This window comes from Escherichia sp. E14V7 (assembly GCF_004212225.1).
In the GTDB taxonomy this organism is placed as follows: Bacteria; Pseudomonadota; Gammaproteobacteria; order Enterobacterales; family Enterobacteriaceae; genus Escherichia.
This window is the reverse complement of the sequence record NZ_RHJJ01000008.1, coordinates 1-182,414: the sequence shown is the minus strand read 5'-3', so window position 1 is coordinate 182,414 and position 182,414 is coordinate 1. Positions and strand designations below refer to the sequence as shown.

Sequence of the window (182,414 nt, the reverse complement as noted above, 5' to 3'; positions counted from 1 at the left end):
GGCCGCTCGGGAACCCCACCACGGGGTAATGCTTTTTACTGGCCTGCTCCATCACTGGGAAGCGGGGCGTATCATATCAAATGACACGCCGCTGTAAAGAGTTACGTTGAGAAAAATGAACTGGTTGCGTAATTTTCATCCGTAACGGATTAAAGCCAACCAGTTCTATTTTGCCAGCGATTAAAGAATAATCGTCCGGTTACCGTAAACAAATACACGCTGTGCCAAAACCTGGTAAAGCGCGCGGCTTAATACGTTTTTCTCAACATCACGACCTGCACGCATCATGTCTTCGGCAGTGTAAGTGTGATCCACATGAATGACATCCTGCATGATGATTGGACCTTCATCCAGATTGTCATTTACATAGTGTGCTGTTGCGCCAATAATCTTCACGCCGCGTTCATAAGCCTGATGATAGGGACGTGCGCCGATAAACGCTGGCAGGAATGAATGGTGAATGTTGATAATTTTGTTCGGGAAGCGCGCCACGAACTCCGGCGTCAGCACGCGCATATATTTCGCCAGCACCACATAATCAGGTTGATGCGCTTCAATGGCATCCGCCATCTTCTGATCGTGCTCGTTGCGGCTTAACCCTTCATGGCTCACCAATTCAAACGGAATATCAAAACGTTCCACCAGAGAACGTAAAGTCTCGTGGTTACCAATAACCGCAGCGATTTCAACATCCAGTCCACCGTAGTTGGCTTTCATCAGCAAATCGCCCAGGCAATGCGCTTCTTTGGTCACCAGAATGACTATGCGGCGGCGACCTGCGGGATTCAGTTCACGCACCGAACCTTCTGGCAAAGCGCTATCGAGATCCGCCAACAGGGTGGAATCATTAAAAATACCCTCCAGTTCCGTGCGCATAAAAAAGCGCCCGGTACGGTGATCAACAAATTCATTGTTCTGCACGATATTTAACTCGTGCTTATAGCAAATATTGGTAATGCGCGCGATAAGACCCTTTTGGTCCGGACAAATAGTACGCAGAACTTTACGTTGGAGTGAATGCATTGCTGGAAAAACCTTGTTGAGAGTGTTTGCTAAACCGTACCGTCAACCATTACTGGCCGCAGCACTTTTTAAATTTTTTACCTGAACCACAAGGGCAGGGATCGTTGCGACCAAACTGCGGACGTGTACCATCAATATAGTACCATTGACCGTTTTCTTTCAAAAATCGCGAACGCTCAATAATTGCCCCGGATTTACCCTTCTCAGTAAAACGAGCGACAAAACTGACATAACCTACGTCGTCACCTTCATGATATGAACGTTCAAATACGGTCAAACCTAACCATTCGGTATGTGCAAATCCGGCAATTAATTCAGCACGTAACACAGAGGCGCCACAGGATGGATGCCAGGTTTTAATTAAATAATCTGCGTCGTGCATCACAAAAGCGCAGTAACGCGAACGCATAAGACGTTCGGGATCTGGTGCAACCTTTTCACCAGACACATAAGGGTGGCAACATAGGCTATACTCGACAGCACTACCACAGGGACAAAGCTTAGACACAAATAATCTCCCTGGAAACAATAACGGCGTTTTAACCGCCGGAGTAGCACTATGTTAACCGAGCGGTAGCGATGTGGCTACGGCTGCATTCCAGGGGACGCTTTCAGGAACAATGAGAAAAGTAAAAATAGGGCTGGCACTGGGATCCGGTGCTGCACGAGGATGGTCGCATATTGGCGTCATTAACGCGCTTAAAAAAATGGGCATTGAAATTGATATCGTCGCAGGATGTTCAATTGGTTCGCTGGTAGGCGCAGCCTATGCCTGTGATCGATTATCTGCGCTGGAAGAGTGGGTTACCTCTTTTAGCTATTGGGATGTTTTACGACTGATGGACCTCTCCTGGCAGCGCGGTGGGCTGCTGCGCGGCGAGCGTGTGTTCAATCGGTATCGTGAAATAATGCCAGAAACAGAAATCGAGAATTGTTCACGCCGCTTCGCTGCAGTCGCCACCAATCTAAGCACAGGGCGCGAATTATGGTTTACCGAAGGTGATCTCCATCTCGCTATTCGTGCATCCTGCAGTATTCCTGGCTTGATGGCACCGGTCGCGCATAACGGCTACTGGCTTGTTGATGGCGCAGTCGTTAATCCCATTCCTATCTCTCTTACTCGTGCGTTGGGCGCAGATATCGTAATTGCGGTTGATCTCCAGCACGACGCTCACTTAATGCAGCAAGATCTTCTTTCATTTAATGTCAGTGCTGAAAATGGCGAGAGTGAAGATGATCTACCCTGGCATGCGCGGCTGAAAGAGCGGCTAAGTAGTATTACTGCGCGTCGAGGCGTCACGGCACCGACAGCAACAGAGATTATGACGACCTCTATTCAGGTATTGGAAAACCGCCTTAAAAGAAACCGTATGGCAGGGGACCCGCCTGATATTCTGATTCAACCCGTTTGCCCACAGATTTCCACGCTCGATTTTCATCGTGCGCAGGCTGCCATTTCGGCAGGACAATTGGCGGTTGAGAAGAAAATGGATGAGCTTTTACCGCTAGTTCGAACTAACGTTTTGACCTGATTTTTTATCTACACTTAAGTTAATTCTGACAGGCACTGATGGCAATAGCATGCCACTATTGAATAAAGCCAGTCAGGGGAGAGAACATGACGCAGCCATTGGTCGGAAAACAGATTCTCATAGTTGAAGATGAGGCGGTATTTCGCTCGCTTCTGGATTCGTGGTTTTCCTCATTGGGAGCGACAACGGTACTGGCGGCTGATGGGGTGGATGCCCTTGAGCTACTGGGCGGTTTCACACCCGATCTAATGATATGTGATATTGCAATGCCGAGAATGAACGGCCTGAAACTATTGGAACATATTCGCAACCGGGGTGACCAAACGCCTGTCCTGGTGATTTCCGCTACGGAAAACATGGCAGATATCGCGAAAGCGTTACGTCTGGGCGTGGAAGATGTTTTGTTAAAACCAGTTAAAGATCTCAACCGTCTGCGCGAGATGGTTTTTGCGTGTCTCTATCCCAGCATGTTTAATTCGCGTGTAGAGGAAGAAGAACGGCTTTTTCGCGACTGGGATGCGATGGTGGATAATCCCACCGCGGCTGCTAAATTATTGCAAGAATTACAACCTCCGGTTCAGCAGGTGATTTCCCATTGCCGGGTTAATTATCGCCAACTGGTGGCCGTTGATAAACCGGGGCTGGTGCTTGATATTGCAGCTCTTTCGGAAAACGATCTGGCTTTTTATTGTCTCGATGTAACTCGCGCCGGACATAATGGTGTCCTTGCCGCTTTGTTATTACGCGCGCTGTTTAATGGGTTATTACAGGAACAGATTGCCCACCAAAATCAGCGTTTGCCAGAGTTGGGTGCGTTATTGAAGCAGGTAAATCATTTACTGCGGCAGGCCAATCTGCCTGGTCAGTTCCCGCTATTAGTCGGCTATTATCATCGTGAATTAAAAAATCTCATTTTGGTTTCCGCTGGTCTGAATGCAACGTTAAATGCTGGTGAACACCAGATTCAAATCAGTAATGGCGTTCCGTTAGGAACATTAGGCAACGCCTATTTGAATCAATTGAGCCAGCGATGTGATGCCTGGCAATGTCAAATTTGGGGAACAGGTGGAAGACTGCGCTTGATGTTGTCTGCGGAATGAGCAAACGATTATATGGGATAAAATTGCATTACGCGCTGGTGTCGGCTGGTGGTACTATCGTCGCCATTCGTTTAAGTAATTGTCTTAATTATGTTAACTCGCCTCCTTTTCAGAACCAGGCCTCGTCAGGGTACTGATATACTGGGATGCGACACAGAAATATGAACACGTTCAATACACGAACAGTCCAGGAGAATTTAAATGGCTGCCATTAATACGAAAGTCAAAAAAGCCGTTATCCCCGTTGCGGGATTAGGAACCAGGATGTTGCCGGCGACGAAAGCTATCCCGAAAGAGATGCTGCCGCTTGTCGATAAGCCATTAATTCAATACGTCGTGAATGAATGTATTGCGGCTGGCATTACTGAAATTGTGCTGGTCACTCACTCATCTAAAAACTCTATTGAAAACCATTTCGATACCAGTTTTGAACTGGAAGCAATGCTGGAAAAACGTGTAAAACGCCAGTTGCTTGATGAAGTGCAGTCCATTTGTCCACCACACGTGACTATTATGCAAGTTCGTCAAGGGCTGGCGAAAGGTTTGGGACACGCAGTATTGTGTGCCCATCCGGTAGTTGGTGATGAACCTGTGGCTGTTATTTTGCCTGACGTTATTCTGGATGAATATGAATCCGATTTATCGCAGGATAACCTTGCAGAGATGATTCGTCGCTTTGATGAAACTGGCCACAGCCAGATAATGGTGGAGCCTGTTGCTGATGTGACGGCATATGGTGTTGTGGATTGCAAAGGTGTGGATTTAGCGCCTGGCGAAAGTGTACCGATGGTCGGTGTGGTAGAAAAACCGAAAGCAGATGTAGCGCCGTCTAATCTTGCTATTGTCGGCCGTTATGTTCTCAGTGCTGATATTTGGCCGCTGCTGGCAAAAACCCCTCCGGGAGCAGGTGATGAAATTCAGCTCACCGATGCGATTGATATGCTGATCGAAAAAGAAACGGTTGAAGCCTATCATATGAAAGGGAAGAGCCATGACTGCGGTAATAAATTAGGTTACATGCAGGCCTTCGTTGAATACGGTATTCGTCACAACACTCTGGGTACTGAATTTAAAGCCTGGCTTGAAGAAGAGATAGGCATTAAGAAGTAACATCTATCACGATGTTTTCTACGAAACGGCATTGAGTGATCAATGCCGTTTTTTTATAGCGTATTCTTATCAGAGAGTCTTAAAACGGACAATAAAAAATCCCGCCAATGGCGGGATTTTAAGCAAACAGAATCAAGAAAAGATTATTGCTTGATCAGGAAATCGTCGAGGGATTTACCTTGCTCATCCATTGCTTTTTTGATTACAGCTGGAGTACGGCCCTGGCCAGTCCAGGTTTTGGTTTCGCCGTTTTCGTCAACGTAGCTATATTTAGCCGGACGCTGTGCGCGTTTAGCTTTGGTGCCAGATTTAACAGCAGCAATGCTATTCAGCAGTTCGTTCGGGTCAATACCGTCAGCGATCAACATTTCACGATATTGCTGCAGTTTACGAGTACGCTCTTCAACTTCAGCAGCAGCTGCGCTTTCTTCTTCGCGACGTTCGTTAACAACAACTTCTAATTTTTCCAGCATTTCTTCCAGCGTTTCAAGTGTACATTCTCTTGCCTGCGCACGAAGAGTACGGATGTTGTTCAGAATTTTAAGTGCTTCGCTCATTGTAGTAATCTCAAACTTATATTGGGGTGGTTTGTTGAGGTAATAATAGAGCCTTAAATTCAGTTGTGCAATAGCCAGGAATGTAAGGAATTCAAAAATGTTCTTTATTTCGTACCGACAATAAATATCTTTTCATAAAATTAGCCAGAAATGACGTGGCATATAGCCCTATTTACATCGATGCTTTCGCATCACTTAAGGTTAAAACTTCCTGATTCATGTCACATTTTATGTGGAGATTAACATGCGCTGGAGCCTTTTCACTCTTGGGTATTAGCCCTGTTTATGAAAATCCCCTATTAAGCGAATGATGAAAAGTAGAACAGTCGCAATAAGTGCAAGGACTTCGTATTGCTCTTTCCTGGAGGCCAACAGGGGTTATTACGTGCGCAACAGGTTAAAGATTGTGAATAGTTACCAAGAGTCATTTACGCGTTTATAACAAGCAAGGCCGTGGTAAAGATAGCTCTGAAGGATTATGCCAGCCATTCGTAATGGATGACGAATATACTACTTCTGTGCGCACTGTTACGCTGTAAAACTGACGAATTATGATAAACTCCTGCCAACTTTATTTCATATCATTGAGGGCCTGTGGCTGATGGCGCAGCTATATTTCTACTATTCCGCAATGAATGCGGGTAAGTCTACGGCATTGTTGCAATCTTCATACAATTACCAGGAACGCGGTATGCGCACTGTCGTATATACGGCGGAAATTGATGATCGTTTCGGGGCAGGGAAAGTCAGCTCGCGTATAGGTTTGTCATCACCTGCAAAATTATTTAACCAAAATTCATCATTATTTGATGAGATTCGTGCGGAACACGAACAGCAGACAATTCATTGCGTACTTGTTGATGAATGCCAGTTTTTAACCAGACAACAAGTATATGAATTATCGGAGGTTGTCGATCAACTCGATATACCCGTACTTTGTTATGGTTTGCGTACCGATTTTCGCGGTGAATTGTTTGTTGGTAGCCAATACTTACTGGCATGGTCAGACAAACTGGTCGAATTAAAAACTATTTGTTTTTGTGGCCGCAAAGCAAGCATGGTGCTACGTCTTGATCTGGCGGGTAGACCTTATAACGAAGGTGAACAGGTGGTTATTGGTGGTAATGAGCGTTACGTCTCGGTTTGCCGTAAACACTATAAAGAAGCGTTAGAGATCGGCTCTTTGACGGCGATTCAGGACAATCATCGGCACGACTAATAAATTTTTCTTTACTGACAGGGTGAATAGGGCGCTTTTCTCCTGTCAGTCCGTTTTACTAACTTCTTCCGAGTCATCATTCTTTCTCTATTCTTAATCATCACTCAACGTACCACAGAACGATTTTAGTGCGTCGATGCCTCATTACCTACGAGGTAGAGTTATTTGTCGACAATCTCGCTTTGTGCTCGTTTTCCGACAATACAAACATGATGAATTAATACAGCTGGATTATTTGACTTTACATAGCCGTTCTTTGTCTGAAACAAAAAAACGGCCCCGAATGGGACCGTTTATGATGTTATACAGAGCTACCGATTAAGCGGATTTTTTCGCTTTTTTCTCTGCTTTAGCCGGAGCTGCTTCTTTAGCAACGGTTGCGCCTTCTACGTAATCACGACCGTAGTAGGTGTCCAGCAGGATCTGTTTCAGCTCGGAGATCAGCGGATAACGCGGGTTAGCGCCGGTGCACTGGTCATCGAATGCATCTTCAGACAGTTTATCAACGTTTGCCAGGAAGTCTGCTTCCTGAACGCCAGCTTCACGGATAGATTTAGGAATACCCAGTTCAGCTTTCAGCGTTTCCAGCCATGCCAGCAGTTTCTCGATCTTAGCAGCAGTACGGTCGCCCGGAGCGCTCAGACCCAGATGGTCTGCAATTTCAGCATAACGACGACGTGCTTGTGGACGGTCGTACTGGCTGAATGCAGTCTGCTTGGTCGGGTTGTCATTCGCGTTGTAGCGGATAACGTTACAAATCAGCAGGGCGTTTGCCAGACCATGCGGAATGTGGAACTGAGAGCCCAGTTTATGTGCCATTGAGTGACATACACCCAGGAAGGCGTTAGCAAACGCGATACCTGCGATAGTTGCCGCACTGTGAACACGTTCACGCGCTACCGGGTTTTTAGACCCTTCGTGGTAGGACGCTGGCAGATATTCTTTCAGCAGTTTCAGCGCCTGCAGAGCCTGACCATCAGAGAACTCAGAAGCCAGTACAGAAACATATGCTTCCATGGCGTGAGTTACTGCGTCCAGACCACCGAAAGCACACAGGGACTTCGGCATATCCATAACCAGGTTGGCGTCAACAATCGCCATATCCGGGGTCAGAGCATAGTCTGCCAGCGGATATTTTTGGCCAGTTGCGTCATCGGTTACAACCGCGAACGGTGTAACTTCAGAACCGGTACCGGAAGTTGTGGTGACTGCGATCATTTTCGCTTTCACGCCCATTTTCGGGAACTTGTAGATACGTTTACGGATGTCCATAAAGCGCAGCGCCAGTTCTTCGAAATGAGTTTCTGGATGTTCGTACATAACCCACATGATTTTCGCAGCATCCATCGGGGAACCACCACCCAGCGCGATAATCACGTCTGGTTTGAAGGAGTTCGCCAGTTCTGCACCTTTACGAACAATGCTCAGAGTCGGGTCAGCTTCAACTTCGAAGAACACTTCAGTTTCTACGCCAGCTGCTTTCAGTACAGAAGTGATCTGGTCAGCATAGCCGTTGTTGAACAGGAAGCGGTCAGTCACGATGAGCGCACGTTTGTGGCCATCAGTAATCACTTCATCCAGCGCGATTGGCAGAGAGCCACGGCGGAAGTAGATAGATTTCGGAAGTTTGTGCCACAACATGTTTTCAGCTCGCTTAGCAACGGTTTTCTTGTTGATCAGGTGTTTCGGACCAACGTTTTCAGAGATGGAGTTACCACCCCAGGAACCACAACCCAGAGTCAGGGAAGGCGCGAGTTTGAAGTTGTACAGGTCACCGATACCGCCCTGAGAAGCCGGGGTATTGATCAGGATACGGGCAGTTTTCATTTTCTGACCGAAGTAAGAAACGCGTGCCGGCTGGTTATCCTGGTCGGTGTACAAGCAAGATGTGTGACCGATACCGCCCATAGCAACCAGTTTCTCTGCTTTCTCTACCGCGTCTTCAAAATCTTTCGCACGGTACATTGCCAGAGTCGGGGACAGTTTTTCATGAGCGAATGGTTCGCTTTCATCAACAACAGTCACTTCACCGATCAGAATCTTAGTGTTTTCTGGTACAGAGAAGCCTGCCAGTTCAGCAATTTTATAAGCTGGCTGACCAACGATAGCCGCGTTCAGCGCGCCATTTTTCAGGATAACGTCCTGAACAGCTTTCAGCTCTTTGCCCTGCAGCATGTAGCCGCCGTGGGTGGCAAAACGCTCACGTACAGCATCATAAACAGAATCAACAACAACAACAGACTGTTCAGAAGCACAGATTACGCCGTTGTCGAAGGTTTTGGACATCAGCACGGATGCAACTGCACGTTTGATATCAGCAGTTTCATCAATAACAACTGGGGTGTTGCCTGCGCCTACGCCGATCGCCGGTTTACCGGAGCTGTATGCAGCTTTAACCATGCCTGGACCACCGGTCGCAAGGATCAGGTTAATGTCAGGGTGGTGCATCAGTGCGTTGGAGAGTTCAACAGACGGTTGATCGATCCAGCCAATCAGATCTTTTGGTGCACCAGCAGCAATAGCAGCCTGCAGAACGATATCAGCAGCTTTGTTGGTTGCATCTTTAGCACGCGGGTGTGGTGAGAAAATGATGGCGTTACGGGTCTTCAGGCTAATCAGAGATTTGAAGATAGCGGTTGAAGTCGGGTTAGTTGTTGGAACGATACCGCAGATAATACCGATTGGTTCAGCGATAGTGATGGTACCGAAAGTGTCGTCTTCAGACAGAACACCGCAGGTCTTTTCATCTTTGTAGGCGTTATAGATATATTCAGAAGCAAAGTGGTTTTTGATCACTTTATCTTCAACGATCCCCATGCCGGATTCGGCAACGGCCATTTTTGCGAGTGGGATTCGAGCATCTGCGGCAGCCAGAGCGGCGGCGCGGAAGATTTTGTCTACTTGCTCTTGAGTGAAACTGGCATATTCACGCTGGGCTTTTTTTACACGCTCTACGAGTGCGTTAAGTTCAGCGACATTAGTAACAGCCATAATGCTCTCCTGATAATGTTAAACTTTTTTAGTAAATCATCTGCTCGAATACGAGAGTATAGTCAGTGCGATGATGATTTGCTTAACCTTTGAAAATCAAAATCTTACTCGTGCTCACACTCACTGTGATTTACTAAAAGAGTTTAAACATTAGAGTCATTTATCTCTAATGCGTCACTTCCAGGTGGCGTAAGCAAGATTACTCACTTCTGGGTACCGATTAAGTGATCCAGATCAAAATTTCGCGAAGCTGACACCTTTCAGCTCCGCTTTTAGCCATAATAGCTAATAGTTAATAAATTGTAGTATTAATTGTTGGCTACCTTAGCATGTTTTGTACGACTAGATAACAATAATGAATGATAGTAATTTTAGATAGTTAGGAGGTGAAAAATGCTGACAAAAGGCGTATTGTCAGCACGTATTTTTACCCTTGTTTAAAGATAACATTATCCGGCTTTTGCTTCGGAGCTAACCGTGATTCAGACACTTTTTGATTTTCCCGTTTATTTTAAGTTTTTCATCGGGTTATTTGCGCTGGTTAACCCGGTAGGGATCATCCCCGTGTTCATCAGTATGACCAGCTATCAGACTGCGGCAGCGAGAAACAAAACAAATCTGACCGCCAACTTGTCTGTAGCCATTATTTTGTGGATCGCACTGTTTCTCGGCGACACGATTCTGCAACTTTTTGGAATATCTATTGATTCGTTCCGCATCGCAGGCGGCATACTGGTCGTGACAATTGCAATGTCGATGATCAGCGGTAAGCTTGGTGAGGATAAACAGAACAAACAAGAAAAATCAGAAACCGCAATTCGTGAAAGCATTGGCGTTGTACCGCTCGCATTACCTCTGATGGCTGGACCAGGAGCAATCAGTTCAACCATCGTATGGGGAACGCGTTATCACAGCATTGGTTATCTGTTCGGTTTTTTTGTAGCAATCGCGTTGTTCGCTTTATGTTGCTGGGGTTTATTCCGCATGGCACCCTGGCTGGTGAGGGTTCTGCGTCAGACTGGCATCAACGTCATTACCCGGATTATGGGGTTATTGCTAATGGCATTAGGGATTGAATTTATCGTCAATGGTATCAAAGGGATTTTCCCTGGTCTGCTCAATTAATTCCTTTCATATGAAACGGAGTCATGATGCTCCGTTTCTTTCATCATTATTTTTACTGCAACCCAACGCAGTTAACAAAAGAAATAGATAATTTTTTTCCCATTTTACAGATGGTTATAAGACTATCCTTATCTGGCGATCCGCATCATCATGTTATTTTCATCACATCATAATCCTGGGCCTTGCTGAAGAATAATTGAAATGATATTAGTAATTCTACTGCCTTTGGCAGAGAAAAGTGCTAAATAGCATTCAATTGTTAAATTATTGTGCGCATTTTCTGTCTGGACTATAACCGGAAAAGTCAGTATTGCTTTCTGTAGTTCTATCCCTTTGTTTTTAAATTATTTTATTGATTGGATAACGAGGGATATACGTACTGGTATGGTCAGAAAAGAGAATTGCGTAACAATTTTGCAAAATGTATTGGCGGGCAAGAAGGGCATTTGATACTTTTCGGCCAACTGTTTGGCGATTTTTATTGGCAATGAGAATGATTTGCGATTAAAAGACGCGGCAAAAAATAATGTGTCTCGACAGGGGAGACACAGTAAGAATCGACATAAGGTGGTCATCTGAATCACCAGAATAAATAAAGTCGGTGATAGCAATTAGTAACGATAAAGCAACCTGGCAGCAAAAAGTCTCCGAGCTGTACAGGTATCCTAATCCGGGATTACACATGCTGGTAAAAACCAGTAATTATAATGAGGGAGTCCAAAACACAATGACCAACATCACCAAGAGAAGTTTAGTGGCAGCAGGCGTTCTGGCTGCGCTTATGGCAGGGAATATCGCACTGGCAGCTGATGTACCTGCAGGAGTCACACTAGCGGAAAAACAAACGCTGGTACGCAACAATGGTTCTGAAGTTCAGTCATTAGATCCGCACAAAATTGAAGGGGTTCCTGAGTCTAATATCAGCCGTGACCTGTTTGAAGGTTTGCTGGTTAGCGATCTTGATGGTCATCCGGCCCCTGGCGTGGCTGAATCCTGGGATAACAAAGACGCTAAAGTCTGGACGTTCCACCTGCGTAAAGATGCGAAATGGTCTGACGGCACGCCAGTCACGGCACAAGACTTTGTGTATAGCTGGCAACGTTCTGTTGATCCGAACACCGCTTCTCCCTACGCAAGCTACTTACAATACGGACATATTGCGGGTATTGATGAAATACTGGAAGGGAAGAAACCAATTACCGATCTCGGTGTGAAAGCCCTCGATGACCACACATTAGAAGTCACCTTAAGTGAACCTGTTCCGTACTTCTATAAGTTACTGGTTCACCCATCTACTTCCCCGGTGCCAAAAGCCGCTATTGAGAAATTTGGCGAAAAATGGACCCAGCCAGGCAATATCGTTACTAACGGCGCCTATACATTAAAAGATTGGGTTGTTAACGAACGTATCGTTCTTGAGCGCAGCCCGACCTACTGGAATAACGCTAAAACGGTAATTAACCAGGTGACCTATTTACCGATCGCTTCTGAAGTCACCGATGTTAACCGTTATCGTAGCGGCGAAATCGATATGACTTATAACAACATGCCGATCGAACTGTTCCAGAAACTGAAAAAAGAAATCCCGAACGAAGTTCACGTTGATCCATACCTGTGCACTTACTATTACGAGATTAACAACCAGAAACCGCCATTCAATGATGTGCGTGTGCGTACCGCACTGAAACTGGGTATGGATCGCGATATCATTGTTAATAAAGTCAAAGCGCAGGGCGATATGCCGGCCTATGGTTACACACCGCCATATACCGATGGCGCAAAACTGACGCAACCAGAATGGTTTGGCTGGAGCCAGGAAAAACGTAACGAAGAAGCGAAAAAACTGCTGGCAGAAGCGGGCTATACCGCAGACAAACCGCTAACGATTAATCTGTTATATAACACGTCCGATCTGCATAAAAAGCTGGCGATTGCCGCCTCTTCACTGTGGAAGAAAAATATCGGCGTGAACGTTAAACTGGTTAACCAGGAATGGAAAACATTCCTCGATACCCGCCACCAGGGTACTTTTGATGTGGCCCGTGCAGGCTGGTGTGCAGACTATAATGAACCAACTTCCTTCCTGAACACCATGTTGTCGAACAGTTCGATGAACACCGCTCATTATAAGAGTCCGGCCTTTGACAGCATTATGGCGGAAACCCTGAAAGCTACAGACGAGGCACAGCGCACGGCGCTGTACACGAAAGCAGAGCAACAGTTGGATAAAGATTCGGCCATTGTTCCGGTTTATTACTACGTGAACGCGCGTCTGGTAAAACCGTGGGTTGGGGGTTATACCGGTAAAGATCCGTTGGATAATACCTACACCCGAAATATGTACATTGTGAAGCACTAATGGCAATGCGTGGGGCAGGTGTATCCTGCTCCACGGTGTCTGCTTTTTATCGCATTACAGAAGGCACAGGCCAGAAGGTACGGCAATGTTAAAATTTATTCTACGTCGCTGTCTGGAAGCGATTCCGACGCTATTTATTCTTATTACTATTTCGTTCTTTATGATGCGCCTCGCGCCGGGAAGTCCCTTTACCGGCGAACGTACGTTACCGCCAGAAGTAATGGCCAATATTGAAGCGAAATATCATCTTAACGATCCCATCATGACGCAGTATTTCAGCTATCTGAAACAACTGGCTCATGGCGATTTCGGCCCTTCATTTAAATATAAAGATTATTCGGTCAATGACCTGGTCGCATCCAGTTTTCCCGTTTCAGCAAAACTGGGCGCTGCTGCATTTTTCCTCGCAGTGGTACTGGGCGTTAGTGCTGGCGTTATTGCCGCATTAAAACAAAACACCAAATGGGACTATACCGTCATGGGATTGGCTATGACGGGAGTGGTTATACCAAGCTTTGTCGTTGCGCCATTATTAGTCATGATATTCGCGATCATTTTGCATTGGCTACCGGGCGGTGGCTGGAATGGTGGGGCGCTGAAATTTATGATCCTGCCGATGGTTGCCTTATCACTGGCTTATATCGCCAGTATTGCGCGTATCACCCGTGGATCGATGATTGAAGTTTTACACTCCAACTTCATTCGTACCGCACGCGCGAAAGGTCTGCCCATGCGGCGCATTATTTTCCGCCACGCATTAAAGCCCGCGTTGCTACCGGTGCTTTCTTATATGGGACCCGCATTTGTTGGCATTATCACCGGTTCTATGGTTATCGAAACCATTTACGGTTTGCCGGGCATCGGACAATTGTTTGTTAATGGTGCCTTGAACCGTGACTATTCATTGGTGTTAAGCCTGACCATTCTGGTTGGTGCTTTAACCATTTTGTTCAATGCCATTGTCGATGTGCTATATGCGGTTATCGACCCGAAAATCCGTTACTGATACTGGAGCTCGCGATGATGTTAAGTAAGAAAAACAGCGAGACGCTGGAGAATTTCAGTGAAAAGCTGGAGGTCGAAGGCCGCAGTTTATGGCAGGACGCACGTCGACGTTTTATGCATAACCGTGCAGCAGTGGCCAGTCTGATTGTACTGGTGCTTATTGCACTGTTTGTTATCCTGGCGCCGATGCTCTCGCAATTTGCCTATGACGACACCGACTGGGCGATGATGTCCAGCGCCCCGGATATGGAATCTGGTCACTACTTTGGTACTGACTCTTCCGGTCGCGATCTGCTGGTGCGCGTTGCCATTGGTGGGCGCATCTCATTAATGGTTGGTGTTGCTGCAGCGTTGGTGGCAGTAGTCGTAGGAACGCTTTATGGTTCACTTTCCGGTTATCTTGGCGGCAAGGTGGATTCCGTAATGATGCGCCTGCTGGAAATCCTCAACTCCTTTCCGTTCATGTTCTTCGTCATTTTGCTGGTGACCTTTTTCGGCCAAAACATCCTGCTGATTTTCGTAGCGATTGGGATGGTTTCCTGGCTGGACATGGCACGTATCGTGCGTGGTCAAACCCTTAGTCTGAAGCGCAAAGAGTTTATTGAGGCGGCACAAGTTGGCGGTGTATCTACGCCCGGCATTGTGATTCGCCACATTGTGCCGAACGTGCTTGGTGTGGTAGTGGTCTATGCCTCTCTGCTGGTACCCAGCATGATCCTCTTTGAGTCTTTTCTTAGCTTCCTGGGACTGGGTACGCAAGAGCCATTAAGTAGTTGGGGCGCATTGCTCAGTGATGGTGCGAACTCGATGGAAGTCTCTCCGTGGTTGCTGCTATTTCCGGCAGGTTTCCTTGTGGTGACACTGTTTTGTTTCAACTTTATCGGCGATGGCTTGCGTGATGCCCTCGACCCGAAAGATCGTTAAGGAGTGCAGCCATGAGCGTAATTGAAACTGCAACCGTGCCGCTCGCACAGCAACAGGCTGACGCACTGCTGAACGTGAAAGATTTGCGAGTGACATTTAGTACCCCGGACGGTGACGTCACGGCGGTCAATGATTTAAATTTTTCCCTGCGTGCCGGGGAAACGCTGGGTATCGTTGGCGAATCGGGCTCCGGTAAGTCGCAAACCGCGTTTGCTTTAATGGGGCTGCTGGCGGCTAACGGACGCATTGGTGGGTCGGCAACCTTTAATGGGCGCGAAATACTCAATCTGCCAGAACGTGAACTTAATAAACTGCGCGCTGAACAAATCTCGATGATTTTTCAGGACCCGATGACCTCGTTAAATCCATACATGCGCGTCGGCGAGCAGTTGATGGAAGTGCTGATGCTGCATAAAGGTATGGGCAAGGCCGAAGCGTTTGAAGAATCGGTACGAATGCTCGATGCGGTGAAAATGCCAGAAGCGCGTAAGCGCATGAAGATGTTCCCTCATGAGTTTTCTGGCGGCATGCGTCAGCGTGTGATGATTGCGATGGCGTTGCTGTGTCGACCTAAATTGCTGATTGCCGATGAACCGACTACTGCGCTGGACGTGACAGTACAGGCGCAGATCATGACGCTATTGAATGAACTGAAGCGGGAATTTAATACTGCCATTATCATGATCACCCACGATCTCGGTGTGGTCGCGGGGATCTGTGACAAAGTTCTGGTGATGTACGCTGGGCGCACGATGGAATATGGCAACGCGCGCGATGTCTTTTATGAACCCGTTCATCCTTATTCTATCGGTTTACTCAATGCGGTGCCGCGTCTTGATGCGGAAGGTGAAACTATGTTGACCATCCCGGGTAACCCGCCAAACCTGCTACGTTTGCCGAAAGGTTGCCCGTTCCAGCCGCGTTGTCCGTATGCGATGGAGATTTGCAGTAGCGCGCCGCCGCTGGAAGAGTTCACGCCAGGCCGACTGCGTGCCTGCTTTAAACCGGTGGAGGAATTGTTATGAATGCTGTAACCGAAGGAAGAAAAGTCCTCCTCGAAATTGCCGATTTGAAAGTGCACTTTGAGATCAAAGATGGCAAACAGTGGTTCTGGCAACCGCCGAAAACCCTTAAGGCCGTTGATGGTGTGACGCTCAGGTTATATGAAGGGGAAACGTTGGGCGTCGTAGGGGAATCAGGTTGTGGAAAGTCCACCTTTGCCCGTGCCATCATCGGTTTGGTCAAAGCTACCGACGGTCATGTTGCCTGGTTAGGTAAAGAGTTGCTGGGCATGAAGCCCGATGAATGGCGTGCCGTTCGCAGTGATATTCAGATGATTTTCCAGGACCCGTTGGCATCGCTAAACCCGCGTATGACCATCGGCGAGATCATCGCTGAACCGCTGCGTACCTATCATCCGAAAATGTCACGCCAGGAAGTTCGCGAGCGCGTGAAGGTGATGATGATGAAAGTCGGCTTGCTACCTAACCTGATTAACCGCTATCCGCATGAGTTTTCCGGCGGTCAGTGTCAGCGCATCGGGATTGCGCGTGCACTTATTCTTGAACCGAAGCTGATTATCTGTGACGAACCGGTGTCGGCGCTGGACGTGTCAATCCAGGCGCAGGTGGTGAATTTACTCCAGCAGTTGCAACGTGAGATGGGATTGTCATTAATTTTTATCGCTCACGATCTGGCCGTGGTAAAACACATTTCCGATCGCGTGTTGGTGATGTATCTCGGCCATGCGGTAGAGTTGGGGACGTATGATGAGGTCTACCACAATCCGTTGCATCCCTATACCAAAGCATTGATGTCGGCAGTCCCCATTCCAGACCCTGATCTGGAGAGGAATAAATCTATCCAGTTACTGGAAGGGGAATTACCGTCGCCCATCAACCCGCCTTCTGGTTGTGTGTTCCGCACTCGTTGCCCGATTGCCGGTCCGGAGTGTGCCAAAACACGACCTGTGCTGGAGGGGAGTTTCAGACATGCCGTTTCTTGCCTGAAAGTCGATCCGCTTTAAAAACAAAAAGGGCTGACAGTTGTCAGCCCTTTATCACGCCAAAAGCGATTATTTATTCCCGCCAGATAATATGGCAAAGTTTGTGATCTTTTTCGCGGCATAACAAAATACGGGCGAAAATATCGTTGATTTCGCCATCTTCACTGTCTGCCAGACCAATCACCACTTCGGCAAAAAAGTCCGGGTTCAAGTCGAAATCAACATGTTCCTGCCAGTCTTCCGCCGGATCAAATAACTCTGCACCACCGCGCTCTTCAAACTGCAGATTGAACAACAGAACATCAGCCGGATCGAGATTATCAGCGGCCAGTTCGAGAAAAATATCGTAGGCCTGCTCAAGCGTTTCATCTTCAGTCAGGCGATTGTTTAAATCCATATCCATAGTCACTACCTATTTAATCTCTGTTGGCGACGTTTTACAGCAACGGGCTGAAGAAGTAAAACAGTCGCTCGGCGACACGTTGCCAGAGTGGACGTTTTAACCACAGCCGCGCATCGAGCAGACGCGAACGAGAAATATAGTCGTCCTGAACGGCAGCCAGATCGGCACCAAAACCTTTATCGTCGATAGCCAGAGTGATTTCAAAATTCAGCCACAGACTACGCATGTCGAGGTTAACGGTGCCAACCAGACTTAATTCGCCATCGACCAGCACGCTCTTGGTATGCAGTAACCCACCTTCAAACTGATAAATCTTAACCCCAGCAGCAAGTAGTTCTGTAAAGAATGCGCGACTGGCCCAGCCTACCAGCATTGAGTCATTTTTCCTCGGCAAAATAATACTGACATCAACCCCGCGTTGCGCCGCCGTGCAGATTGCGTGAAGTAAATCATCGCTGGGGACGAAGTAGGGCGTCGTCATGATTAAATATTCACGAGCTGAATAAGCCGCAGTCAGCAAAGCCTGGTGGATCAGGTCTTCCGGGAATCCAGGGCCGGAAGCGATGGTATGAATCGTATGACCGCTGGCCTGCTCGAACGGCATAATATTGACATCAGGCGGTGGTGGTAAAATACGTTTTCCCGTTTCAATCTCCCAGTCGCAAGAGTAGATAATTCCCATCGCGGTGGCGATAGGGCCTTCCATGCGAGCCATCAGATCAATCCATTGTCCTACGCCCGCATCCTGTTTGAAGAAGCGCGGATCGACCATATTCATGCTGCCGGTGTAGGCAATGTAGTTATCGATCATGATCATCTTGCGGTGCTGGCGCAGGTCCATGCGGCGTAAGAATACGCGCATCAGGTTAACCTTTAAGGACTCGACCACTTCGATACCGGCATTTCGCATTAACTCTGGCCACGGGCTACGGAAAAAAGCAACACTCCCCGCAGAGTCGAGCATTAATCGGCAATGAATACCGCGTCGTGCGGCGGCCATCAAAGATTCTGCCACCTGGTCTGCCATACCACCTGGTTGCCAGATATAAAACACCATCTCAATGTTATGGCGAGCGAGTTGAATGTCGCGGATTAACGCCTGCATCACATCATCAGACTCGGTCATCAGTTGCAGCTGATTACCTTTGACCCCGGCGATCCCCTGACGACGCTCGCAGAGCTTGAATAACGGTCCAGCGACGCTGCTATTTTCTTCCGCAAAAATATGCTTACAGGCTTTAAGATCGTTAAGCCATTTCGCCGTGGAAGGCCACATCGCTCTGGCGCGTTCGGCGCGTCGTTTGCCTAAGTGGAGTTCGCCAACAGCCAGATAAGCAATAATTCCGACCAACGGCAGAATGTAAATGATCAACAGCCAGGCCATGGCGGAGGGAACTGCGCGTCGTTTCATTAGAATGCGTAAAGTTACGCCTGCAATGAGCAACCAGTATCCCAGAATGGCCAACCAACTCACCAACGTATAAACGGTTGTCATAGATTAGAAATCCTTTTGAAAGCGCATTGTTATGAGTTTACGCATATGGATTCATCTGGCAAATAAAAACGCGGTAAAAGCACTGGTCAGCGTCGGGACCGGGGGTATAATGACCGCTCTGTTATTGCATAGAGTAGTTAACATGAAGCGGAGTAGAACGGAAGTGGGGCGCTGGCGCATGCAGCGTCAGGCTAGCCGACGGAAATCGCGTTGGCTTGAGGGGCAGTCACGCCGAAATATGCGTATCCACAGCATCAGGAAGTGCCTTCTAAACAAACAGCGAAACTCGTTATTGTTTGCGATCTACAATATCTAAATGTTCTGGGCACCAACGCGGTGCCCATTAAGATTATCTTTCCGCCGTTAAATTCTATTTTTGCGCAGATTCATTGTTGTCAGTTTTGGTTTCGTCGTCATTGTTATCGCTGAAAATACCATGCCCGGAGTTCAGCAACATCGAGACGAGCATATCATTATTAATTTCTTCCCCATTGAGAATACGCGCCAGTATCTCGCTACCAAACAGCTGCGGTGAAAGAATAATATCCGGATGCACCATCTTAATCTTATTCAGGTTTTTGCTATCACTAACGGCAAGCACGGTTTTAACATCTTTGCTCATATCTTTCGCCGACAGAACGACAAAAGCATTATCGGCGTCATTATCACTTAACGCCAGAATAGCCCGACAGTGATCAATTCCCGCTTTTTTTAGTACTGAACTGTCATTGCTGTCACCGGGGATAACATCGGCATTGTCACCGAGTCTTTGTTCAAGCTGTTTTATGTCATCCTCTGGCAGGTTGCTGATAACCGTGACGTTTTGTCCGCGTTGATTCAGTTGCAGAATCGTGTTGATTGCCAGAATGGAATGCCCGCAAACAATAAAGTGATCTTTACGACGCATTGTATGATTGTTTCCTTTCACAAGTTTATTGAATCCTCCGCGGATAAGCGGGCCGAAAATCGAGGTCATGGAGGTGGCAAAAACGGTAATACCGGAAATAATGACCGAAATAGTAAACAGGCGCGCTGATTCAGAAACCGGGACGATATCGCCGTAGCCCACGGTTGACATAGTTTCTATCGAAAAATAGAACGCGGTCATTAGACTCTCTATTCGCGGATTAAAACCTTCGCTTAAATAAAGGGCGCCGTAGGTAGAGTAAAACAGTAACGTCGTAAAACTAATAAAAGCAAAAATTGTCCCGGCTGCAGCACTACTGTGAGAGAAGTCTTTACGCAGCACCAACAAAATTATCAAGGTAAAGATGCAAAAACCAATGCTGAATTTCAGCCAGGGATAAAAGTGCAGGGTGTAAATCAGCGTTATCAGCAATAAAATGATACTGATAGCCCATGCCAGCTTTGCCCGAAATAGCAAGCCGATCGAGTTCAAAACAAGAAAGACGCCGAGCATAAACAGTGGCGCATTGGCCAGCAAGGAGAGGTCAAGTTCTGAAAACGCCTGGATATGGAAAATATCGAGCAGATTGACCGACATGCCATAAATTGTTTTAAAAATAAGCAATCCATTTGAAAGGACCGCCAGCGCGATAACATCGTGCCGCAGGGTCACCCATAAATTTACCGCTGTTTGCTTGAATGTAGCCCAGTGACTCACTGATACCTCTGTAACCACAATTTTGTTTAATTATCTTCACGCATACAGAATGTGAAAAACATGCGGCACGTGAATGTGTTAAACCATAGTAGATGACTTTATCCGCAGCAATCAAAGGTTTTGATTGATCAAAACCGAGTCAGACAGAGAAATTTTGTCATTTTTAGACGGAGATGCCGAGGGTATATAGGGAGATACAGATAAAGTTATTATCTGTTAGTGGTGGTGGATTGGGGGCATCGGTAAATATAAAGAAAAAACAAGAGCACGGTTTCTGTCACCGCGCCCCTGGATGTTGATATTCAGAACACTTTCTTAAAGGGTTTCACGGAAACGTGCTCATAGACTCCCGCTGCCACGTACGGATCGGCATCTGCCCAGGCCTGGGCTGCTTCCAGCGATTCAAATTCAGCAATAACGGTTGAGCCAGTAAATCCTGCGGCGCCTGGATCGTTACTGTCTACCGCTGGCATTGGACCGGCGGTCAGCAGACGCCCTTCATCATGCAGTAACTGCAAACGCGCTAAATGTGCCGGACGAACGGAAAGGCGCTTTTCGAGGCTATCGGCTTTGTCTTGAGCGTAAATAACATACAACACGGGCACAACTCCTTGTTCGGAAAAGTTATAAAGTACGTTATTTGAAAGGGCGAAGATCTGCAACGGAAAGATGATGTCTTTGTTAAGGCGTCACTAAAAGTAAGGTTAACAGCGCCAAAAATTGCGTTTTCACTGATCCTGATCGCCTTGCCTTATTGAATATGATTGCTATTTGCATTTAAAATCGAGGCCTGGTTTTTTTACTGAAACGATTATGACTTCAATGACCCTTGATTTACCTCGCCGCTTCCCCTGGCCGACGTTACTTTCTGTCTGCATTCATGGTGCTGTTGTGGCGGGTCTACTCTATACCTCGGTACATCAGGTTATTGAACTACCTGCGCCCGCGCAGCCGATTTCTGTCACCATGGTTGCCCCGGCCGAACTTGAGCCGCCACAAGCCGTTCAACCGCCGCCGGAACCAGTGGTGGAGCCAGAACCGGAGCCTGAGCCGATACCAGAACCGCCAAAAGAAGCTCCGGTAGTCATTGAAAAGCCGAAGCCGAAACCTAAGCCAAAACCGAAGCCGGTGAAAAAGGTACAGGAGCAGCCGAAACGTGATGTCAAACCGGTAGAGTCACGTCCGGCGTCACCGTTTGAAAATACGGCACCAGCTCGCCCGACATCAAGTACGGCAACGGCTGCAACCAGCAAACCGGTCACAAGTGTCGCGTCTGGTCCACGGGCATTAAGCCGTAATCAACCGCAGTATCCGGCGCGCGCGCAGGCACTACGCATTGAAGGGCAGGTTAAAGTTAAATTTGACGTCACACCGGATGGTCGCGTGGATAACGTACAAATTCTTTCAGCCAAACCGGCGAACATGTTTGAGCGCGAAGTGAAAAACGCGATGCGCAGATGGCGTTATGAGCCGGGCAAACCCGGAAGTGGGATTGTGGTAAATATCCTGTTTAAAATTAACGGCACCACCGAAATTCAATAACCTGAAAATCAAAAGCCTCCAACCTGGAGGCTTTTGACTATTACTCTACAGGTAAGGCACGAGGCTTTCCTTCAGGGTCGACGGCAACATACTTAAATAACGCTTCCGTCGCTTTATAGCGCTGCCCAATCGGCTCAGACGCCACTTTTTTCACCCATACTTCAATATTAATGCTGACTGATGTCGTCCCTTTTTGGAGACAGCGCGCATAGCAGCACACCACATCACCAACCGCAACTGGTCGTAAGAAAGTCATTCCTTCAACCCGCACGGTCACGACGCGACCGTGGGCAATTTCTTTTGCCAGAATGGCACCGCCAATATCCATCTGCGACATCAACCAACCACCAAAGATATCGCCATTGGCATTGGTATCGGCAGGCATGGCTAAAGTACGTAAAACAAGATCGCCCTGAGGGACGTTAGGTGTTGTAGACATGGTAAAACCGACATAAAAGGAAAATCACAGGCGCGATGCTACTATGATTTTCCAAATGAGAACAGAGGATATGCAGCGCCGGCCCCGAAGGGCCGGCAGACAGATTATGATTTATCTTCCTGAGGCATATGGCGGTAGATATAAATACCGCTTAACAGTGTGAAGATTAAGGTGAGGGCGGTCAGACCGAACACTTTGAAGTTGACCCAAATGTTTTGCGGTAGCCAGAATGCGATGTAGATATTCGCCAAGCCGCAAAGAATAAAGAAGACTGCCCAGGCCAGATTCAGTTTCGACCACACCGGCTGCGGTAGAGTGAGTTCTTTACCCAGCATGCGCTGAATCAGCGGCTTTTTCATTACCCATTGGCTAACCAACAAAGCACCGGCAAACAGAGCGTAGATGACAGTGACCTTCCATTTAATAAACTCATCATTGTGGAAGAACAGCGTCAGACCACCGAAAACAACCACCAGAACGAAGGTGATCAGGGCCATCTTCTCAACTTTCCGGAAGCGAACCCAGCTATAAATAAGCACAATCGCCGTGGCGACGATGAGCGCCGCAGTTGCCGCATAGATGTCATAAATTTTGTAGAACGCGAAGAAGACAACCAGCGGTAAAAAATCAAGAAACTGCTTCATTTTACGATTCCGTAATCAAATACTTCAGGTTATTGGCGAATCAACATGTACAGGCGGAACAGATAGATAAGCAATACGGCTGAAATCAGGTTGCTTAAGGTATTCGCCAGTACGGCACCAATTTCCGGGGTTAATGCGGCAAACGAAGAGGCAAACAGCAGCAACAGTGTTTTTGCCAGTAACCAGCTTAGTACTGCAGGTGCCACCAGACGCATATTCGCCCATGTCAGCCGCATACTGCTGCGCATAGAGGCGAAAACGCCCATTTTATCCTGCACCAACATCACCGGCGCCAGTGCCAGTAAAATGGCCATTAAAATTCCCGGAACGACCACCAGCATGATGCCAATCTGTACTAAAAGGGTAGTCAGAAAAATCAGAATAAATAACTTTGGCAATATCGGCGCACTGGCACCAATAGCGCGTAGCGCACTGACTCTCTGACCCGCGGACACCAGTTGGATGATTAATATTACGCCTCCGGCGAGTATGGCGTTACCGATTAATCCTGAAAAAGTGGACGCAGCGGAAGCACGCAGCAAAATTTGTTGCTGTTCCGGGGACATATTTTGCACCAGATCGAACAACCCACCGCCGCCACTAACGGGCGCGCCGTCATTGAGCTGCGCAAGCTGTGCGTCACTGGGTGAGAAAACATGTCCTAACACCACTGTGATAAATGCACAAAGCAACGATACCAACAGAATGGTCATAAATTGATTACGGAAGAAATTTCCGGTGTCACGGTATACGGACTGCGCCGTGATAGACATGCACTCTCCTTGAGTTTTATGCAGGTGTTAATTAGCGGGCAATTGTACCCTGGTTATCCCTTCAGTGGCAGCATCACGACTTGTATGGAAAAGCATATCTTTGTAAAGCGCAGGTAATCCACAGCGTGCGTGGGTGCGATCACAGGATCCATTGCTTTCTCCAGACACGACAAATTCCTGACAAGCAGAAGGGCTGTTTGCATAAATACCGCAACTTACCGCCTGCTTAAAAGGCCAATAAGGTAGCAAAAGAATACTTTCGGAGATGGAAAGCATTCAAATTGATTTGAATCATGTTAACCAGGATTTGCGATACAACTTCTAAATTAATCCAGATCAATAAATGGTCATTTAGCGAATGCAATGTGATCTATGTAGGATCATTTGTTACTCCAATGTAGGTATATTCGTCACGTTTTTATAACCATAACGACGGAGCGAATATGAAAAAATTAACAGTGGCGGCATTGGCAGTCAGTACACTTCTCTCTGGTAGCGTCTATGCTCACGAAGCAGGCGAGTTCTTTATTCGTGCAGGTTCGGCAACGGTACGTCCAACGGAAGGCGCGGATGGAACTCTGGGAAGCCTGGGTGGCTTTAGCGTGACCAATAACACCCAACTGGGCCTGACCTTCACCTATATGGCGACTGATAACATTGGTGTGGAATTGCTGGCGGCATCTCCGTTTCGTCATAAGGTTGGCACAGCCACAACCGGAGATATTGCGACAGTCCACCATTTACCGCCAACACTGATGGCACAATGGTATTTTGGCGATTCCGGCAGTAAATTCCGTCCTTACATTGGTGCGGGTATTAACTACACTACCTTTTTTAATAATGACTTCAATGACACCGGTGAAGGTCTTGGTTTATCCGACCTTAGTCTGAAAGATTCATGGGGTGTGGCAGGACAAGTCGGTGTGGATTACCTCATCAACCGTGACTGGCTGCTGAATATGTCGGTTTGGTACATGGATATCGATACCGACGTGAAATATAAATCCAACGGCGCAGTGCTGCCAGCAGGACATTACTCTGACAATGTCCGCCTTGATCCGTGGGTATTTATGTTCTCTGCGGGTTATCGTTTTTAATTATTTGCCCGTCAATAAACCGCCAGATGTTTTCTGGCGGTTTGTCTCGTATTAACTGCGCGTCGCCGCTTTCATCGGTTGTACAAAAGCTTTCAGTGCTTCCAGCATTTTCTCTGGCTGATTAATATGTTGCTCGATGATTTTAACAATTGCAGAACCAGAAATTGCGCCCGCAGCTCCTGCATCAATTGCTGCTTTTACCTGATCTGGGGCGGAAATACCAAAGCCCTGCAATGGAGGCGCAGCATTGTATTCTTTCAGCTTCGTGACCAGATGATTGAGCGGTAATGCCGCGCGGTTTTCCGCTCCGGTCACGCCCGCACGCGACAGTAAATAGGTGTAACCACGACCGTAAGAGGCAATCTGGCGTAGCAAATCATCATCAGCATTCGGCGGGCAGATAAAGATAGGCGCGACATTATGACGGAGTGCTGCCTGGCGGAAGGGCGCGGACTCTTCAACTGGCACGTCGGCAACCAGCACCGAATCGACGCCGACTTTTTCACACTGGGCGTAAAACTCATCAATGCCTTTGTTAAACACCAGGTTGGCGTACATCAGCAGGCCAACAGGAATGGTCGGATGTTTTTGACGAATCAGTGCCAGCATCTCAAAACATTGTGCCGGGGTCACACCTGCCGCAAAGGCACGCAGTGTAGCGTTTTGAATGGTCGGGCCATCTGCCAGCGGGTCGGAGAAGGGGATGCCTAGCTCCAAAGCATCAGCACCTGCTTCGATCAACGTATCGATAATTTTCAGCGACTGCTCAATGCCCGGATCACCGAGGGTGACGAAAGGAACAAATGCGCCTTCTTTGCGCTCCTTCAACTGGGCAAACAGAGATTCGTAGCGTTCCATCAGATTTCCCCTCGTGCTTTCAAAATATCGTGAACGGTGAAGATGTCTTTATCGCCGCGACCGGAAAGGTTAACCACCAGTAGCTGCTCTTTTTCCGGGTTTTCGCGCATCATTTTCAGCGCATGGGCCAGGGCGTGGGAGGACTCCAGCGCCGGGATAATCCCTTCGTGCAGGCACAGCGTTTTGAAGGCTTCCAGTGCTTCATCATCGGTAATTGAAACATAATCAGCGCGACCGATGCTGTTGAGATACGCATGTTGTGGACCGACGGACGGGAAATCCAGTCCGGCGGAGATGGAGTATGATTCTTCAATCTGCCCATCTTCGGTCTGCATCATCGGCGCTTTCATACCGAAATAAATGCCCACGCGACCATGTTTTAATGGTGCACCGTGCTCGCCGGTTTCGATACCGTGACCACCAGGCTCTACGCCAATCAGGCCGACGTCGGTTTCGTTGATGAAATCTGCAAACATGCCGATGGCATTCGAACCGCCGCCAACACAAGCGATAACGGCATCCGGCAGACGGCCTTCTCTTTCCAGAATCTGCGCTTTCGTTTCTTCGCCAATCATCCGCTGAAACTCACGCACAATGGTCGGGTAAGGATGCGGGCCAGCTGCGGTACCCAGCATATAGTGCGCGGTTTCGTAACTACCGGACCAGTCGCGTAGCGCCTCATTACAGGCATCTTTCAGCGTCGCGGAACCGCTATGCACCGGGATCACTTCCGCACCCATTAAGCGCATACGAAAAACGTTAGGCGACTGGCGCTCCACGTCTTTGGCACCCATATAAATACGGCATTTCAGGCCGAGCAGGGCGCTGGCAAGGGCCGACGCCACGCCATGCTGACCGGCACCGGTTTCGGCGATGATTTCTGTTTTACCCATCCGCTTCGCCAGTAAAGCCTGACCGAGCACCTGGTTAGTTTTATGCGCGCCGCCGTGCAGCAAATCTTCGCGCTTTAGATACAGCGTGGTGTTCGTCCCGGCTGTAATGTTCTGGCATTTGGTCAGCGCGGTTGGGCGCCCGGCATAGTTTTTCAGCAGGTCGTTGAACTGGGCCTGAAATTCAGGATCTTTTTGCGCGCTGACAAAAGCTTCTTCCAGCTGGCGCAGAGCAGGCATCAGGATTTGTGGCACGTACATGCCGCCAAACTCACCAAAATACGGGTTAAGTAATGTTGTCATTGTTCCTTTCCTTAATATGCGCGCAGCGTCTGGAAAACCGAGGCCAAAAGGCGTGCGTCCTTAATGCCCGGTTGCGACTCTACAGCAGAATTAAAATCAAGCCCGGCGCAGCCGGTTTGTGCCGCTTCCACGCAGTTATCTGCGCCTAAGCCCCCCGCCAGCAGGACGTTGCCAAGCGATTGACCGTTTAACAGTGACCAGTCGAAACGTTGCCCGCTTCCACCCTGGCCGTTGTCGAAAACATATTTATCAACGTGCTGAAAATCGCGCGCGGGAAGAGTTTCACCGACGCTCAAAGCTTTCCAGATGGCAACGTTAGCGGGCAGCACGTCACGCAGCGTATCGATATACAGCTGATCTTCATTACCATGCAGTTGCACTGCTGCCAGCGATAACGCGTTAGCTTTGTCCACCACATCGGCAATATCGTGATTGCGGAATACGCCAACGTATTGCAACGGTGCCGCAGCCATCACTTCCTGCGCCTGTTCAACGCTGACGCAACGCGGTGACGTTGTAACAAATATCAATCCACCGTAAATCGCGCCCGCGTCATAAGCGGCTCTGGCATCTTGTGGGCGAGTCAGGCCACACACTTTATTCTCACCCAGCAACACCCGACGCACGGCGGCGTTCAAATCGTCATGGGCCATCAACGCCGAACCAATTAAAAAGCCGTTAGCGAAGTGGCTTAACTCTCGTACCTGAGCGTAAGTATTGATGCCGGATTCGCTGATTACCGTCACGTTGTGTCCCAGTTTCGGCGCAAGCTCGCGGGTACGGTTGAGATCAATCGACAAATCACGCAGATCGCGGTTGTTGATGCCAACGACCTTTGCCCCCAATGCAATGGCGCGCTCCAGTTCCTCTTCATTACTGACTTCGGTCAGCACACCCATCTTCAGACTATGGGCGACGGCTGCAAGCTGGCGATATTGTTCATCGTCCAGAACCGACAGCATTAATAAGCAGGCATCGGCCTGGTAATAACGCGCCAGATAGATCTGGTAAGGGTCGATAATAAAGTCTTTACATAAAATCGGCTGCGGGGCGATTTGGCTGACGATGGGGAGGAAATCAAAGCTCCCCTGGAAATATTTCTCATCGGTCAGCACCGAAATTGCCGAAGCGTAATGTTTATAAATCGAGGCAATGCGTGCCGGATCGAAATCATCACGGATCACGCCTTTTGACGGCGAAGCTTTCTTACATTCCAGAATAAACGCCGTGCGCGCGCCTTGTAGCGCATCATAAAAATGTCGCGTGCTCGGCTGAACCTCATTCTGAAAACTGGCCAGCGGTTGCTGCTGTTTGCGGGCTTCTACCCAAATCGCCTTGTCTGCGACGATTTTCGCTAAAACGGTTTGCATCATTTACCCTCGTGCCGCCAGTGCGGTGACTCTGTCGTAAGCGGAACCATTGCGCAGTACCTCAAGAACGGTTTGCGCATTGGCTTGCAGATCTTCATGGCCATGCAGGCGCATTAACATGGCGACATTCGCCGCGACGGCTGCTTCATGGGCGGCGTCGCCTTTACCTTGTAACAAGCGTGTTAAAATGTCACGGTTTTCTTCCGGTGTTCCGCCTGCCAGTTGCTCCTGGTGGTAGGGCGTCAGGCCAAAATCTTCAGCGGTCAATTGATAGCTCTTAATTTCGCCGTCATGCAGTTCGGCAACGATTGTCGGCGCGTGTAATGAAACTTCATCCATCCCGCCGCTGTGCACCACCGCCGCGCGTTGATACCCCAGCACGCGCAAGGTTTCGGCAATCGGCAGCACCAGTTCCGGGCTGTAGACACCAATTAACGCCAGCGGAGGATGCGCCGGGTTAATCAGTGGCCCCAGCACGTTGAATAGGGTGCGGGTTTTCAGTTGCTGGCGAACCGGCATCGCGTGGCGGAATCCGGTGTGATATTTCGGCGCAAAGAGGAAACAGACGCCTAACTCATCCAGCGCCTGGCGCGATTTATCGGCGTTCATATCAAGATTAATACCGAACGCCGCCAGCAGATCCGACGAGCCGGATTTACTTGAGACGCTGCGGTTACCGTGTTTCGCCACTTTCAGCCCACAGGCCGCGGCGACAAACGCACTGGCGGTAGAAATATTGATACTGTTACTGCCGTCACCGCCGGTGCCGACGATATCGGCAAACAGATAATCAGGGCGTGGGAACGGCGCGGCGTTTTCCAGTAGCGCGGTTGCTGCTCCGGCGATTTCGTTTGGGTGCTCGCCGCGAATTTTCATGCTCACCAGCGCCGCCGCCAGCTGTTCTGGCTTCAGCTCGCCACGCACCACCGCTGAAAAAAGCTGGTGGCTTTCTTGTTGGCTAAGCGTCTGCGCCTGATACAGTTTTTCCAGAATCGGTTGCAGCGTGTTGGTTGGCTCTAGTTTCTGCTGCGCCCAGGCCAGCGTTTGTTCCAGCAGGCGAGCGCCCTGGGTAGTGAGAATGGATTCCGGATGGAACTGGAATCCGCAAACGCGATCCGCATCGTGACGCACCGCCATCACCATGCCATTAAAATGGGCGTTGATGGTTAAACCGGCCGGAATATTACTGCCAACCAGCGAGTGATAACGCGCCACCGGCAGCGGGTTTGTTAATCCGGCAAACATCGCCTGACCGTCATGTTCAATGCTCGACGCTTTACCGTGAAGAATTTCGCCCGCCTGACCGACATAGCCCCCGTAAGCTTCGACAATCGCCTGATGTCCGAGGCAAATGCCAATGATTGGCAGCTTGCCACGCAAGCGGGTGAGCAGTTCTGGCATACATCCCGCTTCACTCGGCACCCCTGGCCCCGGAGAAAGCATCAGCACCGGATTGCTCATGGTCGCCAGACGTTCAATTAAGGTCTGCGCCGGAATATGGTTGCGGTAAATCACCACGTTATGACCATTGCTGCGCAACTGATCTGCCAGGTTGTACGTAAAAGAGTCGATATTATCGAGCAGCAGAATGTCAGCCATCAGAAAGTCTCCTGTGCATGATGCGCGGTGGCAATAGCGCGCAGTACAGCGCGGGCTTTATTACGGGTTTCGTCGGCTTCCGACTGCGGAACAGAATCAAGGACTACACCAGCACCCGCTTGCACGGTGGCGATACCGTTTTCCACCAGCGCCGAGCGGATGACAATGCAGGTGTCGAGATCGCCATGCGCGGTGAAATAACCTACCGCGCCGCCGTAGCTGCCGCGGCGACGACCTTCCGCTTCGGCAATTAACTGCATAGCGCGTACTTTCGGCGCACCGCTTAACGTCCCCATATTCATACAGGCGCGGTAAGCGTGCAGGGCGTCGAGATCGTGGCGCAGCTCACCGACCACGCGGGAGACCAGGTGCATCACGTAAGAGTAACGGTCAACTTTGGTGAGGTCGGCGACGTAGCGGCTGCCGGGGGTGCAAATGCGTGCCAGATCATTACGGGCGAGATCCACCAGCATCAGATGTTCAGAAAGCTCTTTATGATCGGTACGCATTTCCAGTTCGATGCGGCTGTCGAGGTCTCTGTCCAGTGAACCATCGGCACGACGACCGCGTGGACGTGTTCCGGCAATCGGGTAGATCTCAATCTGGCGGCTGGTGGCGTCATACTTGAGCGAACTCTCCGGCGACGCGCCAAACAGGGTGAAATCATTATCCTGCATAAAAAACATGTACGGGCTGGGATTACTCTTTTTCAGCACGTAATAGGCCGCCAGTGGTGAAGGGCAGGGCAGCGAGAAACGGCGAGATGGCACCACCTGGAAAATTTCTCCGGCGCGAATCGCTTTTTGCAACAAACGCACTACGCCACCGAACTCTTCATCGCTCTGATTACATTCACAACGCATATGCGGCACGGAAACCACCGGCAGCGGCGGCGCGGCTTCGGTCAGTTGCTGACGTAGTTCGTTCAGGCGCGCAGTGAGACGCTGTTTTTCTTCTTCATTCGGAGCAAACAGGCTGGCCTGAATACGGGTGCTTTTTTTCTGATGGTCAATCACCATCAGCGTTTCAGCGAGATAAAAACAGAAATCAGGGCAGTTATTTTCCGCTGCCAGTTGCGGTAAATCTTCAAACCCCGCCACCAGGTCATAAGAGAACAGGCCGCCGAAGAACATGGCTTCTCGTTCTTCCTTCGGTACATTCAACAGATTCTGCAATAAGCGGAAAGCGTCAAAAACCGAAAGGGAGCATAAGCGAGCGTCTTCATCCAGCAGTGGACTAACAGGGGGGAAACGCAGCACACGGCAGTTTGGTGATTGTTCATGTTCCACACCCGCAGGCAGGGCGTTATCCAGTAGCGTCAACAGGGCTTCGCCATTGCGTGAGAGTGCTTTAATTGTGACAGTGTCACCTAAAGCTGTAATACGCAGCGCACTGTCCACCAGCAGCAGGCTTTTTAAATCATCTTTGCTGTCGATATCTGCGGATTCCAGCAGCAGCGTTGCCGGACGATCCCCACACAACTGGTGAAAAAGCGCGGTCGGATTATCGCGATAAGCGCCTTCGCAGGTTAACAATTCGAGAGTTGGTTTTTGTGTTTGCATTGTTATTCTCTAATTTTGTTCAAAAAAAAGCCCGCTTATAAGGCGGGCTGGGTATCTGATTGCTTTACGCATGGTGAATACACTGCCCGTTTCAGGAAGTGCGCCACCAACCTTTCAGTACGAAAATCGCTTTCATTGTCGATACCCTTTTTACGTGAACTTGCGTACTAGTTAACTAGTTCGATGGTTGATTGTCAACAGCTCATTTCAGAATATTTGCCAGAACCGTTATGATGTCGGTGCCAAAAACATTATCCAAAACGGGAGTGCGCCTTGAGCGACACGAATTACGCAGTGATTTACGACCTGCACAGCCACACCACAGCTTCCGATGGCTGCCTGACGCCAGAAGCATTGGTGCACCGTGCAGTCGAGATGCGCGTTGGCACCCTGGCGATCACCGACCATGACACCACAGCTGCAATCGCGCCAGCAAGAGAAGAAATTTCACGTTCGGGACTGGCGCTGAATCTTATTCCCGGCGTGGAAATTTCCACGGTCTGGGAAAATCATGAAATTCATATTGTCGGGCTGAATATTGATATTACTCATCCGCTAATGTGTGAGTTCCTCGCGCAGCAGACAGAACGGCGCAATCAGCGGGCGCAGCTAATTGCCGAAAGACTTGAAAAAGCGCAAATACCAGGGGCGCTGGAAGGCGCGCAACGACTGGCGCAGGGCGGCGCGGTGACGCGCGGTCATTTTGCTCGTTTCCTGGTGGAGTGCGGCAAAGCCAGTTCAATGGCGGATGTCTTTAAAAAGTATCTGGCGCGCGGGAAAACCGGATACGTTCCGCCACAGTGGTGTACAATAGAACAAGCTATTGATGTCATTCATCATTCTGGCGGTAAGGCGGTGCTAGCTCATCCTGGGCGGTACAATCTTAGTGCTAAATGGCTGAAAAGATTGGTTGCGCATTTTGCCGAACACCACGGCGACGCGATGGAAGTCGCGCAGTGCCAGCAATCGCCCAATGAACGCACCCAGCTGGCGACACTTGCGCGTCAGCATCATTTATGGGCATCACAAGGATCTGATTTTCATCAGCCATGCCCGTGGATCGAACTGGGTCGTAAACTCTGGCTGCCCGCAGGCGTTGAAGGCGTCTGGCAGCTATGGGAACAGCCGCAGAACACCACAGAGAGGGAATTATGAGCCAGTTTTTTTATATTCATCCTGATAACCCGCAGCAACGTCTGATCAACCAGGCGGTGGAGATCGTGCGTAAAGGCGGGGTGATTGTTTATCCAACTGATTCCGGCTATGCGCTCGGCTGTAAAATTGAAGATAAAAACGCGATGGAGCGTATTTGTCGTATTCGCCAGCTGCCGGACGGTCACAACTTTACCCTGATGTGTCGCGATCTTTCTGAACTTTCGACCTATTCATTCGTGGATAACGTTGCGTTTCGTTTAATGAAAAACAACACGCCGGGCAACTATACCTTCATCCTGAAGGGGACGAAGGAAGTGCCACGCCGTCTGTTGCAGGAAAAACGCAAAACCATTGGGATGCGTGTGCCTTCAAACCCGATTGCGCAGGCGTTGCTTGAAGTATTGGGCGAACCGATGCTTTCCACTTCGTTGATGCTACCGGGCAGCGAATTTACCGAATCCGATCCGGAAGAAATTAAAGACCGTCTGGAAAAACAGGTGGATTTGATTATTCACGGTGGCTATCTCGGACAGAAACCGACAACGGTCATTGATCTTACCGATGATACGCCGGTCGTGGTGCGTGAAGGCGTGGGTGATGTGAAACCTTTCTTATAACAAATTGCGTTCCACGGATGGAAGACTATGGCAGGGATATATCGCTGCATTTTGCTGTTGATAGTTGGGCTTTTTTTCTCTTCGTTGAGTTATGCGAAAAACACGGAGATCCCTTCATATGAAGAAGGGATCTCGCTCTTTGATGTTGAAGCCACTCTGCAACCGGATGGGGTGCTCGACATCAAAGAGAACATTCATTTTCAGGCGCGAAATCAGCAGATTAAGCACGGGTTTTCTCGTGATTTACCACGACTATGGATGCAGCCTAATGGGGATGCTGCACTGCTGAACTATCGTATTGTTGGCGTCACCCGTGATGGCGTTCCTGAACTCTGGCATCTTGACTGGCATATCGGGTTAATGAGTATTGTCGTGGGCGATAAACAACGTTTCTTGCCTCAAGGCGACTATCATTATCAAATTCATTATCAGGTTAAAAATGCTTTCCTACGCGAGGGTGATTCTGACCTGCTAATCTGGAACGTGACCGGTAACAACTGGTCGTTTGAAATCTATAAGACCCGATTTTCACTCAAGTTCTCTAATATTGCGGGTAATCCATTTAGTGAAATCGATCTCTTTACCGGAGATGAGGGCGACACATATCGAAATGGCCGCATCCTTGAGGACGGAAGAATTGAATCCCGCGATCCGTTTTATCGTGAAGACTTCACGGTACTCTACCGCTGGCCTCATGCCTTGCTGGATAATGCCCCGGCACAACACACGACGAATATTTTTAGCCATCTTTTTTGGCCCTCAACATCGTCTCTTATCATTTGGTTACCGTGTTTGCTCCTGGCGTGTGGATGTTTATATCTCTGGAGGCGCAGGCCGCAATTTACGCCGGTAGATGTGATTGAAACCGATGTCATTCCGCCAGATTACACGCCCGGTATGTTACGTCTCGATGCGAAGCTGGTTTACGACGATAAAGGTTTTTGTGCCGATATCGTAAATCTGATTGTGAAAGGAAAAATTCATCTGGAAGATCAGTATGACAAGAACCAGCAAATCCTGATCCGTGTTAATGAAGGCGCCACCAGAAATAATGCGGTATTACTGCCCGCAGAGCAGTTATTACTGGAAGCGTTATTTCGTAAAGGCGATAAGGTCATTCTCACGGGGAGGCGCAACAGAGTCTTACGCAGGGCGTTTTTACGGATGCAGAAATTTTATCTGCCGCGTAAAAAGTCTTCCTTTTACCGACCTGATGCGTTTTTGCAATGGGGGGGAATGGCGATATTGGCGGTCATTCTCTACGGTAATCTGAGTCCCGTAGGTTGGGCAGGAATGAGTCTGGTGGGCGATATGTTTATTATGATCTGCTGGCTTCTTCCTTTTTTATTTTGTTCCCTTGAGCTTTTGTTTGCCCGCGATGATGACAAGCCTTGCGTTAATCGTGTAATCATCACTTTGTTTTTACCACTGATTTGTTCAGGCGTGGCCTTCTATTCTCTCTATATCAATGTCGGAGATGTATTCTTTTACTGGTATATGCCAGCGGGTTATTTTAGCGCTGTTTTCCTGACCGGTTATCTCACTGGCATGGGGTATATTTTTCTGCCAAAGTTTACCCAAACCGGGCAGCAACGTTATGCCCACGGTGAAGCTATCGTTAACTATCTTGCGCGTAAAGAGGCGGCAACACACAGTGGGCGGCGGCGGAAAGGGGAAACACGGAAACTGGATTACGCGTTGTTAGGTTGGGCTATATCGGCAAATTTGGGGAGGGAATGGGCGTTACGCATCGCCCCTTCGCTTTCTTCGGCGATTTGCGCTCCAGAGATTGCCCGTAACGGCGTTTTATTCTCATTACAGACGCACCTGAGTTGCGGGGCCTATACCAGTTTGTTGGGGCGGAGCTATTCCGGTGGTGGTTCTGGCGCTGGTGGCGGAGGCGGTTGGTAACCAAATCGACGTTAATCGAAACAAGCTTTAACCATAAAGATAGTGTAGTATGTTGCGCCTCAAAGCCAGGCCGATAAACGTCGAGTCGTTTACTTAAGGCCTGAAGAGTTCGAACAGACTTTACTATCAGTGAGTCAGATGTAAGTTCTGACTCATTGTTGCACAAAAGCATATCAGACGCCTGGGAAGGCGACACCAAAAGGAAGCTCTATGAGCGAAAAGCTACAGAAAGTGCTGGCGCGTGCCGGCCACGGTTCTCGCCGTGAAATCGAATCTATTATTGAAGCCGGTCGTGTGAGTGTTGATGGCAAAATTGCTAAACTCGGCGATCGCGTTGAAGTTACCCCTGGGCTGAAAATCCGTATCGATGGTCATCTGATTTCGGTACGTGAGTCCGCTGAACAAATTTGTCGCGTTCTGGCCTATTACAAGCCGGAAGGTGAGTTGTGTACACGTAATGACCCGGAAGGGCGTCCGACCGTGTTTGATCGTCTGCCGAAGCTGCGCGGTGCGCGCTGGATTGCCGTGGGGCGCCTGGACGTAAACACTTGCGGTCTGCTGCTGTTTACCACCGACGGTGAACTGGCAAACCGCTTAATGCACCCCAGCCGTGAAGTGGAACGTGAATATGCCGTGCGTGTATTTGGTCAGGTTGACGACGCGAAACTGCGTGATTTAAGCCGTGGCGTGCAATTGGAAGATGGTCCGGCAGCATTTAAAACCATCAAGTTCAGCGGTGGTGAAGGGATTAACCAGTGGTACAACGTGACTCTGACCGAAGGTCGTAACCGTGAGGTTCGTCGTCTTTGGGAAGCGGTTGGTGTGCAGGTAAGTCGCCTGATCCGTGTGCGTTACGGTGATATTCCACTGCCGAAAGGTCTGCCACGCGGCGGCTGGACAGAGCTGGATCTCGCCCAGACTAACTATCTGCGTGAACTGGTGGAACTGCCGCCAGAAACCAGCTCTAAAGTCGCTGTAGAAAAAGACCGTCGTCGTATGAAGGCGAATCAGATTCGTCGTGCGGTGAAACGTCATAGCCAGGTGAGCGGTGGTCGCCGTTCTGGCGGACGTAATAATAACGGTTAATTTAAGATAAGTATAAAATAAAGGCCCTGCGGGGCCTTTTCTTCATTTGAAGCATGATAAATAGTCGCAGTATTTTAATTTAATTTCATACTTGCTTATGAATAATACCCGGAAATAGCCACATTACTATTTAATTATCTGAGATAAACTCAACGTCAAGAGGTGGGTTATGATTAGATATAGTGGAATATTTCTATCGCTGTTAATGCTTTCAGGTTGTGCAACTGAAGCATTGAAAAACGAACAAGCTGAAACTGTTATTACTGCGGGTAACAAAGCAGTAGCAGCGAATGCAAGTTTCTTTAAACAATACTATGCTTCTCGTGAAAACTTCCTTGTTAATTTCTATGCAACTAATCCGGATTGTGCCCTGCGACCTGATTATGCCATAGATATAGGCGGTGATGGTAATGGAGGGAAATTATGCCAGCGTCCAGGGCCAAATACAAAACAAGTACAATTAGTCCCTTTCGAGAAAGAAAAATTACTTGCTTCAATGGAAGTCATTAATAGCATGAGCGCTTATGTAGAACTTCTGACTGAGGATATGGCAACAACGGAAAGTCAGCAAGTGGCATTACTTAAACAGGCTCTGGATCACGCAAACAACGCACAAACACTACTTGGTGTTTCACATAGCAAAGATTTAGCTCAGTCTGCAGCAGCGGTTAAAGATTTGGTAAATTATTTCAATGAGTTATATATAATTAAAGTCAATTCTGGAAAAATAGGCAAAACGGTAGATGAAAACTGGGTAAGACTTATAAAGAACATGGCAGTTTTGCGCAATGATATTTATACAAAAAGCAATAAGATTGAAAATTATACCTTTGCGAATGTGCATGATAATATGTTTTATTATAATACGGCATCTAAAAACTCTAAGAATACAGAGTTTAACACTCTGAAAAACAGGAAGGAGTTTCTAAGTTCAGTAATCAATGTGAATGAAACCAGACTACAGGCATCGGCACCTGCCATGCCTGCGATTGAGGCTTTAAATGCCTTTATAGATAAGGGTGATTATCTGAAAAACTTATACGTTAATAAAACACGTACGGCAGCTGAACAAAAAAGATTAAATGAAATATTACGCGCACAAGTAATTAGTGGATTAAAGGCGTCTGAGGGTCTGGCAAAACTACTTATTGCTAGCGGAATAATGTTATAGGAGGCTTTTTATGAACGATGTACAAAATCGTAGAATACTGGCATTACTCGACATGCTGTATAATACCTTGGGCAACAAAACCACATGCAAGGTTTGTCATAAATATTTTATCCTTATCCTCTCGGTTATGAACAATCTGACGATTAACTATGGTACTGAAACCTCACCAGAGTTAAGCGGAATCAGTTATGAAGATGCGAATGTGCTAATTACGGAACTGATATTATTTATTGAAGATGTTGACGCTGAGAATCATGAAGCATATCCGGGACATTTGAATGAGATTAAACGAATTCTGAATTTCGCTATTGCCGCTTGAATATAATTATGATTAAAGCACCTCAAGAGGCAATCTTTTGAGGTGCTTTCACTTAGTAGTCAATCCCGATTTGCGCCTTAACACCTGCATCAAACGCATGTTTGACGGGGCGTAATTCACTGACGGTATCTGCCAGTTCAAGTATATCCCGATGACAGCCACGACCCGTAATAATCACCGTTTGTTGATGTGGACGATCATTTAAGGCTTGCATCACTTCTTCCAGTGGCAAATAGTCATACGCCACCATATACGTCAGCTCATCGAGCAAAACCATATCCAGTGAGGAATCAGCCAGCATCCGCTTTGCATGTTGCCAGACTTCACGGCAGGCGGCGGTATCAGACTCGCGATTTTGCGTATCCCAGGTAAAGCCCGTTGCCATCACCTGAAACTCGACGCCATGCGGCTCCAGCAAATTGCGCTCGCCGTTAGGCCAGGTACCTTTAATAAACTGCACGACCCCCACTTTTTTGCCATGGCCAACCGCGCGAGTTGCGGTACCAAATGCCGCGGTGGTTTTGCCTTTTCCATTGCCGGTAAAGACGATGATAATGCCACGCTCATCCTGCGCTTGCGCCACGCGAGCATCAACTTTCTCTTTAACACGCTGCTGACGCTGTTGGTAGCGTTCATCACTCATTGGGAAATTCCTGGTTTGCGGCCCGGTTGGGCGTCAAAGGTCATGCCGGTTTTACGGCGGCTGTCATCGCCCATCAGCCATAAATAGAGTGGCATGATATCGGCGGGTGTTTTGAGTTTCTGTGGATCTTCGGTGGGGAAAGCACTGGCACGCATTGCAGTACGTGTACCGCCGGGGTTAATGCAGTTGACGCGCAGGCGCTGCTGATATTCATCGGCCAGCACTTGCATCATTCCTTCGGTGGCAAATTTCGACACCGCATATGCGCCCCAGTTGGCTCGTCCCTGACGTCCAACGCTTGATGAGGTAAAGACCAGCGAACCCGCGTCCGATTTGAGTAATAAAGGAAGCAGTGCCTGGGTGAGCATAAAGGTGGCATTAACGTTGACCTGCATGACGTCCTGCCAGACCTGCGGATTTTGTTCGCGCATTGGGCAAACATCGCCGAGCAATCCGGCGTTATGCAGCACGCCGTCCAGACGCGGATAATTAACAGCAATACGCTGTGCCAGTTGTTGGCAGTCTTCAGACGTACAGGTCAGCAAATCGAGAATAAACCATTGCGGCTGGCGTCCTGTCTCTTCGAACATGCTCTGGGCCACCTGACGTAATTTTTCTTCGTTCCGGCCCAGCAGAATGACCGTCGCGCCATAGCGCGCATAAGTTAAGGCGGCTTCACGACCAATGCCGTCGCTGGCGCCTGTCACCAGGATAATACGATCATTGAGTAAATCTTGTTTTGGTTGGTAATGCATGGCTACTCCCCGACGACATCAACAGTCGCGCTGCCAGTGTACTTTATGACTTTGGGGTTTTATGCCTGAAACAGGAGGGCATTTCAATCAGCCTGGGGCGATAACGCCGTAAAATGAATACTTTGTCATACTTTCCCTGCAATAACATCTCTGCGAGACGGCTTAACATGCCTGTTGTAAACTGTGAGCCAAAGCGTTGTTTAACCAAGGTGGGACTCGTGGAATTGTTGTCTGAATATGGTTTGTTTTTGGCGAAAATCGTCACCGTTGTGGTGGCGATTGCGGCTATTGCCGCCATTATTGTCAATGTTGCTCAACGTAATAAACGCCAGCGTGGCGAGTTACGGGTCAACAATCTCAGCGAACAGTATAAGGAGATGAAAGAAGAACTGGCTGCTGCGCTGATGGATCCACATCAGCAAAAACAGTGGCACAAAGCGCAGAAGAAAAAGCACAAGCAAGAAGCGAAGGCAGCGAAAGCAAAAGCCAAACTGGGCGAGGTGACAGCCGAAAGCAAGCCTCGAGTCTGGGTGCTGGATTTCAAAGGCAGCATGGACGCCCATGAAGTGAACGCGCTACGTGAAGAGGTCACTGCGGTACTCGCGGCATTTAAACCGCAGGATCAGGTCGTTCTGCGTCTGGAAAGCCCCGGTGGCATGGTACATGGTTACGGCCTGGCGGCTTCACAGTTGCAGCGCCTGCGCGATAAAAATATTCCTTTAACCGTTACGGTAGACAAAGTGGCTGCCAGCGGCGGTTACATGATGGCCTGTGTGGCAGATAAAATTGTTTCAGCGCCGTTTGCAATTGTTGGCTCTATTGGTGTTGTGGCGCAAATGCCCAACTTTAACCGCTTCCTGAAAAGCAAAGATATTGATATCGAACTGCACACTGCCGGGCAGTATAAGCGCACGCTGACAGTGCTGGGTGAAAACACCGAAGAAGGGCGCGAGAAATTCCGCGAAGAACTGAACGAAACGCATCAGTTATTTAAAGATTTTGTGAAGCGTATGCGTCCGTCTCTGGACATTGAAATGGTGGCAACCGGTGAACACTGGTACGGACAACAGGCGGTGGAGAAAGGGCTGGTTGACGAAATCAACACCAGTGATGAAGTGATCCTTAGCCTGATGGAAGGTCGTGAAGTGGTCAATGTACGCTATATGCAGCGTAAACGGTTGATCGATCGATTCACTGGCAGCGCGGCAGAGAGCGCCGACCGGTTGTTGCTACGCTGGTGGCAACGCGGGCAAAAACCGTTGATGTAAAAGATAAACGCGAGGGTAAAACCTCGCGTTTTGCTTTAATCGACCAGATGGTATTTTTCCGAGAGCACATGGGCCAGGTGTTTGAACATATTAAACACCGCGGTGCTTTTCGCTGTCGGCAATCCTTGTTCATCTAAAAAATAATCGCCGCTAAACACCAGCACGCCATTACGCTGCGTGACGCCGGTGGCTTCAATCCCTGCGAGCGTATCCTCATGCTCACGTATGATTTTGTTAGCCTCTTTCAACAACGTTTCGCGGTCGATGGGTTGTGTCTCTTTGTTCATTATTTACTCCTTAAACAAGGACATTAGTCTACGCCAGGCATGGCTTGCAGACAAATATACCACGCTGACGGCAAGAGCGCCTTACTGGCAACTTTGGATTTTGCATGCTAATAAAGTTGCGTAACGGATTTTATCAGGTACAGTGTGACGCTTTCGTCAATCTGGCAATAGATTTGCTTGACATTCGACCAAAATTACGTCGTGCTATAGCGCCTGTAGGCCAAGACCTGTTAACTCAGTCACCTGAATTATCGTGAACAGAGTCACGACAAGGGGTTGATATCCGCAGAGAGCGAGTCCATATCGGTAACTCGTTGCCAGTGGAAGGTTTATCAATGTGCGACGCATTCCTGGAAGAATCAAATTAGGTAAGGTGAATATGGGTAAAGCTCTTGTCATCGTTGAGTCCCCGGCAAAAGCCAAAACGATCAACAAGTATCTGGGTAGTGACTACGTGGTGAAATCCAGTGTCGGTCACATCCGCGATTTGCCGACCAGTGGCTCAGCTGCCAAAAAGAGTGCCGACTCTACCTCCACCAAGACGGCTAAAAAGCCTAAAAAGGATGAACGTGGCGCTCTCGTCAACCGTATGGGGGTTGACCCGTGGCACAATTGGGAGGCGCACTATGAAGTGTTGCCAGGTAAAGAGAAGGTCGTCTCTGAACTGAAACAACTGGCTGAAAAAGCCGACCACATCTATCTCGCAACCGACCTTGACCGCGAAGGGGAAGCCATTGCATGGCACCTGCGGGAAGTGATTGGTGGTGATGATGCGCGCTATAGCCGAGTGGTATTTAACGAAATTACGAAAAACGCGATTCGTCAGGCATTTAACAAGCCAGGTGAGCTGAATATCGATCGTGTTAATGCCCAGCAGGCGCGTCGCTTTATGGACCGCGTGGTGGGGTATATGGTTTCTCCGCTGCTGTGGAAAAAAATTGCTCGTGGTCTGTCTGCCGGGCGTGTGCAGTCGGTGGCGGTCCGCCTGGTGGTTGAACGTGAGCGTGAAATTAAAGCGTTCGTACCGGAAGAGTTCTGGGAAGTGGATGCCAGCACGACCACGCCATCCGGCGAAGCATTGGCTTTGCAGGTGACCCATCAGAATGACAAACCGTTCCGTCCGGTCAATAAAGAACAAACTCAGGCTGCGGTAAGTCTGCTGGAAAAAGCGCGCTATAGCGTGCTGGAACGTGAAGACAAACCGACCACCAGTAAACCTGGTGCTCCTTTTATTACCTCCACGCTGCAACAGGCTGCCAGCACCCGTCTTGGTTTTGGCGTGAAAAAGACCATGATGATGGCGCAGCGTCTGTATGAAGCAGGCTATATCACTTACATGCGTACCGACTCTACTAACCTGAGTCAGGACGCGGTAAATATGGTTCGCGGTTATATCAGCGATAACTTTGGTAATAAATATCTGCCGGAAAGTCCGAATCAGTACGCCAGCAAAGAAAACTCACAGGAAGCGCACGAAGCGATTCGTCCTTCTGACGTCAATGTGATGGCGGAATCGCTGAAGGATATGGAAGCGGACGCACAGAAACTTTACCAGTTAATCTGGCGTCAGTTTGTTGCCTGTCAGATGACCCCGGCGAAATATGATTCCACCACGCTGACCGTTGGTGCAGGCGATTTCCGCCTGAAAGCACGCGGACGTATTCTGCGCTTTGATGGCTGGACGAAAGTAATGCCTGCGCTGCGTAAAGGCGATGAAGATCGTATTTTACCGGCGGTCGATAAAGGCGACTCCCTGTCGCTTGTTGAACTGACTCCGGCACAGCACTTTACCAAGCCGCCAGCCCGTTTCAGCGAAGCCTCGCTGGTTAAAGAACTGGAAAAACGCGGTATTGGTCGTCCGTCTACCTATGCGTCGATTATTTCGACCATCCAGGATCGCGGCTATGTGCGTGTGGAAAACCGTCGATTCTATGCGGAAAAAATGGGTGAAATCGTAACCGATCGCCTGGAGGAAAATTTCCGCGAATTAATGAATTACGACTTCACCGCGCAGATGGAAAACAGTCTCGACCAGGTGGCAAATCACGAAGCGGAATGGAAAGCCGTACTGGATCACTTCTTCTCGGATTTCACCCAGCAGCTTGATAAAGCGGAAAAAGATCCGGAAGAGGGCGGTATGCGCCCGAACCAGATGGTTCTGACCAGCATTGACTGCCCGACTTGTGGTCGCAAAATGGGTATTCGTACAGCGAGCACCGGGGTATTCCTTGGCTGTTCTGGCTATGCGCTGCCGCCGAAAGAGCGTTGCAAAACCACCATTAACCTGGTGCCGGAAAACGAAGTACTGAACGTACTGGAAGGCGAAGACGCTGAAACTAACGCCCTGCGCGCCAAACGTCGTTGCCCGAAATGCGGCACGGCGATGGACAGCTATCTCATCGATCCAAAACGTAAGTTGCATGTTTGTGGTAATAACCCAACCTGCGATGGTTACGAGATCGAAGAGGGCGAATTCCGCATTAAAGGTTATGACGGCCCGATCGTTGAGTGTGAAAAATGTGGCTCTGAAATGCACCTGAAAATGGGGCGTTTCGGTAAATACATGGCCTGCACCAACGAAGAGTGTAAAAACACGCGTAAGATTTTACGTAACGGCGAAGTGGCGCCACCGAAAGAAGATCCGGTTCCGCTGCCAGAATTAGCGTGCGAAAAATCGGATGCTTATTTCGTGCTGCGTGACGGCGCTGCTGGAGTGTTCCTGGCTGCCAACACCTTCCCGAAATCTCGTGAAACGCGTGCGCCGCTGGTTGAAGAGCTTTATCGCTTCCGCGACCGTCTGCCGGAAAAACTGCGTTATCTGGCGGAGGCTCCGCAGCAAGATCCAGACGGTAATAAGACAATGGTTCGCTTTAGCCGTAAAACCAAACAGCAATATGTCTCTTCGGAAAAAGACGGAAAGGCAACTGGCTGGTCAGCATTTTATGTTGATGGCAAATGGGTTGAAGGGAAAAAATAACCTTTAAGTCTGTCAGGTTTTTATAAACAAAGGGTCGCAAAAGCGGCCCTTTTTCATTGCATATTATTTTTTCTACACACCTATACACTAAAGCTATAAATGATATAGTGGTTATAGTTATCACTTTTTTTATTATTAAATCGTATTAGTCACCCGCCAGGTGTGGCGAAAAAACGATGTTCTGATGGCGTCTAATTGGATGGTTTAACATGAAATTACAACAACTTCGCTATATTGTTGAGGTAGTCAATCATAACCTGAATGTCTCCTCAACGGCTGAAGGACTTTACACATCACAACCCGGGATCAGTAAGCAAGTCAGAATGTTGGAAGATGAACTGGGCATTCAAATTTTTTCCCGTAGCGGTAAGCACCTGACGCAGGTAACCCCCGCAGGGCAGGAAATTATTCGTATTGCTCGTGAAGTGTTGTCAAAGGTCGACGCCATTAAATCGGTAGCCGGTGAACACACCTGGCCTGATAAAGGTTCGCTATATATTGCCACTACCCATACTCAGGCACGTTATGCGCTGCCAAATGTCATTAAAGGCTTTATCGAGCGTTATCCTCGCGTTTCTTTGCATATGCATCAGGGCTCGCCGACACAAATTGCTGATGCAGTCTCTAAAGGTAATGCCGATTTCGCAATCGCCACGGAAGCCCTGCATTTATATGAAGATTTAGTGATGTTGCCGTGCTACCACTGGAACCGGGCCATTGTGGTAACCCCGGATCATCCTCTGGCGGGCAAAAAGGAAATCACGATTGAAGAACTGGCGCAGTATCCGCTAGTAACGTATACCTTCGGCTTTACCGGCCGTTCCGAACTGGACACAGCCTTTAACCGCGCAGGACTGACGCCGCGAATTGTCTTCACAGCAACTGATGCTGACGTCATTAAAACCTACGTTCGTCTTGGGCTGGGAGTAGGGGTCATTGCCAGCATGGCGGTCGATCCGGTTTCAGACCCCGATCTGGTGCGTGTCGATGCACATGATATCTTCAGCCACAGCACAACTAAAATTGGTTTTCGCCGTAGTACGTTTTTACGCAGCTATATGTATGATTTCATTCAGCGTTTTGCGCCGCATTTAACGCGAGACGTCGTTGATGCCGCCGTTGCACTGCGTTCCAATGAAGAAATTGAAGTCATGTTCAAAGATATCAAATTGCCAGAAAAATAATTACCCACGTTATTTCCGGCATCTTTTTATGTGACAAAGGTGCCGGAATATATTCTCTATTCCTTTTTATTTGTTAGTCGCTCACAATATAAATATCCACAAAAAATTTATGGCAAATCGAGCATAAAGTAGTGTCTATTTATCCGCGTTGCAAACTCCACTCTTCAAATATCTATTTCAGGTCAAAAGATTGAATTATTCACTGGAAACGATTCGTAAATTCGCTGGATTTTTGACTAAAGTTTCATTAGGATTTGTCCTATCATTTGATTAATTATAGCAATCGTTTAGCGTCTTTCTGATAAGTGATGGCGATTATATGAGGTTAGCAATGCCTTCTGGAAATCAGGCCCCCCGCCGGGACCCTGAATTAAAACGCAAAGCCTGGCTTGCGGTATTTCTTGGTTCTGCGCTCTTTTGGGTGGTTGTCGCACTGCTGATTTGGAAAGTGTGGGGATAACTATGGTCGTTCAGGAGCAACATCAGGAACCGTCACCATTATGTCAGCAGAATGACAATGCAACGGAAACGAAACGGGATTGTTCAGTCGTTATACCCCATAGCTGGAAACTAACACCGCAACAGCAAGCCTTTATAGAGATGTTTGCTGAAGATGATCAGCAGAAACAATAATTATCATCATTCTTGTTACCCAATATATTAATGAATATAACGGCTTTTAATACACCACAGCAATAACCGGTTGAGTTATCTCAACATAAAGTAATAACAGTTAAGGGTGTAGCCTATGATCACTACAAATACGAAATACTGGTCCTGGATGGGCGCATTTTCTCTGTCGATGCTCTTCTGGGCCGAACTCATCTGGATCGTTACTCACTGATCCCTGACCCCGCTGCGGCGGGGTTTTCTTTTGCGTTGCCACAAGGTTTCTCCTCTTTTATCAATTTGGGTTGTTATCAAATCGTTATGCGATGTTTGTGTTATCTTTAATATTCACCCTGAAGAGAATCAGGGCATCGCAACCCTGTTATTAAGGAGGAGCTATGTCGTCAACCCTACGAGAAGCCAGTAAGGACACGTTGCAGGCCAAAGATAAAACTTACCACTACTACAGCCTGCCGCTTGCTGCCAAATCACTGGGCGATATCACCCGTCTGCCCAAGTCACTCAAAGTTCTGCTCGAAAACCTGCTGCGCTGGCAGGATGGCAATTCGGTCACCGAAGAAGATATTCATGCGCTGGCGGGATGGCTGAAAAATGCCCATGCCGATCGCGAAATTGCCTACCGTCCAGCCAGAGTGCTGATGCAGGATTTTACCGGCGTACCTGCTGTTGTTGATCTTGCGGCGATGCGGGAAGCAGTAAAACGTCTCGGTGGCGATACCGCGAAGGTGAATCCGCTCTCACCGGTCGATCTGGTGATTGACCACTCGGTTACCGTCGATCGCTTTGGCGATGATGAGGCATTTGAGGAAAACGTACGCCTGGAAATGGAGCGCAACCACGAGCGTTATGTGTTTCTGAAATGGGGGCAACAGGCGTTCAGTCGTTTTAGCGTTGTGCCACCAGGCACTGGGATTTGCCACCAGGTGAACCTTGAATATCTCGGCAAAGCGGTGTGGAGTGAATTGCAGGAGGGGGAATGGATTGCTTATCCGGATACGCTCGTCGGCACCGACTCGCACACGACCATGATTAACGGTCTTGGTGTGTTGGGCTGGGGCGTTGGTGGAATCGAAGCGGAAGCGGCGATGTTAGGTCAGCCAGTTTCCATGCTTATTCCTGATGTGGTGGGCTTTAAACTCACCGGTAAACTGCGTGAAGGTATTACCGCCACCGACCTGGTGCTGACCGTTACTCAGATGCTACGTAAACATGGCGTAGTAGGTAAATTCGTCGAATTTTACGGTGATGGTCTGGATTCACTGCCACTGGCGGATCGTGCAACCATTGCCAATATGTCGCCGGAATATGGTGCGACCTGCGGCTTCTTCCCAATCGATGCTGTCACTCTCGATTACATGCGGTTAAGCGGCCGTAGTGAAGACCAGGTTGAACTGGTTGAGAAATATGCTAAAGCGCAGGGGATGTGGCGGAACGCAGGTGATGAACCGGTGTTTACCAGTACGCTTGAATTGGATATGAACGACGTAGTCGCTAGTCTTGCCGGTCCAAAGCGTCCACAAGATCGTGTTGCGCTGCCTGATGTGCCAAAAGCTTTTGCCGCCAGTAACGAACTGGAAGTCAACGCCACGCATAAAGATCGCCAGCCGGTCGATTATGTTATGAACGGGCATCAGTATCAGTTGCCTGATGGTGCAGTGGTTATTGCTGCGATAACGTCGTGTACCAATACCTCTAACCCCAGCGTGCTGATGGCGGCCGGATTACTGGCGAAAAAAGCCGTCACCCTGGGGCTGAAACGACAACCGTGGGTCAAAGCGTCTCTCGCGCCTGGCTCGAAAGTGGTTTCTGACTATCTGGCAAAAGCCAAACTGACGCCGTATCTTGATGAACTGGGCTTTAACCTTGTGGGCTATGGTTGTACCACCTGTATTGGTAACTCTGGTCCGTTGCCCGATCCTATCGAAACCGCGATCAAAAAGGGCGATTTAACCGTTGGCGCGGTACTGTCTGGCAACCGTAACTTTGAAGGACGTATTCATCCGCTGGTTAAAACCAACTGGTTGGCTTCGCCGCCGCTGGTGGTTGCCTATGCACTGGCGGGCAATATGAATATCAACCTGGCTTCTGAACCTCTGGGGCACGATCGTAAAGGCGATCCGGTATATCTGAAAGATATCTGGCCATCGACTCAAGAGATTGCTCGCGCTGTTGCGCAAGTCTCCACTGAAATGTTCCGTAAGGAGTACGCGGAAGTTTTCGAAGGGACTGCGGAGTGGAAGGAGATTAAGGTTGTACGATCAGATACCTACGGATGGCAGGATGATTCGACCTACATTCGCTTATCGCCTTTCTTTGATGAAATGCAGGCAACCCCTGCGCCAGTTGAAGATATTCACGGCGCGCGAATTCTGGCAATGCTGGGTGATTCGGTTACCACTGACCATATCTCTCCGGCAGGTAGCATTAAGCCTGATAGCCCCGCGGGTCGATATCTACAAGGTCGTGGTGTTGAGCGTAAAGATTTTAACTCCTACGGTTCGCGTCGTGGTAACCATGAAGTGATGATGCGTGGCACGTTCGCCAATATTCGCATTCGTAACGAAATGGTGCCTGGTGTTGAAGGGGGGATGACGCGCTATCTACCAGGCAATGATGTTATCTCTATTTATGATGCGGCGATGCGCTATCAGCAAGAGAAAACACCGCTGGCGGTAATTGCCGGGAAAGAATATGGCTCAGGTTCGAGTCGAGACTGGGCGGCAAAAGGCCCGCGTCTGCTCGGTATTCGCGTGGTGATAGCAGAATCGTTTGAACGTATTCACCGTTCGAATTTAATCGGCATGGGTATTTTGCCGCTGGAGTTCCCGCAAGGTGTGACGCGTAAATCGTTAGGGCTGACGGGGGAAGAGAAGATTGATATTGCCGATCTGCAAAATCTGCAACCTGGCGCTACGGTTCCTGTGACACTAACGCGAGCTGATGGTGTGCAGGACGTTGTGCCGTGCCGTTGTCGTATCGACACTACAACAGAATTAACCTATTACCAGAACGACGGTATTTTGCATTATGTCATTCGTAATATGTTGAAGTAATTCAGCTTTATTTGCCGGATGTGGATCATCCGGCAAATATATTAAGTCTGTAGCGAACAGGGTTATTTGTTGAACAAATGGCCCATTTTCTCGGCTTTAGTATCGAGATAGTGTTCGTTATTTGGGTTACGGCCAACAATCAACGGCACGCGCTCAACAATGTTGATACCTGCTTCGGTCAGAATTTCGACTTTTTTCGGGTTGTTGGTTAACAGACGGACTTCATTAACGCCCAGTAACTTGAACATGTCGGCGCAAAGGGTGAAATCACGTTCATCAGCGGCGAAACCTAACTGATGATTGGCCTCTACAGTATCGTAACCTTGATCCTGTAACGCATAAGCACGGATTTTATTCAACAAACCGATGTTACGTCCTTCCTGACGGTGGTACAGCAAAATACCACGGCCTTCTTCGGCAATATGCGTCAGTGCCGCTTCAAGCTGGAAGCCACAATCGCAGCGCAAGCTGAACAGGGCATCACCGGTCAGACACTCAGAATGGACGCGTGCCAGGACAGGAGTATGTCCTGAAATGTCGCCATAAACTAACGCGACATGATCGTGTCCGGTTGCCAGTTCTTCAAATCCCACCATCAGGAAATCGCCCCATGGGGTTGGCAGTTTGGCTTCTGCCACACGTTTAAGCTGCATGAAATTCTCCAGATAATGCTGGTTCTGTATTGGCTTATTTTGCCATAACGCGAAGGGGTTCTCCTAATCACGACGCGCCAATCGTTCACTGAATGGCACAAATCTGTCAATTTTTACTGGAGCAGGCATTTTCAGTTATGATTGTGGGAATTATAAAAAGGAGAGGCCATGCGTTCGATTGCCAGACGTACCGCAGTGGGAGCTGCACTATTACTTGTAATGCCGGTAGCTGTATGGATTTCTGGCTGGCGTTGGCAACCAGGAGATCAAAGTTGGCTGTTAAAAGTGGCCTTTTGGGTCACTGAAACCGTTACTCAGCCCTGGGGCGTCATTACACATCTGATTTTATTCGCTTGGTTTCTCTGGTGTCTGCGTTTTCGCCTCAAAGCCGCAATTATGCTGTTTACCATTCTGGCTGCGGCGATCCTCATTGGACAAGGCGTGAAATCCTGGATAAAAGATAAAGTTCAGGAGCCGCGCCCCTTTGTGATATGGCTGGAAAAAACACATCATATTCCGGTTGAGGAGTTCTACAATTTAAAACGTGCGGAACGCGGAAGTTTAGTGAAAGAACAGTTGGCTGCAGAAAATAATATACCGGGCTATTTACGCTCTCACTGGCAGAAAGAGACGGGTTTTGCCTTTCCTTCCGGTCACACGATGTTTGCTGCCAGTTGGGCGCTGCTGGCCGTTGGGTTACTGTGGCCGCGTCGGCGAACTTTCACCATTGCACTCTTGCTGGTTTGGGCCACGGGAGTCATGGGAAGCCGCCTACTGCTCGGGATGCATTGGCCGCGTGATTTGGTGGTGGCTACATTGATTTCGTGGGCGCTGGTGGCGGTGGCAACCTGGCTTGCACAACGAATTTGTGGGCCATTAACACCACCTCCGGAAGAAAATCGTGAGATAGCGCAACGAGAAGAAGAAAGTTAACGCTGGTTGATTTTCTGATTTTCGCCCTTAAATCACCAACAATGCACGTAGTTGCCATTTCGCAGTCGGCGTGAAAATGGTACTTTAAAGGGCTATTGCGGTAAGTTGACCATAATTTATGCGCTCTAACCACATAACGGGAAGTAATGTGAAATATTTACTCATTTTCTTATTGGTGTTGGCGATTTTCGTGATTTCGGTCACGTTAGGTGCGCAGAACGATCAACAGGTGACGTTTAACTATCTGTTAGCGCAAGGGGAGTATCGTATCTCTACTTTGCTGGCGGTATTGTTTGCTGCGGGCTTTGCTATCGGTTGGTTAATTTGCGGACTGTTCTGGCTGCGAGTTCGTGTTTCTCTGGCGCGTGCTGAACGTAAAATAAAGCGACTGGAAAACCAGCTTTCACCCGCGACTGATGTGGCGGTAGCGCCGCATGCGTCAGTGGCGAAGGAATAACCTTCTATGCTGGAGTTGTTGTTTCTGCTTTTGCCTGTAGCCGCTGCCTATGGCTGGTATATGGGCCGCAGAAGTGCGCAACAAAACAAGCAAGATGAAGCCAATCGCCTGTCACGTGATTACGTGGCGGGGGTTAACTTTCTGCTTAGCAATCAACAAGATAAGGCGGTGGACCTGTTCCTCGATATGCTCAAAGAGGATACCGGCACCGTTGAAGCCCACCTTACGCTCGGAAACTTGTTCCGATCCCGTGGCGAAGTCGATCGCGCAATTCGCATCCACCAAACTTTAATGGAAAGCGCCTCGCTGACCTATGAACAGCGCCTGTTGGCAATTCAGCAACTGGGTCGTGATTACATGGCTGCCGGGTTGTACGATCGTGCGGAAGATATGTTTAATCAATTGACTGATGAAACTGACTTCCGTGTTGGCGCTTTGCAACAACTCCTGCAAATCTACCAGGCCACCAGTGAATGGCAAAAGGCGATCGATGTCGCCGAACGTTTGGTTAAACTGGGTAAAGATAAACAGCGGGTCGAAATAGCTCATTTCTATTGTGAATTAGCTCTTCAATACATTGCCAGCGACGATCTCGATCGTGCCATGACCTTGCTGAAAAAAGGGGCGGCGGCCGACAAAAACAGCGCGCGCGTATCCATCATGATGGGGCGTGTGTTTATGGCCAAAGGCGAGTACGGCAAAGCCGTCGAAAGCCTGCAACGCGTTATTTCTCAGGACAGAGAACTGGTCAGCGAAACGTTGGAAATGCTGCAAACCTGCTATCAGCAGTTGGGTAAAACTGACGAATGGGCAGAGTTTCTCCAGCGAGCGGTGGAAGAAAATACGGGTGCTGATGCTGAACTGATGCTTGCTGACATCATTGAATCGCGTGACGGGAGCGATGCAGCTCAGGTTTACATTACGCGGCAGTTGCAACGTCATCCAACCATGCGCGTGTTCCACAAATTGATGGATTACCACCTCAATGAAGCGGAAGAAGGGCGTGCAAAAGAGAGCCTGATGGTGCTGCGCGATATGGTTGGTGAGAAGGTACGCAGTAAGCCGCGTTATCGCTGCCAGAAGTGTGGTTTTACCGCTTATACCCTTTACTGGCATTGTCCGTCCTGTCGGGCCTGGTCGACCATTAAACCAATTCGTGGTCTGGACGGCCTGTAGTTTTAAAAAAAATCAACTTTAGTTACAACATACTAATAGTTGTTATCAACAAATGTGCTTCGGTAACTCCTGTATGGAAAAGCCTGACAGGGGAGAAATCGCAACTGTTAATTTTTTATTTCCACGGGTAGAATGCACGCCGTTTACCTTTTTCGCGCCACTTCCGGTGCCCATCATCAAGAAGGTCTGGTCATGACGTTAACTGCTTCATCTTCTTCCCGCGCTGTTACGCGTTCTCCCGTCGTTGTTGCCCTTGATTATAATAATCGTGATGCTGCGCTGGCATTTGTCGACAAAATCGACCCACGCGATTGTCGTCTGAAAGTTGGCAAAGAGATGTTTACGCTGTTTGGGCCACAGTTTGTCCGTGAACTGCAAGAGCGTGGTTTTGATATCTTCCTTGACCTGAAATTTCACGACATTCCCAACACAGCAGCGCACGCCGTGGCCGCAGCGGCTGACTTAGGTGTGTGGATGGTGAATGTTCATGCCTCTGGCGGGGCGCGTATGATGACCGCAGCTCGTGAGGCGCTGGTTCCGTTTGGCAAAGACGCGCCGTTGTTAATAGCGGTAACTGTGCTGACTAGCATGGAATCAAGCGATCTGGCTGATCTCGGCGTGACACTGTCACCAGCGGATTATGCAGAGCGTCTGGCGGCGTTGACACAAAAATGTGGTCTTGATGGCGTGGTGTGTTCTGCCCAGGAAGCCGTTCGTTTTAAACAAGCGTTTGGTCAGGACTTCAAACTGGTTACGCCGGGTATTCGTCCGCAGGGGAGTGATGCTGGCGACCAGCGCCGCATTATGACGCCAGAACAGGCGCTGGCAGCTGGGGTTGATTATATGGTGATTGGTCGCCCGGTGACGCAATCTGCGGATCCAGCGCAAACGCTGAAAGCGATCAACGCCTCGTTACAGCGGAGTGCATAATGAGTGATTCCAACAGCCGTCTGGTCTATTCAACGGAGACTGGACGTATCGATGAACCGAAAGTAGCCCCTGTACGCCCTAAAGGTGATGGCGTTGTGCGTATTCAACGTCAAACCAGCGGCCGTAAAGGTAAGGGTGTTTGCCTGATTACTGGTGTTGATCTCGATGAAGCTGAACTGATAAAGCTAGCGGCAGAACTGAAGAAAAAATGCGGCTGCGGAGGGGCAGTAAAAGAGGGAGTTATCGAAATTCAGGGTGATAAGCGTGATTTATTAAAATCAATGCTTGAAGCGAAAGGCATGAAGGTAAAACTCGCCGGCGGTTAACAAAAAAAGCCACGAAAATATTCGTGGCTTTCGTTTATTTTACTGTGTGTATTATTCAGTTATTTCGTACTGAACAGAGTTAAGCGTATTATAATTGCGAGTCGCTAATCGACATTTATTTACGATTATTTACCGACCTGGTGACCGATAATACCACCGACTGCTGCACCGCCTAACGTACCCAGCGTGCTGCCATCAGTCAGTACTGCGCCACCTAAAGCACCTGCACCCGCACCGATTGCGGTATTACGATCTCGTTTAGACCAGTTAGAACAGGCACTCAGAGACATAGCCAGCGTAATCGCCAGAACAGCCGCGGTCATTTTTTTGCTCGTTACAAACATAATACTCTCTCCTGAATTTATGATTCACGGAAGTAAGCTCTCTTTAACTATAATAGTTAAGACGCTTTCTGAAAAAGTTATTTTCCGTGAAATCCTCTCGCGCAGGGTTATATCACGCAGGTGACAGTCACTTCCTGTTATATCGCTAATGTTAAGTTTACAACTTTGAAGTTTTAAGGACAGGTAAATAGTCTTAATTAACAACCAGGAATCATCTTAGAGCGGATGATTTGCGAAAGTGCAAATCATCCGTAGAGGAGGGGAAATTAATTGTTGATGACGTGAACCGTCAGTCTATTATGCTCAAGATGCAACAGGTGGCTTGCAGGTATCTTCGAGTCGGTAATGACCCGTTTGATTTTCTCAACAGGGCCGATGGAGTAAGAATGTACGGCACCAAATTTTGAGCTGTCCGTCAGAACTATTGCTTCGCACTCTTTTTCCAACACGGCATTGACTACGTCGGTACGCATCATATCGCGTCCAGTAAATCCAGTTTCAGGTTGCCAGCCATCAATACCAATAAATGCCTTACTGAAATGAACCTGCTGGATACACTGACGTGTCAGAGGGCCAACCATGCTTTCGCTTTTTTTCTGGTACACGCCACCAAGTAGAATGACTTCACAGGGTGCGTCTTTCAACAAATGCGCAATGTAGCTGCTAACCGTAATGATGGTAACATCTTTCTTCTGTTCGCCTAACGTGCGAGCCAGAAGGGCATTGCTGCTGCCATTTTCAATAAAGATAGTTTCACCTGACTGAACCAGAGAAGCCGCAAACTCGGCAAGTTCACGCTTCAGCGTATAATTACTCATCATCCGGGTTTCAACATCATCGCTATCAAGCGAAACTGCAAAACCATGCGCGCGGCGCAGATAACTCAGTTTTTCGAGGGTGTTGAGATCCTGGCGAATAGTAACTTCAGAAACACCAGTGGCTTTTGCCAGTTCGGTTACGCTAACCTGACCCTGGTCAATGACCATCTGTAGAATTGTTTGTTGTCGGGAATTCATCGCTGTAATTCTTATAACGTTATAATATTCAATAAAAAAGCTGACGCGCCTGGCATCCTTTTCTGCTAAATGGAAAGCCTGAAAGCACGACTGTTAAATCTCCCACGGTGCCTTCGGGATGTCTGGCGTAGATGCAGCAACCTGGCGCAAGAGTTCTGCTTTTAGTATCTCGAGATTATGGATCGCAGAGTGGTGATCGCCCGCCACAAGGATATCTAACACAATATCAATACGTTCGGCAACGCGCTGGGCATCAAATTCAGACATGAGGGCATCCTTATGGCAAATAAAGGCAAAAATGAATAATGCAAAAATTGCCACTAAAAGAGAAGCGTATAGTGGCAAAGGCCAATTTTCATTCGAGAAAATGATATGTGATAAGATTATATATCGCTAATTATATACATTCGTCTCTTTATAAGCGTTTCAGGTAACGTTTAAACCAACGTTCAAAGGCCACAGCAGGCATTGGTTTGGCAAACAAAAATCCTTGCCTCTCATTGATGCCGTTCTTGGTTAAAAAGGCATCTTCTTTTGTGCTTTCCACGCCTTCGGCGATGACTTGCAGATTCAATGCCTGTGCGACGGCGACAATCGCACGTACTAATGACTGCGAGACAGGTTGTTTGTGAATATTACGGACAAAAGCCTGGTCAAGTTTAATCGCATCGATGGGAAAACGGGCCAGTTGCGAAAGCGAAGAGTAGCCGGTGCCAAAATCATCCAAATGCACTTGCGCGCCTAACTGACTAAATTGCTGAATGACGGAGAGGGCGAGTTCATCATTTTCTATCAGACAGCTTTCAGTTAACTCGATATCAATAGGGCAGTATTCAAAATTCAGTTCTTGAAGAACCTGCTTCAGATCGGTAAAAAGAGTTTGATCGGCAAACTGGCGAGCAGAGATGTTCACCGCTACCCGCAGATTAATGCCTTTATCACGCCATTTCGCCACCTGACGCACCACATCGAGAATCACCCAACGTCCTAATGGAACAATTAGCCCAGACTCTTCTGCATAGGAAATAAAGTCTAACGGGGGAATTAGTCCGCGTTCAGGCGACTGCCAGCGCACCAACGCTTCCAGGCTTCGAACTTCACCGCGCCAGGTGATTTTCGGTTGATAATGAATCACTAACTGATCGTTTTCCAGCGCTTTACGCAGGTTGGTATCAAGCCAAAGATATTCGAAAACACGTTGGTTCATTTCTGGCGAAAAAACACAGAACTGTCCGCGCCCACCTTCTTTTGCGGTGTACATTGCGGTGTCGGCATGGCGAATAATGGCTGCGCTGTCCATACCATGTTGTGGCGAAAGTGAAATACCGACGGAACAGCCAGTATAGACTTCAATTAAACCAATGCGGAAGGGTTGGCGAAGCCGGGTTAAAATACGCGATGCCATCGCTTCCAGTGCGCTTTGTGATGTATTGGGTGCCAGTACCAGAAACTCATCCCCGCCAGGACGCGCCAGCACCTGATCCTGTTCAAGGCAGCTTAAAATGGCCAGTGACACCTCACGTAATAACTGGTCGCCAAATAAATGCCCGTAAGCGTCGTTTACCTTTTTAAAATTGTCTAAATCAAGATATACAACACCAACCTTACAGTCGTTAGCTTGATCAATGGCATGATCGATTAACGCCTGCATGGCGTTACGATTCGGTAGTCCAGTGATGCTGTCGGTATTTGCCAGTATGCGAAGTCGTTCCTGGGCGCGACGCTCTTCGGTAATATCGGTGCCGGAACAGATTAAATAGATCTCATTTTTGCCGCTACCGCTGTGCACAAATTTGTTGCGAAACAGAAATAGCCGTTGACCTTTGCGCGTTGGTATCCAGAGCTCAATTTCATAAGCGTTACCACTGCGAAAAAAGCCACGGTTATTGCGGCTGGATGCTGCAGCTTCACGACGGCTCATAAACAGCTTAAATACGCTTTGCCCAATGACATCGTGCTCTTTGAAACCTGTGTATTCTTCACATAATCGGTTAAACCGTTGGATATTTCCCCGGCTGTCAAGAATGACTATCGCGGAATGAGCTTCAGACACTACCTGTTCAGCAAAAGAGAGTCCATGCGATAAATCGCGGGCTACTGCCAGTGTGTCATGCCATGCAGACGCGTTGCCGCCCCATTCGCGCTTATTGATTTTTCGTCCAACCAGATGCACAGAAAGATCGCTCTCATTGACGGTCAGACTCATCATCAAGCTGGAAGTAATGACCGTCATTTCCCTGATGCGAGCTGCCTGTTCGGCAGATAACTGCAAAGTACGTTCAGGTTCAGTGGTTTCGGTGGTGGAAAAGCGCAACACATCGCTGCTTTCCGATAAACGCCAGTATGGATTGTGCGATCCGAGAAAGTTGTACAACGTTGTGGACTCCCTAACTGTTTTCATGAAGCGTGTCTTCCGGTTAACAGCGGAGTTCGCGATTAAAAGAAAGGTCCAACATGAATTACATAAAATTAGCGACGGCTAAACGTATTGTTTTATTTATATATTTATTTGTAATCCAGTTTTGGAAAAACGCCAGTTTACAAACGAAAGTCTGTGAAAAAAATCTGGGGGGATAAAAACGAATGCGGAGACGAGTAAAGTAAACGGCCCATCCGTAATGAATGGGCCGCAAAAGAATATTACGCTACCGGACGAGCAATAATGCTGCGAGTTTCCATACGAACTTCGGCAATAGTGACGTCGATAACATCGGTTACCTTGTAAACCGTTTCACCTTTAATTTGCACGGTGCCATTTTCCTGACTGCAAACCAGTTCATCACGCACAGCGTGTAAGAAAGGCGCAGGAATAAAAGCGATAGCGCCATTATCAACCAGACGCACACGCATGCCGCCACGGCTGATATCGACAATTTCCGCCGCAAAACGGGTGTCGGTCCCGGCTTTGTCTTTCAGGAAGCGTGCGTATAACCAATCACCGACATCACGTTCCGCCATCCGGTTGAGACGACGACGCTCTGCCATTTGGACGGTGATTTCATCCTGCGGACGCGTCGCCGTTTCGCCTTTGATGACCGCTTTCAGCAGACGATGGTTGATCATGTCGCCATACTTACGGATTGGTGAGGTCCAGGTGGCATACGCTTCCAGGCCGAGGCCAAAGTGAGGGCCTGGTTCAATGCTGATTTCGGCAAAGGACTGGAAACGACGAATACGGCTGTCGAGGAAACCGGTCGGTTGCGCATCCAGTTCGCGACGCAGCTTGCAGAAACCATCCAGCGTGAGCACTTCTTCAGCATCGACATGCAGACCGTGCGTTTTTAGCAATGCTGCCAGCGCTTCAGCATTTGCCGGATCAAAGCCCATATGCACGTTATAGATGCCAAAACCGAGCTTATCGCGCAGTACGCGGGCCGCACAAATGTTAGCGGCGATCATCGCTTCTTCGACAATACGGTTGGCAATGCGACGAGGCTCGGCGACGATATCCAGCACTTCACCTTTTTCACCGAGAATAAAACGGTAATCCGGGCGATCTTTAAACACCAGTGCATGGTTATGGCGCCACTCACCGCGACGCTGACAAATTTGCGCCAGGAGGCGAATTTGCTCGGCAATTGCCTCATTTTCTGGCTGCCAGTCGCCGGTGTTTTCCAGCCAGTCGGAAACCTGGTCATAAACCAGTTTCGCTTTGGACTCGATGGTTGCGGCAAAGAACTCGATATTGTCTTCAATGGTGCCATCTGCGGAGAGCGTCATCCGACACGCCAGTACCGGGCGAACTTCATTGGCGCGCAGTGAGCAGAGATCGTCGGAAAGCTCACGCGGCAGCATTGGGATGTTGAAACCTGGCAGATAGTTGGTGAATGCACGAACTTTTGCCGCTTTGTCCAGTTTACTACCTTCTGCAATCCACGCGGTTGGATCGGCAATCGCCACGATCAGTTGCAGTTTGTCATCCGGGAGCGCCTTCGCGAAGAGGGCGTCATCCATATCTTCCGTGCTGGCGCTATCGATGGTGACAAAATCCAGTGCAGTCAGATCTTCGCGCACCAGACCTTCGTCGAGCATTTCAGTAGCAACGCCGTTCGGCGCTTCTTTTTCCAGGTTATGACGCGCCAGAGTTACCCACCACGGCACGAAGTGATCGTCGCCAAAAGTGATGTACTGCGTGAGTTCTGCATAGAAAGAACGATCGCCTTTCAATGGATGACGGCGCATTTCGGCAACTGCCCAGTCGCCTTCTTTGAATTCATGTGTCAGGCCACGGGCTGCGCGGCAAGGAATGGCATCTTTCAATAATGGATGATCAGGGACAATGGCCAGACGGTCATTCTTGCCCTGAACTTTACCCACGAAGCGGGTTAGAAAAGGTTCAACCAGTTCTTCTGGTTCGGCAGATTCACGATCTTTTTCGCTGTGGATGACTGCGATAATTCTGTCGCCATGCATCACTTTTTTCATTTGCGGCGGCGGAATGAAATAACTTTTCTGTGCATCGACTTCCAGGAAGCCAAAGCCTTTTTCAGTGGCTTTTACCACCCCTTCAGCGCGGGGCGTCTGGGAATGCAGTTGCTGTTTAAGCTGCGCTAGCAGCGGGTTGTCCTGAAACATAATTGTCTATTTTGGTGGCCATTAGAGCGGCTGACAGTTTTACGCGATTCTGTCTGACGCAGCAAGGTTAATATGCTTCACCCAACGCGATTTTTAAGCGATTGATCCAGCCACAAAGCCCGCTCCATACCAACAAATTAATAACCTGCGTTGATGATATTTCGTGTTCGAGTAATGGGCTGAACTGGGCGGCGCTAAAGCGATCGGGTGCTCGGGTCAGCCATTGTATCGCCTGAACGGTAGCGCGCTCAACACAATGGCTGTCAGCCCACCGATTAATTTCATTTTCGCCCTGACGTAGAATGAGGATTGCCTCTTTATATTCTGCTGTTGAATATGTTTGGCTGGCGAAGCAAGCGGCGCTGCCATTAATCCGCGCGGTTAACAACGTCGCAAGTTGATGGTTGGTTTTGGCGCTAACCAATGTGCTGGCGAATAGCTCCTCAAGGCGTGAAAGTAGAGCGGGGTGAAGATTGAGTATTTCGGTCAGTTGGCTGAGTTCAACCGACGAACTATTCACTGCATCTTCAGGTAATTTTTCTACGGCGTAGCAGGTACGCCAGCGAGTTGATTCATTCGCAAACAGTGATGCATCGGCGTAGTTTTGCATCTCCAGACCGGGTAGCCAACGAACGGGTTGCTCGAGATAAGCCTGCAATGTGGCAATCACTCGCGCCTGAAAACCGACAAAGCCAATAATTTGGTTAATGAACACACAGTCCCAGGCGGTAAGGCCGACATCTTTAAGATGCTCACGGGACCGACCGTCGATAATAGATGGAGAGAAGGCCAGTTGGCGGGCATATTGTGTGATTTGCGCCAGCCGATGATTACTTTCCCTAGAAGAATCCGGTCCGGGAAGTGGTGTCAGGCGCGCGGAATAGTAGTTGCACAACCGCTGGACGCCGCAGACCTGGGCAACAGTCAGGGCTGTAGACAGGCGTTCATAAGCGGTGAATGTCTGCAAGCGGGTCACGGCCAGCTGATCCGGGAACAACGCTCCGGCGAGTGCACGTGCGGGTGCCAGCCATGACTGAAAAGGGGCCAGCGTTTGTTCCTCAAGAATCACGTCGAGCAAAAAAGGGTCGTTGACCTTTGCGGCTTCGGGTACAAGTGGCAGAACGTTATGCTCTGAAGTGCTGGATTGGATTTCATGATACCAGTGGCTTTTGCCTGAACTATGGCGTTGTTCCATGGGCGCTCCTTGGTCATAACGGAAATCGTTATCCTGACGCAAGGCGGGAAGGGGAGAAAGACGGATCGGCGATAACAAATATCAGAAAGGTATAACAGAGAAAATGGGCGGCAGAACGCCGCCCATCTTGACCAACAGAACGATTATTTCAGTTCCAGTTCGTTCATTGCAGCGATGCTGAAACCGCCGTCAACGTGGACCACTTCACCGGAGATACCGGCAGAGAGATCGGAGCACAGGAACGCTGCGGAGTTACCCACATCTTCGATGGTAACGGTACGACGAATCGGCGTAACGGCTTCGCAGTGTGCCAGCATTTTACGGAAGTCTTTGATGCCGGAAGCGGCCAGCGTACGGATCGGACCTGCGGAAATGGCGTTAACACGCACACCTTCCGGCCCCATCGCGTTAGCCATATAGCGCACGTTAGCTTCCAGAGACGCTTTTGCCAGACCCATAACGTTGTAGTTCGGGATAGCGCGCTCAGCGCCCAGGTAGGAAAGGGTCAGCAGAGCAGAGCCCGGATTCAGCATGGAGCGGCAAGCTTTTGCCATTGCAACGAAGCTGTAGGAGCTAATGTCGTGGGCAATTTTGAAGCCTTCACGCGTTACGGCGTTAACATAGTCGCCATCCAGCTGATCGCCAGGTGCAAAACCAATAGAGTGTACGAAACCGTCAAATTTCGGCCAAACTTTACCCAGTTCAGCGAACATGGTGTCGATGCTGGCATCTTCGGCAACATCGCACTGCAGAACGATGTCAGAACCTAATTGAGCGGCAAATTCTTCTACGCGGCCTTTCAGTTTGTCGTTCTGGTAGGTGAATGCCAGTTCAGCTCCTTCGCGGTGCATCGCCTGAGCGATACCGTAGGCGATGGACAGTTTGCTGGCAACACCGGTTACCAGAATGCGCTTACCGGAAAGAAAACCCATAGCTTTAATCCTTATTGTTGATGCTTGTTGTGCCTGAAAATCAGGCGATTCGTCGTTTTAGTAAACAGTACGAACAGATAAACGGTTATTATAATCAACCTGGCTGTGGGTGGCTATAGTTGCGCTTTCTGTACCGGAGAGAATCAGCAGTCCAGAGCATTTTGCGACGCCTGCAAGGGGCCGATTGTGGAAATATCTTATAGCGTCTGGCTTTAAAACTATTCGTATTACTTCCGGTAAGTTTGATGATAAAACAGACGCGGATTTATCAGGTCCGGCGTTTGTTGTGTCATCGGCGATTAATAATCTGGCGCCAATCAGTCGCTGTCTTATCTCTGACAAATAGCCTCCAATTTAATATTGTCAACTATCTTCACAGAATCTCCACAATCTCTTCATTATCAGAATATACACCATGAATAAGATAAAAATACTTTCCCTCACTTTGGAGAAATGTATAATTGGCAAAAATGAGAATGATCGTTCTCACTAAGTGGAAGGACAGGAGACAGAAATGACCAGCAAGCTGGAGATACGTCACAAACAGCGTCAGGATGAAATCATCAACGCCGCCCGTCGGTGTTTTCGTCGCCACGGGTTTCATGCCGCCAGTATGTCGCAAATTGCCAGCGAAGCTCAACTTAGCGTGGGTCAGATATATCGTTACTTCGCCAATAAAGACGCCATTATTGAAGAGATGGTTCGCCGTATCATCGACTTTCGTATTGCCCAGATGGACATTGACGCGCGTACCGATCACTTCCCGGAAGTTCTTGCTTTGCGGAAATCCTTAAATGAGGACGACGACGCGTTGATGCTGGAAGTGGCTGCAGAAGCCACACGCAACCCACGGGTGATGGCGATGCTCGAGGAAGCTGACGCCAGAATGTTCGCTAACGGTTGTGCACATATGAAAAGAATGCATCCCCATCTTAGCGATGAGCACATTCGTTGCTGCGTTGAAGTGCTTGCCACCATGATGGAAGGTACGGTTTATCGTCGCTTAACACCGCAAAAAAGCGATCCCCAACGTCTGCAAAAAATATATCAGGACATTGTTAGTATGTTGATAAATTAATAAGAAAAGAATTAACCGATAGTGGGGGATATTAATCCCCCTTATTTCATTGCGAAATTCATTTCGCGATGCGGGTTCGTTATATCTGAATATCCCTGACATATCCTCATTAATTTTAATGGGGAGGGTATTGTTCACCCTGGAGAAAATAATGAAGTATATAGCAACGTCTGTAGTGGCAATGCTACTCTTATCTGGTTGTGATAATACGCAAAATAACAATTCATCCCCGTCGGAAACAGAAGTGGGCGTTGTTACGCTCAAATCTCAACCGGTTTCGGTAGTCAGTGAATTAACCGGACGCACCAGTGCGGCACTCAGTGCTGAAGTACGTCCGCAGGTTGGGGGAATTATCCAGAAACGCCTATTTACTGAAGGCGATTTAGTTAAGGCCGGACAACCATTGTACCAAATTGATGCGGCCAGTTATCGGGCGGCATGGAATGAAGCCCAGGCAGCATTACAACAGGCACAGGCACTGGTAAAAGCCGATTGCCAGAAAGCGCAGCGTTATGCCCGACTGGTGAAAGATAACGGTGTGTCACAACAGGATGCTGATGATGCTCAGTCTACCTGTGCACAAGATAAAGCCAGTGTTGAAGCGAAAAAAGCCGCACTGGAAACCGCGCGCATTAATCTTGACTGGACCACGGTAACCGCGCCGATTTCTGGGCGTATTGGCATTTCGTCGGTGACCCCTGGCGCACTGGTGACCGCATCGCAGGATACAGCGTTAACGACTATTCGTGGTCTGGATACAATGTATGTCGACCTCACTCGCTCCAGTGCCGATTTATTACGTCTGCGCAAACAGTCACTGGCGACCAACAGTGACACCATGAGCGTCTCACTTATTCTGGAAGATGGCACAACCTACAGCGAAAAAGGGCGTCTGGAACTCACCGAAGTCGCTGTGGATGAGTCTACCGGCTCGGTGACATTACGGGCGATTTTCCGCAATCCACAACAACAGTTATTACCAGGCATGTTTGTTCGAGCTCGTGTCGATGAAGGCGTGATGGAAGACGCTATTCTCGCGCCTCAACAGGGCGTCACGCGCGATGCTAAAGGCAATGCAACTGCGCTGGTGGTGAATAAAGACAATAAAGTAGAGCAGCGAACGCTCGAAACGGGAGAAACGTATGGTGATAAATGGCTGGTGCTGAACGGCCTGCATAACGGCGACCGACTGATTGTTGAAGGTTCCGCCAAAGTCACTTCAGGGCAGACCGTCAAGGCTGTTGAAGTTCAGGCTAATGGAGGCAACGCCTGATGTTTTCGCGCTTTTTTGTTCGCCGTCCGGTCTTTGCCTGGGTTATCGCCATTTTGATTATGTTGGCGGGTATTCTGGCCATTCGCACATTACCCGTCGCGCAATATCCTGACGTTGCGCCGCCGACCATTAAAATATCAGCCACTTATACCGGTGCTTCAGCCGAAACGCTGGAGAACAGCGTGACCCAGGTTATCGAACAGCAACTCACCGGGCTGGATAATTTGCTCTATTTCAGCTCAACCAGCAGCTCTGATGGTTCGGTCAGTATTAATGTGACCTTTGAACAAGGTACCGATCCCGACACTGCACAGGTTCAGGTGCAGAATAAAATTCAGCAGGCGGAGTCGCGCTTACCAAGCGAAGTGCAGCAAACCGGCGTCACAGTGGAAAAATCACAAAGCAACTTTTTGCTGATTGCTGCCGTGTATGACACCACTGACAAAGCCTCCAGTTCGGATATCGCCGACTGGTTGGTCAGTAACGTTCAGGACCCGCTGGCGCGCGTTGAAGGTGTGGGGAGTCTGCAAGTCTTTGGCGCAGAATACGCAATGCGCATCTGGCTCGACCCGGCCAAACTGGCGTCTTACTCGCTGATGCCTTCAGACGTGCAAAGTGCTATTGAAGCGCAAAACGTGCAGGTTACTGCCGGGAAAATAGGGGCTTTGCCCTCGCCGAATACTCAGCAACTGACGGCGACAGTACGTGCGCAGTCTCGTTTGCAGACGGTGGATCAGTTCAAAAATATTATCGTGAAAAGCCAGTCAGACGGCGCAGTTGTTCGCATAAAAGATGTGGCTCGCGTTGAGATGGGCAGTGAAGATTATACCGCGATCGGCAAACTTAACGGTCACCCGTCTGCCGGGGTTGCTGTAATGCTTTCGCCCGGCGCGAATGCGCTGAATACGGCGACGCTGGTCAAGGATAAGATTGCCGAATTTCAGCGGAACATGCCGCAGGGATACGACATCGCATACCCGAAAGACAGCACTGAATTCATTAAAATCTCCGTAGAGGACGTAATTCAGACACTGTTTGAAGCCATCGTACTGGTGGTTTGCGTGATGTATTTATTCCTGCAAAACCTGCGCGCCACGCTGATTCCGGCGTTAGCTGTCCCCGTCGTTTTGCTGGGCACATTCGGCGTTCTTGCGTTGTTTGGCTATTCAATTAATACCCTGACGTTGTTTGCAATGGTGCTGGCGATCGGCTTGTTGGTGGACGATGCCATTGTGGTGGTGGAGAACGTCGAACGCATTATGCGTGACGAAGGGTTGCCCGCGCGTGAAGCCACGGAAAAATCAATGGGCGAGATTTCTGGCGCACTGGTTGCTATTGCGCTGGTGTTGTCAGCCGTATTCCTGCCGATGGCCTTCTTTGGGGGATCTACGGGAGTAATTTATCGTCAGTTTTCGATAACCATTATCTCCGCAATGCTGCTTTCCGTGGTGGTGGCATTGACCTTGACTCCCGCGCTGTGCGGTTCCGTCCTCCAGCATGTTCCGCCGCATAAAAAAGGCTTTTTCGGCGCATTTAACCGCTTTTACCGCCGTACTGAAGATAAATATCAGCGAGGCGTAATTTATGTCCTGCGCCGTGCTGCCCGAACGATGGGTGTTTATATCGTGCTGGGTGGCGGAATGGCCCTGATGATGTGGAAACTGCCGGGCAGTTTCTTACCCACTGAAGACCAGGGTGAAATCATGGTGCAGTACACGCTGCCAGCTGGGGCGACCGCGGCTCGTACAGCAGAAGTGAATCGCCAGATTGTTGACTGGTTCCTGATTAACGAGAAAGCGAATACCGATGTCATCTTTACCGTGGATGGTTTCAGTTTTAGCGGCAGCGGACAGAATACCGGGATGGCGTTTGTCTCGTTGAAAAACTGGTCACAACGTAAAGGGGCAGAAAATACCGCCCAGGCTATCGCCTTACGGGCAACCAAAGAGTTGGGGGCAATTCGTGATGCTACGGTATTTGCCATGACGCCGCCTGCAGTTGATGGTCTGGGGCATAGCAATGGCTTTACGTTTGAATTAATGGCAAGTGGTGCGACTGACCGCGAAACCTTGCTTAAAATGCGTAATCAGTTGATTGAGCAGGCTAATCAAAGCCCTGAGCTGATTTCTGTACGTGCCAATGACCTGCCGCAAATGCCGCAATTGCAGGTAGATATCGATAACAATAAAGCCGTATCGCTGGGGTTGAGCTTAAGTGATGTCACCGACACGCTGGCAAGCGCGTGGGGCGGTACTTATGTGAATGACTTTATTGACCGTGGTCGTGTGAAGAAAGTCTACATTCAGGGCGACAGTGAATTTCGTTCTGCGCCGTCAGATTTAGGAAAATGGTTTGTGCGCGGTAGCGATAACGCCATGACACCGTTCTCTGCTTTTGCCACTACGCGTTGGATCTATGGCCCGGAAAAACTGGTGCGCTACAACGGTTCTGCGGCCTATGAAATTCAGGGCGAAAACGCGACTGGCTTTAGTTCCGGCGATGCAATGACAAAAATGGAGGAACTGGCAAACAGTCTTCCTGCGGGAACGACCTGGGCCTGGAGTGGTTTGTCATTGCAGGAGAAACTGGCCAGTGGTCAGGCATTAAGTCTGTATGCAGTTTCTATTCTGGTGGTTTTCCTCTGTCTTGCAGCCCTGTACGAAAGCTGGTCAGTCCCGTTCTCGGTCATTCTGGTGATCCCTCTGGGGCTTCTTGGCGCGGCGCTGGCGGCCTGGATGCGTGATTTAAACAACGATGTTTACTTCCAGGTGGCGCTATTAACCACTATCGGCTTGTCGTCGAAAAACGCCATTCTGATTGTTGAATTTGCTGAAGCGGCAGTTGCTGAGGGCCATTCCCTGAGTCGGGCGGCATTACGCGCGGCGCAGACTCGTTTACGTCCAATCATCATGACCTCGCTGGCGTTTATTGCGGGGGTAATGCCGCTGGCGATGGCGACCGGCGCAGGTGCGAACAGCCGTATCGCCATTGGTACGGGCATTATTGGCGGTACGCTGACCGCTACGTTGCTGGCTATTTTCTTTGTTCCTCTGTTTTTTGTACTGGTGAAACGTTTGTTTGCCGGTAAACCGCGCCGTCAGGAGTAAGTTATGTTGCGTCGTTCTCTTATTTTTCTGGTGCTGTTGAGTGCGGGATGTGTCTCGCTCGATCCTCACTACAGCACGCCTGAATCCCCAATCCCGGCGACCTTGCCGGGAGCACAGGGCCAGGGAAAGGCAATCAGCCATGACTGGCAGCAGGTGATCCACGATCCCCGATTGCAGCAGGTGGTGACCATTGCTCTGAACAGTAACCGCGATGTGCAAAAAGCGATAGCTGATATTGACTCCGCACGGGCGCTCTATGGGCAAACTAATGCGTCGTTATTCCCGACGGTGAATGCGGCCTTAAGTTCGACCCGCAGTCGTTCGCTGACGAATGGTACGGGAACCACTGCCGAGGCTGACGGCACGGTGTCCAGTTTTACGTTAGATCTGTTTGGTCGTAATCAGAGTTTATCTCGGGCGGCGCGGGAAACCTGGCTTGCCAGTGAATTTACAGCCCAGAACACCCGTTTAACGCTGATTGCTGAAATCAGCACTGCCTGGCTGACCCTGGCGGCTGATAACAGCAATCTGGCCCTGGCAAAAGAAACGATGGCCAGTGCAGAAAACTCATTGAAAATTATCCAGCGCCAGCAACAGGTTGGCACGGCGGCAGCGACAGATGTCAGTGAGGCGATGAGTGTTTATCAGCAAGCGCGCGCCAGCGTTGCCAGCTATCAGACACAAGTGATGCAGGATAAAAATGCGCTGAACTTACTGGCAGGTACAACGCTTGCGGAAAATCTGCTACCGGGAACACTGGAAAGCCTGCCGGAACAGATGATAAGCCTGGTTCCTGCGGGAGTGTCATCTGACGTTCTGCTGCGTCGCCCGGATATCCAGGAAGCGGAACATAATCTGAAGAGCGCCAATGCTGATATTGGCGCCGCGCGGGCTAACTTTTTCCCGACGATTTCGCTGACTGCCAGCGCTGGTGTTGGCAGTGACGCATTGTCATCGCTGTTCAGCCACGGAATGCAGGTCTGGTCATTTGCGCCATCGGTCACATTACCGCTGTTCACCGGCGGTAGTAATCTGGCGCAGCTTCGTTACGCAGAAGCACAAAAGCGCGGGCTCATTGCCACCTATGAGAAAACCGTTCAGAGCGCATTTAAAGATGTCGCTAACGCACTGGCGCGGCGGACCACGCTTGAAGAGCAACTGGATGCACAGCGCCAGTATGTTAAAGCTGAACAACAAACGGTCGATGTTGGCTTGCGTCGCTATCAGGCGGGTGTTGGTGATTACCTGACCGTGTTGACGGCACAGCGCAGCTTGTGGAGCGCACAGCAGGAGCTGCTGGCATTGCAACTGACTGATTTTACGAACCGAATCACGCTCTGGCAGTCGCTGGGCGGCGGCATGTCATCACTCAAGTAAGGAATAGTATGGCTAGAGTCTCTCTTTCATGGGCGTTGATTCTTGGTCTTTTAGCCGGTATCGGCCCGATGTGTACCGATCTTTATTTGCCTGCTTTGCCGGAGATGTCTGAGCAACTGGCGGCAACCACGACCATAACGCAATTAACGCTGACTGCATCACTGATCGGTCTTGGCGTCGGACAACTGTTATTTGGCCCTCTGAGCGACAAAATAGGGCGTAAACGTCCGTTAATCTTGTCGTTGCTATTATTTATTGTTTCTTCCATTTTGTGCGCGACAACGAACAATATTTACTGGCTGGTGGTCTGGCGTTTTATTCAAGGGATCGCGGGGGCAGGTGGTTCGGTGCTCTCTCGTTCTATTGCTCGTGACAAATATCAGGGAGTAACGCTGACCCAGTTCTTTGCGCTGTTAATGACGGTGAATGGCCTGGCACCGGTGTTGTCGCCAGTGCTGGGTGGTTATATTGTCAGCACGTTTGACTGGCGCACTTTATTCTGGGTGATGGCTGAAATTAGCACCGTACTGTTGCTGGGCTGCCTGTTATTTATCAATGAGACATTGCCAGAAAATAAAAGGGGCTCATCATTGCTATTAACCGGACGAAGCGTGGTGCAGAACCGCCGTTTTACGCGCCTTTGCCTGATTCAAAGTTTTATGCTGGCAGGCTTGTTTGCGTACATCGGCTCTTCGTCGTTCGTGTTGCAGAAGGAATTTGGCTTTAGTCCAATGCAATTTAGCCTGGTGTTTGGCCTTAACGGCATCGGGCTTATCATTGCTTCATGGATCTTCTCGCGCCTGGCGCGACGGATTAACGCGATGACATTGCTGAGAGGTGGCCTGATAGCGGCAATTTTGTGTGCATTGCTCACAGTCTTATGCGCATGGATACAATTGCCCATTCCGGCACTGGTGGCATTATTTTTCACCATCGCATTTTGTAGCGGCATCGGCACTGTTGGCGGGGCAGAGGCTATGAGTGCAGTAGGGACGCAAGAATCTGGAACGGCGTCTGCGTTGATGGGGATGAGCATGTTTGTCTTCGGCGGTATAGCCGCGCCATTGTCGGGGCTTGGCGGAGAAACACTGTTAAAAATGAGCCTGGCAATTACGGTATGTTATACGCTGGCATTGCTGGTTGCTCTCACCAGAATCGACAATCAAAAGTAATGAATACCTCATTCTGACGGGGATTTCCCCTGTCAGAATGAGGTACCGAATACTAACGATCTTTACGCCACGCATCCGCCGTCAATGCTTCGCCAAAGTGGCCGGAAATTAGCCGTTTGGTGAGTTCGTGCAGCGGCGATGCCAACACATCCGCGGTGCTACCGCGTTCGACAACTTCTCCCTGATGCATCACCAAAACCTGGTCGCTGATGTGCTTCATCATTCCGATATGCTGGGTAACATAAATATAAGAAATACCCTGTTTCTCTTGTAGCTCCAGCATCAGGTTAATTAGCTGCGAGCGCATCGACATATCCAGCGAGGCGAGGGCTTCATCGGCAATAATCACTTTTGGGCGCAATATCAGCGCGCGCGCCAGACCAAGACGCTGTTTTTGCCCGGGGGCCAACATATGCGGATAGTAACTGACGTGATCCGGCAGCAGCCCGACCATACGCATTGTTTCAATAATCTGTTTGCGGCGCTGTTCCGGTTCCAGGTCGGTGTTCAAACGCAGTGGAAAATCAAGGATCTGCGAAATACGTTGACGGGGATTCAATGAAGTCGACGGATCCTGAAATATCATGCGAATACGCTGGCTTCGGAAGGAATAATCGCCAAAATGCAGAGGATGATCGTCAATCAATAACTCGCCGCTGGTTGGCTCAATCATTCCTGCCAGCATCTTTGCCAGCGTCGATTTACCGGAACCGTTCTCACCAATAATCGCCAGTGTCTGGCGTTCACGCAGCGTAAAGCTCAATGGTTTTACCGCTTCGACTGTCTGACGGCGAAACCAGCCGGTCCTGTAGCGGAACGTTTTGCTTAAATTACGCACTTCGAGCAGAGTTTCTATCATCTCACTCTTTCTCCATGTTCAGCGGGAAATGACAGGCATAGAGATGATTTTTCGCTCCCGTCAGACGCGGCGTTACAATGCATTCTCGTTGTGCATAAGGGCAACGCGGTCCCAGACGACAACCAATCGGTAATTGTTCCAGCAGTGGGATTGCGCCCGGCAGGGTATTGAGGCGGCTTTTATGCGGCATCGCACTGCCAAAGTCCGGTATCGCGCGTATCAGCGCCTGGGTGTAAGGATGATGCGGCATTGTCACCAGCTCCTTACTTGGCGCGGATTCCACTGTCTGGCCACAATAAAGCACGTTAATTTTATCCGCCCATTGGCTAAGCATTTGTAAGTCATGACTGATAAGCAAAATAGTGGTGTTGCTGTTTTGGTTGAGACGCGTCAACAGGCGGAAAATTTGCGCCTGCGTTGTTGGCTCCATCGAGTTGGTCGGTTCGTCGGCAATCAGCAGACGCGGTTGATTCGCCAGTGCGATGGCAATCATCACTTTCTGGCATTCACCTTCGGTCAACTCGTACGGGAAACTGCGCATCGCATCTTTATGATCTTTAATCCCCACGCGGTGTAGCAACTCAATGGCGCGACGTTTGCGCCAGCCAAAACGCTGCCACCAACGGCCTTTATAGGTCCAGGCCGGGATGTTCTGCATCAACTGGCGACCCACACGTTCTGAAGGGTCAAGACACGATTGCGGTTCCTGAAAGATCATCGACACGTTGTGTCCAACCAGTTTGCGCCGTTCGCGTGCGGAGAGACGCAGCAAATCGATATCATCAAAACGCATTCGGTCAGCGGTAACACGCCAGTTATCTTTATTCACCCCACAAATCGCTTTCGCAATCAAACTTTTGCCGGAGCCGGATTCGCCAACAAGACCGCGAATCTCGCCTTCGGTTAAGGTCATACTCACGCGGTCGACGGCTTTAACCCACTCATCACCGGTTTTAAATTCAATGGTCAGGTTACGAATATCCAATAATGGCATTATTCCACCCCCGCAATAATCGCACGACGAACGCCATCGCCAAGGAGGTTAACCAACAACACGCTAATCATAATTGCCGCGCCAGGAAGCATTACGGTCCACGGGGCGACATAAATCAGTTCCAGCGCGTCACCAAGCATCGCGCCCCATTCAGGCGAGGGGAGTTGCGCGCCGAGGTCAAGAAAGCCCAGCGCGGCGATATCGAGAATTGCCATCGACAATGCGCGAGTGATCTCGGTGACCAGTCCGGCGGTGATGTTAGGCATCACCGCAAACCAGAGAATATTCAGCGTCGTTGCGCCATCCAGACGGGCGGCGATAACGTACTCTTTTTCCAGTTCGTCATGCACCATGCTGTAAATCGAACGTACCATACGCGGCAGCAGTGCCAACCAGACGGCAAACATGGCGTGCGATAAACTCGGTCCGGCAAATGCTACTACGATGATCGCCAACAGCAGGGACGGAATCGCCAGCAAAGTATCCAGAATATGGTTTAGCACCGCTGACCGCAGACCGTGCGTTGCCCCGGCGAAGGTGCCAAGTACCAGACCACAAATCGTCGCGGCGAGCGTCACCACAAATGCGCCCCCGACGGTAGGTGCTGCGCCACTCAATAAACGGCTTAAAACGTCGCGTCCCAGGTCGTCGGTCCCAAGGAAGAACGAGACTTCGCCATAGCGTGACCATGACGGCGGCAACAATTGATAACCAAGAAATTGCTGGTCGATGCCGTAAGGCGCAAACCAGCTACCAAAAATACACAGCACCGCCAGCCCCGCGCAGCCGTACAGGCCGACCATCGCAGCGGCGTCTCCATAGAATTTGCGCCAGGCAGTACGCAGCGTGCCCGGCGGGCGCTTCTCGCTGTATACGCTATCGTAAGGCATACCATTCCTTATGTTTCAGAGGGTTAGCCATGGCACCCAAAATATCAGATATCACGTTAATAATAATGACCAATGAACCGCACACCATCACTCCGGCGGAAATGGCTGCGTAATCCTGCTGGCGGATGGCGTTAATTAACCAGCGCCCTAAACCCGGCCAGCTAAAAACCATTTCGGTGATCATCGCCAGCGTCAGCATGGTGGAAAACTGCAAGCCCAGGCGAGGAATAACCGGAGGTAACGCGTTATGCAGCACGTGGCGACGCAAAATAGTAAAGCGCGACAAACCGCGAGTCGCCGCCGCTTTCACATAGTTTTGGTCATAGACTTCGATGGTGCTGATACGCATCAATCGGATCACTTCAGTTGTTGGCGCAACCGACAGGGTAATCACCGGTAGCACCATATGGCGAAGTGCGCTCATGATCATTTCGTCCCGCCACGGTGAGTCCGAAAGCCAGGCATCAATTAACGCAAAGCCGGTAATTGGTTTCACTTCATAGAGCAGATCGAAACGCCCTGAAACGGGCAGCCAACCTAGCGTGAGGGAACAAAACAGCGTCAACAGAAGCGCCAGCCAGAACACCGGGATGGAAAAGCCCAGCAAGGCGATGGCGTTGATCAAGTTATCCTGCCACTTATGGCGTGTAATCCCGGCAATCATGCCCACCGGGATCCCGACAATCAGCGCAAAACCGAAAGCGAGGATGCACAACTCCATCGTTGCCGGAAAGACTTCTTTTAACTGTTCGGCAATAGGCTGGCCGTTAATGCTGGAAACACCAAAATCCCAGTGGATCAGGCCATTAAACCAGAACACCCAGGCATTCCACAGTGAAGCGCCTTGTAACGGCGCGTGTGGCGTGAAATAGCTCAAACTGAAGCCAACAAAGGTCAGCAGGAATAAGGTGACGATTAATAACAAAATACGACGTAAGGTGAAGATAATCATGGTTTTTTCACCTCTTCTTGCTTCTCGCGATACACCCCCGCGAAGGAGGCGTTACCGAACGGGCTCAGTACCAGACCTTTAATATCGTAACGGTAGGCCTGCAAGCGCAGTGATGAGGCCAGCGGCAGAATGGGCAGTTCCTGCGCCAGAATGCTTTGCGCTTCATCATAGGCTTCAATACGCGCCGCCAGTTGCTGCGAGGAGAGGGCATTACGCAACACGCTGTCGAATTTCGGATCGCACCAGTGGGCAAGGTTGGTTTGCGAGTGAATAGCCGCGCAGCTCAGTAACGGACGGAAGAAACTGTCCGGGTCGTTACTGTCCGTCGCCCAACCAGATAACGTCAGATCATGGCTCATATCCATCAATCGCGCCTCCTGAAAACGACCTTCTACCGGCACAATCACCACTTTCACGCCAACCTGCGCCATATCCGCCTGAATCAGTTCGGCGGTTTTCAGCGGACTGGGGTTCCATGCCTGCGATCGTGTCGGTACCCACAGTTTCAGCGTTAAGTTTTCCAGCCCCAACGCTTTCAGTTGTTCGCGCGATTTCGCTGGGTTGTATTCAGTAATTTTAGCCTCGTTGTCATAAGCCCACGAGGCGCGCGGTAAAATAGAGGCCGCAGTTTCAGCCGTACCATAATAGATGGATTGCATCAGGCGCTGGTTATTGATAGCCAGTGCCAGCGCATGGCGGACAGCTGGATTATTTAGCGGCGGTTTGGCGGTGTTAAATGCCAGATAGGCGACGTTCATCCCCGGGCGCAGCGTTAAACGCAAACGCGGGTCGTCGCGCAAAATGGATAACTGGCTGGCGGCAGGCCAGGCCAGAACGTCGCATTCACCGGTCAGGAGTTTCGACAATCGTCCGGTACCGCCGGAGCCTAAATCCACCACCACCTGCGGCATCAACGGTTTGCCACGCCAGAACTCATCATGACGTTGTAAGCGAATATATTGCCCGGCGCGGTATTCCGACAATTGATACGGCCCGGTACCGACCGGTTGACGGTCGAGTTGTTCCTGGCGATCTTCTTTCTCTAATTTCTGGGCGTATTCTGCAGACATTACCGACGCATAGTGGGTCGCCAGGTGCCATAAGAAGGATGCATCCGGCTGGGCGAGACGGAACTCAACGGTGTGATTATCCAGCTTGCGGACACTTTTAACGTTATCGGCAAATTGCAGACTGTCGAAATAGGGGAAGTTACTGCCGTTGACGTTATGCCACGGGTTATTGCGGTCAAAAATCCGTTGGAAGGTAAACACCACATCATCGGCATTCATTTTGCGAGTGGGAGTAAACCAGGCGGTTTTTTGAAACGGGACATCGCGACGCAGGTGGAAGCGATATGTCGCGCCGTTGTCGAGCACTTCCCAGCTTTCGGCAAGTTCCGGCATCAGGCGATAGGTATACGGATCGACATCCAGCAGTCGATCATAAAACTGGGCGGCAAGGGTATCGACAATTAACCCACTGCTCGCTTTGGATGGGTTAAAGGTGTTGACTTGCCCGCTGACGCAATAGACAAAACCGCTGTCGCGGATATCAGCATGCGGGGGGGATTCAGGCGCGGCTATTGCCTGACCACTCACAAGTCCAGCAATCACCAAAAGAGACGATAATACCTGGCGCATAATATTAAGGGATTTTATGTAAAGAGGCTATCTTACTAATATTTAATGACATTTGCCATTACCGTTTGTGTTCAGGGGTCGTAATGAGGGCCGTGTGGTTGGTCGTTGAACAGGTGGCGTCGCCATCTGTTCAACATTCGTACCCGTGATTTCTCTATAACTATAACTCACAGAACAACTTAGCGAAGAGCAGAGCGGTACGATCGTGAGAAACCCATTAAAGCAGGCTGCAGTGCATGTCATTTTTAGCCGGATGCGGCGTGAACGCTTTATCCGGGCAACGATACTGACCGAGCGTCTGCAATTAAATAATTATTCATTACCCCATTGATTCAAAAACTCTGCGATTTCATCAATGCGCGCGGGATTAATCCCCGCTTCAGCGGCCATGTCATGCTGGGCTTCTTCGCTGATCTCTTCATTGTTCATCAAACGGGTGAGTAGTAACTGGAAGTAATGGGCCAGCGGTGTGCGTTCTGCGTCTGCGACAGGTTCTGCGCATTCAGTTGCGTATTCATCGGCAATATCGAAATATTTTAATGGGATATCGTGGTTCATTGTTTGCCCCTGGAGTTAATGCGCTAAGCATAAGGGCGGATGATAGCACTCGTGATCCGGGTCATACATCTTTTTATAGTTAATGGCGCGGCGCATTACCCTCAGGCAGGATAATGCGCCGTGCATCCTGGATATTACGTTTCGCTCACCGGCGTTCTGTCACCCTCATACAACGGCACTTTGCGATAGCGGCGGATCAAATACCACAAATATGCGCCGCCTAACGAAGCCCATACCAGACCCAGCGTCAGCGAGGTGGCTTCGAGGTTAATCCACAGCACGCCCACCGTCAGCGCGCCAACCAGCGGCATTAATAAATAGTGGAAGTGTTCCTTCCAGCTTTTATTCATTCCTTTGCGCCGCCAGAAGTGGTTGAACACCGACAGGTTAACAAAGGTAAACGCTACCAACGCGCCGAAGTTAATTAACGCTGTGGCGGTAACTAAATCGAAGAACAGCGCCGACATCGCGACAATTCCGACCATAATGACGTTCAGTGCCGGAGTCCGCCATTTCGGATGCACATAGCCAAACACGCGCTCCGGAAACACATTGTCACGCCCCATCACATACAACAGACGCGACACGCTGGCGTGTGATGCCAGGCCAGACGCTAACGTGTTCACAAACGTAGTGCAGAGGAAAATCGACTGGAACAGCTTGCCGCCGACGTACAGCGCAATTTCAGGCAGTGCGGCGTCCGGGTCTTTAAAGCGGCTGATATCGGGGAAGAACAGCTGCATAAAGAACGACGCCGCGATAAAGATAACGCCACCGTAGACCGCCGTCAGGAAGATGGCTTTCGGGATCACGCGTGCGGCGTCTGGCGTCTCTTCCGAAAGTGTGGTCACTGCATCGAAACCGAGGAACGAGAAACAGACGATCGTCGCCCCGGTAATAATCGGGATCAGGTGCGCGTTCTCGCTGATAAACGGCTGAAGTGACCAGACGGTGCCAACGCCTTCTCCTTTATGCAGTCCCTGAACCACCAGGAAGATAAACACCACCATGATGGAGATTTGCACCAGCACAAACAGGGTATTGAAGTTGGCGACCAGGTTGACGCTCTTCAGGTTCGCGGCAGTTAAGATGGCGACGAACGTCACCACCCACACCCACGGTGGCACTTCCGGGAAGAGGGCGGAGAGATAGATCTTCGCCAACAAGACGTTGATCATCGGCAAAAAGAGGTAATCCAGCAGCGATGACCAGCCGACCATAAAACCGACGTGCGGGTTAATCGACTTTTGCGCGTAGGTATAGGCCGAACCGGCCTCCGGGAACTGGCGAACCAGTTTGCCGTAGCTGATAGCGGTAAACAGCACGCCCGCCAGCGCCAGCAAATAAGATGCCGGAACGTGACCGTCGCTAATACCGGAAACGATGCCAAACGTATCGAACACGGTCATTGGCGTGAGATAGGCCAGACCCATCATCACCACCTGCCACAACTTCAGTGATTTTCGCAGACGGGTTTTGCCAGGTTGCGCAGCAATATTCAGTGGTGAATTAATAGCCATAATTGCTGCCTCCCCTGCGTAATAAGGTTTGAGGTCGTGTCGACCTGAAATCAAACCTTTTTAGCAAGGGAAGCAAAGGGGGCGGAGTCCAGTCAGTCGCAGGGAGGGCGCACACGCAGCCTCCCTCGCCATGCGGGGATTTAATCATCGGCATCATCTCATTTCCTCGTCACAGTCTTAATCGTTAACGGAAGCCCGTTGCCGCCTGCGCTCCATAACGCGACATCCGGGAAATGTCTGGATTACCAGCAAATGTCAGGCCTGGCTCCGCTCAGGCCGATGAAACAACCCCGCAAGGGGTACTATGCGTTTTTCAACATCCACTCAATTTCTGTTTCTGTGATGAGGCGCTCAAACTGCAACAACTCATCATTTTTACAGGCGTGATACACATGGCAAAAACGCTCGCCTAAATAGCGGCGCAAATGATCGTTCTCGATAAACTCCCACAGGGCATCGCTCTGGCGAATCGGGAAGGGTAAGCCTTCCTGCTCCAGCCCGTTGCCTTCTACTTCTTCCTGCAACGGCAGTTCGTTATCAAGGCCATGCAAAATACCGGCAAAAATCGCCGCCATCACCAGGTACGGGTTGGCATCGGCACCCGCCACGCGATACTCCACGCGGTGATTATGACGATCGCCGCACGGAATACGCAGGGCGACGGTGCGGTTGTTATGGCCCCACGACGCCTGCGTTGGCACATACATGCCTGGCTGGAAGCGGCGATAGGAATTCACGTTCGGCGCCAGCAACGCCATTGATGACGGCATCAGGTCGATCATCCCGGCGAGCATCTTTTTCAGCAGCGGCGAATCTTCGCCTTCTGCGTCAGAAAGCACGTTCTCGCCACGATTATTTTGCATACTGATATGGATATGCATCCCGCTGCCCGCGTGCTCTTCATACGGCTTCGCCATAAAAGTGGCGTGCATCTTATGCTTTTCTGCCATCAGGCGCACCAGGCGTTTTAGTGCCAGCGCATCATCGCAGGCTTCCAGCACGTTATCGGTATGGTAAAGGTTGATTTCAAACTGGCCCGGCGAGGCTTCGGCGACCGCACCGTCGGCGGGAATTAACTGTAACTGCGCCAGTTCATCAATATCATTGAGCACATCGGCGAAGTGGTTGAGGTTATCAACGGAGTAAACCTGGCTTTGTGTATTGCGGTCATCGGTGCCGGGCGCGCAGGGCGGTTGCAGATACCCTTCAGCGTCGCGCTGGCGATCCAGTAAATAGAACTCCAGCTCTACCGCTACAACCGGGAACAATCCGCGCTGGCGTAGCTGCTGCCACAGGCGGTTAAGTACGTTCCGCGGCTCAACGTCAAAGGGAGCGCCATCTTCATCGACCATGGTCAGGAGTATCTGACCGATAAACTCTGGATCGGCGGCAGAAGGGGTTAAGGTACCGAGTATTGGCACACAAGTACGATCTGGTTCACCCATTTCCTGACCCAGGCCCGCTTCTTCTACGACATTGCCCAGAATATCCATTGCAAACACCGAAGCCGGAAAATAACACCCTTTCTCCAGCTTCTTCAGACTTGAAACAGGAATGCGTTTCCCACGGAAACAACCATTCAAATCGGTAAGTAAAACATCAACATATTGCGTATTCGGGTAGCGCTCCAGGTAGCGTTTCACTTCCTGCGTAAAGGCGCTACCCCGCCTCTCTTCTGACTGCTGAACAAAGTTCTCTACTTCAACGATATTGGTTTCCATGATTCTTCGCCTTTGGTTTGTTTTCCGCTCGTTAGCAAAGCGTAAAATATAATGACCACTATTCGAATCTGTATGCAAACTAAATGTTTGTCAAATGTTAAATTGAGTTTGCAAAAATGAAAACCCACTGCTAGATTGAAAAAATATTGAACATAAAGGTCATTTAAACCGCAGTAATGGCGATAATTTAGTCCACTTTGTGAGATTGAGCATGGAAAATATAATGAACAATCCGGTTATCGGTGTCGTAATGTGCAGGAACAGGCTTAAGGGTCATACGACCCAGACTCTGCAAGAAAAGTACCTGAATGCCATCATCCACGCGGGCGGTTTGCCGATTGCGCTGCCACATGCGCTGGCGGAACCGTCATTACTTGAAGAACTGCTGCCTAAACTCGATGGCATTTATCTTCCAGGTAGCCCCAGCAATGTGCAGCCGCACCTATATGGTGAAAACGGCGATGAGCCTGACGCCGATCCCGGGCGTGATCTTCTGAGCATGGCGTTAATTAATGCCGCACTCGAAAGGCGCATCCCCATTTTCGCCATCTGCCGGGGGTTACAGGAACTGGTGGTAGCAACAGGTGGTTCGTTGCATCGCAAACTGTGCGAACAGCCTGAATTGCTGGAACATCGTGAAGATCCCGAACTGCCGGTGGAGCAGCAATATGCGCCGTCGCACGAAGTTCAGGTTGAAGAGGGGGGATTACTGTCTGCATTGTTACCTGAATGTAGCAGCTTTTGGGTAAACTCTCTGCATGGACAAGGGGCGAAGGTCGTTAGCCCGCAGTTGCGTGTTGAAGCTCGCTCACCGGATGGCCTGGTTGAGGCGGTGAGCGTCATCAATCATCCTTTCGCGCTGGGCGTACAGTGGCACCCGGAATGGAACAGTAGCGAGTACGCGCTTTCGCGTATATTGTTCGAGGGCTTTATCACCGCTTGTCAGAACCATATCGCTGAAAAACAGCGACTCTGACCACTACAGTTAAGGAAATGCAAATATGAGTGATGAGGGACTGGCGCCAGGAAAACGCTTGTCAGAAATCCGCCAGCAGCAGGGGCTTTCACAACGTCGTGCCGCCGAACTCTCCGGGCTGACTCACAGTGCTATCAGTACGATAGAACAAGATAAAGTCAGTCCTGCCATCAGTACGCTGCAAAAGCTGCTGAAGGTGTATGGTCTGTCACTCTCGGAATTCTTTTCCGAGCCGGAAAAACCTGATGAACCGCAGGTCGTCATTAATCAGGACGACTTAATTGAAATGGGCAGTCAGGGTGTGTCGATGAAGCTGGTGCATAACGGTAACCCGAATCGCACGCTGGCGATGATCTTTGAAACGTACCAGCCGGGCACAACCACTGGGGAAAGAATCAAGCATCAGGGTGAGGAAATAGGCACTGTACTGGAAGGTGAAATTGTTCTGACGATTAATGGTCAGGATTATCACCTCGTCGCGGGGCAAAGTTATGCCATTAATACCGGCATCCCGCACAGTTTCAGTAATACGTCGGCAGGCATTTGCCGAATTATCAGCGCCCATACGCCCACCACGTTTTAATCTTTTTGTTCTGTAAGCCGGGTAAGCGCAATGCGCCCGGCAATCCATAAAGAATGTCGCCAGAAATAAACGGGCATGCGGCCCGGGGATCTCTGCGCCCTGACGTTCACAAACTGCATATATCTGATAGACGTGAAACAGGAGTCATAATGAATTTTCATCATCTGGCTTACTGGCAGGATAAAGCGTTAAGTCTCGCCATTGAAACCCGCTTATTTATTAACGGTGAATATACTGCTGCGGCGGAAAATGAAACCTTTGAAACCGTTGATCCGGTTACCCAGGCTCCGCTGGCGGATATTGCGCGCGGCAAGAGCGTCGATATCGACCGTGCGGTGAGCGCTGCACGCGGCGTATTTGAACGCGGCGACTGGTCACTCTCTTCTCCGGCTAAACGTAAAGCGGTACTGAATAAACTCGCCGATTTAATGGAAGGCCACGCCGAAGAGCTGGCACTGCTGGAAACTCTCGACACCGGCAAACCGATTCGTCACAGCCTTCGTGATGATATTCCCGGCGCGGCGCGCGCCATTCGCTGGTACGCCGAGGCAATCGACAAAGTGTATGGCGAAGTGGCGACCACCAGTAGCCATGAGCTGGCGATGATCGTGCGTGAACCGGTCGGCGTGATTGCCGCCATTGTACCGTGGAACTTTCCGCTGTTGCTGACCTGCTGGAAACTCGGCCCGGCGCTGGCGGCGGGGAACAGCGTTGTCCTGAAACCGTCTGAAAAATCACCGCTTAGCGCGATTCGTCTCGCCGGGCTGGCGAAAGAAGCGGGTCTGCCGGATGGCGTGCTGAATGTGGTGGCTGGGTTTGGTCATGAAGCGGGGCAGGCGCTGTCGCGTCATAACGATATCGATGTTATCGCCTTTACCGGATCGACCCGTACCGGGAAACAGCTGCTGAAAGATGCGGGCGACAGCAACATGAAACGCGTCTGGCTGGAAGCGGGCGGCAAAAGCGCCAACATCGTTTTCGCCGACTGCCCGGATCTGCAAAAAGCGGCGAGCGCGACAGCCGCAGGTATCTTCTACAACCAGGGCCAGGTGTGCATCGCCGGAACGCGTTTGTTGCTGGAAGAGAGCATCGCCGATGAATTCTTAGCCCTGTTAAAACAGCAGGCGCAAAACTGGCAGCCGGGCCATCCGCTTGATCCCGCGACCACCATGGGCACCTTAATCGACTGCGCTCACGCCGACTCGGTGCATAGTTTTATTCGGGAAGGCGAAGGTAAAGGGCAACTGCTGCTGGATGGTCGTAATGCCGAACTGGCTGCGGCCATCGGCCCGACCATCTTTGTGGATGTGGACCCGAATGCGTCCTTAAGTCGCGAAGAGATTTTCGGCCCGGTGCTGGTGGTTACGCGTTTCACATCAGAAGACCAGGCGCTACAGCTTGCCAACGACAGCCAGTACGGGCTCGGCGCGGCGGTGTGGACGCGCGATCTCTCCCGCGCGCATCGCATGAGCCGCCGCCTGAAAGCCGGTTCCGTCTTCGTCAATAACTACAACGACGGCGATATGACCGTGCCGTTTGGCGGCTATAAGCAGAGCGGCAACGGTCGCGACAAATCCCTGCATGCCCTTGAAAAATTCACCGAACTGAAAACCATCTGGATAAGCCTGGAGGCCTGAAATGACCGAACATACCAGTAGTTATTACGCCGCCAGTGCGAATAAATATGCGCCTTTCGACACGCTGAATGAGTCAATCACCTGTGATGTTTGCGTGGTTGGCGGCGGCTATACCGGGCTTTCCTCCGCGCTGCATCTGGCAGAAGCGGGCTTTGACGTGGTGGTTCTCGAAGCCTCACGCATCGGCTTCGGCGCCAGCGGACGCAACGGCGGGCAGCTTGTAAACTCCTACAGCCGCGACATCGACGTTATCGAAAAAAGCTATGGCATGGACACTGCCCGTATGCTCGGCAGCATGATGTTTGAAGGCGGCGAGATCATTCGCGAGCGCATCAAACGTTATCAGATTGACTGCGACTACCGCCCCGGCGGCCTGTTTGTGGCGATGAATGATAAACAGCTCGCGACTCTGGAAGAGCAGAAAGAGAACTGGGAACGCTACGGCAATAAACAGCTGGAGCTGCTGGATGCCAACGCCATTCGTCGTGAAGTCGCCAGCGATCGCTACACCGGCGCGCTGCTGGATCACAGCGGCGGGCATATTCACCCCCTGAACCTCGCCATTGGTGAAGCCGATGCCATTCGTCTCAACGGTGGGCGTGTGTATGAGCTTTCTGCGGTGACGCAGATCCAGCACACTACGCCCGCCGTGGTGCGCACTGCCAAAGGCCAGGTGACGGCGAAGTATGTGATTGTCGCCGGGAATGCGTACCTGGGCGATAAAGTGGAGCCGGAACTGGCGAAACGCAGTATGCCGTGCGGCACGCAGGTGATCACTACCGAACGGCTTTCCGATGAGTTAGCCCGTTCGCTGATCCCGAAAAACTACTGTGTGGAAGACTGTAACTATCTGCTTGATTACTACCGTCTTACCGCCGACAACCGCCTGCTGTACGGCGGCGGCGTGGTCTACGGCGCGCGCGACCCGGATGACGTTGAGCGTCTTGTGGTGCCGAAACTGCTGAAAACCTTCCCGCAGCTGAAGGGCGTGAAAATTGATTACCGCTGGACGGGCAACTTCCTGCTGACCCTGTCGCGTATGCCGCAGTTTGGTCGCCTCGATACCAACATCTATTACATGCAGGGCTACAGCGGCCACGGTGTGACCTGTACCCATCTCGCCGGGCGTTTGATTGCCGAACTGCTGCGCGGCGACGCCGAGCGTTTCGACGCCTTCGCCAATCTGCCGCATTATCCGTTCCCCGGCGGGCGTACGCTTCGCGTGCCGTTTACCGCGATGGGCGCGGCTTATTACAGCCTGCGCGATCGTCTGGGCGTTTAATTTCCGATTAACCGTGAAGAGTCAAAAGGTGTGAAACATGAGCAACAATGAATTCCATCAGCGTCGTCTTTCTGCCACCCCGCGCGGGGTTGGCGTGATGTGTAACTTCTTCGCCCAGTCGGCTGAAAACGCCACGCTGAAGGATGTTGAAGGCAACGAATACATCGATTTCGCCGCAGGCATTGCGGTGCTGAATACCGGGCATCGCCACCCTGAACTGGTCGCGGCGGTGGAGCAGCAACTGCAACAGTTTACCCACACCGCGTACCAGATTGTGCCGTATGAAAGCTACGTCACCCTGGCGGAGAAAATCAACGCCCTTGCCCCGGTGAGCGGGCAGGCTAAAACCGCGTTCTTCACCACCGGCGCGGAAGCGGTGGAAAATGCGGTGAAAATCGCCCGCGCCCATACCGGACGCCCTGGCGTGATTGCGTTTAGCGGCGGCTTCCACGGTCGCACGTATATGACCATGGCGCTGACCGGAAAAGTCGCGCCGTACAAAATCGGCTTCGGCCCGTTCCCCGGTTCGGTGTATCACGTGCCGTATCCGTCAGAACTGCATGGCATTTCGACGCAAGATTCCCTTGATGCCATCGAACGCTTGTTTAAATCGGACATTGAAGCGAAGCAGGTGGCGGCGATTATTTTCGAACCGGTGCAGGGCGAGGGCGGATTCAACGTGGCGCCAAAAGAGTTGGTTTCTGCGATTCGCTGCCTGTGCGACGAGCACGGCATTGTGATGATTGCCGATGAAGTACAAAGCGGTTTTGCGCGTACAGGTAAGCTGTTTGCGATGGATCATTACGCCGATAAGCCAGACTTAATGACGATGGCGAAAAGCCTCGCGGGTGGCATGCCGCTTTCGGGCGTGGTCGGTAACGCGAATATTATGGACGCGCCCGCGCCGGGCGGGCTTGGCGGCACCTACGCCGGGAACCCGCTGGCGGTGGCTGCCGCGCACGCGGTGCTCAACATTATCGACAAAGAATCACTCTGCGAACGCGCGAATCAACTGGGCCAGCGCCTGACAAACACGCTGATTGAGGCCAAAGAACACGTTCCGGCGATCGCGGCGGTACGCGGTCTGGGGTCGATGATTGCGGCAGAGTTTAACGATCCGCAAACGGGCGAACCGTCAGCGGCGATTGCACAGAAAATCCAGCAACGCGCACTGGCGCAGGGGCTGCTTCTGCTGACCTGTGGCGCATACGGCAACGTGATTCGTTTCCTGTATCCGCTGACCATCCCGGATGCGCAATTCGATGCGGCAATGAAAATTTTGCAGGATGCGCTGAGAGATTAATACGCAGAAGCGAAGGCCAACGCAATAATGCCTGATGCGCTGCGCTTATCAGGCCTACAAATGACGTATTGATTATGTAGGCCGAATAAGGCGTTCACGCCGCATCCGGCGAATCGCATTGCCCAACTCCGCTAAATCTGGTGCTTTTTCAACAACGCGCGGAACTGATGATAGGTTAACCCCAGCAATTCAGCCGCGCGTTTCTGGTTATATTTCCCCTGTTGCAAACTGAGTTGCAGCAACTCTTTTTCCTGCTGCATCTGAAACTCACGTAAATCCAGCGGCAGCGTTGGAAGCGAGGTGGTTTCTGAAACGGCAATGGCTTCTTCAGGTGGACGCCGTTTAAAGGGATCAATAATGATGTCATCAAGCGGATAATCGCTGGTGCCGTGGCGATACACCGAACGTTCCACCACGTTTTTCAATTCACGAATATTTCCCGGCCAGCGATAATTCAGCAATGTTTCTCTGGCGTGCTCGGTAAAACCCGGGAACAGAGGCAGCTTGATTTCCCGACACATCTGGATGGCAAAGTGCTCTGCCATCAACATAATGTCGCTTTCGCGCTCGCGCAGTGGTGGCAGTTGCACTACATCGAAAGCCAGCCGGTCGAGCAGATCAGCGCGAAAAGTACCTTCATTGACCATCGCCGGGAGATCGGCATTCGTCGCGCATACCAACCGTACATTCACCTGTAATGGCTGGCTGCCGCCAACGCGCTCCAGTTCACCGTACTCAATCACGCGCAATAATTTTTCCTGCACCATCATCGGTGCTGTAGCGAGTTCATCAAGAAATAGCGTACCGCCGTCGGCACGTTCAAATCTCCCTGGATGACGTTTTTGCGCACCGGTAAACGCACCCGCTTCGTGACCAAACAGTTCGGAATCCAGCAGATTTTCATTTAACGCCGCGCAGTTAAGGGAAATAAACGGCCCTTGCCAACGAGAGGAGAGATAATGCAGACGGCTGGCGATCAGCTCTTTACCTGTTCCGCGCTCGCCGATGATGAGCACCGGTTTGTCCAGCGGTGCGAGATGCGAAACCTGTTCCAGCACTTCGAGAAAGCTGTTCGCCTCACCGAGTAAATTATCTTTGTATTCTGCCATGATGAAATTCGCCACTTGTTAGTGTAATTCGCTAATTCATCCTGGCATGTTGCTGTTGAATCTTCAATCAGATCTTTATAAATCAAAAAGATAAAAAATTGGCACGCAAATTGTATTAACAGTTCAGCAGGACAATCCTGAACGAAGAAATCAAGAGGACAACATTATGGGTATTTTTTCTCGCTTTGCCGACATCGTGAATGCCAACATCAACGCTCTGTTAGAGAAAGCGGAAGATCCGCAGAAACTGGTGCGTCTGATGATCCAGGAAATGGAAGACACGCTGGTTGAAGTGCGTTCTACTTCGGCACGTGCGCTGGCGGAAAAGAAACAGCTGACTCGCCGTATTGAACAAGCGTCGGCGCGTGAAGTTGAGTGGCAGGAAAAAGCCGAACTGGCACTGCTGAAAGATAGAGAAGACCTGGCGCGTGCGGCGTTAATTGAAAAACAGAAACTGACCGATCTGATTAAGTCCCTGGAACATGAAGTGACGCTGGTGGACGATACGCTGGTGCGTATGAAGAAAGAGATTGGCGAACTGGAAAACAAATTGAGCGAAACTCGTGCTCGCCAGCAGGCATTGATGTTGCGTCATCAGGCCGCAAACTCGTCGCGCGATGTGCGTCGTCAGTTGGACAGTGGCAAACTGGATGAAGCGATGGCCCGTTTCGAATCTTTCGAGCGCCGTATCGACCAGATGGAAGCCGAAGCGGAAAGCCACAGTTTCGGCAAACAAAAATCGCTGGACGATCAGTTTGCCGAACTGAAAGCCGATGATGCAATCAGCGAACAACTGGCACAATTAAAAGCCAAAATGAAGCAAGACAATCAATAATAACATCCAGGCGGCGTCCGAACACGCCGCCGCTCATCCCTTAAGGAGTACTTATGAGCGCGCTATTTCTGGCTATTCCGTTAACCATCTTTGTGCTGTTTGTTTTACCGATTTGGTTATGGCTGCATTACAGCAACCGCTCCAGTCGTGGAGAGCTTTCGCAAAGCGAACAACAGCGATTAGCGCAACTGGCTGATGAAGCAAAACGGATGCGCGAGCGTATTCAGGCACTGGAATCCATTCTTGATGCTGAACATCCGAACTGGAGGGATCGCTAATGGCGGGTATTAATCTCAATAAAAAATTATGGCGTATTCCACAACAGGGCATGGTTCGCGGGGTCTGTGCCGGGATTGCTAACTATTTTGATGTACCGGTAAAACTGGTACGTATTCTGGTGGTGCTATCGATTTTCTTCGGTCTGGCGCTGTTTACCCTGGTTGCTTACATCATTTTGTCATTTGCGCTTGATCCAATGCCTGACAACATGGCGTTTGGTGAACAACAACCTTCCAGCAGCGAATTGCTGGATGACGTCGACCGTGAACTGGCGGCCAGTGAAACGCGTTTACGCGAGATGGAACGTTATGTCACTTCCGATACTTTCACGTTACGTAGCCGTTTCCGTCAACTGTGAGGAAAGTTATGAATACTCGCTGGCAACAGGCCGGGCAAAAGATGAAGCCTGGTTTCAAATTAGCAGGCAAGCTGGTACTTCTTACCGCACTGCGCTATGGCCCGGCGGGTGTGGCTGGTTGGGCGATAAAATCAGTTGCTCGCCGACCGCTGAAAATGTTGCTGGCTGTGGCGCTGGAACCGCTGTTAAGTCGGGCTGCCAATAAACTGGCGCAGCGTTATAAAAGGTGAGGGGAGTTCCGCAAAAATTGTTAGATCTCAGGCGTATAATGGATGGCAATTTTCATCCATAGAAGGATACTTATATGTTTAAAAAAGGCTTACTTGCTCTGACTCTGGTGTTTTCACTGCCTGTTTTCGCCGCTGAACACTGGATCGATGTTCGTGTTCCAGAGCAGTATCAGCAAGAGCACGTTCAGGGGGCCATCAATATTCCCCTGAAGGAAGTGAAAGAGCGCATTGCCACCGCCGTTCCGGATAAAAACGACACCGTGAAAGTGTATTGCAACGCCGGACGCCAGTCCGGGCAGGCAAAAGAGATCCTCAACGAGATGGGATATACCCACGTTGAGAACGTCGGTGGCCTGAAAGACATCGAAATGCCGAAGGTCAAAGGTTAACAAATTATTGCCTGAGCGGTGTAAATAACGCCGCTTATTCATTTGATAAATCAAAATTAACCCACATTATTATCTCCAGTATCTAATCCTTTCTACGGCTTTCTGGCACAGGACAGCAATGAAGCGACTTAAAAATGAACTCAATGCGCTGGTGAATCGGGGGGTCGACAGACACCTGCGACTGGCCGTTACTGGACTTAGCCGCAGTGGCAAAACGGCGTTTATTACCGCGATGGTAAATCAGTTGCTCAATATTCATGCCGGAGCACGTTTGCCGCTATTAAGTGCGGCGCGTGAAGAGCGCCTGCTGGGCGTAAAACGCATTCCCCAGCGTGACTTTGGCATTCCGCGCTTCACCTATGATGAAGGGCTGGCGCAGTTATATGGCGATCCTCCCGCCTGGCCGACGCCAACGCGCGGCGTCAGTGAAATCCGCCTGGCGCTACGTTTTAAATCGAATGATTCACTGCTGCGTCACTTCAAAGACACCTCCACGCTGTATCTGGAGATTGTGGATTATCCCGGCGAATGGCTGCTCGACCTGCCGATGCTGGCGCAGGATTACTTAAGTTGGTCTCGGCAGATGACGGGCTTACTCAATGGTCAGCGCGGCGAATGGTCGGCGAAATGGCGAATGATGTGCGAAGGCCTGGATCCGTTAGCGCCTGCCGACGAAAACCGACTGGCAGACATTGCCGCCGCGTGGACCGATTATCTCCACCACTGTAAACAGCAGGGGCTGCACTTTATTCAGCCAGGGCGCTTTGTTTTGCCTGGCGATATGGCAGGAGCGCCCGCGCTGCAATTCTTCCCATGGCCAGATGTCGATGCCTGGGGCGAGTCCAAACTGGCGCAGGCCGATAAGCATACCAATGCCGGAATGCTGCGCGAGCGGTTTAATTATTACTGTGAGAAGGTGGTGAAAGGGTTCTATAAAAACCACTTTCTGCGCTTTGACCGCCAGATTGTGCTGGTGGATTGCCTGCAACCTCTCAACAGTGGGCCACAGGCATTTAATGATATGCGTCTGGCGCTGACGCAGCTGATGCAAAGTTTCCACTACGGGCAGCGTACCCTGTTCCGGCGTTTGTTTTCGCCGGTTATCGATAAGCTATTGTTTGCTGCCACTAAAGCGGACCATGTGACCATCGATCAGCACGCCAATATGGTTTCATTACTGCAACAACTGATTCAGGATGCCTGGCAAAATGCGGCGTTCGAAGGGATCAGCATGGACTGCCTGGGGCTGGCGTCAGTTCAGGCGACCACCAGCGGCATTATTGATGTTAACGGTGAGAAAATCCCGGCGCTGCGCGGTAATCGACTCAGCGATGGCGCACCGCTCACTGTTTATCCTGGCGAAGTTCCCGCACGTTTGCCCGGTCAGGCGTTCTGGGATAAGCAAGGCTTCCAGTTTGAAGCGTTTCGTCCGCAGGTAATGGATGTCGACAAACCGCTACCGCATATTCGTCTTGATGCTGCGCTGGAATTTTTAATAGGAGATAAATTGCGATGACCGAACCGTTAAAACCACGTATTGATTTCGACGGTCCGCTGGAGGTCGATCAGAGTCCAAAATTCAGGGCGCAGCAGACCTTTGACGAAAATCAGGCGCAAAATTTTGCCCCGGCCACGCTCGACGAAGCGCAGGAAGAAGAGGGGCAAGTTGAAGCGGTAATGGACGCCGCGTTACGACCGAAACGCAGTCTGTGGCGCAAAATGGTGATGGGCGGGCTGGCTCTGTTTGGCGCAAGCGTTGTCGGTCAGGGCGTGCAGTGGACAATGAACGCCTGGCAAACTCAGGACTGGGTAGCGTTGGGTGGATGTGCCGCTGGGGCATTGATTATCGGTGCTGGCGTAGGTTCTGTGGTAACAGAGTGGCGGCGCTTATGGCGCTTGCGCCAGCGTGCGCACGAACGCGACGAAGCGCGCGATTTGTTGCACAGCCACGGCACGGGTAAAGGCCGCGCATTTTGCGAAAAACTGGCGCAGCAGGCGGGAATCGATCAGTCACATCCGGCGCTGCAACGCTGGTATGCCTCAATCCATGAAACGCAGAACGATCGTGAAGTGGTTAGTTTGTATGCTCACCTGGTCCAGCCGGTTTTAGATGCCCAGGCGCGGCGCGAAATCAGTCGTTCGGCGGCGGAATCGACGTTGATGATTGCGGTCAGCCCGCTGGCGCTGGTGGACATGGCGTTTATCGCCTGGCGCAATCTGCGTTTGATTAATCGCATCGCCACGCTGTATGGCATTGAACTGGGGTATTACAGCCGTCTGCGCCTGTTTAAACTGGTCTTGCTGAATATCGCTTTCGCGGGTGCCAGCGAACTGGTGCGTGAAGTGGGGATGGACTGGATGTCGCAGGATCTCGCCGCGCGCTTGTCTACTCGCGCCGCTCAGGGAATAGGTGCCGGGTTACTGACCGCACGACTGGGGATTAAAGCTATGGAACTTTGCCGCCCGCTGCCGTGGATTGACAATGACAAACCACGTTTGGGTGATTTCCGTCGTCAGCTCATCGGTCAGGTAAAAGAGACGTTACAAAAGAGCAAAACGTCCGGCGAAAAATAGTGCACATTCGGGCGCTGATCGGATAGCTTTACGCCGAAGTGCCCGTTTATCCATCGTTGTGTCAATGTTTGTTGACAGAAACCTTCCTGCTACTCGAATAGTGTCATATCATCATATTTATTGTTCTTTTTCATGTGAAGGTTCCCATGCGTCTGGAAGTCTTTTGTGAAGACCGACTCGGTCTGACCCGCGAATTGCTCGACCTACTGGTGCTAAGAGGCATCGATTTACGCGGTATTGAGATTGACCCAATCGGGCGGATTTACCTGAATTTTGCCGAACTGGATTTTGACAGTTTCAGCAGTTTGATGGCGGAAATACGCCGTATTGCGGGCGTTACCGATGTGCGCACTGTGCCGTGGATGCCTTCCGAGCGAGAACATCAGGCGTTGAGCGCATTGCTTGAAGCATTGCCTGAACCCGTGCTTTCTGTCGATATGAAAAGCAAGGTGGACATGGCAAATCCGGCGAGCTGTCAGCTATTCGGGCAAAAACTGGAGCGCTTACGTAATCATACCGCTGCGCAATTGATTAACGGATTTAATTTTTTACGTTGGCTTGAGAGCGACCCGCAGGATTCACATAACGAACATGTAGTGATTAATGGACAAAATTTTCTGATGGAGATAACACCTGTCTATCTTCAGGATGAAAACGACCAGCATGTCCTGACTGGTGCGGTAGTGATGCTGCGCTCAACAATCCGTATGGGCCGTCAGTTGCAAAATGTGGCCGCCCAGGATGTCAGCGCCTTCAGTCAGATTGTCGCCATCAGTCCTAAAATGAAGCATGCGGTAGAGCAGGCGCAAAAGTTGGCAATGTTAAGCGCACCGCTGCTGATCACGGGTGATACCGGCACGGGTAAAGATCTCTTTGCTTACGCTTGTCATCAGGCAAGCCCGCGTGCGAGTAAACCTTATCTGGCGCTGAACTGTGCTTCTATTCCAGAAGATGCTGTTGAGAGCGAACTCTTCGGGCATGCGCCGGAGGGGAAAAAAGGATTCTTTGAACAGGCGAACGGCGGTTCGGTTTTGCTGGATGAGATTGGCGAGATGTCGCCACGAATGCAGGCAAAATTATTGCGTTTTCTCAACGATGGCACTTTCCGTCGAGTAGGGGAAGACCACGAAGTGCATGTGGATGTGCGGGTAATTTGCGCGACGCAGAAGAATCTGGTCGAGCTGGTGCAAAAAGGCGTGTTCCGCGAAGATCTCTATTATCGTCTGAACGTGTTGACGTTAAATCTGCCGCCGCTACGTGACTGTCCGCAGGACATCATGCCGTTAACCGAGCTATTTGTTGCCCGATTTGCTGACGAGCAGGGCGTGCCGCGTCCGAAATTAGCTGCGGATCTAAATACCGTGCTTACGCGTTATGCATGGCCGGGTAACGTGCGGCAGTTGAAAAACGCCATTTACCGCGCACTGACGCAACTGGAAGGTTATGAACTGCGTCCGCAGGATATTTTGCTGCCGGATTATGACGCTGCAACTGTAGCCGTTGGTGAAGATGCAATGGAAGGTTCGCTGGACGAAATCACCAGCCGTTTTGAACGTTCGGTATTAACCCAGCTTTATCGCAATTACCCCAGTACGCGCAAACTGGCAAAACGTTTGGGCGTTTCACACACCGCGATTGCCAACAAATTGCGGGAATATGGATTGAGCCAGAAGAAGAACGAAGAATAAGTGGGATAAATGCCTGATGGCGCAATACCATCAGGCATAATAATTTACGCTTTCAGTACCGAGAGAGCTGCTTCGTAATCCGGCTCGGTGGTGATTTCATTTACCAGCTGGCTGAAAATCACATTATCATTTTCATCAATTACGACAACCGCACGTGCCGCCAGACCTTTCAGTGGACCTTCAGCGATCTCAACGCCGTAAGCTTGCAGGAATTCAGCGTTACGGAAAGTGGAGAGAGTGATAACGTTGTTCAGACCTTCCGCGCCGCAGAAACGAGACTGGGCAAACGGCAGATCGGCGGAAATGCACAGCACAACCGTGTTGTCGATTTCGGTTGCCAGTTGGTTAAACTTACGTACTGATGCGGCGCAAACACCGGTATCAATGCTCGGGAAAATGTTCAGCACTTTGCGTTTACCTGCAAACTGACCGAGGGTGACGTCAGACAGATCTTTTGCCACGAGAGTAAAAGTCTGCGCTTTGCTACCCGCTTGCGGGATGGAATTGGCGACTGTAACCGGGTTGCCCTGGAAATGAACGATTTGTGACATGATTATCTTTCCTGTTTACATATAGTTAACGTCACGCCTAGTTTATGCTAACTGTCAATAACACAGCAATCGCTATTTGCGCTTAATCCGCAGACCACCGCGGCAACAAGGAGTAAAGATGAGAACCGTTAAGGTATTTGAGGAAGCCTGGCCGTTACATACCCCGTTTGTTATTGCGCGGGGAAGCCGCAGTGAAGCGCGCGTGGTGGTGGTTGAACTGGAAGAAGATGGCGTCAAAGGTACGGGCGAATGTACGCCTTATCCGCGCTATGGCGAAAGTGATGCCTCAGTTATGGCGCAAATAATGAGCGTAGTCCCACAACTGGAAAAAGGGCTGACGCGCGCAGAGTTGCAAAAAGTTCTGCCTGCCGGTGCGGCGCGTAATGCGCTGGATTGTGCGCTGTGGGATCTGGCCGCAAGACAACAGCAGCAGACGCTGGCTGTATTTACCGGTATCTCTCTTCCTGAAACGATCACCACTGCGCAGACCGTAGTGATCGGTACGCCGGATCAGATGGCAGGCAGTGCCGCAGCATTATGGCAGGCTGGGGCTAAGCTGCTAAAAGTGAAGTTGGATAATCATCTTATCAGCGAGCGGATGGTGGCGATTCGCGCGGCAGTACCGGATGCGACGTTAATTGTTGATGCTAATGAATCCTGGCGTGCGGAAGGACTGGCGGCGCGATGCCAGCTGCTCGCCGATTTAGGTGTCGCAATGCTGGAGCAACCGCTGCCGGCTCAGGACGATGCGGCGCTGGAGAATTTTATTCATCCATTGCCCATTTGCGCAGATGAAAGTTGTCATACCCGTAGCAACCTGAAGGCGCTGAAAGGGCGCTATGAGATGGTTAATATCAAGCTTGATAAAACCGGCGGCTTGACGGAAGCGTTGGCGCTGGCAACAGAAGCGCGTGCACAAGGTTTCAGCCTGATGTTGGGCTGCATGTTATGCACCTCACGCGCCATTAGCGCAGCATTACCGCTGGCGCCGCAGGTCAGCTTCGCCGATCTCGACGGGCCGACCTGGCTGGCGGTGGATGTGGAACCAGCTCTTCAGTTTACGACCGGCGAATTGCATCTTTAGGATGCCAGCGCAGTAAATTCGCCATCGCAAAAAGATATTTTTCGCTGGCCTCATCGGCGGAGATGGGGGGAAACTCAGCAGTGATACAGTGTAAGTTCAGGTCTGCACACCAACTGCCAAAGGAACCGGGGGTGTCGTAGCCGACGCTGGTTACTAGCGGCAATTCAAACGACTGGGCCAGCCATTCACCTAATTCACTGTGTCTGGGATCTTCAATACATGCCAGAGGATCGTGGAACGAGACGACCCAGGCGGGTTGAATGCGATGAATGAGCTGGCATAACGCCTGGGTTTCAGGTTCGGAGCCAGGTTTGTCACCTGTCAGTAATACGACATCACGTTCTTCAGCGGCGCTGTTCCAGCGATATACCGTTTCTCCTTCCTTCCAGTTGGCGGCGGGAAAGTTTCTGTTTAAATCCACACCATTGGCATTGGCACGTAGACCCAACTGGCAACCGTCGGGATTCACACACAGCACAACATGATGGCGGCGCAGAGACGGTGTTAATGTGCGTAATGCGCAGGAGAGGGCGACGACGGAAGAATTCTCATCGCCGTGGGTACCAGCAAGAATCAAACCACTTTCGCTGCTGGCGGCATGGGCGGGAAACCAGAGCAGCGGCGCGCCCAATAATGAACGTCCGTAATGTTCTGTTCCGGGCGGAAATGCGCCGCGTTCGGCGCGTGGGCGAGTTACGGTCATGATCGTCTCTGGTTCAGGAAGTATTACAGGCAGTGTTGTGCAAATTTTGCGGATTATCAAATCCTTTCGACAACGATATGTTATCGATCTTGTATCACTTTTTTGCCGGAAGTTGTTTGCATTTCTTCAAGGAGAAACAAATAATTACGCATCAATATTAACGTCGGTTTGAGGGTAACTTATGAAGCACTCTGTTTCAGTAACTTGTTGTGCGCTGTTAGTCAGCAGCATTTCTCTTTCGTATGCTGCTGATGTTCCGAGCGGCACAGTACTGGCAGACAAGCAGGAGCTGGTGCGTCATATTAAGGATGAGCCTGCATCATTGGATCCCGCGAAAGCGGTTGGTTTGCCGGAGATTCAGGTGATTCGCGATTTGTTTGAAGGACTCGTGAATCAGAATGAAAAAGGGGAGATTGTCCCCGGCGTCGCCACCCGGTGGAAAAGTAATGACAACCGTATCTGGACCTTTACCCTGCGCGATGATGCTAAATGGGCAGATGGCACACCGGTTACAGCGCAGGATTTTGTCTATAGCTGGCAACGTCTGGTAGACCCGAAAACGTTGTCCCCATTTGCCTGGTTTGCCGCGCTGGCGGGGGTAAACAATGCTCAGGCGATTATTGATGGTAAAGCCACGCCTGACCAACTTGGCGTCACTGCCGTTGATGCCCATACCCTGAAAATCCAGCTTGATAAGCCATTGCCGTGGTTTGTTAATTTGACGGCCAACTTTGCCTTCTTCCCGGTGCAAAAAGCCAACGTTGAAAGCGGTAAAGATTGGACAAAACCAGGGAAACTTATCGGCAACGGCGCATATGTGCTTAAAGAACGCGTAGTGAATGAAAAGCTGGTGGTTGTACCGAATACCCATTATTGGGATAACGCAAAAACGGTACTGCAAAAAGTGACTTTCCTGCCGATTAACCAGGAGTCCGCTGCCACGAAACGTTATCTTGCAGGTGATATTGATATCACTGAGTCCTTCCCGAAAAATATGTATCAAAAGCTGTTGAAGGATATTCCAGGGCAGGTTTATACACCGCCGCAGCTGGGGACTTATTATTATGCCTTCAATACGCAAAAAGGTCCGACGGCAGATCAACGCGTTCGTTTGGCATTAAGTATGACGATTGACCGCCGCCTGATGACGGAAAAAGTATTAGGCACCGGTGAAAAACCAGCATGGCATTTTACGCCAGATGTTACTGCCGGATTTACGCCGGAGCCTTCGCCGTTTGAACAAATGAGTCAGGAAGAACTGAATACGCAGGCAAAAACTTTGTTGAGCGCAGCCGGTTATGGTCCGCAAAAACCGCTGAAGCTGACGCTTTTGTATAACACTTCAGAAAACCATCAGAAAATTGCGATTGCCGTAGCATCGATGTGGAAAAAGAATCTTGGTGTGGACGTCAAATTGCAAAATCAGGAATGGAAAACCTATATCGATAGCCGTAACACCGGTAATTTTGACGTTATCCGCGCATCATGGGTTGGGGACTATAATGAACCGTCTACCTTCCTGACACTGTTAACGTCAACGCACTCGGGAAATATTTCACGTTTTAATAATCCGGCATACGATAAAGTGCTGGCCCAGGCATCGACTGAAAATACCGTGAAAGCGCGCAATGCTGATTACAACGCGGCAGAGAAAATTCTCATAGAACAAGCGCCTATTGCACCGATTTACCAGTATACCAATGGGCGATTAATCAAACCGTGGTTGAAAGGTTATCCCATTAATAACCCGGAAGATGTGGCCTATAGCCGCACAATGTATATTGTGAAGCATTAATATGATGTCATCTGGCGCGTTTATGCGCGCCAGATTTAACAACCCCGATAAAATACCTTCTTTTTTTAAAATCCCCCTATAAAAATCACACCCAAGACAATTATTTGAATTTTTCTGCCAATGTCCAGCATAAATAATAATCAAATATTTTATTTAAAAGGTGTATTACATACTCCCAATATATGCTGTGCTTTACTTTTCTTTACAACGCAAGACGTATTGCGTTCCTTGTGAAAGTTTTCATTCGCAAACAGACACACAGCTAAAATGGGGTGGTAAAATGAAAAAATCCTTAGCTATTCCTTTAGTTATCTCGTTATTACTCCTTCATTATCCTTCTTTAAGTCTGGCCGCAGAATCACTGCCCGATGCCACGTCGTTGGGGCTGGAAAACTTAACGAATGATCTCTCACGACAAGAATTGTTTGTAAAAATACTGGAATCGGATCCATCTCGTGATAAAGAGTTTGATTCCTTTGCGGTAAAAAAATATTTTAAATTTCCGGCTGATGTCGCTTACGATTCGGTATTGAATCAACCACGACCCAGTTCTTTATTTGGTGTGGATATCAGCCATCATAACGGTAAAAACTTCCCGATCGAACTGTTGGCAAAAAATAAGTCTGTGTTCTTGTATATGAAGTCCAGTCAAGGAACGCGTTATGTTGATCCTGAATTCGCCGGTTTTTGGCAGCGGGCTGGGGATACTGAGCGAGGGATAAAACTTCACCGTGGGGCCTACCACTTTCTTTCCAGTGGCACACCGGCAGACGACGCGGAATTGTGGGGACGCAAGCAGGCAATGACGTTTGTTAAAGTTATTAAAGCCAATGGCGGGTTAAGGGCGACAGATATGCCACCGGCGGTGGATGTTGAGTGGGATGTAGATTCATCAACAGGTAAGGACCGCTGGCAGAAGCGTAAACCCACTGAAATAATCACGATGATCAAGGCATTCACCGCGCAGGTAGAAGCCGATTTAGGGCGTAAACCGGTTATCTACACTGCGCGGGCGTGGTGGAAAGATGCCGTCGGCGGAGAAAAAAGTTTTGCCCAGGTTGCAGAACATAATCTGTGGCTGGCTGATTATTCTAATCAGGCACAGGCCAGCGAAACGCCGCGTTCAATTAACCAGACAAAATGGGCAATCTGGCAGTTTACCGATGCTGCGCAGCTTAATTTGGGATCAAGTCAGAAATTCGATGCCAGTATATACAAGGGCCCGACCGCTGAGTTTTATTCCACTCTGGGTGTGCAGGAGTTTTAAATCATGAACAGGCGATGGCCAAATTTATGTAAAACGCTCCTGGGGCTGTTAATTGCAGGAATATCACTGGGAATGACTGATGTCCGCGCAGATGACATTTGCAAAAATGGCGCAATGGTCCCTGATGAATATTGTCATTTTTTTGTCCACTATGGGCCAGAAAACCCAGGGAAACTGGATATCCGGATCAGTGATGCGTTAAAAATACCCGATCAGGATGCAGCGAAAACTCGCTCCATCGGGTTGATTATTGCAATTTCAAAATATCCACTATTACACGCAGATATTCCGGCAGCCGCGGTGGATGGCCAAAGAATGGCTGATTTTCTGATCAACGGACAGAAGTTTGATGAGGTTATTCTACTAAGAGATCAGGAAGCTTCATTAGATAATATTAATTATTTTTTAAAGGAATATTTACCTGCCAGAGGGATGATGTTTGATAAGAAAGCTCGCTTGTTAATTGCTTATTCAGGTCATGGTCGTTTTGGCACTCAAAATGGTAATTCTGATAAAGCCCCTGCATTTGTATTGAGCAACGCTACGGATATTGATGGTTCAAAAGGGATGTATGAAATGCCAGCTCTGAACACACAACTTAATATTCTGGCAAAGCGTTATTTCCATGTTCTGACTTTAGTCAATGCTTGCTTTGGTTCTGGCTTGTATGGCATGACTATCGGCGCGGGTAATTCTAACTCGTACAGTAATCCTGGTGCCTATGCAATAGCTGCCGGTGATGATAAAACAGAGGTTTACTCACTGGAGGCAAAGCGCGGTAGTGTCTTTTTCGATACGATTATCAAAGGAGTAACGAATGGCGTTGCCGACGAACGTTTTGGTAAGTCATATATGGTAAAGGTAGATGGAAAAAAGGAATACTACGCAGGAATAACCAGAACGTTGAGTTTATTTATCTATGTTAATGATCAATATTCAGATATTAATGAAAAACTGGATGAACAAGGTAAGGGATTACATTTAAGCGATGCCTGGATAGGTGCAACAGAAATGCCCGCGGGTCCTGGGGGATTCTTCTTCATCAATGAACCTGCGGCAAATCGTCTGGATAATAAGACTCAGCTGGCTGCGGGTAAAGCAGGGGAGTTTACGAATATTGATGTGGCCTCATTCTCGATTGATAAGTCAGCCCCTGTCCCCGCAGATAATCAGGAAAAAGATAATAAATCGATTGAGATTCCTTATGGCCCCGTAAGTGCAATTCCCAACCGTCCTGACATTCGTATTTTTAAAACGCCGGAAATTTACCCGATTCACGGGCATGATATTTCTTCTAACGATGGTGAAATAGACTGGAAATTATTCCAGGAAAAATCGTCTGCGCGTTTTGTTTATGCGAGAGTGGTTGGCTGGAGAGGCCCCGATTCATCATTTAAGTCTCACTGGAAACAATTAGCTGATTCCAAATTTGACCGTGGAGGTTATTTCAAATTTGATTTTTGTCGCACACCTGAGGCGCAATTGGAAACAGCAAAAAGTCTCCTGCCCGCAGAGCCGAAAATGTTACCGCCCGGTATTTTATTGGTAAATCCTGAAGGTGAAGATACAACTCAACTAAACTGCTTTAAAAAATCGGGAATGGCTAATGCACGGAATGATATTTTACGTTTTGCCGATTTAATCTACCAAAATTATCATAAAACACCCATATTTTATGGAAATCATAATAATCTGTCACATTTTATGGATAGCCGATTCGAGCAGTATATGGTGTGGATGGGGTATTGGGGACAAGCTGGTGTGAAGCTTGAAGGACGCAATCCCTGGACGCTTTGGCAATATTCAGGGAATGAAACGGTGCCGGGGATCGGTCACAGCACGGAGTCTGAAGTTTTCTTTGGTACTGAGGAACAATATGTTCAATTTAAAGCTGGCGAGAATAATGTCGCGTTGGCTGCTGTTAATTGAATAATAAATAAAACTGGATGGCGAATAAGCATATCGCCATCCAGTTTCTGCGGGTTGTTACTTCACCTGTTCTGGTAGTGTGTTATTCTCCATATACAACGTCTGGCTGGGGAAGGCAAAATCCGCGCCATGCGACTGTACAATATCGATAATTTTCAAATATACGTCCTGCTGGGCGGCAAGCCATTCGGCCCAAACCGTGGTTTTAGTAAAACAATAAACCATAATATTTAGCGACGAATCGGCAAACTGGTTGAAATAAACCAATAGGGTTTGCTGCTGGTCGATGGCGGGATGATTTTTAAGCATTTCGCGTACCGCTTCGACAATAGCGCCCACTTTAGCCGCATCTTCATAACGTAAACCAATGGTCGTAGTAATACGACGGTTGGTCATTCGACCGGGGTTTTCAACGCTGATAGACGAAAACAGTGAGTTCGGCACGTACAGCGGACGATGATCAAATGTGGTGATTTTAGTCATTCGCCAGCCAATTTCTGCCACCGTTCCTTCGATATTTCTATCAGGAGAACGGATCCAGTCGCCAATACTAAAGGGGCGATCAAAATAGAGCATAATGCCGGAAAAGAAGTTGCTCAGAATATCCTTGCCGGCCATACCCACTGCAAGGCCACCAATACCACCAAAAGTCAGCAAGCCTGAAAGGCTCATGCCGAAATGTTCGCCATAGAGCAGAACAATGACGACGATGATGCTGATTTTGATGATCCGCGACATAATCCGTGCACTGGTAATATCGCGGCCTTTTTTAATCTGCTTCCGTTCAAACTGATTGATTAGAAGGAATAACTTAACCGTCAGGATAAGGGCTATCAGTGACGTACAGATAAAATCAACGGCGTCCGGTGTGATAAATTTGAGTTTGTAGTTTTCGATGACATAATTAATGATGCTACCAACAGCACTGATAATTATGGTGTAGATTAAAAATTGCACTGCGTGGAATAAGAATCCTTTTCTTTTATGATTTCCACGGCGAAACCAAAAGCTCATAAGAATCAATGCTGCGCAGCTACCGAAAATAATGACCAGATTAAGCGCATTATTTGTAAACAGTTCAGCGATCATTGTTTTATCAGGCTCCTCCAGATTGTTGACGTCATGCCGGAAACCCCTGGCGGGGTTATTTTATCGCGATAATTCATGCATATCATCAATAGACAGGGAAGGAAGTAGCAATATTAGCTAATTTATCAACGAGTTGATGATATGTTACGCGACAATCTATTGCTTTCAGGGCAGACAACACCAAAATGTCATGGTATTGTTACACACAAGTAACAAAGGGTTTATCTGCAAAAGGATTATATTATGGTCATGGCGAAACTGAAGTCAGCGAAGGGGAGAAAGTTTCTCATAGGTTTGTTGGCGGTTTTCATTATTGCGGCGTCGGTAGTGACTCGCGCGACTATTGGTGGTGTTATTGAACAATACAATATCCCGCTGTCCGAATGGACGACATCAATGTATGTGATTCAGTCGTCAATGATTTTTGTCTATAGTCTGGTCTTTACCGTGTTACTGGCAATCCCGCTGGGTATTTATTTCCTCGGCGGAGATGAGAAGTAAGTAAAAGAAAAGGCCCGTAACTTCGGGCCTTGAAAGCAAGTGACGAACGATTAATCGTCGTCTTCGTCGTCCAGTTCGACAGGTGTCTGGTATTGGTCGGGTTTAATCACCAGCAGGTCGCAGCGAAGATGATCAATCACTTGTTCCGCCGTATTGCCAAGGAATGCCGCAGAAATACCAGTGCGTCCTACGGTTCCCAGAACCACAATCCCTGCCTGTAAATGCTCCGCTAAATCGGGAATCACTTCTTCCGGTAGACCTTTTTCGACATGCGTCATTTTCTCGTCAATGCTGAATTTCTGCCGCAGGGCTTTCATCGCCAGTAAATGTTGCCCGCGAATAGCATCGTTATAAACGCTTGGATCAAATTCCGGCAGTTCAATCGCAATATTGATGGGGGTTACTGGATAAGCACCAACCAGATGTACCTCGGTGTGGTTGACCTGATCCGCCAGTTCGATCGTCTCTTTCACCAATTTTTCATTGAGCGCATTATGATACGGCTCTTCGCTGGCGAGATTCACCGCCACCAGCGCCTTACCCCCTTCCGGCCACGGCTGGTCTTTCACCATCCACACCGGGCTCGGGCATTTGCGTAACAGGTGCCAGTCTGTTGGCGTAAAAATCACCGCTTCCAGGCGGTCATGTTGGTGCGCCATTTTTAGCACCAGATCGTGCCCACCGCTAAGTACTTCCTGAATGATGGCTTCGAAAGGACGGTTATGCCAGACCACTTTAATTTCAATGGGAACGCCAGCGTTAAGATAATATTTCGCCTGCTCGTGGATCCACGCAGTACGCTGACTAATGACGCCCTGACGCATGGCGGTCCGCTCGTCCGGGGAGAGTAGGGTAGTCATCTCGTATGAGAAGTCATAAATAGGCAAAAAGGCTTTAATTTTGCCACCAATCCGTTGATGCAAATAAACAGCTCGCCGTAATGCGGGTTGATCGTCCTGATTAGGATCGATAACAACAAGCATGTTCTGATACATAGCCATACAGAGTCTCCTTACAACAACTGTCAATGCAGTTTGTATTAAAAGAGTAACCTAGATCTGGTGAATGAAACAGTGATGAACCTTCTGCCAGATCAATAAATGAGAAAAATTTAATGATATGACAGAAGGATAGTGAGTTATGCGGAAAAATCAGGCGACGTTGCGTGTATGACCAGCTAGTTGGGCCAGCGCATCGTTATTTTCGATGGTGATATATTTACCTTTAACTGCCAGCATGCCGCTTTTCTGGAAGCGCCCCAGCAGACGGCTGATGGTTTCTACCGTCAGGCCCAGATAGTTACCGATATCGCCACGAGTCATCGTCAGGCGGAATTCACGAGGGGAGAAGCCGCGTTGGGCAAAACGACGGGACAGATTATAGATAAATGCAGCCAGACGTTCTTCGGCATTTTTCTTCGACAACAGCAGGATCATGTCCTGATCGCCTTTAATTTCGCCGCTCATCAGACGCATCATTTGTTGGCGCAAATTTGGCATTTTACCGGACAGATCGTCCAGCGTTTCGAACGGAATTTCACACACCATCGAGGTTTCCAGCGCCTGGGCGAAGCTTGGATGATGACCGCTGCCTATGGCATCGAAACCCACCAGATCGCCTGCTAAATGAAAGCCAGTGATTTGCTCGTCGCCTTGCTCTGTAATGGTATAACTTTTAATCGTACCGGAGCGGATGGCATAAAGCGATTTAAGTTCATCACCAGCCTTAAACAGCGTCTGGCCTTTCTGAATAGGCTTCTTTCGCTCAATGATATTATCAAGCTGATCAAGCTCATGTTCGTTGAGTGTGAACGGGATGCAAAGCTGACTGATGCTGCAATCCTGGCAATGGATAGCACAACCGCCAGACTGAATGCGCCGTATAATTCGCTTTTCCGGGATCATAGGTCTGCTCAAGCCGTAATTGATATTTGTCAATTTTAACATCTTTTTAGGGAGCAAGTAAGTCTAAGCAAACCTTAACAGCGGAGAATTCCGATAATAGATGTAAATTTATGTCTATCTAATTGAAAAACCTTAGATTGTTAAGGGTAACTTTACGTAAAACTGTGAACACGCAGGCACAAATTGCTTAATGTTTACAGTAAAAGATAACCTTCATGGCGCAATAGCCACTCTTTTCGCTGCACTCCGCCTGCATATCCTGTCATCGTGCCGTTTCGGCCAATGACCCGGTGACAAGGCACCACAATACTGATCGGGTTTGCACCGTTGGCTGCGCCGACGGCACGCGCGGCCCCTGGGCGGCCTAGTTGTTCTGCCAGTTGACCGTAATGCATTACCTGTCCACACGGGATAGTGCGTAGCGTTTTCCATACTTCCCGTTGAAATGGCGTACCGCCGGTGGCAGTGGGTAGGGAATCAATAATGCTTAGATTACCGGCAAAATAATCACGAAGTTTATCGCTTAACCCGCCGGGATTGGTGGCGGAAATACGCTCATAACCTTCTTTGCGATAATGGATGTCCAGCAATTGCACCATGCGATCGCTATACTCTTCCCACTCAACCGCCCGCAGACGAAATTGTTCATCGCAAATAACCCACAGAGGACCCAGTGGCGTGGCAATTTTTTCTTCAAGTAATCTCAGCATCCGTTCTCTCTTAAGATAAATATGGGTAAACACCCCCGGACAAATCAGCAGACCGACAAGATACCACGCAAGCAACATGAGCAGCCATACCACAAGAAGATAAGAGGGTACGGTACGACTAATGAATAGTAGGTACCTGGATTAGTTTCCGGTTTGAACGATAGCGCTGAAGTGGATTTCCGGGCTAAATGCGTCTGCCGCTTCGTTACTTCTCCCGACACCAGCGAGAATGTGGTTTTCTGCAATGCAGACAAATGAATAAAAAAATAGAGTCTGTCGACATCCGCCAGACTCTACAGTACACACAGCAGTGCATCCGCGTCTTGAATCCGGCCTGCTTCCTGTCAGCCGGTGACAGTGTTATAACGGTTTTGCCCATCAGTTGCCAATTTTCTTCAGTGACAGATTTCACGAAAATATAAGTTAAAACGTTCATCTCGTGATTGAATAATCATGCATCGTTAATCGACTGGTGAATTTAGCGGGTAATTAACCTGTGCGGCGTTTAAACATATTGCAGAATGATTTGCTTAAGTATATTTCAGGCGACGTGCAACAAATTACCGTCATCATATATTGGTTGCTTGATGGACAAATCGCCTTAATTAGGGCCTGTGCAGGCTCACTCCCGGCCTAAACTGTTCGATACTGCAACCAGGCTGGTATAAAATGCCTCGCCTGCGGAGACACTAGCCTGTATGGAGCAAGATGTTGTTTCAACTTGCGAAGTGAACGATGCAGCAAGCATCAGATATATGAACAATTAACCCGTCTGGATCACGACGTGCGAAGGTACATAGGAGGTTACATGAACCTTGACGACAAATCGCTGTTTCTTGACGCCATGGAAGATGTCCAACCACTGAAACGCGCTACTGATGTCCACTGGCATCCTGTGCGTAACCAACGCGCGCCACAGCGTATAGACACGCTGCAACTTGATAATTTCCTCACCACAGGATTTCTCGACATCATCCCGCTAAATCAGCCCCTGGAATTTCGTCGGGAAGGTTTGCAACATGGGGTGATCGATAAGCTACGCAGCGGCAAATATCCGCAACAGGCTAGCCTGAATTTACTTCGCCAGTCGGTGGAAGAGTGCCGCAAAATGGTGTTTAGTTTTATTCATCAGGCGCGGGCGGATGGTTTGCGTAATGTACTTATTATTCACGGCAAAGGCAGAGAAGATAAGTCTCACGCCAACATTGTCCGTAGTTATGTCGCACGTTGGCTGACAGAGTTTGATGATGTACAGGCTTATTGCACCGCGCTACCGCATCATGGCGGCAGCGGGGCGTGTTACGTTGCACTGCGTAAAACAGCGCAGGCGAAACAAGAAAACTGGGAGCGTCACGCTAAACGCAGTCGATAATTCATTGACGCTTCCGCGCTATTGAAAATATCAAGCCGCCAGTACGCGGTTGCGTCCGTCATTTTTCGCCCGATACAACGCATCATCTACGCGTTTAAACAGTTCATCGATGCCTTCATTGCCTTCGTGATGTGCCACGCCAATGCTGACCGTAAAACGCGGTAAGCCAGAAATACTCACTTTTGCCACGCTCAATCGGATAGTTTCAGCGAGAGAAATTGCGGTATCCAGCGGAGTTCTGGGTAATAACAAGACGAACTCTTCACCTCCCCATCGAAACACCATATCGCCTTTGCGAGCGCAGCTTTCGAGCGTACGTGCCAGAGTGCATAAAACTTCATCACCTTTCTGGTGACCGTACAGGTCATTAATATGCTTAAAACGATCGGTGTCGATAAGCAGCAAACTGTAATCCTGAGCGATTGCGAGATGCTGCATCTGGCCTTGCTCGGTGATGTGATAAAATTGTCGGCGGTTAAGTAACCCCGTCAATGCGTCATGGTGAGCCGCGTGTTCCAGTTGTTGTTCCAGCCTTTTTTGCTCGGTAATGTCATGCACGATGCATAACATTAACTTGTCGCCATAAATCTCAATTGGCCCGGCATAAGTTTGCACATGGCGAGTGGAACCATCTGCCAGCTTATGGACAAAGTTAAGAGGTTTATGTCCGCCGGGTAAACGTGAAATTTCATGCATGACAGGCATCACACGACGCCCAAGAATATTAATTTCCCAGGTGTGTTTCTGACAGATTGTTTCATGGTTATAGCCATAGAAATTGAGTGCGGCCACATTGGCGTCGACAATTTGGCCATCACGCGAGGGATCTATCAACAGCATTGGCGCGGAATTAGTCAGAAAAAAACGCGCATAAAACCCTTGTTTTTTACGCTGATAATTTGCAGATCGGCTGGCTTTTAAGCCCAGACTTGCGGGTGTCTCCATCCCTTCAAATATGATCACTTCCCCAGTATCACTAATCTCTTTGAGGGTTAACCGACAGCTTAGTGCTGTCTCTTCACCATTACGCTTGACCGTGAGAATTTCTACAATATCGAGTTGGTTATGCAGGTCTACGAGATATTTTGGTAGTTCGTTTTGGGAGGAGACGGAATAGAGGCCGGTTCGTAGCTGACTAAAAGTGAGTTCTTGCATCAACAGTTGCGCAGCGCTATTGGCATAAATTAACCGTTCCTCGAAGGGGGAAACGATCCAGACAGGACTGGTTAATAAGTCCAGGGTATTGAAGTTGTGCGTAGTCATTGAAATCCCGTTATTTTTATCAATTTTCTATTGTTATTTGATCGCAAAAATGCCACCACAAATGATCAGATAATTCTGATAATGATAGACGCTATTTAACACTTTACCCCTTTTCTAATCATGAAAAGTATTTTGCTTTCTGTATTTAGTTTTGACAGGATTTTATTAATCATTTCAGGGTAATGGGGTGAGGAGATGTTGCGTAAGATAACCAGAAGACTAGACTACAAAATAAAGCATTGATAATGGAGGCACTGTGGAAACGATTAAGGGAGCGGACATAAATGTACCGGATGCAGTATTTGCCTGGATGTTGGATGGTAAAGGCGGCGTTAAACCGCTGGAAAATACAGATGAGATAGATGAAGAGCATCCCTGCTGGCTCCACCTTAATTATGTGCACCATGACAGCGCGCAGTGGCTGGCAACGACGCCATTGCTCCCAAATAACGTGCGTGACGCGTTGGCAGGGGAAAGCACGCGGCCCAGAGTCAGCCGTCTTGGTGAAGGGACGTTGATTACGTTGCGCTGCATTAATGGCAGTACTGATGAACGTCCCGACCAGCTGGTTGCCATGCGTGTTTATATGGACGGTCGGTTCATTGTCTCGACCCGACAACGTAAAGTACTGGCGTTAGACGATGTAGTTAGCGATCTGGAAGAGGGGACCGGCCCGACTGATTGCGGAGGCTGGCTGGTGGATGTGTGTGATGCATTAACCGATCACTCCAATGAGTTTATAGAGCAACTGCACGATAAAATTATCGACCTGGAAGATAATTTACTTGATCAACAAATTCCGCCGCGCGGTTTCCTGGCACTACTACGGAAACAACTCATTGTTATGCGTCGCTATATGGCGCCGCAGCGAGATGTTTATGCTCGCCTTGCCAGTGAGCGCCTGCCCTGGATGAATGACGATCAACGGCGCCGAATGCAGGATATTGCTGACCGTCTTGGGCGCGGTCTGGATGAGATTGACGCGTGCATTGCGAGAACTGGCGTGATGGCGGACGAAATCGCCCAAGTGATGCAGGAAAATTTAGCCCGCCGTACTTACACAATGTCATTGATGGCAATGGTCTTTTTACCCAGTACATTTTTAACCGGGTTATTTGGCGTTAACCTCGGCGGTATTCCCGGTGGAGGATGGCAATTTGGTTTTTCGCTTTTTTGTATTCTGTTAGTTGTTCTTATTGGTGGTGTTGCTTTATGGTTGCATCGTAGTAAATGGTTGTAACAAAAGCAATTTCACCGGGTTTCTGTATACAAAAACGCCGTAAAATTTGAGCGAGGTCAATAAACTCTCTACCCATTCAGGGCAATATCTTTCACGCAGGTGAATGCAACGTCAAGCGATGGGCGTTGCGCTCCATATTGTCTTACTTCCTTTTTTGAATTACTGCATAGCACAATTGATTCGTACGACGCCGACTTATATAAGTCGGCTTTTTTTTGTCTGTTATCTGTCAACGTCTACCCTTTAAGAGTCTACCCAATGACCAAAGGGAAATATGATGACACTCATTTATTTGCAAATTCCTGTCCCTGAACCGATTCCTGGCGATCCCGTCCCAGTCCCCGATCCAATCCCTCGTCCACAACCTATGCCCGACCCGCCGCCCGATGAAGAACCGATTAAATTGTCGCAACGTGAGCGTAGATCTGCGAGGATACGCGCCTGCTAACTTTGCGCTGATGACCACGAGAATAGATTGTGACCGCTTTTTCTACCCTGAACGTTTTGCCTCCCGCCCAGCTCACTAACCTTAATGAGTTGGGTTACTTAACCATGACACCGGTGCAGGCCGCCGCACTTCCGGCGATCCTTGCTGGAAGAGATGTTCGCGTGCAGGCGAAAACCGGCAGCGGAAAAACCGCGGCATTTGGCCTCGGGTTGTTACAGCAAATTGATGCGTCGCTGTTTCAGACTCAGGCTTTAGTGCTGTGTCCGACTCGTGAACTGGCGGATCAAGTCGCAGGGGAGTTACGTCGGCTGGCGCGTTTTCTACCAAATACCAAGATCTTGACCTTATGCGGCGGTCAGCCGTTTGGCATTCAGCGCGACTCACTGCAACACGCGCCGCATATCATCGTGGCAACGCCGGGGCGTTTGCTGGATCACCTGCAAAAAGGCACTGTTTCGTTAGATGCGTTGAATACGTTGGTCATGGATGAAGCCGACCGTATGCTGGATATGGGGTTTAGCGACGCAATTGATGAAGTCATCGGTTTTGCGCCAGCTTCTCGCCAGACGCTTCTCTTCTCTGCCACCTGGCCGGAAGCGATCGCCGCGATTAGCGGTCGTGTACAACGAGATCCCCTGGCGATTGAAATAGACACAACAGATGCTCTGCCGCCTGTTGAACAACAATTTTATGAGACATCCAGCAAGGGCAAAATTCCGTTGTTGCAACGGTTATTAAGTTTGCATCAGCCAGCGTCTTGTGTGGTGTTTTGTAACACCAAAAAAGATTGCCAGGCTGTGTGTGACGCACTGAATGAAGTAGGGCAAAGTGCATTGTCGTTACATGGCGATCTGGAACAGCGCGATCGCGACCAGACGTTGGTTCGTTTTGCCAACGGTAGCGCTCGTGTGCTGGTAGCGACCGATGTCGCTGCGCGTGGTCTGGATATTAAATCGCTTGAACTGGTGGTGAACTTTGAGCTGGCGTGGGATCCTGAAGTTCATGTGCATCGTATCGGGCGTACGGCGCGTGCCGGGAATAGCGGTCTGGCAATCAGTTTCTGTGCGCCAGAAGAAGCACAGCGCGCCAATATCATTGCCGACATGTTGCAGATGAAACTTAACTGGCAAACGTTACCAGCCAGCAGGGACATTGTGTCGCTGGAGGCAGAAATGGCAACGTTGTGTATCGATGGCGGGAAAAAAGCCAAAATGCGTCCGGGTGATGTATTAGGCGCGCTGACAGGAGATATCGGGCTTGATGGTGCGGATATTGGCAAAATCACCGTGCACCCAGCGCATGTCTATGTCGCAGTGCGACAGGCGGTTGCTCATAAGACATGGAAGCAGTTACAGGGCGGCAAGATTAAAGGAAAAACTTGCCGGGTACGGCTGTTAAAATAACGAAATGTTGAATTGCCTGATGCAAGGATAAACATCTTCTTCGGCATTGCCGGATGCGACGCGGACCGCGTCTTATCCGGCCTACATGAGTAGCCCGATAAGCTTGCGTATCGGGCGCTATTCTGATTATTTCACTTCAACCACATTCAGGCGCAGTTCATCCAGCTGATTTTCGTCTTCTTCAGGCTGCCAGCCCGCCGGTTGTAGTGGGAGCTCTTCGCGATCAAACGCCAGATCACCGCCGTTAACCACTTCTGAACCGTGGGTAATGCCTTTGAAATCGAAAAGACTGGTATCGCACAGATGAGACGGCACCACATTCTGCATCGCGCTGAACATGGTCTCGATACGTCCCGGATAACGCTTATCCCAGTCGCGGAGCATATCGGCAATCACCTGACGTTGCAGGTTAGGCTGTGAACCGCACAGGTTGCACGGAATAATCGGGAACGCTTTCGCATCGGCAAAACGCTGAATATCTTTTTCGCGGCAGTAGGCCAGCGGACGAATCACGATATGTTTGCCATCATCGCTCATCAGTTTCGGTGGCATCCCCTTCATCTTGCCACCGTAGAACATATTTAAGAACAGCGTTTGCAGGATATCGTCGCGGTGGTGACCCAGTGCGATTTTCGTGGCTCCCAGTTCTGTTGCGGTGCGATAAAGGATACCGCGACGCAGACGAGAGCAGAGCGAGCAGGTGGTTTTTCCTTCAGGGATTTTCTCTTTTACGATCCCGTAAGTATTCTCTTCAACAATCTTATACTCAACGCCCAGCTTATCGAGATACTCCGGCAGGACGTGTTCCGGGAAACCTGGCTGTTTCTGGTCGAGGTTAACGGCAACCAGCGAGAAATTGATTGGCGCGCTTTGCTGCAAATTACGCAGGATCTCCAGCATGGTATAGCTGTCTTTGCCCCCGGAGAGGCAAACCATAATGCGGTCGCCATCTTCAATCATATTGAAGTCAGCAATGGCTTCGCCCACGTTACGACGCAGACGTTTTTGCAATTTGTTCAGGTTGTATTGTTCTTTCTTACTAATTTCTTGATTTTGCGACATTTAATAGCGACTCAATTCGTTATATGGCATCAGAAAAGTATGCGTCATGCCGGAACGCCCAGCATAAGAAATCTGATATAAAAACTGTGGCGTGTATGGTACGGATTAGAGGGGAAAATGTCAGCACATTTGCGAAATGAATCAAAAAGCCCGCAGCGATCTGCGGGCGTTAGTGTTAGCGCACGACCAGCACTGAGCACTCTGCGTGACGTACTACGGCAGCGGCGTTAGAGCCGAGCAGGTAGGTGGTGATATCCGGTCGATGAGAAGCAATGATTATCATGTGAGCAGGGATTTTTTTCGCCATTTCCAGAATACGGTCTTTTGGCGAACCTTCTTCAACATGGACATGCACTCTGTCAGTCGGCAGTTTGAATTTTTTAATGACTTCTTCCAGTTGCGATTTGGCTTCCGCTTTCAGGTCATCCATTGCCGGTAACTCTGCGGAATACGCTAATCCCAGAGAGGCATAGTAGGGTAGCGAAGGTATTACCGTCAGGAAATGAACCTCTGCATCATCAATCTTTGCCTCTGCCTCAACGTGGCTAATCACACGTTGAGTTAATTCTGAATCTGAAATATCGATAGGGACAAGAATCGTTCTGTTCATAAAACCTCCTGTTTTAGTATCCGCATAAAGTGTAACGCCAGATGACTCATTTTGTGTAATGACGGAGTTCACATTTTTAATTTAGATCAAGGGAGGAGAAATATGAAGAAAATGCCCGCCAAACGGCGGGCAGGCAAGATTAAAACTGGTATACCAGACCTAAAGCAACGATATCATCGGTAGAGATACCGTTCGCAGCGTAGAAGCTGTCATCCTCATCTAGTAGGTTGATTTTATAATCAACATAGGTGGACATGTTTTTGTTGAAATAATATGTTGCGCCAACGTCGGCGTATTTAACCAGATCTTTATCGCCATCAGTACCGACCAAATCGTTGCCTTTAGACATCAGGAAGGAGACAGCCGGACGCAGGCCAAAATCAAACTGATACTGGGCAGTAACTTCAAAGTTCTGGGTTTTGTTGGCAATCGTATTTGCTGAATTGCCGTAAGGCGTCATGTTACGGGTTTCAGAGTACATGGTTGCAAGGTAGATATTGTTAGCATCGTATTTTGCCCCTGCCGTCCATGCGTCAGCCTTATCCCCTTTTGCAGTAGAGAATTCAGCCTGTTGGTTGGTACGATCAGAACTGGTATACGCAGCACCAATGCTCACCCCCATACCTAAGTCGTAGGTAGAGGAGATACCGAAACCGTCGCCATTGGCATTCTTAATATTACGACTGCCACCGTTTGCAGTACCTTCTTGCTCATGACTAACCTGGTTTTCGTTCGCTCCCTGATACTGCACAGCAAAGTTCAGGCCATCAACCAGACCGAAGAAATCGGTGTTACGGTAGGTCGCGACGCCGTTTGCACGACCGGTCATATAGTTATCGGCTTTGGTATAAGAGTCGCCACCGAATTCAGGCAGCATATCTGTCCAGCCTTCGATGTCGTACATCACACCATAATTACGACCATAGTCAAATGAACCGAAGTCACCAAATTTCAGACCGGCAAATGCCAGACGAGTCCAGGAGTCGCCTTTATCATTTTCAGAGCCATTAGCCTGAACGTTATATTCCCATTGACCATAACCAACCAGTTGATCGGTAATTTGAGTTTCGCCTTTAAAACCAAAACGTACATAAGTTTGATCGCCATCACTATTCGCATTATCAGAAAAATAATGCAGGCCATCGACTTTGCCGTACAGGTCTAATTTATTGCCGTCTTTATTATAAATTTCTGCTGCATGTGCAGCACCTGCGGCGAGCAGGGCAGGGATTAAGAGCGCCAGTACTTTGCTTTTCATTGAATAAATCCTTTAGTTATTTTATTTGCCTTAATTTCCCCTGTTTGGGGAATGAAAACATCCTAAAGGAGAAATTCAGTTAGCAGATAAATATCATTTGTTACGCCTTAAGTAAAACCTTAATCAAATAATTCTATGGAAATAGTAATAAGTTTGATGAATGTATTGCCGGGGAATCATGCAAAATAAAAATTATACATTTAATAAAGCATGGGTTATTCTGCGCGGGTTATATGCCTTTATTGTCACAGATTTTATTTTCGGTTGGGTCATTGCATTACTAATGTTTTTCCAACGAATAAAAAGACAAGCCCGAACTTTCGTTCGGGCTTTTTTTTGAATTGGATAATAGTTATCCAGAAAGGTTACTCGGTGCTATTTTTTTCCGCCTTTCCGGCCATTTGTGCCAGGAAGTCATAACGTTTTTGCAAATCAGCGGCGGCATCTTTCCATAACTGTTCTGCCACTTCCGGCTGTTGCGTGTTCAGACGGCGGAAACGCTGCTCATGAAGAAGCGTTTCTTCCAGAGCTTCTGAAGGCGGGCGGGAATCCAGCGCCAGCGGCAGTTTACCTTCATCGGCTCGACGCGGATCAAAGCGATACAGCGGCCAGAAGCCCGTTGCGGTGAGTTGACGCATCTGGTCGTGACTTAATGCCAGGTCATAACCGTGCTCTTCACATGGGCTGTAAGCAATAATCAGCGATGGCCCCGGATACGCTTCCGCTTCCTGTATCGCTTTCACCGTCTGGTTGAGTTGTGCGCCAAGAGAAATCTGCGCGACATAAACATGACCGTACATCATCATGCTAACACCAAGGTCTTTGCGCGCTTTGCGTTTGCCATGTTCACCAAACTTAGTTACCGCACCAAGCGGGGTGGCTTTCGATGCCTGACCACCGGTATTGGAATAGCATTGCGTATCCAGCACCAGGATGTTGACGTTTTCCGTCAGACTCAACACATGATCCAGACCGCCAAAGCCGATGTCGTAAGCCCAGCCGTCACCACCAATCAGCCAGATTGATTTCTCCACCAGCGCATCTGCGTCACGCAGCAGTTCATGCGCTTCAGCCACATCTTTGAGTTGCTGGCGCAGAGCAGCGACTTGTTCGCGACGAACGTCTGGCGTGGCGTCTGATTTCAACGCAGTCAGTAACTCAGCAGGGATTTTGTCGGCAAATTGATCCAGCAGACGCAGTACGCGGACACGGTGTTGATCGACCGTCAGGCGGAAACCAAGGCCGAATTCGGCATTATCTTCAAATAGCGAGTTCGCCCATGCCGGTCCACGACCGTTGGCATCAGTGGTATATGGCGTGGAGGGCAGGTTACCGCCGTAAATAGAAGAACAGCCAGTCGCGTTGGCAATCAACATCCGATCGCCATAGAGCTGAGTGAGCAATTTGATATACGGCGTCTCACCACAACCGGAGCAAGCGCCAGAATATTCAAACAGCGGAGTGATCAACTGCGAAGTACGAATATCAATACGTTCCAGTTTGCTGCGGTCGATTTCTGGTAAATTCAGGAAGAAGTCGTAATTGATTTTCTCTTCTTCCACATGTTCCAGACGCGACATCATATTGATGGCTTTGATCTCTGGATTTTGTCGGTCTTTCGCCGGGCAAACTTCTACGCACAGGTTACAACCGGTGCAATCTTCCGGTGCCACCTGCAACACATATTTCTGCCCGCGCATATCACGAGATTTTACATCCAGTGAATGCAGGCTGGTCGGAGCGTTTTCCATCGCTTCAGGCGGTACGACTTTCGCGCGAATGGCAGAGTGTGGGCAAGCGGCGACGCAGTGGTTACATTGAGTACAGAGTTCCTCTTTCCAGATAGGGATCTCTTCGGCAATGTTGCGTTTTTCCCAGCGAGTAGTTCCCATCGGCCAGGTGCCGTCTGGTGGTAGCGCTGAAACGGGGAGGGCGTCGCCAAGTCCGGCGAGCATCGCAGCGGTAACCGTTTTGACAAAATCAGGTGCGGCATCAGATACCACTGGTGGACGGTTGGCACTTTGCGGATTTACCGGTTGCAGTGGTACTTCTTCAACGGACTCGCGCGCCAGCGCCAGAGCTTGCCAGTTGCGTTCAACCAGATCCTGGCCTTTGCTGCTGTAACTTTTGGCAATGGCGCCCTGCAATTCTGCGAGGGCGCTGTCGCCAGGCAGAATTTGCGTCAGGTGGAAGAAAGCCATCTGCATGACGGTGTTAATGCGTGCTGCCAGCCCACATTCGCGGGCAATTTTCGCCGCGTTAATCACATAGAAACGCGCTTTTTTCTGATTCAACACAGCCTGGACTTCCTGCGGCAGTCGCGACCACACTTCATCTGCGCTGTACGGCGTGTTGAGCAGGAAAATGCCGCCAGGTTTTAAACGCTCAGCCATTTGATATTTGTCGATAAACTGCAACTGGTGGCAGCCAACAAAATCAGCCTGGGAAATGAGATAAGCGGAACGAATCGGCTGCTCGCTCACGCGAAGGTGAGAAACCGTCAGGCCGCCCGCCTTTTTGGAGTCGTAAACAAAATAGCCCTGTGCGTACCACGGCGTGGAATTACCGATAATTTTGATATTGTTTTTAGTTGCGGAAACGCTGCCGTCGCTACCCAGCCCGTAAAAGAGTGCTTCCAGTTTTGCGGAATTCGGCAGAGTATTTTCCGGCAATGGCAGCGACAAATTGGTCACATCGTCATAAATACCAACCGTAAAGCGCGCTTTCGGTTTAGCTGCGTTGAGTTCGGCGAATACCGCCAGTACACAGTCTGGGCCAAATTCTTTGGATGAAAGACCATAGCGCCCGCCAATGACGCGTGGCAGTGTTTCGCGCTCGCCATTATTAAAGGCTTCAGCCAGCGCCGTCATTACATCCAGATACAGGGGTTCTGCCTGCGCACCAGGCTCTTTGGTGCGATCCAGCACCGCCACAGTACGTACAGAGTTCGGCAATGCTTGCAGTAAGTGTCTGGCGGAGAAAGGGCGGTAAAGTCGCACTTTTAGTACGCCCACTTTTTCGCCATGGGTCAGCAATTCGTCCACGACTTCTTCACAGGTGCCGATGGCCGACCCCATCAGGATAATTACCCGTTCCGCTTGCGGATGACCATAATATTCAAACGGCTGATACTGGCGACCTGTAGCGGCAGCGAAATCAGCCATTGCCTGTTCAACATGGTCATAGACCGCGTTGTACCACGGGTTAGTGGCCTCACGTGACTGGAAGTAAGTGTCCGGATTAGCCGACGTACCGCGGATTACCGGATGTTCCGGGTTAAGTGCGCGAATGCGATGAGCATCAATTTCTGCCTGGGGCATTAGCTCAAGAATAGTGTCGTCGGCCAGTGGGACAATTTTGTTGATTTCGTGGGAAGTTCTGAAACCATCAAAGAAATGAATAAATGGTACGCGGCTTTTCAGCGTTGCGATGTGCGAAATGAGAGCAAAATCTTGGGCTTCCTGCACGTTTGCTGCACACAGCATGGCGCAGCCAGTCTGACGTACCGCCATCACATCTGAATGATCGCCAAAAATAGAGAGCGCATGCGTGGCCACAGTACGCGCTGCCACATGCAGCACAAACGGCGTCAGCTCACCTGCCAGTTTATACAGCGTCGGGATCATCAGCAGTAAACCCTGCGACGATGTAAATGATGTCGAAAGAGCGCCTGTTTGCAAAGCACCATGCACAGTTGCGATAGCGCCAGCTTCTGACTGCATTTCAACCACACGAGGTGTATCTCCCCATACGTTCTTCAGGCCGTTTCCGGCCCAGGCATCAGCCTGTTCAGCCATCGTGGAACTCGGGGTAATAGGGTAAATGGCGATAACTTCACTGGTGCGAAATGCCACTGAAGCTAACGCGCCATTTCCGTCAATTGTGATCATACGACACCCTTACATTGCGCAAATGAGGGGCGCACGAAAAAGCTGCGCGCCCAGTAGTAATCTTTTAATTTTAGCAAATGGCTTTCTGCTGCATTTTCGCTTTTGTGTTCTCTATATCAGCGTAATGAATGTTTTGATCAAATCCCGGGCAAAAAAATAGCCACAAAATAGTAAAAAAACGTTGCAATTCACATACAGTTCTCGACGTAGCCGCCTGAGCTGCCTATTATTACGGCGGTTTCGTTGGACTTAAAGATTTGAGGAAGTAAAGATGCGAGTAATGTTGTGCGTAGGGGCTGCCGTTTTATTGTTGTCGGCGTGTAGTAGTGAACCTGTTCAGCAGGCGACCGCGGCGCATGTGGCCCCAGGTTTAAAAGCGTCAATGTCGAGTAGCGGAGAGGCAAATTGTGCAATGATTGGCGGTTCGCTTTCCGTTGCCCGTCAACTGGATGGTACAGCGATCGGGATGTGTGCATTGCCTAACGGCAAACGCTGTAGCGAACAGTCGCTTGCCGCCGGAAGTTGTGGCAGTTATTAATTCATTAAATCCGCCAGCTTATACGTTAATGTCTGTTTTGCGGTCGCCAGCGTTAACTGATTCGCGGTCAGATCCACTTGCGCACCTTCTTTCAGCATTTCGCGGATGGTGTTATCGAGTTCGTTAAGCTGTGGATTGGCACACATCATACGAGTCATTGCCAGTCCTTTAACTTTTAGTTCTCCGTCCGAAAGTTTACCTTCGCCGCTAAAGCGGTTGCACATGTTGCCAGAAATCATCATCTTTTCACCAAAGCTGATTTCTGGCGGGTTTTTCTCGCTGGCAACAGGTTGACCATTTACACTTTCCAGTACGAAACGGTGATGCTGTAACTTTTCTGGCGTTACAGCAATTTTGTCATTACTTACACATCCCGCCATCAGCAGGCTTAGCGCGACTAGCGCGGCAACTTTCTTCATTTTAGTTCTCTACTTAAGGTATAAATTTGGTGCTGTTTGCCGAATGCAACGCTGATTGCGTCTTATCCGTCCTTAAAACATATTTTAAGAATAGAAGATCAAATATCTTTGAGGATTATCTGAATAAGCTCCCCTGTATGACAGGGGAGCGGTAAGATTAAACCAGTTCGTTCGGGCAGGGTTCGCCTTTTTCCAGATTGCTCAAATTTTGCAGCGTTGTCTGGGAAATACTGGTCAGGGCTTCTGCCGTCAGGAATGCCTGGTGTCCGGTGAACAGTACGTTATGGCAGGCTGACAGACGACGGAAAACATCATCCTGAATCACATCGTTGGATTTATCTTCAAAGAACAGATCGCGTTCATTCTCATACACGTCCATTCCCAGCGAGCCAATTTTCTGGTTTTTCAGTGCTTCAATCGCGGCTTGTGAATCAATCAGCGCACCACGGCTGGTGTTGATGATCATTACACCATTTTTCATCTGATCGAACGCCGCCTCATTCAGCAGGTGGTAGTTCTCCGGCGTCAGCGGGCAGTGCAGGGAGATAACGTCTGATTCAGAGAACAGGGTCGGCAGATCGACATATTCCACGCCGAGTTCCAGCGCCGCCGCACTTGGATACGGATCGAATGCCAACAGACGCATACCAAAACCTTTCAGTATACGCAGCATTGCCACACCGATTTTACCGGTGCCAATCACCCCCGCCGTTTTACCGTACATAGTAAAACCAGTAAGCCCCTCCAGAGAGAAGTTGGCGTCACGGGTACGCTGATACGCGCGGTGAATACGACGGTTCAGCGTCATCATCATACCAATCGCATGTTCAGCGACGGCTTCCGGATCGTAAGCCGGGACACGCACCACTTTAAACCCCAGTTCTTTTGCCGCATCGAGGTCGACGTTATTGAAACCGGCACAGCGCAGGGCGATATACTTAACGCCGTGCTTTTTCAGCTCTTCCAGCACCGGACGGCTGCCGTCGTCGTTTACGAAAATACATACTGCTTCGCAACCATTGGCGGTTTTTGCCGTTTTTTCCGTCAGCAGAAAGTCAAAAAATTCCAGCTCAAAGCCAAAGGACTCGTTCACCTGTTGCAGGTACTTTTTGTCGTACTGTTTTGTGCTATATACGGCGAGTTTCATAAGACTTTCTCCAGTGATGTTGAATCACATTTAAGCTACTAAAAATATTTTACAAAATTTAAAATTTAATTGAAAGTTATGGCGATATTGAAAATTCCAGGAACATCTATGCTTAGTGTAGGCGCAACCTTCAACTGAACGGTTAAACATGCCACAATACCTGTATTGACTGCTTAATTTTTCGCTAAATCAGGATATTAACTACCCATGTTGGGTAAATATAAAGCCGTTCTCGCGCTACTATTACTGATTATTCTTGTGCCGTTGACGCTGCTGATGACGCTCGGGCTGTGGGTTCCCTCGCTGGCGGGTATCTGGCTACCGCTCGGTACACGCATTGCATTGGATGAAAGCCCACGCATTACGCGTAAAGGTTTAATTATTCCCGATCTCCGTTATTTGGTGGCGGATTGCCAGTTGGCACATATCACCGATGCCAGCCTTTCGCATCCCAGTCGCTGGTTATTGAACGTCGGTACAGTAGAACTTGACTCCACTTGCCTGGCGAAATTGCCAGAGGAAGAACCCTCGCCAGCCGCGCCGAAAACTCTTGCGCAGTGGCAATCCATGCTGCCTAACACCTGGATCAATATTGATAAACTGATTTTTTCACCCTGGCAGGAATGGCAGGGAAAACTCTCTCTATCGTTGACCTCCGATATCCAGCAACTGCGTTATCAGGGCGAAAAAGTTAAATTTCAAGGCCAACTTAAAGGGCAGCAACTCACGGTCAGTGAACTGGATGTTGCCGCCTTTGCAAATCAGCCGCCAGTAAAACTGGTGGGAGAATTTACCATGCCGCTTGTGCCGGATGGGCTTCCGGTAAGTGGTCATGCTACAGCAACGTTGAATCTGCCGCAGGAACCGTCACTGGTGGATGCCGAGCTGGAGTGGCAGGAAAATAGTGGGCAATTGATTGTAATGGCTCGAGATAACGGCGATCCGTTGCTCGATTTGCTGTGGGAAATTACCCGTCAACAGTTGACCGTTAGCGATGGTCGCTGGAGCTGGCCGTATGAAGGTTTTCCCCTGAGTGGGCGGCTGGGTATCAAAGTCGACAACTGGCAGGCAGGGCTTGAGAACGCGTTGGTTAGTGGTCGACTGAGTGTGCTGACCCAGGGGCAAGCGGGTAAGGGTAACGCTGTGCTTAATTTCGGCCCAGGAAAATTAAGCATGGATAACAGTCAGATGCCGCTGCAACTGACCGGTGAAGCGAAGCAGGCAGATCTCATTTTATATGCTCGCTTACCTGCTCACTTAAGCGGAAGTCTGGCTGACCCAACGCTGGCCTTTGAACCGGGCGCATTATTACGCTCTAAAGGGAGAGTCATTGATTCGCTGGACATTGACGAAATCCGCTGGCCGTTAGCAGGTGTTAAAGTGACGCAACGTGGTGTGGACGGTCGCTTGCAGGCCATTTTGCAGGCTCATGAAAATGAATTGGGCGACTTTGTGCTTCATATGGATGGGCTGGCGAATGATTTTCTCCCTGACGCAGGCCGCTGGCAGTGGCGTTACTGGGGCAAGGGCAGTTTTACCCCAATGCACGCCACCTGGGATGTTGCAGGAAAAGGTGAGTGGCAGGACAGCACGATTACGCTGACCGATCTCTCAACCGGGTTCGATCAGTTGCAATATGGCACGATGACAGTGGAAACACCGCGCTTAATTCTTGATAAACCCGTTGTCTGGGTGCGCGACGCCCAGAATCCGTCTTTTAGTGGCGCGCTTTCGCTGGATGCAGGACAAACACTTTTCACGGGCGGCAGTGTGTTACCGCCATCAACGTTAAAATTTAGTGTCGATGGGCGCGATCCGACGTATTTCCTCTTCAAAGGGGATTTACATGCTGGTGAGATTGGTCCGGTACGGGTGAATGGTCGCTGGGACGGTATTCGCCTGCGCGGCAACGCCTGGTGGCCTAAACAATCACTGACCGTATTCCAGCCGCTGGTGCCACCAGACTGGAAGATGAACTTACGCGATGGCGAGTTGTATGCCCAGGTGGCATTTTCTGCTGCGCCTGAGCAGGGCTTCCGTGCGGGTGGGCATGGCGTGTTGAAAGGTGGCAGCGCGTGGATGCCAGACAACCAGGTCAACGGTGTCGACTTTGTTTTGCCATTTCGTTTTGCCGACGGTGCGTGGCACCTGGGAACGCGGCGGCCTGTGTCATTACGTATTGCTGAGGTGGTTAACCTGGTGACGGCAAAAAATATCACTGCCGATCTTCAGGGCCGTTATCCGTGGACCGAAGACGAACCCTTGTTACTGACCGATGTGAGTGTTGATGTTTTGGGCGGTAACGTGCTGATGAAACAATTACGTATGCCGCAACACGATCCGGCGCTGTTGCGACTGAATAATCTCTCTTCAAGTGAACTGGTTAGCGCCGTCAATCCAAAGCAATTCGCTATGTCAGGGGCATTTAATGGCGCATTGCCGCTATGGCTTAATAATGAAAAATGGATTGTGAAAGATGGCTGGCTGGCAAACGCAGGTCCAATGACTTTGCGCCTGGATAAAGACACCGCCGATGCAGTGGCAAAAGACAATATGACCGCTGGAACTGCCATCAACTGGTTGCGCTATATGGAAATTAGTCGTTCATCGACAAAAATTAATTTAGATAATCTCGGCGTGTTAACCATGCAGGCGACGATCAGTGGTAATAGTCGCGTCGATGGTAAAACCGGTACGGTAAATCTCAATTACAGCCATGAAGAGAATATTTTCACGCTGTGGCGCAGTTTACGCTTTGGCGATAATCTCCAGGCATGGCTGGAACAGAATGCCCGACTCCCGGAAACTGGCTGCCCATCAGGAAAAGAGTGTGAGGAAAAACAATGAAAATAGTGATAGCCGCGTTCGTGTCCTCTTTTATGTTGGTTGGCTGTACGCCGCGCATTGAAGTGGCTGCACCGAAAGAGCCAATCACCATTAATATGAACGTTAAAATTGAGCACGAGATCATCATCAAAGCGGACAAAGATGTTGAAGATTTGCTCAAAACCCGTAGCGATCTTTTTTGAGGTAATGATGAAAAGAACATTACTCATAGCGTTATGGATTATTGGTCTGGTGAGCAGTAGTGCGATGGCATTAACCCTGAATGAAGCCAGAAGTCAGGGGCGGGTAGGTGAAAGGCATAATGGCTACCTTGCGGCTATAAGCACTGATCCGGAAACACGCGAGCTGGTAGCAAATATCAACCAGGCACGGAAAGAGAGTTATCAGAAGCTTGCTGAAAGCCATAATATCCCATTGGAGGAAGTGGCAAATCTGGCAGGGACGAAGCTGGTGGAAAAGGCAAAACCCGGTGAATACGTGCAGGGCATAAATGGTATGTGGATACGGAAATAACATGCAACGGTAGTTCAAACACCATTTGGTAGTAGTCGGTGAAAAATAGGGTATTAGTTCACAAGATCATAGTGCACTGTGTCGCTGCAAAGGAGAACATCGATTACACCGACATTCCTGAGAAAAAGATGAATGTCTTAAAAGAGATGCGTTCGCAACTATAGTGAATTGCTTCTTATCAAATAAATAATTTAAATAAATATTAAATATTAATAATATTCTCCGCATGAATTTGATCTCGAGATTATTATTGCCATTGCGATGATTTTTAATCATACATAAATATTATTTTTATGTTGTCAATATATTCATGATATCTATATTTGGGTGATGTCGATGAAATAGGTTGAATAATCTTCCGCTGACAATATAGAATGCCTCTCATATATTTTTTGAATATTTTATGGTCAGGTATTTGTAAGGGTTGTTGATTTCAATAATCTTTATGGATTCTGGCATTCTTTATATTTGTCAGAAGGATTTATTATGCAAAGGAAAACCCTATTATCAGCCTGTATCGCATTAGCTCTGAGTGGTCAGGGTTGGGCGGCTGATATTACAGAGACAGAAACGGCTACAGGCGAAAAGAAAAATACAAATGTGACTTGTCCGGCAGACCCTGACAAGCTGACTCCGGAAGCGTTAAAACAAATCCCTCCCGAATGTTCTCCACAAGTACAACAAAACCTTATGCCGTGGGTTGCCTCAGGTGCCTTTGCGTTAATCACCGCGCTGGCGGTCGTCGAACTAAACGACGATGGTAATCATCATCATCGCAACAATGCCCCTGTACCGCCAACACCACCCGATGATGATTCCAACGAGACTCCCGTTCCGCCAACGCCTGGCGGAGATGAGATAATCCCGGACGATGGTCAAGATGATCCCCCACAGCCTCCTAAACCCATTTCGTTTAATAATGACGTTATCTTCGATAAAACAGCAAAAACGTTAACGATTCGCGATACCGTTTTTACTTACAGCGAGAATGCTGACGGAACTATTTCTCTGGAAGATAGCAATGGGCGTAAGGCAACGATTAATCTTTGGCAGATTGATGAAGCAAATAATACTGTAGCCCTTGAAGGGGTGAGCCCAGATGGCGCAATAACGTGGCAATATAATCACAATGGTGAACTCATTATTACGGGTGATAATGCTACGATACATAACACCGGTAAAACTACCGTTGACGGAAAAGACGTCACCGATACAGAAATCAACGGCAATAACGGAATCGTTATCCAGGACGGCGATCTGGACGTCAGCGGCGGGGCGCACGGTATTGATATCACCGGCGACAGTGCGACGGTGGACAACAACGGCACCATGACCGTGACCGATCCGGAATCCATTGGTATTCAGATCGACGGCGACCAGGCAGTTGTTAATAACGAAGGCGACAGTTCCATCACCAACGGCGGTACCGGCACACAGATTAACGGTGATGATGCCACGGCAAATAACAGCGGCAAAACCACCGTTGACGGCAAGGATTCCACCGGCACGGAAATCAACGGCAATAACGGAAACGTTATTCAGGACGGCGATCTGGATGTCAGCGGCGGCGGTCACGGTATTGATATCACCGGCGACAGTGCGACGGTGGACAACAACGGCACCATGACCGTCACCGATCCGGAATCCATCGGTATTCAGATCGACGGCGACCAGGCGGTTGTTAACAACGAAGGCGACAGCACCATCACCAACGGCGGCACCGGCACACAGATTAACGGTGACGATGCCACGGCGAATAACGGCGGCAAAACCACCGTTGACGGTAAAGACGCCACCGGTACAGAAATCAACGGCAATAACGGGAAGGTTATCCAGGACGGCGATCTGGACGTCAGCGGCGGGGCGCACGGTATTGATATCACCGGCGACAGCGCGACGGTGGACAACAACGGCACCATGACCGTGACCGATCCGGAATCCATTGGTATTCAGATCGACGGCGACCAGGCGGTTGTTAATAACGAAGGCGACAGCACCATCAGCAACGGCGGCACCGGCACACAGATTAACGGTGACGGCGCCACGGCGAATAACGGCGGTAAAAACACCGTTGATGGCAAGGATTCCACCGGTACGGAAATCAACGGCAATAACGGGAAAGTTATCCAGGACGGCGATCTGGACGTCAGCGGCGGCGCACACGGGATTGATATCACTGGCGACAGTGCGACGGTGGACAACAACGGCACCATGACCGTGACCGATCCGGAATCCATCGGTATTCAGATTGACGGCGACAAGGCTGTCGTTAATAACGAAGGCGACAGCACCATCAGCAACGGCGGTACCGGCACACAGATTAACGGTGATGATGCCACGGCAAATAACAGCGGCAAAACCACCGTTGACGGCAAGGATTCCACCGGCACGGAAATCAACGGCGATAACGGAAACGTTATTCAGGACGGCGATCTGGATGTCAGCGGCGGCGGTCACGGCATTGATATCACCGGCGACAGCGCGACGGTGGATAACAAAGGCACCATGACGGTCACCGATCCGGAGTCCATCGGTATTCAGATCGACGGCGACCAGGCGGTTGTTAATAACGAAGGCGACAGCACCATCACCAACGGTGGCACCGGCACACAGATTAACGGTGACGACGCCACGGCGAATAATACCGGCAAAACCACCGTTGACGGTAAAGACTCCACCGGTACTGAAATCAACGGTAATAACGGGAAAGTTGTTCAGGACGGCGATCTGGATGTCAGCGGCGGCGGCCACGGGATTGATATCACTGGCGACAGTGCGACGGTGGACAACAACGGCACCATGACCGTGACCGATCCGGAATCCATCGGTATTCAGATCGACGGCGACAAGGCGGTTGTTAATAATGAAGGCGACAGCACCATCAGCAACGGCGGCACCGGCACACAGATTAACGGTGACGACGCCACGGCGAATAACAGTGGTAAAACGGTCGTTGATGGTACCGACTCCACTGGCACAGAGATCAACGGCAATAACGGAACCGTTATCCAGGACGGCGATCTGGACGTCAGCGGCGGCGCACACGGGATTGATATCACTGGCGACAGTGCGACGGTGGACAACAACGGCACCATGACCGTGACCGATCCGGAATCCATCGGTATTCAGATTGACGGCGACAAGGCTGTCGTTAATAACGAAGGCGACAGCACCATCAGCAACGGCGGCACCGGCTCGCAGATTAACGGTGACGACGCCACGGCGAAAAACAGTGGTAAAACGGTCGTTGATGGCACCGACTCCACTGGCACAGAGATCAACGGCAATAACGGCACCGTTATCCAGAACGGCGATCTGGATGTTAGCGGCGGGGCACACGGGATTGATATCACCGGCGACAGCGCAACGGTGGACAACAACGGCACCATGACCGTGACCGATCCGGAATCCATCGGTATTCAGATTGACGGCGACAAGGCTGTCGTTAATAACGAAGGCGACAGCGCCATCAGCAACGGTGGCACCGGCACGCAGATTAACAGTGACGACGCCACCGCCAACAACAACGGTAAAACCACCGTTGATGGCAAGGATTCCACCGGTACGGAAATCAACGGCAATAACGGCACCGTTATCCAGGACGGCGATCTGGACGTCAGCGGCGGCGCACACGGGATTGATATCACTGGCGACAGTGCGACGGTGAACAACAAGGGTAACATTACTGTCACAGATGAAAAATCTGTTGGTATACAGATTGACGGCGACAAAGCGACTTTTGTTCAGACTGGGGATGTTGACGTAACAAACTTTGCTACAGGGTTTAATATTACAACCAATGATGGAGACGTCTCACTGGCTGGCGATATGCAGATTGGTGATTTCTCCACGGGGCTTGTGCTCAATGGTGACAGTAACCAATTAACGCTGGCTACAGCTGATCTGAATGTTACCGGGCAGTCAGCCTCTGGGGTCAATGTTATCGGTGATAACAATAATATTGATATTACCGGCAATGTTCGTGTCGATAAAAATCAGTTGGCTGATAATGGTGCTGAAAGTTTTTACGATGACTCCACTGGTATCAATATTAAAGGCAATAATAACAAGGCAAATCTGGACGGAAAGTTAACGGTTGTCGTAGACAGCGAAATGACTACTCGTGGCTACTCAAAATATGATGGCAGTCAGGAAAATATCTCTGGCCTGGTTGTCTCTGGTGATGATAACGTTATTAATTTGAATAACGGCATTCACCTTGTGGGTGAAGTCAATAAATTAGCGGATGGTTCTGTTATTGCATCAGGACGTAAAGGCTCTGGGAATATACCAGTTATTAGTGTTGATGGTAAGTCATCGGTGTATTTGAAAGGCGATTCAACAATTAGTGGTGATTTTCCATTAGGTTATGAAAATATTATCCAGTTAAGCAATAATGCGGTGTTGGAAGTCGATGCAGATGCCTCGATAAGTATGGGGGATATTCATTCCTATAACCATTATAACATGGCTGAATCACGAATTGTTGATGTTAAATCAGGTGCCAAAGCTGTCAATAATGGCGATATTGATCTATGGAATATAGGCTTTGCTACGGTTTCTGATGTGGGTTCAACAAGTATTAATAATGGCAGTATTACGCTTTCGCAATATTATTATGGCTCAGTAGAGACTGGCGGGGCTGGTTTCTTTGTAACGAGAAACGGTGAGGCTAGTAATAATGGTGTAATTACCGGGAAAGTAATGCAGCAACAAAGTGTGATGAATATATATTCCACACTTGGCGGCACTGTGCCTAATATTTTCTACAATAAAATATCCAGTATTACAGGAATGGAATCATTTGTTAATGGTTCTGTTGTCAACAGTATTGATGGAATTATTGATTTGTATGGGCGTGGTGTTATAGGCATGTTGGCTATTAATAACTCCACCGCCGATAATGCGGGGCAGATAAAATTAGACACGTTATGGGTTGATGTAAATGACACGACTACACTGGATGGTAATATAATGTCAACCAATGCCAGAGATTTTGGTGTGGGTATGGCGGTTGGTACAGATACGACGAGCGGTGCGAAAATCAATGCCACATCGACAAACCTGTTGGGTGGCATTATTACTGTCTATAACGCCGGTGCCGGAATGGCGGCCTATGGTACTGATAATACAGTTATCAATCAGGGTATTATCAATCTAGAGAAAAATGAAAATTATGATGATAGCCTGGGGGCGAACACACTGGTAGGTATGGCTGTATATCATGAAGGCACGGCTATCAATGATAAAACGGGCATAATTAACATTAATGTGGATCATGGTCAGGCATTTTATAATGATGGTACAGGAACAATTCTGAATTACGGCTCCATTAATTTGTTTGGTTCACCAATGGATGATGCTGATTCTCATATGGGAGCAGCAACAGAAAGTGGAGAATTATTGACAAAATTGAGTAAAAGCGGTGAGTCAATTACTACTACATCAGCTATAAATGAGTTTGTGACTGCAAAATCATTAGCCAATTACGGCAATGAAACTATTAACAGCAATTTAAATGCAACGAAATGGCTTTACAATGAAGATAATGCCAGTCTGACAATTAATGGTAATTTGAATATTGTGCAAGGACTGGAAAACAGTGGAGTACTGGATTCTGATACCATTAATGCCAACGCCAGTATTTACAATCGTGCGACAGCAAGCATGACAACTGATCTGCTGACCCTGAATGGTGGAGTTAATTTCTACAACGAAGGGAAATTCAGCGGTGTTATTGAGGGAACCAGTTACAGACAAAACGTTGTCAACACTGGTGAAATGACAGTTACTGCTGATGGTAAATCATTAATGAACGGCAGTTTCGTACTGTATAACGAAGCGGGTTCAACGCTCAGCAATAGCGGCAATGCTATTGCAGGTGGTGAAAATGCCATTGTTAATGTAACGCGTACTGGTGATTCGCTTGCGCAGGTTAACCGTGGCACGATTACCGCCACTAACGGTTACAGTGCTATTAAAACAGCAAGTACAGGATCAAACAGTAACGGTAAATGGATCTGGAATACGGAAACAGGTGTTATTAATGGTATTAATCCAGATGCTCCGTTGATTGATTTAGGCCGTGGGTATAATTTCGCAAATGCCGGGGTAATCAATATTCAGGGTGATGGGGCAGTTGCTATTAGCGGCGGAACGACCAGTTATACTGTCCAGTTGGTGAACAGTGGTACGATTAATGTTGGTACTGAGCAGGGTCAGGCTGATGGAACTAATGGTGAGGGGCTAATTGGTATCAAAGGAAATGGTTCTGCAACGACGATTAATAATACTCAAGAGGGCGTTATTAATGTTTACGCAGATAATTCATGGGCGTTTGGTGGCACCACTAAATCGATCGTCAATAACGGTATTATCAACCTGTTGTGTAATATTGGTTGCGATATTTATGCACCAAATACAACAGGGACGAGAAATGATCATGATGGTACTGTTGATATCACTGTACCGAATGCTTCTGCGACACCAGGACAGGGCAACGTACCTGCTGCGCCTGTTGAGTCAGTTACCCAGCAAAAACTCACCAATTACACCATTGGTACCAACAGTGACGGAAGTTCCGGCACGCTGAAAGCCAATAATTTGGTCATAAGTGACAACGTCACGGTTAATACTGGATTCAGTGCCGGTACTGCTGATACCAGCGTAGTGATTGATGATGTTTTCAAAGGTGAAAATATCAGCGGCGTGGAGAATATCACTTCCTCCACAGTTGTCTGGAACGCTAAGGGCAGCACCGATGCTAACGGTAACGTTGACGTCACCATGAGCAAAAATGCTTATACCGATGTGGCAACCGATGCTTCGGTGAATGATGTCGCGAAAGCACTGGATGCGGGTTACACCAACAACGAACTGTTTACCAGCCTGAACGTCGGCACGACTGCCGAACTGAACAGCGCCCTCAAACAGGTCAGTGGTAGCCAGGCGACAACGGTATTCCGCGAAGCGCGCGTGTTGAGCAACCGCTTTAGTATGCTGGCGGATGCCGCGCCGAAAGTGGGTAACGGTCTGGCGTTCAACGTTGTAGCGAAAGGCGATCCGCGTGCCGAGTTAGGTAATAATACCGAATACGACATGCTGGCATTGCGTAAAACCATCGACCTGAGCGAAAGCCAGACGATGAGTCTGGAGTACGGTATCGCGCGTCTCGATGGCGACGGTGCTCAGAAAGCGGGTGATAATGGCGTAACCGGTGGCTACAGCCAGTTCTTTGGCCTGAAACATCAGATGTCCTTCGACAATGGCATGAACTGGAATAACGCATTGCGTTATGACGTTCACAACCTTGACAGCAGTCGTTCGATTGCATTTAGCAGCACGAACAAAACGGCTGATACCGACGTGAAGCAGCAGTACCTGGAGTTCCGCAGCGAAGGGGCGAAGACTTTCGAACCGAGCGAAGGGCTGAAGATCACGCCATATGCGGGTGTAAAACTGCGTCACACACTGGAAGGTGGCTATAAGGAACGCAATGCCGGAGACTTTAACCTGAGCATGAACAGCGGCAGCGAAACGGCGGTAGACAGCATCGTCGGGCTGAAACTGGACTACGCAGGTAAAGACGGCTGGAGCGCAAACGCCACGCTGGAAGGCGGGCCTAACCTGAGCTATGCGAAGAGCCAGCGTACGGCAAGCCTGGCAGGCGCAGGTAGTCAGCACTTTAACGTCGATGACGGTCAGAAGGGCGGCGGCATCAACAGCCTGGCAAGCGTCGGCGTGAAGTACAGCAGCAAAGAAAGTTCGCTGAATCTGGATGCGTACAACTGGAAAGAGGACGGCATCAGCGACAAAGGTGTGATGCTGAACTTCAAGAAAACGTTCTAATTTTTAGCATGTGATACACAAACCGCAACGCTGATACAGGTTGCGGTTTTTTTTTGCCGGATGCGATTCTTGACGCGTTTTGTATTGGTGTCTTTCAGGACAACAGAGCAACTCATCCAGTAATCTTGTTTACGCCTTCGCATTATTTGTCTCTTTTCATTTCTATACTGATTTTCTTAATCCGTTTTATTACAGGGCAGGGTGCGATGAGCAGCAACACATTTACTCTCGGTACAAAATCCGTTAACCGTCTTGGTTATGGCGCGATGCAACTGGCAGGTCCTGGGGTTTTTGGCCCCCCAAGGGATCGCCATGTTGCTATAACTGTGCTGCGCGAGGCGCTGGCATTGGGCGTTAATCACATTGATACCAGCGACTTTTATGGCCCGCACGTCACCAATCAGATTATCCGCGAAGCGCTTTATCCTTATTCTGACGACCTGACAATTGTCACTAAAATTGGTGCGCGGCGTGGTGAGGATGCTTCCTGGTTGCCCGCATTTTCTCCGGCGGAGCTGCAAAAAGCGGTGCACGATAATCTACGTAATCTCGGCCTGGACGTACTGGATGTAGTAAATCTGCGCGTAATGTTTGGCGATGGTCACGGCCCGGCGGAAGGATCGATTGAAGCCAGCCTGACCGTGCTGACGGAGCTGCAACAACAAGGGCTGGTAAAACATATTGGCCTGAGTAACGTTACACCGACGCAGGTTGCAGAGGCACGTAAGATTACCGAAATCGTCTGTGTGCAAAACGAATACAACATCGCGCACCGTGCTGATGACGCAATGATTGATGCTTTGGCTCGTGACGGCATTGCCTACGTGCCGTTCTTCCCGCTCGGAGGCTTTACGCCGCTGCAATCCTCTACGCTGTCGGATGTTGCTGCGAGCCTGGGTGCAACACCAATGCAGGTGGCGCTGGCGTGGCTGTTACAGCGTTCACCGAATATTTTGTTGATTCCTGGCACCTCTTCGGTGGGACATCTGCGGGAGAATATGGCGTCCGATGAATTAGTGCTAACGGATGACGTGCTGGCAACGCTGGACAGTATTGCGCAAAAGACGGGTTAAATAAAAAAACCTCCCACTTTCGTGGGAGGCATCATAAATCTTATTCAGCAACAATACTGTCGATGGCTGCTTTCGCGTCAGACTGCGCTTTCGCTGCCATTTCCGGACCGTATGCGATCCCTTCGGCGAAGACGAATTTCACATCGGTAATGCCGATAAAGCCGAGGAACGTGGACAGATACGGCGTCACCAGGTCCGTTGGTCCATCTTTATGGATCCCGCCGCGGCTGGTAATAACGATGGCTTTTTTACCCGTTACCAGACCTTCCGGACCGTTCTCGGTATAGCGGAAAGTAACGCCTGCGCGTGCAACCAGGTCAAAATAGTTTTTCAACTGAGTCGAGATGTTGAAGTTATACATCGGTGCCGCAATAACGATAACGTCGTGGGCTTTCAGCTCGGCAATCAACTCATCGGAAAGCGCCAGAGCTTCCTGCTGACGCGGAGTCAGCGGCGCATCGCTCGGGCGCAGTGCACCAACCAGTTCGCCATCCAGGACCGGAATCGGATTTGCAGCCAGGTCACGAACGGTGATTTCATCAGCGGAATGCTTTTCACGCCACTGTTCAACAAAATAATCGGACAACTGATTAGACTGAGAGTACCCTGCCAGGATGCTGGATTTAAGAACTAATACCTTGCTCATGGTGTTTCCTTATAGATGTTTGAATGGGCGATGCCCCGTTGCTTGTTGACACTTTATTCACAATCCTGCCACAGAGATAGCGCAATAAATCGAAGTCTATGTTCGAATTTATTGAACAACGCATAGAAAGCCGCGATGTGGTACTCTATATCTATCATTTCAAAGAAAATTAATCAGGCAGACTACTGCCCACTAACGTTATGACAGAACAACAAAAATTGACCTTTACGGCCTTGCAGCAACGGCTGGATTCGCTGATGCTGCGTGACAGACTGCGTTTTTCTCGCCGTCTGCACGGCGTGAAGAAGGTTAAAAATCCTGATGCACAACAGGCCATTTTCCAGGAGATGGCGAAAGAGATTGACCAGGCGGCAGGGAAAGTCCTGCTGCGTGAAGCGGCACGACCGGAAATCACTTATCCGGACAATTTGCCGGTTAGCCAGAAAAAACAGGACATACTCGAAGCGATTCGTGATCACCAGGTGGTGATCGTCGCCGGGGAAACGGGTTCTGGTAAAACGACTCAGCTACCGAAAATCTGTATGGAGCTGGGGCGCGGGATTAAAGGGCTGATCGGCCATACCCAGCCTCGTCGCCTGGCGGCAAGAACGGTGGCGAACCGTATTGCGGAAGAGCTGAAAACGGAGCCGGGCGGTTGCATCGGTTACAAAGTGCGTTTCAGCGATCACGTCAGCGACAACACGATGGTCAAGCTGATGACCGACGGTATCCTGCTGGCGGAAATCCAGCAAGATCGCCTGTTGATGCAGTACGACACCATCATCATCGACGAAGCGCACGAACGTAGCCTGAACATTGATTTTCTACTCGGCTATTTGAAAGAGTTGCTGCCGCGGCGTCCTGACCTAAAAATTATTATCACTTCCGCGACTATCGACCCGGAACGCTTTTCGCGCCACTTTAATAATGCGCCGATTATCGAAGTCTCCGGTCGGACCTATCCGGTGGAAGTGCGCTATCGCCCGATTGTTGAAGAAGCCGATGACACCGAGCGCGACCAGTTGCAGGCGATTTTTGACGCCGTAGATGAACTGAGCCAGGAAAGCCCTGGCGACATTCTGATCTTTATGAGCGGCGAGCGAGAAATTCGCGATACCGCCGATGCGCTGAACAAGCTGAACTTACGCCATACCGAAATCTTGCCGCTTTATGCACGGCTTTCCAACAGCGAACAGAACCGCGTGTTCCAGTCGCACAGCGGGCGACGCATTGTACTGGCGACCAACGTCGCGGAAACCTCGCTGACCGTACCGGGGATTAAATACGTTATCGACCCAGGTACGGCGCGTATCAGCCGCTACAGCTATCGCACCAAAGTGCAGCGATTGCCGATTGAGCCCATTTCGCAGGCTTCAGCCAATCAGCGTAAAGGCCGCTGTGGTCGTGTGTCAGAAGGGATCTGTATTCGTCTCTATTCCGAAGACGATTTCCTCTCGCGCCCGGAGTTTACCGATCCGGAGATTCTGCGTACCAACCTGGCCTCGGTTATTTTGCAGATGACCGCGCTGGGGCTGGGCGATATCGCCGCGTTCCCGTTTGTCGAAGCGCCAGATAAACGCAATATCCAGGATGGTGTGCGTCTGCTTGAAGAACTGGGCGCGATCACCACGGATGAACAGGCCAGCGCCTATAAACTGACGCCGCTCGGTCGCCAGCTCTCGCAGTTGCCTGTCGACCCACGTCTGGCGCGTATGGTGCTGGAAGCGCAAAAACATGGCTGCGTGCGTGAGGCGATGATTATCACGTCCGCGCTCTCCATTCAGGATCCGCGCGAACGTCCGATGGACAAACAGCAGGCATCGGACGAAAAACATCGTCGCTTCCACGACAAAGAGTCTGACTTCCTGGCGTTTGTGAATCTGTGGAATTATCTTGGCGAGCAGCAAAAGGCGCTTTCTTCCAACGCCTTCCGTCGCCTGTGTCGTACCGATTATCTCAACTATCTGCGCGTGCGCGAATGGCAGGATATCTACACTCAGCTGCGCCAGGTAGTGAAAGAACTAGGCATTCCGGTTAACAGCGAACCGGCGGAGTATCGCGAAATTCACATTGCGTTGCTGACTGGTTTGCTTTCCCATATCGGCATGAAAGATGCCGATAAACAAGAATATACCGGCGCACGTAACGCGCGTTTTTCCATCTTCCCCGGTTCCGGTTTATTCAAAAAGCCGCCGAAATGGGTGATGGTGGCGGAACTGGTAGAAACCAGCCGCCTGTGGGGGCGCATTGCGGCACGCATCGATCCGGAATGGGTGGAACCCGTCGCTCAGCATTTGATTAAATGCACCTACAGTGAACCGCACTGGGAACGGGCGCAGGGCGCGGTGATGGCAACGGAAAAAGTCACCGTTTATGGCTTGCCGATTGTCGCCGCACGTAAGGTTAACTACAGCCAGATTGATCCTGCGCTGTGTCGTGAACTCTTTATTCGCCATGCGCTGGTGGAAGGTGACTGGCAGACGCGTCACGCTTTCTTCCGCGAAAACCTGAAACTGCGGGCAGAAGTGGAAGAGCTGGAACACAAATCACGTCGCCGCGATATTCTGGTTGATGACGAAACGTTGTTTGAGTTCTACGACCAGCGCATCAGCCATGATGTGATCTCTGCACGCCACTTCGACAGTTGGTGGAAAAAAGTCAGCCGCGAAACGCCTGATTTGCTCAACTTTGAAAAGAGCATGTTGATCAAAGAAGGTGCGGAAAAAATCAGCAAACTGGATTATCCAAACTTCTGGCATCAGGGCAATCTCAAGCTGCGTTTAAGCTATCAGTTTGAGCCAGGTGCGGATGCTGACGGTGTGACCGTACATATTCCGCTGCCGTTACTTAACCAGGTTGAGGAAAGCGGGTTTGAGTGGCAGATCCCCGGTCTGCGCCGCGAACTGGTGATTGCTCTGATTAAATCGTTGCCGAAACCGATTCGCCGTAATTTTGTGCCCGCGCCAAACTATGCCGAAGCGTTTTTAGGCCGCGTCACACCGCTGGAGTTACCGTTGCTCGACAGCCTTGAGCGCGAGCTACGGCGGATGACCGGCGTTACCGTTGACCGCGAAGACTGGCACTGGGATCAGGTGCCTGATCACCTGAAAATCACCTTCCGCGTGGTGGATGACAAAAACAAGAAGCTAAAAGAAGGGCGCTCATTACAAGATCTGAAAGATGCGCTGAAAGGCAAAGTGCAGGAAACGCTGTCTGCGGTGGCGGATGACGGTATCGAGCAGAGCGGCTTACATATCTGGAGTTTTGGTCAGCTGCCGGAAAGCTACGAACAGAAGCGTGGCAACTACAAAGTGAAGGCGTGGCCGGCGCTGGTGGATGAGCGCGACAGTGTGGCGATCAAACTGTTTGATAACCCGCTGGAGCAAAAGCAGGCAATGTGGAACGGTCTTCGCCGTTTACTGCTGCTGAATATTCCATCGCCGATCAAGTATTTGCATGAGAAGTTACCAAACAAAGCCAAGCTGGGGCTGTACTTTAACCCGTATGGCAAAGTGCTGGAGCTGATTGACGACTGTATCTCCTGCGGTGTGGATCAACTGATCGACGCCAATGGTGGCCCGGTCTGGACGGAAGAAGGCTTTGCTGCGCTGCATGAAAAAGTCCGCGCTGAACTGAACGACACGGTGGTGGATATTGCGAAGCAGGTCGAGCAAATCCTCACTGCGGTGTTCAATATCAACAAACGTCTGAAAGGGCGGGTGGATATGACGATGGCGCTGGGACTGTCGGATATCAAAGCGCAGATGGGCGGGCTGGTGTATCGCGGTTTTGTCACTGGTAACGGCTTCAAACGCCTGGGCGACACGCTGCGTTATTTGCAGGCGATAGAAAAACGACTGGAAAAATTGGCGATTGATCCACATCGCGACCGTGCACAGATGCTGAAAGTCGAAAACGTCCAGCAGGCGTGGCAGCAATGGATCAACAAACTGCCGCCTGCACGTCGTGAGGATGAAGACGTGAAAGAGCTCCGCTGGATGATAGAAGAGCTGCGCGTTAGTTACTTCGCTCAACAACTTGGTACACCTTATCCGATTTCAGATAAGCGTATTTTGCAGGCGATGGAGCAGATTAGCGGTTAACCCTGCTATTTGCCTGATAAATCTAAAACCCGGTAAGCATTTAGCGCCGGGTTTTTTATTAATTCTAAAAACGGTAAGGGCAAAAATTGGGAAATTCAGAAAAATACAATTCTCTGCTGCAAGATGAATAATGTTTATCTACAGCTTTTCCGTAAAAGATATGTCAGGCTTGCGGAGAGACGGTTAAGGAAATACGGCTTCCTCCTTTCAGAGTGCTCCGCTTCTCTTTATTATCTCACGCAGTATTCTTAAGGGAACGATCAGGAGGGACCATGAATATTAACCCGTTTCCGACGCTTTCAGCGTCAACCATTGATGCTATAAACGTTATCGGTCGATGGCTGGCGCAGGATGATTTCTCCGGTGAAGCTCCGTATCAGGCCGATTGCGTGATCCTTGCAGGCAATGCGGTTATGCCCACTATCGATGCCGCTTGTAAGATTGCAAGAGATCAGCAAATTACTTTACTGATTAGTGGTGGTATTGGTCACTCGACAACTTTTTTGTATAGCGCCATTGCACAGCATCCGCACTACAACACTATCCGCACCACTGGCAGGGCAGAAGCTACCATCCTTGCGGATATCGCCCATCAGTTTTGGCATATTCCGCAGGAAAAAATCTGGATTGAAGATCAGTCAACTAACTGTGGAGAAAATGCCCGTTTCAGTATCGCATTATTGAATCAGTTAGCAGAGCGAGTCCATACCACGATTGTCGTCCAGGATCCCACTATGCAACGCCGCACCATGGCGACGTTCCGTCGTATTACAGGAGATAATCCTGATGCGCCTCGCTGGCTAAGTTATCCGGGATTCGTACCACAGTTGGGAAATGATGCAGGCAGCGTGACGTTTGCTAATCCGCTGACAGGACTATGGCCAGTTGAGCGATATTTGTCCCTACTTACTGGCGAGCTGCCACGCTTGCGCGATGACAGCGATGGCTATGGACCGCGCGGACGCGATTTTATCGTTCACGTCGATTTTCCGTCAGAAGTTACGCAGGCATGGCAGCTATTACAGCATGACGCAGTGCTTATTGAGGCAATGGAGAGTCGTTCACTGCGCTAATAATTGCCCGTTTGTGAACAAATGATTGCAAACGGGTAATAATCTGATCTTTTTCTTCCTCTCTTTATTCCCGTCGTATCTCTTTTTATGAAGCCTTTCACAAAATTGCACATCCACGATGCCTTCTCTGCTGTGATTGATGTTAATTAATATATGAATTACAAAATATAAACATATCAATCGCAGGAGTAGCCCATGTCTGTACCCGTTCAACATCCTATGTATATCGATGGACAGTTTGTCACCTGGCGCGGCGACGCATGGATTGATGTGGTTAATCCCGCAACAGAGGCAGTGATTTCCCGCATTCCTGATGGTCAGGCTGAAGATGCTCGCAAAGCAATCGATGCAGCAGAGCGTGCACAGCCAGAATGGGAAGCACTACCCGCGATTGAACGAGCGAACTGGTTACGGAAAATCTCTGCGGGGATCCGCGAACGGGCCAGTGAAATTAGCTCATTGATCGTCGAGGAAGGCGGAAAAATTCAACAGCTGGCCGAAGTCGAAGTCGCTTTTACTGCTGACTATATCGATTACATGGCGGAATGGGCTCGTCGCTACGAGGGCGAGATTATTCAAAGTGATCGTCCTGGGGAAAACATCCTGCTGTTTAAACGTGCTTTAGGCGTAACGACCGGTATCCTACCGTGGAACTTCCCGTTTTTCCTGATCGCTCGCAAAATGGCGCCAGCTCTTCTTACAGGCAATACCATCGTCATCAAACCGAGCGAATTTACGCCAAACAATGCGATCGCATTTGCTAAAATCGTCGACGAAATTGGCTTACCACGCGGCGTGTTTAACCTTGTGTTAGGACGCGGTGAAACGGTTGGTCAGGAATTGGCGGGTAATCCAAAAGTCGCTATGGTCAGCATGACAGGCAGCGTCGCTGCCGGAGAAAAAATCATGGCGACCGCGGCGAAAAATATCACCAAAGTGTGTCTGGAGCTGGGGGGCAAAGCCCCTGCTATCGTGATGGATGACGCCGATCTTGAATTGGCCGTCAAAGCCATTGTTGATTCACGCGTGATAAATACCGGGCAGGTGTGCAACTGTGCGGAACGTGTCTATGTGCAGAAAGGTATTTACGATCGCTTTGTTAATCGACTGGGCGAGGCAATGCAGGCGGTTAAATTTGGCAACCCCGCCGAGCGTAACGACATTGCGATGGGGCCGCTGATTAACGCTGCGGCTCTGGAAAGGGTGGAACAAAAGGTAGCGCGGGCAGTAGAAGAGGGCGCGAGAATCGCGTTGGGTGGTAAGGCTGTAGAAGGGAAAGGTTATTATTATCCGCCAACGTTGCTTTTGGATGTCCGACAGGAAATGTCCATTATGCACGAAGAAACCTTTGGGCCAGTGCTGCCGGTAGTCGCTTTTGACACGCTGGAACAGGCTATCTCCATGGCCAACGACAGCGATTATGGCCTGACGTCATCGATATATACCGAGAATCTTAACGTGGCGATGAAAGCCATCAAAGGACTCAAGTTTGGCGAAACCTACATCAACCGAGAAAACTTCGAAGCTATGCAAGGTTTCCATGCTGGATGGCGTAAGTCGGGTATTGGCGGCGCAGATGGCAAACATGGTTTGCATGAGTATCTGCAGACTCAGGTGGTCTATTTGCAGTCGTAAGATATGAAAGAGGCGGAGGTTTTTCCTCCGCCAGCGCGGGTCAGAGTTTGGCGAATTTTTCCAGAGTACGAATGAGTTGAGTGACAAAACCATACTCGTTATCGTACCAGGCGACGGTCTTCACCAGTTGTAAATCGCCCACTGCGGTGATTTCCGTTTGGGTCGCATCAAACACCGAACCAAAATGGCTGCCAATGATATCGGAAGAGACAATTTCTTCGTCGGTATAACCAAATGACTCGTTATTGGTCGTTGCTTTTTTAAGTGCGTTATTCACCTCTTCAGCAGTCACTTTTTTCCCCAGGATAGACACCAGCTCGGTCACTGAACCGGTTTTCACTGGCACGCGTTGCGCATGACCTTTAAGTTTGCCGCTAAGTTCCGGGATCACCAGACCAATGGCTTTTGCCGCACCGGTAGTGTGGGGGATGATATTTTCCGCCGCCGCCCGCGATGCACGTAAATCTTTACCACGCGGACCATCCACCAGAGACTGGGTGCCGGTATAGGCATGGATCGTTGTCATTGTGCCAACTTCTATCCCAAAACTGTCATGCAATGCTTTGGCCATAGGCGCAAGACAGTTAGTGGTGCATGACGCCACGGAAATAATGGTGTCGTTGCCATCCAGAGTTCCATCATTGACGTTATAAACGATGGTTTTCATTTCTCCTGCCGGGGCGGAAATCAACACCTTCTTCGCGCCAGCGTCCAGATGCGCCTGGGATTTTTCTGCGGAAGTATAAAAACCGGTACATTCAATGACAATTTCAGCCCCTTTTACTTTCCAGGGGATATTTTTCGCGTCTTTTTCGGCGTAAACCGCAATACTTTTTCCATCAACAATAAGTGAATCCTCTGTGAAATCGACGCTCCAGGGGAAAGGACCGTAGTTTGAATCGTGCTTTAGTAGGTAGGCGAGAATTTTCGGAGATGTAAGATCATTAATGGCGACAACGTCAATGTTACTTTTAATCTCAAGTAGCCGACGTAATACCAGCCGGCCGATACGACCAAAACCGTTAATGCCAACTTTACTCATGGTTTTCTCCAGTCAAGAACTTGTGGGTAAAAATTAGTCCTTTCCAGGCTTAGACCAGGATGACAGGATGGGCAATCTACATTTTTGCCATGAAACGTAACGTACTGAAAACGGGTGAACAATATTTAATGAAATTTTAAGTAAAGCTCGTTATGTTAACGGCAAATTGTGTTAAAGCAGGAAATGTTATGGGAATTAGATATTCAAGGTTACAAATTGGCATTCACTGGCTGGTCTTTTTGCTGGTTATTGCAGCCTATTGTGCAATGGAGTTTCGTGGTTTTTTCCCGCGTAGCGATCGTCCGGTGATCAACATGATCCACGTTTCATGTGGCATCTCAATTCTCGTGCTGATGGTGCTTCGACTGTTACTCAGATTGAAATACCCAACGCCGCCCATTGTACCGAAACCCAGGCCCATGATGACGGGACTCGCTCATTTGGGACATTTGGTGATCTATCTCCTGTTTATTGTATTGCCAGTGATTGGTTTGGTGATGATGTATAACCGCGGTAATCCGTGGTTTGCGTTTGGTCTGACGATGCCTTACGCGTCAGAGGCCAATTTTGACCTGGTGGATAGATTAAAGTGGTGGCATGAAACGTTGGCCAATCTGGGATATTTCGTTATCGGGCTTCATGCGGCTGCAGCTCTGGCGCACCACTATTTCTGGAAAGACAACACGCTTCTGCGCATGATGCCGCGTAAGCGCTCCTGAGGGTATTAGAAGAAAGCGCCTGTACTAAACCAGACCCGCGGTACAGGCGAAGAATACGGGCCTACATCGGAAGCGCCTATTATATTTATTTGTATGACAAATAAAACCATAATCCGAGTTTATATGTTCAACGGGTTGATATTTAATCAACATATCTACTGTTAAGATTGAAATTCAATTTCCCCAATCCTTGATCTCCCTAAGTGAAATAAAGACCGCACGGCGTATAACTTTTATACCGAACATAAGATTCGGCAAGCCATGGAGGTTGTATGAAAAAGTTGCTCTTTATTTTACTGATGGGATTACTGATGTCTTTTTATGTTGATGCCGGGCGCAAACTCTGTTCTGGTGCGAAAGGGGGGATCTCTCTCTGTACTGCAGGCGGCAAATTTGTCTGTAATGATGGTTCTATCAGCGCATCGAAAAAAACATGCACTAACTAAAAGGGGCGCCATGAGAAAATGAACTCGTCAACCAGATGCGCGGGGAATGCTCCCCGCGCAGGCCCTTACCTGGACTGACAGGCCATGAGAGCCGCCACCTCCTTATCACCGTCCCGGAATCGCAGTTCGTAGAGCGTTTGTCGGGTCAGGAGTGTGAATGTCAGAATCGTGATACAGATAATGAGCAGACACACCACCAGGGGGTTGCGCTTCATAGCCTTTCTCCTTGCCGGATGGCAGGTAAGAGGCTAACATCTGAATTGCTAGGTTCATTCGTCGGCCTCGGTTGATAGAAATATCGGTCGGGGCCTTCGTCTTTCTGATTCCCGGTAAGCCTGAAACCAGAAAGTCTCAGGCGCCCGCAAACATCCTATGCAATTACCCTTACCAGCGAAATAATCACTTCACGAAATTGCGTGGAGGCTTCCGGTAAATCGTTATCAGAGAACACTCGCGGCAAGACTCTATGCGAGCGAGCTTCCAGTTGAGGCATGAATAAGGGGCGCCATGAGAAAATGAACTCGTCAACCAGATGCGCGGGGAATGCTCCCCGCGCAGGCCCTTACCTGGACTGACAGGCCATGAGAGCCGCCACCTCCTTATCACCGTCCCGGAATCGCAGTTCGTAGAGCGTTTGTCGGGTCAGGTGGGTGAATGCCAGAATCGTGATACAGATAATGAGCAGACACACCACCAGGGGGTTGCGCTTCATAGCCTTTTCTCCTTGCCGGATGGCGGGTAAGAGGCTAACATCCGAATTGTGTGGTTCATTCGTTGGCCTCGGTTGATAGAAATATCGGTCGGGGCCTTCGTCTTTCTGATTCCCGGTAAGCCTGAAAACAGAAAGTCTCAGGCGCCCGCAAACATCCTATGTAATTACCCTTACCAGCGAAATAATCACTTCACGAAATTGCGTGGCATTTTCCAGAATTTTTCGTAATACGCCTTACAAGGTATAACTACTCGTAAGTCTCTTTATTCCGATGGTAATAATCTCTCATCGCAAAAATTGTTGTAAAAATGTGATATGAACAGGTTTTTGCCAGTAAGCAATTACCATCGATTGCCGATGACTCTCTATCGGGAGTAACCAGGAAGAGAGACAACGGTCATGAATACAACATCCTCACACCGCTTAGGCTTTTTACATCACATCAGGCTGGTTCCATTATTTGCCTGCATTCTTGGCGGCATCCTGTTTCTGTTTGCCTTGAGTTCATCCCTGTCGGGGTATTTTCTCTGGCAGGCAGACCGCGATCAGCGCGGCGTCAGCGACGAGATCCAGATACGCACGGGTTTAGCAAACAGCTCTGATTTATTGCGTTCAGCCCGGATCAATATGATTCAGGCCGGGGCAGCAAGTCGTATCGCTGAAATGGAAGAGATGAAGCGAAATATTGCGCAAGCGGAATTGCAAATAAAGCAATCGCAACAAGGCTATAACGTTTACCGTACTCGTCTGGTGAAAACTCCCGCTGACGATGCGCTGGACGGGGAATTAAATCAGCGTTTCCTGGCTTATATTTCCGGCCTGCAACCCATGTTGAAATATGCCAAAAATGGCATGTTTGAAGCCATTATCAATCATGAAAGTGAGCAGATCAGAACGCTTGATAATGCCTATAACCAGCAGTTAAGCAAAGCCATTGAGATACGTAGCGCCAGAGCTAACCAGCTAGCGGAACAGGCGCATCAGCGTACTCGTCTGGGAGGGATGTTTATGATTGGCGCATTTATACTTGCGCTGGTAATGACGCTGATAACCTTTATGGTGTTACGCCGGATTGTCATTCGTCCACTGCAACATGCTGCCCAACGGATTGAAAAAATTGCCAGTGGCGATCTGACTCTGGTTGACGAACCCACTGGCCGCAGTGAAATTGGCCGCTTAAGTCGCCATCTACAGCAAATGCAGCATTCGCTGGCGCTGACGGTGGGAACGGTGCGTCAGGGGGCTGAAGAGATCTATCGTGGCACCAGTGAGATTTCTGCCGGTAATGCTGACCTTTCCTCACGCACCGAAGAACAAGCGGCGGCAATTGAACAAACCGCCGCCAGCATGGAGCAACTCACCGCAACAGTGAAACAAAATTCTGATAACGCACATCATGCCAGCAAACTGGCGCAAGAGGCCTCAAGTAAAGCCGGTGATGGCGGACAAACAGTTTCCGGTGTAGTGCGGACAATGGGGAATATCTCCAGTAGCTCAAAGAAAATTTCTGAAATCACGGCTGTTATCAATAGTATTGCCTTCCAGACCAATATCCTGGCGCTCAACGCCGCTGTTGAAGCCGCACGAGCCGGTGAGCAAGGGCGGGGATTTGCCGTTGTCGCCAGCGAAGTGCGTACACTTGCAAGCCGTAGCGCCCAGGCGGCGAAAGAGATTGAAGGCTTGATCAGTGAGTCCGTCAGGTTGATTGGCCAGGGGGCCGATGAGGTGGCAACGGCAGGGAAAACCATGAGCGCTATTGTTGATGCTGTGGCGAGCGTCACACATATCATGCAAGAAATAGCTGCCGCCTCAGATGAACAAAGCAGAGGTATCACACAAGTTAGCCAGGCGATTTCTGAAATGGATAAAGTGACGCAACAGAACGCTTCTCTGGTGGAAGAGGCTTCAGCTGCGGCGGTATCTCTTGAAGAACAGGCGGCGCGGTTAACGGAAGCCGTGGATGTGTTCCGTCTGAAGAAACAACCAGTTCAGGCGGATCAACAAGGAACAGGGAATTCAGTGAGTTTGGCAACGGTGTGATAAAAAAGGGATCGTAAGATCCCTTACTTTTCAGAACGGCATTGATTTTCGAATGGCGTTAATCATCAACTGACAACCGGAAGAGAGTGTTGCATCTACGCGGGTCAGTATTCCAATAGGTTCGCCTGCTCCATGCCCCGGAACAGGCAGGGCCACCAGCGTGGCATGACGCAGGTCGTCTTTCACAGCGCCAGAAGGAACAAACCACACATAGTCGTATTCAACCGTAAGCTGACGTGAAAGTGATGCAGACAACGTTTCAATACAGCCTGAAGGAATTTTACATCCCTGGCTTTTTACTAATGCCTCTGAATGCTGCCGTGGCGCGGTGCCTTCTGGTGATACGACAACAGGCCATTCCAGTACCCGACTTAACGTTACGTTCTCCTGAAGCAGGGGGTGATTAGGCCTGACAACTAACTTAAGTGATTCGAGAAACAGCAGCTCGTAATTAAGTCCGGTCATCAGTTCAGGATCTGACATCCGACCAACACCAATATCGATTTCCCCTGTTTTTAATCCCGCAAGGATCATCGTGTTACTCATGGTGGCAACTTGCAGTGTGGTTTCTTTTTGTTGCTGATGAAACTGACCTATAACCGAAGGTAATATCCCTAGTGCCGCGGTTGGTAGCGCGCCCACTCTGACGACATCATTGTTAAGGCCTTCTTTACGATTAAGTGATTGTCCAGCGGTGTTGATGGCGTCAAGAACTCGGACTGCGTGAGTTAAAAATTGCTCGCCAGGTAAGGTGAGCTGCGCGCCTTGACGTCCTCGGTCGAACAGGCGAGCCCCCGTCAATTGTTCCAGCTCATTCAATGTCTTAGAGAGTGCCGGTTGACTCAGGTTAAGGGTTTCAGCCGCGCGCCCCAAAGTTCCTTGTTGTGCGACAGCTACGAATGTATGAAGGTGGCGCAAACGGATGCGCTGACTAAACAGACTATTTTTTTCCATAAGCGATGTTAAAAACGAAGCGGTGCCGCTGACAAGTGATGTTGTTTGATTATGATAACTTGATTGCAAAATATTATTAACATTTAAAGTAATTATGTTACATCGAAAACGATAATATTGATGATTTCGCGGCGAGATCACAGTTTGTAAATTCTTCCCACCAGAGTGAATGCGGTTACCTACACTCGAGATAATTGACCACTGGGGGTAGGCATTATGGCGAACAGCATCACAGCGGATGAGATTCGGGAACAGTTTTCGCAGGCAATGTCAGCCATGTATCAACAAGAAGTTCCACAGTACGGTACATTGCTGGAACTGGTCGCTGACGTGAATCTGGCTGTGCTGGAAAATAATCCCCAACTGCATGAAAAAATGGTGAATGCGGATGAACTGGCGAGGCTTAACGTTGAACGTCATGGGGCGATACGTGTGGGAACCGCGCAGGAACTTGCCACATTAAGGCGGATATTCGCCATTATGGGAATGTATCCGGTGAGTTATTACGATCTCTCGCAGGCTGGCGTGCCGGTACATTCTACGGCATTTCGGCCCATCGATGATGCCTCGCTTGCGCGTAATCCTTTCCGCGTTTTTACCTCATTGCTCCGCCTTGAGCTTATCGAAAACAAAACATTGCGCCAAAAGGCGGCGGAGATTTTACGCCAGCGCGATATCTTTACCCCACGTTGTCGGCAACTGTTAGATGAACATGATCGGGAGGGCGGTTTTAGCGAAGCGCAAGCGCGGGAGTTTGTGCGGGAAGCCCTGGAGACATTTCGTTGGCATCAGTCAGCAACGGTAGATGAAGAAACCTATCACGCGTTGCATAACGAGCATCGGCTGATCGCTGATGTAGTCTGTTTTCCGGGCTGTCATATCAATCACCTGACGCCACGCACGCTGGACATTGATCGGGTGCAGTCGATGATGCCCGAGTGCGGTATCGAACCAAAAATTCTCATCGAAGGGCCGCCGCGCCGCGAGGTGCCTATTTTATTGCGTCAAACCAGCTTTAAGGCACTGGAAGAAACGGTTCTGTTTGTGGGGCAACAGCAGGGGAGGCATACCGCGCGATTTGGTGAGATAGAACAGCGCGGAGTGGCGTTAACGCCGAAAGGGCGGCGACTGTATGATGAACTTCTGCGTAATGCCGGAACTGGACAGGATAATCTCACTCATCAACTGCATTTGCAGGAAACCTTTCGCGCTTTCCCGGACAGCGAATTTCTGATGCGCCAGCAAGGGCTGGCATGGTTCCGTTATCGACTGACACCATCGGGTGAAGCGCATCGTCAGGCGATACATCCTGGGGACGATCCGCAACCTTTGATCGAACGTGGCTGGGTTGTCGCACAACCTATTACCTATGAGGATTTTTTGCCGGTGAGTGCGGCAGGGATCTTCCAGTCCAATCTCGGTAACGAAACGCAGACGCGCAGTCATGGTAATGCCAGTCGTGAGGCATTCGAGCAGGCGCTGGGCTGCCAGGTTTTTGATGAATTTCAGTTATACAAGGAAGCGGAAGAACGCAGTAAACGCCGCTGTGGATTGCTTTAAAATCGGGCCATCCTGCTTTGCAAAAATTTGCCTGATTTTACAAATGAATCAGGCTCTTCCCATCGACATAAAAAAATTGCCGATTTATGCATATTCTCTGAGTTCAACAATTGGATTATTAATAAATATTGTCTAGAGTGAGCGGTCATAAATAAGCACTTTCTTGCCGCTGAAAACGACCAGCGCGGGACCATTCACAACACCAGAAGGACTCACTTTCAGGTATGGATCGTAGACGATTTATTAAAGGTTCAATGGCTATGGCCGCCGTGTGCGGTACCAGCGGCATTGCTTCTCTTTTTTCTCAGGCGGCATTCGCGGCAGATTCTGATATTGCCGACGGGCAAACCCAGCGTTTTGACTTCTCCATTCTACAGTCAATGGCGCACGACTTAGCGCAAACAGCGTGGCGTGGTGCCCCGCGTCCGTTACCTGACACTCTGGCGACAATGACGCCGCAGGCTTATAACAGTATTCAATACGACGCCGAAAAATCGCTCTGGCATAACGTCGAGAACCGCCAGCTTGACGCTCAGTTCTTCCATATGGGAATGGGATTCCGTCGCCGCGTTCGTATGTTTTCTGTTGATCCAGCAACACATCTGGCGCGTGAAATTCACTTTCGCCCGGAGTTGTTCAAATACAACGATGCGGGTGTTGATACCAAACAATTAGAAGGGCAAAGCGATCTCGGCTTTGCCGGTTTTCGCGTGTTTAAAGCCCCCGAACTGGCGCGGCGTGATGTAGTATCATTCCTCGGAGCGAGTTATTTCCGCGCCGTTGATGACACGTATCAATACGGTTTGTCGGCCCGCGGCCTGGCGATCGACACTTATACCGACAGCAAAGAAGAGTTCCCCGACTTTACCGCTTTCTGGTTTGATACCGTAAAACCAGGCGCAACCACCTTTACCGTTTATGCCTTACTCGATAGCCCCAGTATTACCGGTGCCTACAAGTTCACCATCCAGTGTGAAAAGAGTCAGGTGATTATGGATGTTGAAAACCATCTGTATGCGCGTAAAGAGATCAAGCAATTGGGTATTGCGCCGATGACCAGTATGTTTAGTTGCGGCACTAACGAACGTCGTATGTGCGATACTATTCATCCGCAAATCCATGATTCCGACCGTCTTTCCATGTGGCGGGGCAACGGTGAGTGGATCTGCCGTCCGCTAAATAATCCGCAGAAATTGCAGTTCAATGCCTACACCGACAATAACCCGAAAGGCTTTGGTTTATTGCAACTGGATCGTGATTTCTCCCATTATCAAGACATCATGGGCTGGTACAACAAACGACCAAGTTTGTGGGTAGAGCCTCGTAATAAATGGGGCAAAGGCACCATTGGTCTGATGGAAATCCCAACAACGGGTGAAACGCTGGATAACATTGTCTGCTTCTGGCAGCCAGAAAAAGCAGTAAAAGCAGGGGACGAGTTTGCATTCCAGTATCGTCTGTACTGGAGCGCACATCCCCCTGTTCAATGTCCATTAGCACGTGTTATGGCGACGCGTACCGGCATGGGAGGTTTTCCGGAAGGTTGGGCGCCGGGTGAGCATTATCCAGAAAAATGGGCGCGTCGTTTTGCCGTCGATTTTGTTGGCGGTGACCTGAAAGCGGCTGCGCCTAAGGGGATTGAACCTGTTATTACGCTCTCCAGCGGTGAAGCGAAGCAAATCGAAATTCTCTACATTGAACCGATTGATGGTTACCGTATTCAATTTGACTGGTATCCGACTTCGGACTCTACTGATCCGGTTGATATGCGGATGTATCTTCGCTGTCAGGGCGATGCCATCAGTGAAACATGGCTGTATCAGTATTTCCCACCAGCTCCGGATAAGCGCAAATACGTTGACGATCGCGTGATGAATTGATCGTCATTTTTTTCGGCACCTTCTGACGGAAGGTGCCGTCTGGTGAAACACGATCCCGCTCGCATTTTTCCCCAAACTATCTGAGTAATCTGATGATGTGTATTTCATGTACACTTTGTCAGCCACTAACAGGGAGTGCGTATGTTTCCAGAATACCGAGATTTAATATCCCGCCTGAAAAACGAAAATCCTCGCTTTATGTCCTTGTTCGATAAGCACAACAAACTTGATCATGAGATTGCCCGAATGGAAGGATCTGATGGTCGTGGATACAATGCGGAAGTGGTCCGCATGAAAAAACAGAAGCTCCAGTTGAAAGATGAGATGCTCAAAATCCTGCAACAGGAGAGCGTCAAAGAGGTGTAAACTTTCTTAAGCCGCCAGCCAGGCGGCTTTTTAAATTGCCGCGCAGATTGACTGGAGGTGACATGACCGAGACGATAAAAGTTAGTGACTCAATTGAATTACGTTCCGTTGCAGAAAATCACATCACGCCGCTTCATCACTTAATCTGTAAAAATAAAAGCTGGTTACAGAATTCGCTAAACTGGCCACAGTCTGTTAATACCGAAGATGACACGCGAAAAACGGTGCAGGGTAATATGATGTTGCATCAGCGTGGATATGCCAAAATGTTCATGATCTTTAGTGAAGATGAACTTGTTGGCGTCCTGTCTTTTAACCGTATTGAACCGCAGAACAAAGCCGCAGAAATCGGTTACTGGCTGGACGAATCTCATCAGGGGCAGGGGATCATTTCTCAGGCGCTGCAGGCATTGATTCATCATTACGCTCAGTCTGGTGAACTCAGACGCTTCGTGATCAAATGTCGGGTGGACAATCCGCAAAGCAACCAGGTAGCTTTGCGCAATGGTTTTATCCTTGAAGGTTGCCTTAAACAGGCTGAGTTCCTGAATGATGCCTTTGATGATGTGAACTTATACGCGCGTATTATCGATTCACAATAACCCTACTAGTGGCGTTCGCGTAATGCGCTCCTCACCGTTAATGACTTTTGGACCACGGACATGAACCGTGTCGCCATCAAAGGCTGCAACGACGGCGTGGTCGGTTAACTCCACATGGTTTTCAATCATCACAGCACCTGTAATGCGGCTGTTCCCCTGTATGGTGACGTGATTGTCGAGTAAAATCGGGCCACCACGTACGAGTGCATGACCACCCACCAGAACATGATGTTTTAACACACAATTGCCTTCCACCGAGGCATGTTCCGCTACCTGCGAACTGTAATGAAGCGTGGGAATGGCATCTTCTTCTGTTCCGGCGATCACACGTGCGTGTCCGTAGACTTTCGCGCAGTCACACAGCCAGACGTTGTTCTCTTCATTACCTTCAATACTTGCAAAATCAAAAACTTCGGCGCGATGTTCAATGAACGCAAATTTCACAATGGCATCACCATATATTTGCGCCTGATGAACAATGCGCGAGGCGCTGACTCTTGCGCGATCATAAATTTGCAACTGAAGATGGTGGCCGGGCGTTAAACCTTGCGCAGCGACAACCATTGAGTTCTGATCAATGCAGACATGACCAGAAATCCTACAATTTCCGCATATTAATGAATCATGAATTGTGACGTTGTCACTTATCAGGGCGCCCTGACTGATTTTGCTATTATCGATCCAGACGTTATCCTTCGCGCAAACATCGCCCCATAGCTCGCTGCTTCCGGTGATGCGTGTATTACCGGATATCACCGTTCCGGCAAACGCGATGGCATTCTGGTCATAGATCCAACAATTTCCGTCCTGGGCCAATACGGTTTCATTATCAATCCAGCCGCCAGGCGTTCCGGCTATTACGTCATTAAAATCAGCGATGGCAATAATCTGCCGCAATAAAACACTCTTTTTATCGCTATCTTCCTGATAACTAAAAGCTCGTTGTTCTTCACTAAGACGATATTTGCGCATAGCGTTTTCCCGCAGGTGACCTACTATAACCGTAGCAAATTCTGTGACTCTGGCTATGTTTAGCAAATTTCCATAAAATGCATTTCAAATATACTTTATAAATTCAACAAAATGAGTAAGAAGATGCAGAGCGATAAAGTGCTCAATTTACCGGCAGGTTACTTTGGCATTGTGTTGGGGACGATAGGGATGGGATTTGCCTGGCGCTATGCCAGCCAGGTTTGGCAGGTCAGTCACTGGTTGGGCGATGGGCTGGTGATTCTGGCAATGATCATTTGGGGATTACTGACTAGCGCATTTATTACCCGACTCATACGCTTTCCGCATAGCGTGCTGGCGGAAGTGCGTCATCCAGTGATGAGCAGTTTTGTGAGTTTGTTTCCGGCAACAACGATGCTGGTGGCAATTGGTTTTGTCCCCTGGTTTCGTCCGCTGGCGGTGGGCCTGTTCAGTATTGGTGTGGTGATACAACTGACTTATGCCGCCTGGCAAACAGCCGGTTTATGGCGCGGTTCCCATCCTGAGGAAGCTACGACACCCGGACTTTATTTACCTACTGTTGCCAACAACTTCATCAGTGCAATGGCCTGTGGAGCATTGGGCTACACCGATGCTGGTCTGGTATTTTTAGGGGCTGGTGTTTTCTCCTGGTTAAGTCTTGAGCCGGTGATCCTTCAGCGTCTGCGCAGCTCGGGAGAATTGCCCACGGCACTGCGTACATCGTTGGGTATTCAGCTTGCACCGGCGCTGGTGGCCTGTAGTGCCTGGTTGAGCGTCAACGGTGGCGAGGGCGATACGCTGGCAAAAATGCTTTTCGGTTACGGTCTGCTGCAACTTCTTTTTATGTTACGCCTGATGCCGTGGTATCTCTCCCAGCCGTTTAATGCCTCATTCTGGAGTTTCTCGTTCGGCGTATCTGCACTGGCAACCACTGGTTTGCATTTAGGAAGCGGTAACGACAATGGCTTTTTCCATACCCTGGCTGTGCCGCTATTTATTTTTACCAATTTTATTATCGCATTACTGCTCATCCGTACTTTCGCGCTTCTGATGCAGGGAAAATTGTTAATCAGAACCGAGCGCGCCGTTTTAATGAAAGCTGAGGACAAAGAATGATCATTCGTGATGAAAACTACTTCACTGATAAATATGAATTAACCCGCACACACTCTGAAGTTCTGGAAGCGGTGAAAGTGGTTAAGCCGGGTAAAACGCTGGATCTGGGCTGTGGTAATGGCCGTAACAGCCTTTACCTGGCTGCCAATGGTTATGATGTCGACGCATGGGATAAAAATGCCATGAGCATTGCCAACGTCGAACGCATCAAATCCATTGAAAAACTGGAAAATTTGCGCACCCAGGTTGTTGATCTAAATAGCCTGACCTTTGATGGACAATACGATTTTATTCTTTCTACCGTGGTGCTGATGTTCCTGGAGGCGAAAACCATTCCTGGACTGATTGCCAATATGCAGCGTTGCACCAAACCCGGTGGTTATAACTTGATTGTGGCAGCAATGGACACCGCTGATTTTCCATGTACCGTCGGATTCCCCTTTGCCTTTAAAGAAGGGGAGTTACGTCAATATTACGAAGGCTGGGAGATGCTGAAATACAATGAAGACGTGGGTGAACTTCACCGCACCGACGCTAACGGCAATCGTATTAAACTACGTTTCGCCACGATGCTGGCACGTAAAAAATAAGCTAAAGGGCAAGGTGCATGAAAATGCCCACGTTGAGATGTGTAACTGCTGTTTTTTTCGGTAAGCATATTTTTTATCGATGTGATGTGAAATAAATCACAGTGGTTGAAGTTTTTTATCGGCTTAACTGCCTGAAATTTAACAACTGACGATTGACTCTGCCCCCTTTTCGTCATTGACTATATTGTCAGAAAAGGGGCTGGAAAATTTATTTTCACCAACACTTTTTTTGCCACAACACGAAGCGGTACTTTTTGCTATAACTTAAAAAGTAATATAATCATCTCAGGAAACTATTCATGCGTACCACATCAATTGCGAAAGTTGCGGCTTTATGCGGCTTGTTGGCTCTGTCAGGTTGTGCCTCTAAAATCACCCAGCCAGATAAATATTCTGGTTTTTTAAACAATTACTCCAACCTTCAAGAAACAACTTCAGCAACGGGCAAACCGGTATTACGCTGGGTTGATCCAAATTTTGATCAAAGTAAATATGACAGCATCGTCTGGAACCCAATCACCTATTATCCGGTGCCTAAACCTTCTACCCAGGTAGGGCAAAAAGTTCTGGATAGAATTTTGAGCTATACCAATACTGAAATGAAAGAAGCTATCTCACAGCGTAAACCACTGGTTACTACCGCTGGGCCTCGTAGTCTGATTTTCCGTGGTGCTATTACTGGTGTAGATACCAGCAACGAAGGGTTACAGTTCTATGAAGTTGTTCCTGTCGCATTAGTGGTAGCGGGGACGCAAATGGCGACGGGTCACCGTACCATGGATACCCGCCTGTACTTTGAAGGTGAGCTGATTGATGCGGCTACCAACAAACCGGTTATCAAAGTGGTTCGTCAGGGCGAAGGTAAGGACCTGAATAACGAAAGCACCCCAATGGCTTTCGAAAATATTAAGCAAGTTATTGATGACATGGCGACCGACGCGACCATGTTTGACGTTAACAAAAAGTAATGCCAGTCGCGCCATCGCAAGATGGCGCTTCTGATTATCGGCTTCTGTCAGCGATCAAATTCAATACTACATAACAGACACCACCGGCAATTAACCCCCAAAATGCCGAGCCAATACCGACCAGCGTCAGCCCACTTGCCGTTACCAAAAAAGCCACCACAGCAGCATCGCGCTCACGCTCATTATGCAAAGCCTGATACAAACTGCCTCCGATGGTACTTAACAGCGCCAGACCAGCCAGCATCTGGATCCAACTTACAGGCAGGGCAGCCATCATCCCGGTAATGGCACTGCCAAACAGACCCGCCAGTAAATAAAAGACGCCAGCCGCAGCGGCAGCCAGCCAACGCTGATCTTTGTCCGGGTGCGCCTCCGGGCTCTGGCAAATAGCCGCAGTGATAGCCGCAATACCTACGGAATAGACGCCGAAAGGAGAAAACAGAAGCGCCAGTAATCCAGTAAATACAATCAATGGCGAAACAGGAGCCGAATACCCAGCTGCTTTCATTGCCGCAATCCCCGGTGCGTTTTGCGAAGCCATCGTCACCAGAAAAAGGGGGAGTGCAACGCTCAAACTGTGAGCAAGCGAAAATTCAGGGGCGAGATAAGCGGGGAAAACGGGTTTGAAAACGATATCTTTTGTGACAACGTCACCTTGTGCGATAACGACCACGATCCCAACAATCATCGCCGCAATTACCGCATAACGCGGCGCAAAAGCCTTTGTCGCCAGCCACGCCAGCAACATACTACCGCATAACATAAACTGACCATCCAGGCTGGCAAACGCCTGTAAACCAAAGCGTAACAAAATTCCGGCCAGCATTGCCGCTGCCAGCGAGTGCGGAATAATACGCATCAGACGGGCGAATAATCCTGTCACACCACAGAGAACAATTAGCGCATTCGTGACAATAAAAACGCCGATGGCCTGGTTTAGCGTTAGTCCCTGTAACCCGGTGACCAGCAACGCAGCACCGGGTGTTGACCATGCGGTAAGAACAGGCACGCGATACCATAATGTCAGGGCAAGAGTACTGACGCCCATCGCCAGTCCCAGCGCCGTCATCCATCCGGAAATTTGCTCTGTGGTGGCTCCAGCGACGATCGCCGCTTGCCAGATTATTGCCGCAGAGCTGGCATAGCCAATCAGGACCGCCAGAAACCCTGCAAGCAGCGTGGGAGGAGGAATGGAAAACAGACGCATAGTTACCTCGTGCGTTATAGCGTACAAGCACCGTAGCATTTGTCCGTTATAACGCACAAGTGATAAACTCCCGTTTTGCAGGAGGAGTCGCATGGAAAATCTCGCTCGCTTTTTATCCACTACGCTTAAACATCTTCGTCAGCAGCGGGGCTGGAGTCTTTCGCGACTGGCAGAAGCGACGGGCGTTTCAAAAGCGATGTTAGGGCAGATTGAACGTAATGAATCCAGCCCGACGGTCGCAACATTATGGAAAATAGCTACCGGGATGAACGTACCGTTTTCGACGTTTATTTCGCCGCCGCAGACCGCTACGCCATCCGTTTATGATCCACAACAGCAGGCAATGGTGATCACTTCTTTATTTCCTTATGATCCGCAACTCTGCTTTGAACATTTCTCGATCCTGATGGCCCCCGGTGCAATAAGCGAATCGACGCCGCACGAAAAGGGTGTTATCGAGCATGTTGTCGTCATTGATGGGCAGCTTGACCTGTGCGTTGGTGGTGAGTGGCGAAACCTTAAAAGTGGAGAAGGTGAACGCTTTGCCGCAGATGTTGCCCATGCCTATTGCAACCGTGGCGAGCAAACCGTGCATTTTCATTCCATTATCCATTACCCGCGTAGTTGAACAGGAAAACTATTTCGCAACGTCGCGCTTGTGGCTAAAATAACCGCCTTTTTTCAGCTACTGGATAAGAAAGTGACCGTATCTTCTCATCGTCTTGAACTGTTAAGCCCGGCACGCGATGCCGCCATTGCCCGCGAAGCTATTTTGCACGGTGCCGATGCTGTTTATATCGGCGGCCCTGGTTTTGGTGCCCGTCATAACGCCAGTAATAGTCTGAAAGATATCGCCGAACTGGTGCCATTTGCCCATCGTTATGGTGCAAAAATTTTCGTCACGCTTAACACCATTTTGCATGACGACGAACTGGAACCGGCGCAACGACTGATTACCGATCTTTACCAGACAGGCGTCGATGCGCTGATTGTTCAGGACATGGGGATTCTGGAACTTGATATTCCGCCGATTGAACTGCACGCAAGTACGCAGTGTGATATTCGTACTGTAGAGAAAGCGAAGTTCCTCTCTGACGTTGGCTTTACCCAGATTGTGCTGGCGCGTGAGCTTAACCTGGAGCAGATTCGTGCGATTCATCAGGCCACGGACGCGACTATTGAGTTCTTTATTCATGGCGCATTGTGTGTGGCATATTCAGGTCAGTGCTACATTTCTCATGCACAAACGGGACGTAGCGCCAACCGTGGTGATTGCTCCCAGGCGTGCCGTTTGCCATACACGTTGAAAGACGATCAGGGGCGGGTGGTTTCCTATGAAAAACATCTGCTGTCGATGAAAGATAACGATCAGACTGCCAACCTGGGCGCGTTGATCGATGCGGGCGTGCGTTCTTTCAAGATTGAAGGGCGTTACAAAGATATGAGCTACGTGAAGAATATCACCGCCCATTATCGCCAGATGCTGGATGCCATTATTGAAGAGCGCGGCGATCTGGCTCGTGCTTCATCAGGTCGTACTGAACATTTCTTTGTGCCTTCGACAGAAAAAACCTTCCATCGTGGTAGCACAGACTACTTTGTTAACGCGCGGAAAGGTGACATTGGCGCGTTCGATTCGCCGAAATTTATCGGCCTGCCGGTGGGTGAAGTATTGAAAGTGGCGAAAGATCATCTCGATGTTGCTGTCACCGAGCCACTGGCAAATGGCGATGGCCTGAACGTAATGATTAAACGTGAAGTGGTTGGCTTTCGCGCCAATACGGTAGAGAAAACCGGAGAAAATCACTACCGCGTCTGGCCAAATGAAATGCCAGCAGATTTGCATAAAATTCGCCCACATCATCCGCTTAACCGTAACCTTGACCATAACTGGCAACAGGCACTGACGAAAACCTCCAGCGAGCGTCGGGTAGCGGTAGACATTGAACTGGGTGGCTGGCAAGAACAACTCATTCTGACGTTAACCAGCGAAGAGGGCGTGAGCATCACTCATACCCTGGATGGGCAGTTCGACGAAGCGAATAACGCCGAAAAAGCGCTGAATAACCTGAAAGATGGCCTGGCAAAACTGGGGCAAACCATCTATTACGCCCGTGATGTGCAAATTAATTTGCCGGGGGCGCTGTTTGTGCCAAACAGTCTGTTAAATCAGTTCCGCCGTGAAGCCGTCGAAATGCTGGATGCTGCTCGTCTTGCCAGCTACCAGCGCGGCAGTCGTAAACCGGTTGCTGAACCTGCGCCGGTTTATCCGCAAACGCATTTGAGCTTCCTTGCTAACGTCTACAACCATAAAGCACGCGAGTTCTATCATCGCTATGGCGTACAACTGATTGATGCGGCGTATGAAGCGCATGAAGAGAAGGGTGAAGTCCCGGTGATGATCACCAAACACTGCCTGCGCTTTGCTTTCAATCTGTGTCCGAAACAGGCGAAAGGTAATATTAAAAGCTGGAAGGCAACGCCGATGCAACTGGTTAACGGTGATGAAGTACTAACGCTGAAGTTTGATTGCCGCCCGTGTGAGATGCACGTCATCGGTAAAATCAAAAATCACATTCTGAAAATGCCGTTACCGGGAAGCGTTGTCGCATCTGTAAGCCCGGATGATCTGCTGAAAACATTGCCGAAGCGGAAAGGATAAAACGCAAGCTTTCAGGGGTATTCACAACTCATTGAGTCTGCATGATATTGTCAGCCGGATAAGGCGTTCATGCCGCATCCGGCAACAAACGACTCAACGTTGTCCCGTTTCTGGTTTGCGTGATTTTTGCCAGTAATAATGCTCGCGCAAACCTTCCGCCGACTCTTCCGCCACAGCACGCAATTCATCGCTGTCCGCTTCATGACGTAGTTGATGATCCACATTCTTCACCCACAAAAATTCATGTCCTTTGTGTCCCGCCATGAGCTGTCCTGAGAACAGCGCACAAGTTAATAAGACAACTGATAACGCTTTCGTAAACATCCCGCCACCCGTTTATTACACTTTGCCGCTATGATGCCGATAGTTTCTTTGAGTTATTATTCTGTTTTGCAAATTAGCGCAAAGAATTTCTGGAACCTGCCTTCCTGATTTGGCACTGCTTTCCACCATTGCGGCGAATTAGTGCTATTTTCGAGCAAATTAAAAAAGGAGGTAAACATTAATGTTTACTTTGTTGATATACTCAGCGGCAGGGAGGCGATGTGAAACAAAGCGAGTTCAGACGTTGGCTCGAATCTCAGGGCGTCGATGTGGCGAATGGCAGCAACCATTTGAAACTCAGGTTTCAGGGGCGACGTAGTGTCATGCCGCGTCACCTCAGTGACGAGATCAAAGAACCATTGCGTAAAGCAATCCTGAAACAACTCGGTTTAAATTAATCGCCATCAGAAGGTTAATGACATGCGAGAGACAGTCAAAATTATGCGTTATCCCGTCACTCTTACACCTGCGCCGGAAGGCGGTTATGTGGTTTCTTTTGTAGATATCCCTGAAGCGTTAACGCAGGGAGAAACTGTTGCTGAAGCGATGGAAGCAGCAAAAGATGCCTTACTCACCGCATTTGATTTTTATTTTGAAGATAACGAGCTAATTCCGTTACCTTCGCCATTAAATAACAACGATCACTTTATTGAAGTGCCTTTAAGTGTCGCTTCTAAGGTATTGCTGTTAAATGCTTTTTTACAGTCAGATATCACCCAGCAAGAGCTGGCGAGGCGGATTGGTAAACCCAGGCAGGAGATCACTCGCTTGTTTGATTTGCATCATGCGACAAAAATCGACGCCGTCCAGCTTGCGGCTAAAGCCCTGGGCAAAGAGTTATCGCTGGTAATGGTTTAATTACAGTTAACGTAAAGTTGTCATTTTTAACAACTGATATAGACTGCCGGATCACCTGCACATAATAACGATCCAATTAATGAAAAAATACCAGCAGCTCGCAGAACTATTACGTGAGCAAATTGCGTCAGGCATCTGGCAACCCGGCGACCGCCTGCCTTCTCTACGTGAACAGGTTGCGCTTTCTGGCATGAGCTTTATGACTGTCGGTCATGCTTATCAGTTGCTCGAAAGTCAGGGGTATATTATTGCGCGGCCGCAATCAGGTTATTACGTTGCGCCGCGCACGGTGAAATCACCGCAGGCACCTGCTATTCCGGTAACGCGTGATGAAACGGTCGATATTAACACCTATATTTTTGACATGTTGCAGGCCAGTCGCGATCCGTCGGTAGTACCGTTTGCTTCAGCCTTTCCCGATCCGCACCTGTTTCCGCTACAGCAACTGAACCGCTCACTGGCGCAGGTGAGTAAAATCGCCACGGCGATGAGCGTGATTGAAAACTTGCCGCCAGGGAATGCAGAACTGCGTCAGGCTATTGCTCGTCGCTATGCCTTACAAGGCATCACTATTTCTCCTGATGAAATTGTCATTACCGCCGGGGCGTTAGAGGCATTAAACCTCAGTTTGCAAGCGGTAACCGAACCGGGCGATTGGGTGATTGTCGAGAATCCTTGTTTCTACGGTGCGTTGCAGGCGCTGGAGCGGCTACGGTTTAAAGCGTTATCGGTGGCGACGGACGTTAAAGAAGGGATAGATCTTCAGGCGCTGGAACTGGCGTTACAGGAGTATCCGGTCAAAGCCTGCTGGCTGATGACTAATAGCCAGAATCCACTCGGATTTACCTTAACGCCACAGAAAAAAGCGCGGCTGGTAGAGTTGCTCAATCAGTACAACGTGATGTTAATTGAAGATGACGTTTACAGTGAGCTTTACTTTGGTCGGGAAAAACCGCTGCCTGCGAAAGCGTGGGATCGCCACGATGGCGTTTTGCATTGCTCTTCGTTTTCGAAATGTCTGGTGCCTGGTTTTCGTATTGGTTGGGTCGCCGCCGGAAAACATGCACGTAAAATTCAACGCTTGCAGTTGATGAGTACGCTTTCCACCAGCTCACCGATGCAGCTTGCGCTGGTGGATTACCTTTCTACTCGCCGTTACGATGCCCATCTTCGTCGTCTACGTCGCCAGCTTGCGGAACGTAAACAACGTGCCTGGCAGGCGCTGCTGCGTTATCTGCCTGCGGAAGTCAAAATTCATCACAATGACAGCGGTTATTTTCTCTGGCTGGAGCTTCCCGAACCGTTAGATGCGGGTGAATTAAGCGTTCAGGCATTGGCGCATCACATCAGTATTGCGCCGGGTAAAATGTTTTCTACTGGCGAAAGTTGGTCACGTTTTTTCCGTTTTAATACTGCATGGCAGTGGGGCGAGCGCGAAGAACAAGCGGTTAAACAATTAGGTCACCTTATTAAAGAATACCTGAAATAGATCCTCATTTAATTTCTCTCAGGTTGGGTAATATGAATTTCGAATAGAAGCTATATTTCCTAACCCCTTGTCTATACTCCAGAAGATAGCTTCTCAAACGCCATAATGCGCGTTAGCTCACATCCTGATTAAATTTTCTCGGGGGCGAGGGTGCGCCTGCAAGCCGCCGACTATGGTTAAACAAGGAGATATTTTTACGGCACGGCGGCTGAACAATTAATTACAACAGGAGTAAGACTTTATGAGCAAGACATTTGCCCGCAGCAGCCTGTGTGCGCTTACCATGACATTAATGACCGCCCACGCCGCCGAACAGCCTACCAATTTAGATAAACCGGAAGGACGACTGGATATTATCGCCTGGCCGGGATACATCGAACGCGGACAAACCGATAAACAATACGACTGGGTGACGCAATTTGAAAAAGAAACAGGTTGCGCGGTCAATGTGAAAACTGCGGCGACTTCCGATGAAATGGTCAGCCTGATGACCAAAGGAGGTTACGATCTGGTCACGGCGTCCGGCGATGCCTCGCTGCGTTTGATTATGGGTAAACGCGTGCAGCCGATTAATACTGCATTGATTCCCAACTGGAAAACGCTCGATCCGCGCGTGGTTAAAGGCGACTGGTTTAACGTGGGCGGCAAAGTCTATGGCACGCCATATCAATGGGGTCCGAACCTGTTGATGTACAACACCAAAACCTTCCCGACACCACCAGATAGCTGGCAAGTGGTTTTTGTTGAGCAGAATCTACCGGACGGTCAGAGTAATAAAGGCCGCGTACAGGCTTATGACGGCCCTATCTACATTGCGGATGCTGCGCTGTTCGTCAAAGCGACTCAGCCGCAGTTGGGTATCTCCGATCCATACCAACTCACCGAACAACAATATCAGGCGGTACTGAAAGTGCTGCGCGATCAACATGGCTTGATCCATCGCTACTGGCATGACACCAGCGTGCAAATGAGCGATTTCAAGAACGAGGGCGTGGTGGCCTCCAGCGCCTGGCCGTATCAGGCCAACGCATTGAAAGGCGAAGGCCAACCGATCGCCACCGTCTTCCCGAAAGAGGGCGTTACCGGCTGGGCAGACACCACCATGCTACATAGCGAAGCGAAACATCCGGTTTGCGCCTACAAATGGATGAACTGGTCATTAACGCCGAAGGTGCAGGGCGATGTAGCGGCCTGGTTTGGTTCGCTGCCGGTAGTACCGGAAGGCTGCAAAGCCAGTCCGTTGCTGGGCGATAAAGGTTGTGAAACCAACGGCTTTAACTATTTCGATAAAATTGCCTTCTGGAAAACGCCTATAGCCGAAGGGGGCAAGTTTGTTCCCTACAGTCGCTGGACGCAGGATTTCATTGCCATTATGGGCGGTCGCTAACTTCGCTGGGGTGTTATATGACGTACGCAGTGGAGTTTGACAACGTCTCGCGGTTGTACGGCGACGTGCGCGCGGTAGATGGCGTCAGTATTGCGATAAAAGATGGTGAGTTCTTCTCTATGCTGGGACCATCCGGCTCCGGCAAAACCACCTGCCTGCGCCTGATTGCTGGCTTCGAACAGCTTTCCGGCGGGGCGATTGCTATCTTCGGCAAACCAGCCAGTAATCTACCGCCGTGGGAGCGGGACGTGAATACCGTCTTCCAGGACTACGCGCTGTTTCCCCATATGTCGATTCTCGAGAATGTGGCCTACGGGCTAATGGTTAAAGGCGTGGATAAAAAGCAGCGGTACGCAATGGCGCAAGAGGCGCTGGAGAAAGTGGCGTTGGGGTTTGTACAGCAACGTAAACCGTCACAGCTTTCTGGTGGTCAGCGCCAGCGAGTCGCCATCGCCAGAGCACTGGTGAACGAACCGCGCGTGTTGTTGCTGGATGAACCGCTCGGCGCGCTGGATCTCAAATTGCGCGAACAAATGCAGCTTGAGCTGAAAAAACTGCAACAGTCTCTCGGTATCACTTTTATCTTCGTTACCCACGATCAGGGCGAAGCGTTATCGATGTCCGATCGTGTGGCGGTTTTCAATAATGGACGCATTGAGCAAGTCGATTCTCCGCGCGATCTCTATATGCGCCCGCGCACGCCGTTTGTTGCGGGATTCGTCGGGACATCCAACGTTTTTGATCCGCTAATGGCCGAGAATCTTTGCGGCATGATGGGCTGTTTTGCCCTAAGGCCGGAACATATTCGCCTGAATACACCAGGTGAAGTGCAGGCCAATGGCACGATTCAGGCGGTGCAATATCAGGGGGCAACCACACGTTTTGAACTGAAACTTAACAGCGGTGAAAAACTGCTGGTTAGCCAGGCAAATGTAACGGGCGAAGACTTACCCAACACGCTCACGGCTGGTCAACAGGTGATGGTTTCCTGGGCGCGTGATGTGATGGTGCCGCTGGTTGAGGAGAGGTGAATGGCGATGAACGTATTGCAATCACCTTCACGTCCAGGTCTGGGTAAGGTGTCCGGTTTCTTCTGGCGGAATCCGGGGCTGGGGCTGTTTTTGCTGCTGCTTGGCCCGCTAATGTGGTTTGGTATCGTCTATTTCGGCTCGCTGCTGACGTTGTTATGGCAGGGCTTTTATACCTTTGACGATTTCACCATGTCGGTAACGCCGGAACTGACGCTGGCGAATATTCGTGCGCTGTTTAATCCGGCGAATTACGACATCATTCTTCGCACACTGACAATGGCTGTGGCAGTCACTATCGCCAGTGCCATTCTGGCCTTTCCGATGGCGTGGTATATGGCGCGCTATACCAGCGGCAAAATGAAAGCGTTCTTTTACATTGCGGTGATGTTGCCCATGTGGGCAAGCTACATTGTTAAAGCCTATGCCTGGACCTTATTGCTGGCTAAAGACGGTGTGGCGCAGTGGTTTTTACAACATCTGGGGCTGGAGCCACTACTCACGGCATTTCTCACACTACCGGCAGTGGGTGGTAATACGCTGTCAACTTCCGGGCTAGGTCGCTTTCTGGTGTTTCTCTATATCTGGCTGCCGTTCATGATCCTGCCCGTGCAGGCGGCGCTTGAGCGTTTGCCGCCGTCATTGTTGCAGGCGTCGGCCGATCTTGGCGCGCGTCCACGGCAAACCTTTCGCTATGTGGTGCTGCCGCTGGCGATCCCGGGTATTGCCGCTGGCTCTATCTTTACCTTCTCACTCACACTGGGCGATTTTATCGTCCCGCAGCTGGTTGGCCCTCCAGGATATTTTATCGGCAATATGGTTTATTCCCAGCAGGGGGCGATTGGCAATATGCCGATGGCTGCGGCTTTTACTCTGGTGCCGATAGTCCTTATCGCACTCTATCTGGCGTTCGTGAAACGTCTGGGAGCGTTCGATGCACTCTGAACGCGCACCGTTTTTCCTCAAACTGGCGGCCTGGGGCGGCGTGGTTTTCCTACATTTTCCCATCCTGATTATCGCCGCTTATGCGTTTAACACTGAAGATGCGGCGTTTAGTTTTCCACCGCAAGGCCTGACGCTGCGCTGGTTTAGCGTGGCAGCACAGCGTAGTGATATTCTTGATGCCGTGACACTGTCACTTAAAGTGGCGGCGCTGGCGACATTAATTGCGCTGGTGTTAGGGACGCTGGCAGCTGCCGCGCTGTGGCGACGAGACTTTTTCGGCAAAAACGCCATTTCGCTGTTACTGCTGCTGCCCATTGCGCTGCCGGGCATTGTCACGGGTCTGGCGCTATTAACCGCGTTTAAAACCATCAATCTGGAGCCTGGCTTTTTCACCATCGTCGTCGGTCATGCGACTTTTTGCGTAGTGGTGGTGTTTAACAATGTCATCGCCCGTTTTCGCCGCACCTCGTGGAGTCTGGTTGAGGCGTCAATGGATCTTGGGGCCAATGGCTGGCAAACCTTTCGTTATGTGGTGTTGCCGAATCTTAGTTCGGCGCTACTGGCAGGAGGGATGCTGGCGTTTGCCTTGTCGTTCGATGAAATCATCGTTACGACCTTTACGGCAGGTCATGAACGAACGTTACCGTTGTGGTTGCTCAATCAGCTTGGGCGACCACGTGATGTACCGGTAACCAACGTGGTGGCACTGCTGGTTATGTTGGTAACAACCTTGCCGATCCTGGGGGCCTGGTGGCTAACCCGCGAAGGCGACAATGGTCAATAACCACTGATACAGGAATATGCTATGCAACATAAGTTACTGATTAACGGAGAACTGGTTAGCGGCGAAGGGGAAAAACAGCCTGTCTATAATCCGGCAACGGAGGACGTTTTACTGGAGATTGCCGAGGCATCGGCAGAACAGGTGGATGCTGCTGTTCGCGCGGCAGATGCAGCATTTGCCGAATGGGGGCAAACCACGCCGAAGGTGCGCGCAGAATGCCTGCTTAAACTGGCTGATGTTATCGAAGAAAATGGTCAGGTTTTTGCCGAACTGGAGTCCCGTAACTGTGGCAAACCGCTGCATAGTGCGTTCAATGATGAAATCCCGGCGATTGTCGATGTCTTTCGCTTTTTCGCCGGTGCGGCGCGCTGTCTGAATGGTCTGGCGGCAGGAGAATATCTCGAGGGACATACTTCGATGATCCGCCGCGATCCGCTGGGCGTTGTGGCTTCTATTGCCCCCTGGAATTACCCATTGATGATGGCTGCATGGAAACTGGCTCCGGCACTGGCGGCGGGGAACTGCGTGGTACTGAAGCCATCAGAAATCACGCCGCTGACCGCACTAAAACTGGCAGAGCTGGCGAAAGATATCTTCCCGCCGGGCGTGATCAACGTACTGTTTGGCCGGGGCCAGACCGTGGGCAATCCGCTGACCGGGCATCAAAAAGTGCGCATGGTTTCGCTGACGGGGTCTATCGCCACCGGTGAGCACATCATCAGCCATACCGCGCCATCCATTAAGCGCACCCACATGGAGTTAGGCGGCAAAGCGCCGGTCATTGTTTTTGATGATGCTGATATTGAAGCTGTGGTTGAAGGTGTCCGCACGTTTGGTTATTACAACGCAGGGCAGGATTGCACCGCAGCTTGTCGAATCTACGCGCAAAAAGGCATTTACGATGCGCTGGTGGAAAAACTCGGCGCCGCTGTCGCAACCTTGAAATCGGGCGCGCCGGATGACGAATCAACAGAACTGGGGCCGTTGAGTTCCCAGGCTCATCTCGACCGCGTCAGCAAAGCAGTGGAAGAGGCGAAAGCGACGGGACACATTAAAGTGATCACCGGCGGGGAGAAACGAAAAGGTAACGGTTATTACTATGCGCCGACGCTGCTGGCAGGCGCGTTGCAACAAGATGCTATCGTTCAAAGAGAGGTATTTGGTCCAGTGGTGAGCGTGACTGTCTTCGATAATGAAGAACAGGTAGTGAACTGGGCAAATGACAGCCAGTATGGTTTAGCCTCTTCAGTGTGGACGAAAGATGTAGGTCGGGCGCATCGCGTTAGTGCACGTCTGCAATATGGCTGCACGTGGGTCAATACCCATTTCATGCTGGTAAGTGAAATGCCGCACGGTGGTCAGAAACTTTCAGGTTACGGCAAGGATATGTCACTTTATGGGCTGGAGGATTACACCGTTGTCCGCCACGTAATGGTTAAACATTAAGGATAATATTGTAGCCAGGGAGAGTGTGAGAAGATCTAACGCACTGTCAGAGAGTTGATATCTCTCTGACAGTGTGTACTGCGTGCAATATCGCTACATCAAATAAACCAACCAAATCTCATAGAGATAAGAGCAAACAATCCAACAGCAGCAAAGAGATTTATAAGCACAACAGTTCTACTGGAAACATTCATATTTTGCCACCTTTTGTCATAGCCCCTATGTGTATAGTACGGGTTAAGTAAATCCGCAATAATACTCATTCTGAAGATGGACAAGGGCAGCTCCCGGGTTATGGAAATATCTCAAATGGGTTGTAAAACTTGATGTACATCAAAAAATAACGCATATTTGCGCGCGTTTTATTCCTCTGGCTGGACGCCCGTACATGTCTCTTTATCAATACCTGCTTGTTTTTTATGCTGTTATGGCAGCTATCGCGTTTGTTATTACCTGGTTTCTTTCCCACGAGAAGAAGCACATTCGTTTTCTGAGCGCCTTCCTGGTGGCGGTGACCTGGCCGATGAGTTTTCCAGTGGCGCTGCTGTTTTCGCTGTTTTAAATCTTGAGCACTAGCTTGACGGCACAACGCAGACTTATATCATTTGGGAGAATCGATAATTTTCACAAGTGGCTAAGGAGAAAGTATGTCGCATCTGGAAGAGGTCATCGCACGCGTGGATGCAGCGATTGATGAGAGCGTCATTGCCCATATGAACGAATTATTAATCGCCCTGAGCGATGACGCAGAGTTAAGTCGGGAAGAACGTTACACTCAGCAGCAACGTCTGCGTACAGCAATCGCTCATCACGGGCGTAAGCATAAAGAAGATATGGAAGCTCGCCACGAACAGTTAACCAAAGGCGGCACTATCGTGTGATTAAAACGAGCGTCTGGCCACCAACCAGGCGCCAACCACAAGTAAAATTGCGCCACAAATTGGGCCGATCAGCGCCCGTAATGGCACGCCATGGCTACGCAAAATATCCAGCACCAGCCCTCCAATCAACTGACTGGCGACCAGTACTGCAATGGTCGTTGCCGCGCCAACGTTTTGATATCCGCTGATACTGGCAAAGACAAAAAATGATCCCAGCAAGCCAGGTATCACTGTCCACCAGCGCACGCTGGAAACCAGTTCGCCAAACCCTGCCATCCCTTGTTTAAACCATAAAATGGAGACGAATAGCACAATCCCCACCAGGGAGTTCAGCAGCATGGCGATGAGAATGGTTGAGGACGTCTGGGTGATGCGCACCATCAGCGTGTTTTGCACCACCAGGCCAATTCCGGCGGCAATCAAAAAGGCAAGGGTGAGCGACTGATTCATCCAATCGCGTCCGGTTCAGTGCGCTCGTCGAGTTGCAACTGCATAAATGTCAGATCCAGCCAACGACCAAATTTAGTACCTACCTGCGGCATTTGTGCGGTGACGACAAATCCCAGAGACTGGTGGAGATGCAGCGAGGCCAGATTTTGCGATTCGATCCCGGCGACCATGACATGCTTCCCGCAATCCCGCGCTTCATCGATCAATCGGCTTAACAATTTACGCCCAAGACCTTTGCCCTGATGATCTGGATGGACATAAACCGAATGTTCCACGGTATGGCGAAAACCATCGAAACTACGCCAGTCGCCAAACGAGGCATAACCAGTCACTACGCCGTTTTCCTCGCTCACCAGCACTGGATAACCTGCTAAAGTCCGCGCTTCAAACCAGGCAATGCGGTTATCTGCATCCACTGTTTGGTCATTCCAGATAGCCGCCGTATACAACACGGCGTGGTTATAAATTTCCGCAATAGCAGCACAATCGGCTTTGCAGGCAAAACGGATGGACATGTCTGGCCTCGATTAAATATTGATGATGATGTTATCAATACTATCGAAAACAGCCCGAAGCAACGGATTCCTTGATGAAATTATCACGTGTCGCAGAGGGGATGTGACGGCTGCAAACAAAACCAATCCCGTGAGCCTGCTACTATTGATGGATTCATGCCAAAAGCACAGGAGAGCATTATGGGGCAACAAAAGCAGCGTAACCGCCGTTGGGTTCTGGCCTCGCGTCCGCATGGCGCGCCGGTTCCGGAGAATTTCCGTCTTGAAGAAGATGATGTCGCCACACCGGGTGAAGGACAGGTGTTACTGCGTACAGTTTATCTGTCACTGGACCCGTATATGCGTGGACGTATGAGCAATGAGCCATCTTATTCTCCGCCCGTTGATATTGGCGGGGTGATGGTCGGCGGTACGGTGAGCCGTGTTGTGGAGTCGAATCATCCTGATTATCAGCCTGGCGACTGGGTGCTGGGCTACAGTGGATGGCAGGACTATGACATATCCAGTGGCGATGATTTGGTGAAACTTGGCGATCATCCGCAAAATCCATCGTGGTCGCTGGGTGTGCTGGGGATGCCAGGCTTTACCGCTTATATGGGCCTGCTGGATATCGGTCAGCCCAAAGAGGGCGAAACGTTGGTGGTAGCTGCGGCGACAGGACCAGTGGGTGCGACGGTGGGGCAAATCGGAAAACTTAAAGGTTGTAGGGTAGTTGGGGTGGCCGGTGGCGCGGAAAAATGCCGCCATGCTACCGAGGTGCTGGGCTTCGATGTTTGCCTTGACCACCACGCGGATGATTTTGCCGGGCAGCTGGCGAAAGCGTGTCCGAAAGGGATTGATATCTATTATGAAAACGTTGGCGGGAAGGTGTTTGATGCAGTGCTACCTTTACTTAATACATCCGCGCGTATTCCCGTCTGCGGCTTAGTGAGCGGCTATAACGCCACAGAACTACCGTCCGGTCCGGATCGTTTACCCCTGTTGATGGCAACAGTGCTGAAAAAACGCATTCGCTTGCAAGGGTTTATTATTAGTCAGGATTATGGACACCGCATCCATGAGTTTCAGCAAGAGATGGGGCAGTGGGTAAAAGAGGGAAAAATTCACTATCGTGAACAAGTTACCAACGGTTTGGAGAACGCCCCACAGACGTTTATTGGCCTGCTGAACGGCAAAAACTTCGGTAAAGTTGTTATTCGCGTCGCGGGTGATGACTAAAGATACGACGGCGGCGTAAAGCCGCCACAAAAATCCAGGCAAAAATCTTATTTCCAGCTTTAATTAACTAACCACATCACTGTTCGACGGCTAATAACAATAAAGATGAGTGGATAATGATTATTCAGCTTCATACACCAGGTAAACGACTTCTGCTATACCGGCAGAGTTGGAACGAATACACGTGAAGGAAATAACATGCCTGGAACGGAAAAAATACCGCATATCAGTTTGACTATGCAGGTTGAGAACGACCTAAAACATCAGCTTAGTATTGGCGCACTGAAACCTGGCGCACGCTTGATCACTAAAAATCTGGCGGAGCAATTAGGCATGAGTATTACACCTGTACGTGAAGCACTATTACGACTGGTTTCGGTTAATGCGCTCTCTGTCGCACCTGCACAAGCATTTACAGTACCGGAAGTGAGGCAAAGTCAATTAGACGAAATCAATCGGATCCGCTACGAACTGGAATTAATGGCAGTTGCCCAGGCTGTTGAAAACATTTCCTCGCAAGACATAGCGGAACTACAGGAATTGCTCGAGAAATTACAGCAGGCGCAAGAAAATGGCGATATGGAACAACTCATTAATGCAAACAGACTATTCCGCTTAGCGATTTACCATCGCTCAAATATGCCCATCCTGTGTGAAATTATTGAACAATTATGGGTCAGGATGGGACCTGGTTTACATTATCTTTATGAAGCGATTAATCCAGCGGAATTACGTGAGCGTATAGAAAGCTATCATGTACTATTCGCCGCGTTAAAAGCAAAAGACAAAGAGGGATGCAGACATTGTCTTGCTGAAATTATGCAAAAAAACGTTGCTATGTTGTGCCAGCAATACAGCCGTTAAATAAAAACGCCCGGCAAATACCGGGCATCAATGTGGTTATTCAAACCGCCAGGCGAAATTTACTCCAATACCATAATTACGCCCGGGAGCTGGTTCGTAATATCGACCATTTGATTCATTAACAATCACCGATCCGACATATTCTTTATCGAATAAATTATCGACACGACCAAATAAATCCACAGTTAAACTGTGGTAATTGTATTTATACCCGGTGAATAAGCCGACGAGAGTATAAGACGGCGCTTTGGCCGTATTTTCATCATCTGCCATAATATCGCCCATATAACGCGCTTCCGTGCCTGCATACCAGCCTTCTTCCGGTACGTAACCTAAAGACGCAAAGCCCATATTACGGGCGATCCCTGGCATCCGGTTACCGTTACAGTCCTGATCATTACAAACATTGCTGCGATATGTGGCATCAAGCCAGGTCCAGGACGCTTTTACGCGGAAATCTCTGGCGAAACGTTGATCCCACGCCAGTTCAGCGCCTTGACGACGGGTCTTTCCGGCATTTTTATACGTGGTGCGTCCACCGCTACTGCTATCGACAACAATTTCATCATCGGTGTCGGTCTGGAACAATGCGAGACTAAGCAATCCATCACCAATACGCGTTTTACTGCCGATCTCAATCGTATCGTTGGTGGAAGGTTTTAAACCAAAGTTCATACCGCTTTGCCCATCAGCGCGATAAGACAACTCATTAATCGTCGGTGTTTCAAAACCGCGCCCGGCTGCCAGATAGATATTCCAGGCATCGGTCATCGCATATTTTAGCGATCCGGCTGGTAGCCATTTGTGATAACTGGCATCACCGCTGTCATCGCCGTTACCCGGAGTAACGTAATGGTCGTTGGAATCAAACCACACGGAGCTGTAGCGCACGCCAGCATCCAGCGACAGTTTTTCGCTCAGCTGCCACTGCGTCTGTAAATAGGGATCGACGTTCCACATCAGATTGCGTTCGTCGCGGCGCAACTCACCTTTTTGCCCGTATTCCGGCACGCCGCTATTCAGTCGGAAGTTATTGTAGCCTTTGCGGTTTTCGCTCATGTTTTCGTAGTTCAGGCCGGTAGTGAACGTGACCGGAACGCCCAGCTCGCCACGGTGTGTCCAGCGGCTGTCTATCCCCTGGTAATGGCGTTGCAGAGTAATCACGCCGCCCGCATGTGACGGGTTAAGTTGCGGTGCCATCGGGATTGACTGGTACTGGGTCGTTTCTCGCTCCCCGGCATACATCATCACACTCATATCATCTTGCGCGCTCAGGCTACGTTCATAGCGCAACCCAGCCTGAGTTTGCTTGATGGTTTTTCGCGTGTCGTACTGTTCAGCGCGTGGCGCTTGTTGCGGATTCGCTTTCCATTCTGCTTCGGTTAATCCACCAGGATCATCTGCTTTGATATCCACGCTGTTGAAAATCAGGCTTAATTTGCTGGCGTCATCAATGCGTACGCCCAGTTTGGCATTGGCTAAATTTTTCTGCGCACCACTATGGTCACGATAGCCGTGAGTCGTAAAGCGTGTGGTTGAGACGGTGTAATCGACATCGCTTGGCTGTGTGCCGTCGCCCGTTGCGCCCGTTGCTTTCAGCCCATAGCGCCAGCTGCCAAAACTGCCATAGTAACTACTGGCTTCAATGGTTGGCGGTTGCTGTCCGGTTTGAGTAGTGACATTCATCACCCCGCCAGACGCGTTGCCATACAGGGCAGAGAAGGGGCCACGCAGCACTTCCACATTTTGCACACTGCTTAAATCGATATTGGATGTTTGTCCTTGTCCGTCGGGCATGGTGGCGGGAATACCGTCCACATACAGACGAATACCGCGAATTCCGTAAGTGGAACGGGAGCCAAATCCGCGAATCGACAGCTGTAAATCTTGCGCATAGTTCTGCCGGTTTTGTACCTGCAAACCAGGCACGCTGGTCAGTGATTCAGACAGATTGATGCGCGGTGTTGCCAGGCGCATCTCCTCGCCATCCACTGCGCTCACGGCTGCTGGCGTATCCAGCTCGGAAATCACTTGTGGCGCGGCACTGACAATCATGGTTTGTTCATTGGTTGCAAAAGCGGAAGGGGAAAAGGCAATCAGTGCGGGCAAAACAGTCTGTCGGACGGAGAAAATCTTCATGAAAAAAGCCAGGTTAAGAATGGGAATACGCCGTCATGGTAATAAAATTGTAAATTTATGGAAAACAAAACGGCACAATACGTTAAGTAATTGAGAAAATTGTAGTCGTAACGGCAAGAAATACTCCACATTTGAGAAAATAATGATTACCATTCCCATTTATAACAAGAGTGTAACGATGATTACGCTCAGCGAAGCATTGTGAAGCAGCAAAAATATCGGTTCATCAAAGGGAGTCGTCATGCATTTACGTCATCTGTTTTCATCGCGCCTGCGTGGTTCATTACTGTTAGGTTCATTGCTCGTTGCTTCATCATTCAGTACGCAGGCCGCAGAAGAAATGCTGCGTAAAGCGGTAGGTAAAGGTGCCTACGAAATGGCTTATAGCCAGCAGGAGAACGCGCTGTGGCTCGCCACTTCGCAAAGCCGCAAACTGGATAAAGGCGGCGTGGTTTATCGTCTTGATCCGGTCACTCTGGAAGTGACTCTGGCGATTCATAACGATCTCAAGCCATTTGGCGCCACCATTAACAACGCTACTCAAACGTTGTGGTTTGGTAACACCGTAAACAGCGCGGTCACGGCGATAGATGCCAAAACGGGCGAAGTGAAAGGGCGTCTGGTGCTGGATGATCGTAAGCGCACGGAAGAAGTGCGCCCGCTGCAACCGCGTGAGCTGGTAGCTGACGATGCCACAAACACGGTTTACATCAGTGGTATTGGCAAAGAGAGCGTGATTTGGGTCGTTGATGGCGAGAATATCAAACTGAAAACCGCCATCCAGAACACCGGTAAAATGAGCACTGGTTTAGCGCTGGATAGTAAAGGCAAACGTCTTTACACCACTAACGCTGACGGCGAATTGATTACCATCGACACTGCCGACAATAAAATCCTCAGCCGTAAAAAGCTGCTGGATGACGGCAAAGAGCACTTCTTTATCAACATCAGCCTCGATACCGCCAGGCAGCGTGCATTTATCACCGACTCTAAAGCGGCAGAAGTGTTAGTGGTCGATACCCGTAATGGCAATATTCTGGCGAAGGTTGCGGCACCGGAATCACTGGCTGTGCTGTTTAACCCAGCGCGTAATGAAGCCTACGTGACGCATCGCCAGGCGGGTAAAGTTAGTGTGATTGATGCGAAAAGCTATAAGGTGGTGAAAACGTTCGATACGCCGACTCATCCGAATAGCCTGGCGCTGTCTGCGGATGGCAAAACGCTGTATGTCAGTGTTAAACAAAAATCCACTAAACAGCAGGAAGCTACCCAGCCGGACGATGTGATTCGTATTGCGCTGTAATCGACACAGGGGAGTTTGTCTTTCGTTGGCCGGATGCGGTGCTAGCGCCGCATCCGGCAAGCGGAGCACAACGCCTGATGCAACGCTGTCGCGTCTTATCAGGCCTGAAATATGCATGATTATTTGATTTATATTGAGTTTGTTGGCCGGATTAGGCATTTACGCCGCATCCGGCTTTAAACCGGGCAATTTTGCAATTAACTCGCCGTTTCAGGTTTAAACACAATTTCCTGTTTTTCTTCATCTTCCTCGATGACTGGCGCAGTGCTGTGAATTTCGGCAACGCGTTTGCGCACACCAAACCAACCCACAACCAGCAAAATACCGATAATCGGCAGCGCCGCGATGGTATAAGTCCCGTTCGGGTAATCGAACGCCATCAGCACCAGGACACTCAGTAAAAACAGTAATGTCAGCCAGGAAGTGAAGGGCGCGCCAGGCAGTTTAAAACTGACATCCGCTGCTTTGCCTTCTTTAATCGCTTTACGCAGGCGCATCTGGCACACGATGATAAACGCCCACGAGGCGATAATTCCCAGCGACGCGAAGTTCAGGACAATCTCAAATACGCGAGACGGCACCAGATAGTTGAGGAATACGCCAACAACATAAACGACCAGCGTCGCCAGAATCCCGGCATACGGCACATGCTGACGGCTCATTTTCGCCATAAAACTCGGTGCGGAACCGCCCATCGCCATCGAGCGCAGAATACGCCCGGTGCAGTACAGACCAGAGTTCAGGCTGGAGAGGGCAGCGGTCAGCACCACAATGTTCATAATGCTGCCGATATATGGCACACCCAGTTTAGAGAAAAACGTCACGAACGGACTTTGCCCCGCCTGATACGCGCTCCACGGCAATAACATAACCAGCAACACCACGGAGCCGACGTAAAACAGGCCAATACGCCAAATCACACTGTTAATCGCTTTAGGCACCATGGTCTGCGGATCTTTACATTCTCCGGCCGCTGTACCCACCATTTCAATGGAGGCAAAAGCAAACACTACGCCCTGAATCAACACCAAAGCAGGCAGCAGACCGTGGGGGAAGAAACCACCGTTATCGGTAATCAAATGAAAGCCAGTGGTGTTGCCATCCAGCGGCTGACCGCTACCGAGGAACACTGTACCCACGACCAAAAAGGTCACAATGGCGAGCACTTTAATAAGCGCAAACCAGAACTCCATCTCCGCAAACCATTTCACACCGATCATGTTCATGGTGCCAACGATGGTCAGCGCAGCGAGCGCAAAGACCCACTGCGGCACGCCACCAAATGCGCCCCAGTAATGCATATACAGTGCGACGGCGGTGATATCGACAATCCCCGTCATCGCCCAGTTAATGAAGTACATCCAACCGGCAACATAAGCGGCTTTCTCACCCAAAAACTCACGGGCATAGGAGACAAAGCTGCCACTGGAAGGGCGATGTAATACCAACTCACCCAGCGCGCGCAGAATAAAAAACGAAAACAGGCCGCAGATTAAATAGACCAGTGCCAGCGCTGGCCCTGCCATTTGCAGTCGGGCTCCCGCGCCTAAAAACAAACCAGTACCAATCGCGCCGCCAATGGCGATCATCTGCACCTGACGATTGCCCATCGCTTTGTGATACCCCTCTTCGTGGGCATTAAGCCAGCGGCGTTTCGCGGCGTGTTGATCTGAAGTGTCGGTGTCGTGTTTACTCATTGCTCTCCCTGATTGCTTTAATGAAAACGTCATATAAGTTGCCATGAACAATGTTTATTCATCCTGGCGATGACAAGATTCACCATTATTCTTTATGGGTATAACTGTCGGCGCAGAATCCTACCCGTTATCGTGTAACGATGCAAAATAATCCCGCTATAAATGTGTGGGGATAATGGCGGCTAGCGACAAAGTCGCAACCTGATGAAATTATGACGGAAAAACCACTTTTGGTTCGATGATACTCGACGGTCGCCGACTTTTTCACCACTCGTTCGTCGCTCTGAGCGCCAGTGGTTTCAGTGGACACTGGGGGGGTCTTCGCTGATTATCATTGAATAGTGAGGGACTAACGCATGACGGGCTTTAGGGGTAATACGCCAAATACCAATACAATTGCTGACTAGATGTACCAGTTACCGACGTTACAGAAAGTGTCAAAAAATGTAAGAGTGATATTGGGTAATAAATGCGCTATTGCCCAACAGAAACTTCTTGAATTAATCCTGTTCCAGGGACATTACAACCCTTAAAACATTACTTCAATATAATTAATGTGTATATCATTCTCGATATTAATTTATGAAGTGAATTTGATATATTCCGAATTCTTAATTTACATTACTAATGTATGGGGCATAACGTTAAGATGGCTATGTGCAGATTAAGATATCAGGGTGGGGCGGTAGCGTTTACAGATATTAATTAATTGATGAAAATTATGTTATCCGTGTAATCATTTACATTAACTATTGATATTGAAGATGGATAAATAAAGATGCTGAGAACTAATGTTAAGGAATCGTAATGGAAATCGTTGAGAACTTGCTTTGATTTCATTGTCTATGAAGATGATGCCATCAATACTGCACAAAGTAGAAATATTGAACATCAAAGAGAACCCTATTTAATAAATAATAAAATAGCGTTTGTTTTTTTATCTGAAAAATATTATCTCCAGGAGAAAGGATATGTCATTAAGGAGAATGACATCTGGTGAATTAACATTAGCCAGATCGATTTTTGAGAATACAATTGATTATAACAAGGTATGGATCCACAATGAAAAATATTTGCCCGGTCAAGGGGAAAGAACAGCGATGACCCCAAACGGGGAAATGTATTATCCTGATGCTGTTTATAGTTCAGATTTTTCATCGCAAGCAATGCCTGGTGGTCGTGAAACAGTAGCCGGTGCTTCTCACTTGTTTATTCATGAAATGATGCATGTTTGGCAATATCAGAAAGGGTATTCAGTTAAGTTGCGTGGTTTATTTTCCTGGGCAGCAAATTATCATTACGATCTTAATTTACAGTCAATTGCTTCTTATTCCATGGAACAACAAGCGTCTATAGTTGCTGATTATTGGCTGTTGATTAACTATGGACTGGTAGCTGATTTGGCAAATGTTAAGTATGTAGGTGATACAACTGAATCAGTGAATACTCTATCGGAAAAATACAAAAATGTGCTTGGTTTATTTCCTGCGGGCGTCATATGAAGAGATTTTTTTTGTTGCTCTTTTTGTCGGGATGTACTGTTGGTGATTATGTTCGCCCATTGTTGCCTGGTAATATATATTTACAAGACGGACGGGTTTGTTCAAAACCAGACGATGGGAATATGATTTCAAATTACATTTTATATGAAGGTAAATATGGCAATGCAATAAAACTGAAAAGAGTGACTGGTCAGTTCGATCCCGTATGTATTGACATAAGTGAGCTATCTTCAGATGTTATTTATATCGGAAAATACATGCTCTCTTCCGGAAGTAAAAAAGAATACTATGGTTTTAGCATAATTAGATCAGGAGAACGTATTTTAAGACTTGATGATAATCATATCAAATGACAAATTAAATAATTCCATTGGTTTTATTAATGTGTTTCAGATGAATGTTTTCACCAGGTTAACATGACGGTGCATTCTTCATGGTATATATGGTTGATAGTTTCTTAGTAGCACTCATAAGTATTGATGTATTTTATGCCAGGCGAATATATTGCATATTTTCTTTTCTGTAAGATTTCTTATTAGCAGTGAACCATTTCTAGTTAAAAGGATTAATTATGAGTTTTACAGCTACAGATTATCCATCCGGCGCACTAGTTGGATCGGGTACACATAACGTGACTTTGAGCGGCAGCGCAGTTCCTGATGGAATGTTACTGTTTGCAAGCTTGGGGGGTACAGAAACAGTAGGGGAACTATTTACTTATTCTATTAAATTAAAAACGCCTGACACCCTGAACCTGGGCTATGTTTCCCCCGCAGCCAACCTGCAGCTCAAACCGATGGTGGGCAAAGATCTGTGCGTCCATATCGAATTGGATGGCGGAGGAAAACGTTATATCAGCGGGCTGGTGACGGCAGCACGCGTGGCTGGTCACCAAGGACGTTCGGTGGTGTATGAACTGCGGATCGAACCGTGGTTAAAAATACTGACCCACACTAGTGACTACAAAGCGTTTCAGAATAAAAACGTGGTGGACATTCTGGATGAGGTACTGGATGAGTACCCCTGGCCAGTCGAAAAACGACTGGTGGAAAATTATCCGACTCGCGCCTGGCAGGTGCAGTACGGTGAAACAGATTTCGATTTTATTCAGCGCCTGATGCAGGAGTGGGGTATCTACTGGTGGTTTGAGCACAGCGAGAACAGTCACACGTTAGTGCTGGCTGATGCCATTAATGTCCACAAGGCATGCGCAGATTCGCCGCTGGTGTGTTATTACCAGAAAGGGCTGAAACTGGACAAGGAGTTTATCCATACCATCACAGCAAATGAAAGCCTGCGCAGCGGACAGTGGGTGCTGAATGATTTCGACTTTATGAAGCCGCGTTCACTGCTGAAGAGCACCGTGGCTAATCCGCGTGAAACCGGCTTTGCTGAATATGAGCACTATGAATGGCCGGGAGACTTCTTCACAAAGAGTGAAGGTGAAATGCTGACACGCATCCGCATGGAAGAACAGCGGAGCCCCGGTAGTCGGGTACAGGGCAGCGGCAATATTCGTACCCTGATGACAGGTTTTACCTTCACCCTGGAAAACTATCCGACAGCCGAAGTGAACCGGGAATATCTGCTGGCACAGACCACGCTATTTATACAGGACAATGCGCAACACAGCGGCCAGGAGCAGCACTTCTCTTACTCAACCAGCTTTGAGTTGCATCCCACCAATGAAGTTTACCGTCCGCAGCGAACCCTGAGCAAACCCCACACCAAAGGCCCGCAGAGCGCCATCGTGACCGGCCCCGCGGGGCAGGAAATCTGGACGGATAAATATGGCCGGGTGAAAGTTCAGTTTGGCTGGGATCGTTACGGTAAGAATGACGAAAACAGTTCCTGCTGGATTCGTGTCAGTTATCCGTGGGCGGGTAAAGGATTCGGTGGCATTCAGATCCCGCGCATTGGTCAGGAAGTTCTGGTGGATTTCAAAAATGGTGATCCGGATTTACCCATTATCGTAGGGCGGACATACAACCAGGACACCATGCCACCGTGGGGACTACCGGGCGCAGCGACGCAAAGCGGGTTTTACAGCCACACCATCGGCGGCGGCCCAACCAATGCTAACGCCCTGCGTTTTGAGGATAAAACTGGCGGAGAAGAAATCTGGTTGCATGCCGAGAAAGATCAACGCATTGAAGTAAATAATAATGAAAGCCATTGGGTGGGCAATAATCGCCTTAAAGTCATTGATAAAACAGAAACTGCGATTATTGGTGAGAAACGTTCTCTAACAGTCCAGACAGATGATATCTCTCTCGCCGGAGGGGATAAAACAATTCAGACAGTGCAGAATTTACGCCTTGCTGCGGGAGATTCCATTATTCTTAGCTGCGGAGAAACTATCCTGCAAATGACCAGTGGCGGGATATTTAATATAACCTGTAAGAATTTTAATATTACAGCAACAGAGAACGGAAAGATAAATACACAATCAGGGCAGCTTGATTTAAATATGAATGATAGAGCGGCAGATATACCTCCGCCTGGAACATTAGAGAAAACAGCCCTTCAGTTGGCGATAGACGCCACATTCATGACTAAAAAATAAATAAAAACCCATCAATAAACAATTCATTAATTAAAAAGGACTCATAACATTATGACGGAGTATTATCTCAATGAAACTGTTGTAACTTTTCCTGGAAATATTATTCAGGACAGTACCATTAATATGCTGCGGCTCAGCAATCCAGACGCCGCACTAATTATCAGCCGGGGCCAGATGCAGGAAGGAGACGAATTAGCATCTCAGGTTGAACAGCAAATGAAAAAGCTGGAAAAGCAGGTAAAAGAACTGCGCTACACGCCCGTGCAGGTGACCCGCGTGGGGGTTAATGACGCAGAGGAAGGGCTGGAGATACAGAGCCAGTTTCTCCGGGGTAACGAGCATGTGTACCAGTGTCAGGTGGCATTTGTATTGCCGGGTGAGCGGGTCATGATGGCCTTCACCTACGCCAGAACCACACCGCTGACCCCGGCTGATATGACGCGCTGGGCTGAAATTAAAAAGAATCTGCGCTTCAGGATACGGCAGGAAGCCAGGACGAATTAATCACACAGGGAACGGGACATGGAAGATGCATTCTGGGCGGCAAGACAGGGTGATGTCCTGCTGCATACGTCGTTTATGGCAGATGTGTTCGGCGCAGTTGTAGAGGTTGCAGCCACAGCCCTGGTGGATGTTCTGGTTGTCGGAACCATGGCGGCGCTGGGCGGGGTTCAGGTGGCAAGTATGGGCTGCGCAACCATTTTAGTGATCGGTTTGGCAACTGCTGTATTTATGTCGTATCAGGGCTGGAATGACCGAATCAGTAAGGAAAGTGAGCAACTGGCGAACTGGCTTTTCCCTCCTCAGATTGAAGGTTACATCCTCACCGGTTCTGGCGACACATGGATCAACAGCAAACCTGCCGCGCGGGCAGCGGCTACTGCTGCATCGCGGCAGGAGATTGAGGCGCAGGAAGCGCAGGCGAAGGCGGAACAGGAAGAAGCGCAGCGTCAGGAGGACGCCAGAACGTTCCGGGATGTGGCCGGGGAATATCTGGAAATGGCGGGGGCAATAACCCTGGCGGTTAACCCGGTGACAGGGCCTTTCCTGATGGCCCGGGCGCTGTACGACCAGCTCAGTACGGAAGAAGGGCGTTCTGAGATGGTGGATGGCGTGACACATTTTGTTTCGGAACTATGGCAGCCCACTGTGGCCAGCGCGGCCCCTGGCTCCACCCCGACCCCTGACGATAAAATCGACTGCCATAAACATCCCTCCTCACTGACTCAGTTACTCGCACAAAAAAAAGCCGCCTTTCTGGATGACCCTCCGGGAACGGCCCTTAACCTGTTGAATCCGGTCGGTATGCTGGAAACCGCCTTTCAGGGAGTGAATGCGGTTATTGGCAGCATCAGTAATCTGTTCAAAGGCGATGACGAGCCGCCCGCGGCGGAATATATCGCGGAAGGCGCGCGGGATGTGCGTATCAACAGCCAGCCGGCGGCACGCAGCGGGGCACGCTGCACCTGCGAGGCCAGGGTGGTGAATGAGCCGGGGGACGGGGCGTTTGTGTCGCCGGATGTGCGCATTGGCGGTCCGTTACTGGTGGTCAGGGATATCAGAAGCGGCAGGTCGCAGATAACCCTGGTGGCAACCGTGGCGCTGATGTTACTTCGCCCGGGCAAAATGCTTTCTAAAATCGCCTGTTTTGCTGCCAGTATCGGGATGAGCATGCTGACGCAGAAGGCCACCACAGCCCTTCCGCATCCGGTCAATGCCGCCACCGGGGCCAAATACCTGGCCGATGACGATGACTTCGACTTCAGCCTGCCGGGCCACTTTCCGCTGGACTGGCAGCGCGTGTACAGCAGTCGTGACGAACGCACGGAAGGGATGTTTGGTCAGGGCTGGAGTGTGATGTATGAAGTCAGCCTCGTGCGCACACCGGGTAACGCGGACGAAAACTGCATGACCTTTGTGTCGGGTATGGGGCGACGCCTGGATATGGAAGCCGTGCTGCCGGGGAGTGGCTTTTACAGCCCCGGCGAAGGACTGGCAGTACGGCGTGGTGAGCAGGGGCACTGGCTTATCAGCAGCGATGATGGACATTTTTTTCTGTTTGAAGCCGACCCGCATCACCCGCAGCGCCAGCGGCTGAAAATGCTGGGCGACCGTAACAGCAACTGTCTGAATCTGTACTACGACGACCGGGGACGCATCACTGAAATCAGCGGCGAACAGCAGCGTCCGTGCATCCGTCTGTATTACGAACTGGCGGCGCATCCCCGGCGGGTGACACAGATTTATCAGCATTTCCCTGAGGCTGCTCCTTTACTGCTGCGTCGTTACAGCTATGACGAGGCCGGCGACCTGAACGGCGTGTACGACAGCACGGGGCAGCTGCTGCGTGAGTTTGCTTACGACGAAAACCACTGCATGACGCTGCACCGCCAGCCCGGTGGTGAAGGATATTATTACCAGTGGGGCTGGTATGAAGGGCCGGATGATGCAGGCTGGCGCGTGACGGGCCACCATACCGACAGTGGTGCGCGATACCGTCTGGACTGGCGGATGGCTGAACGTGTGGTATGTGTGACAGACGGGATGGGCCGGACCCGCTTTCATCAGTGGGATGCACAGAATCAGGTGACGGCGTACCAGGACGAAGCCGGGCAGGTGATGACGTTCCGCTGGAGCGACGAAGAACGACTGTTGCTGGGGATGACCGACGCTCAGGGCGGCAAATGGCGCTATGTGTATGACCGCCTGGGGCATATCTCGGAGACGCACGACCCGCTGGGGCGGGTGGCACAGACACAGTGGCACCCGGTGTGGCACGAACCGGAAACGGAAGTGGATGCAGCGGGGAACAGCTGGCGGTGTGAGTACGATGAACGCGGCAATCTTCTTGCCGTGACCGACCCGCTGCAACAGAACACCCGGTATCAGTATGACCGCCACGGCCAGGTGGTACAGATAACCGATGCCCGTGGGGGGAATAAATACCTTCAGTGGAACGAAGACGGGCAGCTCATGCGACATACGGACTGTTCCGGCTCGCAGACGGCCTGGTTCTACGACGAACGCACGCGGCTGATACGGATGACTGACGCGCAGAGCCACAGCACGCGCTACGGATATGACGACAGCGGTCACCTGGTGGAGGTGATACTGGCGGACGGCCGCACGGTGAATTACCAGTCAGACGCGGCGGGCAGGCTGGTGAAGTACACCAGCCCGATGGGGAGGATAACGCGCTGGCAACGCGACGGGCAGGGCCGGGTGCGCAGCCGGACGGACGCGATGGGGCGCAGGACGGCGTTCGGGTACGACGCTTACGGGCGGCTGACCCGGCTGACAAACGAGAACGGAGAACGCTATCAGTTCCGACACGATGTGCTGGACCGTCTGGCGGAGCAGATAAACCCGGACGGTTGCCGCCAGGCGTACCGTTACAACGCGCTGAACGCGGTCACGGAAGTGGTGTTCACCGGGGACCGGGGCGGTGAAATCCGTCACCGGCTGGCGCGTGATGCGGTGGGTCGGCTCACGGCAAAGGAGACAGCCGATAGCCGTACGGAATACGTCTGTGATGCGGCAGACCAGTTACTGGAAATCCGCCGCCGGAGGTCGGATGCCGGGGAAACGGACGCACCGGAGATTATCCGTTTCAGTTACGACAGACTGGGGCGGATGCTGACTGAGGAGACGGCACAGGGCGTCTTAACCCATCAGTACGATGAACTCAGCAACCGGACTGCCACCACCTTTCCGGACGGCAGAACGCAGCGCCATCTGTACTACGGGAGCGGCCATCTCCAGCAGATAAATCTGGACCGGGAGGTCATCAGCGAGTTCACACGTGACGCCCTGCACCGGGAGGTGCTCAGAAGTCAGGGGCGACTGAGCACGCGGCAGCTTTATGACCCGACCGGGCGGCTGAAGCGCAGGGAGACATACAGCGGGATGCGCGGGGTGGTACCGGAGACGTTCACGGACCGGCAGTACAGCTACAGCGGCGAGGATGAACTGCTGAAGACGCGGCACAGCCGGCGGGGGGAAACGGATTACTTCTATGACCCCACGGGCCACATCACGGCGTGCCGCTCGGAGGATGAGGGGTATCTGGCGAGCTGGCAGTACGACGCGGCGGGAAACCTGCTGGGGAGGCGCGCGGGGGAAAGGGCCACGGCAGAAAACAGCGTGGTGCCGTTCAACCGGCTGATGTCTTACCATGGTGTGCACTACCGTTATGACGAACACGGCCGGACGGTGGAAAAGCAGGGCCGGAGCGGAACGCAGAATTACCGTTATGATGCGGAACACCGGATGGTGGAAGTGACGACAGTGCGGGGAACGTACCGGTATGTGTACGATGCGCTGGGGAGGCGGACGGAAAAACAGCACATCAGCCCTGACGGTAAAGCGTACAACCGGACAAAATTTTTATGGGACGGAATGCGACTGGCGCAGGAGAGCAGGCCGGAGGGAACAGGCAGCCTGTATATCTACAGTGACCAGGGGAGTTATGAACCGCTGGCGCGGGTGGATAAGGCGGGCAAAGAGGGACCGAACCGGATACTGTATTTTCACACGGATGTGAACGGCGCACCGGAAGAGATGACGGACAGTGACGGGAGAATCGTGTGGGGGACGGGGTATCAGGTCTGGGGTAACACGATACAGGAGAAGGACCACGGCAGGGTGGAACAGAACCTGCGTTACCAGGGACAGTACCTCGACAGGGAAACGGGGCTGCACTACAATCTGCACAGGTACTATGATCCGGATGTCGGGCGGTTCATAGTTACGGATCCGATAGGGCTGGCGGGGGGAATCAACCTCTACAGTTATGCGTCAAATCCGCTCTCATGGATTGATCCCCTTGGATTAAGAAAATGTTCCTCATCACGTAAGCCTGAAAAAACAAAATCAAAATCTACAGGCAGAACGAGGCCAAGAAACAAGAATGAAGAGTTTGCTTTAGATCATGTAATGAAACATCCTGAAAATGGCACGGTAATTATTAAAGCAGATCAAATTGGAGATCCTCACTTTAAAGGTAAGGGGTGGTCGAAAGTAGAACAAAAAATCAACGGTGTAACTGTTCATTATATGGCGAAGTTTGATAAGAATGGAAGAATGACTCATGTTACTGACTATAAGATAAAGGATTGATCATGAAATTTATCTATAAAGATAGTAAGCAAAAGAGTTATCACTGGAAGCAGTGCGAGAAGCTGAATGCTCCTTTTATAGAGATTAGTCAAATTAATCGGGAGTACATGAATATATTTTATGACATTACCAATTCTCAGATTGATTTGGAAAAATTATCCGCTGATATTAAATGTATATATTTAAGTTATACTCAATTTTTTATGTGCGATCATTTAATTATTGATGATTTATATGAACAATATTATTTTTTTAATTTGGCAGTAAAGATTGAGCATGCTGAATTTATAGCTGAGTCATTATATGATTATCTATTTAGTAAATTAAATACTTAACTGTAGTTGATAGTTCGAAAACACTAATACCTGCGTTTTCAGAGACAGTATCTTGAACGTGAAACGGGACTGCATTATAACCTGTTCAGGTACTACGATCCGGACTGCGGAAGGTTTACGCCGCCTGACCCGATAGGGCTGGCGGGGGGGATAAACCTCTATGCTTATGCGCCTAATCCATTGTCATGGGTCGATCCACTTGGTTTATTGAGATGTGGTCTGACTGGTAATGAAGTCAGGGAAAGATCACGTAACGCTGCTTTTTTGTACTAAATAATTCGC

Annotated in this window: 163 protein-coding genes, 2 pseudogenes and 1 other annotated feature; of the genes and pseudogenes, 99 read left to right on the top strand and 66 right to left on the bottom strand. The window is 49.6% G+C overall.

Features of this window, described 5'->3' with window-relative positions:
- Positions 1–180 precede the first annotated feature (180 nt).
- A complete protein-coding gene (purU, locus tag D9741_RS10690) occupies positions 181–1,023 on the bottom strand; it encodes a formyltetrahydrofolate deformylase (protein ID WP_130208904.1) in 843 nt (280 codons plus the stop codon).
- A gap of 49 nt (positions 1,024–1,072) precedes the next feature.
- On the bottom strand, positions 1,073–1,531 hold the full coding sequence (locus D9741_RS10685) for a YchJ family protein (RefSeq protein WP_130208902.1): 459 nt from the start codon (positions 1,529–1,531) through the stop codon (positions 1,073–1,075).
- Positions 1,532–1,643: 112 nt separating this feature from the next.
- On the opposite strand from D9741_RS10685, the gene rssA reads away from it, so the two are divergent.
- From rssA to galU, 3 genes are all read left to right on the top strand, one after another.
- Positions 1,644–2,555 (top strand): patatin-like phospholipase RssA, encoded by a 912-nt coding sequence (gene rssA / locus D9741_RS10680; RefSeq protein WP_130216018.1) that lies wholly within the window; start codon positions 1,644–1,646, stop codon positions 2,553–2,555.
- Between the two features lie 86 nt (positions 2,556–2,641).
- Positions 2,642–3,655, top strand: coding sequence for a two-component system response regulator RssB (gene rssB / locus D9741_RS10675; protein ID WP_130216020.1), 1,014 nt, complete (start codon positions 2,642–2,644; stop codon positions 3,653–3,655).
- Positions 3,656–3,856: 201 nt separating this feature from the next.
- The gene (gene galU / locus D9741_RS10670) at positions 3,857–4,765 is read left to right on the top strand and encodes a UTP--glucose-1-phosphate uridylyltransferase GalU (RefSeq protein WP_130208896.1); all 909 of its coding nucleotides are present in this window, start codon (positions 3,857–3,859) and stop codon (positions 4,763–4,765) included.
- Positions 4,766–4,908: 143 nt separating this feature from the next.
- Here galU and hns read toward each other — a convergent pair whose 3' ends face one another.
- Complete coding sequence (gene hns, locus D9741_RS10665; RefSeq protein WP_105289150.1) at positions 4,909–5,322, bottom strand: histone-like nucleoid-structuring protein H-NS; 414 nt, start codon at positions 5,320–5,322, stop codon at positions 4,909–4,911.
- A 601-nt stretch (positions 5,323–5,923) separates the two neighbouring features.
- Between hns and tdk the strand changes: the two genes are divergently transcribed.
- Positions 5,924–6,541: a thymidine kinase gene (gene tdk, locus D9741_RS10660; protein WP_130208894.1), complete on the top strand. Its 618-nt coding sequence runs from the start codon at positions 5,924–5,926 to the stop codon at positions 6,539–6,541.
- Positions 6,542–6,859: 318 nt separating this feature from the next.
- Here the strand turns inward: tdk and adhE are convergent, their stop codons facing one another.
- On the bottom strand, positions 6,860–9,532 hold the full coding sequence (gene adhE, locus D9741_RS10655) for a bifunctional acetaldehyde-CoA/alcohol dehydrogenase (protein ID WP_130216022.1): 2,673 nt from the start codon (positions 9,530–9,532) through the stop codon (positions 6,860–6,862).
- Positions 9,533–10,009: 477 nt separating this feature from the next.
- On the opposite strand from adhE, the gene ychE reads away from it, so the two are divergent.
- From ychE to oppF, 6 genes are all read left to right on the top strand, one after another.
- A complete protein-coding gene (gene ychE / locus D9741_RS10650; RefSeq protein ID WP_000616766.1) occupies positions 10,010–10,657 on the top strand; it encodes an NAAT family transporter YchE in 648 nt (215 codons plus the stop codon).
- Between the two features lie 727 nt (positions 10,658–11,384).
- Positions 11,385–13,016, top strand: a complete 1,632-nt coding sequence (oppA, locus tag D9741_RS10645; RefSeq protein WP_130216024.1) for an oligopeptide ABC transporter substrate-binding protein OppA — start codon at positions 11,385–11,387, stop codon at positions 13,014–13,016.
- An 85-nt stretch (positions 13,017–13,101) separates the two neighbouring features.
- Positions 13,102–14,022: an oligopeptide ABC transporter permease OppB gene (gene oppB / locus D9741_RS10640; protein ID WP_001516507.1), complete on the top strand. Its 921-nt coding sequence runs from the start codon at positions 13,102–13,104 to the stop codon at positions 14,020–14,022.
- 14 nt (positions 14,023–14,036) lie between these two features.
- Entirely contained in the window at positions 14,037–14,945 is a 909-nt protein-coding gene (gene oppC, locus D9741_RS10635; RefSeq protein ID WP_000979659.1) for an oligopeptide ABC transporter permease OppC, read from the top strand.
- Positions 14,946–14,956: 11 nt separating this feature from the next.
- The gene (gene oppD, locus D9741_RS10630; protein WP_130208888.1) at positions 14,957–15,970 is read left to right on the top strand and encodes a murein tripeptide/oligopeptide ABC transporter ATP-binding protein OppD; all 1,014 of its coding nucleotides are present in this window, start codon (positions 14,957–14,959) and stop codon (positions 15,968–15,970) included.
- Positions 15,967–16,971, top strand: a complete 1,005-nt coding sequence (oppF, locus tag D9741_RS10625; RefSeq protein WP_130216026.1) for a murein tripeptide/oligopeptide ABC transporter ATP-binding protein OppF — start codon at positions 15,967–15,969, stop codon at positions 16,969–16,971. Before oppD ends, oppF begins: the two co-directional genes overlap by 4 nt.
- Positions 16,972–17,023: 52 nt before the next feature.
- Here oppF and D9741_RS10620 read toward each other — a convergent pair whose 3' ends face one another.
- Both D9741_RS10620 and cls read right to left on the bottom strand, forming a co-directional pair.
- A complete protein-coding gene (locus tag D9741_RS10620; RefSeq protein ID WP_000366958.1) occupies positions 17,024–17,353 on the bottom strand; it encodes an HI1450 family dsDNA-mimic protein in 330 nt (109 codons plus the stop codon).
- Positions 17,354–17,387: 34 nt separating this feature from the next.
- Positions 17,388–18,848 (bottom strand): cardiolipin synthase, encoded by a 1,461-nt coding sequence (gene cls / locus D9741_RS10615; RefSeq protein WP_130208884.1) that lies wholly within the window; start codon positions 18,846–18,848, stop codon positions 17,388–17,390.
- Between the two features lie 142 nt (positions 18,849–18,990).
- Between cls and D9741_RS10610 the strand changes: the two genes are divergently transcribed.
- Positions 18,991–19,164: a YciY family protein gene (locus tag D9741_RS10610; protein ID WP_122983112.1), complete on the top strand. Its 174-nt coding sequence runs from the start codon at positions 18,991–18,993 to the stop codon at positions 19,162–19,164.
- 54 nt (positions 19,165–19,218) lie between these two features.
- Here the strand turns inward: D9741_RS10610 and kch are convergent, their stop codons facing one another.
- Complete coding sequence (gene kch / locus D9741_RS10605; protein ID WP_130216028.1) at positions 19,219–20,472, bottom strand: voltage-gated potassium channel protein; 1,254 nt, start codon at positions 20,470–20,472, stop codon at positions 19,219–19,221.
- A gap of 302 nt (positions 20,473–20,774) precedes the next feature.
- Positions 20,775–21,071: a YciI family protein gene (locus D9741_RS10600; RefSeq protein WP_000967595.1), complete on the bottom strand. Its 297-nt coding sequence runs from the start codon at positions 21,069–21,071 to the stop codon at positions 20,775–20,777.
- Positions 21,072–21,294: 223 nt separating this feature from the next.
- On the opposite strand from D9741_RS10600, the gene tonB reads away from it, so the two are divergent.
- Positions 21,295–22,014, top strand: a complete 720-nt coding sequence (gene tonB, locus D9741_RS10595; protein WP_064528843.1) for a TonB system transport protein TonB — start codon at positions 21,295–21,297, stop codon at positions 22,012–22,014.
- A 40-nt stretch (positions 22,015–22,054) separates the two neighbouring features.
- Here the strand turns inward: tonB and yciA are convergent, their stop codons facing one another.
- From yciA to D9741_RS23565, 4 genes and pseudogenes are all read right to left on the bottom strand, one after another.
- Positions 22,055–22,453 (bottom strand): acyl-CoA thioester hydrolase YciA, encoded by a 399-nt coding sequence (yciA, locus tag D9741_RS10590; RefSeq protein ID WP_130208879.1) that lies wholly within the window; start codon positions 22,451–22,453, stop codon positions 22,055–22,057.
- 104 nt (positions 22,454–22,557) lie between these two features.
- Entirely contained in the window at positions 22,558–23,097 is a 540-nt protein-coding gene (locus tag D9741_RS10585; protein ID WP_000808667.1) for a septation protein A, read from the bottom strand.
- Between the two features lie 29 nt (positions 23,098–23,126).
- A complete protein-coding gene (locus D9741_RS10580) occupies positions 23,127–23,870 on the bottom strand; it encodes a YciC family protein (RefSeq protein WP_130208877.1) in 744 nt (247 codons plus the stop codon).
- A 27-nt stretch (positions 23,871–23,897) separates the two neighbouring features.
- Positions 23,898–24,112 (bottom strand): annotated as a pseudogene (locus tag D9741_RS23565) (YkgJ family cysteine cluster protein); the annotation flags it as partial.
- A 201-nt stretch (positions 24,113–24,313) separates the two neighbouring features.
- On the opposite strand from D9741_RS23565, the gene ompW reads away from it, so the two are divergent.
- Positions 24,314–24,967 (top strand): outer membrane protein OmpW, encoded by a 654-nt coding sequence (gene ompW, locus D9741_RS10575; RefSeq protein ID WP_130216030.1) that lies wholly within the window; start codon positions 24,314–24,316, stop codon positions 24,965–24,967.
- A gap of 51 nt (positions 24,968–25,018) precedes the next feature.
- Here the strand turns inward: ompW and trpA are convergent, their stop codons facing one another.
- From trpA to trpL, 6 genes are all read right to left on the bottom strand, one after another.
- Positions 25,019–25,825 (bottom strand): tryptophan synthase subunit alpha, encoded by an 807-nt coding sequence (trpA, locus tag D9741_RS10570; protein ID WP_130216032.1) that lies wholly within the window; start codon positions 25,823–25,825, stop codon positions 25,019–25,021.
- The gene (gene trpB, locus D9741_RS10565) at positions 25,825–27,018 is read right to left on the bottom strand and encodes a tryptophan synthase subunit beta (RefSeq protein ID WP_000209509.1); all 1,194 of its coding nucleotides are present in this window, start codon (positions 27,016–27,018) and stop codon (positions 25,825–25,827) included. The genes trpA and trpB overlap by 1 nt, the downstream gene beginning before the upstream one ends.
- Before the next feature lie 11 nt (positions 27,019–27,029).
- Entirely contained in the window at positions 27,030–28,391 is a 1,362-nt protein-coding gene (gene trpCF / locus D9741_RS10560; protein ID WP_171020894.1) for a bifunctional indole-3-glycerol-phosphate synthase TrpC/phosphoribosylanthranilate isomerase TrpF, read from the bottom strand.
- Positions 28,392–29,987 carry a bifunctional anthranilate synthase glutamate amidotransferase component TrpG/anthranilate phosphoribosyltransferase TrpD gene (gene trpD / locus D9741_RS10555; protein WP_130216034.1) on the bottom strand — a complete coding sequence of 532 codons (1,596 nt, stop codon included), beginning with the start codon at positions 29,985–29,987 and terminating at the stop codon, positions 28,392–28,394.
- Complete coding sequence (gene trpE, locus D9741_RS10550) at positions 29,987–31,549, bottom strand: anthranilate synthase component I (protein ID WP_130216036.1); 1,563 nt, start codon at positions 31,547–31,549, stop codon at positions 29,987–29,989. Before trpE ends, trpD begins: the two co-directional genes overlap by 1 nt.
- A gap of 21 nt (positions 31,550–31,570) precedes the next feature.
- Positions 31,571–31,664, bottom strand: a sequence feature (Trp leader region).
- Complete coding sequence (gene trpL, locus D9741_RS10545; protein ID WP_001700591.1) at positions 31,641–31,685, bottom strand: trp operon leader peptide; 45 nt, start codon at positions 31,683–31,685, stop codon at positions 31,641–31,643. It overlaps the preceding feature by 24 nt.
- A gap of 137 nt (positions 31,686–31,822) precedes the next feature.
- On the opposite strand from trpL, the gene rnm reads away from it, so the two are divergent.
- The 6 genes from rnm (at position 31,823) to D9741_RS10515 (ending at position 37,808) form a co-directional block, all read left to right on the top strand.
- Positions 31,823–32,704: an RNase AM gene (gene rnm, locus D9741_RS10540; protein WP_001285663.1), complete on the top strand. Its 882-nt coding sequence runs from the start codon at positions 31,823–31,825 to the stop codon at positions 32,702–32,704.
- Positions 32,701–33,321 carry an L-threonylcarbamoyladenylate synthase gene (locus D9741_RS10535; RefSeq protein WP_001516499.1) on the top strand — a complete coding sequence of 207 codons (621 nt, stop codon included), beginning with the start codon at positions 32,701–32,703 and terminating at the stop codon, positions 33,319–33,321. Before rnm ends, D9741_RS10535 begins: the two co-directional genes overlap by 4 nt.
- 27 nt (positions 33,322–33,348) lie before the next feature.
- On the top strand, positions 33,349–35,232 hold the full coding sequence (locus D9741_RS10530; RefSeq protein ID WP_130216038.1) for a DUF2207 domain-containing protein: 1,884 nt from the start codon (positions 33,349–33,351) through the stop codon (positions 35,230–35,232).
- Between the two features lie 210 nt (positions 35,233–35,442).
- Complete coding sequence (gene rluB / locus D9741_RS10525) at positions 35,443–36,318, top strand: 23S rRNA pseudouridine(2605) synthase RluB (RefSeq protein WP_001291217.1); 876 nt, start codon at positions 35,443–35,445, stop codon at positions 36,316–36,318.
- A 169-nt stretch (positions 36,319–36,487) separates the two neighbouring features.
- The gene (locus D9741_RS10520; protein ID WP_130216040.1) at positions 36,488–37,489 is read left to right on the top strand and encodes a hypothetical protein; all 1,002 of its coding nucleotides are present in this window, start codon (positions 36,488–36,490) and stop codon (positions 37,487–37,489) included.
- Between the two features lie 10 nt (positions 37,490–37,499).
- Positions 37,500–37,808, top strand: a complete 309-nt coding sequence (locus D9741_RS10515; RefSeq protein ID WP_130216042.1) for a hypothetical protein — start codon at positions 37,500–37,502, stop codon at positions 37,806–37,808.
- Positions 37,809–37,860: 52 nt separating this feature from the next.
- Here the strand turns inward: D9741_RS10515 and cobO are convergent, their stop codons facing one another.
- Together cobO and D9741_RS10505 are read right to left on the bottom strand one after the other, a co-directional pair.
- The gene (gene cobO / locus D9741_RS10510; RefSeq protein ID WP_001278900.1) at positions 37,861–38,451 is read right to left on the bottom strand and encodes a cob(I)yrinic acid a,c-diamide adenosyltransferase; all 591 of its coding nucleotides are present in this window, start codon (positions 38,449–38,451) and stop codon (positions 37,861–37,863) included.
- Positions 38,448–39,206 carry a YciK family oxidoreductase gene (locus tag D9741_RS10505; protein ID WP_064527203.1) on the bottom strand — a complete coding sequence of 253 codons (759 nt, stop codon included), beginning with the start codon at positions 39,204–39,206 and terminating at the stop codon, positions 38,448–38,450. Before D9741_RS10505 ends, cobO begins: the two co-directional genes overlap by 4 nt.
- Before the next feature lie 218 nt (positions 39,207–39,424).
- Between D9741_RS10505 and sohB the strand changes: the two genes are divergently transcribed.
- On the top strand, positions 39,425–40,474 hold the full coding sequence (sohB, locus tag D9741_RS10500) for a protease SohB (RefSeq protein WP_130216044.1): 1,050 nt from the start codon (positions 39,425–39,427) through the stop codon (positions 40,472–40,474).
- 35 nt (positions 40,475–40,509) lie between these two features.
- Here sohB and D9741_RS10495 read toward each other — a convergent pair whose 3' ends face one another.
- On the bottom strand, positions 40,510–40,761 hold the full coding sequence (locus D9741_RS10495; protein WP_130208857.1) for a YciN family protein: 252 nt from the start codon (positions 40,759–40,761) through the stop codon (positions 40,510–40,512).
- 379 nt (positions 40,762–41,140) lie between these two features.
- On the opposite strand from D9741_RS10495, the gene topA reads away from it, so the two are divergent.
- The 6 genes from topA to acnA all read left to right on the top strand — a co-directional run bounded on the left by topA (position 41,141) and on the right by acnA (position 48,605).
- Positions 41,141–43,738, top strand: coding sequence for a type I DNA topoisomerase (gene topA / locus D9741_RS10490; RefSeq protein WP_130208855.1), 2,598 nt, complete (start codon positions 41,141–41,143; stop codon positions 43,736–43,738).
- 209 nt (positions 43,739–43,947) lie between these two features.
- Positions 43,948–44,922, top strand: a complete 975-nt coding sequence (cysB, locus tag D9741_RS10485; RefSeq protein ID WP_064527218.1) for an HTH-type transcriptional regulator CysB — start codon at positions 43,948–43,950, stop codon at positions 44,920–44,922.
- A 319-nt stretch (positions 44,923–45,241) separates the two neighbouring features.
- The gene (locus D9741_RS10480; protein WP_214251104.1) at positions 45,242–45,382 is read left to right on the top strand and encodes a YmiA family putative membrane protein; all 141 of its coding nucleotides are present in this window, start codon (positions 45,242–45,244) and stop codon (positions 45,380–45,382) included.
- 2 nt (positions 45,383–45,384) lie between these two features.
- The gene (locus D9741_RS10475; RefSeq protein WP_130208853.1) at positions 45,385–45,555 is read left to right on the top strand and encodes a hypothetical protein; all 171 of its coding nucleotides are present in this window, start codon (positions 45,385–45,387) and stop codon (positions 45,553–45,555) included.
- Between the two features lie 115 nt (positions 45,556–45,670).
- Positions 45,671–45,766, top strand: coding sequence for a small membrane protein YmiC (gene ymiC, locus D9741_RS10470; protein WP_130216048.1), 96 nt, complete (start codon positions 45,671–45,673; stop codon positions 45,764–45,766).
- Between the two features lie 163 nt (positions 45,767–45,929).
- On the top strand, positions 45,930–48,605 hold the full coding sequence (gene acnA / locus D9741_RS10465; protein ID WP_130216050.1) for an aconitate hydratase AcnA: 2,676 nt from the start codon (positions 45,930–45,932) through the stop codon (positions 48,603–48,605).
- A gap of 62 nt (positions 48,606–48,667) precedes the next feature.
- On the opposite strand, the gene ribA is transcribed toward acnA, so the two are convergent.
- Positions 48,668–49,258 (bottom strand): GTP cyclohydrolase II, encoded by a 591-nt coding sequence (ribA, locus tag D9741_RS10460; protein WP_130208847.1) that lies wholly within the window; start codon positions 49,256–49,258, stop codon positions 48,668–48,670.
- A 168-nt stretch (positions 49,259–49,426) separates the two neighbouring features.
- Here ribA and pgpB point away from each other — a divergent pair, with 168 nt between their 5' ends.
- The 5 genes from pgpB (at position 49,427) to yciH (ending at position 53,080) form a co-directional block, all read left to right on the top strand.
- Positions 49,427–50,191, top strand: coding sequence for a phosphatidylglycerophosphatase B (gene pgpB / locus D9741_RS10455; protein ID WP_130216052.1), 765 nt, complete (start codon positions 49,427–49,429; stop codon positions 50,189–50,191).
- A 148-nt stretch (positions 50,192–50,339) separates the two neighbouring features.
- Entirely contained in the window at positions 50,340–50,648 is a 309-nt protein-coding gene (gene lapA, locus D9741_RS10450; protein ID WP_130208843.1) for a lipopolysaccharide assembly protein LapA, read from the top strand.
- A 6-nt stretch (positions 50,649–50,654) separates the two neighbouring features.
- Positions 50,655–51,824, top strand: a complete 1,170-nt coding sequence (lapB, locus tag D9741_RS10445) for a lipopolysaccharide assembly protein LapB (RefSeq protein WP_130216054.1) — start codon at positions 50,655–50,657, stop codon at positions 51,822–51,824.
- Between the two features lie 192 nt (positions 51,825–52,016).
- The gene (gene pyrF / locus D9741_RS10440; RefSeq protein ID WP_130208839.1) at positions 52,017–52,754 is read left to right on the top strand and encodes an orotidine-5'-phosphate decarboxylase; all 738 of its coding nucleotides are present in this window, start codon (positions 52,017–52,019) and stop codon (positions 52,752–52,754) included.
- The gene (gene yciH / locus D9741_RS10435) at positions 52,754–53,080 is read left to right on the top strand and encodes a stress response translation initiation inhibitor YciH (RefSeq protein WP_130216056.1); all 327 of its coding nucleotides are present in this window, start codon (positions 52,754–52,756) and stop codon (positions 53,078–53,080) included. Before pyrF ends, yciH begins: the two co-directional genes overlap by 1 nt.
- A gap of 125 nt (positions 53,081–53,205) precedes the next feature.
- Here yciH and osmB read toward each other — a convergent pair whose 3' ends face one another.
- The 4 genes from osmB to pdeR form a co-directional block, all read right to left on the bottom strand.
- Positions 53,206–53,424, bottom strand: coding sequence for an osmotically-inducible lipoprotein OsmB (osmB, locus tag D9741_RS10430; RefSeq protein WP_000498252.1), 219 nt, complete (start codon positions 53,422–53,424; stop codon positions 53,206–53,208).
- Between the two features lie 266 nt (positions 53,425–53,690).
- Positions 53,691–54,440 (bottom strand): DNA-binding transcriptional regulator YciT, encoded by a 750-nt coding sequence (locus D9741_RS10425; protein ID WP_130216058.1) that lies wholly within the window; start codon positions 54,438–54,440, stop codon positions 53,691–53,693.
- A 93-nt stretch (positions 54,441–54,533) separates the two neighbouring features.
- A complete protein-coding gene (gene yciZ / locus D9741_RS10420) occupies positions 54,534–54,707 on the bottom strand; it encodes a protein YciZ (protein ID WP_130208833.1) in 174 nt (57 codons plus the stop codon).
- A gap of 148 nt (positions 54,708–54,855) precedes the next feature.
- Positions 54,856–56,841 (bottom strand): cyclic di-GMP phosphodiesterase, encoded by a 1,986-nt coding sequence (gene pdeR / locus D9741_RS10415; RefSeq protein ID WP_130216060.1) that lies wholly within the window; start codon positions 56,839–56,841, stop codon positions 54,856–54,858.
- Positions 56,842–56,894: 53 nt separating this feature from the next.
- Between pdeR and D9741_RS10410 the strand changes: the two genes are divergently transcribed.
- Positions 56,895–57,017, top strand: a complete 123-nt coding sequence (locus D9741_RS10410) for a hypothetical protein (RefSeq protein WP_130208829.1) — start codon at positions 56,895–56,897, stop codon at positions 57,015–57,017.
- 63 nt (positions 57,018–57,080) lie between these two features.
- Here D9741_RS10410 and D9741_RS10405 read toward each other — a convergent pair whose 3' ends face one another.
- The 3 genes from D9741_RS10405 to fabI form a co-directional block, all read right to left on the bottom strand.
- The gene (locus D9741_RS10405; RefSeq protein WP_130216062.1) at positions 57,081–59,015 is read right to left on the bottom strand and encodes an exoribonuclease II; all 1,935 of its coding nucleotides are present in this window, start codon (positions 59,013–59,015) and stop codon (positions 57,081–57,083) included.
- Between the two features lie 67 nt (positions 59,016–59,082).
- The gene (locus D9741_RS10400; RefSeq protein ID WP_130216064.1) at positions 59,083–60,210 is read right to left on the bottom strand and encodes a CMD domain-containing protein; all 1,128 of its coding nucleotides are present in this window, start codon (positions 60,208–60,210) and stop codon (positions 59,083–59,085) included.
- Between the two features lie 143 nt (positions 60,211–60,353).
- Complete coding sequence (fabI, locus tag D9741_RS10395; RefSeq protein ID WP_000506490.1) at positions 60,354–61,142, bottom strand: enoyl-ACP reductase FabI; 789 nt, start codon at positions 61,140–61,142, stop codon at positions 60,354–60,356.
- 514 nt (positions 61,143–61,656) lie between these two features.
- Here fabI and D9741_RS10385 point away from each other — a divergent pair.
- The 5 genes from D9741_RS10385 (at position 61,657) to D9741_RS10365 (ending at position 69,149) form a co-directional block, all read left to right on the top strand.
- Positions 61,657–62,220 carry a TetR/AcrR family transcriptional regulator gene (locus tag D9741_RS10385; protein ID WP_130216068.1) on the top strand — a complete coding sequence of 188 codons (564 nt, stop codon included), beginning with the start codon at positions 61,657–61,659 and terminating at the stop codon, positions 62,218–62,220.
- A gap of 151 nt (positions 62,221–62,371) precedes the next feature.
- Positions 62,372–63,493 carry an efflux RND transporter periplasmic adaptor subunit gene (locus D9741_RS10380; protein WP_130216070.1) on the top strand — a complete coding sequence of 374 codons (1,122 nt, stop codon included), beginning with the start codon at positions 62,372–62,374 and terminating at the stop codon, positions 63,491–63,493.
- Positions 63,493–66,600, top strand: coding sequence for an efflux RND transporter permease subunit (locus D9741_RS10375; RefSeq protein ID WP_165383446.1), 3,108 nt, complete (start codon positions 63,493–63,495; stop codon positions 66,598–66,600). The genes D9741_RS10380 and D9741_RS10375 overlap by 1 nt, the downstream gene beginning before the upstream one ends.
- 3 nt (positions 66,601–66,603) lie before the next feature.
- A complete protein-coding gene (locus D9741_RS10370) occupies positions 66,604–67,977 on the top strand; it encodes a TolC family protein (RefSeq protein WP_130216072.1) in 1,374 nt (457 codons plus the stop codon).
- 8 nt (positions 67,978–67,985) lie between these two features.
- Positions 67,986–69,149, top strand: coding sequence for a multidrug effflux MFS transporter (locus D9741_RS10365; protein WP_130216074.1), 1,164 nt, complete (start codon positions 67,986–67,988; stop codon positions 69,147–69,149).
- Between the two features lie 52 nt (positions 69,150–69,201).
- Here D9741_RS10365 and sapF read toward each other — a convergent pair whose 3' ends face one another.
- The 9 genes from sapF to puuA all read right to left on the bottom strand — a co-directional run bounded on the left by sapF (position 69,202) and on the right by puuA (position 78,283).
- On the bottom strand, positions 69,202–70,008 hold the full coding sequence (gene sapF / locus D9741_RS10360) for a peptide ABC transporter ATP-binding protein SapF (RefSeq protein WP_000573415.1): 807 nt from the start codon (positions 70,006–70,008) through the stop codon (positions 69,202–69,204).
- A 1-nt stretch (position 70,009) separates the two neighbouring features.
- Positions 70,010–71,002 (bottom strand): peptide ABC transporter ATP-binding protein SapD, encoded by a 993-nt coding sequence (gene sapD, locus D9741_RS10355; protein ID WP_001128856.1) that lies wholly within the window; start codon positions 71,000–71,002, stop codon positions 70,010–70,012.
- Positions 71,002–71,892 carry a peptide ABC transporter permease SapC gene (gene sapC, locus D9741_RS10350; protein WP_130208813.1) on the bottom strand — a complete coding sequence of 297 codons (891 nt, stop codon included), beginning with the start codon at positions 71,890–71,892 and terminating at the stop codon, positions 71,002–71,004. Before sapC ends, sapD begins: the two co-directional genes overlap by 1 nt.
- On the bottom strand, positions 71,879–72,844 hold the full coding sequence (sapB, locus tag D9741_RS10345; protein ID WP_064527260.1) for a putrescine export ABC transporter permease SapB: 966 nt from the start codon (positions 72,842–72,844) through the stop codon (positions 71,879–71,881). Before sapB ends, sapC begins: the two co-directional genes overlap by 14 nt.
- Positions 72,841–74,484, bottom strand: coding sequence for an ABC transporter substrate-binding protein SapA (gene sapA / locus D9741_RS10340; RefSeq protein ID WP_130208811.1), 1,644 nt, complete (start codon positions 74,482–74,484; stop codon positions 72,841–72,843). The genes sapB and sapA overlap by 4 nt, the downstream gene beginning before the upstream one ends.
- Positions 74,485–74,796: 312 nt before the next feature.
- Complete coding sequence (locus D9741_RS10335) at positions 74,797–75,042, bottom strand: YmjA family protein (protein ID WP_130208809.1); 246 nt, start codon at positions 75,040–75,042, stop codon at positions 74,797–74,799.
- Between the two features lie 134 nt (positions 75,043–75,176).
- Positions 75,177–76,562 (bottom strand): putrescine/proton symporter PuuP, encoded by a 1,386-nt coding sequence (gene puuP, locus D9741_RS10330; protein WP_000996861.1) that lies wholly within the window; start codon positions 76,560–76,562, stop codon positions 75,177–75,179.
- Positions 76,552–76,716, bottom strand: a complete 165-nt coding sequence (locus D9741_RS10325) for a hypothetical protein (protein WP_130216151.1) — start codon at positions 76,714–76,716, stop codon at positions 76,552–76,554. The genes puuP and D9741_RS10325 overlap by 11 nt, the downstream gene beginning before the upstream one ends.
- 148 nt (positions 76,717–76,864) lie before the next feature.
- Positions 76,865–78,283, bottom strand: coding sequence for a glutamate-putrescine ligase (gene puuA, locus D9741_RS10320; protein WP_130216076.1), 1,419 nt, complete (start codon positions 78,281–78,283; stop codon positions 76,865–76,867).
- A gap of 211 nt (positions 78,284–78,494) precedes the next feature.
- Here puuA and puuD point away from each other — a divergent pair, with 211 nt between their 5' ends.
- The 5 genes from puuD to puuE all read left to right on the top strand — a co-directional run bounded on the left by puuD (position 78,495) and on the right by puuE (position 84,064).
- Positions 78,495–79,259: a gamma-glutamyl-gamma-aminobutyrate hydrolase gene (gene puuD, locus D9741_RS10315; protein WP_130216078.1), complete on the top strand. Its 765-nt coding sequence runs from the start codon at positions 78,495–78,497 to the stop codon at positions 79,257–79,259.
- Between the two features lie 25 nt (positions 79,260–79,284).
- The gene (puuR, locus tag D9741_RS10310; protein WP_001278727.1) at positions 79,285–79,842 is read left to right on the top strand and encodes an HTH-type transcriptional regulator PuuR; all 558 of its coding nucleotides are present in this window, start codon (positions 79,285–79,287) and stop codon (positions 79,840–79,842) included.
- 149 nt (positions 79,843–79,991) lie between these two features.
- A complete protein-coding gene (gene puuC, locus D9741_RS10305; protein WP_130216080.1) occupies positions 79,992–81,479 on the top strand; it encodes an aldehyde dehydrogenase PuuC in 1,488 nt (495 codons plus the stop codon).
- 1 nt (position 81,480) lies between these two features.
- Positions 81,481–82,761 carry a gamma-glutamylputrescine oxidase gene (puuB, locus tag D9741_RS10300; RefSeq protein WP_130216082.1) on the top strand — a complete coding sequence of 427 codons (1,281 nt, stop codon included), beginning with the start codon at positions 81,481–81,483 and terminating at the stop codon, positions 82,759–82,761.
- A 37-nt stretch (positions 82,762–82,798) separates the two neighbouring features.
- On the top strand, positions 82,799–84,064 hold the full coding sequence (gene puuE / locus D9741_RS10295; protein ID WP_130216084.1) for a 4-aminobutyrate transaminase: 1,266 nt from the start codon (positions 82,799–82,801) through the stop codon (positions 84,062–84,064).
- Between the two features lie 131 nt (positions 84,065–84,195).
- Here the strand turns inward: puuE and pspF are convergent, their stop codons facing one another.
- On the bottom strand, positions 84,196–85,173 hold the full coding sequence (pspF, locus tag D9741_RS10290; RefSeq protein WP_023154543.1) for a phage shock protein operon transcriptional activator: 978 nt from the start codon (positions 85,171–85,173) through the stop codon (positions 84,196–84,198).
- A gap of 166 nt (positions 85,174–85,339) precedes the next feature.
- Here pspF and pspA point away from each other — a divergent pair, with 166 nt between their 5' ends.
- The 8 genes from pspA to tyrR all read left to right on the top strand — a co-directional run bounded on the left by pspA (position 85,340) and on the right by tyrR (position 91,526).
- Positions 85,340–86,008: a phage shock protein PspA gene (gene pspA / locus D9741_RS10285; RefSeq protein ID WP_000511019.1), complete on the top strand. Its 669-nt coding sequence runs from the start codon at positions 85,340–85,342 to the stop codon at positions 86,006–86,008.
- 53 nt (positions 86,009–86,061) lie between these two features.
- Positions 86,062–86,286 carry an envelope stress response membrane protein PspB gene (pspB, locus tag D9741_RS10280; RefSeq protein ID WP_001274965.1) on the top strand — a complete coding sequence of 75 codons (225 nt, stop codon included), beginning with the start codon at positions 86,062–86,064 and terminating at the stop codon, positions 86,284–86,286.
- The gene (pspC, locus tag D9741_RS10275; protein WP_130216086.1) at positions 86,286–86,645 is read left to right on the top strand and encodes an envelope stress response membrane protein PspC; all 360 of its coding nucleotides are present in this window, start codon (positions 86,286–86,288) and stop codon (positions 86,643–86,645) included. Before pspB ends, pspC begins: the two co-directional genes overlap by 1 nt.
- A gap of 8 nt (positions 86,646–86,653) precedes the next feature.
- Positions 86,654–86,875, top strand: a complete 222-nt coding sequence (gene pspD / locus D9741_RS10270) for a phage shock protein PspD (RefSeq protein ID WP_096839698.1) — start codon at positions 86,654–86,656, stop codon at positions 86,873–86,875.
- 74 nt (positions 86,876–86,949) lie between these two features.
- A complete protein-coding gene (gene pspE / locus D9741_RS10265; protein ID WP_064527288.1) occupies positions 86,950–87,264 on the top strand; it encodes a thiosulfate sulfurtransferase PspE in 315 nt (104 codons plus the stop codon).
- Positions 87,265–87,382: 118 nt separating this feature from the next.
- Complete coding sequence (locus D9741_RS10260) at positions 87,383–88,780, top strand: YcjX family protein (RefSeq protein WP_130216088.1); 1,398 nt, start codon at positions 87,383–87,385, stop codon at positions 88,778–88,780.
- On the top strand, positions 88,777–89,838 hold the full coding sequence (locus tag D9741_RS10255; protein ID WP_130216090.1) for a YcjF family protein: 1,062 nt from the start codon (positions 88,777–88,779) through the stop codon (positions 89,836–89,838). Before D9741_RS10260 ends, D9741_RS10255 begins: the two co-directional genes overlap by 4 nt.
- A 146-nt stretch (positions 89,839–89,984) precedes the next feature.
- Positions 89,985–91,526 carry a transcriptional regulator TyrR gene (tyrR, locus tag D9741_RS10250; protein ID WP_130216092.1) on the top strand — a complete coding sequence of 514 codons (1,542 nt, stop codon included), beginning with the start codon at positions 89,985–89,987 and terminating at the stop codon, positions 91,524–91,526.
- A 44-nt stretch (positions 91,527–91,570) separates the two neighbouring features.
- Here tyrR and tpx read toward each other — a convergent pair whose 3' ends face one another.
- Positions 91,571–92,077: a thiol peroxidase gene (tpx, locus tag D9741_RS10245; protein ID WP_130216094.1), complete on the bottom strand. Its 507-nt coding sequence runs from the start codon at positions 92,075–92,077 to the stop codon at positions 91,571–91,573.
- A gap of 118 nt (positions 92,078–92,195) precedes the next feature.
- Here tpx and ycjG point away from each other — a divergent pair, with 118 nt between their 5' ends.
- Positions 92,196–93,161, top strand: a complete 966-nt coding sequence (ycjG, locus tag D9741_RS10240; protein ID WP_130216096.1) for an L-Ala-D/L-Glu epimerase — start codon at positions 92,196–92,198, stop codon at positions 93,159–93,161.
- Here the strand turns inward: ycjG and mpaA are convergent.
- Entirely contained in the window at positions 93,136–93,864 is a 729-nt protein-coding gene (gene mpaA / locus D9741_RS10235; RefSeq protein ID WP_130216098.1) for a murein tripeptide amidase MpaA, read from the bottom strand. The genes ycjG and mpaA overlap by 26 nt on opposite strands.
- 181 nt (positions 93,865–94,045) lie before the next feature.
- On the opposite strand from mpaA, the gene mppA reads away from it, so the two are divergent.
- From mppA to D9741_RS10220, 3 genes are all read left to right on the top strand, one after another.
- Complete coding sequence (gene mppA, locus D9741_RS10230) at positions 94,046–95,659, top strand: murein tripeptide ABC transporter substrate-binding protein MppA (protein WP_130216100.1); 1,614 nt, start codon at positions 94,046–94,048, stop codon at positions 95,657–95,659.
- 280 nt (positions 95,660–95,939) lie between these two features.
- Positions 95,940–96,926, top strand: coding sequence for a GH25 family lysozyme (locus D9741_RS10225; protein WP_130216102.1), 987 nt, complete (start codon positions 95,940–95,942; stop codon positions 96,924–96,926).
- Positions 96,927–96,929: 3 nt separating this feature from the next.
- On the top strand, positions 96,930–98,855 hold the full coding sequence (locus D9741_RS10220) for a GH25 family lysozyme (protein ID WP_130216104.1): 1,926 nt from the start codon (positions 96,930–96,932) through the stop codon (positions 98,853–98,855).
- Between the two features lie 57 nt (positions 98,856–98,912).
- Here the strand turns inward: D9741_RS10220 and ynaI are convergent, their stop codons facing one another.
- A complete protein-coding gene (gene ynaI / locus D9741_RS10215; protein ID WP_130216106.1) occupies positions 98,913–99,944 on the bottom strand; it encodes a low conductance mechanosensitive channel YnaI in 1,032 nt (343 codons plus the stop codon).
- Between the two features lie 243 nt (positions 99,945–100,187).
- Between ynaI and D9741_RS10210 the strand changes: the two genes are divergently transcribed.
- Positions 100,188–100,445: a DUF2534 family protein gene (locus D9741_RS10210; RefSeq protein WP_130216108.1), complete on the top strand. Its 258-nt coding sequence runs from the start codon at positions 100,188–100,190 to the stop codon at positions 100,443–100,445.
- Between the two features lie 50 nt (positions 100,446–100,495).
- On the opposite strand, the gene uspE is transcribed toward D9741_RS10210, so the two are convergent.
- The 4 genes and pseudogenes from uspE to D9741_RS23475 all read right to left on the bottom strand — a co-directional run.
- A complete protein-coding gene (gene uspE / locus D9741_RS10205) occupies positions 100,496–101,446 on the bottom strand; it encodes a universal stress protein UspE (protein WP_130208771.1) in 951 nt (316 codons plus the stop codon).
- Positions 101,447–101,596: 150 nt separating this feature from the next.
- Complete coding sequence (gene fnr, locus D9741_RS10200) at positions 101,597–102,349, bottom strand: fumarate/nitrate reduction transcriptional regulator Fnr (RefSeq protein ID WP_000611911.1); 753 nt, start codon at positions 102,347–102,349, stop codon at positions 101,597–101,599.
- A gap of 194 nt (positions 102,350–102,543) precedes the next feature.
- Complete coding sequence (gene ogt, locus D9741_RS10195; RefSeq protein WP_130208908.1) at positions 102,544–103,059, bottom strand: methylated-DNA--[protein]-cysteine S-methyltransferase; 516 nt, start codon at positions 103,057–103,059, stop codon at positions 102,544–102,546.
- A 27-nt stretch (positions 103,060–103,086) separates the two neighbouring features.
- Positions 103,087–103,217 (bottom strand): annotated as a pseudogene (locus D9741_RS23475) (AbgT family transporter); the annotation flags it as partial.
- Between the two features lie 650 nt (positions 103,218–103,867).
- Between D9741_RS23475 and smrA the strand changes: the two are divergent.
- Positions 103,868–104,431 carry a DNA endonuclease SmrA gene (gene smrA / locus D9741_RS10190; protein ID WP_130208769.1) on the top strand — a complete coding sequence of 188 codons (564 nt, stop codon included), beginning with the start codon at positions 103,868–103,870 and terminating at the stop codon, positions 104,429–104,431.
- Between the two features lie 30 nt (positions 104,432–104,461).
- Here smrA and D9741_RS10185 read toward each other — a convergent pair whose 3' ends face one another.
- A complete protein-coding gene (locus tag D9741_RS10185; RefSeq protein WP_130216110.1) occupies positions 104,462–105,694 on the bottom strand; it encodes a sensor domain-containing diguanylate cyclase in 1,233 nt (410 codons plus the stop codon).
- Between the two features lie 256 nt (positions 105,695–105,950).
- Here D9741_RS10185 and zntB point away from each other — a divergent pair, with 256 nt between their 5' ends.
- The 3 genes from zntB (at position 105,951) to dbpA (ending at position 108,785) form a co-directional block, all read left to right on the top strand.
- On the top strand, positions 105,951–106,934 hold the full coding sequence (gene zntB, locus D9741_RS10180) for a zinc transporter ZntB (RefSeq protein WP_130208765.1): 984 nt from the start codon (positions 105,951–105,953) through the stop codon (positions 106,932–106,934).
- 274 nt (positions 106,935–107,208) lie between these two features.
- Complete coding sequence (ynaL, locus tag D9741_RS23775) at positions 107,209–107,382, top strand: protein YnaL (RefSeq protein ID WP_276319618.1); 174 nt, start codon at positions 107,209–107,211, stop codon at positions 107,380–107,382.
- 29 nt (positions 107,383–107,411) lie between these two features.
- Positions 107,412–108,785 carry an ATP-dependent RNA helicase DbpA gene (gene dbpA / locus D9741_RS10175; RefSeq protein ID WP_130216112.1) on the top strand — a complete coding sequence of 458 codons (1,374 nt, stop codon included), beginning with the start codon at positions 107,412–107,414 and terminating at the stop codon, positions 108,783–108,785.
- A 126-nt stretch (positions 108,786–108,911) separates the two neighbouring features.
- Here the strand turns inward: dbpA and ttcA are convergent, their stop codons facing one another.
- From ttcA to nifJ, 4 genes are all read right to left on the bottom strand, one after another.
- Positions 108,912–109,847 (bottom strand): tRNA 2-thiocytidine(32) synthetase TtcA, encoded by a 936-nt coding sequence (gene ttcA, locus D9741_RS10170; protein ID WP_130216114.1) that lies wholly within the window; start codon positions 109,845–109,847, stop codon positions 108,912–108,914.
- Between the two features lie 175 nt (positions 109,848–110,022).
- Positions 110,023–110,457 carry a universal stress protein UspF gene (uspF, locus tag D9741_RS10165; RefSeq protein WP_130216116.1) on the bottom strand — a complete coding sequence of 145 codons (435 nt, stop codon included), beginning with the start codon at positions 110,455–110,457 and terminating at the stop codon, positions 110,023–110,025.
- Positions 110,458–110,596: 139 nt separating this feature from the next.
- Positions 110,597–111,715 carry a porin OmpC gene (ompC, locus tag D9741_RS10160; protein ID WP_130216118.1) on the bottom strand — a complete coding sequence of 373 codons (1,119 nt, stop codon included), beginning with the start codon at positions 111,713–111,715 and terminating at the stop codon, positions 110,597–110,599.
- 365 nt (positions 111,716–112,080) lie between these two features.
- Complete coding sequence (gene nifJ / locus D9741_RS10155) at positions 112,081–115,605, bottom strand: pyruvate:ferredoxin (flavodoxin) oxidoreductase (protein WP_130216120.1); 3,525 nt, start codon at positions 115,603–115,605, stop codon at positions 112,081–112,083.
- A gap of 271 nt (positions 115,606–115,876) precedes the next feature.
- On the opposite strand from nifJ, the gene D9741_RS10150 reads away from it, so the two are divergent.
- Positions 115,877–116,143 (top strand): DUF333 domain-containing protein, encoded by a 267-nt coding sequence (locus D9741_RS10150; RefSeq protein WP_064527363.1) that lies wholly within the window; start codon positions 115,877–115,879, stop codon positions 116,141–116,143.
- On the opposite strand, the gene hslJ is transcribed toward D9741_RS10150, so the two are convergent.
- Positions 116,140–116,562: a heat shock protein HslJ gene (hslJ, locus tag D9741_RS10145; RefSeq protein WP_130216123.1), complete on the bottom strand. Its 423-nt coding sequence runs from the start codon at positions 116,560–116,562 to the stop codon at positions 116,140–116,142. The genes D9741_RS10150 and hslJ overlap by 4 nt on opposite strands.
- Before the next feature lie 157 nt (positions 116,563–116,719).
- Positions 116,720–117,709 (bottom strand): D-lactate dehydrogenase, encoded by a 990-nt coding sequence (gene ldhA, locus D9741_RS10140; protein WP_064527367.1) that lies wholly within the window; start codon positions 117,707–117,709, stop codon positions 116,720–116,722.
- Positions 117,710–117,916: 207 nt separating this feature from the next.
- Here ldhA and D9741_RS10135 point away from each other — a divergent pair, with 207 nt between their 5' ends.
- The 5 genes from D9741_RS10135 (at position 117,917) to D9741_RS10115 (ending at position 129,990) form a co-directional block, all read left to right on the top strand.
- A complete protein-coding gene (locus D9741_RS10135; protein ID WP_130216125.1) occupies positions 117,917–120,556 on the top strand; it encodes a YdbH family protein in 2,640 nt (879 codons plus the stop codon).
- Positions 120,553–120,738 (top strand): YnbE family lipoprotein, encoded by a 186-nt coding sequence (locus D9741_RS10130; RefSeq protein ID WP_130216127.1) that lies wholly within the window; start codon positions 120,553–120,555, stop codon positions 120,736–120,738. The genes D9741_RS10135 and D9741_RS10130 overlap by 4 nt, the downstream gene beginning before the upstream one ends.
- A gap of 7 nt (positions 120,739–120,745) precedes the next feature.
- Positions 120,746–121,069 (top strand): YdbL family protein, encoded by a 324-nt coding sequence (locus D9741_RS10125; RefSeq protein WP_130216153.1) that lies wholly within the window; start codon positions 120,746–120,748, stop codon positions 121,067–121,069.
- Positions 121,070–121,555: 486 nt separating this feature from the next.
- Positions 121,556–128,917, top strand: coding sequence for a hypothetical protein (locus D9741_RS10120; RefSeq protein WP_130221283.1), 7,362 nt, complete (start codon positions 121,556–121,558; stop codon positions 128,915–128,917).
- Positions 128,918–129,123: 206 nt separating this feature from the next.
- Entirely contained in the window at positions 129,124–129,990 is an 867-nt protein-coding gene (locus D9741_RS10115; protein WP_130219260.1) for an aldo/keto reductase family oxidoreductase, read from the top strand.
- A 40-nt stretch (positions 129,991–130,030) separates the two neighbouring features.
- Here D9741_RS10115 and azoR read toward each other — a convergent pair whose 3' ends face one another.
- A complete protein-coding gene (gene azoR / locus D9741_RS10110) occupies positions 130,031–130,636 on the bottom strand; it encodes an FMN-dependent NADH-azoreductase (protein WP_000048949.1) in 606 nt (201 codons plus the stop codon).
- Between the two features lie 200 nt (positions 130,637–130,836).
- Between azoR and hrpA the strand changes: the two genes are divergently transcribed.
- The 3 genes from hrpA (at position 130,837) to aldA (ending at position 137,447) form a co-directional block, all read left to right on the top strand.
- Complete coding sequence (hrpA, locus tag D9741_RS10105; RefSeq protein ID WP_130219262.1) at positions 130,837–134,739, top strand: ATP-dependent RNA helicase HrpA; 3,903 nt, start codon at positions 130,837–130,839, stop codon at positions 134,737–134,739.
- Positions 134,740–135,011: 272 nt separating this feature from the next.
- Positions 135,012–135,812: a DUF218 domain-containing protein YdcF gene (ydcF, locus tag D9741_RS10100; protein ID WP_130219264.1), complete on the top strand. Its 801-nt coding sequence runs from the start codon at positions 135,012–135,014 to the stop codon at positions 135,810–135,812.
- 195 nt (positions 135,813–136,007) lie between these two features.
- A complete protein-coding gene (gene aldA / locus D9741_RS10095; protein ID WP_130219266.1) occupies positions 136,008–137,447 on the top strand; it encodes an aldehyde dehydrogenase in 1,440 nt (479 codons plus the stop codon).
- Positions 137,448–137,487: 40 nt separating this feature from the next.
- On the opposite strand, the gene gap is transcribed toward aldA, so the two are convergent.
- The gene (gene gap, locus D9741_RS10090) at positions 137,488–138,489 is read right to left on the bottom strand and encodes a type I glyceraldehyde-3-phosphate dehydrogenase (RefSeq protein WP_130210237.1); all 1,002 of its coding nucleotides are present in this window, start codon (positions 138,487–138,489) and stop codon (positions 137,488–137,490) included.
- Positions 138,490–138,677: 188 nt separating this feature from the next.
- Here gap and cybB point away from each other — a divergent pair, with 188 nt between their 5' ends.
- Positions 138,678–139,208: a cytochrome b561 gene (cybB, locus tag D9741_RS10085; protein ID WP_130219268.1), complete on the top strand. Its 531-nt coding sequence runs from the start codon at positions 138,678–138,680 to the stop codon at positions 139,206–139,208.
- Between the two features lie 272 nt (positions 139,209–139,480).
- Entirely contained in the window at positions 139,481–139,654 is a 174-nt protein-coding gene (locus tag D9741_RS10080; protein WP_130219270.1) for a hypothetical protein, read from the top strand.
- 65 nt (positions 139,655–139,719) lie between these two features.
- Here D9741_RS10080 and hokB read toward each other — a convergent pair whose 3' ends face one another.
- Complete coding sequence (gene hokB / locus D9741_RS10075) at positions 139,720–139,869, bottom strand: type I toxin-antitoxin system toxin HokB (protein WP_130219272.1); 150 nt, start codon at positions 139,867–139,869, stop codon at positions 139,720–139,722.
- Between the two features lie 347 nt (positions 139,870–140,216).
- Entirely contained in the window at positions 140,217–140,366 is a 150-nt protein-coding gene (locus D9741_RS10070) for a type I toxin-antitoxin system Hok family toxin (protein WP_130219274.1), read from the bottom strand.
- Positions 140,367–140,765: 399 nt separating this feature from the next.
- On the opposite strand from D9741_RS10070, the gene D9741_RS10065 reads away from it, so the two are divergent.
- Positions 140,766–142,406: a methyl-accepting chemotaxis protein gene (locus D9741_RS10065; protein WP_130219276.1), complete on the top strand. Its 1,641-nt coding sequence runs from the start codon at positions 140,766–140,768 to the stop codon at positions 142,404–142,406.
- A 30-nt stretch (positions 142,407–142,436) separates the two neighbouring features.
- Here the strand turns inward: D9741_RS10065 and D9741_RS10060 are convergent, their stop codons facing one another.
- Positions 142,437–143,360, bottom strand: coding sequence for a LysR substrate-binding domain-containing protein (locus D9741_RS10060; RefSeq protein ID WP_130210229.1), 924 nt, complete (start codon positions 143,358–143,360; stop codon positions 142,437–142,439).
- Between the two features lie 216 nt (positions 143,361–143,576).
- Between D9741_RS10060 and D9741_RS10055 the strand changes: the two genes are divergently transcribed.
- The 4 genes from D9741_RS10055 to rimL all read left to right on the top strand — a co-directional run bounded on the left by D9741_RS10055 (position 143,577) and on the right by rimL (position 147,768).
- Positions 143,577–144,920, top strand: coding sequence for a VOC family protein (locus D9741_RS10055; RefSeq protein ID WP_130219278.1), 1,344 nt, complete (start codon positions 143,577–143,579; stop codon positions 144,918–144,920).
- Between the two features lie 224 nt (positions 144,921–145,144).
- Positions 145,145–146,800, top strand: coding sequence for a glucan biosynthesis protein OpgD (opgD, locus tag D9741_RS10050; RefSeq protein ID WP_130219280.1), 1,656 nt, complete (start codon positions 145,145–145,147; stop codon positions 146,798–146,800).
- 141 nt (positions 146,801–146,941) lie between these two features.
- A complete protein-coding gene (locus D9741_RS10045) occupies positions 146,942–147,166 on the top strand; it encodes a YdcH family protein (RefSeq protein WP_064527431.1) in 225 nt (74 codons plus the stop codon).
- A gap of 62 nt (positions 147,167–147,228) precedes the next feature.
- Positions 147,229–147,768, top strand: a complete 540-nt coding sequence (gene rimL, locus D9741_RS10040; protein WP_130219282.1) for a 50S ribosomal protein L7/L12-serine acetyltransferase — start codon at positions 147,229–147,231, stop codon at positions 147,766–147,768.
- Here rimL and ydcK read toward each other — a convergent pair.
- Entirely contained in the window at positions 147,760–148,740 is a 981-nt protein-coding gene (gene ydcK / locus D9741_RS10035) for a YdcK family protein (protein ID WP_130219284.1), read from the bottom strand. The genes rimL and ydcK overlap by 9 nt on opposite strands.
- Before the next feature lie 123 nt (positions 148,741–148,863).
- Here ydcK and tehA point away from each other — a divergent pair, with 123 nt between their 5' ends.
- The 3 genes from tehA to D9741_RS10020 all read left to right on the top strand — a co-directional run bounded on the left by tehA (position 148,864) and on the right by D9741_RS10020 (position 151,414).
- On the top strand, positions 148,864–149,856 hold the full coding sequence (tehA, locus tag D9741_RS10030; RefSeq protein WP_130219286.1) for a dicarboxylate transporter/tellurite-resistance protein TehA: 993 nt from the start codon (positions 148,864–148,866) through the stop codon (positions 149,854–149,856).
- On the top strand, positions 149,853–150,446 hold the full coding sequence (tehB, locus tag D9741_RS10025) for a tellurite resistance methyltransferase TehB (protein ID WP_130219288.1): 594 nt from the start codon (positions 149,853–149,855) through the stop codon (positions 150,444–150,446). Before tehA ends, tehB begins: the two co-directional genes overlap by 4 nt.
- A gap of 299 nt (positions 150,447–150,745) precedes the next feature.
- The gene (locus D9741_RS10020; protein WP_130219290.1) at positions 150,746–151,414 is read left to right on the top strand and encodes a DUF3313 domain-containing protein; all 669 of its coding nucleotides are present in this window, start codon (positions 150,746–150,748) and stop codon (positions 151,412–151,414) included.
- Positions 151,415–151,448: 34 nt separating this feature from the next.
- Here D9741_RS10020 and ydcO read toward each other — a convergent pair whose 3' ends face one another.
- The gene (gene ydcO, locus D9741_RS10015; protein WP_130219292.1) at positions 151,449–152,660 is read right to left on the bottom strand and encodes a BenE family transporter YdcO; all 1,212 of its coding nucleotides are present in this window, start codon (positions 152,658–152,660) and stop codon (positions 151,449–151,451) included.
- Between the two features lie 52 nt (positions 152,661–152,712).
- Between ydcO and D9741_RS10010 the strand changes: the two genes are divergently transcribed.
- Together D9741_RS10010 and rlhA are read left to right on the top strand one after the other, a co-directional pair.
- The gene (locus tag D9741_RS10010) at positions 152,713–153,249 is read left to right on the top strand and encodes an XRE family transcriptional regulator (RefSeq protein ID WP_130219294.1); all 537 of its coding nucleotides are present in this window, start codon (positions 152,713–152,715) and stop codon (positions 153,247–153,249) included.
- A gap of 72 nt (positions 153,250–153,321) precedes the next feature.
- Positions 153,322–155,283 carry a 23S rRNA 5-hydroxycytidine C2501 synthase gene (gene rlhA, locus D9741_RS10005; protein ID WP_130219334.1) on the top strand — a complete coding sequence of 654 codons (1,962 nt, stop codon included), beginning with the start codon at positions 153,322–153,324 and terminating at the stop codon, positions 155,281–155,283.
- A gap of 93 nt (positions 155,284–155,376) precedes the next feature.
- Here rlhA and D9741_RS10000 read toward each other — a convergent pair whose 3' ends face one another.
- Positions 155,377–155,607 (bottom strand): YncJ family protein, encoded by a 231-nt coding sequence (locus D9741_RS10000; RefSeq protein WP_130219296.1) that lies wholly within the window; start codon positions 155,605–155,607, stop codon positions 155,377–155,379.
- Between the two features lie 221 nt (positions 155,608–155,828).
- Between D9741_RS10000 and D9741_RS09995 the strand changes: the two genes are divergently transcribed.
- From D9741_RS09995 to patD, 8 genes are all read left to right on the top strand, one after another.
- Entirely contained in the window at positions 155,829–156,005 is a 177-nt protein-coding gene (locus D9741_RS09995) for a type II toxin-antitoxin system HicA family toxin (protein WP_130219298.1), read from the top strand.
- A gap of 43 nt (positions 156,006–156,048) precedes the next feature.
- Positions 156,049–156,465, top strand: coding sequence for a type II toxin-antitoxin system antitoxin HicB (hicB, locus tag D9741_RS09990; RefSeq protein WP_130219336.1), 417 nt, complete (start codon positions 156,049–156,051; stop codon positions 156,463–156,465).
- A gap of 79 nt (positions 156,466–156,544) precedes the next feature.
- On the top strand, positions 156,545–157,954 hold the full coding sequence (locus tag D9741_RS09985; RefSeq protein WP_130219300.1) for a PLP-dependent aminotransferase family protein: 1,410 nt from the start codon (positions 156,545–156,547) through the stop codon (positions 157,952–157,954).
- 241 nt (positions 157,955–158,195) lie between these two features.
- A complete protein-coding gene (gene ydcS, locus D9741_RS09980; RefSeq protein WP_130219302.1) occupies positions 158,196–159,341 on the top strand; it encodes a putative ABC transporter substrate-binding protein YdcS in 1,146 nt (381 codons plus the stop codon).
- Positions 159,342–159,358: 17 nt separating this feature from the next.
- Positions 159,359–160,372, top strand: a complete 1,014-nt coding sequence (locus tag D9741_RS09975) for an ABC transporter ATP-binding protein (RefSeq protein WP_130219304.1) — start codon at positions 159,359–159,361, stop codon at positions 160,370–160,372.
- A complete protein-coding gene (locus tag D9741_RS09970; RefSeq protein WP_001251315.1) occupies positions 160,373–161,314 on the top strand; it encodes an ABC transporter permease in 942 nt (313 codons plus the stop codon).
- Complete coding sequence (locus D9741_RS09965; protein ID WP_000555458.1) at positions 161,304–162,098, top strand: ABC transporter permease; 795 nt, start codon at positions 161,304–161,306, stop codon at positions 162,096–162,098. Before D9741_RS09970 ends, D9741_RS09965 begins: the two co-directional genes overlap by 11 nt.
- A gap of 21 nt (positions 162,099–162,119) precedes the next feature.
- A complete protein-coding gene (patD, locus tag D9741_RS09960; RefSeq protein WP_130219306.1) occupies positions 162,120–163,544 on the top strand; it encodes an aminobutyraldehyde dehydrogenase in 1,425 nt (474 codons plus the stop codon).
- A 98-nt stretch (positions 163,545–163,642) separates the two neighbouring features.
- On the opposite strand, the gene yncL is transcribed toward patD, so the two are convergent.
- A complete protein-coding gene (gene yncL / locus D9741_RS09955) occupies positions 163,643–163,738 on the bottom strand; it encodes a stress response membrane protein YncL (RefSeq protein ID WP_074399477.1) in 96 nt (31 codons plus the stop codon).
- Between the two features lie 194 nt (positions 163,739–163,932).
- On the opposite strand from yncL, the gene D9741_RS09950 reads away from it, so the two are divergent.
- Both D9741_RS09950 and ydcY read left to right on the top strand, forming a co-directional pair.
- Positions 163,933–164,106 (top strand): GhoT/OrtT family toxin, encoded by a 174-nt coding sequence (locus tag D9741_RS09950; RefSeq protein WP_130219308.1) that lies wholly within the window; start codon positions 163,933–163,935, stop codon positions 164,104–164,106.
- 85 nt (positions 164,107–164,191) lie between these two features.
- Positions 164,192–164,425, top strand: coding sequence for a DUF2526 family protein YdcY (ydcY, locus tag D9741_RS09945; protein ID WP_130219310.1), 234 nt, complete (start codon positions 164,192–164,194; stop codon positions 164,423–164,425).
- Here ydcY and D9741_RS09940 read toward each other — a convergent pair whose 3' ends face one another.
- Together D9741_RS09940 and mddA are read right to left on the bottom strand one after the other, a co-directional pair.
- On the bottom strand, positions 164,426–164,875 hold the full coding sequence (locus D9741_RS09940; RefSeq protein WP_130219312.1) for a DMT family transporter: 450 nt from the start codon (positions 164,873–164,875) through the stop codon (positions 164,426–164,428).
- Positions 164,872–165,390 (bottom strand): L-methionine sulfoximine/L-methionine sulfone acetyltransferase, encoded by a 519-nt coding sequence (gene mddA / locus D9741_RS09935; protein WP_130210195.1) that lies wholly within the window; start codon positions 165,388–165,390, stop codon positions 164,872–164,874. The genes D9741_RS09940 and mddA overlap by 4 nt, the downstream gene beginning before the upstream one ends.
- Positions 165,391–165,570: 180 nt before the next feature.
- On the opposite strand from mddA, the gene curA reads away from it, so the two are divergent.
- On the top strand, positions 165,571–166,608 hold the full coding sequence (gene curA, locus D9741_RS09930) for an NADPH-dependent curcumin/dihydrocurcumin reductase (RefSeq protein ID WP_130219314.1): 1,038 nt from the start codon (positions 165,571–165,573) through the stop codon (positions 166,606–166,608).
- Positions 166,609–166,806: 198 nt separating this feature from the next.
- Complete coding sequence (gene mcbR, locus D9741_RS09925; protein ID WP_130219316.1) at positions 166,807–167,472, top strand: colanic acid/biofilm transcriptional regulator McbR; 666 nt, start codon at positions 166,807–166,809, stop codon at positions 167,470–167,472.
- A gap of 36 nt (positions 167,473–167,508) precedes the next feature.
- On the opposite strand, the gene pqqU is transcribed toward mcbR, so the two are convergent.
- Positions 167,509–169,611, bottom strand: coding sequence for a TonB-dependent receptor PqqU (pqqU, locus tag D9741_RS09920; RefSeq protein WP_130219318.1), 2,103 nt, complete (start codon positions 169,609–169,611; stop codon positions 167,509–167,511).
- A 241-nt stretch (positions 169,612–169,852) separates the two neighbouring features.
- On the opposite strand from pqqU, the gene D9741_RS09915 reads away from it, so the two are divergent.
- Complete coding sequence (locus tag D9741_RS09915) at positions 169,853–170,914, top strand: YncE family protein (RefSeq protein WP_130219320.1); 1,062 nt, start codon at positions 169,853–169,855, stop codon at positions 170,912–170,914.
- A 197-nt stretch (positions 170,915–171,111) separates the two neighbouring features.
- On the opposite strand, the gene ansP is transcribed toward D9741_RS09915, so the two are convergent.
- Positions 171,112–172,611, bottom strand: coding sequence for an L-asparagine permease (gene ansP, locus D9741_RS09910; protein ID WP_130219322.1), 1,500 nt, complete (start codon positions 172,609–172,611; stop codon positions 171,112–171,114).
- A 971-nt stretch (positions 172,612–173,582) separates the two neighbouring features.
- Here ansP and D9741_RS09905 point away from each other — a divergent pair.
- The 6 genes from D9741_RS09905 to D9741_RS09880 all read left to right on the top strand — a co-directional run bounded on the left by D9741_RS09905 (position 173,583) and on the right by D9741_RS09880 (position 182,132).
- Positions 173,583–174,113 carry a type IV secretion protein Rhs gene (locus D9741_RS09905; protein ID WP_130219324.1) on the top strand — a complete coding sequence of 177 codons (531 nt, stop codon included), beginning with the start codon at positions 173,583–173,585 and terminating at the stop codon, positions 174,111–174,113.
- The gene (locus tag D9741_RS09900; RefSeq protein ID WP_130219326.1) at positions 174,110–174,466 is read left to right on the top strand and encodes a hypothetical protein; all 357 of its coding nucleotides are present in this window, start codon (positions 174,110–174,112) and stop codon (positions 174,464–174,466) included. Before D9741_RS09905 ends, D9741_RS09900 begins: the two co-directional genes overlap by 4 nt.
- Positions 174,467–174,684: 218 nt before the next feature.
- Positions 174,685–176,679 (top strand): type VI secretion system tip protein TssI/VgrG, encoded by a 1,995-nt coding sequence (tssI, locus tag D9741_RS09895; RefSeq protein WP_130219328.1) that lies wholly within the window; start codon positions 174,685–174,687, stop codon positions 176,677–176,679.
- A 51-nt stretch (positions 176,680–176,730) separates the two neighbouring features.
- Positions 176,731–177,183, top strand: a complete 453-nt coding sequence (locus D9741_RS09890; protein ID WP_130219330.1) for a DcrB-related protein — start codon at positions 176,731–176,733, stop codon at positions 177,181–177,183.
- An 18-nt stretch (positions 177,184–177,201) separates the two neighbouring features.
- Positions 177,202–181,797 (top strand): RHS repeat-associated core domain-containing protein, encoded by a 4,596-nt coding sequence (locus tag D9741_RS09885; RefSeq protein ID WP_240725540.1) that lies wholly within the window; start codon positions 177,202–177,204, stop codon positions 181,795–181,797.
- 2 nt (positions 181,798–181,799) lie between these two features.
- Positions 181,800–182,132, top strand: a complete 333-nt coding sequence (locus D9741_RS09880; RefSeq protein ID WP_130219332.1) for a hypothetical protein — start codon at positions 181,800–181,802, stop codon at positions 182,130–182,132.
- The last annotated feature ends 282 nt before the right edge of the window (positions 182,133–182,414 follow it).

What these genes read in the sequence shown, in the direction of transcription:
- purU (WP_130208904.1), bottom strand. Translation starts at nt 1,023, where the DNA reads ATGCATTCACTCCAACGTAAAGTTCTGCGTACTATTTGTCCGGACCAA.
- rssA (WP_130216018.1), top strand. Translation starts at nt 1,644, where the DNA reads ATGAGAAAAGTAAAAATAGGGCTGGCACTGGGATCCGGTGCTGCACGA.
- rssB (WP_130216020.1), top strand. Translation starts at nt 2,642, where the DNA reads ATGACGCAGCCATTGGTCGGAAAACAGATTCTCATAGTTGAAGATGAG.
- galU (WP_130208896.1), top strand. Translation starts at nt 3,857, where the DNA reads ATGGCTGCCATTAATACGAAAGTCAAAAAAGCCGTTATCCCCGTTGCG.
- hns (WP_105289150.1), bottom strand. Translation starts at nt 5,322, where the DNA reads ATGAGCGAAGCACTTAAAATTCTGAACAACATCCGTACTCTTCGTGCG.
- tdk (WP_130208894.1), top strand. Translation starts at nt 5,924, where the DNA reads ATGGCGCAGCTATATTTCTACTATTCCGCAATGAATGCGGGTAAGTCT.
- adhE (WP_130216022.1), bottom strand. Translation starts at nt 9,532, where the DNA reads ATGGCTGTTACTAATGTCGCTGAACTTAACGCACTCGTAGAGCGTGTA.
- oppA (WP_130216024.1), top strand. Translation starts at nt 11,385, where the DNA reads ATGACCAACATCACCAAGAGAAGTTTAGTGGCAGCAGGCGTTCTGGCT.
- oppB (WP_001516507.1), top strand. Translation starts at nt 13,102, where the DNA reads ATGTTAAAATTTATTCTACGTCGCTGTCTGGAAGCGATTCCGACGCTA.
- oppC (WP_000979659.1), top strand. Translation starts at nt 14,037, where the DNA reads ATGATGTTAAGTAAGAAAAACAGCGAGACGCTGGAGAATTTCAGTGAA.
- oppD (WP_130208888.1), top strand. Translation starts at nt 14,957, where the DNA reads ATGAGCGTAATTGAAACTGCAACCGTGCCGCTCGCACAGCAACAGGCT.
- oppF (WP_130216026.1), top strand. Translation starts at nt 15,967, where the DNA reads ATGAATGCTGTAACCGAAGGAAGAAAAGTCCTCCTCGAAATTGCCGAT.
- D9741_RS10620 (WP_000366958.1), bottom strand. Translation starts at nt 17,353, where the DNA reads ATGGATATGGATTTAAACAATCGCCTGACTGAAGATGAAACGCTTGAG.
- cls (WP_130208884.1), bottom strand. Translation starts at nt 18,848, where the DNA reads ATGACAACCGTTTATACGTTGGTGAGTTGGTTGGCCATTCTGGGATAC.
- D9741_RS10610 (WP_122983112.1), top strand. Translation starts at nt 18,991, where the DNA reads ATGAAGCGGAGTAGAACGGAAGTGGGGCGCTGGCGCATGCAGCGTCAG.
- tonB (WP_064528843.1), top strand. Translation starts at nt 21,295, where the DNA reads ATGACCCTTGATTTACCTCGCCGCTTCCCCTGGCCGACGTTACTTTCT.
- yciA (WP_130208879.1), bottom strand. Translation starts at nt 22,453, where the DNA reads ATGTCTACAACACCTAACGTCCCTCAGGGCGATCTTGTTTTACGTACT.
- D9741_RS10585 (WP_000808667.1), bottom strand. Translation starts at nt 23,097, where the DNA reads ATGAAGCAGTTTCTTGATTTTTTACCGCTGGTTGTCTTCTTCGCGTTC.
- D9741_RS10580 (WP_130208877.1), bottom strand. Translation starts at nt 23,870, where the DNA reads ATGTCTATCACGGCGCAGTCCGTATACCGTGACACCGGAAATTTCTTC.
- ompW (WP_130216030.1), top strand. Translation starts at nt 24,314, where the DNA reads ATGAAAAAATTAACAGTGGCGGCATTGGCAGTCAGTACACTTCTCTCT.
- trpA (WP_130216032.1), bottom strand. Translation starts at nt 25,825, where the DNA reads ATGGAACGCTACGAATCTCTGTTTGCCCAGTTGAAGGAGCGCAAAGAA.
- trpB (WP_000209509.1), bottom strand. Translation starts at nt 27,018, where the DNA reads ATGACAACATTACTTAACCCGTATTTTGGTGAGTTTGGCGGCATGTAC.
- trpCF (WP_171020894.1), bottom strand. Translation starts at nt 28,391, where the DNA reads ATGATGCAAACCGTTTTAGCGAAAATCGTCGCAGACAAGGCGATTTGG.
- trpD (WP_130216034.1), bottom strand. Translation starts at nt 29,987, where the DNA reads ATGGCTGACATTCTGCTGCTCGATAATATCGACTCTTTTACGTACAAC.
- trpE (WP_130216036.1), bottom strand. Translation starts at nt 31,549, where the DNA reads ATGCAAACACAAAAACCAACTCTCGAATTGTTAACCTGCGAAGGCGCT.
- D9741_RS10535 (WP_001516499.1), top strand. Translation starts at nt 32,701, where the DNA reads ATGAGCCAGTTTTTTTATATTCATCCTGATAACCCGCAGCAACGTCTG.
- D9741_RS10530 (WP_130216038.1), top strand. Translation starts at nt 33,349, where the DNA reads ATGGCAGGGATATATCGCTGCATTTTGCTGTTGATAGTTGGGCTTTTT.
- rluB (WP_001291217.1), top strand. Translation starts at nt 35,443, where the DNA reads ATGAGCGAAAAGCTACAGAAAGTGCTGGCGCGTGCCGGCCACGGTTCT.
- D9741_RS10520 (WP_130216040.1), top strand. Translation starts at nt 36,488, where the DNA reads ATGATTAGATATAGTGGAATATTTCTATCGCTGTTAATGCTTTCAGGT.
- D9741_RS10515 (WP_130216042.1), top strand. Translation starts at nt 37,500, where the DNA reads ATGAACGATGTACAAAATCGTAGAATACTGGCATTACTCGACATGCTG.
- cobO (WP_001278900.1), bottom strand. Translation starts at nt 38,451, where the DNA reads ATGAGTGATGAACGCTACCAACAGCGTCAGCAGCGTGTTAAAGAGAAA.
- D9741_RS10505 (WP_064527203.1), bottom strand. Translation starts at nt 39,206, where the DNA reads ATGCATTACCAACCAAAACAAGATTTACTCAATGATCGTATTATCCTG.
- D9741_RS10495 (WP_130208857.1), bottom strand. Translation starts at nt 40,761, where the DNA reads ATGAACAAAGAGACACAACCCATCGACCGCGAAACGTTGTTGAAAGAG.
- topA (WP_130208855.1), top strand. Translation starts at nt 41,141, where the DNA reads ATGGGTAAAGCTCTTGTCATCGTTGAGTCCCCGGCAAAAGCCAAAACG.
- cysB (WP_064527218.1), top strand. Translation starts at nt 43,948, where the DNA reads ATGAAATTACAACAACTTCGCTATATTGTTGAGGTAGTCAATCATAAC.
- D9741_RS10480 (WP_214251104.1), top strand. Translation starts at nt 45,242, where the DNA reads ATGAGGTTAGCAATGCCTTCTGGAAATCAGGCCCCCCGCCGGGACCCT.
- D9741_RS10475 (WP_130208853.1), top strand. Translation starts at nt 45,385, where the DNA reads ATGGTCGTTCAGGAGCAACATCAGGAACCGTCACCATTATGTCAGCAG.
- ymiC (WP_130216048.1), top strand. Translation starts at nt 45,671, where the DNA reads ATGATCACTACAAATACGAAATACTGGTCCTGGATGGGCGCATTTTCT.
- acnA (WP_130216050.1), top strand. Translation starts at nt 45,930, where the DNA reads ATGTCGTCAACCCTACGAGAAGCCAGTAAGGACACGTTGCAGGCCAAA.
- ribA (WP_130208847.1), bottom strand. Translation starts at nt 49,258, where the DNA reads ATGCAGCTTAAACGTGTGGCAGAAGCCAAACTGCCAACCCCATGGGGC.
- pgpB (WP_130216052.1), top strand. Translation starts at nt 49,427, where the DNA reads ATGCGTTCGATTGCCAGACGTACCGCAGTGGGAGCTGCACTATTACTT.
- lapB (WP_130216054.1), top strand. Translation starts at nt 50,655, where the DNA reads ATGCTGGAGTTGTTGTTTCTGCTTTTGCCTGTAGCCGCTGCCTATGGC.
- pyrF (WP_130208839.1), top strand. Translation starts at nt 52,017, where the DNA reads ATGACGTTAACTGCTTCATCTTCTTCCCGCGCTGTTACGCGTTCTCCC.
- yciH (WP_130216056.1), top strand. Translation starts at nt 52,754, where the DNA reads ATGAGTGATTCCAACAGCCGTCTGGTCTATTCAACGGAGACTGGACGT.
- osmB (WP_000498252.1), bottom strand. Translation starts at nt 53,424, where the DNA reads ATGTTTGTAACGAGCAAAAAAATGACCGCGGCTGTTCTGGCGATTACG.
- D9741_RS10425 (WP_130216058.1), bottom strand. Translation starts at nt 54,440, where the DNA reads ATGAATTCCCGACAACAAACAATTCTACAGATGGTCATTGACCAGGGT.
- yciZ (WP_130208833.1), bottom strand. Translation starts at nt 54,707, where the DNA reads ATGTCTGAATTTGATGCCCAGCGCGTTGCCGAACGTATTGATATTGTG.
- pdeR (WP_130216060.1), bottom strand. Translation starts at nt 56,841, where the DNA reads ATGAAAACAGTTAGGGAGTCCACAACGTTGTACAACTTTCTCGGATCG.
- D9741_RS10410 (WP_130208829.1), top strand. Translation starts at nt 56,895, where the DNA reads ATGAATTACATAAAATTAGCGACGGCTAAACGTATTGTTTTATTTATA.
- D9741_RS10405 (WP_130216062.1), bottom strand. Translation starts at nt 59,015, where the DNA reads ATGTTTCAGGACAACCCGCTGCTAGCGCAGCTTAAACAGCAACTGCAT.
- D9741_RS10400 (WP_130216064.1), bottom strand. Translation starts at nt 60,210, where the DNA reads ATGGAACAACGCCATAGTTCAGGCAAAAGCCACTGGTATCATGAAATC.
- fabI (WP_000506490.1), bottom strand. Translation starts at nt 61,142, where the DNA reads ATGGGTTTTCTTTCCGGTAAGCGCATTCTGGTAACCGGTGTTGCCAGC.
- D9741_RS10385 (WP_130216068.1), top strand. Translation starts at nt 61,657, where the DNA reads ATGACCAGCAAGCTGGAGATACGTCACAAACAGCGTCAGGATGAAATC.
- D9741_RS10380 (WP_130216070.1), top strand. Translation starts at nt 62,372, where the DNA reads ATGAAGTATATAGCAACGTCTGTAGTGGCAATGCTACTCTTATCTGGT.
- D9741_RS10375 (WP_165383446.1), top strand. Translation starts at nt 63,493, where the DNA reads ATGTTTTCGCGCTTTTTTGTTCGCCGTCCGGTCTTTGCCTGGGTTATC.
- D9741_RS10370 (WP_130216072.1), top strand. Translation starts at nt 66,604, where the DNA reads ATGTTGCGTCGTTCTCTTATTTTTCTGGTGCTGTTGAGTGCGGGATGT.
- D9741_RS10365 (WP_130216074.1), top strand. Translation starts at nt 67,986, where the DNA reads ATGGCTAGAGTCTCTCTTTCATGGGCGTTGATTCTTGGTCTTTTAGCC.
- sapF (WP_000573415.1), bottom strand. Translation starts at nt 70,008, where the DNA reads ATGATAGAAACTCTGCTCGAAGTGCGTAATTTAAGCAAAACGTTCCGC.
- sapD (WP_001128856.1), bottom strand. Translation starts at nt 71,002, where the DNA reads ATGCCATTATTGGATATTCGTAACCTGACCATTGAATTTAAAACCGGT.
- sapC (WP_130208813.1), bottom strand. Translation starts at nt 71,892, where the DNA reads ATGCCTTACGATAGCGTATACAGCGAGAAGCGCCCGCCGGGCACGCTG.
- sapB (WP_064527260.1), bottom strand. Translation starts at nt 72,844, where the DNA reads ATGATTATCTTCACCTTACGTCGTATTTTGTTATTAATCGTCACCTTA.
- sapA (WP_130208811.1), bottom strand. Translation starts at nt 74,484, where the DNA reads ATGCGCCAGGTATTATCGTCTCTTTTGGTGATTGCTGGACTTGTGAGT.
- D9741_RS10335 (WP_130208809.1), bottom strand. Translation starts at nt 75,042, where the DNA reads ATGAACCACGATATCCCATTAAAATATTTCGATATTGCCGATGAATAC.
- puuP (WP_000996861.1), bottom strand. Translation starts at nt 76,562, where the DNA reads ATGGCTATTAATTCACCACTGAATATTGCTGCGCAACCTGGCAAAACC.
- D9741_RS10325 (WP_130216151.1), bottom strand. Translation starts at nt 76,716, where the DNA reads ATGCCGATGATTAAATCCCCGCATGGCGAGGGAGGCTGCGTGTGCGCC.
- puuA (WP_130216076.1), bottom strand. Translation starts at nt 78,283, where the DNA reads ATGGAAACCAATATCGTTGAAGTAGAGAACTTTGTTCAGCAGTCAGAA.
- puuD (WP_130216078.1), top strand. Translation starts at nt 78,495, where the DNA reads ATGGAAAATATAATGAACAATCCGGTTATCGGTGTCGTAATGTGCAGG.
- puuR (WP_001278727.1), top strand. Translation starts at nt 79,285, where the DNA reads ATGAGTGATGAGGGACTGGCGCCAGGAAAACGCTTGTCAGAAATCCGC.
- puuC (WP_130216080.1), top strand. Translation starts at nt 79,992, where the DNA reads ATGAATTTTCATCATCTGGCTTACTGGCAGGATAAAGCGTTAAGTCTC.
- puuB (WP_130216082.1), top strand. Translation starts at nt 81,481, where the DNA reads ATGACCGAACATACCAGTAGTTATTACGCCGCCAGTGCGAATAAATAT.
- puuE (WP_130216084.1), top strand. Translation starts at nt 82,799, where the DNA reads ATGAGCAACAATGAATTCCATCAGCGTCGTCTTTCTGCCACCCCGCGC.
- pspF (WP_023154543.1), bottom strand. Translation starts at nt 85,173, where the DNA reads ATGGCAGAATACAAAGATAATTTACTCGGTGAGGCGAACAGCTTTCTC.
- pspA (WP_000511019.1), top strand. Translation starts at nt 85,340, where the DNA reads ATGGGTATTTTTTCTCGCTTTGCCGACATCGTGAATGCCAACATCAAC.
- pspB (WP_001274965.1), top strand. Translation starts at nt 86,062, where the DNA reads ATGAGCGCGCTATTTCTGGCTATTCCGTTAACCATCTTTGTGCTGTTT.
- pspC (WP_130216086.1), top strand. Translation starts at nt 86,286, where the DNA reads ATGGCGGGTATTAATCTCAATAAAAAATTATGGCGTATTCCACAACAG.
- pspD (WP_096839698.1), top strand. Translation starts at nt 86,654, where the DNA reads ATGAATACTCGCTGGCAACAGGCCGGGCAAAAGATGAAGCCTGGTTTC.
- pspE (WP_064527288.1), top strand. Translation starts at nt 86,950, where the DNA reads ATGTTTAAAAAAGGCTTACTTGCTCTGACTCTGGTGTTTTCACTGCCT.
- D9741_RS10260 (WP_130216088.1), top strand. Translation starts at nt 87,383, where the DNA reads ATGAAGCGACTTAAAAATGAACTCAATGCGCTGGTGAATCGGGGGGTC.
- D9741_RS10255 (WP_130216090.1), top strand. Translation starts at nt 88,777, where the DNA reads ATGACCGAACCGTTAAAACCACGTATTGATTTCGACGGTCCGCTGGAG.
- tyrR (WP_130216092.1), top strand. Translation starts at nt 89,985, where the DNA reads ATGCGTCTGGAAGTCTTTTGTGAAGACCGACTCGGTCTGACCCGCGAA.
- tpx (WP_130216094.1), bottom strand. Translation starts at nt 92,077, where the DNA reads ATGTCACAAATCGTTCATTTCCAGGGCAACCCGGTTACAGTCGCCAAT.
- ycjG (WP_130216096.1), top strand. Translation starts at nt 92,196, where the DNA reads ATGAGAACCGTTAAGGTATTTGAGGAAGCCTGGCCGTTACATACCCCG.
- mpaA (WP_130216098.1), bottom strand. Translation starts at nt 93,864, where the DNA reads ATGACCGTAACTCGCCCACGCGCCGAACGCGGCGCATTTCCGCCCGGA.
- mppA (WP_130216100.1), top strand. Translation starts at nt 94,046, where the DNA reads ATGAAGCACTCTGTTTCAGTAACTTGTTGTGCGCTGTTAGTCAGCAGC.
- D9741_RS10225 (WP_130216102.1), top strand. Translation starts at nt 95,940, where the DNA reads ATGAAAAAATCCTTAGCTATTCCTTTAGTTATCTCGTTATTACTCCTT.
- D9741_RS10220 (WP_130216104.1), top strand. Translation starts at nt 96,930, where the DNA reads ATGAACAGGCGATGGCCAAATTTATGTAAAACGCTCCTGGGGCTGTTA.
- ynaI (WP_130216106.1), bottom strand. Translation starts at nt 99,944, where the DNA reads ATGATCGCTGAACTGTTTACAAATAATGCGCTTAATCTGGTCATTATT.
- D9741_RS10210 (WP_130216108.1), top strand. Translation starts at nt 100,188, where the DNA reads ATGGTCATGGCGAAACTGAAGTCAGCGAAGGGGAGAAAGTTTCTCATA.
- uspE (WP_130208771.1), bottom strand. Translation starts at nt 101,446, where the DNA reads ATGGCTATGTATCAGAACATGCTTGTTGTTATCGATCCTAATCAGGAC.
- fnr (WP_000611911.1), bottom strand. Translation starts at nt 102,349, where the DNA reads ATGATCCCGGAAAAGCGAATTATACGGCGCATTCAGTCTGGCGGTTGT.
- ogt (WP_130208908.1), bottom strand. Translation starts at nt 103,059, where the DNA reads ATGCTGAGATTACTTGAAGAAAAAATTGCCACGCCACTGGGTCCTCTG.
- smrA (WP_130208769.1), top strand. Translation starts at nt 103,868, where the DNA reads ATGAACCTTGACGACAAATCGCTGTTTCTTGACGCCATGGAAGATGTC.
- D9741_RS10185 (WP_130216110.1), bottom strand. Translation starts at nt 105,694, where the DNA reads ATGACTACGCACAACTTCAATACCCTGGACTTATTAACCAGTCCTGTC.
- ynaL (WP_276319618.1), top strand. Translation starts at nt 107,209, where the DNA reads ATGATGACACTCATTTATTTGCAAATTCCTGTCCCTGAACCGATTCCT.
- ttcA (WP_130216114.1), bottom strand. Translation starts at nt 109,847, where the DNA reads ATGTCGCAAAATCAAGAAATTAGTAAGAAAGAACAATACAACCTGAAC.
- uspF (WP_130216116.1), bottom strand. Translation starts at nt 110,457, where the DNA reads ATGAACAGAACGATTCTTGTCCCTATCGATATTTCAGATTCAGAATTA.
- ompC (WP_130216118.1), bottom strand. Translation starts at nt 111,715, where the DNA reads ATGAAAAGCAAAGTACTGGCGCTCTTAATCCCTGCCCTGCTCGCCGCA.
- nifJ (WP_130216120.1), bottom strand. Translation starts at nt 115,605, where the DNA reads ATGATCACAATTGACGGAAATGGCGCGTTAGCTTCAGTGGCATTTCGC.
- D9741_RS10150 (WP_064527363.1), top strand. Translation starts at nt 115,877, where the DNA reads ATGCGAGTAATGTTGTGCGTAGGGGCTGCCGTTTTATTGTTGTCGGCG.
- hslJ (WP_130216123.1), bottom strand. Translation starts at nt 116,562, where the DNA reads ATGAAGAAAGTTGCCGCGCTAGTCGCGCTAAGCCTGCTGATGGCGGGA.
- ldhA (WP_064527367.1), bottom strand. Translation starts at nt 117,709, where the DNA reads ATGAAACTCGCCGTATATAGCACAAAACAGTACGACAAAAAGTACCTG.
- D9741_RS10135 (WP_130216125.1), top strand. Translation starts at nt 117,917, where the DNA reads ATGTTGGGTAAATATAAAGCCGTTCTCGCGCTACTATTACTGATTATT.
- D9741_RS10130 (WP_130216127.1), top strand. Translation starts at nt 120,553, where the DNA reads ATGAAAATAGTGATAGCCGCGTTCGTGTCCTCTTTTATGTTGGTTGGC.
- D9741_RS10125 (WP_130216153.1), top strand. Translation starts at nt 120,746, where the DNA reads ATGAAAAGAACATTACTCATAGCGTTATGGATTATTGGTCTGGTGAGC.
- D9741_RS10120 (WP_130221283.1), top strand. Translation starts at nt 121,556, where the DNA reads ATGCAAAGGAAAACCCTATTATCAGCCTGTATCGCATTAGCTCTGAGT.
- D9741_RS10115 (WP_130219260.1), top strand. Translation starts at nt 129,124, where the DNA reads ATGAGCAGCAACACATTTACTCTCGGTACAAAATCCGTTAACCGTCTT.
- azoR (WP_000048949.1), bottom strand. Translation starts at nt 130,636, where the DNA reads ATGAGCAAGGTATTAGTTCTTAAATCCAGCATCCTGGCAGGGTACTCT.
- hrpA (WP_130219262.1), top strand. Translation starts at nt 130,837, where the DNA reads ATGACAGAACAACAAAAATTGACCTTTACGGCCTTGCAGCAACGGCTG.
- ydcF (WP_130219264.1), top strand. Translation starts at nt 135,012, where the DNA reads ATGAATATTAACCCGTTTCCGACGCTTTCAGCGTCAACCATTGATGCT.
- aldA (WP_130219266.1), top strand. Translation starts at nt 136,008, where the DNA reads ATGTCTGTACCCGTTCAACATCCTATGTATATCGATGGACAGTTTGTC.
- gap (WP_130210237.1), bottom strand. Translation starts at nt 138,489, where the DNA reads ATGAGTAAAGTTGGCATTAACGGTTTTGGTCGTATCGGCCGGCTGGTA.
- cybB (WP_130219268.1), top strand. Translation starts at nt 138,678, where the DNA reads ATGGGAATTAGATATTCAAGGTTACAAATTGGCATTCACTGGCTGGTC.
- D9741_RS10080 (WP_130219270.1), top strand. Translation starts at nt 139,481, where the DNA reads ATGAAAAAGTTGCTCTTTATTTTACTGATGGGATTACTGATGTCTTTT.
- hokB (WP_130219272.1), bottom strand. Translation starts at nt 139,869, where the DNA reads ATGAAGCGCAACCCCCTGGTGGTGTGTCTGCTCATTATCTGTATCACG.
- D9741_RS10070 (WP_130219274.1), bottom strand. Translation starts at nt 140,366, where the DNA reads ATGAAGCGCAACCCCCTGGTGGTGTGTCTGCTCATTATCTGTATCACG.
- D9741_RS10065 (WP_130219276.1), top strand. Translation starts at nt 140,766, where the DNA reads ATGAATACAACATCCTCACACCGCTTAGGCTTTTTACATCACATCAGG.
- D9741_RS10060 (WP_130210229.1), bottom strand. Translation starts at nt 143,360, where the DNA reads ATGGAAAAAAATAGTCTGTTTAGTCAGCGCATCCGTTTGCGCCACCTT.
- D9741_RS10055 (WP_130219278.1), top strand. Translation starts at nt 143,577, where the DNA reads ATGGCGAACAGCATCACAGCGGATGAGATTCGGGAACAGTTTTCGCAG.
- opgD (WP_130219280.1), top strand. Translation starts at nt 145,145, where the DNA reads ATGGATCGTAGACGATTTATTAAAGGTTCAATGGCTATGGCCGCCGTG.
- D9741_RS10045 (WP_064527431.1), top strand. Translation starts at nt 146,942, where the DNA reads ATGTTTCCAGAATACCGAGATTTAATATCCCGCCTGAAAAACGAAAAT.
- rimL (WP_130219282.1), top strand. Translation starts at nt 147,229, where the DNA reads ATGACCGAGACGATAAAAGTTAGTGACTCAATTGAATTACGTTCCGTT.
- ydcK (WP_130219284.1), bottom strand. Translation starts at nt 148,740, where the DNA reads ATGCGCAAATATCGTCTTAGTGAAGAACAACGAGCTTTTAGTTATCAG.
- tehA (WP_130219286.1), top strand. Translation starts at nt 148,864, where the DNA reads ATGCAGAGCGATAAAGTGCTCAATTTACCGGCAGGTTACTTTGGCATT.
- tehB (WP_130219288.1), top strand. Translation starts at nt 149,853, where the DNA reads ATGATCATTCGTGATGAAAACTACTTCACTGATAAATATGAATTAACC.
- D9741_RS10020 (WP_130219290.1), top strand. Translation starts at nt 150,746, where the DNA reads ATGCGTACCACATCAATTGCGAAAGTTGCGGCTTTATGCGGCTTGTTG.
- ydcO (WP_130219292.1), bottom strand. Translation starts at nt 152,660, where the DNA reads ATGCTACGGTGCTTGTACGCTATAACGCACGAGGTAACTATGCGTCTG.
- D9741_RS10010 (WP_130219294.1), top strand. Translation starts at nt 152,713, where the DNA reads ATGGAAAATCTCGCTCGCTTTTTATCCACTACGCTTAAACATCTTCGT.
- D9741_RS10000 (WP_130219296.1), bottom strand. Translation starts at nt 155,607, where the DNA reads ATGTTTACGAAAGCGTTATCAGTTGTCTTATTAACTTGTGCGCTGTTC.
- hicB (WP_130219336.1), top strand. Translation starts at nt 156,049, where the DNA reads ATGCGTTATCCCGTCACTCTTACACCTGCGCCGGAAGGCGGTTATGTG.
- D9741_RS09985 (WP_130219300.1), top strand. Translation starts at nt 156,545, where the DNA reads ATGAAAAAATACCAGCAGCTCGCAGAACTATTACGTGAGCAAATTGCG.
- ydcS (WP_130219302.1), top strand. Translation starts at nt 158,196, where the DNA reads ATGAGCAAGACATTTGCCCGCAGCAGCCTGTGTGCGCTTACCATGACA.
- D9741_RS09975 (WP_130219304.1), top strand. Translation starts at nt 159,359, where the DNA reads ATGACGTACGCAGTGGAGTTTGACAACGTCTCGCGGTTGTACGGCGAC.
- D9741_RS09970 (WP_001251315.1), top strand. Translation starts at nt 160,373, where the DNA reads ATGGCGATGAACGTATTGCAATCACCTTCACGTCCAGGTCTGGGTAAG.
- D9741_RS09965 (WP_000555458.1), top strand. Translation starts at nt 161,304, where the DNA reads ATGCACTCTGAACGCGCACCGTTTTTCCTCAAACTGGCGGCCTGGGGC.
- patD (WP_130219306.1), top strand. Translation starts at nt 162,120, where the DNA reads ATGCAACATAAGTTACTGATTAACGGAGAACTGGTTAGCGGCGAAGGG.
- yncL (WP_074399477.1), bottom strand. Translation starts at nt 163,738, where the DNA reads ATGAATGTTTCCAGTAGAACTGTTGTGCTTATAAATCTCTTTGCTGCT.
- D9741_RS09950 (WP_130219308.1), top strand. Translation starts at nt 163,933, where the DNA reads ATGTCTCTTTATCAATACCTGCTTGTTTTTTATGCTGTTATGGCAGCT.
- ydcY (WP_130219310.1), top strand. Translation starts at nt 164,192, where the DNA reads ATGTCGCATCTGGAAGAGGTCATCGCACGCGTGGATGCAGCGATTGAT.
- D9741_RS09940 (WP_130219312.1), bottom strand. Translation starts at nt 164,875, where the DNA reads ATGAATCAGTCGCTCACCCTTGCCTTTTTGATTGCCGCCGGAATTGGC.
- mddA (WP_130210195.1), bottom strand. Translation starts at nt 165,390, where the DNA reads ATGTCCATCCGTTTTGCCTGCAAAGCCGATTGTGCTGCTATTGCGGAA.
- curA (WP_130219314.1), top strand. Translation starts at nt 165,571, where the DNA reads ATGGGGCAACAAAAGCAGCGTAACCGCCGTTGGGTTCTGGCCTCGCGT.
- mcbR (WP_130219316.1), top strand. Translation starts at nt 166,807, where the DNA reads ATGCCTGGAACGGAAAAAATACCGCATATCAGTTTGACTATGCAGGTT.
- pqqU (WP_130219318.1), bottom strand. Translation starts at nt 169,611, where the DNA reads ATGAAGATTTTCTCCGTCCGACAGACTGTTTTGCCCGCACTGATTGCC.
- D9741_RS09915 (WP_130219320.1), top strand. Translation starts at nt 169,853, where the DNA reads ATGCATTTACGTCATCTGTTTTCATCGCGCCTGCGTGGTTCATTACTG.
- ansP (WP_130219322.1), bottom strand. Translation starts at nt 172,611, where the DNA reads ATGAGTAAACACGACACCGACACTTCAGATCAACACGCCGCGAAACGC.
- D9741_RS09905 (WP_130219324.1), top strand. Translation starts at nt 173,583, where the DNA reads ATGTCATTAAGGAGAATGACATCTGGTGAATTAACATTAGCCAGATCG.
- D9741_RS09900 (WP_130219326.1), top strand. Translation starts at nt 174,110, where the DNA reads ATGAAGAGATTTTTTTTGTTGCTCTTTTTGTCGGGATGTACTGTTGGT.
- tssI (WP_130219328.1), top strand. Translation starts at nt 174,685, where the DNA reads ATGAGTTTTACAGCTACAGATTATCCATCCGGCGCACTAGTTGGATCG.
- D9741_RS09890 (WP_130219330.1), top strand. Translation starts at nt 176,731, where the DNA reads ATGACGGAGTATTATCTCAATGAAACTGTTGTAACTTTTCCTGGAAAT.
- D9741_RS09885 (WP_240725540.1), top strand. Translation starts at nt 177,202, where the DNA reads ATGGAAGATGCATTCTGGGCGGCAAGACAGGGTGATGTCCTGCTGCAT.
- D9741_RS09880 (WP_130219332.1), top strand. Translation starts at nt 181,800, where the DNA reads ATGAAATTTATCTATAAAGATAGTAAGCAAAAGAGTTATCACTGGAAG.